Annotated in this window: 174 protein-coding genes, 1 other RNA gene, 2 pseudogenes and 1 riboswitch; of the genes and pseudogenes, 36 read left to right on the top strand and 141 right to left on the bottom strand. The window is 38.7% G+C overall.

Annotated features, from left to right (window positions below; translation table 11 throughout):
• Positions 1-104: 104 nt before the first annotated feature.
• Positions 105-683, bottom strand: coding sequence for a GNAT family N-acetyltransferase (locus M3600_RS13075; RefSeq protein WP_251646324.1), 579 nt, complete (start codon positions 681-683; stop codon positions 105-107).
• Positions 684-963: 280 nt separating this feature from the next.
• On the opposite strand from M3600_RS13075, the gene M3600_RS13070 reads away from it, so the two are divergent.
• A complete protein-coding gene (locus M3600_RS13070; RefSeq protein ID WP_233313436.1) occupies positions 964-1,548 on the top strand; it encodes a MerR family transcriptional regulator in 585 nt (194 codons plus the stop codon).
• An 80-nt stretch (positions 1,549-1,628) separates the two neighbouring features.
• On the opposite strand, the gene M3600_RS13065 is transcribed toward M3600_RS13070, so the two are convergent.
• From M3600_RS13065 to M3600_RS13050, 4 genes are all read right to left on the bottom strand, one after another.
• Positions 1,629-2,423 (bottom strand): acetate and sugar kinases/Hsc70/actin family protein, encoded by a 795-nt coding sequence (locus M3600_RS13065; protein ID WP_251646323.1) that lies wholly within the window; start codon positions 2,421-2,423, stop codon positions 1,629-1,631.
• 63 nt (positions 2,424-2,486) lie between these two features.
• The gene (locus M3600_RS13060; protein WP_237941636.1) at positions 2,487-2,963 is read right to left on the bottom strand and encodes a glutathione peroxidase; all 477 of its coding nucleotides are present in this window, start codon (positions 2,961-2,963) and stop codon (positions 2,487-2,489) included.
• Positions 2,960-3,517: a hypothetical protein gene (locus tag M3600_RS13055; RefSeq protein ID WP_233313432.1), complete on the bottom strand. Its 558-nt coding sequence runs from the start codon at positions 3,515-3,517 to the stop codon at positions 2,960-2,962. Before M3600_RS13055 ends, M3600_RS13060 begins: the two co-directional genes overlap by 4 nt.
• A gap of 15 nt (positions 3,518-3,532) precedes the next feature.
• Positions 3,533-5,206 carry a formate--tetrahydrofolate ligase gene (locus M3600_RS13050; RefSeq protein WP_251646321.1) on the bottom strand — a complete coding sequence of 558 codons (1,674 nt, stop codon included), beginning with the start codon at positions 5,204-5,206 and terminating at the stop codon, positions 3,533-3,535.
• A gap of 424 nt (positions 5,207-5,630) precedes the next feature.
• On the opposite strand from M3600_RS13050, the gene metA reads away from it, so the two are divergent.
• Complete coding sequence (gene metA, locus M3600_RS13045; RefSeq protein WP_251646320.1) at positions 5,631-6,539, top strand: homoserine O-acetyltransferase MetA; 909 nt, start codon at positions 5,631-5,633, stop codon at positions 6,537-6,539.
• A gap of 76 nt (positions 6,540-6,615) precedes the next feature.
• On the opposite strand, the gene M3600_RS13040 is transcribed toward metA, so the two are convergent.
• Complete coding sequence (locus M3600_RS13040; RefSeq protein ID WP_233313428.1) at positions 6,616-7,311, bottom strand: AIM24 family protein; 696 nt, start codon at positions 7,309-7,311, stop codon at positions 6,616-6,618.
• A gap of 143 nt (positions 7,312-7,454) precedes the next feature.
• Here M3600_RS13040 and M3600_RS13035 point away from each other — a divergent pair, with 143 nt between their 5' ends.
• A complete protein-coding gene (locus M3600_RS13035; RefSeq protein ID WP_251646319.1) occupies positions 7,455-7,661 on the top strand; it encodes a hypothetical protein in 207 nt (68 codons plus the stop codon).
• Between the two features lie 84 nt (positions 7,662-7,745).
• On the opposite strand, the gene mntR is transcribed toward M3600_RS13035, so the two are convergent.
• From mntR to M3600_RS13010, 5 genes are all read right to left on the bottom strand, one after another.
• Entirely contained in the window at positions 7,746-8,171 is a 426-nt protein-coding gene (gene mntR, locus M3600_RS13030) for a transcriptional regulator MntR (protein ID WP_233313426.1), read from the bottom strand.
• A 226-nt stretch (positions 8,172-8,397) separates the two neighbouring features.
• Positions 8,398-10,557, bottom strand: coding sequence for a type IA DNA topoisomerase (locus M3600_RS13025; protein WP_237941640.1), 2,160 nt, complete (start codon positions 10,555-10,557; stop codon positions 8,398-8,400).
• Between the two features lie 126 nt (positions 10,558-10,683).
• Positions 10,684-11,661 carry an aromatic acid exporter family protein gene (locus tag M3600_RS13020; protein WP_233313422.1) on the bottom strand — a complete coding sequence of 326 codons (978 nt, stop codon included), beginning with the start codon at positions 11,659-11,661 and terminating at the stop codon, positions 10,684-10,686.
• A gap of 3 nt (positions 11,662-11,664) precedes the next feature.
• A complete protein-coding gene (locus M3600_RS13015; RefSeq protein ID WP_233313421.1) occupies positions 11,665-11,964 on the bottom strand; it encodes a hypothetical protein in 300 nt (99 codons plus the stop codon).
• Positions 11,965-12,306: 342 nt separating this feature from the next.
• Positions 12,307-12,618 carry a hypothetical protein gene (locus tag M3600_RS13010; protein ID WP_233313419.1) on the bottom strand — a complete coding sequence of 104 codons (312 nt, stop codon included), beginning with the start codon at positions 12,616-12,618 and terminating at the stop codon, positions 12,307-12,309.
• A gap of 384 nt (positions 12,619-13,002) precedes the next feature.
• On the opposite strand from M3600_RS13010, the gene cspD reads away from it, so the two are divergent.
• Entirely contained in the window at positions 13,003-13,203 is a 201-nt protein-coding gene (gene cspD / locus M3600_RS13005) for a cold-shock protein CspD (RefSeq protein WP_009791749.1), read from the top strand.
• Between the two features lie 40 nt (positions 13,204-13,243).
• Here cspD and M3600_RS13000 read toward each other — a convergent pair whose 3' ends face one another.
• Together M3600_RS13000 and M3600_RS12995 are read right to left on the bottom strand one after the other, a co-directional pair.
• Entirely contained in the window at positions 13,244-13,453 is a 210-nt protein-coding gene (locus tag M3600_RS13000) for a zinc-finger domain-containing protein (RefSeq protein ID WP_233313417.1), read from the bottom strand.
• Positions 13,454-13,500: 47 nt separating this feature from the next.
• Positions 13,501-14,154: a reverse transcriptase-like protein gene (locus M3600_RS12995; RefSeq protein WP_251646318.1), complete on the bottom strand. Its 654-nt coding sequence runs from the start codon at positions 14,152-14,154 to the stop codon at positions 13,501-13,503.
• Between the two features lie 176 nt (positions 14,155-14,330).
• Here M3600_RS12995 and M3600_RS12990 point away from each other — a divergent pair, with 176 nt between their 5' ends.
• Positions 14,331-14,741 carry a reverse transcriptase-like protein gene (locus tag M3600_RS12990; RefSeq protein WP_233313414.1) on the top strand — a complete coding sequence of 137 codons (411 nt, stop codon included), beginning with the start codon at positions 14,331-14,333 and terminating at the stop codon, positions 14,739-14,741.
• 89 nt (positions 14,742-14,830) lie between these two features.
• On the opposite strand, the gene M3600_RS12985 is transcribed toward M3600_RS12990, so the two are convergent.
• Both M3600_RS12985 and M3600_RS12980 read right to left on the bottom strand, forming a co-directional pair.
• A complete protein-coding gene (locus M3600_RS12985; protein WP_233313413.1) occupies positions 14,831-15,100 on the bottom strand; it encodes a DUF6123 family protein in 270 nt (89 codons plus the stop codon).
• A 28-nt stretch (positions 15,101-15,128) separates the two neighbouring features.
• Positions 15,129-15,623: a divergent PAP2 family protein gene (locus M3600_RS12980; RefSeq protein WP_233313412.1), complete on the bottom strand. Its 495-nt coding sequence runs from the start codon at positions 15,621-15,623 to the stop codon at positions 15,129-15,131.
• Between the two features lie 119 nt (positions 15,624-15,742).
• On the opposite strand from M3600_RS12980, the gene sspL reads away from it, so the two are divergent.
• The gene (gene sspL / locus M3600_RS12975; RefSeq protein ID WP_233313411.1) at positions 15,743-15,874 is read left to right on the top strand and encodes a small, acid-soluble spore protein L; all 132 of its coding nucleotides are present in this window, start codon (positions 15,743-15,745) and stop codon (positions 15,872-15,874) included.
• A 38-nt stretch (positions 15,875-15,912) separates the two neighbouring features.
• On the opposite strand, the gene M3600_RS12970 is transcribed toward sspL, so the two are convergent.
• From M3600_RS12970 to M3600_RS12960, 3 genes are all read right to left on the bottom strand, one after another.
• Positions 15,913-16,767, bottom strand: a complete 855-nt coding sequence (locus M3600_RS12970; protein WP_233314725.1) for a 5'-3' exonuclease — start codon at positions 16,765-16,767, stop codon at positions 15,913-15,915.
• 176 nt (positions 16,768-16,943) lie between these two features.
• Positions 16,944-17,780, bottom strand: a complete 837-nt coding sequence (locus M3600_RS12965) for a sulfurtransferase (RefSeq protein ID WP_251646317.1) — start codon at positions 17,778-17,780, stop codon at positions 16,944-16,946.
• 14 nt (positions 17,781-17,794) lie between these two features.
• Positions 17,795-21,406 carry a dynamin family protein gene (locus M3600_RS12960; RefSeq protein WP_251646316.1) on the bottom strand — a complete coding sequence of 1,204 codons (3,612 nt, stop codon included), beginning with the start codon at positions 21,404-21,406 and terminating at the stop codon, positions 17,795-17,797.
• 615 nt (positions 21,407-22,021) lie between these two features.
• Here M3600_RS12960 and M3600_RS12955 point away from each other — a divergent pair.
• Positions 22,022-22,474: a chemotaxis protein CheX gene (locus M3600_RS12955; RefSeq protein WP_233313407.1), complete on the top strand. Its 453-nt coding sequence runs from the start codon at positions 22,022-22,024 to the stop codon at positions 22,472-22,474.
• A 307-nt stretch (positions 22,475-22,781) separates the two neighbouring features.
• On the opposite strand, the gene M3600_RS12950 is transcribed toward M3600_RS12955, so the two are convergent.
• From M3600_RS12950 to M3600_RS12940, 3 genes are all read right to left on the bottom strand, one after another.
• Positions 22,782-24,296: a carboxypeptidase M32 gene (locus M3600_RS12950; protein ID WP_251646315.1), complete on the bottom strand. Its 1,515-nt coding sequence runs from the start codon at positions 24,294-24,296 to the stop codon at positions 22,782-22,784.
• A 151-nt stretch (positions 24,297-24,447) separates the two neighbouring features.
• Positions 24,448-26,367: an ATP-dependent DNA helicase gene (locus M3600_RS12945; RefSeq protein ID WP_233313404.1), complete on the bottom strand. Its 1,920-nt coding sequence runs from the start codon at positions 26,365-26,367 to the stop codon at positions 24,448-24,450.
• Positions 26,368-26,633: 266 nt separating this feature from the next.
• Positions 26,634-26,801, bottom strand: coding sequence for a hypothetical protein (locus M3600_RS12940; RefSeq protein ID WP_237941644.1), 168 nt, complete (start codon positions 26,799-26,801; stop codon positions 26,634-26,636).
• Between the two features lie 498 nt (positions 26,802-27,299).
• On the opposite strand from M3600_RS12940, the gene M3600_RS12935 reads away from it, so the two are divergent.
• Positions 27,300-27,593 carry a hypothetical protein gene (locus tag M3600_RS12935; protein ID WP_233313402.1) on the top strand — a complete coding sequence of 98 codons (294 nt, stop codon included), beginning with the start codon at positions 27,300-27,302 and terminating at the stop codon, positions 27,591-27,593.
• A 339-nt stretch (positions 27,594-27,932) separates the two neighbouring features.
• Here M3600_RS12935 and M3600_RS12930 read toward each other — a convergent pair whose 3' ends face one another.
• The 8 genes from M3600_RS12930 to M3600_RS12895 form a co-directional block, all read right to left on the bottom strand.
• Positions 27,933-29,066 carry a THUMP domain-containing class I SAM-dependent RNA methyltransferase gene (locus M3600_RS12930; protein ID WP_251646313.1) on the bottom strand — a complete coding sequence of 378 codons (1,134 nt, stop codon included), beginning with the start codon at positions 29,064-29,066 and terminating at the stop codon, positions 27,933-27,935.
• A 182-nt stretch (positions 29,067-29,248) separates the two neighbouring features.
• Positions 29,249-29,632, bottom strand: an RNA gene (gene rnpB / locus M3600_RS12925) — RNase P RNA component class B.
• Positions 29,633-29,713: 81 nt separating this feature from the next.
• On the bottom strand, positions 29,714-30,019 hold the full coding sequence (gene gpsB, locus M3600_RS12920) for a cell division regulator GpsB (protein WP_233314724.1): 306 nt from the start codon (positions 30,017-30,019) through the stop codon (positions 29,714-29,716).
• 73 nt (positions 30,020-30,092) lie between these two features.
• On the bottom strand, positions 30,093-30,653 hold the full coding sequence (locus M3600_RS12915) for an SLOG family protein (RefSeq protein WP_233313400.1): 561 nt from the start codon (positions 30,651-30,653) through the stop codon (positions 30,093-30,095).
• A gap of 241 nt (positions 30,654-30,894) precedes the next feature.
• Entirely contained in the window at positions 30,895-31,278 is a 384-nt protein-coding gene (locus tag M3600_RS28960; protein ID WP_267913266.1) for a CotD family spore coat protein, read from the bottom strand.
• Positions 31,279-31,596: 318 nt separating this feature from the next.
• The gene (locus M3600_RS12905; protein ID WP_233313399.1) at positions 31,597-32,856 is read right to left on the bottom strand and encodes a ribonuclease H-like domain-containing protein; all 1,260 of its coding nucleotides are present in this window, start codon (positions 32,854-32,856) and stop codon (positions 31,597-31,599) included.
• 55 nt (positions 32,857-32,911) lie between these two features.
• Entirely contained in the window at positions 32,912-35,158 is a 2,247-nt protein-coding gene (locus tag M3600_RS12900; RefSeq protein ID WP_233314723.1) for a DEAD/DEAH box helicase, read from the bottom strand.
• 221 nt (positions 35,159-35,379) lie between these two features.
• Entirely contained in the window at positions 35,380-36,174 is a 795-nt protein-coding gene (locus M3600_RS12895; RefSeq protein WP_251646311.1) for an alpha/beta fold hydrolase, read from the bottom strand.
• A 170-nt stretch (positions 36,175-36,344) separates the two neighbouring features.
• Between M3600_RS12895 and M3600_RS12890 the strand changes: the two genes are divergently transcribed.
• A complete protein-coding gene (locus tag M3600_RS12890) occupies positions 36,345-36,824 on the top strand; it encodes an Hsp20/alpha crystallin family protein (RefSeq protein ID WP_233313397.1) in 480 nt (159 codons plus the stop codon).
• Between the two features lie 116 nt (positions 36,825-36,940).
• The gene (locus tag M3600_RS12885) at positions 36,941-37,093 is read left to right on the top strand and encodes a YpzG family protein (RefSeq protein WP_233313396.1); all 153 of its coding nucleotides are present in this window, start codon (positions 36,941-36,943) and stop codon (positions 37,091-37,093) included.
• A 60-nt stretch (positions 37,094-37,153) separates the two neighbouring features.
• On the opposite strand, the gene M3600_RS12880 is transcribed toward M3600_RS12885, so the two are convergent.
• The 4 genes from M3600_RS12880 to M3600_RS12865 form a co-directional block, all read right to left on the bottom strand.
• Complete coding sequence (locus M3600_RS12880; RefSeq protein WP_233313395.1) at positions 37,154-37,681, bottom strand: YppG family protein; 528 nt, start codon at positions 37,679-37,681, stop codon at positions 37,154-37,156.
• 168 nt (positions 37,682-37,849) lie between these two features.
• Positions 37,850-38,206 (bottom strand): YppE family protein, encoded by a 357-nt coding sequence (locus tag M3600_RS12875; protein WP_251646309.1) that lies wholly within the window; start codon positions 38,204-38,206, stop codon positions 37,850-37,852.
• A gap of 50 nt (positions 38,207-38,256) precedes the next feature.
• A complete protein-coding gene (locus tag M3600_RS12870) occupies positions 38,257-38,517 on the bottom strand; it encodes a hypothetical protein (RefSeq protein WP_233313393.1) in 261 nt (86 codons plus the stop codon).
• A 147-nt stretch (positions 38,518-38,664) separates the two neighbouring features.
• Positions 38,665-39,648: a DUF2515 family protein gene (locus tag M3600_RS12865; RefSeq protein WP_251646307.1), complete on the bottom strand. Its 984-nt coding sequence runs from the start codon at positions 39,646-39,648 to the stop codon at positions 38,665-38,667.
• A gap of 92 nt (positions 39,649-39,740) precedes the next feature.
• Here M3600_RS12865 and M3600_RS12860 point away from each other — a divergent pair.
• The 8 genes and pseudogenes from M3600_RS12860 to M3600_RS12825 form a co-directional block, all read left to right on the top strand.
• Positions 39,741-39,977, top strand: a pseudogene (locus tag M3600_RS12860) (Holliday junction resolvase RecU); the annotation flags it as partial.
• 283 nt (positions 39,978-40,260) lie between these two features.
• A complete protein-coding gene (locus tag M3600_RS12855) occupies positions 40,261-40,782 on the top strand; it encodes a helix-turn-helix domain-containing protein (protein WP_251646305.1) in 522 nt (173 codons plus the stop codon).
• A 23-nt stretch (positions 40,783-40,805) separates the two neighbouring features.
• Positions 40,806-42,176, top strand: coding sequence for a site-specific integrase (locus M3600_RS12850; protein WP_251646303.1), 1,371 nt, complete (start codon positions 40,806-40,808; stop codon positions 42,174-42,176).
• Entirely contained in the window at positions 42,142-44,772 is a 2,631-nt protein-coding gene (locus M3600_RS12845; protein WP_251646301.1) for a hypothetical protein, read from the top strand. The genes M3600_RS12850 and M3600_RS12845 overlap by 35 nt, the downstream gene beginning before the upstream one ends.
• Before the next feature lie 16 nt (positions 44,773-44,788).
• Positions 44,789-46,519 (top strand): hypothetical protein, encoded by a 1,731-nt coding sequence (locus tag M3600_RS12840; protein WP_251646299.1) that lies wholly within the window; start codon positions 44,789-44,791, stop codon positions 46,517-46,519.
• Positions 46,495-47,190: a hypothetical protein gene (locus M3600_RS12835; protein ID WP_251646297.1), complete on the top strand. Its 696-nt coding sequence runs from the start codon at positions 46,495-46,497 to the stop codon at positions 47,188-47,190. The genes M3600_RS12840 and M3600_RS12835 overlap by 25 nt, the downstream gene beginning before the upstream one ends.
• Before the next feature lie 42 nt (positions 47,191-47,232).
• Complete coding sequence (gene recU, locus M3600_RS12830; RefSeq protein WP_251646295.1) at positions 47,233-47,841, top strand: Holliday junction resolvase RecU; 609 nt, start codon at positions 47,233-47,235, stop codon at positions 47,839-47,841.
• Between the two features lie 86 nt (positions 47,842-47,927).
• A complete protein-coding gene (locus M3600_RS12825) occupies positions 47,928-48,347 on the top strand; it encodes a hypothetical protein (protein WP_251646293.1) in 420 nt (139 codons plus the stop codon).
• Between the two features lie 1,712 nt (positions 48,348-50,059).
• On the opposite strand, the gene M3600_RS12820 is transcribed toward M3600_RS12825, so the two are convergent.
• The 3 genes from M3600_RS12820 to M3600_RS12810 all read right to left on the bottom strand — a co-directional run bounded on the left by M3600_RS12820 (position 50,060) and on the right by M3600_RS12810 (position 55,966).
• Positions 50,060-50,224, bottom strand: coding sequence for a hypothetical protein (locus tag M3600_RS12820; protein ID WP_251646291.1), 165 nt, complete (start codon positions 50,222-50,224; stop codon positions 50,060-50,062).
• Between the two features lie 178 nt (positions 50,225-50,402).
• Complete coding sequence (locus tag M3600_RS12815; RefSeq protein WP_251646289.1) at positions 50,403-55,514, bottom strand: DNRLRE domain-containing protein; 5,112 nt, start codon at positions 55,512-55,514, stop codon at positions 50,403-50,405.
• A 29-nt stretch (positions 55,515-55,543) separates the two neighbouring features.
• Complete coding sequence (locus M3600_RS12810) at positions 55,544-55,966, bottom strand: hypothetical protein (protein ID WP_251646287.1); 423 nt, start codon at positions 55,964-55,966, stop codon at positions 55,544-55,546.
• A gap of 831 nt (positions 55,967-56,797) precedes the next feature.
• Between M3600_RS12810 and recU (M3600_RS12805) the strand changes: the two are divergent.
• Positions 56,798-57,199 (top strand): annotated as a pseudogene (gene recU, locus M3600_RS12805) (Holliday junction resolvase RecU); the annotation flags it as partial.
• 47 nt (positions 57,200-57,246) lie between these two features.
• On the top strand, positions 57,247-59,970 hold the full coding sequence (locus M3600_RS12800) for a PBP1A family penicillin-binding protein (protein ID WP_237941648.1): 2,724 nt from the start codon (positions 57,247-57,249) through the stop codon (positions 59,968-59,970).
• 38 nt (positions 59,971-60,008) lie between these two features.
• On the opposite strand, the gene M3600_RS12795 is transcribed toward M3600_RS12800, so the two are convergent.
• The 17 genes from M3600_RS12795 to M3600_RS12715 form a co-directional block, all read right to left on the bottom strand.
• Positions 60,009-60,521, bottom strand: a complete 513-nt coding sequence (locus M3600_RS12795; protein ID WP_233313389.1) for a YpoC family protein — start codon at positions 60,519-60,521, stop codon at positions 60,009-60,011.
• Entirely contained in the window at positions 60,518-61,177 is a 660-nt protein-coding gene (gene nth, locus M3600_RS12790; protein WP_237941649.1) for an endonuclease III, read from the bottom strand. The genes M3600_RS12795 and nth overlap by 4 nt, the downstream gene beginning before the upstream one ends.
• Positions 61,178-61,326: 149 nt before the next feature.
• Positions 61,327-62,025 (bottom strand): DnaD domain-containing protein, encoded by a 699-nt coding sequence (locus tag M3600_RS12785; RefSeq protein ID WP_237941650.1) that lies wholly within the window; start codon positions 62,023-62,025, stop codon positions 61,327-61,329.
• A gap of 157 nt (positions 62,026-62,182) precedes the next feature.
• Complete coding sequence (gene asnS / locus M3600_RS12780) at positions 62,183-63,475, bottom strand: asparagine--tRNA ligase (protein ID WP_233314722.1); 1,293 nt, start codon at positions 63,473-63,475, stop codon at positions 62,183-62,185.
• Between the two features lie 285 nt (positions 63,476-63,760).
• Positions 63,761-64,963, bottom strand: coding sequence for a pyridoxal phosphate-dependent aminotransferase (locus tag M3600_RS12775; RefSeq protein WP_233313386.1), 1,203 nt, complete (start codon positions 64,961-64,963; stop codon positions 63,761-63,763).
• A gap of 120 nt (positions 64,964-65,083) precedes the next feature.
• Positions 65,084-65,557: a cell wall elongation regulator TseB-like domain-containing protein gene (locus M3600_RS12770; protein ID WP_233313385.1), complete on the bottom strand. Its 474-nt coding sequence runs from the start codon at positions 65,555-65,557 to the stop codon at positions 65,084-65,086.
• Between the two features lie 119 nt (positions 65,558-65,676).
• A complete protein-coding gene (gene dinG / locus M3600_RS12765; protein WP_237941653.1) occupies positions 65,677-68,460 on the bottom strand; it encodes an ATP-dependent DNA helicase DinG in 2,784 nt (927 codons plus the stop codon).
• A gap of 208 nt (positions 68,461-68,668) precedes the next feature.
• A complete protein-coding gene (panD, locus tag M3600_RS12760; protein WP_251646285.1) occupies positions 68,669-69,052 on the bottom strand; it encodes an aspartate 1-decarboxylase in 384 nt (127 codons plus the stop codon).
• Positions 69,053-69,083: 31 nt separating this feature from the next.
• Entirely contained in the window at positions 69,084-69,929 is an 846-nt protein-coding gene (gene panC, locus M3600_RS12755) for a pantoate--beta-alanine ligase (protein WP_251646283.1), read from the bottom strand.
• Positions 69,926-70,759, bottom strand: coding sequence for a 3-methyl-2-oxobutanoate hydroxymethyltransferase (panB, locus tag M3600_RS12750; protein WP_251646281.1), 834 nt, complete (start codon positions 70,757-70,759; stop codon positions 69,926-69,928). Before panB ends, panC begins: the two co-directional genes overlap by 4 nt.
• Before the next feature lie 244 nt (positions 70,760-71,003).
• Positions 71,004-71,987, bottom strand: a complete 984-nt coding sequence (locus tag M3600_RS12745; RefSeq protein ID WP_233313380.1) for a biotin--[acetyl-CoA-carboxylase] ligase — start codon at positions 71,985-71,987, stop codon at positions 71,004-71,006.
• On the bottom strand, positions 71,972-73,168 hold the full coding sequence (locus M3600_RS12740) for a CCA tRNA nucleotidyltransferase (protein WP_251646279.1): 1,197 nt from the start codon (positions 73,166-73,168) through the stop codon (positions 71,972-71,974). Before M3600_RS12740 ends, M3600_RS12745 begins: the two co-directional genes overlap by 16 nt.
• Positions 73,165-74,307, bottom strand: a complete 1,143-nt coding sequence (gene bshA, locus M3600_RS12735) for an N-acetyl-alpha-D-glucosaminyl L-malate synthase BshA (RefSeq protein ID WP_233313377.1) — start codon at positions 74,305-74,307, stop codon at positions 73,165-73,167. Before bshA ends, M3600_RS12740 begins: the two co-directional genes overlap by 4 nt.
• Entirely contained in the window at positions 74,304-75,044 is a 741-nt protein-coding gene (gene bshB1 / locus M3600_RS12730) for a bacillithiol biosynthesis deacetylase BshB1 (RefSeq protein ID WP_251646277.1), read from the bottom strand. Before bshB1 ends, bshA begins: the two co-directional genes overlap by 4 nt.
• Positions 75,013-75,435: a methylglyoxal synthase gene (gene mgsA, locus M3600_RS12725; RefSeq protein WP_251646275.1), complete on the bottom strand. Its 423-nt coding sequence runs from the start codon at positions 75,433-75,435 to the stop codon at positions 75,013-75,015. The genes bshB1 and mgsA overlap by 32 nt, the downstream gene beginning before the upstream one ends.
• Before the next feature lie 11 nt (positions 75,436-75,446).
• Positions 75,447-76,253: a 4-hydroxy-tetrahydrodipicolinate reductase gene (gene dapB, locus M3600_RS12720; protein ID WP_251646273.1), complete on the bottom strand. Its 807-nt coding sequence runs from the start codon at positions 76,251-76,253 to the stop codon at positions 75,447-75,449.
• Between the two features lie 72 nt (positions 76,254-76,325).
• A complete protein-coding gene (locus M3600_RS12715; protein WP_233314721.1) occupies positions 76,326-76,649 on the bottom strand; it encodes a nucleotide pyrophosphohydrolase in 324 nt (107 codons plus the stop codon).
• A gap of 253 nt (positions 76,650-76,902) precedes the next feature.
• Between M3600_RS12715 and M3600_RS12710 the strand changes: the two genes are divergently transcribed.
• Positions 76,903-77,781 (top strand): YitT family protein, encoded by an 879-nt coding sequence (locus M3600_RS12710; protein ID WP_233313372.1) that lies wholly within the window; start codon positions 76,903-76,905, stop codon positions 77,779-77,781.
• Between the two features lie 26 nt (positions 77,782-77,807).
• Here M3600_RS12710 and M3600_RS12705 read toward each other — a convergent pair whose 3' ends face one another.
• The 26 genes from M3600_RS12705 to M3600_RS12580 all read right to left on the bottom strand — a co-directional run bounded on the left by M3600_RS12705 (position 77,808) and on the right by M3600_RS12580 (position 102,755).
• Positions 77,808-79,031, bottom strand: coding sequence for an MFS transporter (locus M3600_RS12705; protein WP_237941656.1), 1,224 nt, complete (start codon positions 79,029-79,031; stop codon positions 77,808-77,810).
• Between the two features lie 140 nt (positions 79,032-79,171).
• Positions 79,172-79,846 carry a zinc metallopeptidase gene (locus M3600_RS12700; protein ID WP_233313369.1) on the bottom strand — a complete coding sequence of 225 codons (675 nt, stop codon included), beginning with the start codon at positions 79,844-79,846 and terminating at the stop codon, positions 79,172-79,174.
• A 67-nt stretch (positions 79,847-79,913) separates the two neighbouring features.
• Complete coding sequence (gene ypjB, locus M3600_RS12695) at positions 79,914-80,708, bottom strand: sporulation protein YpjB (RefSeq protein ID WP_233313368.1); 795 nt, start codon at positions 80,706-80,708, stop codon at positions 79,914-79,916.
• A gap of 79 nt (positions 80,709-80,787) precedes the next feature.
• On the bottom strand, positions 80,788-81,375 hold the full coding sequence (lhaT, locus tag M3600_RS12690; protein ID WP_233313367.1) for a lipoprotein heptaprenylglyceryl N-acetyltransferase LhaT: 588 nt from the start codon (positions 81,373-81,375) through the stop codon (positions 80,788-80,790).
• Positions 81,376-81,502: 127 nt separating this feature from the next.
• Positions 81,503-82,051 (bottom strand): ReoY family proteolytic degradation factor, encoded by a 549-nt coding sequence (locus tag M3600_RS12685; protein WP_233313366.1) that lies wholly within the window; start codon positions 82,049-82,051, stop codon positions 81,503-81,505.
• A 79-nt stretch (positions 82,052-82,130) separates the two neighbouring features.
• Positions 82,131-83,393: a tetratricopeptide repeat protein gene (locus M3600_RS12680; RefSeq protein WP_233313365.1), complete on the bottom strand. Its 1,263-nt coding sequence runs from the start codon at positions 83,391-83,393 to the stop codon at positions 82,131-82,133.
• Between the two features lie 12 nt (positions 83,394-83,405).
• A complete protein-coding gene (locus tag M3600_RS12675) occupies positions 83,406-84,308 on the bottom strand; it encodes a hypothetical protein (protein WP_237941658.1) in 903 nt (300 codons plus the stop codon).
• A 124-nt stretch (positions 84,309-84,432) separates the two neighbouring features.
• Positions 84,433-85,719 (bottom strand): 3-phosphoshikimate 1-carboxyvinyltransferase, encoded by a 1,287-nt coding sequence (gene aroA / locus M3600_RS12670; protein WP_251646271.1) that lies wholly within the window; start codon positions 85,717-85,719, stop codon positions 84,433-84,435.
• 26 nt (positions 85,720-85,745) lie between these two features.
• Positions 85,746-86,849, bottom strand: a complete 1,104-nt coding sequence (locus M3600_RS12665) for a prephenate dehydrogenase (RefSeq protein WP_233313362.1) — start codon at positions 86,847-86,849, stop codon at positions 85,746-85,748.
• Positions 86,850-86,877: 28 nt separating this feature from the next.
• Positions 86,878-87,981: a histidinol-phosphate transaminase gene (gene hisC / locus M3600_RS12660; RefSeq protein ID WP_233313361.1), complete on the bottom strand. Its 1,104-nt coding sequence runs from the start codon at positions 87,979-87,981 to the stop codon at positions 86,878-86,880.
• 31 nt (positions 87,982-88,012) lie between these two features.
• Complete coding sequence (aroH, locus tag M3600_RS12655; protein ID WP_233313360.1) at positions 88,013-88,378, bottom strand: chorismate mutase; 366 nt, start codon at positions 88,376-88,378, stop codon at positions 88,013-88,015.
• Between the two features lie 3 nt (positions 88,379-88,381).
• Complete coding sequence (gene aroB, locus M3600_RS12650) at positions 88,382-89,461, bottom strand: 3-dehydroquinate synthase (protein WP_233313359.1); 1,080 nt, start codon at positions 89,459-89,461, stop codon at positions 88,382-88,384.
• Positions 89,461-90,633, bottom strand: a complete 1,173-nt coding sequence (gene aroC, locus M3600_RS12645; protein WP_233313358.1) for a chorismate synthase — start codon at positions 90,631-90,633, stop codon at positions 89,461-89,463. The genes aroB and aroC overlap by 1 nt, the downstream gene beginning before the upstream one ends.
• Positions 90,634-90,734: 101 nt before the next feature.
• Positions 90,735-91,508, bottom strand: a complete 774-nt coding sequence (locus M3600_RS12640) for a CheR family methyltransferase (RefSeq protein ID WP_233313357.1) — start codon at positions 91,506-91,508, stop codon at positions 90,735-90,737.
• A 222-nt stretch (positions 91,509-91,730) separates the two neighbouring features.
• Positions 91,731-92,177 (bottom strand): nucleoside-diphosphate kinase, encoded by a 447-nt coding sequence (ndk, locus tag M3600_RS12635; RefSeq protein ID WP_233313356.1) that lies wholly within the window; start codon positions 92,175-92,177, stop codon positions 91,731-91,733.
• A gap of 86 nt (positions 92,178-92,263) precedes the next feature.
• Positions 92,264-93,226 (bottom strand): heptaprenyl diphosphate synthase component II, encoded by a 963-nt coding sequence (gene hepT, locus M3600_RS12630; protein WP_233313354.1) that lies wholly within the window; start codon positions 93,224-93,226, stop codon positions 92,264-92,266.
• Between the two features lie 47 nt (positions 93,227-93,273).
• Complete coding sequence (locus M3600_RS12625) at positions 93,274-93,981, bottom strand: demethylmenaquinone methyltransferase (protein ID WP_233313353.1); 708 nt, start codon at positions 93,979-93,981, stop codon at positions 93,274-93,276.
• A gap of 5 nt (positions 93,982-93,986) precedes the next feature.
• Complete coding sequence (locus M3600_RS12620; protein WP_251646269.1) at positions 93,987-94,778, bottom strand: heptaprenyl diphosphate synthase component 1; 792 nt, start codon at positions 94,776-94,778, stop codon at positions 93,987-93,989.
• Positions 94,779-94,915: 137 nt separating this feature from the next.
• Positions 94,916-95,479 carry a GTP cyclohydrolase I FolE gene (folE, locus tag M3600_RS12615; RefSeq protein WP_233313351.1) on the bottom strand — a complete coding sequence of 188 codons (564 nt, stop codon included), beginning with the start codon at positions 95,477-95,479 and terminating at the stop codon, positions 94,916-94,918.
• 199 nt (positions 95,480-95,678) lie between these two features.
• The gene (locus M3600_RS12610) at positions 95,679-95,951 is read right to left on the bottom strand and encodes an HU family DNA-binding protein (RefSeq protein ID WP_016203034.1); all 273 of its coding nucleotides are present in this window, start codon (positions 95,949-95,951) and stop codon (positions 95,679-95,681) included.
• A gap of 418 nt (positions 95,952-96,369) precedes the next feature.
• Positions 96,370-97,848, bottom strand: a complete 1,479-nt coding sequence (spoIVA, locus tag M3600_RS12605) for a stage IV sporulation protein A (protein ID WP_251646267.1) — start codon at positions 97,846-97,848, stop codon at positions 96,370-96,372.
• 559 nt (positions 97,849-98,407) lie between these two features.
• Positions 98,408-99,457 carry an NAD(P)H-dependent glycerol-3-phosphate dehydrogenase gene (locus M3600_RS12600; protein WP_233313349.1) on the bottom strand — a complete coding sequence of 350 codons (1,050 nt, stop codon included), beginning with the start codon at positions 99,455-99,457 and terminating at the stop codon, positions 98,408-98,410.
• 15 nt (positions 99,458-99,472) lie between these two features.
• A complete protein-coding gene (gene der, locus M3600_RS12595; RefSeq protein WP_233313348.1) occupies positions 99,473-100,783 on the bottom strand; it encodes a ribosome biogenesis GTPase Der in 1,311 nt (436 codons plus the stop codon).
• Between the two features lie 294 nt (positions 100,784-101,077).
• On the bottom strand, positions 101,078-101,263 hold the full coding sequence (locus M3600_RS12590) for a capping complex subunit for YIEGIA (protein ID WP_251646265.1): 186 nt from the start codon (positions 101,261-101,263) through the stop codon (positions 101,078-101,080).
• On the bottom strand, positions 101,260-102,150 hold the full coding sequence (locus M3600_RS12585; protein ID WP_233314720.1) for a YIEGIA family protein: 891 nt from the start codon (positions 102,148-102,150) through the stop codon (positions 101,260-101,262). The genes M3600_RS12590 and M3600_RS12585 overlap by 4 nt, the downstream gene beginning before the upstream one ends.
• Positions 102,150-102,755 carry a YphA family membrane protein gene (locus tag M3600_RS12580; RefSeq protein ID WP_251646263.1) on the bottom strand — a complete coding sequence of 202 codons (606 nt, stop codon included), beginning with the start codon at positions 102,753-102,755 and terminating at the stop codon, positions 102,150-102,152. Before M3600_RS12580 ends, M3600_RS12585 begins: the two co-directional genes overlap by 1 nt.
• A gap of 145 nt (positions 102,756-102,900) precedes the next feature.
• Between M3600_RS12580 and M3600_RS12575 the strand changes: the two genes are divergently transcribed.
• Complete coding sequence (locus M3600_RS12575; protein ID WP_233313345.1) at positions 102,901-103,047, top strand: YpzI family protein; 147 nt, start codon at positions 102,901-102,903, stop codon at positions 103,045-103,047.
• An 86-nt stretch (positions 103,048-103,133) separates the two neighbouring features.
• Here the strand turns inward: M3600_RS12575 and rpsA are convergent, their stop codons facing one another.
• The 14 genes from rpsA to M3600_RS12505 all read right to left on the bottom strand — a co-directional run bounded on the left by rpsA (position 103,134) and on the right by M3600_RS12505 (position 117,915).
• Complete coding sequence (rpsA, locus tag M3600_RS12570) at positions 103,134-104,276, bottom strand: 30S ribosomal protein S1 (RefSeq protein ID WP_233313344.1); 1,143 nt, start codon at positions 104,274-104,276, stop codon at positions 103,134-103,136.
• Between the two features lie 177 nt (positions 104,277-104,453).
• Positions 104,454-105,128 (bottom strand): (d)CMP kinase, encoded by a 675-nt coding sequence (cmk, locus tag M3600_RS12565; protein WP_233313343.1) that lies wholly within the window; start codon positions 105,126-105,128, stop codon positions 104,454-104,456.
• Positions 105,129-105,330: 202 nt separating this feature from the next.
• Positions 105,331-105,513 (bottom strand): YpfB family protein, encoded by a 183-nt coding sequence (locus M3600_RS12560; RefSeq protein WP_233313342.1) that lies wholly within the window; start codon positions 105,511-105,513, stop codon positions 105,331-105,333.
• A 95-nt stretch (positions 105,514-105,608) separates the two neighbouring features.
• Complete coding sequence (locus tag M3600_RS29190) at positions 105,609-106,271, bottom strand: flagellar brake protein (RefSeq protein WP_233313341.1); 663 nt, start codon at positions 106,269-106,271, stop codon at positions 105,609-105,611.
• 149 nt (positions 106,272-106,420) lie between these two features.
• The gene (gene ypeB, locus M3600_RS12550) at positions 106,421-107,767 is read right to left on the bottom strand and encodes a germination protein YpeB (protein WP_251646261.1); all 1,347 of its coding nucleotides are present in this window, start codon (positions 107,765-107,767) and stop codon (positions 106,421-106,423) included.
• A 16-nt stretch (positions 107,768-107,783) separates the two neighbouring features.
• Positions 107,784-108,833, bottom strand: coding sequence for a spore cortex-lytic enzyme (gene sleB / locus M3600_RS12545; protein ID WP_237941664.1), 1,050 nt, complete (start codon positions 108,831-108,833; stop codon positions 107,784-107,786).
• Between the two features lie 168 nt (positions 108,834-109,001).
• The gene (prsW, locus tag M3600_RS12540) at positions 109,002-109,676 is read right to left on the bottom strand and encodes a glutamic-type intramembrane protease PrsW (RefSeq protein ID WP_251646259.1); all 675 of its coding nucleotides are present in this window, start codon (positions 109,674-109,676) and stop codon (positions 109,002-109,004) included.
• A 46-nt stretch (positions 109,677-109,722) separates the two neighbouring features.
• Positions 109,723-110,685 carry a YpdA family putative bacillithiol disulfide reductase gene (locus M3600_RS12535; protein ID WP_233313337.1) on the bottom strand — a complete coding sequence of 321 codons (963 nt, stop codon included), beginning with the start codon at positions 110,683-110,685 and terminating at the stop codon, positions 109,723-109,725.
• A gap of 131 nt (positions 110,686-110,816) precedes the next feature.
• Positions 110,817-112,094, bottom strand: a complete 1,278-nt coding sequence (locus M3600_RS12530) for a Glu/Leu/Phe/Val family dehydrogenase (RefSeq protein WP_233313336.1) — start codon at positions 112,092-112,094, stop codon at positions 110,817-110,819.
• Positions 112,095-112,677: 583 nt separating this feature from the next.
• A complete protein-coding gene (locus M3600_RS12525; protein ID WP_233313335.1) occupies positions 112,678-113,262 on the bottom strand; it encodes an adaptor protein MecA in 585 nt (194 codons plus the stop codon).
• Between the two features lie 83 nt (positions 113,263-113,345).
• Entirely contained in the window at positions 113,346-114,140 is a 795-nt protein-coding gene (locus M3600_RS12520) for a metallophosphoesterase (protein ID WP_251646257.1), read from the bottom strand.
• 496 nt (positions 114,141-114,636) lie between these two features.
• On the bottom strand, positions 114,637-115,428 hold the full coding sequence (locus M3600_RS12515; RefSeq protein WP_251646255.1) for an ABC transporter permease subunit: 792 nt from the start codon (positions 115,426-115,428) through the stop codon (positions 114,637-114,639).
• The gene (locus tag M3600_RS12510) at positions 115,425-116,345 is read right to left on the bottom strand and encodes an ABC transporter ATP-binding protein (RefSeq protein ID WP_233313332.1); all 921 of its coding nucleotides are present in this window, start codon (positions 116,343-116,345) and stop codon (positions 115,425-115,427) included. The genes M3600_RS12515 and M3600_RS12510 overlap by 4 nt, the downstream gene beginning before the upstream one ends.
• A gap of 1,060 nt (positions 116,346-117,405) precedes the next feature.
• A complete protein-coding gene (locus M3600_RS12505; protein ID WP_251646253.1) occupies positions 117,406-117,915 on the bottom strand; it encodes an ankyrin repeat domain-containing protein in 510 nt (169 codons plus the stop codon).
• 362 nt (positions 117,916-118,277) lie between these two features.
• Here M3600_RS12505 and M3600_RS12500 point away from each other — a divergent pair, with 362 nt between their 5' ends.
• From M3600_RS12500 to M3600_RS12490, 3 genes are read left to right on the top strand one after another with little or no spacing between them, the layout of a single operon-like run.
• On the top strand, positions 118,278-118,502 hold the full coding sequence (locus M3600_RS12500; RefSeq protein ID WP_233313330.1) for a spore coat associated protein CotJA: 225 nt from the start codon (positions 118,278-118,280) through the stop codon (positions 118,500-118,502).
• Complete coding sequence (locus M3600_RS12495; RefSeq protein ID WP_282581436.1) at positions 118,502-118,762, top strand: spore coat protein CotJB; 261 nt, start codon at positions 118,502-118,504, stop codon at positions 118,760-118,762. The genes M3600_RS12500 and M3600_RS12495 overlap by 1 nt, the downstream gene beginning before the upstream one ends.
• Before the next feature lie 22 nt (positions 118,763-118,784).
• Complete coding sequence (locus tag M3600_RS12490; RefSeq protein WP_233313328.1) at positions 118,785-119,354, top strand: manganese catalase family protein; 570 nt, start codon at positions 118,785-118,787, stop codon at positions 119,352-119,354.
• Positions 119,355-119,398: 44 nt separating this feature from the next.
• Here the strand turns inward: M3600_RS12490 and M3600_RS12485 are convergent, their stop codons facing one another.
• The 5 genes from M3600_RS12485 to M3600_RS12465 form a co-directional block, all read right to left on the bottom strand.
• Entirely contained in the window at positions 119,399-119,857 is a 459-nt protein-coding gene (locus M3600_RS12485) for a YpbF family protein (protein ID WP_233313327.1), read from the bottom strand.
• Between the two features lie 66 nt (positions 119,858-119,923).
• Positions 119,924-120,784: a LysM peptidoglycan-binding domain-containing protein gene (locus M3600_RS12480; RefSeq protein ID WP_251646251.1), complete on the bottom strand. Its 861-nt coding sequence runs from the start codon at positions 120,782-120,784 to the stop codon at positions 119,924-119,926.
• 41 nt (positions 120,785-120,825) lie between these two features.
• The gene (locus M3600_RS12475) at positions 120,826-121,404 is read right to left on the bottom strand and encodes a CPBP family intramembrane glutamic endopeptidase (protein ID WP_251646249.1); all 579 of its coding nucleotides are present in this window, start codon (positions 121,402-121,404) and stop codon (positions 120,826-120,828) included.
• The gene (locus M3600_RS12470; RefSeq protein WP_311315905.1) at positions 121,397-122,908 is read right to left on the bottom strand and encodes a RecQ family ATP-dependent DNA helicase; all 1,512 of its coding nucleotides are present in this window, start codon (positions 122,906-122,908) and stop codon (positions 121,397-121,399) included. Before M3600_RS12470 ends, M3600_RS12475 begins: the two co-directional genes overlap by 8 nt.
• Positions 122,905-123,960 carry a YpbB family protein gene (locus M3600_RS12465; RefSeq protein WP_251646247.1) on the bottom strand — a complete coding sequence of 352 codons (1,056 nt, stop codon included), beginning with the start codon at positions 123,958-123,960 and terminating at the stop codon, positions 122,905-122,907. Before M3600_RS12465 ends, M3600_RS12470 begins: the two co-directional genes overlap by 4 nt.
• A gap of 245 nt (positions 123,961-124,205) precedes the next feature.
• On the opposite strand from M3600_RS12465, the gene M3600_RS12460 reads away from it, so the two are divergent.
• Positions 124,206-124,454 carry a ferredoxin gene (locus M3600_RS12460; protein WP_233313323.1) on the top strand — a complete coding sequence of 83 codons (249 nt, stop codon included), beginning with the start codon at positions 124,206-124,208 and terminating at the stop codon, positions 124,452-124,454.
• A 44-nt stretch (positions 124,455-124,498) separates the two neighbouring features.
• On the opposite strand, the gene M3600_RS12455 is transcribed toward M3600_RS12460, so the two are convergent.
• From M3600_RS12455 to M3600_RS12395, 13 genes are all read right to left on the bottom strand, one after another.
• On the bottom strand, positions 124,499-125,089 hold the full coding sequence (locus tag M3600_RS12455) for an ECF transporter S component (RefSeq protein WP_251646245.1): 591 nt from the start codon (positions 125,087-125,089) through the stop codon (positions 124,499-124,501).
• Between the two features lie 165 nt (positions 125,090-125,254).
• Positions 125,255-125,387, bottom strand: a riboswitch (FMN riboswitch).
• A 218-nt stretch (positions 125,388-125,605) separates the two neighbouring features.
• Entirely contained in the window at positions 125,606-126,487 is an 882-nt protein-coding gene (locus M3600_RS12450; RefSeq protein ID WP_233313321.1) for a M23 family metallopeptidase, read from the bottom strand.
• A gap of 287 nt (positions 126,488-126,774) precedes the next feature.
• The gene (locus tag M3600_RS12445; protein WP_233313320.1) at positions 126,775-127,968 is read right to left on the bottom strand and encodes a hypothetical protein; all 1,194 of its coding nucleotides are present in this window, start codon (positions 127,966-127,968) and stop codon (positions 126,775-126,777) included.
• The gene (gene sigX, locus M3600_RS12440; RefSeq protein ID WP_325169552.1) at positions 127,943-128,512 is read right to left on the bottom strand and encodes an RNA polymerase sigma factor SigX; all 570 of its coding nucleotides are present in this window, start codon (positions 128,510-128,512) and stop codon (positions 127,943-127,945) included. The genes M3600_RS12445 and sigX overlap by 26 nt, the downstream gene beginning before the upstream one ends.
• 184 nt (positions 128,513-128,696) lie before the next feature.
• Positions 128,697-130,463 (bottom strand): ATP-binding protein, encoded by a 1,767-nt coding sequence (locus tag M3600_RS12435; protein ID WP_233313318.1) that lies wholly within the window; start codon positions 130,461-130,463, stop codon positions 128,697-128,699.
• Positions 130,460-131,176 carry a response regulator transcription factor gene (locus tag M3600_RS12430; RefSeq protein ID WP_233313317.1) on the bottom strand — a complete coding sequence of 239 codons (717 nt, stop codon included), beginning with the start codon at positions 131,174-131,176 and terminating at the stop codon, positions 130,460-130,462. Before M3600_RS12430 ends, M3600_RS12435 begins: the two co-directional genes overlap by 4 nt.
• A gap of 225 nt (positions 131,177-131,401) precedes the next feature.
• Positions 131,402-132,130: a pseudouridine synthase gene (locus M3600_RS12425; RefSeq protein ID WP_237941672.1), complete on the bottom strand. Its 729-nt coding sequence runs from the start codon at positions 132,128-132,130 to the stop codon at positions 131,402-131,404.
• Between the two features lie 158 nt (positions 132,131-132,288).
• A complete protein-coding gene (locus M3600_RS12420; RefSeq protein ID WP_233313315.1) occupies positions 132,289-132,822 on the bottom strand; it encodes a spore maturation protein in 534 nt (177 codons plus the stop codon).
• Positions 132,823-132,829: 7 nt separating this feature from the next.
• Positions 132,830-133,417 carry a nucleoside recognition domain-containing protein gene (locus tag M3600_RS12415; protein ID WP_233313314.1) on the bottom strand — a complete coding sequence of 196 codons (588 nt, stop codon included), beginning with the start codon at positions 133,415-133,417 and terminating at the stop codon, positions 132,830-132,832.
• Positions 133,410-134,558 carry a D-alanyl-D-alanine carboxypeptidase family protein gene (locus M3600_RS12410; RefSeq protein ID WP_233313313.1) on the bottom strand — a complete coding sequence of 383 codons (1,149 nt, stop codon included), beginning with the start codon at positions 134,556-134,558 and terminating at the stop codon, positions 133,410-133,412. The genes M3600_RS12415 and M3600_RS12410 overlap by 8 nt, the downstream gene beginning before the upstream one ends.
• Positions 134,559-134,712: 154 nt before the next feature.
• On the bottom strand, positions 134,713-135,606 hold the full coding sequence (locus M3600_RS12405) for a superoxide dismutase (RefSeq protein ID WP_237941673.1): 894 nt from the start codon (positions 135,604-135,606) through the stop codon (positions 134,713-134,715).
• Positions 135,607-135,738: 132 nt separating this feature from the next.
• Entirely contained in the window at positions 135,739-136,320 is a 582-nt protein-coding gene (gene scpB / locus M3600_RS12400) for an SMC-Scp complex subunit ScpB (protein ID WP_282581398.1), read from the bottom strand.
• Positions 136,317-137,072 (bottom strand): segregation/condensation protein A, encoded by a 756-nt coding sequence (locus tag M3600_RS12395; protein ID WP_233313310.1) that lies wholly within the window; start codon positions 137,070-137,072, stop codon positions 136,317-136,319. The genes scpB and M3600_RS12395 overlap by 4 nt, the downstream gene beginning before the upstream one ends.
• A gap of 190 nt (positions 137,073-137,262) precedes the next feature.
• Between M3600_RS12395 and M3600_RS12390 the strand changes: the two genes are divergently transcribed.
• The gene (locus tag M3600_RS12390; RefSeq protein WP_251646243.1) at positions 137,263-137,790 is read left to right on the top strand and encodes a DUF309 domain-containing protein; all 528 of its coding nucleotides are present in this window, start codon (positions 137,263-137,265) and stop codon (positions 137,788-137,790) included.
• A 58-nt stretch (positions 137,791-137,848) separates the two neighbouring features.
• Here the strand turns inward: M3600_RS12390 and M3600_RS12385 are convergent, their stop codons facing one another.
• A complete protein-coding gene (locus M3600_RS12385; protein ID WP_233313307.1) occupies positions 137,849-138,217 on the bottom strand; it encodes a GNAT family N-acetyltransferase in 369 nt (122 codons plus the stop codon).
• 448 nt (positions 138,218-138,665) lie between these two features.
• On the opposite strand from M3600_RS12385, the gene M3600_RS12380 reads away from it, so the two are divergent.
• On the top strand, positions 138,666-139,532 hold the full coding sequence (locus tag M3600_RS12380; protein ID WP_233313305.1) for a DUF1002 domain-containing protein: 867 nt from the start codon (positions 138,666-138,668) through the stop codon (positions 139,530-139,532).
• A gap of 37 nt (positions 139,533-139,569) precedes the next feature.
• On the opposite strand, the gene lysA is transcribed toward M3600_RS12380, so the two are convergent.
• From lysA to M3600_RS12335, 9 genes are all read right to left on the bottom strand, one after another.
• Positions 139,570-140,895, bottom strand: coding sequence for a diaminopimelate decarboxylase (gene lysA / locus M3600_RS12375; protein ID WP_233313303.1), 1,326 nt, complete (start codon positions 140,893-140,895; stop codon positions 139,570-139,572).
• A gap of 182 nt (positions 140,896-141,077) precedes the next feature.
• On the bottom strand, positions 141,078-142,550 hold the full coding sequence (locus tag M3600_RS12370; protein WP_282581399.1) for a spore germination protein: 1,473 nt from the start codon (positions 142,548-142,550) through the stop codon (positions 141,078-141,080).
• Entirely contained in the window at positions 142,531-143,112 is a 582-nt protein-coding gene (spoVAEA, locus tag M3600_RS12365) for a stage V sporulation protein SpoVABEA (protein ID WP_233313295.1), read from the bottom strand. Before spoVAEA ends, M3600_RS12370 begins: the two co-directional genes overlap by 20 nt.
• 34 nt (positions 143,113-143,146) lie before the next feature.
• On the bottom strand, positions 143,147-143,566 hold the full coding sequence (locus tag M3600_RS12360; protein WP_233313293.1) for a stage V sporulation protein AB: 420 nt from the start codon (positions 143,564-143,566) through the stop codon (positions 143,147-143,149).
• Complete coding sequence (locus tag M3600_RS12355; RefSeq protein ID WP_233313291.1) at positions 143,556-144,176, bottom strand: stage V sporulation protein AA; 621 nt, start codon at positions 144,174-144,176, stop codon at positions 143,556-143,558. Before M3600_RS12355 ends, M3600_RS12360 begins: the two co-directional genes overlap by 11 nt.
• A gap of 118 nt (positions 144,177-144,294) precedes the next feature.
• Positions 144,295-145,050 carry an RNA polymerase sporulation sigma factor SigF gene (gene sigF / locus M3600_RS12350; RefSeq protein ID WP_233313290.1) on the bottom strand — a complete coding sequence of 252 codons (756 nt, stop codon included), beginning with the start codon at positions 145,048-145,050 and terminating at the stop codon, positions 144,295-144,297.
• A 12-nt stretch (positions 145,051-145,062) separates the two neighbouring features.
• A complete protein-coding gene (gene spoIIAB / locus M3600_RS12345; protein WP_233313288.1) occupies positions 145,063-145,503 on the bottom strand; it encodes an anti-sigma F factor in 441 nt (146 codons plus the stop codon).
• Positions 145,504-145,854 (bottom strand): anti-sigma F factor antagonist, encoded by a 351-nt coding sequence (spoIIAA, locus tag M3600_RS12340; RefSeq protein WP_233313286.1) that lies wholly within the window; start codon positions 145,852-145,854, stop codon positions 145,504-145,506.
• A 125-nt stretch (positions 145,855-145,979) separates the two neighbouring features.
• Positions 145,980-147,143 carry a D-alanyl-D-alanine carboxypeptidase family protein gene (locus tag M3600_RS12335; protein ID WP_237941676.1) on the bottom strand — a complete coding sequence of 388 codons (1,164 nt, stop codon included), beginning with the start codon at positions 147,141-147,143 and terminating at the stop codon, positions 145,980-145,982.
• A 227-nt stretch (positions 147,144-147,370) separates the two neighbouring features.
• On the opposite strand from M3600_RS12335, the gene map reads away from it, so the two are divergent.
• Positions 147,371-148,117: a type I methionyl aminopeptidase gene (gene map, locus M3600_RS12330; RefSeq protein WP_233313282.1), complete on the top strand. Its 747-nt coding sequence runs from the start codon at positions 147,371-147,373 to the stop codon at positions 148,115-148,117.
• A 45-nt stretch (positions 148,118-148,162) separates the two neighbouring features.
• Here map and M3600_RS12325 read toward each other — a convergent pair whose 3' ends face one another.
• From M3600_RS12325 to spoIIM, 9 genes are all read right to left on the bottom strand, one after another.
• Positions 148,163-149,578 carry an amidohydrolase gene (locus M3600_RS12325; protein WP_251646241.1) on the bottom strand — a complete coding sequence of 472 codons (1,416 nt, stop codon included), beginning with the start codon at positions 149,576-149,578 and terminating at the stop codon, positions 148,163-148,165.
• 118 nt (positions 149,579-149,696) lie between these two features.
• On the bottom strand, positions 149,697-150,041 hold the full coding sequence (locus M3600_RS12320) for a DUF6176 family protein (RefSeq protein WP_251646239.1): 345 nt from the start codon (positions 150,039-150,041) through the stop codon (positions 149,697-149,699).
• A 115-nt stretch (positions 150,042-150,156) separates the two neighbouring features.
• Entirely contained in the window at positions 150,157-151,461 is a 1,305-nt protein-coding gene (locus tag M3600_RS12315) for a pyrimidine-nucleoside phosphorylase (protein ID WP_233314717.1), read from the bottom strand.
• A gap of 26 nt (positions 151,462-151,487) precedes the next feature.
• Positions 151,488-152,309 carry a purine-nucleoside phosphorylase gene (locus tag M3600_RS12310; RefSeq protein WP_233313274.1) on the bottom strand — a complete coding sequence of 274 codons (822 nt, stop codon included), beginning with the start codon at positions 152,307-152,309 and terminating at the stop codon, positions 151,488-151,490.
• 12 nt (positions 152,310-152,321) lie between these two features.
• Complete coding sequence (gene deoB, locus M3600_RS12305; RefSeq protein WP_251646237.1) at positions 152,322-153,506, bottom strand: phosphopentomutase; 1,185 nt, start codon at positions 153,504-153,506, stop codon at positions 152,322-152,324.
• 167 nt (positions 153,507-153,673) lie between these two features.
• Positions 153,674-154,564, bottom strand: coding sequence for a site-specific tyrosine recombinase XerD (xerD, locus tag M3600_RS12300; RefSeq protein WP_233313270.1), 891 nt, complete (start codon positions 154,562-154,564; stop codon positions 153,674-153,676).
• A 6-nt stretch (positions 154,565-154,570) separates the two neighbouring features.
• Positions 154,571-154,798 carry a YqzK family protein gene (locus tag M3600_RS12295; protein ID WP_237941678.1) on the bottom strand — a complete coding sequence of 76 codons (228 nt, stop codon included), beginning with the start codon at positions 154,796-154,798 and terminating at the stop codon, positions 154,571-154,573.
• A gap of 133 nt (positions 154,799-154,931) precedes the next feature.
• Positions 154,932-155,381 (bottom strand): ferric iron uptake transcriptional regulator, encoded by a 450-nt coding sequence (gene fur, locus M3600_RS12290; RefSeq protein WP_233313267.1) that lies wholly within the window; start codon positions 155,379-155,381, stop codon positions 154,932-154,934.
• 123 nt (positions 155,382-155,504) lie between these two features.
• Positions 155,505-156,173 (bottom strand): stage II sporulation protein M, encoded by a 669-nt coding sequence (gene spoIIM, locus M3600_RS12285; protein WP_233313264.1) that lies wholly within the window; start codon positions 156,171-156,173, stop codon positions 155,505-155,507.
• Positions 156,174-156,328: 155 nt separating this feature from the next.
• On the opposite strand from spoIIM, the gene M3600_RS12280 reads away from it, so the two are divergent.
• Positions 156,329-156,886, top strand: coding sequence for a GNAT family N-acetyltransferase (locus M3600_RS12280; RefSeq protein WP_251646235.1), 558 nt, complete (start codon positions 156,329-156,331; stop codon positions 156,884-156,886).
• A 52-nt stretch (positions 156,887-156,938) separates the two neighbouring features.
• On the opposite strand, the gene M3600_RS12275 is transcribed toward M3600_RS12280, so the two are convergent.
• On the bottom strand, positions 156,939-158,111 hold the full coding sequence (locus M3600_RS12275; RefSeq protein WP_251646234.1) for an endonuclease Q family protein: 1,173 nt from the start codon (positions 158,109-158,111) through the stop codon (positions 156,939-156,941).
• A gap of 9 nt (positions 158,112-158,120) precedes the next feature.
• A complete protein-coding gene (locus M3600_RS12270) occupies positions 158,121-158,663 on the bottom strand; it encodes an NUDIX hydrolase (protein ID WP_233313260.1) in 543 nt (180 codons plus the stop codon).
• Positions 158,664-158,756: 93 nt separating this feature from the next.
• On the opposite strand from M3600_RS12270, the gene mciZ reads away from it, so the two are divergent.
• The gene (mciZ, locus tag M3600_RS12265) at positions 158,757-158,909 is read left to right on the top strand and encodes a Z-ring formation inhibitor MciZ (RefSeq protein ID WP_233313259.1); all 153 of its coding nucleotides are present in this window, start codon (positions 158,757-158,759) and stop codon (positions 158,907-158,909) included.
• A gap of 73 nt (positions 158,910-158,982) precedes the next feature.
• Positions 158,983-159,894 (top strand): aldo/keto reductase, encoded by a 912-nt coding sequence (locus tag M3600_RS12260; RefSeq protein ID WP_251646233.1) that lies wholly within the window; start codon positions 158,983-158,985, stop codon positions 159,892-159,894.
• 37 nt (positions 159,895-159,931) lie between these two features.
• On the opposite strand, the gene M3600_RS12255 is transcribed toward M3600_RS12260, so the two are convergent.
• Positions 159,932-160,177 (bottom strand): YqkE family protein, encoded by a 246-nt coding sequence (locus tag M3600_RS12255; RefSeq protein ID WP_251646232.1) that lies wholly within the window; start codon positions 160,175-160,177, stop codon positions 159,932-159,934.
• Positions 160,178-160,197: 20 nt separating this feature from the next.
• A complete protein-coding gene (locus tag M3600_RS12250; RefSeq protein WP_233313256.1) occupies positions 160,198-160,647 on the bottom strand; it encodes an OsmC family protein in 450 nt (149 codons plus the stop codon).
• A gap of 305 nt (positions 160,648-160,952) precedes the next feature.
• Between M3600_RS12250 and M3600_RS12245 the strand changes: the two genes are divergently transcribed.
• Both M3600_RS12245 and M3600_RS12240 read left to right on the top strand, forming a co-directional pair.
• Positions 160,953-161,861: an alpha/beta hydrolase gene (locus M3600_RS12245; RefSeq protein WP_233313254.1), complete on the top strand. Its 909-nt coding sequence runs from the start codon at positions 160,953-160,955 to the stop codon at positions 161,859-161,861.
• A gap of 40 nt (positions 161,862-161,901) precedes the next feature.
• Positions 161,902-162,339, top strand: coding sequence for an ASCH domain-containing protein (locus M3600_RS12240; protein ID WP_237941682.1), 438 nt, complete (start codon positions 161,902-161,904; stop codon positions 162,337-162,339).
• Positions 162,340-162,386: 47 nt separating this feature from the next.
• On the opposite strand, the gene msrA is transcribed toward M3600_RS12240, so the two are convergent.
• From msrA to rnz, 3 genes are all read right to left on the bottom strand, one after another.
• Complete coding sequence (gene msrA / locus M3600_RS12235; protein ID WP_237941683.1) at positions 162,387-162,902, bottom strand: peptide-methionine (S)-S-oxide reductase MsrA; 516 nt, start codon at positions 162,900-162,902, stop codon at positions 162,387-162,389.
• A 198-nt stretch (positions 162,903-163,100) separates the two neighbouring features.
• Positions 163,101-163,892 (bottom strand): SDR family NAD(P)-dependent oxidoreductase, encoded by a 792-nt coding sequence (locus tag M3600_RS12230; protein ID WP_233313251.1) that lies wholly within the window; start codon positions 163,890-163,892, stop codon positions 163,101-163,103.
• Between the two features lie 27 nt (positions 163,893-163,919).
• The gene (gene rnz, locus M3600_RS12225; RefSeq protein WP_233313249.1) at positions 163,920-164,849 is read right to left on the bottom strand and encodes a ribonuclease Z; all 930 of its coding nucleotides are present in this window, start codon (positions 164,847-164,849) and stop codon (positions 163,920-163,922) included.
• 388 nt (positions 164,850-165,237) lie between these two features.
• Here rnz and zwf point away from each other — a divergent pair, with 388 nt between their 5' ends.
• Positions 165,238-166,743, top strand: a complete 1,506-nt coding sequence (gene zwf / locus M3600_RS12220; protein WP_245399878.1) for a glucose-6-phosphate dehydrogenase — start codon at positions 165,238-165,240, stop codon at positions 166,741-166,743.
• 88 nt (positions 166,744-166,831) lie between these two features.
• A complete protein-coding gene (locus M3600_RS12215; RefSeq protein ID WP_237942315.1) occupies positions 166,832-167,941 on the top strand; it encodes a metallophosphoesterase in 1,110 nt (369 codons plus the stop codon).
• Between the two features lie 49 nt (positions 167,942-167,990).
• On the opposite strand, the gene gndA is transcribed toward M3600_RS12215, so the two are convergent.
• The 4 genes from gndA to M3600_RS12195 form a co-directional block, all read right to left on the bottom strand.
• Positions 167,991-169,400, bottom strand: coding sequence for an NADP-dependent phosphogluconate dehydrogenase (gndA, locus tag M3600_RS12210; RefSeq protein WP_233313247.1), 1,410 nt, complete (start codon positions 169,398-169,400; stop codon positions 167,991-167,993).
• Between the two features lie 161 nt (positions 169,401-169,561).
• The gene (locus M3600_RS12205; RefSeq protein ID WP_251646231.1) at positions 169,562-170,818 is read right to left on the bottom strand and encodes a DNA polymerase IV; all 1,257 of its coding nucleotides are present in this window, start codon (positions 170,816-170,818) and stop codon (positions 169,562-169,564) included.
• 23 nt (positions 170,819-170,841) lie between these two features.
• The gene (locus M3600_RS12200) at positions 170,842-171,318 is read right to left on the bottom strand and encodes a chemotaxis protein CheW (RefSeq protein ID WP_245399879.1); all 477 of its coding nucleotides are present in this window, start codon (positions 171,316-171,318) and stop codon (positions 170,842-170,844) included.
• A gap of 232 nt (positions 171,319-171,550) precedes the next feature.
• On the bottom strand, positions 171,551-171,638 hold an 88-nt coding region (locus M3600_RS12195), incomplete at its 5' end, for an IS3 family transposase (RefSeq protein WP_251646326.1).

The raw sequence follows: 171,638 nt of genomic DNA, 5'->3' as shown, positions 1-171,638 counted from the left end.
TGTGAAAATCTTTTTACTCATTATTTTCTCCGTCTCCATGTTTCTCTAGTTGTGTTACATAATTATACAAAAAAATACCCTATAGGTAGACTTTTTTTAAGTGTCTACTCTATAGGGTACATTTTATTCCTTCCATCTGGCTTTAATTCCATCGTGCGCAGCATGTCCTTGTACCAGTCAATTTTAGCCATATAAGGAGCGAGCAGCTTGTCATTTAATATGGTTGGAATAAAGTTCATTAAGTGAGTATAGCTGTCTTCATCTTCCCAGAAAAAACCGCAGCGCTTATAAAGGGGGACCGCTTTCGTATTACCTGCCCATGTGTATAAGTCGAGCCGTGGCCATTTTTTATTAATAACTGCTTGTAATGCATGAAGAAGCAGCAGTTTACCAACCTTTTTCCCATGGAAATCGGGTCGAACATTTAACAGCGGGATATATAACGAACCAACATCTTCTTTATACACAGACAGCCCGCAGTATCCTACCACCTCATCGTTATGTACGGCTAAAAAAGTATGCAGATTATCTGTGCTGCGATGCTGATCAATTATTTGTTCTTCTGTTTTTACACTGCCGCCCCAAGCCTCCTTGCTTTTGTTCCACATCTTCGCAACTTCAGCAGCAAACCGATCCTCGTACTCCACAATCTGTATATCAGCAATCGTTTGATGGATTGTCATTTAGCGAATCACCTTTTTCTTCATATTGTATGGATGGAAAACATAATCCTTCCTTTCATTTTATTTAGCAATAACCCTTTCCAATCCTATTTTCTATCGTATTATGCTTGGAAATTATTGTAAAGATATTATCATAAAATAACAGAAACTATTAATCAACAAAACTAGACAAACCTCGCTAAAGGAGATTTTTTTAAAATAGCGAACTAGTATTTAAAGTCGAAAAACTTATTTGTTCTTCGTTCATTTATTCTATCAAAACGAAAGGTGATGAAGCATAATGATGGAACAAGAGAGAGTCGCTTCTGCTACGGAGGAAATTTTATTAAGCGTTAAGGAAGCAGCTGTTGCAATTGAAGAAAGTCCTGGTGTTGTGCGCAACTGGCTTAGAGAGCTGAAAGGAGTTATTCCGGCGATTGTCGGCGAACACGGTTACCGCTATTTCGATGATAACGCAATGGAAGTATTGGAAAAGATTAAAAAGCTGCGTAATGAAGATAAATTATCTTTGCGAGAAATTGAAGATGTGCTGACCGACACGGAGCCGCAAGTCTTGCAGCAGCAAGTAGCGAAGCCGTCAGAAGAGATGCTTCAAGAGCTGAAAACAGTAAAAGAACAGCTTGAGCTGCAAATCAACTTCAATTCAGTGCTTGTTCAACAATTGAAAAAGCAACAGGAGCAAATGGATCAGCAGCATGAATTTATTGAGACACAAAAAGAACAGATTGCTGCCCTTACCGCTGCTGCTAATCAGCCTTACGTACACACGTATGGTACAAGGAAAAGCAAAGACGAAGAGGATAAAGCGACGAAGGAAGCACCAGTCAGAAGAGGAGCGATATTCCGCTTGTTTTCGTATCGCTAATTTGTCATGTTAGATGATGGCATTTGTATGGACTGTTGTTAAGTCTTTTTCTATACAAATGCCATCATCCTTGATTTCTTTTAGACAGAAAGTAGTGCACCACAAGCACCGCAAAACTGGCCATCCTGCAGAAACAGCTGACTCTTTGGAAATAAATAATCAAAGGAAGAAATGCTTTTTTGCAAAGGCATATTCACTGAAACGGCTCCACCCGCATAGATAATCTGGTCTATTTGATGAATAGTGCCAGCCTGCTGTGACATTAGAACAATCGTTTCGGCTGTCATTTGAAAAAGAGACGATAATTTATCTTCCTTGCTACCATCCAATGTATTTCCATAGCCAAAATTACTCGCAGTCAAGCTTCCGTTGATACCAATATCCTCTTCATATAAATCCTTCACAAGAACATCGATCTTATTCTTGCTGCCTTTAGAAGCAAGCTCTGTAATTTTTGCAAAATCCTGAACTCCAGTTAATAATTCTGCAAGTCCCATGATTGTTCCCCCGCCAATTCCGCTTCCTAAAACCCGCGAATGACCCTTCTTGCTAACCTTAAACCATGAAGTACCAGTTCCGATATTAACAAGCAGGAATTCGTCATTAACATGAGGATATTCCCTATCCTTCAGCCATCTTGCTCCAGTACAGACAGCATCAAATTCAGGAAGAATGGAGGCATCAGGAAAAAACGCTTGTTTTAAATAAGCAGCCTTGCTTCCAGTAAGGGCTATATCATTCCATTCAAAAAGCTTCAACCACTTTAGTGCAGTATCTGTTTGAGCATTAGGATATTTTCTAAAATGAATTCGTCCGTTCTGCTCAAATGCAAGCTTAATCATGGAACCGCCAGCATCTATCCCGATTTTAGCCAAACTGCTCCCTCCTTTTGTTATAAAAAAGGAAGAACAGAGTAATCCATTCTTCCCGTTTTCTTCTTATAATAACTTTTCAATATCCTCTTTCATTTCATACGGAGAAGCATTTGGAGAATACCGTTTAACTACTTTACCAGAACGGTCTACTAAAAATTTAGTAAAATTCCATTTAATCGCCTTCAGCCCCATTGCACCAGGCGCCTCATTACTTAAATGCTTGTAAAGAGGATCGGCATTTTTGCCATTCACTTCAACTTTTGCAAACATCGGGAAGGTAACGCCATAATTCAATTCGCAGAATTCAAGAATTTCATCCTCAGCCCCAGGCTCTTGATTCATAAACTGATTACAAGGAAATCCTAACACAGCAAAGCCTTTATCATTGTACTCCTCAAAAATCGATTGAAGCTCTTTGAACTGCGGAGTAAATCCGCACTTGCTCGCAGTATTGACGATAACAAGCACTTTCCCTTTATAATCATTCAGTGAAACTTCTTCGCCATTAATTTTTTTGACCTCAAAATCATAAACAGTCATCCTATCATTCCCTTCCTGTCCAAATCAATCAGCACCTTCTGCCTCTGCAAGCCAGCCAATGTTGCGAGCATATAATCAGTCATGCTGACTAAATCATCCATATCGCCTTCTGTAACTAATCTGCTGAAATCAATGGAGATATGATTATTTACTATATTATCAGAACGGAAGGGATCAACACGAATTTCCTGCTTAATAACATGTTCCGCTCCCCATACTCTTTGCAGCAAGTCCTGCAGCATCCAAACTGTTTCTTGATTATTCTTATGTCTGACATGTATCGTCAAACGAATTTTCGCTCCTATTAAATGCATTTTCTCCTCAAGCTCTAAAAGCTCTGCTGCTAAGTTTTTCAGGGAAGCATACATCGACAAAGTAATTTGAGCATTTTGTTGCCCTCTTAAGGCAAACACAAGATGAAACTCCCTGGACATTGTACTGGTATCTAAAATGTCTTTGCGATTTAAGATGTCGATTGTACCTTCAAGATCCCTATCATAAAGCTGTCCTTCTACAACCGTTTTTAAATTATCATAAGCAGTTGGGTCAAACATATATTAATCTCCTTTTTAAAAGAGGCCGATTGCTTTTCCGTCCTCATTCACATCCATTTTTAAAGCAGCTGGCTGCTTCGGCAAGCCTGGCATTGTCATTACATCTCCTGTCAAGGCAACTAGGAAACCTGCTCCGATGCTAGGTTTTAGTTCTCTTACTGTGATTGCAAAGTTACTCGGTCTCCCAAGTAGACTTGGGTCATCTGAAAGAGAGTATTGCGTTTTCGCCATACAAACAGGGAGATTACCCCAGCCGAACGCTTGGAAATCCTTGATTTGCTTTTTTGCTTTTGTGCTGAACTCGACATGGCTCGCACCGTATATTTTCGTGGCAATAGTGTCGATTTTCTCCTCAATAGAAGCATCTAAGCTGTATAAGTGTTTAAATTCATTCTTTTCTTGTTGTTCCATAATTTCTAAAACCTTGCGAGCAAGCTCCAGTCCGCCTTCGGAACCCTTCTCCCAAACTTCTGTTAAAGCAACGGGGATACTCTGACTTGCACACAGCTCTTCTAGCACTTCGATTTCACGCTCTGTATCTGTATAGAAACGGTTAATCGCCACAACAAATGGTAGTCCAAACTGATTAATGTTATCCACATGCTTTTGCAGGTTGGCAAATCCCTTTTTTAAAGCTTCTGTATTTTCCGCTGCCAAATCACTCTTCGCCACACCGCCATGCATTTTCAATGCTCGGATGGTTGCGACAATCACAACGATTTCCGGATTAATTTGTTCATTGCGGGCTTTAATGTTCAAGAATTTTTCGGCACCAAGATCTGCGCCAAAGCCAGCTTCTGTTACAACATAATCAGCAAGCTTGCTTGCGGCAGCTGTGGCAATCACACTGTTGCACCCATGGGCGATATTGGCAAACGGACCACCGTGGATGATAGCAGGTGTATGTTCAATTGTCTGCACAAGATTCGGCTTAATGGCATCTTTTAACAACAGTGTTAGTGCGCCTTCCACACCAAGCTCGCCGACTGTTACAGGTTGTTTGTCCATATTATAGGCAATGACCATTTGGGACAGTCTTTTCTTTAAATCATTTAAATCATGTGCCAGACAAAGCACTGCCATTATTTCTGATGCAACCGTAATATCAAAACCGTCCTCTCTTGGCACACCTTGAAGAGGACCGCCCAACCCGATAACCACTTTTCTTAAAGCACGATCATTTAAGTCAACAGCACGTTTCCAGACAATCCGTCTTTGGTCAATTCTCAGCTCATTTCCTTGGTGAATATGATTGTCTAGTATTGCGGCTAATGCATTGTTGGCTGTTGTAATGGCGTGAAGGTCACCAGTGAAATGAAGATTGATATCCTCCATCGGCAAAACTTGAGCATAGCCACCTCCTGCAGCGCCCCCTTTTATTCCCATCGTTGGCCCAAGGGACGGCTCTCTCATTGCAATAGCTGTTTTTTTATTAAGTTTTTGCAAGGCATCACCTAAGCCTACTGTAACTGTTGATTTCCCTTCTCCTGCAGGTGTCGGGTTAATTGCCGTGACAAGAATGAGTTTGCCTGACTGTTTATCTTTTAATTCCTCCAGCTTATCAAAAGAGATTTTCGCTTTATATTTTCCATACAGTTCTAAGTCATCCTCTGTTAAACCTAACCTCTTCGCAATATCGAGAACAGGATGAATGGTTGCTTGCTGTGCAATTTCTATATCTGTTTTCATTATTTTCCCGCCTTTATAAAATTTAATTTTCATTTCGTATGAATATATTCATCTTAAAAAATCTATGTACAGCATTATTTTGCCAATAATCTTATTTTACAGATGAACGAATAAAATTAAAAGGAAATATCTGAAATGTTCGTTTTTACCTTTGCCAGCATAGAAAAACAGCAAGAACACCCAAGGGGAAATATGCTGAAAAAAACTTATTTTCATACATTTCAGCAATTATATTGCGGCAAACCGAAAGGATATTTATAATAGGCTATATGTTTATACATTATTTAACTAATCTAAGTTTATGAAATACTCGGAATACAACGATAGCTTTGCTTATTGTTCTATTAATTATTCCAGCTTGGAAAATAAGGCATAACAATTGTACAACATGAAGAAAAAAGGAAAAAACAGGAGGCGAACCATTATGCCTATTAAAATTCCTCAGCTGCTGCCAGCAAGGGAAATTCTCGAAGAAGAAAATATCTTTATAATGGATGAAACAAGAGCAAAGGCTCAAGATATTAGACCATTGAATATATTAATTCTTAATCTAATGCCTGAGAAAGAAAAAACAGAAGTACAAATTCTTAGACTTCTAGGTAATACATCGCTGCAAGTCAATATCTCGCTGCTGCGCACAGCATCCTATCACTCTAAGAATACAAGTCCGAACCATTTAGAACAATTCTACACTGATTTCCAAGCCATTAAAGGTAATAAATATGATGGCATGATTATTACGGGAGCACCAGTTGAACTGATGAATTTTGAGGATGTTCAGTATTGGGAAGAGCTGACAGAAATAATGGACTGGACGAAAACAAATGTAACGTCCACATTGCATATTTGCTGGGGCGCCCAAGCTGCTTTATACCATCATTTCGGCATTAAGAAATATGAACTTGATCAAAAATGCTACGGTATCTATTCCCATGAAGTCCTTAAACCGTCTGAAAAGCTGCTGCGCGGATTTGACGACAGCTTCGTTGCACCGCATTCAAGACACACTAATGTCCAAATCCGTGAAATTGATGAACATCCATCACTCCAGCTGCTCGCTGCATCTGATGAAGCCGGTGCATTAATTATCAGCGGAAATAATGGCAAACAGATTATGATAACCGGCCATTTAGAGTATGATTCATCAACACTTGCTGAAGAGTATAAACGGGATAAAGAGAAGGGACTAGATATACATCTGCCGCTTCATTATTTTCCAAACAATGACCCAAACAGAAGACCGCTTAATATATGGCGTTCTCATGCACATTTGCTGTTTTCTAATTGGCTCAATTACTATGTATACCAAGAAACACCGTATGAGTGGAAATGAAAGGCTCGTGTTACATAAAAGAGGATTTGGCTTCCAAACAATTGTTGGAAAGCCAAATCCTCTTTTGTTATGTAAATCAGCCGTTGCTGTCAGAAAAATAAACTTCTTCAAATGGCTGGATTACGACAAATCCTTCACCGCTGAATTTCATTTGGATGGATTCACCGCTTCCTCTTCCGAAAAAGGTTTTTAACGAAACGTCTGTCACAAATTCGGGCTGCAGGTTACCAGACCATGCAACAGTTGCGTTCGGGTCTGTGAAAACAGGTTTTGCTGGTGTCACTTTCAATGTGAGAGGTTCATAATGAGAAGTGATGGCAATCATCCCTCTTCCAGACAAATGAATGTTGAAAAGACCTCCGGACAGCATTCCGGCAACTTTTCTCATGAGCTTAATATCCCACTTTACAGTTGGCTCAAATGCAAGAAGATCATTGCCATTAACAAAAATCGATTCACCATTCAGATGAAGAATTGTGATTTTTTTACCTTGATCTGCAAGATATAATTTCCCTTGTCCTTCTGCTTTCATAAGAGAAGCTCCTTCTCCTGTTAAAGCTTTTTTGAACATTTTGCCTAAGCCGTGTTCGAGAATGCCTTCTCTTGTAAATTTAATGTTTCCCATGTAGGAAACCATGCTGCCAGCTTTTGCCCAAACCATTTCCTCTAAATTCACTTCCAGCATCCGCTGTGTTTCCAGTTCAAACAGTCCTTCACCTTTATCCTGCTGTTCGGTTTTTTCTACAAAGTCCTCCAAGGAATATCTGCTCATAAGTTTAATCCCTCTCTTTTCATCTATTAGGCTTACTTTTTACTAATACGATTACATTTGGTAAAAGTTTCATGATTATTTTTTCTGTTTTCGCACATACTAATCGATGATTTTGATTTTTAGCGAAAGGATGGATAAAAAACGTGGAAACAATCATTGCTGTCGAAAGAAATTACTTAGGTGAGATTATAAGCTTTAAAACATCAAATGAACGGATTATTTCTTACAGAAAAGCACTGCTTGAAGCAGAAGAAGGCTTGCTCGATGGTGTAAGGCTTTGTGAGGCAAGCTATGAAGATGGACAAGCGCTTATTATTGAGGATACCTTTGCGGAATACCCGCTGATTTAATCGTTATTATGTAAGAGGGGCTAGACATAGAGACACACCTTATTGACAAAGGGGGTTTTCAATAAAAAATGTCTCTCGCCTTAATTAATCCAGTTCCTCGTTTTTTCGCTGGATAATTTTAAGCTCCTCTATTCTTTTATTATCTTCCTGAAAATATTGGACTAAATCTCCAACACGATCTATTGCGTCCCAGCTTAAATGATGTTCAATGCCTTCCACATCTTCATAAATATTTTCTTCTTTTACGCCGATGATACGTAGAAGGTCTTCTAGCAGCTCATGCCGATAAACTAGCCTTTGTCCGATTTTTTTGCCTTTCGGGGTTAGTATCAGCCCTCTATATTTTTCGTATACAAGATATTCATCCTTATCTAGCTTTTGAACCATCTTTGTAACAGAGGAGGGATGCACGGACAAGGCTTCTGCAATGTCGGAAACTCTTGCATATCCTTTGTCTTCTATTAATTTATAAATTTGTTCGATATAGTCTTCCATGCTGGGTGTTGGCATATATGACCCTCCTAATTTTGCATATACTCTCAAACACTTGCCATGTTTGGCAAAACTAGAGCAGTTTCACAACTGCTCTTGTCCTTCGCTTTGGCTTATTGCCAAACACGCAAGAACGAAAATATCCTTTATGCATTTTACTATATAAGAATTAAGGAAACAAGCACTTACCCTATTGGTTCGAACATAAAACAACATGTTCTTAACTAGGCAGGAGATCGCTTGCTTATTTCTTGCTGGAAAAATCCATTTGCCAGCTGAAATAATCATTATCCTCATTTTTGACATACTTTAATACAGCGTCAAATTTATTTCCTTTTTTGCTTGTCAGTCCTTTAACTTCTGCTTCCCCTTTTTTAAGCAGTGACTTCACCATTGTTTTTGTCGGTTTTTTCTTTAATGCTGCCAAAAACTTGTCATTCTTCCAGATTACAAACTTACAGCCTTGTTTCCAATTGCTGCAGCCGTAGCCTTTTTGCCCCTCGATTACTTTATGACCGCAAACAGGACACGTGCCAAGATTCTCTATGGTTTTTTTTGTATACGAAACCTCTTGAATGGTAACAGCTTGTTCCCCTTTAATCTTTTCAACGGAATTTCTAGTGAATTCACCAATAAGCTGCAAAAATGCGCTTTTCGTGTATTTACCTTTTTCAATATCATACAGAGACTTCTCTAGCCGACCTGTGAAATCGAGGTTAAACAATTCCTTGATTGGGAATGTTTCAACAAGTGTCTTGCCTAAGTCGGTGCAGTTAAGGTTCTTCCCTTTTGCCTCTATATAGCCGATATCCTTTAGCTTCTTAATGGTCTCTGCACGGGTGGCAGGTGTTCCGATACTGAACCCGCTTAAAATGGAAACGACATCTTCTTCCGTATCGCCTGAAGTATCGAAGTTTTTTCCGCATGTTTCCATTAAGCGCAACAGTGTTTTTTCGGTATGCTCCTTTGGTGCCTGTGTCGTATGAGTAGTTGTTTCCATCTTTTTAATGTCCACTTCTTCTCCTTTGCTTACAAATGGAAGAAGGACATCCTTTGACTTGATGTTCTCCGCTTTTTTCCATCCTTCAACAAGCTGCACTTTGCCTTTTGTATGAAACACACCGTTTAAATTTGCATCTAACACTTTTGTGACAATTCTCGTTTCTTCATATTCAGCAACAGGCATGAATTGCATCAACAGCCTTGTTCTAATTGCTTCATATACTTGCTCCTCATCCTTAGTCAGCTTCTTTGGAATAAGATAAGTTGGTATGATGGCGCTATGGCTTTCGACTTTTTTATTATCAAAAACTCTTTTGGATGCATAAAATTTAATATCGTCTTTATACGGTAAGTTCGCTGAAATGGCGCTGACTACCTTTGCAGTTTTGCCGATCAAGCTTTCCTCTAGTGCCATACTTGCCGTCCTTGGATAGGTTATATACTTCTTTTCATAAAGACCTTGGGCCACCTTCAATACTTTATCTGCAGTCCAGCCTTTATATTTGCTCGTAATATACCCTTGCAGATTAGACAAGTTGAACAACAACGGAGGATACTCTTTCTTTTTCTGGACGGTTTTGTCTGCCACAACAGCCTTCTTTCCTACTATTTCCTGTTGTATTTGCTCGAGTTCTGCCTTTGTTTTAAACTTGTCCTCTTTGCCGACAGTATAAATGCCTGTGTATTTTCCTTCAGCAGCTAAGAATGTGCCTTGAAGCTTAAAATAATCCTCTGGCACAAATTCGCGAATTTCTTTATCTCGATCATAGATTATTTTTAAGGTTGGAAGGAGGACGCGGCCAATATTAAGGGCTTTTCCTTTCCCCTTCTGATATTTCAATGTTGTAACAGAGGTAAGATTAATGCCGATGAGCCAATCCGCCCATTGTCTGCTCACACCAGCATCCTGCAATGGCCTCATTTCACTGTTTGACCTGATTTGCTGTAAACCGTTCAACACTTCATCCGGTGTCCATTCATTCAGAAGCAGTCGGTAAACTTCCTTGTCTGTCCGAAGATTATAAATTATACTGTCTCCGATAATCTGCCCTTCCCGATCATAGTCGCAAGCCGATATAATCGCGGTGACATCTTTTCTTCTCATAAGCTGATGGATAATCCGCAGCTGTTTTTGCGCACCACTATCAGGCTTATCTCGGTTACGAGGGTCACTTTTTACTTTATATTTAAAGTTCTCCGGTATAAACGGGAAGTTTTCCATCTTCCATGTTGCCATCTTTTCATCATAATCTTTTGCATCATTCAGCTGCAGTAAATGTCCGAATGCCCATGTAATAATATAGCCATTTCCTTCAAAATAACCGTCCTGCTTGGTTTTTATTTTTAATGCATCTGCAATATTTTTTGACACAGATGGTTTTTCAGCAAGTATTAACTTCATGTTATCACCTTTTTTATATGCTTAGCCTTGAGCTTTTTGCTATCAAAACAAAAGATTCTCCTAAACATCTCATTTTCTCTAAAGAGACATGCATGTTCAGGTAGAATCTTTTTCATTTCTATTATATCAATTATAAGCTACTTTGAGTGATTTTTTCACTTTCAAATACTGTTCAAGCTCTTTCAGCACATTATAGAGCTGAGCCTGTTCTACAAACAAATCCCAATCCTGCGGCAATGCTTGCATCCTTATTTCTTCCTCTAGCTTTTCAAGCTTGCTCAAGAAAAGCTGTGCTGTATTACCAGGATGTATGCAAAGACTCAGTTCTTCCAGGAAATTAGCAATCGAATGGCGCTGTTCCGGAAGCCTGTTTACTGTCGTTACCTTCGCGAAAAGTCCTTCTATTATTTCTAGCTGTTTTTCCCTAATTGTAAAATACTTATAATAATAGTTTTCTTTTCGGGTAAAATGATTTTCAACATCCCTGTATGCAAGCGACTTGGCAATCTGTACTTCCTTCGCTGTTTGCATCAGCTTCAATTTATAATCGAAAGCTGACTCATTAGAACGCAGGAACTCAACCATCCCTTGAAGCATTTCCTGAAAATCCTTTTCAATCTTCTGCTGGTATACCTTCATTTCCTTGTCGAGGCTCGGCATATAGCTGTTGACTAACAGCGCTGCGCCAATTCCGATTACAATGAGCATGAACTCATTTTGAATGACATCCCAGTTCATATGGCCATTTGAATAGATATGAAGGATGATGACAGTGCTTGTTACGACGCCTTCATTTACTCTCAGCAAAACAGTTGCAGGGATAAATAACAGGAGTAACAGTCCAATCGCATACGGTTTATAACCAATCAGCTCAAAAAACACGTAGGAAAACGGAATCGCAAGCATGCATGCTATGAATCTCGCAAAAGCGCTGTGCAATGATTTCTTTTTAGAATTTTGCACACAAAGAATCGTAATGATAGCAGAAGATACGAAAAAATCAAGGCTGCATAATTGAGCAACGGTAATTCCCAAACTGACAGCAACAGCAGTCTTGAAAGTACGGTAGCCTATTTTATATTTTTTTAGAGATTTTATTAGCATTGGTCAATCACAACCTGTAACTAATAGATCATCCTGTAAAGAAACCAACTTCCCATTAATTGAAATTTCATCTCCAGTTTTCACAAACAATGATACTACACAACCGCTGAATGGAACTCCGATCTCCTTCAAATCTCCTTGATCGGTTTCGATTGTCAAAATTGTTTCCCACTCATAAAAGTATGCTTTTTCCTGAACAAAAACCTTCTTGACTGTTCCAGCAAACGGACTCAATATCACTTGATCTTCCTTAGAAATTTCATAATACGGACTTTGACTGTTCTTTACAATCGTTTCAATCATTTTTTAAAATCTTCCCTTGTAAATTTTTTGCTCCATTGGTTTGATGGACGAGCATCTAATCCAGAAAAAATAAGTCTTTTTATCATGTTAATAAAAACACATTTTCACCGACATTTCAATGGTTTCCCTCCTATTTCCACATGTTTTTTTTATGATAAGCCTTTCATTTTTATCCATAAAAAAAACCGGCCTTTTACCGGGGGGTGACTGATGAAAAACTTTGTTATAAAAGCAGCTTTTTCTTTGTGCAATAAAGGGAGCTATAGTGTCTTCGGAATTCCTCACAAATTTGAGTAGGAGTCTCCAATCAATCTTCATTCACGAACAGGAATTTTGTTCCTTCTAGAAAGATTCCTCTTTGCCTGGTTCAAAGCCGTATTTTTTGATTTGCTTTTCTGTTTGTACATACCATTTATCCCTTTCAACAATATTGGAGACCGTCAATATAAGCGAAGGGATTTTTTCTACCATAAATACAATTAATCCGATATTTTTGTTCATAATAACAAAGGATTCACCGTGAGAAAAGGTGGTCAGCTCCTTGCCTAATTGAAGGATGCTTTTGACAATAGCCTGCTTGCTTTCATCTTCCAATACAATATTAGGCGAAAAACGCAAAATCCAGTTAGCATTTTCAATCGAAAATCGATACATACTTGTCACCTTCTTTTATTGTCTTCGCAAAAAAGCATAAAAGCAGACAACTGTCTACAGCTGTCCTATTATAAACAAATCCTTTTTACTTATCATTATATGGATATGTTGTAAAAGATGATTTATGTACTTAAAAATATTCTTTTACACTAATATTCACAAGAAAACAAGCACTGTCGTGTATCCGTTTTCTTTTGTTTCGAGCTCAAAAATACTTTTTATGAAAAAACTCTATGAAACCTTGACTCTACTGGGTTAATCGTGTATATTATAGACATCATTTAACAAAATTCTGAAAAATTACTTTCTATTATTATTTTGTTCTATGAGAATATTTATTTTTCAGCACTAATGTGTCTTGAAAGGCTTAGGAGGAAACTTAACATGCAAAACGGTAAAGTAAAATGGTTCAACAACGAAAAAGGCTTTGGATTCATCGAAGTTGAAGGTGGAGACGATGTATTCGTACACTTCACAGCTATCCAAGGTGACGGTTTCAAATCACTAGAAGAAGGTCAAGAAGTTTCTTTCGAAATCGTTGAAGGAAATCGTGGACCTCAAGCTGCTAACGTAGTTAAACTATAATAAAAACTTAGAGCAACAATATCCAAGAGCTGGCATTTTGTCAGCTCTTTTTATCTTCCTCTTTATAATTTCCTGCCAGCATATCTCCGAATTTTTTTATTTCTAAGCCGACTGTACATTCTGAAATACAAAAACGGTGTGCCTGCCTTTTACCTTTTTCTATTTTGTTATGCTCATATAAAAAACAGCCTTTACAATAATCATTTATAAGCTCTTCTGCTTGCAGCAGCCATTTTTTTCTATCCGTCACAAGGCATTCTCTCCTCTTTCTAACATGATTGGCATGCAACATGTACGTTAAATTATTTGCATTTTGCTATAAATCCGCTTCTCTTCAAGAGCTTGGGTAGCCAATTTATCCGCCTCTTTATTTTCATTGCGGCCAATCGGTGTATATTTAGCATTTATTTTCATATCAGAAAGCTTTTTTTCAATGCGGTCAAGCCACTTGTTTAGAGCTTCTTCGTAGCATGGCCACTCTCCTGACAGCTGATTTAAAACTACTTGTGAATCACCTTTAAATTCACATGTTGCTCCTTTGACTTCTAATTCTTCCAACAGATTCAAGGCGTGATAAAAAGCAGCGTATTCTGCTTCATTATTGTTTTCCATATCATGAAATAATTCGTTAGCCCGAATGCGATATTTTTTTTTGCCTTGGTTGAAATAAAGGATAACTCCAAGCCCAGCTGTGTTTGTTTGCTTTCGATACCCGCCGTCAAAATAAATGACAAAATCATGGGGCTCCTCTTCCACTTCAGCATTCAGCTTAATAAGCTCCTTCAAGCTCCATTCCGTTCCATTTTCATCATAGTAAGTCAAATCCACGCCTTTTTTGTTTTTCTCCATATCTTCCCCAATTAAAATGGCTGTGCTTTGTGCCATCCAGTCAGAGGTGAAAAAAACCTCTTCTTTTTTTAAGCGGTATTTGTATTCAAGCTTATATTTCATCTAAAAAGCGCCCCTTCTATATTAGATTCTATTCATTAGAAATGTTAAACGGTATAATAAAATGGTTACTAAGTTAAAATCCATATAAAATAATGTTATGTAATTTGGCTAACTTTTATAGCTTAAAGCTCAAGTCCACTGTGAATAATAATACCAGATAATTTGGAGGTTTAGAAATGATAGAAGTCTACATCGATGGTGCAAGTGCTGGAAATCCTGGTCCGAGCGGTGCTGGCATCTTCATTAAAGGGCATGGGAGCGCCGAAAAATACTCTGTGCCGCTTGGGTCTATGAGCAATCATGAGGCAGAATACTATGCGCTGATTCACGGTCTTAAGATCTGTTTAGAAAAGAACTATCGGACAGTCAGCTTTCGGACAGACTCTGAGCTTGTCGACAGAGCTGTAGAAAAAAGGTTTGCTAAAAACAAAAAATTCTCTCCCCTTCTCGAAGAAGCACTTCTTATGGCAGATGAGCTAGACTTATTTTTTATGAAATGGATTCCAAGTGCGGAAAATAAAACAGCGGATGAATTAGCCCGACTGGCAATACGCAAAAATAATCCGAATGATATGCAAAACTCATGAGGTTAAGATTCTTTTCTTGCTGTCGCTAATATTGCAACTCCCTATAGCAAATCCTTTTGAGTAGAATAATCTAAGTAAAAAACCCCCTATTATAGGGGGAATAGCTGTTCATCCTTCAAGTATGTTAATGCTTCTTTTCTTGTTGTCACCTGCGCTTTTACAAAGCGTTCAAGAAGTGACATATAAAAGCTGCCATCAAAATGCTTCTGGATTTTAAGGGTGCATTCAATAGCTGTGTTAATTAACTCATCTGCTGCATTTGTATAAGCTTTTCCGAAGTAAATAAAGCCAACCGCATCTTCCCCGAACGAAAAGCCTTTGCTTTCTAAAAACAGCAAATACTCTTCAACTGTCTTCACCTTTCGCCCAATCCTCCCGAATTTCATCTTATTTCCATGTTACTTTATTCTTCGACATATTTCTATCTTTTTTTAGTACTATATGCCCTAATGTTCCCATCAAAACACCCAGTAGAGCGCCTCCAACCACTTCCTCTGGCTGATGGCCAAGCATTTCTTTTAAGCGTTGCGGCTGCTTTTCCTCAAATGGAACCTTTTCATCTGTTTTCAGCTTTTCCATCAAGTCTCCCAAGTCATTGACTTTCAGTGTCAGCTCTCCAGTCTGGCGCCTGATTCCTTGTGCGTCATACATAACAATTAGCCCGTATACAAGTGATAAGGCAAAATCAATGGTCGGCACGCCTCGTCTTAATGCAATAAACGTCGTTAAGGATGATACTCCAGCAGAATGGGAGCTCGGCATTCCGCCAGTTTGGAAAAACAGGCGGTTATCCCATTTTTTTGTTTTTACATAATGAATGGGAATTTTCAAAAATTGAGCCAATCCGATGCTTGTTAAAGCAATGTAAACACCTTTGTTCATATCGTCACCTCAAGATTAGTTTTCATGAAATATGTTTAGATTATTCCATCCTGCAAATACTACAAATGATTATTTATTACCAAATGGTCGATTCCAACATAAGCAGGGGGTGAAATTTCATGAGCAAGGATAGAAACAGAGGCACAGCAGCAGGCGGCGTAAATCCGCAAGGCTATGGACAAGATGCTGATCAGACGCCTGCACCGAAAAGCAAGCTGGAAAACGCGGCAAAAAAGAAAAACACAAAATAAAAAACAGGACCGTACATACGGTCCTGCTACTATTCTCCTTATGCGAGAGCCTCGTCTTTTTTCTGAACGAGACGATCAAAATGCTTGAATTCTAATTCTCTGAACTTGGCAATTGCTTTATCTGGAGTGATTTGATACAGACTTTCCTCAAGAAGACAGTCCACTGGCACATCACATTTAATTTCTGCCAATGTTCTGCTGAGATGGAGCATGTCCAAATCTGCTTCAATTTTGGCACGCTGACCTTTTGTCAGTGAAACAAGATTCTCTAATATTCCTTCTATGCTTGCATGACTCTGAAGCAGTTTCAAAGCTGTTTTTTCTCCAATCCCTTTTACTCCCGGATAATTATCGCTCGTATCACCCATCAAGGCCTTCAAGTCAATCATCTGCTTAGGCTGAATCCCTTTTTCCTCATAAAAACTATCTGGTGTATGCACTAAATAATTGCCATATCCTTTTTTTACAAGAGCTACTGAAATATGATCATCAAGCAGCTGCAGAATATCTTGGTCACCTGTTAATATCGTTACATGAGCTGACCCCTTCATTTTTTTGGCAATTGTACCGATGCAATCATCTGCTTCAAAACCGACAACACCTATATTGGGAATATCAAAGCTTTCCACCACTTCTTTAACAATATTAAATTGCGGCATCAATTCTACTGGTGCTTCCGATCTGTTCGCTTTATAGTCAGGATACATTTCCGTCCGAAATGTTTTGCTTCCCATATCCCAGCAAACTGCAACATGTGTTGGATTAAAATGGTCTACCGCTGTAAAAAAATGTTTAACAAACCCGTGGATTGCATTTGTTGGTAACCCCTTTGAATTTATCATAAATTGCCCTGTAACAGCTGTTGCAAAGTAAGCCCGGAACAATAGGGCCATTCCATCAACTAGCAGCAGGGATGGCTGTTTTTCTGTATTCAAATAGATCGCTCCTATTCATTTAGTCTACTCTATTATAACAGAATTCCAATCAAATTTAAGCTAGTGCGTTTTTCCATTGACAAGTGAGCACAAAAAAGGATAATCCTGCGACTATCCTTTTTTGTGGTCTTTTTTTATTTTAAAACGTCAACCTTGTTATCATCATAGGAAATCCAATCACTGAAGCTGCCCGGATATAGGGACACATTTTTAAATCCAGCTGATTTCATCGCAAGATAGTTAGGAATTGCGGTTATGCCTGATCCACAATACACAATATACTGCTTTTTTTCGTCCAATTCAGTGAAGCGCAGCTTTTGCTGCTGTGCATCTTTAAATCTTCCATTCACTAAACCATCTGTCCATACTTTATTGATTGCACCCGGGATATGCCCGCTTTTTTTGTCAATCGGCTCTATCTCACCTGTAAATCTTTTATGCTCTCTTGAATCAATTAATACTGTCGCATCACTTGGCTCACGAACGAAAGCTTTAACCTCTTCATAAGTTGCTGCCATACTCCTATTCACATCAGGAACAAAATGTGATAATTCATAAGCAGGAATCTCTGCTGTAATGGGGCCGCCAATCTCGAGCCATGCCTGCATTCCCCCGTTTAATATATATACATTTTTATGTCCCATATAGTTTAAAAGCCACCACAGTCTTCCTGCAAATGCACCTTCTTTGTTGTCATAGGCGATAACAGTTGTACTATTACTAATACCTGCCTGTGCAAGTTTTTCTGTGAACAGCTCCACATCTGGAAGCGGGTGTCTGCCCCCATGCTCTTTGACTGGTCCTGACAAATCTTTTTCCAAGTCGAAATACAGACTGCCAGGAATATGATCAGACTCATACAGTTTCTGTCCTTCATCAGGATTTGCCAGACTAAAGCGGCAATCAATAATTCTTATATTTGGACTGGACAAATTTTGCACAAGCCAATCTGCCTCCACTACAAACTCCATCTGGTCTTTCCTCCTTACCTACTGTTAGCATATGTTAATACATTTCTGTCTTTAATTGCTTGCAGTGCATTTTTCATGTTAATACGGGTTGCTTCGTTTTGGAACAGCTCTGCTTTCCCACTGTAATATTCCTCCATTTGTCTGTGGAGGGTTTGAACCATTGCTTGTTTTTCTTCTTCCAAACAGTCATTAAAATAATTAAATAGCCGCTCTTTTTCTGTTTCAAAAAAAGTATAGCCATCGCTTTCGATTACGGTTTTTATTTCTTCGGCAAGGTATTTTCTGTCTCCTTTTTCAAAGAAAGCTTTCGGGTTTTTATAATAAGATAATGCTTTTTTAAAAAGCGCTCTGTCAAATGTTCTAAATGGAGCCAGATGGGTTAAAACATCTTCCAATCTTTTTGTATCATCAAGCTGCAGGATGATTTCTTTATTTTTTTGGCGAATGCTTTTAATCGACTGTTCAAAAAGTTCTTTTCTTTGCGCATAAAAGTAATTCTCACTTCGTAAATTGACTGCCCTCAGCTCTTGCTCCACTTCATGGCTAAGCTGCATAAGGAAATCATCCAACGCTTTTTCTCCTTCCTGTTTTCGGCTTTCGCCTTTAAGCAGGCCAGGGTGGAACGCTTCTTTCAGCCAATCATTGAACTGCAGGAATATTCTCTGTTTTAAGTAATGAACCTGCTCATCTATTTCTGCTTTCAGCTTTTTATTTAAATAAGAATGCTTCTGTTGAACAAGGAGGGAGCGAAGTTCTTGTTCTTCCCTTTTCCACCGCTCCATTTGCTCCTTTTGCTTCTCATGCTCTGTTTCAGATGTCAGGATGAAGTCCTCCAACATATGTATGCCAGCTAAACAGTCTGCTTCTGCTGCTTTCAGCATAAACGGAAGCCATTCATCCTCAATGAATTGGAGCAGACTCGCTTTAAAATGTTCCATTTGACCTTTATATGGTTCATCACCGCTAAAGAGACTGGAAACTGGGAAAATACGCGGATTTCTAATTCCATAATGCTCGAGCTGTTCATAAAGATAATCAAAGACAAGATCTAATTCCTCTTGATCCTTAGCCAAGTCAATAGCGTTCATAATAAAAAACATCTTATCCTTCTCAAAAGAATCTTTCATTCTTCCTAATTGAAGCAAAAAGGACCGATCTGCTTTAGCAAACGCGTGATTATAATAAGATAAGTACAGGATAGAATCAGCTGCCTTCATGTATTCAAAGCTTAGCTCACTATGCCTTGTATTAATGGAATCTCCGCCAGGCGTATCGACTAATACGATGCCTTTTCTTGTCAAACTGCAGTCAAAGTACACATCAATTTTCGCAATGAAGCAAGATACAGCTTCAACCGATACATAGTGCTCCAGTTTCTTCATATCCTCTGTTGTGACCGTACCTAGTGATTCTTTACGTGCTTTATACCCTTCAGAAAAAGCATCTAAATAGCGAAAGTGACTCGCCGAAGACGGGGATTTTGCTTTTTTGATATTTCCGATGGCAAGCAAAGCTGCTTGCAAAGACTCGGCTTTTTCATGAAACACTTGCAGATAATCTTGAAGCTCACCTAATATCTCACTCTCGCTTTTCCAAAAGACAACCATTTTACCATGCTGATTGTTTCTATCAACAGGGAGGATGCGGTTAATGGCTGCTGTCATCGGATTAGGCGACACTGGCAGTAAAGGATGTCCAAGCAAGGCATTAGCAAATGACGATTTCCCTGCAGAGAAAGCACCGAATAAGCAGATGGTATATTGTTTATTGCGAATGGTATCTGCTCTTCGCTCTAGATTGCGGACAACCTCCTTAAAACCTGTTAATCCTGTTAATGCTTCAGAAACAAATGCAAGCTGTTCTATCATTTCCTCCGGCTTCGTTAATACTGTTTCTGTTTTAGGCCGGACTTCCGCCTGTCTTTTTCTTTGAGTCGGTTGTGCTGCGTTGACAGGATTTATTTGCTGGACAATCGGCTCTGCTGGCTTTTCAATCAGCTGCAAATAATGAGGCTCTTCATCTTCTCGCCGCTCCTCCATCAGTTCTGTTAAGCGGTTTTTCCATGTATCCCAGCTTGTGTTTATTTCAGCAATTTTCTGTTTTGCTTCTAGTAAGGTTTCGAGGTTTTGCTGTTGTTCTGCCAAGGCAAGCTCCTCTTGTTTTGTGAGCTCATCCTGCTCGCTTACTAAGATAGAAAACAGCTTAATCGCTTCTTTTTTTACATTGCTTTTTATGTAATCTTCGACCTCTTCACAATAGCGGAGCAAATATGTTTCTGACATTTGTGCATTTGGGTTCACAAGTGATTGCAGAGCTGTCATTTCCAAAATAAACATAGATTCTGTCATATATTGCTCTTTAAATGCACCTGCATCACCGCCCACTTTTCCGGCAATAGAACTAAAAAATTCTGTCATTGGGCCGAGCAGCTGTAACTGGACTGTTTTAACCAAAACTCCATGAAATTCTGATAATCTTTTTTCCTGTTCGTTTTTGATTTTTTGTTTGCTGGAGAAAAGTCCAAGCTTAAATTTCTTATCTTTGGAATTCAAGTAGCTTTCTGCAAGCTCTCTATTTGCATAAGGCATAATATACGCATTTTTTATAATAGAAAGAAACTCTGCTTCCCACTCTGCCTGCTGCTCCTTACGACTGACTAGACGTTGAAGCTTCAGGTTAAGATTCTCCATTTCAAGCTCTAATTTTTCTATTTGCTCCTCGCTTATTGCCGCAAGAGGCAGGCTTGCTGCTTCCAGGTTTTTCTTTTTCCGTCTTGTCATTGTATTGCTGTGGTCTGTTTTTATTTTTAAAAACGATTGATCTGCAGAGGCTTCTGCTAAGGAATGTTTATTTGCTATTTTCTCTGCTATATATTGTTTCAGCATGCTGATTTCATTTTTATTTTTGTCCATGTCTTTGATGGAAGTGTAGAATATCTTCTCAGGCACTGCCCCACTAGATATAAAAGCATGCTCTACACTTTGCTTAAATGCTTCAAAAGAGATTTCTTCTTCTCGGTGCTTATCAATCTGATTGATAATTAAAACAAAACTTTTCCCGCTGTCTACAAGCTGTTTCGTAAATTCGATATTAATTTCAGACTGAACATGATTATATTCTACGACATAAAAGAGAACATCTGACAGATGGATGCTTGATTCTGCTGCAAGCATATGAGCTTTATCAATACTGTCAATTCCCGGTGTGTCGACAAAGACGATATTGGCTGATAATTCGATATCGCTTACATTTAAGGCAACACCATTAATTAACTCCTTGTTATTCAATTGGCTGTCCACTAATTTTAAGTCTGTGCAATTGGGAAATAACAGAGGCGAGCCTTCTGTGAAATCAACTCTAACAGAGTCTGCTCCATGTTTTACCCTGATTTTATGAGCTGTAGTGGGAATAGGACTGCTCGGTAAAAGACTCTTGCCCATAAGTTCATTTATTAAACTTGATTTGCCGGCAGAATAATGGCCGCAAAAGGTAAAAATAAAATCTCCTTCATGGATCTTATTAATTAAATCCTTTACCTTTTTGCCAGCTGCCGGATCATTATAACTAGCAAGAAATTGATAAAATTCAGTGAGGTGGTTTAGTTGAAAAATGGTTGTAGGAAGCATGATTAACTCCTTTTACTTTGGTGATTAGTTTCATTTTAACCATTTTCAACATTGGAATAAAGAAAATATTTTGAATTTTACACGTAAACCGAGAAAATTTGAGGAAATTTGCGAATAAAACTAGCATATCGGAGAAAAAATAACTGCAAAGCAAATATGTATTTATTTTGAGTGAGCAGATGGGGATACGTTTTTCAGAACATATTTCATAACAGATAAGTAACCGACTGCTGCTGCAGCAATAAGAACTGCGATCATAGTTGAACACCTCTTTTCTAAATGAGAGCGATTTTCAAATTCAGTTACATTTTAACATTAATGATAATCATTTTCAATATGGAGGACATTGTTTTTTTTACAATATAAAAAAATTCCTCTAAAAAGAGGAATGAAATGTTTTGAAGGATGTTGCTGTGCATCTTTATTATAAAATGCCTGCTTTGAAATTTCATTGTAAATAGTATCCAGTACTCGTGAAAACAAGCAGGAGTATAAGCCTATATTAGTTAGGAAAATATAACCACGCTATTTTTTCCGTAAATTCCAAATTTACTTATCCAAATTTTATTTAAACTATGATAAGATGTTGTTAACTACAGTATGGGGGAATGAATTGTGACAATCACGCGAAGTGCAACAGAAATATTAAACGGGACTATTGAATCAGTTAAAAACGTAATCCCCTTTGAATTAAGTATTGATAAACCTACTTTAATCACGGCACCTTACCAGCAAAAATCATTAGGTGTTTTAATCGGTTTAACAGGTGATTTCCGTGGAAGAGTCATTATAGATGGAAACCAGGAAGTATTCGGAAAGATTGGCGAAGCGATGTTTGGAATGGTGCTGGAAGGAGAAATGCTTGATTCTTTCTCTGGAGAGCTTGGCAATATGATCGCTGGAAATCTTACTACATTTGTTTCTAAAAATGGGATTGCTATGGATATAACTCCTCCGACCGTGTTGGTGGGAGAAACGAAAATGTATGGCTTTGACAAGGCCCTTAGTTTAAAAGTGACACTTGCTGACACAGGCACTATTCACATCATTTTAATGCTTGAAGTGTAAGTTTTCGATAACAAAGAGATGGCAATTACTAGTCAACTCTTTGTTATTACAGTAATTCACTCATTTTCCTTCTGGCTTTGCACCTCTATCTTAATCTTGTTCTCAACCTTCATTCCGCAATGAGGGCATATAGTGCTCTCTTTATAAAGAATGAGGCAGTGCTTGCAATAATAATGTTCCATCAATTATCACATCCAGTTTATTATCTCTAACAGTATATTTATAAACAGCGCTTTTCGTGCATGCAAGCATACTTTCCCTTTAAAATAGAGGAAAGAGCAAGGAAATATTCCTTGCTCTTTTTCGTTTACAGCTTATAAACATTTGAGTACTTGTCATAAAGATATTGTATTAAATACTGTGCGTTTAGCCCTTCGCCTGTTACATCATTTAAAATTTCAAGCGGTTTTTTTGTTTTTCCGAACTGATGAACTTTTTCTTTGAACCATTGCTTAATCGGCTCAAGCTCGCCTCTTTCTAGAAGCTCGTCAAAGTTAGGAAGATCTTGGAGAAGTGTTTCTTTAAATTGAGCTGCATACATATAACCTAAGGCATACGATGGAAAATATCCGAAGCTTCCGCCTGCCCAATGGACATCCTGCAGCACTCCTTCCCCGTCATTTTTTGGCTCAATTCCTAAATATGACTTGTATTTCTCATTCCACACTTTCGGAAGATCTGCTACTTTCAGTTCACCGTTAAACAAGGCCTTCTCTATCTCGTAGCGAATGATAATATGCAGTGGATATGTTAATTCATCTGCTTCAATCCGAATAAGTGATGGCTTCGATTCATTGATTGCACGATAATAGTCTTCTACATCAACTTGATCAAACTGGCCGTCTGCATATTCCTTCAGCAAGTAATAATGTTTCTTCCAAAACGAAGCGTTTCGTCCGACAAAGTTTTCATAGAATAAAGATTGTGACTCATGGATACCCATCGAAGTTCCTGTACTAAGCGGTGTTCCGACAAGTTCCTCCGAAATATTTTGCTCATACAGTGCATGCCCAACTTCGTGCACAGTTCCAAACACAGCTACCCTAAAATCTGATTCCACATATTTAGTCGTTATGCGCACATCTCCTGGGTTTATGCCTGTAGCAAAAGGATGAACCGTTTCATCCAGGCGGCCTGCATCAAAATCATAGCCAATTTGCTTTAACAGCTCAAGGCTAAACCCATGCTGTTTGTCTTTTGGAAAGTGAGCGAACAAAAAGCTTGTTTCTGGTTTGTGCTGTGACTTGGCAATTTTTTGTACGAGAGGCACAATTTTTTCTCTTAACTCAGCGAAAACTTCGTCTAATATATGTACTGTAATACCCGGCTCATACATATCAAGAAGAACATCATATGGCGTGCTGTCATAGCCCCAATAATGGATGAATTTTTTAGTTGTTGCTACTAATTTTTCCAAGTAAGGCTCAAATAAAGAAAAATCTGACTTTTCTTTCGCCTCTTCCCAAACGCTTTCTGCTTTCGATTGAAGCATCACATATTCTTTAAATTCACTCGGAGGAATCTTTTTGTTCCGGTCAAATTCCTTCTTCATTTCTTCCACTGTTTTTTTCGTGACATAAGATAACTCATCTTGAACACTTGCATCAGATAATTGGTTTAAATATTGTTCTAGCTCTTGCGAAACAGACAAATTAAATGCTTCTGCAGACAATGTGCCGACTACCTCTGTGCGCTGATCAACACCCTTTTTAGGTGCGCCTGTGCGCAAATCCCAATAAATGAGGGCCAAGGCCTCGTTGTATGCACCAATTTTTTTTATATAGGCTAAAAAATCCTGTTCTATTTCTTTAATATTGCTCAAATTTACTTCTCCTCCTTATCTGAAGCCCTCTGATTTTATTCAAAGCGTTTTCTGAAAACTATCTTACCATATTTTTCTTTCGAGGAATATAAGGGATGCTTATGTATAAATATAAAAAAGCAGTTCTTTTTTCAAGAACTGCTTAAAGTATTTATATATATGCAGGTTCTACCGGCAACGCTGCAACTACTGCATCTTTCACTTGCTTCTGCTCTTCTTTGTCCATAAGGATATGGATATGACCGCTGTCCTCATTTGTACGGATTAATCGTCCAATTCCCTGTCTTAAGCGAAGAATCATATATGGCAAATCTACTTCTGTAAATGGATCTGCTGCATTTTCACGCTTTGATTTATAAACAGGGTCATTTGGAGGGAATGGTAAGGAGTAAACAAATACATTCTCTAATGAACTTCCTGGCACATCCAGACCTTCCCATAAGTTAACAGCACATAATATAGACTCTTCTTCATTTTGGAATTTAGAAACAAGGCCGCTGATTTCTCCTTCTCCTTCAAAATAAATCGGAAGGGTGAAATCCTTTGGCAAGGCTGTCTTAAACTTCGCTAAGTCTTCCTTGCTGTTAAACAGCACAAGCGATCTTCCGCCAGCGGCAACTAGCTTCTCGATTACATAATCTTTCTTCAAATCTGTATCATCATGATTATATTCTGTCATGATTACATTCATGTTTTCGTCATAATCAAATGGAGACTCCACAGAGAAGGATAAGAACTCTTTAGCTCCTAAGCTGTTTGCCATATATTCAAATGACTTGTTATCCGATAATGTTGCAGACGAGAAGATAATCGGCTTGTTTTGGCTGAAAACATCTTCCTTCATAATATCTTGTACAAGTCTTGGCATAATTACAAGTGTCCGCTCTCCGTCATGCTCTTCAAACCAAATAATACCGTTCATTTCTCTTAAGAATAAGTGCAGGGAATGAGAGATTTGCTCCAAGTATTCTTCTACTACTTTCAAATCATACTCGTTAATAACATACATCTCACTTTCAAAGACTAGTTCTTCCTCCAAATCAGAGATTAGACCTGCAAGTCTTCGGCCTTCTTTCATAACAGTATCAGTCTTTTTGATTTCCTGCTTGTCCGAACCTTCTGTTTCAAAAGAAGCATTCGTTAATGCAGCAAAAAATTGCTCGTTTTGATAGATTGTATCTTCTATAATATTTAATGTTTTTTCTCTGACATCATTGGCAAGCAGCTTAGTAAGTAGCTTTTCCAAATTTTGTTCTGTCAAGCGGTATGTCAATGCTTTTTGGGCTGCATATTCCAACAGATGACCCTCGTCAAATACGACACAGGCGCTATCTGGCAACAGTGGCAATTGACCTTCTCTTTTTCTTGATTCCTTTGTCCAAATATGCTCCATGTAAAAATCATGAGAGCAGATGATTAAATCCTTGGCATTACGATAGTAATCTCTATGCAAAGTTTGGCCACAACGGTGGCGCTTATCGCATGTGAAGCAATCCTGCATGGAATCCCATGCCACGCCGCCCCAATCTTCATCTGTCAAGTCAGGGTAATCCTTTCTGTCCCCGTATGGCGCAAATGACTGGAGTGAACCACTGCCGTGAACAAAGTCAGGTAATGTATCATAAATAGAATTATACGTGTCCTCAAACGTTATTTTTTGATCTAGCTTGTTCAAGCAAAGATATTGGTTTCTTGACTTCGCCAGACGGACATCAATTTTCAGTCCTAATGCCTGCTCCAGTTTGGCGATATCGCCTTCCTTTTTAACAAGCTGTTCGATTAACGTTTCATCAGAGCATGCGATGATAGCAGGCTTGTTCACATATCGAGCATAGCAAATGCTGTACAGTAAATACACAAAGGTTTTGCCTGTGCCAACGCCAGCCTCTGCAAATATTGTCTTTTTCTCCTTGAACGCCTTTTCAAGCTGATAAGCCATAAACACTTGCTCATCGCGAAGCTCATAGCCGGCCTCTGGAAGGATGTCATAAAAAACATCCCCAATCCATTCCCCTAATTTATCGTAAAATGATTCTGTTTTTGAAACCTCAAATGGCATGCTGTTTTGCATGATACCCCTCCATAAAATGAAATACGAGACACTCCTCACTTGACTAAAAGGAAATTTCTAAAATTATTATGCCAAGGCTTGAAGAAGTTTGCCTCTATTAAAAACTTACGCTTATCGAAATGAATGCATTTATTTATAATAGGCAATTCCAAATAAACATGCAAGAGAAAAGAGGGCCGCCAACCGCAAGCTAGGCCCCCTCTTAACTTATTGCTCTAGTATGAAAAGAGCCTCACAAAAAAAGAAAAGACAGCATCAAGTTATTCCTACTTGATGCTGTTTGATAACGAAAAATTCATTGCCTGCTTAACGGATTGCTGTGCATCTATATAAGTTTGAAGCAAATCTTCTCCGATATCTTCATTTTTAACTATGTCTAATGACTGGTTAATGGCATGCAAAATTTTTTCATAATCGATCGTATTGTCCATCATTATAAATCCCTCCACACAAAACTATATAGACTTATATATACACATGTTGAAGGGATTTTATACGCTTTTGGTTTGTCTCTTTTATGCTGATTATCGTTTTCTTCTGCCCCAGTACTACTTGATGAAGCCGTTGACTGCTCTTTGCTAGTTTTTGCTCGAAATGTGGGCTTTTTACCAGTTCAACCCGATTATCTGCTTCCCAATTCCTTCATATTATATTATGGTTTTATAGAGGTGTAAACAAATACTATTAAAATCTAATTTTTCAGGTTTAATACCTGCAACAAAGAAGTTATGTTAATAGACATTTCTAATAATGGTTTAGGATGCTTAAAGGGCTTCCTATTTCTTTACCATAATAACCATGTTTCACCTTAAATGTACTTATTTAATTTAATGTGGTATGCTTATCCGTAAGCACTTTAAATAATTTTAGTAAATTACTTGTATCTCTACTATTACTTGTGGTAGGTGTTAATACCGAAAAAGGAGATCAAAATGAAAACTAAAGCTAAAATTATAGGGACAAAGTACAATACGGACTATATACGTCCTAGATATGGTGTTAAACTTGAAACTCTTGAAGGTAAGTTTTTAATTATCGATTTTGATTACACGGAAACACCTAAGCTGAAAAGCTATACGCCACGCAGTGTGTATTATGATGGGAAAGACTATGGTTCCAAGCTATCTTGGTACACAAAAGCAGTGGAAAATATGACAGTTCAGAAGTTCTTAGCTAATATTGCGGATAAACTGGATAAAAAATATTTACCTACGTTAAGTAAATAATATAAATATTAAAGACTATGCCTATTTTAAAGTGTAGTTATGAACGGCTATCATTAGCCGTTTTTTTTTATTGATTTATTAATAAGAAGAGAATGAAAAATACCAAATACGCTAATAAAACTACTCTTTAATATTTATTTTTACGAACAAGGCTTATTCCCTTCTTCACTGTACGAATACATATCATTTTATTTAACAGTTTAATGTCTGCCACATTTAAAATATGTTGTATAGTACAGCAAGTCAAGAATAAGCCCAAATTCCTCCTATATATGGTTAATTCATGCAGAAAATTCCCACACTAATTAATAACTCTTTAGGACCCTTCATATATAAAGGTTAATCCCGTTTTCTTCTGCCCCAGTACTGATAATAATCTGTTTTGATGAAGCCGTTGAAGAGCTTGCGCTTCTTCGTTGCTTTTTTGCCGTATTGTTCTTCAAATTCTTCATCTGATGTCAGCATGTAAATGGACCATGTTTCAAGCGGTTCGAATGCTTGTCCCATTTCACGGTACATCCTTTGCACTGATGGCTTGTCGCCTAAACGCTCTCCATACGGAGGGTTGCCAACAATTACACCATTTTCCTTAGGTGTTGTAAAGTCTCTTACTTGCATTTGCTTGAATTGGACTAAATCACCAAGTCCAGCCTCAAAAGCATTTTCCTCGGCGATTTTGACCATTTTATGGTCAATGTCAGTGCCTGTTATGTCAAGAGGCTGATCATAGTTTGCCAAGTCTTCTGCTTCCATTCTCACTTCATCCCATAGCTTTGCGCTCATCCAATCCCATTCCTCGGATAAGAACTCACGGTTAAAGCCAGGAGCGATATTCTGCCCGATTAAGGCTGCTTCTATCGGAATCGTGCCAGATCCGCAGAATGGATCGACAAATGGACGGTCTGGTGTCCAGTTTGTTAGCTGTATCAAGGCTGCTGCAAGTGTTTCTTTAATCGGCGCTTCTCCTTGTCCAGTCCGGTAGCCTCTGCGGTGTAGTCCGTGCCCAGATGTATCTATTGTTAATGTAGCTACATCTTTTAATATACTGACTTCTAGTTTGAACAGCGGGCCATTTTCTTCAAGCCAGCCTGTTTTTTTATAATGTGTACTCAAAGATTGAACAATCGCTTTTTTGACGATTGCCTGACAGTCTGAAACACTGAAAAGTTTTGATTTTACTGATTTTCCTGCTACTGGAAATTGAGAATTTACAGGAAGATAGTCATGCCAGTTCAATGCCTTTGTCTTTTCAAACAATTCATCAAAGGTAGTTGCCTTAAACTCGCCGACAACAATTTTAACTCGGTCTGCTGTCCGCAGCCACATATTGCTTCTTGCGATTGCTTTTTCATCACCTTTGAAATGCACTTTGCCGTTATCTACCGTACACTCGTAGCCAAGATCTCTAACCTCTTTCGCTACAATTGCCTCCAGCCCCATTGCAGCTGTTGCAACCAATGAATATTTTTTCATACTTTCACCTATTTTCTAAAAAATAACTAATTATGTATATCACTTATTATGTCCATTTGGCATCTGCCATTATCATTTATCTTCAAATAAAAAGATGACCTTATGTTTACCTGATTGAAACAGAGTAAACATCAGAGTCACCTTGTGCTATTTTTATCATCATAATGTAATCAACATTAACGCTTTATAAGCCATGTTCTGTTCCTTTGTACTGTAACGACCTTAAAGGCCTCGTATAAAGGCGGTAATCATCTATCTACAGATTATAAATCTGTCCTTCTCCTCGTTTAGTTCCTCAGAGAAAGTTCCCCTACCAAAATTTGGGTTTCTCGCTCGCGGGGTTTACCTCGTTCCACCCTTTTCATTTCTGAAGAGGCTCCGTCACTGTGGCACTTTCAAGGTATTCATGCCATATCCTATAAGGACTTAGGCATTTTCCCTGCCGTCAGCATAAAATATGCTGCCCTAGCTTATTTTTTGGCTAGGCACGAACACTACAGGCATCTCAGCCTGTGCGAGCATGGACTTTCCTCTACAAACAATGTTTGCAGCGATTACCAAAGCGTTGTTATTGATACATTTGCTATTATAGTATGTCCAGCTGATAATAGCAATAGCAGATTCTGGATTTTCTAATTCATTTCAAATCAATCATATAGCTTGCTTCCAAATACATGCTTTTCCAGATTGGAAAGTCTTTTTAAAATATCAAAGTTAGTTGTGCCCGCAGTAGTTGTTGGCGCCTGCGGTCTTTTGGAACTTTCGTCAACCTGTCTTTTTAAGCGCATATTCTCCTGCTGCAGCTCTTCAATTTCTTGATGTAATGTTTCATAATCCTTTATAACCAAGTCTAAAAATTGGTCTACTTCTTCTGGTTTATATCCTCGCATTGCCGTTTTAAATTCCTTCTCGAGAATATCTTTTGCCGTTAACTTAATCTTATCTGATAGCATCATATTCCGCTCACCTCAGTCAATTGCCGTATTAAATTAATTTTTCCAGACATTTAGCGATTTGTCAATTTTTCTAGAAGAAGTCTTTATTAAATTCTTCTTCCTCCACAATTGCCTGCAGATCATAAAAACTGATTAATCGAATGTCGTAATCATTTCTTTCCTTATATTGTACTGCAAGTTCGTATAAATATTTAGGGTTTCCCGTTTTTTCTGTATCATAAAACAGCAGTAATGCATCGCTTTTTTGCAAAAGAAATACATTTTTCATCCGAAACTGGTTCGGACTTTCGTATTCTTTTTTTGATACAGAGTCGACATAGTCTGCCTGCATCAATATTTCTTCATACCATTCTTTATTTTCTTCCTTCCAGCTTTGCTCCTGATTTAAAAATGGGGTGACTACTCCAAGCTTTAGTTCAGGATGACCATTTAACTGCAAATCATAGACGACCTCCGCCGCCCAAAGCTCTGTTCCCAACTGACCGCTGATGAGCACCCATTCAAGGCCCTCCTCAAGCAATTGTTCCAGTTCTTTTCTTATCGCTTTTTTTATGTATTCTACAGCAGGGTCATTTTTTTTAAACAGACCAATTTCGAATGGCTTATATCCTGAAATAGCAGCTACTTTCATTTTGTCCATTCCCTTGCCTATAAACTTCTTATTTTTTCAGTTCATGTTTAACCTTAACTAATCTATTTCTGTTCCTTTTAAAAAATGACCTTTTTATTTGCAAAATATTGTAAAAAAATAACCTTAACCTTCCTTAAGAAACATTATAAGCATTTTTGGCAAAAAGAGAAATTTTTTTCCCTCACTTCATATCAAATGGCTGCCGAGTAAGGAATCGGCAGCCACGGATTATTAATAATTATTATCTTCTAGGAAAACCGCCTGGGAAACCACCTGGTCCTCCTGGAAAACCGCCTTGGCCACCTGGGAATCCACCTGGTCCTCCTGGCGCTGCTCCAGGATAAGCTAATCCAGTAGCTGTAAATGGTACGCCACCAGGTTGTGCAGGTTGTTGAGGCACCGGAAACGGAACTGGCGCTGGCCCCATATTTGCTTGCGTATTTGTCACCACATTCTGAACAGATTGTGTGTGCGGGAAATAATGCTGATGCTCATAATTCACGTGATTTACCGTCGTTGTATGGGATGGGTGAATATGAGGAACAATATTGTTTTGGAACGTGTTATTTACACAGCATTTCGTTGGGTGTACAACAGCAGGCAGTACATTAGGTTTGCAATGCATATTAAAATCTCCTCTCCATTCTTTAAGTTTTATTATCTTACAGTAACAACTTATGTTGGGAGAGGTAATCTTGTACTAATACAAACACCTAAATTTCCACTCTTTTTAAAGCTTATAATAATGCGTATAAATTTTCTTTTAAAGATGAAAATAAAATGGCTGTCAGGCAAACGACGACAAAAAACATGAACATTACAACTTTATACAACATGCACACTCCAATAACTCATAAAATAGGATAAACTTTAATCTTATCTTATTTTAATAGGAATGGGGCTGCTAGACAACAAGGTAAATAGTGGCTTTTTCAATTTCTAATTAGGCTAATATACCCATTTTCTTGCACAAACGGTTTTTCCTCTTATAAACATCTGTCATAATTCGTGTATTTTCAGCAATTTTCGTGCCTTCTATCAATTTATGGGCACGGGTTGTATATTCTAATGCCTTTTTATATTCTTTTAATTTATGTTCATAAAGCTTTGCAGCCTCTATATAAGACTCATAAACTACTTTTTCATCTATTTTGCCTTCTGCTTTAATAATATTTTCCCAGAGGGTTTGTGCTGCATCATCATTTTTGTCTTTTTTGTATTGCTTTGCCAGCACAAATTGAGCCAGTAGATTCTCTTCCTCATTGCCATCCATAATCGTTTTCAGACTTTCAACTGCCTGTGTGCTTTCTCCAAGAGAAGCGTACCATCTGCCTACCTCATATGTTTCTCTTGCTGACATAGACTCATCCTTTTGCAATAACTGAAAGCTTAAATGCGTATAGAGGGTAATAAGGGAAAGAATGTCGATTTCATTATGCTTTAAAATTCCAAGCATCCCTTCTGGGTTTTTTCTTTCCACAAAATCAAAGTAAATCATCGGCGCGAGAAATCCAGGGATATCATCTTGCCTTTCGACACCGAGTACATCCTGCTCCACAATGGATAGCTTCGCTCTTTCCAAACGGTGCTTCCACATTCTTCTAGCAGCATGATATAAATCAAAGTGGCCAAATTCCGGAAGCTTCGGCACATGCTCTCTTACAAATACATGTCTTGTCTTCACTTGCGGCCAATCAAAGGCTTTGCCATTATAAGTAACTAGTGTTGTATAATCAACATTTTCCAGAAAGCTTTTAAACAGCGGCACTTCAGAACCTGGATTTGGCAAAATATGCTGCTTAAGGACAATTTCATCCCCTTGCACTCTGGCATAACCGAGAATAAAGATGGTATTGCCAGTACCTCCCCCTAAACCAGTTGTTTCTGTATCAAAGAAGAACAAGTCTTCGGCCTGATGACCTTTTGCAGATAAGGGATGAGCATTATTTGTGTTATTCCATTCACTGACAGCTCCTAAAAAATCACGAAAGGCATAATTACCATGTTTATACTCAAGCGGATATCGAACCTCGCGAATAAGGCAGTAATTATCATCGACCCAATACGGCGCAACATTTTCATTAGTCCATACATCCATGAACGGTATTTCAGCTTGGCTTTTTGTTTCAGGGAGCCTTTTTTCACTGCTTGTTCCGCTAGTTAAATGTGGTTTTAAGCGTTGCAATTTATTTTTTATAGACATGAGCAATCTCCTAATTTAAAAGCATAATGAAACATAAAAAAAGTAAACGGACAGATTAAAACAAATCGAGAATCCTGATGCTGTTTTCCTTTGCAGCAATCCCTTCTATTTCTGTTCCAATACAAGCCGGACAGCCGTCTTTGCAAGGGCATCTTTGAATTAAGTTTTTCGCTGCGGCCTTTACTTGGTCAAAACGCTTATAAACGTCTTCTGCAAGCCCGATTCCGCCAGGATAGTGATCATAAAGAAAAATGGTCGGCAATCCTGTATGATTTGCTTTTATTTGAGAAACAACATGGATATCATTTCGGTCACACATAACATGGACTGGAACAACATGCTGAAGCACATTGGAGATTCCTAACAACACTTGCTCTAATGTCTTCTCACCAAGATTTTCATCAATTTCTTTCAACTCAAGCCAAGCGGCACTTGTATGAAGCTCTTCCTCTGGCAGATGAATCGGTCCTGAGCCGATATTTTCAAATGTTGTCAACCGGATTTTCTTAAAGATAGAAGGAAGGATATTAATGGAAACATCACCATAATGGATAGCTGTCTTCTTTCTCGTTTCGGTTTTATCAATTTCCAACACCTTTAGCTGAACGGCTAAATTAGCATCTGTATAGTATTCGACGTCCACTTCGCGGACATATGCCTTTTTATGCTCCCAATCGAGCTTTTCAACTTGAAATTGAACACCTTCATGAAGATATATTGCCTCATCATGCAATAAGGTCATGGCACTAAACCGATCCATTTCGCCAATAATCTTATGACTGGCAGTCTCAGACTGATCAATTATGACGACATTCTCTTGAGAAGCAGAACGCAAACTGATATTTCCCGCTGGAAATGACTGATTTGCCCAGTAAAAAGCATCACCATTTTGATGTATTACTCGTTCTTCTACTAAATATTCCAAAATATCTTTCACATCAAGCGGCCCGAATTCTTCATTGTCTTTGAAGGGCAACTCATAAGCTGCACATTTTAAATGGTCCACTAAAATGATTAGATTCTCTGGATTGATTCGTGCTGACTCTGGTGATCTGTCAAAAAAGTATTCTGGATTTTGAACAATATACTGATCAATCGGCGTTGAGCTGGCAACCATTAATATTAAGGCCTCGCCATGTCTTCTGCCAGCACGTCCTGCCTGCTGCCATGTGCTGGCAACACTGCCTGGGTATCCGGTCATGATGCAAACCTGCAGCTGTCCGATATCAACGCCCAGCTCGAGAGCATTCGTACTTACTACCCCTAAAATCTCACCGTTTCTTAAACCTCTCTCAATTTCACGGCGCTGTTTCGGAAGATAGCCTCCCCGATACCCTCTAATGGACCTTGATCCGATTTTGTCTTTAACAAGCTCCTGAATATGACTCAATATAATTTCGACCCTAACCCTGCTGCGTGCGAACACGATTGTTTGAATTTTATTCTTTAAAAACTTTCTTGCCAGCTGATTGACTTCGACTGTGGCGCTTTTGCGAATATTCAACGGTTTATTTACAATCGGCGGATTGTAAAAAACAAAGTGCTTTCTTCCGCGCGGTGCTCCGTTATTGTCAATGAGACGCATAGGATTGCCTGTTAACTGCTCAGCGAGTTCCTTTGGATTTGCTATCGTTGCAGATGTGCAAATAAAAATAGGATCACTGCCGTAAAATTTACAAATTCGTTTAAGCCGGCGAATAACATTGGCAACATGACTGCCAAACACGCCTCTATATGTATGAAGTTCATCTATAACCACATACTTAAGGTTTTCAAATAAGCTGACCCACTTTGTATGATGAGGCAAGATTGCAGAGTGAAGCATATCAGGATTTGTTATTACAATATGGCCGGCTTTCCTGACAGCCTGACGTATGCTTGGTGATGTATCGCCATCATACGTATAGCTTTTAATATCAATGCCCATCTCCTCAATTATCTCATTTAATTCGCTCTTTTGGTCCTGTGCTAACGCCTTAGTCGGAAAGATGTAAAGAGCACGGTTTGCGTCATTTTCAGCAATTGATTGGAGAACAGGAAGATTGTAGCATAATGTTTTCCCTGAGGCTGTCGGTGTTACAGCCACAATATTCTCTCCTTTTTTTAAGGTTACATATGCTGAGTATTGGTGGCTGTAGAGCTCGCCAATCCCTCTTTTTTGCAGGGCAAGTTTAATTCTATGATCAACACTGTCAGGCATTGGCCGCACGGAAGCTTCCTTGGGCTCAATCTCCTGCCAGTTAATAATGTTTTCATTCTTCTTTAGTTCCTCTATTAATTCAGAAAGGGATTTTTTCCTTATCATGAGTCTTCATTCACCTCTTGTACATAATATACCGAATAAACGTTTGGTTTTCCAGCATATAAATGCAAAGAAAAAGGGCCTGACGTAAGTTAGGCCCTGCTTCTTGTTACGGTCTTATGAATGATAATCCTTAACATAGTATGACGTTTATGCATTTATACAATTTTTCTTTCAAGCGAATCTTTTTCAATCTATCCAGAAATTACCTAAAGAGTAAATTAGCTTGTACTGCTATCAATAAAATCGGTCAAGAGTGAATGCAGTTCTTCTGGATTTTCCAACATGCCCATATGGCCTGCATCTAGTACTTTTACTGTTACATATGGTGCAGAGGAACGAACAGCACGGTCAGCTGGAACCACCTTATCAAATTTCCCTTGTACGAGTAAAAACCTGAAAGACTGCTGGTCGATGACAGCATTGCGATCTGGACGTTTTCTCATTGCTGCTAATGTTTCCATTGCTGCAAGAGGATCTGTTTTATAGCCGATTTCTTTCACTTCCAAAACTTCCTCTTTGTTTACGAGTTTATAATCTGCTGCAAACAGGTTCGGAATAAGACCGTCGATAAACGCATGTATTCCTAAGTCCTGAATCTTTTCAATCGCTTTAAGCCTGCCTGCTTTGCCCTCATCTGTATCCGGATAAGCAGTGGAATGAATCAGGCCATAGCTTTTAAGTCTATTGGGATAATTTTCAGCAAAAGCCAATGTAACATATCCGCCGAGGGAGTGGCCGAATAAATGGACAGTGTCAATTTCAAGGGTATCTAGAAGCACTTGAACATCACGGGCTAAGTCCTCCATTTCGAATGCTTCGCCGTCAAAGCTTGATTTGCCATGACCGCGTAAATCCATGGCGATTACATGATATTTACTTGAAAGTGGCTCCATCATTTTTTTCCAATATTCTGTACTTCCGCAAAAGCCGTGAAGCAGGACAACTGTTTGTTGATTGCCTCTGCCTTGCTCCACAAAGTTAAGCTCACGGTTATCTATCGTTATTGTTCCCATAACTGTTAACTCCTTTTTTAAACGTCTTACGTATATTTTAAGCTATTTTTCCGGTATTTAAAAACATGTATTTTAAGATTTGCCAACCTTTCGTCTAGATAGTTAAGCACCCACAAATGTTTGATGCATAAACTATTCACAAAAACCTATATAAAGGAGGATGTGCTAGCATGTCATCACAATTCCCTTTTGAACCGAGAAAAAACAATCCTGAAAAGCAAGAGCCGTTTCAGTTAATAAAAAAATCCATGAATCAATTTTTCCAAGAAAGACCTGTTAAGAATTTCCTGCAGTCAATGGATGAATTCTTTAGCAATCCCTTTCCCAATATGTCCTTCCCCGTTTCTGTCAACGAAACAGCAGATGAACATATAATAAAAGCGGAGCTTGCAGGTATTAATAAAGAGCAAATTCATCTTGATGTATTTGATTATCGTTTAACAATCAGTGTCACCCATTTAGAATTAGTGCAAGAGGAGAATGAAAACCAGCAACTCGTTCATAAAAGCCAAACTTACAAAAAAAGCTCCCGAACAATCGCTCTTCCCTATATTATTGATGAAAAGAAAGTGAAAGCTTCCTATCAGAACGGTCTTTTAACAATACGAGTCAAAAAACAAAAAGGTAAAAAAATAAATATCCTTTCATAATAGATAACTGTTTTAGAGTAAAAATTTGAATTAGACGCATACTAAAGAATGTTCCATAAAGGATCATTCCTTTTTGGGCATTCCTTTTTCTTTAAATCCTGCTAAGAGGTGATTTGATGAGTTACAAAGATAATTTGGATCCTCATTCTGAGCTATTTCATCATAATTGGACTAGACCTAAACGTTCCAAGTCGCAAGTAAACGGGCATACGGAAATGTCTAGGAATAATCTTATCCTACGTCGAAATGCAAAAGCTAATCGCTGGTAAGGTGAAAAGAAAAAGCAAAAACTTGCTGCATATCTGCAGCAAGTTTTTTTTCACAGATGACTATACTTTAAATATTCCTCCAACACCTTTGACAACTCCTGTTACTTGGTTCATGGCGTTCATCATCATTCCAGCTGTATCTAGCATCTTATTGAAGTCTAAGGACCCGTCCTGTGATTTAAATGAGTTCATAAAGCCTTTGAAATTGCCTTGTTTTTTCTGGTTAAACGATTGTTTCGGATATGGATTCATATACTGCTGGTGCATGCTTTGCTGCATCATCGGCTGATACATTTCTTCTTGCTGGTGAAGCGGGTTTTGAAACACATTTTGGGTATTTGGCTTATAAGCATTTTGCGGATGAAAATAGCTTTGCTCATAACCGCCAAAAGCTTGATGCTGCTGGTTCACATCATTACCGTAATACCCTGGATAATGCTGATTCATCATTGGGTTCCATCCTTGATTCATATATGGATTAAATGTACGGTCAAACGTTTGGACGTTTTGGGGGTGAGAAGCATAGCCGTTCATATAAGCACGCCCACTGTTTGTTAAATGTCCATGCATATTTATGTTTTGATGCATATATATCCCCTCCTATTCATGCAGCCCTCTTTTATCTTATGTATAAAATGCCTAGATGGTGCCTAACTGCTAAAAGGGAAAAGGAAGCAAAAAAAAAATAATGCTCCTTATTTTGAGGCTGGTTTTATACAGCTTCATAAACGGCAGAAACATTATGGTTATCTTTTTTTACAGTCTGTCTAAAACAGTCTGTAAAATAAATTGCACTGATTTTGCTGAATCTAAAAATCTTTTTTTACTCGTCTCCTTGAAAAAGGCTTGTATCGAGATAACCTCCAGATGATCAGAAGCTGTGCTTATTTGGCTTGGATGCAGATAAAGGGGTTTTTCTGTTTTCACCCACTCTTCAGCAAGATCCTTCCACTCGGCATTCCAGTCTGCCACTTTATTGGCATATGGTCTGACAACCTCGTAAAAATCTTCGCTTTCTCCTGTCGATTTTACTTTTTGAAAGATGTCCACCAAGTAATTAGCACTTTCTTGTAATTCTTCTGTAAGCTCTTTTAAACGCTGAAAATTTGTCATAGCTGCACTCCAATATAACGTAAAACATGTTTTTCTTTATTTTAGTGAATTTATGATCCTAGTTCAAGTTTTAATGAAAGGCTGCTCATATACGGTTGGTGTTGATTATAATCTGATTCGTTTTGGGAAGTTAAGCATCTGTCTTCAAAGGAGGCCAACGCTCCTTCCAAGTGGTCGAGCGTTTGTTCATGCAGCATGATGTCGTTAGTCAAGGCAGTATTCCTATCCTGTAATAACTGGTCGAGTTCTACTAAGTCTTCCTGTATTCCTTCCAGTAAATTCATCAATTCCTCTTTATTATAAACAGACATCTAATCCCCTCCATGCTTATTGTGTATACTGATTTCTCTGTTTCCCTGTTAAGTCCTGCATGCCTGACAAAACTAGAAGGGATTCGTCAAAGAAAGCGGGAATTCTCCAATCGACCTTCTTCATTTCGACAGCAAAGCTTCTCTAGTTTAAAAAATGCCAGCAAAAAAAGTTTCTAGCTTTATCATCCTGTGAAGCTTTTCCTGTTTTCTTTTGTACCACTCTGTCATAGGCGCTAGTTCCACTTGGACACTGTCTTTTTTCCATTTGGCCTTCACTCTTGTATGGATACTCCAATCATTTCCGCTCGTTTCCTTTTGTATAAAAACAGGATAGCTCGTCCTAAGCATGGGCGTGTTTTTGCGGTGCCGAGGGTAAACATATTTTTCATAATCAGCCCGTGAACCTGTATGTGGTATATTTAGTGCAAATTGCAGAAAAGACTCATTTAGCCTTGTATTAAACAAAATGGCATATAATTCTTTGCCAAGCTGAATGCGGCGATCCAATGAGCTGAATGATGAGACACTCCTTCCATATATGTCTCCATTAAGTGTTGGGAAAAACACGGAACTGAAATGCCAGAAATCTTGAAACCTATAGGCGAATGTATGAAAAACCTCTTTTTGGAACAGCTTATTTTTAATGATTGGTTTTTCAATGACATTCTGTTCATTGATGATCAGGCTGAAGACAAGCCTTTTTTTATTCCGATACTGCCAATAATGCTGCCATTCCTTTTCCATAAAAGTGGAAACAGAAAAATATTTAAGTAAATGAAACATTGGCGCTCTTCTTTTCGTCGAATACTCATAGAGAAGCAGCTGTGGGTATGCATCTTGAAAAATCATCCAGTTTGCCCGTTCATACGTAGCAAATAAATTGAGGCGAGTTTTCTCGTTTAAAGACAAGGGAAACCAGCTTCCAGCCAAGTCGCACATATTCCAGCCCGCATTCCTTGACACGAGGCTTGCAAGGAGTGACCATTGGATTTCTTTATTCATGGTATAATATTCGAGATAACTGTCTGTTCTCGTAATATTATCTAAGTTATTTTTTTCTGTTAAACAGCGTATGTCTTTTATTAGCTCCTTCTCTTCAGTTGATAAGAAATGCTCATTTATACCTACCACAAAAGACACCTCTTTTTCAGAAATTATGTTATATTGTTTGTTGTTATCATGAAGTTATTCTTTCTTAGGGTTAAAAGCTGCGAGGTGAAAATGTGAAACTTCATTATCCAAACGGAAAAAAGTATATACCTAAATTAAAAACGAACAGCTCCGCCAGCAAAAAGCACAGCTACAGCAACCGGGGCATGACACTTGAAGAAGATATCAACATAACAAACCAATACTACTTAGAACTGGGCAAAGCAGTCATCCACAAAAAGCCAACTCCATTACAAATCGTAAAGGTTGACTACCCGAAAAGAAGCGCGGCAGTCATAAATTATAGGTACGGTACAGGGCTAAATTATGTTGCTTAGCAATAAAACCATCAATAACTACTGATATATCAATGTTTGTGGACATAAAAGTATTTCACCCCTTTTTCAAAAAAGGGGTGTTTTAATTTTATTTAAAATGATACTATAAATTCATAATTACTTTGTAGACTGTGTAGAGACTCTAAGTAGACTCTACTACAACTACGACATTTTTTGTTGTAGTTGTGTTGTAGAGAAGAAATAATTAGACCAATGGGGATCTTTTGTGTAAAGCATACATAATGGGGTGAATATATTGGACGATTTATTGACTGTAAAACATGCTGCTGAATATCTGAAGAAAAGTGAAGAAACAATTAGACGTTATCTTCGTAAAGGGGATTTCCCTAACGCAAAAAAAGAATCCGATACACAAGGATGGCAAATACCTATAGAGGATCTAAAAACGATTATTGCAAAGCAAACAAGTACAAGTTTTCAATCCCCTAAAGTCTATCCGCAAGACACAAATCAAGAAAAAGTTAGTGAAATGGTTGCTTTAGCTTATAAAGCTGTTACCTTAACTGATCCTACAGAGAAAATGATTGGGCTATTATCGTATGTTGGTATTCATAGAACGCTCGAAATATTATTAATCATGCAGCTATCCCCTACCAAAGTTAAAAATCCTCCCGCATTTATTAAAAAGGCAATAAGTAAAGGGTGGACTACCGATACCGTTCCAATTAAACGAAATAAAAATGTGGCAAGAATTCAATCAGTACCACAAGCACAACCCCGCAGGGAAATTCCTTTTTATAATTGGTTAGAGGACTAATTAATATGCTCGGAGGATAAAAGATGATTAACATACTAAAAAGCGAACTAACCAATATGGAGTTTGTATGTAGAAAAGTAATGGTAAAGGACAAGATAGTAAATATAATTTCGGAAAGGGAAACTGTGCTAATTTGTATAAAAAGAAAAGATTCCTCCTTATTGATTCCCCACCCCCTTTCTTACTTTATATTACAGGAATTCGAGTATAAGGATGGCTCTATTAATACATATTTTGCTTTTGCACGAACTGTGTGTAGATTTATGAACTTTGTAATTTCAAGAATTCAAGAAGGTGCAGAAGACTACCAAGACCTTAGAAAAAAAGGTATCTATGGTTTAAGGAGGTTTCACGGGGTTGAATTTTTAAATTATAAGACATCTGAAAAAAGGAAAAGAAATACAGTTAAAGATTACGATTATCATTTAAGCCGATTTTTCGTTTTCCTTTTAGAAAAAGGATGGTTAAATGAAAACTTCACTTATCAAACAAACGAAAATGGAAATGTAACGACTGTATTTAATGATATAAATGGATTAACAAGATATTTACCTCGTCAAACCGAGACTGGTGTCATTCGAAAAGCTCATAAACTCAAAGACTTCGGAAAAAGTAGATTTTTTTTAGTACCACTTTTTATACAAACTGCTACTGAGATAGCTCCTGACATAGCTCTCGGTATTTGTTTTGAATTTTTTGGGGGACTTCGTAGAGGCGAAGTTGTCAATATAACAAGAGCAAATATACACGAAAAGTCAAGAAAAACATTAGTTATTGATATACGAGATAACCGAAAAATATTGTTTTCAAGACTTAAAGATACAAGTAACGAATACCCTAAGCGATTAAGATATTTAGATCCATCATTGGCAAGACAGCAAATATACACGAACGACTTAGTTTGGGAAATATTTTATCAACACTTAAAACAAATGGATATAGATTTTAAAAAAGGAAAGTTAAACAATTATAAGACGATCCAGCCTCTATTTTACGATTCCTATGGACAACCAATGTCAGCAAAAGTGTTTGAAAAAAGATTTAAAAAAGTGAAAGAAGCGTTCTTGGAAAAGATTAAAATGCATGAGGATTACCTCTTGTTTAAAGATAGTAGTTGGAGTACCCATATTGGACGAGGGTGCTTTACTAACTTATTAATGGATTTGGGTTTTTCTGTTACACAAATAGCAATAGCAAGAGGCGATACAAACGTGGATTCGGCAATGGAATATGTAGATACAAAACTTTCTCACGAAGCAACAAAAGCAGCTATGAATATACTGAATAATTTATCACATGAACAATATGGTATTTTTGATAAGGATATGTTAAAGGAAATCAAAGCGAGAGGGCGAATTTATGGAGAATCAAGAGTTGAAATTGAATACTACTAAAAATATAAGTAAATCTATAGTTGAACAAGATTACATAAATACTGCTCAAATGGCTCGATCTCTCGGCTACAAAAAACACCCCGAACAGGCGCTTATTGAAGAAATAATAGACTTCTGTCAACAAAATAGTATTGAAGTTGTTCAAACAGAAACCTTTATTAATAAGAATAAATTATTTTTTAAGTCTTCAGACGTTGACACCTTTCATGAAAAATACATATCAGCAGATATGCTAGTAAAGAAGTGTGGTATTACATATAGAGAACTCTATTATATTCGAAACTTTGGTCTATATAAAAATATAGACACTATAAAAATTGGCAGAAAAATTTTTCATCCGAGAAAAGAAATTTTAGATGCCATAGAAATCCGAAAAAATTTAGAAACTGATAAATTTATTAGCTCGGAGGAAGTAAGAGAAAGGCTTGGGATTGCAGATTCACATCTACTATCTACATTGAGAGAAGAAGAAGGACTACAATATTATTCATTTGGTCATGGGCGGTATCACAGAAAATATTATTTGAAGAAGGATATTGAGAAACTAGAGAAAAAGCAACAAGAATATAAAGATAAATATTACTCTTCCGAACAAGTAATTGACCTTATTGGGTATCGCCCTCCTTCACATTTTATTCAACCTGCTCCTATTCAACTAACAATCTTATTAAAAGCAGCTGTTAGATATGAAGGGAGCCAAACGGTAACATTTTTTCACAAAAAGGATATAGATGAATATGTAAAAAGAAAGAAAAGAAAAAATTATAAGTCTCAACTAGTAAGTGATGACGGGTTATCGTCTTACAATTTATTGTGTACAGCTGAAAATATTTATTTTTCTGATAAGAGCAAAGAGACCATGAAAGCTTGGGAAGATTTTGCAGAAATGCAGTTCAAGAATTCTTCTAGAAATGCAAAATCCTCTAGGGATCATATTAATACAATATTTAATTGTAAAAAGGTATTAGTTAAATATCTCAATGAAAAAGAACTAAGTAACTGTACTGCAAACGATATTAATACACATATCTTTAACACAGATATACAAGTTATTGTACGGCAAAAACTATATAGTTTTTTCAGAGATTATCACAAAAAACAAATAGCTCTAGGAAAGAATGTCTATACATTAAAACATTTGATAAATCCTTATAAAACTTCAACAAAAGATAGTCCCAAAAAAGATATCTATGATTTTAAAGAATATCAAGAATTACTATCTTATGTTGCAGATGTTGAAAAACATAAGAGTAAGGCAATCGATGATGCTATAAAAAAGATAAATCTACAAAAATCTGTCCATTACGCATCTATGTGGTTATATACGCTAGTCCACTTAAATAACGCTTGGAGGGCTATGGATTTCATTACCTCCCTCCCTCGGATTGAACAAGGATTTTTAGAACGACTCGGAATTCATTCCTTAGAAGAATTTAAAACTAAAGACTTAAAATTTGAGGAAGCAAAACAAGTTGTTTATCAGTATCAAATTAAGGAATATTTGATGAATAAAAATAGAAGCTTAAATAATTTTTATTGTTCGGAATTATTAACAGTGGCATTTGCTACTTCTGCAATCATTTGCACACTTGTTGCAAATGAATTATATCCTGAAATTGAATATATAAATGTTAATAATTCCGAGACTGAAAAGGATCAATTATTTTACTTTAATACAAACCATTCTAAGCCTCTAAGGACTGCATATAATGGTTTTTTTAATTCTTTCACCTATAAAAATACTATAAAATTCGAAAGTAAAAAAATGAATAGGTCCCTGCTAGTTTTTATGTATTTAATTCTATCAAAAAGTGGTAACTCTTCCCAAGCACTGGAAGTTTCAAAAAGGCTTAGATCTCATTACGATTATGAAACTACAAATATTTATCTAACAATACCAGATGAAGAGTTAGATTTTTTAGTAGATCACTTATTTAGAAGAGGAAGTTTTGGATACATACCAAAATTATTATCAAAAATTGTTTTAAGCAAAGAACAGGATAATGACTTTCAAAAAGAAACAGAACAAATCAAAGCAATTAAAAGTGTATTCAATGGGGTTCAAGGAATTGAAGCTACTAGTGGTTTTATAAATCATCTTATTTCAGAGAAGATATCTGTTGCAGACAAAATTTTAAGTTTAAATCGAAAGGAAGCAAGTAAACTTCTCTTTGAAATCAATACAAATATAATACCGAGTAGGCAAGAAAATATAATGTGTTTGAATGGTAAGGACGGATGTGTTAAGCCTAATAAAGATGATAAAAATGGCCCTTGTCATGGATGTCCATATGCGATTCCTAATTTTTATTCGATAGTATCTCTTGTAAATAGGATTATAGAAACACTTAAAGAATTTAAAGAAACTTTTGAGGATGCCGAAGGATATGAGTTTGAAAGGAGAAAAATTGTTAATCATTTGTATATATATTTGGACGAATTTTTAAGTGCTAAGGAGGAATTTGGAGATATTGTATATGAATTCTTTGAAGGTGGAAAAAAGGAATATAACGACTATCTAGATCTAATTGATTTAGTAAATTTCGGGGATAAACCTATTGAATATTATCTCTCATATGAACCTAAATATGTTTAACGAAGGAGCATAAGAAATGAATGAAATTAATGCAGTAGAAGAACTTAATTTGGCAGCTGATAGTTCTTTTAATCTTGATGGCGTTATACACGCAAAAAAGGTGTTAAATCGGTTAAAAAAAGAAAAAATCCTAATTCAAGGTGAATTCAACGAAGACTTATGGATTGTTGAACACGAATTTAACAAAGGAAACCATATTCACTTAAATTTTGAAAAATTAAATTCAATAATATTTAAAAAAAGTTCACTTAAACATCTTAAAAAAATTATAAAGTGCTGGACCACTTATCTATTGGACAATTATTCATATAGAACCGTACAGGGAACATTGAACCATGTAATAAAATTTACAGTTGAATCATTCGGGTATCAAGCTGATAAAGTAGTTGATTTCTTAGATAAAATTGATCATAGCGAACGAAAAAACTCTACGAAAAAAGACTTTTTGACTGCAGTTTATAATTTTTTGGATTATTCCGAGTTAACGAATATGGAAGATGTAATGTCTATATTGCAAAAATACCAATCCAAATTGAATCCAAGTTCAGGTGTCAGAATGCTTCCCCCTCCATATTGGATTTTTGAATTTGATAGGATATTAAATGATTTTTTTAATAAGCTACACGCCAATGAACAATCAGAAGAAATAAACAGGTTAAAATGCTTATATTTCCCGATAAAGATATGGTGGAATCTAACAACAATAATTCCAATTCGTCCCTCTGAATTCTGTTTAATTGAACGTAATTGTCTGTCATTTACTGAAACAAAAGAAGGTAAACTTTATTACATAAAATTACCTCGAAAGAAATTAAAGAAGGTAAACAAAAATAACATTCAAATTATAGACCAAATTATGATTAGTCCAGAAATATATTATGAGATTAATAATTATATTGATTTTACTAAACAATATGGGGAAACTAAAACACTAATTTCCTATAATTCATTGGCTGCTACAGAAATAAATAATCACTGGCATAGAAATAATCAAAAAAAGAATCTAGACTATTTCTCAAATCAAGTTTTCTATCATTTATTACACAGATTTTATAACGAAATCATTGAAAAAAAATATAATGTTTTAGTAAAAAAAGAAAACAGATTAACACCCATACATACTCGTCATATTGCTTTTGTTAACTTAATGCTTCAAGGTGTTCCACCAATTGAAAGAGCAAGATTAGGCGGGCATCAAACAATTACAGCACAATTTCACTACTCTTATCATGTTGAACAATGGGTTGATACAGAAGTATTTAAATTAATGACCCAATATCAAAATTGGGGTATAGAGAGCAGAATTGAAGAAGATCAAATGTCTCTTATCTTCATACCTGAAAAAATAAAGGCCAAAGCCTACACAACTATCTCGCATAGTTTCAAAAAGAAATTAAAAGATGTTGGATACTGTACAGATGAACTCCAACGCTGTCAAAGTAAAGAATGTATTTTATGTGACTATTGGAGTATTTCTCCCGATGAATTAGAAGAAAAATCCGAGGTCATTGCTAGGAAATTATTAAACAGACGAAATGAAATTAAAGAAATTGTTTCCGTGCTAGAAAACATTGAAAGGCAATTATTAACCAATGAATTAAGTGGGTATGATCCTTCATTTCAAACTAAACATATGACAACGATTAACGGATTAAATGCAAAGATTAAGCAAATTTCAATGATACAAGCTAAAACTGGTTTGCTAGGAGGAAAAATGACATCGTGGGACAACGAGGGAGAAATTTAACATTATCAGAGGATCAGGTAAAGGGAATAATTGGTCTGTTTAAGAATGAAATAAAAACAGCAGGTCTAATTAAACCAATGGAGATATTTAAATTTACTGAAGAGTTATTCAATCAGGGAAGAATCCCCTCCCTGCCCTCTTATGAATTTTGGAAGAAAAAAGATCGACTTGGTAGAAAGTTGATTGATCAAAGAAATAGAATCGATACAGTTAAATTAACCAATTCTGAAGGGAAACAAATAACAATACCAAATGTGACCGATTTGGTTGAAAAAAAGCATAAAAATAAAGAAGAGCTAATAGAAGCACTTATACCATTGGAAAATCACTTGCGAAATTCTATTAATCGAGAAAAAAATCTGAAAGAAAAAGTAGAGAAACTAGAAACGGAAATTTCGGATATAAAATTATCAAAAAAAGAGTTATTATGCGAAAAAGAGGAACTACAAAATCTTGTCTTTGACCTTTATAGAATGATCATGAAAGAATATAAAAGCGAGACTAAAGATTTTGCCTTAGCAGCACTACGAAGTGTATTTGAAAACCCTTTGGAATTTCTTTCACCTTCACACGAAAAAGTTGAAGATAAATCTAATAAAATGCCCCCTGAAGAAAATATTGTTTCAATCGAAAGTAAAAAATCCTTTAAAAATAGATTTAGGGCTGAATAAAGATGAAATGTTTATTTAAAATGTTTTAGGCGGTGTAAAAATATGGAAATAAAGTATCCTAATGGGAAGTCATACATTGGTAAGCAAAATATTGTTAAACAAAACAACTTAGCAAAAAAAAATGACTCCTATTCTAACCGTGGAATGAGGCTAGAAGAACTGATAAATGAAAGTAATGATTTTTATCTTACTCAAGATATTTGTGTTGTACACAAGAAGCCAACACCAATCACAGTTGTATCTGTAGATTATAGTCGGCGTTCCTCTACCCGCATAAATGAGGCATATTATCAGACTCCATCTACTCTTGATTATTGTGGTATCTATAAAAGTAGGTATCTAGACTTTGATGCAAAAGAAACAAAAAACAAAACATCATTTCCTCTGAGTAATTTTCATCAACATCAAATAGAACATATGGAGAGAGTTAAAAAACATGGTGGGATTTGCTTTGCAATCTTTTATTTTAAGACATTAAATAAGGTTTTTCATTTAGATGCAGAAGTAATCATTGAATATTGGAAAAATCAATCAAAAGGGGGAAGAAAATCAATTCCATTTAAAATATTCGAGGACAAAGGAAATGAAATTAAGGTTGGATATCGCCCATCAATTGATTACATAAAGATTATTGATAAACTCTACTTTTAAAATTCTAAAAACTTTTTTATATCAACACAAAGCCTTAACAAAGCCCTATTTATAAGAATAGGGAACCTGAGTAAAGGAGAATTCAGTTGAAACTATTATTATGCAAGAAATGTAATCATATATTTAGTCTTACCCTTCAAGAAAGATTATGTGAGTGTAAAGCAACCAAAGGAAGATATATTGATGAACAAAATGCTGTATATTCCGGTAAGTATGCTGTCCCTTTAGGTTTTACAAATACTTCTTTACTTAGTGCTATAAAGAATCAACCCCAATCGGGTTCAGGTGAACTATTTACAGCTTTTGTCATACCGAGGGATTGTTCTACTTTTCTAGATGAACAAGATTTTTATGATAAAAGGAATGATCAAATACAGGAAAATCAAAGCACTGAACAACTTAAACAGGAGAAAATAGACAGATTTAACTCATTAGCTGGAAGTGCAAAAACTGCAGGTGAAGATATTGATCAGCTCTTCGATATGATAAATCGAAAGGATGAATAGGTTACAAAAATGGGTTCGTATTTAATATCCCCTGCCACATTAATTGGCAGGGGACATTATAGGATGCCTATTTTTCATTTTTCTAGCTTATTTTGACTTTGAGTAATTCTTTGCCCTTTCTTCGAATAATTGACGTTGTTTATCCATACTCTCATAAAATTCTTTAAGCTTGTCACCATACTCATTGTTAACGTTTATAAGATCCTTTTGGTAGTCTATTTCAAGGGTTAACAGATGTTTTATCTTCCCCCTCTTTAAAAACGCTCTCAAGCAGTTTTATGGGCCTCTGGAGCCTGTCAGTTTGCTGTTCTTCAAGCTCGTTTATCTTCAAGATTTAAAAGTTAACGCCTAAATCAAAGTGCGGTAATGGTAAAATAGTCAAAAGATATATTGTTTTTTGCCCTTTATTTATGGCTATAAATTTAAAATAAACAAAAAGTCGATTTCATTTCCTATTCCATAAAATGACTTTCTAGCATTGATAAAAATATAAACATAATTAAAAAAGAAAGCAAAAAAGATAATATTGATGTTATGATTTTTCTTTTAAATGAAATAGAATTGTATCGTTTATAAATATATACTAAAAATAAAAGTGACAGTCCGTAACTGAAATATGAAATAAAGAAAGTCGTTAATAAATTTAGATGGGATAAGGATCCATTATAATTTTCTAATAGTACTTTAGCAATTAGTACGATGCTGAAAATAATCGTTTGATATAAAATTAGTAAAATAAGTGGCATTTATATATGTCTCCTTAAAATTCTAACAACCTTTTTAATATATTTCTTGTTTATAAAATAGGGAACCTGAGTAAAAGGAGAAATCAGTTGAAATTATTGCTATGCAAGAAATGTAATCATATTTTTAGTCTTAACCTTCAAGAAAGACTATGTGAGTGTACAGCCACCAAAGGAAGATATGTCGATGAACAAAATGCTGTTTAATCCGGTAAGTATGCTGTCCCTTTAGGTCTTACAAATACTTCTTTACTAAGTGCTATAAATAATCAACCCCAAACGGGTTTAGGTTAACTATTTACAGTATTTGTAATACCAAAGGATTGTTCTACTTGTATATATGAAAAAGGTTTTCGTGATAAGAGAAATGGATTAAAGGAATATTAAATTGATGAACTTAAACAGAAAAAGTCAAAGCTAAAAGCGCTAAATTAGTGGAGGGAGACCACGAACGTCTTAGCGATATGGCAAATTGGAGGAAAGATGACATTTGAACATATAAGAAAATCAGAATGGACAACTTCTCAGAGGACTATTTATAATTGGGACAAAGTTGGCTATTAAATAAGATATGCTCTTCATTATCTAACATTGGAAATTAGGTGGATATTTTCCACATCTAATAAAATGATATTCTGTTCATATAAATAGTGTATGGAAAAATCATTTGATATTTTCTATCTTAAAGGTAGTCCTTTTTCAACAAGATGTGTTGCTGGCATTTAGAAATTGTAGTGTTTGGCAATTAAGGGTATGCAGTGTTTAGTGTATATTCGCCGCTTTACATGGAGTGGCGGGTATGATAGGCTCGTGTGCCTTGCAAAGCCCCACGGCTTGTTCCTTTGCTAGAAATTATACCCGCAGAGGCTCCATGTCAAGCGACTTGGCACTGAGAGTTTATTCATTAAAATGAATAGCCTTAATTGCCGTTTGATACATTTTTTAATTGCCAAATACAAGATGTTCGATTTAAGATTTACGAAAATATTTATATAATAAATATACTATACCGAAAATTAGAAATGAGTATGCAATAACTAAAGATTGCTCTATTTCTTTAAATTCTTTATTTTTTGTAATAACAAGGAGCAAAACACCGGAGATAACCATTACAACACCAATAAAGTATTTCATAAATTACCCTCCTTAATTATAAATAGTATTTACAGGTGTGCTAAATTATAGAAAATAAGAATGAATCTTACTTTAAGATTTTCATCCATTAAATCCGAGTGGAATATAATTTTAAAAAAGTGCCTCAGAGAGAAATAATCTGAGGCGTATTTCGTATTCTTATTTTAAATATTAATAATTAACTAATTTTTCTAAACTTCCAAGTGTAACCGTAAACCAATGCTCCAGTGAAAACACCTATGTCAACCCAACCAAATGCAGCTTTTGCAATTCCTTTTAAAGCTAATTTAGCACCTTGTTTTCTAGCAGCTTTTTTAATAGTAACAAGCAATGTATTTTTAAAAGCACGAGTCCCTAGTATGGTTTTATTTAAAGCATTTCTGAATACTGTATTAAGTGATTTTGTTAGTTTATAGCCCTTTAATATTGATTGATATGACCTGTAAGTTTTCTCAATTAACGCCGGAACTGCTTGGATAATATCCTCAGCAGCATCCCAGCCAAAATATTGAGCTGCCCAAGTAGTGAATGCGTACTGTATTGATCTTTTAAGTCTATTCCAAGAAAATGGTGAATGTCCATCTGGATCAATTAGCATAACAGGATTATTGTAACTATAAATATATTTATTTAAACTTAAAGGCCTTCCTTCAAAGCCAAGTAATGTGTCCATTTTTATAAACCGTCCGGTTGAAGGATCATACATCCTGCTAAGTAAGTAGTACATACCAATAGTTTCATCCCAACGATATCCAGAATATCGATAAGGGTTGATATCCGCCATTGGCCCCGACTTACTAATTATATTTCCCCACGCATCATATCTATAACTTGCTACAACTGTACCATTTTTATCCGTTATGGCAACTACATCCCCGTGACCATTAAGGTGATAATAATACGTATCTCCATTTTGGATCATGGTCAACGGATGGCCTTGAGAGTCCCAAGTATACTCTGTTGAAATAGTACCAGCAGCATCAGTTACAAATATTACATTGTTGTTTTGATCATAATAGTAATTGGCAGTCCAACTTGGTGTTGTTTTTCTTGTAAGACGACCTTCTTCATCATATCTATATGAGGCGATTAGATTGTTAGTAGATTTATTCCGAACTTCCGTTAATCGATTATCAGCGTTGTAAACAAAAATATATGTGCCGTTGTCAATTAGATTTCCGTTTGAATCATATCTGTAAGGTGTTCCTCCAACGCTAATTAATTGATCAGCCTTGTCATAATTATAGAGAATTTGGGAAGTTGCCCCACCTTGAGTTATCGTCTTACTTATTCTGTTTCCTACGGTATCATATTCGTAATCAATAATTGTTCCATCAATAAGTGTTTCCTGAATAAGCTGATTTAATGCATCATATTTAAATCGAATCGCACCTTCGGAGGTAACAATACTTATTTGATTTCCATTGGAATCATATGAGTAAATAAATGAATTGATTAAATTTCCATTGACATCATAAATTTTTACTGAAATAAGTTGATTTCCACCATTATACTCATAAGAAGTATAAGTACCGTTTGTATTTTTAACGGAAGAAATATTTCCACGTTCATCATAAGTGATATTCACTAAATTATTACTGTTTCTTGCAATCGTAACCAACTGGTCTAACGGATTAAATCCATAATTATTGTTTACCATTGTAGATCCTGCTGAGTACGAAGTAGCAACAGTATTGCCATTTTTATCGTACGCATAGTTAATAACCTTTCCATTTGGGGCGACCTTTTTAACTAAACGATTATCAGTATCATAACTATACGTATTTGCATTCCCTTGTTCATCGGTTGCTAATGTAATATTTCCATTAGCATCATAGGAAAAGCTCCATTTTGTCGTTCCGTTATAACTGATAGAAACTGGACGATTTAATGCATCGTAGGTATATGATACCTTATTTCCACTTGGATACGTTACTTCCGTTAAGTTCTCACTCTTATCATATTCATACAGTGTACGTTGATTTAATGGATTGGTAATGGCTGCTAGTTCATTGAAACTAGTATATTCATACAAAGTTACATTTCCTTTTGCATCAGTTTGCTTAATTCGATTCCCTTCTCCGTCATATCCATATGTGGTTACATTTTGCTTTGGATCAGTAACTTTCGTAACTTGATTATTCCCATTGTAGGTATACAACGTTTTATTCCCTTTACCATCTGTTATACTTGTTCGGTTTCCTACTGGATCATATGTGTAGAAAACAGTATTGCCATTTGGATCTGTAATTTCCGTAACATAGTTTTGTGTTTTTGGGTTATTTGGATTACCATCATACTTATATCCTGTAATAGTTGGTCCTATTTCTAGGCGCATTGCGTCAAACCATGCTGTACCAGTCTGATTATAAAAGTAATAATACACATCAATTGATTCAAATTTTCCTAATGGATTAATTTCAGCAACTATATGTTGCCACCCATCTCTCACAGGGCTAAAATCATTAGCACTTGAATATGGATTTAGATTAGAATCTAAATAGTTAAATCTTACCTGTATAGCATAGTAACCTCCATTTGCAGAAGCTCCTTGTTGCATCGACCATCCCGATAATGTCATTTTTGTTGTTTTATCACCAGAAATTTGGATACTTTGTTTAATCCGTTTCTCTTTACCGGTTTCTCCAGTAATTTTAAATGATTGATGTCCCGTAAAGGATAATAAAGTATCAATTCCATCTGCAGAAGATAAGTTATAAGGAGTCCAGTAATCTGGTACGCCGTCGTTATTTGTATCATGTTCAAAACTTGGATTGTTAACCAAATTATAGGCACTTAAAACATAGCCCATTTCAAGTTGAATTCCATCAAAATAAGCAGTCCCTGTGTCAGCATCATTTAAACCAACAGCAACACGAATACTAGCAGTACCTATTGGCGGAGTACCTGTCACAACATGAACACGAGTCCAGTCATGAGTTCCACGTAAACCATAGGCATAAGTTTGACCAATTGAATTTCCAGTAGCATCTAGATACTCTGCTTTAATAATAGCTTTCGTTTTTACATTCTCAGTTTTAATAAATCCACTTGCTACATAAGTAGCGCCACTTTCGAATGGTACGGGATCAGAAGCTACAATTGCCCAACCAGTCGTATTTGAAATACTTATTGCCTTTTTACCAAACTTTGCAGTAGAAGACCAATTAAACGAAGCTGTTGCCCCACGGGCAGTTTCCCTGTTCCAATGTTCCGGCCATACATTTGAAAAATTGGGTATTTCAAAACTTGAATTTAATACTAAATTTACGGCAGCTGATAGTGGAAAAGTGGAATAATCTAGATTTCCAACATCATTATATCGATCAGCTGCAGACTGCTTCATTGGATCTATGGTTTCTGTTTGATTTTGATTTTCATCATATTGATATTCACTTCTGTTGTTATTAAAATCAGTTTCACTTGTTAAACTACTCATATTATTATAAGTCATCGTAGCCTTGTCGCCTGTTGGCTTTTGAATGGATGTAATATTTCCATATTCATCATAGGTAAAGAAATAGGCTTTGTTTGGATCTGCTTCATTCGCATTAGGTTCTACTACAGATATCAAATTGTTCTGATTATCATATTCATAGGTAGTTATACTCCTGTTTTTTGGATCTAGTGGATTTTCTGTAATTTGTACAACATTTCCATTAAGATTATAACTATAATCTGTCCGACGATTTTCCCCATCTGTAACCATTGTTATTGTATTGTTTGTGTCGTATATATATTTTGTTGTACTCGTAGTCAGGACTCCATTAATAATCATCGGGCGGTGGAAAGCTATTACACGATTAGAAGCATCATAATCTATTAACTGAGTTTGACCATTTGAATTAGTCAAATTTATCATTTTATGATTTGTATCATATTGGTACGATGTTTTATGACCATCAGCATCTGTTACGCTAACCAAATTTCCAGAAGTATCATACGAAAACGAAATCATTCGATTAGCAGGATCTTTGATCGATTCAACATATCCATGACTACCATATGAAAAAGTAGTTTTACGTCCAGAGGTATCAGAAATCTCGATAATCTTGTCATTTGTACTATAAGTTAGACTTAAATTATTTTGATTTGTATCTAAAATAGAAACTAGTAACCCATTTTTATTAAAAATATACACAGTACCATCCGTTGCTGTTAATTTGTAGGTCCCGTCCGTATTTTTTACTAACTCAAGATACAAACCATCTGGTGTCTCATATCCACCGTTAGGGTTTTCTCCAAAAATATGTCGAGTACTGTCTTCATCAATGAAAGTAATAGGCCCAGTACCCGCATCGACTAATCGCATTTGATAATTCAGCATCCACCCATATCCAAACATTGAAAAGGCAGTCATAGATTTTCGGCTATTATAAGTTCTGGTTAACGTTACATCTGGCCCTATCCCAGAAATACTAACATCTGTTTGTTGAAAGACAAAGTTCCCGTTTGCTGGATTTACATTATCCTTTGTTAATGTCCAATAATCTTCCACCCCAATAGGATCAACAATATAGTCAATAGTCAATCTTGGTGTATTCATGCCACTATTTACAGTATTAAAGGATTTGTTTGCTGAAGTTGTTTCGTTCTGTTGTTTTAATAAAATACCATAATTCGGTTGTACGCCATTATACCAATCCTTCACAAGCTTTGTTATATCCCAAGACCAATATTGATTCGCAATGTTAGATGTTACTGTAGAGTCCTTAGTCATTGCAGTGGAAGGTTGAGTGTCCCAAGTTACGGTTGGCGCCCAATTACTTGTAATTCGATAGAGATCAACAGAAGCCGTTTTTCCATCCTGAACAGTTTGATATGCATTAAATGTAGCTTTTTGAATAACAGCGTCACTTGGTAAATTAGGTAAGAAAAATCGTATTAAACTCCGTGTTATTCCAAAATAGTTATTATACCCCGTATTCATATAGTTGTTGCTTCTAAAAATTGATGTCGGAAAATTGCTTGCTATAAAGTTATCTTGCACAACATTCCAGTTATTAATTGTGGGATCAATTGTTACAGGGAGTACTGTATTAGAATCTTGAAGATATTGAGAATCGATGACGATATCTACAAACCATTTATTATTTTCTTCTCGATAAGAAAGAGAAATTTGATCAGACCGTTTTCCAGTAGCATCAACCATAAATGGGTCATCAAAAAACCATTGAATTTGGCCATCTTTGTCAACAAATACTGTCTTTCCAGATACTTGTTCTACTTTTAATCCTTTTAACTCAATCTGAAATGAGAATCTATCCTTTGTTCTCGTATTTAAAATCAAAAACTCTTTAACAGAGCTTTCTTCGACTATTATCTCAAATCAATATTCGGGTAAATATTAGAATAGGTAATAGTATTTTCATTTACTGCTCCTAATACCGGATTTGTGTCCAAAGGAGTAAGTGTGAGTTCAAATTGATTTTTACTTACTGTAAATAATCTAGAATCCGAGGTGTTTTTGGCAAATAAAGTAATAAAATCGTTGGCTGTATTAACATAATAATGAGGGTTATTATCGTATTGCTCAAGATTATTATTGATTTCTTCCCATTTTCTACTTTTTGAGTTCTTATAAAACTGTGGTTTGAGGAAAATTTCTTCGGTAAAGTGACCATCTGGATGAAGAAACCGTCTTGAATGTCTTGTTCGTTTATTACTTAATTCCAATTTTTGAGCAGGTAACTTTCTAGGGATACGGCTAACTGCCGGAATAATATTTTCTATGGGTTGCATTTAAATAGCCTCCTTTTTATTATTTCTCCATAGAATAATAATGAGGGGGAAATAATTACTCCCATAGATATATATAATAAATAAAAAACTAATTATGAGAAGAAATTTATTACAAAAAAATAACAATTATTAATTAATTATCTAAAATTTACCTTTATACATTTCTATATTCCAATTTGCGGGGCAGATGATATTATATTTCATATTTAACTGGAAATAATAAAAATACATCACGAATAACATCAAAGGGGGACTTATTTTATAGTCTCCCAATTTTTTTGTTTAACCCGGCCCCTCATTTATCTGTAAATTCATTTATCTAACCCCCTCTTTTTCCTTAATTTTAACGAAACCCCTGTGTTTAATTATCCGAAAAATTACATTTCGGCTTTCAATAATATGTTATTCCATCATTTTATCATTACCTCTTTCATATAATTATTTAAACGTAATGAAAACTGGACTAGCTAAATAATTAGCACCAAATTATAAAGTAAAAAGGAGTTGTTTTCCGAAATATAAATCAAACTAGGCATTTTTTAAGTAGATTTGGATTACCTATCTCACGCAAATTTAGAGGCTTTAATAAAGAAGTTTCTCTTTATGTTTTTATGTTTCAGAATAAATAGTTCACAAAGAATTAAACAAAAGTAAGTCTCTATATTTTAATTTTTGTTTTTTTAATCCAAATTACATAATTTGATGTAAAATAGTGTCTTAAAATGGTTTATTATTATAAAATAGACTAGCATAGTAAAAATTTACGCCCATATCAAAAGGGCGAAAATCAAATAGTAAGACAAGCACAAGGAACATTGTATTTCGCCCTTTAAAATTCGTGCCTATAAGATAAAAGAGGCTTACTTTAAACAGGCATCTACAACAGACTATAATGGGGTATATAAAGGCAAATACATTGATTTTGAGGCTAAGGAAACAAAGCACGGGACCTCTTTTCCCCTGAATAACTTCCATGACCACCAAATCAAACATATGCGGTCTGTTTGTGACCAAAATGGAATCTGTTTTGTAATTATTCGATTTTCTTCATCAGATGAGATATTCTATTTAGAGGCAGAAAAGCTCTTCATGTATTGGGATAGAATGCTAGATGGAGGAAGAAAGTCCATAACGAAGGAAGAGCTAATAAACACTGCCCATCCGATAGCACTTGGCTTTCAGGCGAGGATTGACTATATTAGAGTAATAGATTATCTTTATAGCTTCGATTAAGCGATATCTTTGTTGTTTGTTTTTGGAAAAGAAAGGTAGGAACTAGTATGACAGATAAATACCAAACGAGAGAGGAGCGGCGCAGGCAGCTCCAATCGGCGAATACTAAAAAAACGAAGGAGAAAAAGCCTAAAGATAAAAAGCAAAAGAACAAAAAAGGCGCCAAGCAGATCTTTAAACGGATTTTCCTTGTGCTGATCAGCCTTGGTATAGTCGGCATTATTGCAGGCGGCATCACATTTGCTGTCATGGTGAAGGATGCTCCGGAGCTTGATGAAAGCGTCTTAAAGGACTCCATCTCTTCAACTATCTATGACAAGGATGATAACCCTATTGAGAAGATTGGGGCTGTTAACAGAGATTATGTCCAATATGAAGATATCCCAGACCTTGTGAAAAATGCGGTTATCGCAACAGAAGACTCCCGATTCTTTGAGCATCATGGAATTGATCCAATCCGTTTAGGCGGTGCGGTTATCGCGAACTTCACCAACGGTTTTGGTTCAGAAGGTGCAAGTACAATCACACAGCAGGTTGTAAAGAACTTCTTCTTCAACCAGCCGCAAAAAACGCTGTCGCGTAAAGCGCAGGAAGCATGGCTTGCCATTCAGCTTGAACGCAAGTATACAAAGCAGGAAATCTTCGAAATGTATGTAAACAAGATTTTCATGTCTGAGAATATGAGCGGAATTAAAACTGCGGCAAAGGTATATTTTGACAAAGAACTAGATGAGCTGACATTGCCAGAAGCAGCGACGCTTGCCGGAATGCCACAGGCACCGAACGCTTATAATCCGTTCAAAAACCCGGACCGTGCTGAACAGCGCCGCAATATCGTCTTGTCGCTGATGAACCAGCATGGATATATATCAGAAGCGGAAATGAAAGAAGCTCAGGCAACACCGCTTGCAGACTCTCTTGTAGCGGAAGATAACAGAGAAACGTCTGATATGAAATACGATCCATACATTAAGCAAGTCATTGCGGAAATTGAAGAAAAATACCCAGATGTCAATGTATATACAGACGGATTGGAAATTCATACAACTTTAGATACGAAAGCTCAAGATTATGTAGATCAGGTGATGTATGAAGGCAATGTCGTTGAATTCCCGGATGAGGAGTTCCAAGCAGGGATTACATTGCTTGATACGAAAACAGGCGGCATTCTCGCACTTGGCGGCGACCGTGATCCTGATGTGAAGCTCGGCTTCAACTATGCAACAGAAAATCCGCGTCAGCCTGGTTCGACTATTAAACCGATCCTAGACTATGGTCCAGCAATAGAATATTTAAAATGGGGCACATATGAAACGATTGAGGATAAACCGACAACGTATAATGATGCTGCCAAAACACCAATCAATAACTTTGATAATAAGTTTCTTGGTTCAATGTCCATCCGTGAGGCGTTGGCAAGATCCAGAAACATCCCGGCATTAGAAGCATTCCGTGCAGCTGGTGCTGATAATGCGAAAGAGTTTGCCAACAACTTGGGTATCCCTCTTAAGAACGCATATGAATCCTATTCAATTGGAGGAATCGGCGGGGAAGATAAAGGGATTACCACACTTCAGCTTGCAGGTGCATACAGTGCATTTGGTAATGAAGGTGTATACAATACCCCTCATGCTGTTCGCTACTTTAAGCTGAATGATGGCACGAAAATCAATATGGAGCCAGAATCTGAAGTGGCCATGCAGGATTACACAGCGTTTATGATTACAGATATGCTGAAAAGTGTTGTTAACTCAGCATATGGCACAGGATCTACTGCTAATATTCCAGGCTTGCCGCTGGCAGGAAAAACTGGTACGACAAACTATTCATCTGATGAGATGCAAAAATATGGAATTCCGGCCGGTGCGTCACCTGATGCCTGGTTCGCAGGATATACAACGAATTACACGATGGCCGTCTGGACTGGATACGCTGAGAGGAAAAATTACTTGCGCTCCAATACTGTCAGCAATGACCAGCGGATTGCCCAGCTGCTATTTAAAAACATCATGCAATATATTTCGCAGGATGTAGAAACAGCTGATTTCAAAATGCCTGACAGCGTGGAAAAAGTCAGCATCGAAAAAGGCACATATCCAGCACGACTTGCGAGCAGCTACACGCCAAGCAGTCAAATCATGACTGAATATGCGGTCAAAGGCAATATCGTCCAGAAAGTATCTGAGAAATACAATAAGCTCGATCCAGCTAAAAATGCTAAAGCTTCCTATGATAAAGACAATGATCAAGTAAATGTGTCTTGGAGCTACGGTGATACAAGTGATGTGAAGTTTGATGTAAGTGTCAGCATTAACGGCGGTGCTTCTGAACAGCTTACAACAACATCTGATACGAGCATTAAGATTGCCAAACCAGATCCTGACAGCACGTATTCATTCACCATTACAGCTAAGAGCGGTGACATGACAAGCGACGCTGTATCAGCATCGGTCAAAATTCCTGCCAAGGTGGAAGAACAGCCTGCAGAGGAAGAAAATGAAACAGTTGACGATGGCCAAACGACCGATGATGAAAATACAGGTGAAGAGGAAACCGACAACAGCAACAATGAAAATGGCAATAACGGTAATGGTAATGGTAACAACAATAATAATGGCAACGGTAATGGTAACAACGGCAATAACTCAGATGAGGAAGCAGATGAAAACGAACCTGACGAAAACGAGCCTGATGAGAATGAGGCGGATGAGTCCACACAGTCAGATGATTCTTCTGCAGACCAATCAGAGCAAAGCGCCACAACGCCATAATAAAAAAATCGTTCTCCTTTTGAAGGGGAACGATTTTTTTATTTGCGTTTAATCATTTTTATCGCAAACTGTTTTTCCAGTTCTTTAAACAGCTCATCCAGCTGGCGGTAGGAATGGTAGCCTCCAGGTCTTGATAAAATAAAGGTAAGCCTCTCTTCTGCATTAAAGGGCTTAACCGACAGCTCGTTTGCAATAAGGCCCTTTTGCAGATGAACAGGACTGTCATTCGTCCAGTACAAACATTCAAGGAAAAGACGGACCCCTGTTTTGACTGTACGTACGGTTACGTCCTTATCTTTTTTTTGAATCGCAGCCTCTATCTCTGTCCTTTTTTCTTTCCAAAGATTAAAAATGGCTGTTATACAAGCTTTTTGCTCGTCAGGATGCCATGGGTAAAGAGTGTTCAGCCCGTGGTAATAAGCTGCCTCATGCATAAAAGGCCGATTTACTTGAAAGCTTTCCGTATCATACACCTCTAGCTTCCCTTCTTTCGGATCAAGAGCAATATGCTTAATTTCCGCAGGAATATCCACTATAACGAGACTTGTCATACAAGGACACCGGCCTTTTTCATTCTTTTTTTGCCTTCTCTGCATTCTGTCAGCAGCGGACAAGCCTCACATTGAGGATTTTGGGCTTTACAATGGTATCTGCCAAAGAATATCATGCGATGATGAGTGACTGACCATTCTTCTTCTGGCACCTTTTTCATCAGCGCTTTCTCTACCTCAAGAACAGAGTCCTTCCAGCGGCAAAAACCAAGCCTTTTACTTACCCTTTCCACATGTGTATCAACAGCAATTGCCGGAATATTATAGGCAACAGACACAACAACATTTGCGGTCTTTCTTCCTACCCCAGGAAGATTAATTAATTCATCCCTGTCTTTCGGCACTTCGCCATTATAGTTCTCCAGTAGCATTTGGCACAGCTTTTGGATATTTTTCGCCTTGTTTCGAAATAGGCCAATAGACCGAATATCATTTTGAAGCTCTTCTAACGGAACACTCAAATAATCTTCTGGCGTTTTATATTTCTGAAACAAGTTTTTCGTAACCTTATTAACTAGTGCATCCGTACATTGTGCAGATAAAGCAACTGCAATGACTAATTCAAACGGATTTGCATGGACAAGCTCGCAATGTGCTTCTGGGAACATTTCGCCCATCACATCAAGACAATGTCTAATCTGATCTTTTTTCAACATGTTCTTCAGCCCTTTTTGCTAGTTTTCGCCAAAGAGATGCTCTTTGGCTCACATGATTTTTCCATTTAATAGTTTGATAGTTCACACAAGAAAAGACTGTCATTCTTATTTTCCTTAAAGAAAAGAGAATTTTAACAGACTCTAAAATGTTACTGTTCCAGCCAATTGTAAAAGGGAACAGACTTTGTTGGTGCTTCTTCCTGCTCCTTGTTGCTGTTTTGAAAAGAACGGAACTTCTTTCCGTGGCTTTTGGCCTGCTGTATTGTCTTAATACCGTTTTTCTTCCACTCAAATAATATTCGGTCAATATAGCGGAAGTTCAGTTTCCCAGAAATAACAGCCTCTTTTAAGGCAGCTTTAATGATGACTGTATCATGGTGATCATCGTCAATCCACATACCTAAAGTCTCAATTTCAAACGGCGAAAGCGGTCTGCCGAACTCTTGTTCAAAGCATGTGTAAAGATCTGTTTCTTTTTTCTGATCGAGCACTGCTTCTTCTTTTTTATCTGCAGCCAAATATTCATCAATCAGCTTTTCCCACAGCGGTTCTACAGAATAACGCTCAAAGCGGATGCCATGATCATTTTCGCCGTCCATAATAGCGATATATCCTCGGCGAATAAGCTGACTTAGCAGTTCATGACATTCCACTGCATCAATAGACATATTTGCTGCAATTTCTGTCGGAGTCGGAAATTCATTTCCTTTATCTAAAAAAGCAAGAACTTGAAGCAAAAGAACTAGTTCCTTTTCATTAAGTTTAAGTGCATGATAATGGGTTAGAAGTGTGGTTGGAATATGGATGTTTCCTTCTTGGAGCCATTTTAGCATAACTGATTTATTCATTGTAACACCTCTAATCTAGTATAGCATACAAAAGGGTACTGCTTGTATCGTGGATATACAGGCAATTGAAGGAAACACAAGTGTCCTTCTAAAAAAACGAAAGGGAGAATGCATGGATCATCTCTAATCGATGCATTCTTCCCTTTTATGTTTATTATTATGGGTACAAACGGTTTAACAATCTTGGGAACGGAATCGTTTCACGGACATGTTCTACACCGCTAATCCATGCTACTGTTCTTTCTAACCCTAAACCAAAACCGGAATGTGGCACAGAACCGTATTTACGAAGCTCTAAATACCATTTATATGTTTCTGCATCCAAGTTATGTTCCTGAACACGTTTTTCAAGCAAGTCCATATCATGAATACGCTCAGAGCCGCCGATAATCTCACCATAGCCTTCAGGTGCAATCAAGTCAGCACATAAAACAACATCGTCCCTGTTAGGGTCTGGCTGCATGTAGAATGGTTTTAGTGATGTTGGGTAATGCGTAATGAAAACAGGCTTATCGTAAGTTTCAGCAATTGCTGTTTCATGAGGTGCCCCAAAGTCATCTCCCCATTGAATATCATCAAAGCCTTTTTCATGCAATAATTTAATTGCATCATCATAGCTGATTCTTGGGAATGGTGCTTTAATTTGTTCAAGCTTGGACACATCTCTTCCCAATGTTTTCAATTCAAGCTGGCAATTTGCCAAAACAGATTGAACGATAAAGGAGACATATTCCTCTTGAACAACTAAGTTGTCTTCGAACTCATAAAAAGCCATTTCCGGCTCAATCATCCAAAACTCAATTAAATGACGGCGTGTTTTAGATTTTTCTGCGCGGAATGTCGGGCCAAATGAGAATACTTTTCCTAATGCCATTGCTGCTGCTTCCATATACAGCTGTCCGCTTTGAGAAAGGTAAGCATCTTCATCGAAATATTTAGTTGCAAATAATTCTGTTGTACCTTCTGGAGCACTGCCTGTCAAAATTGGCGGATCGACTTTCGAGAAGCCATTTTCGTTAAAGAATTGATAGGTCGCACGGATGATTTCATTTCTGATTTTCATAACAGCGTGCTGACGTTTTGAACGAAGCCATAAATGGCGGTTGTCCATTAAGAACTCTGTTCCGTGCTCTTTTGGTGTAATCGGGTAATCTACAGATGTATGGATTACCTCAACGCCAGTAACAAGAAGCTCATAACCGAATGGTGAGCGCTCATCCTTTTGTACCTTTCCAGTAACATAAACAGATGATTCCTGTGTTACAGACTTCGCAGCTTGGAAAACTTCTTCAGCCACATCACTTTTCACCACTACACCTTGCACAAAACCTGTGCCGTCACGCAGCTGTAAAAAGGCGATTTTGCCGCTTGAACGCTTATTAGCAATCCAAGCACCTAGTTTTACTTCTTTATCAACATGTTTCGGTAATTCAGCTATAGTTGATTTAATCACAATATACTCCTCCAAAAACGATAAAATCAAAATGATATGTAATAGCAAACCCAAGGGTTAAATTAAAGCTAAAGCATGAGCATGCTTTAGGAATTTCCGTTAAAAATGCAACATTTCTTTACAAATGCCGAGTCATTTTTACATAGTTTTACTTGCTATCTATCATAACATTATACCCTTCTTGACAATCACAATCAACATAATCGCTGAAAGGATTATTTTGCAGAAAATTCTGTTCGCAGTACAAAAAAAGCGGCAAGTCCAGCCTGCCGCTTCATCGTTTTATACCGTTTCTTTTGCTGCTTTGCTTTCAACAAAGCGATGAATTCTATCCACAGCCTTCTCAAGCAATTCCAATGATGTTGCATAAGATAAGCGAATATAGTTATCAGCACCAAACCCTGATCCTGGGATAACTGCTACTAGCGCTTCTTCCAGCAAAGCAGTTGCGAACTTATCTGCATCTGCGTATCCAGTAAGCTCGACCGCTTTCTCAATATTAGGGAATAAGTAGAATGCGCCATTCGGCTTCAGACAAGTAATCCCAGGGATATCATTCAGTTTCTTATGGATGATATCAAGCCTTTCGCTAAATGCAGCTTTCATCTCTTCCAGAGAGTCTTGCGGCCCCTCATATGCTTCAATCGTTGCATATTGGGAAGGAGTTGTTGGATTGGAAGTGCTGTGGCTCGCAAGGTTTGTCATAGCGGAAATAATTGCTTTATTCCCTGCTGCATAGCCGATGCGCCAGCCTGTCATGCTGTGGGATTTTGACACACCATTGATGACAATAGTCGCTTCCTTCAGCTCTGGAGAAAGAGAAGCAATGGAAACATGCTCATTATCTCCGTATACCAATTTTTCATATATTTCATCTGAAATAATCAGAATATTATGCTCTAGACAAATCTCTCCAAGGGCAAGCAATTCTTCTTTCGAATAAATCATGCCTGTCGGATTGCTTGGCGAATTTATAATCACTGCTTTTGTTCTTGGTGTAATAGCTGATTTCAGCTGTTCAGGAGTAATCTTGAACTCGTTCTCCTCCACTCCATTTACAAAAACCGGCACACCATCAGCAAGCTTTACTTGTTCCGGATAGCTTACCCAATAAGGAATAGGAATGATTACTTCATCCCCTTCATCTAGCAGCACTTGAAATAATGTGTATAAGCCGTGTTTTGCTCCGTTCGTAACAATGATTTGATTAGGCTCATAGCTTAGGCCTTGGTCTCTTTGCAGCTTGTTGATAATCGCTTTTTTCAAAAGCGGCAGGCCAGCTGCCGGCGTGTATTTTGTGTGACCTTCATTCATGCTTTTCACAGCTGCATCGATGATATTTTGAGGAGTGTTGAAATCAGGTTCGCCTGCTCCCAATCCGATGACATCATGTCCCTCTTCCTTCAAGGATTTCGCTTTTGCCGTAATCGCAAGAGTCGTTGATGGGGTTAAAGCACTTACTCTTTTTGCTAATTGAACATTCATTGTTTTTCTCCTCCAAATACCATTCTTTAAAAAATTCAGATATATTCCTGCGAAGCTCTCCGTTAAGAGAGCCCTTTTTTTAGCTTAATGGCGTAATGCTTGCTAAAATTTTGTACACTTCTAAATATTTTCAATATTTCTATGCAATTCTCCTGTTTCATAATCAAAATAAAAATAATTGATTAAATCATCATCTGTGTGGGCGTACACTTCCCAAACAGGAAGACCTTCAAGCATGCCAAGACGGACTGTATCAATGGATGAAAGCTCCCTCTCCGATGATAGTTTATTAATGACTTGCTGTTTTGTCAGCCCATCTTTTTTATTTTTGACCGTCACCGCATGGCTTTTTTCTTCAATCCACACAACGATATCTTCCTTATCCTTATTTTTCCCTTCTACTACGTAGTAACTGTCATTGCCGTTATAGAGAGAAAAATTATCCATGCTGACAAGGCCTGCTTCTTCTTTTGCTATTTTTTCTGCGGTCTCACGAGCCTTGGATACTGGCTGATGAGCTGTTGTATATGTATAGATGACAATTCCGAGTACAACAACTGCCAGGCCGACAAAAGACCAAATCCACTTTTTCATTTCATCACTTCTTTATTTATGTTTTTTATTTTTCATAGAGGCCGGAGTCTTAGCTCCAGCCTCTAGTATAAAGACTGCTTGGATATTTCGTCTATTATTTTAACACAATACAGTATCCATTAAATCCATTCCTTGATAAAAAATTCAATTTCATCTAACTTCTTTCTGATTACGGGCACTTTGGGAATGGACTCTAAAAAGAGCTCTCCATAAGTGGTTGTTATGATTCTTCTGTCCAGGATTACAATAAACCCTTTATCTGTTTCGGTCCTAATCAGCCTGCCGAATCCTTGCTTAAATCTTAAGACTGCTTCTGGTAAGCTGTTTTCCAAAAACGGATTGCCGCCCATAGACTTAATACGTTCATTCTTGGCTTCATTCAACGGCTCATCTGGAGAGGAGAACGGAAGTCTTACAATAATTAAACAGGTCAGATCCTCTCCCGGAATATCAATTCCTTCCCAGAAGCTGTTCGTGCCAAGCAAAATCGCCTTGTCATAGCGCTGAAAATTCCTCGTCAGCCTCATTCTGCTGCCAGTTGTAATTCCTTGAGCCAATATCGCATAATCTGGCAGGCTTCCTCTTGCTTTAATCATTTCATACGTCTTCTTCAGCATCTCATTGGACGTAAATAAAATCAGCATCCGCCCGCTTGTAGCTTCTGCAATGGAAATGATATGTCCTGTTACTGCCTCGATATATTCATCAAGCGGCACATTATTTATATCAGGAACCTCATCTGGTACAATCAGTCTGACTTGCTTATCATACTCAAACGGAGAAGGAATCTGCTTCTCCAAATGCTTAATACTGGAAAGCCCGAGTCCGTTTGCATAGTATTCAAAATGGTTGTTAACCGTCAATGTCGCAGAAGCAAACACGACACTTTTCTTCCGAGCAAAAAGGGTCTGCTGAAGTATTTCCGCTACAGAATGAGGCTGGGCGTAGAGAATAGCCTGATTCGGAAAGTTTTTCCAGTCGACTTCAAGCCAAGCAATGCTGTCTTCCTCCCGTAAAAAAATATGGCGCAGTGTCAGCATGTATTTATCCCATTCATCCATAATTGCCTTTATTCTGTCTGCAGCCATTACTTGGTCTGCACTAAGGGGAGCTGCATCATGTGTGCTGTATAGAGCGTCCACTAATTGTATAATCGCATCTTTACAATCCTTCAGCAAAAAGATGAACCGCTCTGCAACAATCTCTACTTGCTGCCACTGAATGGAATCATCTCTTTTGATGCGGATGCTCGCTTTAGGGCTGTTCGATTTGCCGCCAGTTTTTTTCGCATAGCGGAAGATAGTTCTAAACAGCTCCTCTAGTTCAAGCGGCAAATCGGAAAGCAGTCTGTTCAGCTTCTTTTTATCTGTGTACTCCAAATTCTTCTCTTTTGAATACAGCTTGTAAAAGAGCTGCTTCTGCTCATATGTTCCTATCGATTGAATGCTCATTTTTGTGCCGAAATAAGAGAATTGATGGCCAAAATGTTTCGTGGCATTCTTTTCAAAGTGATGGCCTTCATCAATGACCGCATATTCATAATTCGGAAGCAGCCCTTTGTCACCAGACAAGTCTTGTAACAACAGCGCATGGTTTGTAATGATAATATCCGCTTTTTGCGCTGCATTTCTTGTCCGCCGATAAAAATCCTTCGGTGCCCATTCTTTAGAAAAAGACAGAGAAAAATTACCGTCATTTTTAATTTTATGCCAGTATTTCATACCGCCGCTTGACAGGTTCAGTTCATCCTTATCTCCTGTTTTCGTTTCTGTAAGCCAGATCAGGATTTGCATTTTTGTTAAAATCACATCGTAATTGTCATCCTGCTCTTTAAGGGAAACCTCAAATTTATCTAAACTGATATAATGATTGCGTCCTTTTAGCACCGTATATCCAACAGCAAATGGAAGAATTTCCGCTAAGAGCGGCAAGTCCTTGCGGGTAAGCTGTTCCTGCAACTGTGTAGTAAAAGTGCTAACAACGATTTGTTTGTTTTCTTTTTTCGCAAAAAATGCAGCTGCTATTAAATAAGCAAGTGATTTACCCACACCTGTTCCAGCCTCAATTAAACCGTGAAGATCTGTTTGAAAACAGTGAAGAACATCTGTGATCATTTCCTGCTGCCCTAATCTTGTAACATAGTTAGGCAGCACTTGCGTCATCCTGTTTTCTACTTCATTCCTGTCAAAATCTATGTATTCTTGCTTGCTCTTTGCTGACTTATCCTTTTCATCTGACCGAAGTGCCAATCCTCTGTACAGCTCCAGCCCTTCTCGAATATAGGGCAGCTTACTCTCCTTTTGAATAGCGATATTGTCTAGCAGCTGATCAAGATCGCTTTTTAACGCGCCGCTTAAACCCTCTAATTGTCTAATTGTAGCTAGCGGCAAGCCTTGTATCTTATTCAGCATAATTAATAGAAGCTCTGCCGTTACATAGGCGTCACTATCCGCTTGATGCGGACGATTATGTTCAATATTTTCTTGAATGGCCAAATCTGTCAGCTTATAGCTGTCTGCTGTCGGAAACAGGATTCTAGCCATTTCCACTGTATCAATAATCGGACCATAAAATGCTTCAAACCCAGCCTGCTCTAATTCATCCGATAAAAAAGTCAAATCAAACATGACATTATGTGCAACAAAATAGGCATCCTTTAATAAGGACTGCACCTTTTCAGCTATTTCTTCAAATAACGGGGCAGCTTCGACCATTTCGTCATTAATGCCTGTAAGTTCCTCTATAAATGGTGAAATCGGCTGCAGAGGATTCAACAGGGAGGAATACTCCTCTACTATTTTCCCATCCTCGATCACGACTGCCGCGAACTGAATGATCCGATCTCCTTTTTTAGGTGAATTCCCATTTGTCTCCAAATCGACCACCACATATTTATTCCCCATTGCATCCACCTCTAACTTTCAGTCATTCAAACGGTATCATAAAATGGAGAAAAGGAAAAGAATTTACTTCATTATAATTGCCCGTTTAGCCGTTGGATTTTGCTGCAATGCACTAAGACGATGGCAGCAAAAAAGGCCTTTTGTTCCTCTTCTCGCGCATTACTAGCTTTTACATAATGCAAGAATTATAACAAAAAGCCTTTTAAGTTTAAATAATTGTCTTTTCCGGTTCCTGTCTCAACAATTCAACAATTCGGTTGTTCTCGCCCATAATCGCGACCTTCGGCTTATGGCTGTGAGCTTGTTCATCGCTCATTAACGCATAAGAAATAATTATTACCGTGTCCCCAACTTGCACCAATCTTGCTGCGGCTCCGTTCAAGCATATTGTTCCGCTCTCTCTTTGTCCGGGAATGATATATGTTTCCAAACGTGCGCCATTATTATTATTAACAATCTGCACCTTTTCGTTTGCAAGCATACCGACCGCATCCATTATATCCTCATCTATTGTGATGCTTCCAACATAGTTCAAATTAGCTTCCGTGACAGTCGCTCTATGAATTTTTCCATTCATCATCGTTCGAAACATGTGTTTTGCTCCTTTTGCCCTATTTTTCTGTTTATAACTCAAAGATGATATTATCGATTAATCTGGCACTTGGGAAACGGACGGCTATTGCGATAATGAAAGTTCCCTCCCATACAGATGGTGCCTCGAGTTCAGGATAGGTGAGAATTTCCAAATAATCGACTTTCCCGCTCGTCTCTTTTTCAATGCGTTCCTGCAATTTGATGACTAACTGTTTTAGATGATGATTCCCTTTAATCAGTTCTTCTCTTGCGATTGAAAGAGTCTGATAAAGAATGCCTGCTTCTTTTCTTTCCACAGGAGAAAGCTTCACATTTCGTGAGCTTTTCGCCAATCCATCCTCTTCTCTGACTGTTTGAACAGCATGCAGCTTAACTGGAAAATGAAAATCTTCAATAAGTCCGGCAACGACAGCGACTTGCTGGGCATCCTTTTTGCCGAAATAAACATTATCAGGCTGAATTAACTGAAACAGTTTTGTTAAAACAGTCGCAACACCGTCAAAGTGTCCTGGCCTGCTGCTGCCGCACAGTATATCTGCCCTTTTTTGGACATGGACAGTAACGGAAGGTGTGTGTGGATACATCTCTTCTGTCGTTGGAAGAAATAAATAATCAACCCCTTCTTCTTCAGCTGCCTTCTTATCCTGTTCAATCGCTCTTGGATAAGAATCCAAGTCTTCATTCGGTCCGAATTGAAGCGGATTAACAAACACGCTCAAAACAACCACTTCATTTTCATCTCTTGCTTCTTGAAGGAGGGCACGATGACCTTCATGCAAATAGCCCATCGTCGGCACAAATCCAATTGTTTTTTGTTGTTTTTTTAATTGCAGTGCCAATTGCTGCATCTCTGTTTTTGAATGAATAACTTTCATCGTTTCCCTCCATACAGTCCTTCTAATACGTCTTCGTTCATCGTATAGCTGTGCTTTGTTTCCGGGAATGCCGAAGCTTTCACTTCTTTCACATATTGCTGAAGCGCATGAAGAATCGGTTCATCTACATTTGTGTACTGCTTGACGAATTTAGCGACTCTGTCCACTCCATATGAAATGATGTCATGATAAACGAGCACTTGCCCGTCTGTATCTCGACCAGCTCCAATTCCGACAACTGGAATCGTCAACCTTTCTGCTGCTTCCTTCGCCAGCTGCATGGGGATACATTCTAAAACGATGGAAAAAGCCCCAGCTTCCTCGCATTTTTTTACATCCTCAAGCAGTTGCATAGCATCTTCCATGCTTTTCCCTTGCACTTTATAACCGCCTAATACACCTACAGACTGAGGTGTTAACCCAAGATGGGCCATCACAGGAATACCGGCATTTGTGAGTAAACGTATTTTGTCGATCACATCATTTGCTCCTTCGATCTTGACGGCATTTGCTCCTGTTTCCTGAATCAGTCTTGTGGCATTAATTAATGTGTCACGGTCTGACAAATGATAGCTCATAAACGGCATATCAATCACGATAAATGTATCTTTAGCTCCCCGTCTCACTGCTTTGCCATGGTGAATCATATCCTCCATTGTGACAGAAACAGTAGATTCATAACCGAGGACTACCATTCCGACAGAATCACCGACTAGCAGCATATCAGCACCTGCCTTGGCCGCCTGCTTGGCAGATGGATAATCATAGGCTGTTACCATGCTGATTTTTTCGGCATTTTTCATTTTGATAAAATCACTTGTTGTTTTCAATACTTTTCCTCCTTTTTAGGGAGAGGGGGATATAAATAAGCAGAAAAATCCCTCTATACAAATATAGAAGGATACGTTTACTAGTTTGTTTTTTTATCCCTCTGTCCTTGTCCTCTTTGTTGGATCTAGGCAGATACATCATTTAAATGTACTACAATTACTTACCTTTTAGGTGCAGTTCAAATAGATACTGCCCAGCAATAGCATTATAGCAGACCTCTTATATGTCTTACTACAAAAAAGTTTATGATTCAATTAAGATATCGGCTGAATATATGGTATGAACTTTGCCTTCATCATCTTCAAGGAGCAGAACGCCTTGATCTGTTATTCCTTTGGCGATTCCTTCTAAAGTACCGTTCAAGGTTGTTGCTTTCACTCGCTTCCCGATACTGACTGCATAGCTTTCCCAGAGAAGTTTAATTGGATAAAATCCGTTTTCCAAATAGAGAGCATACAATCTTTCAAGCTCCAGCAAAATACTTTGGACAATTGTGGCCCTGTCCCATTCCTTACCCGTTTCAATAAACAAGGAAGTCGCTGTTTCTAAAAGGTCCTCCGGATAATCTGCTGCCTCCAAATTTACATTAATGCCTATTCCGATAATTAAGGAATGGATGCGGTCACTGTCCGCCTGTAATTCTGTCAGTATACCACTCACTTTTTTTCCATTAATCAGCAAATCGTTCGGCCATTTTATCCCTGGCTCACAGCCAGTTGCCTGTTCAATCCCCTTCACGGCAGCAACAGCCATAAGCAGGGTCAGCTGTGGTGTTTGCATAATTGGAACTTTCGGTCTTAAGATGATGCTCATCCAAATTCCTTTATATTTAGGAGAGTGCCAGGAGCGTTCAAACCTTCCTCTGCCGCCCAGCTGCTCTTCCGCAATAACAATCGTCCCTTCTTCTGCACCATCATATGCCAGCCTTTGGGCAATTCTTTGTGTTGAATCCACTGATTCTTCATAATGAATATTTCTTCCAAGCTGCTTTGTTTCCAAACCAAACCTGATCTCATCTGGTATTATTTTATGAGGTACTTCTAAAATTCGATAGCCTTTTTTACGAATAGCTTCCAATACAAAGCCATCCTTTCGGAGCTCTTCAATATGCTTCCAGATAGCTGTCCGCGAACAGCCCAGAACTTCGGCTAGCTCTTGACCTGATAAATATTCATCAGGCCTATCTGCGAAGGCTTGCAAGAGCTTTGTTCTTAAATCATTTCCCACTGCTTAAGCCACTCCTTTATTGCCTTACTATCATTAGCCAGTCTATTTTCCACAACAGCGGTTTCCACATTGGCAATCGTGTCTTTCATCCAAGGACCAGGAGGCTTTCCGCTCCATTCCATCAGGTCGCGGCCGCCGATTTGCAGTTCTTCCCTGCTTTTAATCGAAAGCTTGCTGTAAGCATCTTGTACACCAATTACATCCTCGGTTTTGCCGGTAAGCACACTAAACACCTTTTCTCCACTTACAGCAATATTTAAGCCGAAAATATAAAGATTCATGCTTGTCCACTGGTGATTTTCTTGTCTCTCTATCACACTTTTTATGATAGCTTGAACCGTTTTAATACGCTTGACTGGCAGCTTCCATTTGCGCAGGAACCTGTCTGCCTCCTGATGTGAGATTTCGCACGTTATTAGCAGGAGAGACCACATCTCATTGATGTCCAAATCCCAAACGGAAAGTGCAGACAGCAAGCTTAAACCATCCTTATAGGATTTAAGCATAGGCAGATGCTCATACAGCTTTGTCTCCATCATAAGCTTAAGCGCTTCGTTTCTTGCTTCGCCAAGCAGTAATTTTTCAAACTCCGCTGTAATTCTTTCTACGGCAATCTTTTCAAGCAGCTGTCTGTTGACCTCGACTGATAAACGAGTCTGCTCCTCTAACTGAAATCCAAGGGTGCTGACAAATCGAACTGCCCGCATCATCCGCAGGGCATCTTCAGCAAACCGCTCATTTGCAGACCCTACCGTTACGATACGTTTGTTAGCCAAATCGGTTTTCCCGTCAAAATAGTCTATGATATGGCCTTGTTTATCCATCGCCAAGCTGTTCATCGTAAAATCACGTCTTTGTAAATCATCACGAAGATTACGGACAAAGGCTACGTCTTTCGGTCTTCTGAAGTCTTCATATTCACTTTCTGTCCGAAATGTTGTCACTTCATAAGTCTCGTTATTGTAAAGTACCATAACGGTTCCATGCTCGATGCCAATATCTACTGTTGCTTTAAAAATTGACTTAACTTCCTCCGGCGTAGCAGAAGTCGCAATATCAATATCATGAATCGGCTTATTCAGCAAATAATCCCTTACTGCGCCTCCTACAAAATAGGCAGCAAAGCCTGCTGCCTCTATCTCTTCAATAATTGGAATTGCAGCTGCAAACGGTTGGTTCATATGTATTCTCCAGTTAAAATTAAATCTTCATAGATTTTCTCATACTGGCTAACAATTGTTTCTCCACGGAAATGATCCATCACTCTTGCGACAGAATTGGCAGCAAACTGCTGATGCCTTTTCTGATCAAGAAGAAGGGCTACAGACTTTTCGGCAATTTCTGCTATATTGCCAAGCTCACAGATTAGACCTGTTTCCCCATCGACAATTACTTCAGGGATGCCACCGATATTCGTGCCGACACATGGAACACCGCAAGCCATCGCTTCGAGAGCAACTAGCCCAAAGCTTTCTTTTTCTGATAACAAGAGCATTAAATCACTGATACTATACAGCTCTTCCAGGTTTTCCTGCTTCCCTAAAAGCCGGACTTTAGCTTTTATGCCAAGCTCATCAACAAGCTTGCATACATTTGCCATCTCAGGACCATCTCCAACTAACAGCAAGGTTGCAGACGTTTTATCTGAAATCCCTTTAAAAGCTTTCACAACATCAGTTACTCGTTTTACTGCCCGGAAATTCGACACATGAATGATAACCTTATCATCAGGACTAATCGCAAACTCCTTCTTCAGATGAGTGGAATCAATCTTGCGGTACACACGCTCATCTATGAAGTTATAGACTGTTTTTATATCTTTTTTAGGATTAATCAGATCATATGTCTGACTTACAAGCGACTGAGATACTGCTGTGACGACATCTGATTTTTCAATGCCAAAGCGAATGCTGTCAGCTAAAGAAGAATCATAGCCTAAAACGGTTATATCTGTACCATGCAAAGTTGTGACAATTTTAACATCTCTTCCACTCATTTGCTTTGCCAAAATGGCGCATACGGCGTGAGGTATAGCATAATGGACGTGAAGAAGATCCAGCTCTTCCCGGTTTATCACTTCTGCCATTTTGCTGCTTAATGCAATATCGTATGGCGGATATTGGAAAACGGAATATTGACTTACTTCTACTTGATGAAAAAATATATTATGGTACATTTTATTTAAACGGAAGGGCATGCTTGATGAAATAAAGTGTATTTCATGTCCTTTTTCTGCAAGCATCTTTCCAAGCTCTGTAGCTATTACACCAGATCCCCCGACAGTCGGGTAACATGTTATTCCTATTTTCAGCTTTTTCATACCGTACCACCCAACAAATCATTATGTATTAATAAAGGCTTCTTCGTCTTGAACCCTTCAGCAAACTTCAGCCCGACTTCTTTACCAAAAAGGCGCTCTCTTGCTTCCACAGTTTCTATGTATCCGTTGACAAGAGGTGTATCCACACTTCCTGCAGATTTTGTAAATTGGCTTGCATAGCAGTTCAAGCTTTGTTTTTTTACTTCCATAAAGTCGCTTACGTCTGTTACAAAGTCCGGTTTATGAAAACCGTTAATCATATAGAAATAAACATTACTTGTCTTATGCGGCTCTGTACCCTTCACTTTGTAATTTCGGATGCCGGCAGAAAAAACAGCCTCTTCCACTAATTTTGAACAATTGCCATGATCAGGATGTCTATCCTCCCAGTACGGAGCAAAGACGATTTTTGGTTTCACAAGCCTGATCAGCTCCACGATTGCTTCCATATTCTCATCCACATTCCAAAGGCCTCTGTCCTTTAACGAAAGGGTAAACCGGCCATGTATGCCAAGGACCTTTCCTGCAGCAAGTGCTTCTGCCTTTCTTGTTTCAACCGTACCATTTGATGATAATTCACTGCTTGTTAAGTCACAGATGATTATTTTTTTGCCCATCTGAGCATATTTGGCAATGGTAGCACCCATGCCGATTTCCACATCGTCAGCATGGGCGCCTATTGCTAATATATCAATTTCGTCTGTGCTAAATGTCTGTAATTTTGTCTGTATTTCCATGTACAATATTTCTCCAATCTATATCCCCCTGCTCTAAGCCTCTGATCAGTACTTCTCCTGTACCCATATTGGTTGCCAACGGGACAGAATAAACATCACAAAGACGAAGAAGCGCTGTTACATCAGGCTCATGGGGCTGTGCAGTCAATGGATCGCGGAAGAAGAATACCATATCCATCTTATTATTGGCGATATAAGCACCGATTTCCTGGTCTCCTCCTAATGGCCCTGAACAAAAGCGATGTACTTCCAAGCCTGTTGCTTCTTGTATCTTTGAACCAGTAGTGCCTGTTGCGAACAGGGAATGCTTCTCAAAAATCTTTTTATAAGCTACAACAAAGCGAATCATATCATCTTTCTTCTTATCATGAGCTATTAATGCGATATTCATTAATTACACCTCTACTCCATAATATTTTCTAATCCATATATTAAAACATTAGCCTTTAACACTTCATCAACGGCAAATCTCACACCAGACATAAAGGAGGTGCGATTGTATGAATCATGCTTCAAAGTCAGCGTCTCTCCCTCTGCTCCAAACATAACCTGCTGATGGGCGATCAAGCCTGGCAGCCTAATGGAATGAATTCTCATGCCGTCAAAGTCTGCTCCTCTTGCCCCAGGGATTGTTTCCTTCTCTTCTGGATGTCCTTGTTTTTTCGGCTTTCTTACTTCTGCAATCAGTTCTGCTGTTTTAACTGCCGTGCCACTTGGTGCATCCAGCTTGCGGTCATGATGCAATTCCATGATTTCCACATCATCGAAATACTTAGCAGCAAGCTTAGAGAATTTCATCATCAATACGGCACCCAACGCAAAATTAGGCGCAATGATGCAGCCCCTGTCCATCTCTTCACATAATGCCTCAAGCTCTTTCAAATTCTCACTTGTAAAGCCTGTTGTCCCTACAACTGGTCTTACGCCGTATTGAAGCGCTGTTTTGGCATGGAACATTCCGAATTCAGGTGTTGTTAAATCAATTAACACATCCGGTTTGACGTCCTGCAGACATTTTTCAACATCTGTATATATCGGTACATCATAGGAAGGAGAGCTGAAATCATCAAGTTCACTTAATCTTTTCCCCTCATGCTTATGATCCAAAACGCCGACAAGTTCAAAGTGATCAGTACGTCCTGTCAGATAAACTGCTTCCTTTCCCATTCTCCCTCTTGGTCCTGCGATTACAATTTTTACTTTTTCCACTGTCTAATACGCTCCTTTTTATTGCATTCATTATGTATTATTGCATGTTTTTTTGGTTAGCAATTTTACTGCTTATGTTTCGCTTTCGTCCTTTCTTGTCCAGCGATCTTTATCTCTTGTGTTAAATTTATGCATAACTTTATTATGGGAATCTTCCAAATCAATGTTCAAACTGTTTGCTAAACAGATAAGAACAAAGAGCATGTCTCCCAGTTCATCGGCAATTTCCTTTTCATTTTCCGAAGCCTTTTTTGGCTTTTCTCCGTAATAATGATTAATTTCGCGAGCCAGTTCTCCCAGCTCTTCAGTCAGTCTGGCAAGCATCGCCAGCGGACTGAAGTAGCCTTCCTTAAACTGTCCGATGTATTCATCCACTTCTTTTTGAAGCTCTTGCATTGTCTTCAAATCTATTCACCTCTAAAAACTGCATTATTCTGCCTATTCCCCTTCATGTTAGCTAACATTTTCTTTTTTTACAAATGTTTTTGATTATTATTTTTCGGAAAAAGGACGGCGCCCGTCAGAGCTGGTTTTTCCGTAATGAAGATTGCTCATACAAGACCGATTCGATATAATGGATAGGCTTCAATATAATTGGTTCATACTAAGGTTAAATGATGACAGCTATACATAGAAAGCAGGCGAAAAAATGTTTAAGACGTTAAAGCTCAAAAATATTTTCTTCATTGTGCTCGGATCAGCTATATTTTCTTTTGGAATTGTCCATTTCAACATGCAGAATAATTTGGCAGAGGGCGGATTCACAGGTATCACCCTTTTGTTATTTGCAAGATTTAACTGGGACCCTTCGATAACAAACCTGATTCTAAATGTACCGCTCTTTTTTCTTGGCTGGAAACTGCTCGGGCGCAATGTCCTTATCTATACCATTATTGGCACGGTAAGCGTGTCTGTATTTTTTTGGTTCTTCCAGCTGCCCCAAATCGAGCTTCATATACCACTTAAAGAGGACTTAACACTTGCTGCTTTGTTTGCAGGAACCTTCATCGGTATTGGGCTTGGCATTATCTTTCGTTTCGGCGGCACAACTGGCGGAGTCGATATTATTGCGAGACTTGTTAATAAATATTTTCACTGGAGTATCGGCAAAACGATGTTTTTGTTTGATGCCTGTGTTATCACATTATCCTTGCTAACATACTTAACTTACAGAGAAGCCATGTATACCCTTGTTGCTGTCTTCGTAGGAACTAGGCTAATCGACTTTATGCAGGAAGGTGCTTATGCCGCAAGGGGGGCCATCATCATCTCAGACAAAAATCCAGAGATAGCAGATAAAATCTTAAAGGAAATGGACCGCGGTGTTACCGTCTTAAAAGGACACGGTTCATTCACTAAACAAGATAAAGAAGTTCTTTACTGTGTTGTTGCTAAGACAGAAATTGTGCCGCTTAAGGCCATTATTACAAGCGTTGATCCTCATGCCTTCGTATCAGTGACTGTTGTTCATGATGTATTGGGAGAAGGCTTTACTTTAGATGAATATAAAAAGCCGATTGAACATTAAATGAGGGGGAAAGCTCCCCTCTTTTTTTATGGTCTATGGTGGATTTCTTTTATGCGTGCATCGCTCGGGAGCAAGTATGTGAGTACTCCTAGTAACGGCAGCATACTGCAAAACACCATAATTGTTTGAAGGCTGTATACATCACCAATCACACCGAAAATAACCGCTCCTAATGCTCCCATCCCAAATGCCAGACCGACAATCAGTCCTGACACAAGGCCAATCATACCAGGCAAAAGCTCTTGGGCATAGACAACTGTAACACTGAAGCTTGATTGCAGAATAAAGCCAATAATAACCAGCAGCGGAGCTATACACCATTGAGGAACATATGGCAGCAGCAATGCAAATGGAGCAGAACCAATTAGAGAAAATAACAGGACTGTTCGTTTGCCGAACCGGTCTGCGAGTGGTCCGCCAAAAAATGTACCAGCTACCCCTGCAGCCATAAACAAGAAGACATATATTTGGGCGTGTTTAATTGTGCTATCGAATTTTTCTATCATATAAAAATGAAAAAAGTTATTAATGCCTGCACCATACCAAGATCTGGCGAAAACTAAAAAGATCAATAAACAGATTGCCACAATAACTTCCTTGTTCCAGCCACTTTTTTCTGTTTTAGCTGTTTTTTTCTTGACTGCCGGCACCTGAACGACAAGCTCTTGCTTATACCAATTTGATACAAAGAACAAAACAAGCATGCCCAATGCAGCTAACAGTGTAAACCAGATTGTACCAAATTGGCCTGTGCCAATAAAAATGAATGCTGTAAATAACGGAGCGAGTGACTGGCCGCCATTCCCGCCGACTTGGTAAATAGATTGTGCCAGCCCTCTTTTATTCCCTGCTGCCATGTACGCAACTCTAGAGCCTTCAGGGTGAAAAATAGCAGACCCAAAGCCAATGAACAAGACAGACAGAAGCACACTGATAAAATTAGGTGCTAGTGCTAGACCAAGCATTCCGAGCATGCTTGAGAACATAGCAATTGGCAAAAAATAAGGAATTGGCTTTTTATCTGCCAGCACTCCAAAAACAGGCTGCATGATAGAGGATGTAATATTAAGCGTAAACGCAATCCAGCCTATTTCTGTATAATTCAAATTCATAGTCGGTCCTATAATCGGAAATAAGGCCGGCACAACCGATTGCATGCAATCATTGATGAAGTGACCTAAACTGATGGCAAAAAGGATTCTGTATACAGTTATTGGTTGAGTATTATGTATTGCTCTTTCAGCCTGCAATATAACCCTTCTCTCTGTTAGTGATTAAGGAAAATCAGATTTATTATACAACTATCTTTCGATTATGGAAATAATCTTTAAGAAACTTTCAGAATATTTCTTCGGAAATAAAAAAAGTCTATGGAAATAAAGTCCATAGACTAATCGTTGCGCTGCATACCTGTATATATCATGATAAGTCTCAGCAGTTCAAGGACTGCAACGGCCGCGGCTGCAACATATGTTAAGGCGGCAGCGTTCAACACCTTTTTCGTTTCTCTTTCCTCATCATTGCGGATGATTCCTAATGCAACCACTTCATCCATAGCACGGCTTGATGCATTGAACTCAACTGGAAGTGTTACGAATTGAAACAATACTGCTGCTGCCATAAAAACAATGCCCAATAGTACAAAATTGCTTGCTCCAAGGATAAAACCAATCAAAATCAAGATCCACGAAAAATTGCTCCCTATATTAGCAACTGGTACTAATGCGTGACGAAAACGTAAGAAAGCGTACGCTTGCTGATCCTGAATAGCATGGCCGACCTCATGTGCTGCAATTGCAGCAGCTGCAACTGAAGACCCGTGGTAGTTATCAGTGGAGAGACGAACAACCTTTGATCGCGGGTCATAGTGATCTGACAGCATCCCTCTCGTTTCTTCTACAGATACATCATATAATCCATTAGAATCCAGTATTCTGCGCGCCACTTCTCTTCCTGTCATCATGGAGGAAGATGCCACTTTTGAATACTTTTTGTAAGATCCTCTTACTCTCATTTGTGCCCATAGAGGAATGATGAGAATGATTATAAAATACACAATAAACATGCTTTTTCCCCCTATTCTTCGTTAGTATATTATAAATTGTAAGCAGGGAAATCTCGCAAGTCAATTATTAAGGCCGTTTGTGCCTTCTTCGCTTTTCTTCCTTGTCTCCTAAATATTTTCTCCATCCTACATAGGATAATGTAAGGATAATGATGCTTCCAGTTGAAATTATTACCCACCATAAAGATGGATCTGCCTCATCTTCATATACCTGGTTAAAAACATCCTCAAGCTCTGATTCCAACTCGTCCAATTGCTTTGTTTCACCTTTTGTAAAAATTTGCAAGCGGTATGTATCGATATAATCGACCATCGTATTTAATTTTTGAAATTGTGCTGTTGTCACATCAAGCTTCAAGCTTGGATTAATGATTTGATACAATGTTAAAAACGAGTTCAGTTTCGCTTCATATTCCTGCTTATCGTTAGTGACAGCAGCATCTTTCATGTCCCGGTAGGAAGCCATCACCTGTTCTTCCATTTGTGTCCATAATGGCTCTTGCCCTGACGAAACAGCATCAACTGCAAGCCTGAACTTGATTGCCGAGTTAATCCGTTCATTCGTATCTGCAGAAGGGCTAGTAATTGCCTCAACCGCTTCATCACGAGCTCCGGTCAAAATTTGCAGTTCATCCATCGTAAAGGTACGCTCTTTCTGTCTTACGATGCTGAATTGATTGGAAAAATAATCAAGAATTTTTTTTGCATCGTCATATCTTTCTGACTTAACCAATTGCAGTGCTTCATCTGATAATGTATCTAACTCGTCTATAGGCGAATCTTGGTCTGCATATACAGATATAGAAATAGGCGTAAGCAGGATTAATAATATTAATAATACAACCAATTTAGCCTTCATCATACTTGTCCCTCCCCGATATACTATTAGAAATGTATGTCAGGAAGGACAAGGTTAGACTATAAATTTAAAACTATGTACACTAAAGAATGGAAAGCGTCGTTTTCCTTTTGGCAGCATAAAAACAGATGCCAATACTTACGATACTAAGCCAAAAAGTAAAATAACCAATTTTGTCCATCGACTGATCAAGAATACTATAATTCGGCATCATCGAAAATACATAGTCAATAACATCATTATGCAATGTCCATACCGCCGCAATGGCTGCATGCTGCCATTTAATCCGATAATACGGTAAATACAATAATCCTTGGACAGCCATTGCTCCGTGCGAAACAATCAGCATCATGGATTCAATCTCTAATTGGCCTGTTTTGGCGTATACAAGGAGATTCATCACAACCGCCCATATTCCGTATTTAAACAGTGTTAGAAGCGCTAAAGCTTCAAACAATGGGGTGTTCTTCCTTAGTAAAAACGCTATTAAAACAAACATAAAAAACAGGCTGGCAGTCGGACTGTCCGGCACAAATAATAAGAAGATCTTGGGCGTCTCCGCCAACTGAAACCTATACCAATAATAGCCATAGATTGTCCCAAGTGTGTTAACGATGAGGAGCAGCCAAATAAACGACCGATTTCCTAATATAAGCTGTACCCATTTCATGTTAGGCAGCCACCTCTTTCAAGATTTTTCATTTCCCTTTATAATAGCATAATTCGGAATTCTATCTCTAATTTTTTCACGACAAAACAAAAAAGCGGTATGACTAGTCATACCGCTTTAAACACTATTATTCAGTACTTTGCAATTGCTTCAGGCGATCTGTCAGCTCGCGGAATGCACGCTCATCTCCGTTATCGAGAGCCTCATCAATCAGTTCCAGCAGCTTTTCCTTTTGGAATTTTTCGATGCTGGTAACAAGGAATTGCTCAGCAATATAACGGTCCTTCTCACTGATTTCCAAATTCTTAGGCATGAAAGGATTTTCTACAAGCACAGCCGCATACTGATGCGCCTTATTGGAAGCATAAAAATTCAGTTGGATATAGATGTCTTCATCTCTGTTTAAGCGAATATCGTGAAAGGATTTTTCCGCATCTGTCGTCATGACATTTTCCTTATAAAAGCGAAACGGAACTTCATCAACACAATGCGTTGACATCACCAAGCCCCTAGGGCATTTCTCGGCATTTTCGACGAAATGCACTTTTTCCATAAGCTGATCATGACTCATCAAATAATTCAAAATCCATACGCATTCTCTTCTTTTCAATTGATAGTGATTCAAAAACCAACGAATGAAGTCTTTTTTTTCGTTGACAGATACAGGGGTTTTCATGTTTGTTTCCCTCCTCTGCTTGCAACCAAGTTTTTAGTTTTAACACCTTGATCCTAAATTCCAGCGAATAAAGGCTTAATTACTCGCCGCTTGTTAAGCGTTGAACGATTTCGATAAACTCTTCATTGCTCGGGTCTTTTTCTAATAGGCTACTAAACACTTCTGCAGCTTCCTGTCTTTTTCCTTCTTCCAAAAGAAAATAACCATAATCATATAAAAAGTCTGGGAGTTCTTTAAAGAAAGTATATGCTTCTTGGTATTTGTTTAATGCCTCTGAATAATTTTCTATTCCTTGCAATGCCTTTGCCCCATCCCATAACAGCTGAGGCTCCTCTATATCTTGAGAATCCATAAGCTCTACCAGCTCGATAATATCCCCAAAACGGTCTTGCGTTAAAAACAGCTTATTTAAGAGCAGCACGCTTTCGGTGAATTCAGGGTCAATTGCCAAGGCTTCTCTGAAATACTTCTCAGCGTTCGCTTCGTCCCCTAGCTTTAGTGAAAGCTTTCCTCCAAGCAGATAAAGCTCCTTATTAAACTCATCATGCTTAACACCATCTTGAACCGTCTCAAATGCTTCTTGAAGCATTTCCTCTTGTTCGTAGCTTCTAGCTAAATATAAATACAAGGAATGGAAATCAGGATCTAATGTTTTTACTTCTTCAAATCGGTTAATAGCAATTGTAAGCTGTCCTGCCTGCAATGCTGTCAGCGCTAAGTTAAACAGTGTGTTAATTTCAATCTTTTCTTCAAGGGCAAGCTCATAATAATTAATCGCTTCTTCAAATGCGCCGCCTGCGCTCATATTGTCGGCAATTCTTCCATTAACATTAACTCCGCCGACTGTTGTTTGCTCTGGTACAACTGTTTGATAGGCCTTAATGGCGTCTGCAATTCGGCCTTGTTCAGAGTATAGCTCCCCTAAAGCGAAATCAATAATTACCTCATTAGGAAGGATTTTTTTCGCTTGAAGCAGCTTTTGTTCACTTACTTCATACAGCCCGTCCATTTGGTAGAGATCTGCTAACAGCAGAAGGCTTTGCGGGTAACTTGCATCTTCAGGATTGATTTTTTCCAGCTGTGAAATAGCCTCTTCCTCATTGCCAATTTCCATTTCAGTTTCAGCGAGTAATACTAATAGTTCGCCTTCTTCTGGATAAGCTTCCAGCAGCATCTTAAATAAAGCTTTTGCCTCATCAAGGAAGCCGAGCTGAAACAACTCCTCCCCTAGTACGAATCTTTCTTCATTTGAACCTTGGCTGAGTATCTCTTCATAATATGATAAAGCTTTAGCTTGTTGACCATTTTCTAATAACGTCAGTATTTCGTTTACTCGTTCCATTTTGTATCCTTTCTAAACTCCTCCTGTGCTAAAGAAGGAAGGTACTTTTATTTCCATCTGATCTCCAAATCCAGGATGGTAGAACACTTTTTCACCAGCTCGAACGCATACACCTTTATGGTAGGTGACAAGTATCTTATTATAATGATAATGGTATAATTCCTTTTCATCAATATTTATGATTGAGCGGCTTTTTTCATAAAGATTATAGGTAACTTCTCCCCCTTGATAAATATTGCCTTTAAACGGATAAATTCCTATCTTGATAAGTGCCTCATAGGAGATAATATCATTTTCCATTAATTCTTTCTTAAGAGAAGAAATATTGGCATCTCGCATGATGATTGACCATGCTGTTTGCGCTTTTGTCCGCTCCTCTTCGTCTTCCATTAAAAATTGGGGGATCAGCGGACAATTAAACGGGAAAGCTGCCTCTTTTATCCAACCCCAAGGAACTTTATATAAATCTTCAGCTTGATTAATTTCCACGATAACAGCTGGAATTTTTTCTTTTTTACAAGATCTGATCAGACTTGCTGTTAGGATTTTGAGGGGGATTTTAATACATATAACATAATCGACGGCACAATTCAACAGCATATTTTTTGTCTTTTTTAGTTCGGCCGATAGCTCTCGTTCCTTTCTGACATCACATGCTGTCAGGACCATTGTGCAGCCCCTTTTTATCATAGCTTGAATATGCTCCTTTTGCTCACTCGGCTTCAGTTTTGTCACATCATTATCGTATACAATAGGTGTTGGTGTCATAATATACGAATTTCCGTCCATTCTTATGCTGCGCTCCTTTGCGAAGCGCTCCTTCAATGCATCAATCCGATTGTCTTGAATGAGCATGGAAGTCTTTTTTAGTGACTGTTTTTTTAAAATACTTATATTTTCAATGATATATGCCATATACCCACCACCAAGCTTTTTAAGACAAGCTATGATAATTTTGGAGATTTTATGACTAATGTTTTTACCATAGAAAAAAGAGGTGTTTTTTAGACACCTCTTTTTTCTTCCTTATTTTCACAGCTTAAACTGTCAAGCTCTCCATATGTTCGAAGAATGATGGATATGAAACGGAAATTGCCTCGGCGTTTTCAAGGATAATATCCCCTTCTGTTACTAATGATGCTACAGCAAGCATCATGCCGATTCGATGGTCGCCGTGGCTGTCGACTGCAGCACCTTTAAGAGTAGCACCTCCGCGGATAATCATGCCATCTTCTGTCGCTTCAATATCAGCACCAAGTTTTTTTAATTCATGGACAACCGTATCAATGCGGTTCGTTTCCTTCACTTTCAGTTCTTCTGCATCTTTAATGACAGTTGTTCCTTCTGCTTGCGTTGCCAGCAAAGCAATAATTGGGATTTCATCAATCAATCTAGGGATAATATCGCCTTCAACTGTTGTACCCTTTAAAGAAGAAGCCTCCACTTGAAGGTCACCGGATGGTTCAAACTCATCCTTAGAGTCAATAATTGTAACTCTCGCTCCCATTTTTTCAAGAACATCGATAATTCCCGTTCTTGTCGGATTTAAGCCGACATTTTTTAATGTAACAAAGCTGCCTGGAACAATGCTTGCAGCGACAAGGAAGAATGCTGCAGAAGAGATATCACCAGGCACGTGGATATCTGCTGCCACAAGCTTTTGACCGCCTGTAACCTGAATATTTTGTCCATCTACACGAATATCCCCGCCGAATGCTTTGATCATTCTTTCCGTATGATCTCTCGTTGACACTGGCTCCACAACTGTTGTTGTACCTTCTGCCTGTAAACCTGCAAACAAAATAGAGGACTTCACCTGAGCACTAGCCACAGGAAGTTTATAAGAGATTGCCTTTAGTTTTTGTCCGCGAATGGAAAGAGGCGTGAACTCTCCGTTGCTTCTTCCATCGATTTTTGCACCCATCTCTTTAAGAGGGTTGACCACTCTGGTCATCGGACGTTTGGCGATGGAGCTGTCTCCTGCCAATGTGCTGTGAAAATCTCTTCCTGCAAGAATTCCCGACATCAATCTGATTGTCGTGCCGGAATTCCCTACATCAAGCAGTTCGTTAGGCTCCTTAAGACCTGCAAGCCCATTAGATTCAATTATCACTTTCTCATTATCATGCTGAATGTTAACACCGAGCTTCTTAAAGCAAGCGATTGTGCTTAAACAATCTTCTCCCATTAAGAAATTTGTAACGGTCGTCTTTCCCTCTGCAATTGAGCCGAACATAACAGAGCGATGGGAGATAGACTTATCTCCCGGTATAGCGATTTCCCCTGCAAGCGGCCCTTGTGCTCGCTTCAACTGTTTTTGATCCATATTATCACCTTAATCCATACAAGTCTTTATCCAATAGAGGTCTCGTAGTTGGAATATGCAGCAATACAAGCCTGCGCCCTTGTACGATCCTCTTCTGTCTGGAAGCTTATCACTAACACACCGTATATTTCTTCTCTTGTTTCCACAATACGAATATTGGTGATACTAATATTTTCCTTAGCCAAAAACCCTGTTACTTCAGAAATAATCCCTGGATAGTCAGGAACATCTACATATAAGTCATAGAAGGCAGGAATCGCACCCTTTTGGTTTTGCGGCAGCTCATCTCTGACATTTTTCGCTTTTTGGAAATAATCAAAGATTTCACTTGATTCCTCTTCCCTAATCAAATGCCTTACCTTCTCCATCTCAACCACCCAGCTGTCAAGGAGCTCGAGCAGCACTTCTTTATTATGAAGAAGAATATCCCGCCACATCGCAGGGCTGCTTGAAGCAATTCTTGTTATATCCCTGAATCCTCCAGCAGCAAGCCTTGTCACAAGCTCGTTTGTCTTGCTGGTTGCATCCGCTTGATGAACAAGAGAAGCTGCCACGATATGAGGCAGGTGGCTGATTACGCCTGTCAATAAATCATGCTCTGCTGGTGATACAACAAGAAACTTCGCATTTGTGCCAGACAGCCAATCCATCAATAATGGCACAGCATTCTTATCTGTTGTATCTTCAGGAGTTAACAAATAAAACGCATTTTCAAACAAAAGTGCTTTGGAGGCAGACACTCCGCTTTTATGAGAGCCGGCCATTGGATGACCACCAATAAAAGTGATGCCCTTTTCTTTTAACAGATGAGATTTCTCGACGATTTTGCCTTTCGTGCTTCCTACATCTGTTACGATGACCTGCTCTTTCAAAGGTAATTGCGCCAATTTCTCCATCATGATTTCCGCTTCCCTAACAGGGGTTGCAATAATAATCAAATCGGCATCCTTAGCTCCTTCTTCTAGCGTATCGACTGAATCATCAATGACTCCAAGCATTTTGCCAAGCTTTTTGTTTTTCTCGGCTATATCAAAACCAATAATAACAGTATTTGGATATTTATTTTTTATAGAGAGAGCGAGTGATCCCCCAATAAGTCCCAATCCGATAACGAAGACGCGACCATTCATCCTATCACCGCCTTCTTTTCTTCTAAAATCAAATGGCTGCTGCTTTCTCTTGCAAGAACTTGGCAAGCACATTGATCAAGCCTTCGTTCTCTTCTTTCGAACCAATGGTGATGCGGACAGAAGTCGGGAATCCTAGCGGTACTCCAGAACGGACGATGTACCCATGTCTCATCAAGTATTGGAACACTTCATTGCCGTCGACTTTAAAATCGACTAATACGAAGTTTGTTTGGGAAGGATAATAATTCAATCCATGCTCTTCACAGAACGTATACAGCTGCTGAAGGCCTTCTCTGTTTCTGATGCGGCAGTTTGTTACAAAGTCCTGGTCTTTAATGGCAGCTTGTGTAGCAATTTGCCCTAAAGTATTCACATTAAACGGCTCTCTGATAGGCTCAAGTGTTTGAATTAGATTCGCATTTGCCACACCGTAACCTACTCGGAAGCTTGCAAGTCCGTAAATTTTGGAGAATGTGCGCAGCACGATTAAGTTATTGAACTGTTTAGCAAGCTCCAATGCATCATAATAGTCTTCAGCAATAACATATTCATAATAGGCCTCATCCAAAACTACAAGAACATCCTCTGGTACTTGCTTCAAAAAGCTAACTAATGAAGATTCTGAATTATACGTTCCTGTCGGATTATTAGGACTGCAAACCCAAACAACACTTGTGTTCTCGTCAATGTGCTTAAGCATTTCCGGAAGATCATGTTCTCCTTTTTCCGTAAGCGGAACTTCTCTGACTTCAGCGCCGTCAACAACAGCGTTATGCTTGTATTGCCCAAACGTGTGGCTTGCCATCACCGTATTTCTGCCAGGTTTTAGCAAAGCTCTTGAAATCATTAAAATAAGATCATCTGAACCGTTTCCAAGTATAAGCTCTTGTGGGGAGACTTGAAGAAATTCAGCAAGTGCGTTACGCAGATTTGTCGCATATCCATCTGGATATAATGCAAAAGAGCCGTCCACTTCCTTCAGGCTTTCGATTACTTTCGGCGAGCTGCCAAAAGGATTTTCATTTGATGCCAGCTTTACTATTTTTTCTAGATTAAATTCTCGTTTTACTTCATCAATTGTTCTGCCTGGCTGATATGCTGTAAGATTTAGGAGCTGCTCTTTCCATTTCATTAACTTTCACCTCTAATAATGTATGGTTAATTTATTTTTCTTTAAGGTCTGGTCTTAATTGAATTGCTTTTTCTAAATAGATATGATTGATGTCCTTTTGTGGGGTATCTGTATTAACATGCATCATGATGCGGATACACTTTTGCAATGCATTAGGCACATCAATTTCCTTCATGCACATTACCGGCACATATGTCCAGCCCTCTTGAAGACGAATCACTTTAGCAGGAAAGGCGGACGTCAAGTCGTCCGTGACGGAAACGAAAACAGAGGCAACATTATCAGCTATTATCGCATTCTTTCTTATCATTTCCTTCACAAGTTTTTCTGCTGCATCCAGAATCACTGTTTCTTCATCCACTTCAACTGTGATTGCTCCCCGTATTCCTCTAATCATGATTTATTCTCCCTTAAATATATGTAGTTCTTCTCTTAATTCTTGTTCATCCATTTGGACAAGTTCAGGTGTGCCTATACTCTTTAGCAACACAAAATGAATTGTTCCTTTTACGGATTTTTTGTCCTGCTTCATACGGTCAAGTAAGGCTTCCACACTTAAGCTGCTTGGCACTTCTGTTGCATAACCTAAAGTTTTGAGCCAATGTGTAAAGCGGCTACTATCGAAATCCAGTCCAAGCTTCTTTTCACTTAAACGCAATGCAAACAGCATGCCAATTACGACTGCTTCACCATGGGACATATTTCCATATCCCATTTCCGCTTCTATTGCATGACCTAAAGTATGACCAAAATTAAGGTAGGCACGGACATTTGCTTCCTTTTCGTCCTGTGCCACGACATCGCTTTTCACTAAAATCCCTTTTTCCAAAAGTACGGCCCATTGTTCTTCTGGCACACCCGCTAGGTCCGTAATATCGTTGAGCAGAGATTCATAAAACTCCATATTGCTGATTAAAGCATGCTTCATCACTTCACCAAAGCCCGATCTCAGCTCGATAACAGGCAGTGTTGCGATATAACTAGTTTCATAAAAAACTGCTTCCGGCTGATAAAAGGCACCTATCATATTTTTGCCAAGAGGATGGTTGATGGCCACCTTCCCGCCAACAGCACTGTCATGTGCAAGGATGGTCGTCGGAACCTGAATAAACGGAATTCCCCTCATAAAGGATGAAGCGACAAAACCGGCAAGATCACCGACAGCTCCCCCGCCTAAAGCTATAATCAGTGATTTCCTGTCTAGCTTTTCTTCAAGAGCAAAGCTGTGGCAGCCATAAAAAACATCAAATGTTTTCGCATGTTCTCCAGCAGGCACGATATGGGAGACAACAGGAAATGCTGTTATCTCCTTTTGAAGTGCTGCCAAATGCAATCCTGCAACTGTCTCATCTGTTATGATAAGTATTTTTGAGCAATTGGGAAAATGCTGCTGTAAAAAGGCATTCAGCTTTGAGACTGTGTTAGCACCGATAAAAACAGGATACGATTTAGAGCCTGCATTTACTTGAACTGTTTTCATTAAAATTCCCTCGCATATTGACGATGCTTTTCGACATTTTCAAGCAAACCGTCAAACCGATCAGAATAGAACTGATCAACAATAGCACATGCCAGCTCCCATGCCACTGCATTTTCAGCAACCACAGCTGCAGCAGGAACTGCACAGCTGTCAGAACGCTCAATGCTAGCAGCAAATGGTTCCTTCGTTTCAATATCCACGCTGTTTAAAGGCTTGTAAAGTGTTGGAATAGGCTTCATAACACCTTTAACAATAACAGGCATTCCTGTCGTCATACCGCCTTCAAAACCGCCTAAACGATTAGTTTTGCGCGTATAGCCTGCTTCACTGTCCCAGATGATTTCATCATGGACTTCACTTCCAGGCTTACTTGCCGCCTCAAAGCCGATGCCGATTTCGACTCCTTTAAATGCATTAATGCTCATGATTGCTCCAGCAAGCTTAGCATCAAGCTTCCTGTCATAATGAACATAGCTGCCAACACCCACAGGCATTCCTTCTGCGATGACTTCAACGATTCCGCCGATGGAATCTCCGTTCGCCTTCGCATCATCAATTGCCTGCATCATCTTTTTCTCTGCAACTGGATCTAAGCATCTGACAGGTGATTGTTCTGTGATTTCAATGATTTTGTCAATGGAAGGATATTCTGTCACTTCCGCCTTCACTCCACCGATTTCTAACACATGGGAGGCAACCTTAATCCCAAGCAGTGACAATAATTTTTTTGCGGCAGCACCTGCAGCCACTCTCACTGTCGTTTCTCTTGCAGATGAACGCTCAAGAACATTGCGCATATCGCGATGGCCATATTTAATTGCGCCGTTTAAATCTGCATGCCCTGGTCTCGGACGAGAGATTTTACGTTTAATTTCACTAGATTCCTCATCATCAATAGGCCCTTGACCCATGACTTTTGTCCAGTGCTTCCAGTCGTTGTTTTCCACAATAAGTGACACTGGCGATCCTAATGTTAGACCGTGGCGAATTCCGCCGCCGATTTCTGCAGTATCTGTCTCTATCTGCATCCGTCTGCCTCTTCCGTGCCCTTTTTGTCTTCTTGCAAGCTGTTCATTGATGTCCTCTGCTGTCAATGGCATACCAGCAGGCAGACCTTCTATAATGGTAATTAGTTTTGGACCATGTGATTCCCCTGAAGTTAAATATCTCATATCAAAATCCTTTCTCCCTTCAACGCTTTAAAGGAAATATGTTTCAATATATCATACGTTCGTGAATATGGATAGTAAAAAATCCTAAAAACCTGCATTTTTTATACTTTTTTATAGAAAAATGTATCTTCTGTCTCAAAGCCATACTTGCCAGGATTAAAAATTTGCTCTGTGCTGCCGACAAAAAATATGCCGCCGGGTCTTAATGCATTCGCAAATTTCTGATATAAAATATCCTTCGCTTCCTCTGTAAAGTAAATCATGACATTTCGGCAGACAATTAGATCGTAAGGCCCTTGAAAGGGATCAGACAATAGGTTTTGTTGCTTAAATGTCACAGGCTTTTTAATTTCCTCGCTGATTTTAAACATGCTTCCCGATTGGGTAAAGTGCTTCTGTTTTTGCGCAATCGGAACTTCATTTAACGAGCGCTCCACATAAAGGCCTTTCTTTGCTCGTTCAATAGCATTAATATCAAGGTCTGTAGCAGTAATTTGAAAGCTAGTCGGACGGAGGTGGTTTGATAGAATCATGGAGAGAGTATACGGCTCCTCACCAGTTGAACACGCTGCACTCCAAACCTTCAAGCTAGAACTGCCTTTAATCAAGGTCGGCAGAATTTTATTCTCAAGCACCTCCCACCGTCTGAAATTACGGTAAAATTCTGAAACATTAATGGTCATGCGGTCCAGTAATTCTTCGAGAAGCTCCTTATTCTTTCCTATTGCTTGAGAGTATTCTTTAAAAGACCGATAGCCTCTTTTTTCATATAGAGAGGTTAACCTTCTTTTCATTTGCGCTTCTTTGTAGAGAGATAAATCGATGCCTGAAATTTGCTGAAAATTCCTGATAAATTCTTGATAGTCTTTTTCCATAATGAAACCTCGCATCCTGCTGCTAGTAATTTTTCTTTTTTACTAGTATAAACGATAATGATAAGAAATGGGGCAATTATTTAGCAGCTACTTATTAAATAAAAGACAAGACATTCCTATTATTTTTGTTTACGGCAGCAATCATACTACTTTTCAAACAATAAAAAAGCTGCCCTTGAGCAATTACTTGCTCAAAGGGCAGCCTATATTATGTAAGGGGCATTAATAAACCCAATTATTGCTGAGCTTATTATACTCAACAAGTTCTTCTTCTTTAAAAAATAAGCCGATTTCTCTAGCTGCGCTTTCTATACCATCTGATCCATGAATCACGTTTTTTCTCATTACTACTGCAAAATCACCGCGGATTGTGCCGGCAGCAGCATCTATAGGATTTGTCTTGCCCATCATGAGCCTAGCCTTTGCCACCACATCTTCGCCAGCCCACACCATAGCAAATACAGGCCCTGAAGTGATGAAATCAACCAGCTCCATGAAGAAGGGCTTGTCCACATGTTCTTGGTAATGCTTTTTAGCAAGCTCCTCTGACACAACCATTAACTTGGCACCAACAAGCTGGAAGCCTTTGCTTTCAAAGCGTTCTACAATCTTGCCGATTAAATTTCTTTGCACTCCATCTGGTTTGACCATCAAAAACGTTTTCTCCATTTGATTCACTCCTATGTATGTAGTAGTAAGAAAAAATGATTTCATGAAAACGATATCATACATAAAGCGACAATGCAAAGCTTATATTAAAACTTCCTTTTCCCTAAGTACTTCGCTATATTGATGAGGGCAGTTTTGCTTCTACCCTTCGGAAGATCAACAAGCGCATCAAGTGCTTTTTGCAGATACATATTGCTCACCTTAATAGAGCGTTCAATGGCATCAGAGCTCTTAATCAAGCTTATAATTTCTAACAAATCTTCCCGGTCCATCTCTTCATGAACGGTTTCTACCTTTTGGCGGATAACATCATTTTCCATTGCATACAAAACAGGCAAAGTAATATTACCTTGCAATAAGTCGCCGCCAGCAGGCTTCCCTAGTTCTTCTTCTGTACCGACAAAATCAAGAATATCATCAATAATTTGATAAGACATTCCAACATAATAACCGAATTTATGTAGTTTTTTCTGATGCTTCTCTTCCACATCAGACACAATAGCCCCGACTAAAGAACTAGCAGAAATAAGCAGAGCTGTTTTTCTTTTTATGCGACGAAAGTAATCCCTCACATTTTGTTCAAACTGGTATTTGTCTTTAATTTGCTGAATTTCACCGAGGCAAACCTCAACAATCGTGTCTGCCAACACTTTATGAGCATCCGGCTTTTCCAGTTCACTCATAATTTCAAGGGATTTAGCGAAAATATAATCACCACTATACATAGCAACTTTATTATCCCATTTCGCCTTAATCGTCGGTTGCCCTCTGCGCAAGTCCGAGTCATCGATAACATCATCGTGAACAAGGGATGCCATATGAATCAACTCGAGTGCGACTGCTGCCTTTTTAATGACATGGATGTCATAATTGCCAATTTGACCAGCGAGCAGGACAAAAATCGGCCTAATTCGCTTACCGCCCGCTTTAAGAAGATGCAGCGACGACTCTCTCAATATAGAAGTGTTGGCATTCACTGTATCTTCCAGTGTTTTTTCTATTAATTCTAAATCAGAATTCAAAAATGAATACATCATTTTTAATTTCACTTAAGCCTCACCCGTCTTTAACTGCTGTACAAAAATAGATACAGACATTATTTTTCTTTAAAGCCGATATGCACAGCAGCCACGCCACCGCTGTATGCCTTATACGTCACATTGGACAAGCCTGCCTTTTCAAAAAGGGAAGCGAGCTCTTTCATTCCTGGAAAATCCCGAGCTGATTCCTGCAGCCAAGAGTATTCCTTGTAGCTTTTGGCGAAAATCTTTCCAAACAGGGGCATCACAAACCGGAAATAGAAATAGTAGCCTTGTTTAAAAACAGGCATTGTCGGTTGAGATGTTTCCAGACAAACAACCTTGCCTCCCGGTTTAACTACCCTTCTCATTTCCTTGAGCACTTGCAGATAGTCAGGAACATTTCGCAGCCCAAAGCCGATTGTCACAAAATCAAAGCTGTCATCAGCAAACGGCAGCTCCATAGCATTGCCATGAATCAACTGGATTTGCTGATAATCCTTTGTTTTCTCTTTGCCGATGCTCAGCATGTTTTCGCTGAAATCAAGTCCGATTACTTCACCAGTTGACCCGACTGCATCTGCCAGACTTATTGTCCAGTCCGCTGTGCCGCAGCAAACATCCAAAGCTTTTGCGCCTTTAGGAACATTCATCCTTTTCATCGTTTCTTTGCGCCAAATCTTATGCTGCTGAAAACTGATTACTGTATTCATTTTATCGTAATTGCCATATATCTTTTCGAATACATGGTGCACTTTTTCTTCCTTTGATTGGTGCTCCCGCATTGCTCTTACCCTTCTTCCACATACATTTGTTGTTTGATTTTATCCAAAACTGCCACAGTTCTGACCCCGATGCTGTCCTCATCAGGCGCATAGCTCTTAAGCGCTTCTGTTAAGCTGTCTGCCGCTTTTTGAACTGCCGGATCGAACAGACGATATCCTTGATCCTCTGCAAGGCGGCCAAGCTCCCCACTATGACGATTCAGCATGCTGAATAAAAATGAATCCCCAGTTAAGTTATATGTATTCCTGTCTTGCAGCATTCTGTTCAGAAATAGAAACGACAATGCAAAAGTTCTCCAATTATGCAAGCGGAAACGGTCAACAAGCTTATCTAAAATAGAAAACTCAACAGCTTCTATGGCATCTATCAATTCTGGAAGTCCGGCAAAAGCTTGCTGATAGATAATCATCTTATTCTCGTTAACCTCTTTAATTGCTTCGGCAAACACTTTTATCATCTCATAATCTCCGAGGTCTGCCAGCAGCTTGTAATATTGACCGCTGTAAAAATCTCCGGCCAATATTGTTAACTGCCTGTTCTTTTCTATTCCTTTATGAACGCTGTCATTGGTTACAAGCTCATGGGTATCAAGGGCAATTTGAATAAGCATTGTTGTTGTGGCATATGTGATGACTTGGCTGTCATCTATGTCAGCCTGCTTTAATAGAAAAACGGTAAGCAGAAGCTTGTCTTCATCAATTATCGGATTATCAATATGCTTAAAAAGATAAGGATGAGCAATCTTTTGTAATACCTCTTCCCGCACATTCTCCACCATTTCTTGAAATAACATCATAATATCACCCTTGTTCCCCCATAAATTTCTCTTTATATATACATTACAACTAAATTATATTTGTATAAAGTCTAGCTTATTATAGCATACTTGCTTGCTGACACCACTTAAAAAGCCTTGTAAGACAAGCCTTTATGTCACTTAATTAAAGACAGCACCTCTGTGCGGGCATCTGCATTTTCTGCATACTTACCGCGGACAGCTGTTGTAACTGTCTTCGCACCAGGCTTGTTAACGCCTCTCATTGTCATGCACATATGCTCTGCTTCAACTACGACCATAACACCATGCGGATCAAGCATTTCTTGAATCGCATCAGCGACTGTTGAAGTGATGCGCTCTTGCAGCTGCGGTCTTTTCGCAACAGCTTCAACCGCTCTTGCTAATTTGCTCAAGCCCGTTACTTTTCCGTTTCTAGGAATATAGGCTACGTGAGCAACTCCATAAAACGGAACGAGATGATGTTCACACATGCTGTACAGCGGAATGTCTTTAACAAGCACAAGCTCCTCATGGTCTTCCCCAAAAATAGTATGAAAATACTCTCTTGGATCCTCATTTAATCCTGAGAAAATATCACTATACATTTTGGCGACTCTTTTTGGGGTATCAAGCAATCCTTCTCTTTCAGGATCTTCCCCAATCGCTTCCAGTATTTGTTTTACCGCATCTTCTATCTTGGCCAAATCAACATTCGACATTCTTTTTTTCCTCCCAAAGCTATCAATCCAATTTCCTTTAATCATATTAGCATATAAAAAGAACGAACACCACGAATACCGTCAATTCTATTCAATTCCCATTAAGCCATTGGCTAAACTTTTGGAAAATATGCTAATAAATAGAAAAAACCGCGAGTAATTCGCGGTTTTTAGAGAAATAATATGCAATGTATGTAAATTACTTCACTGCGTCTTTAAGTGCTTTACCTGGTTTAAAAGCAGGAACTTTGCTTGCTGCGATTTCGATTTCTTCACCAGTTTGTGGGTTGCGACCTTTACGAGCTGCACGCTCACGTACCTCAAAGTTACCAAAACCGATAAGTTGTACTTTATCGCCATCTTTTAAAGCATTCAAGATTGTATCAAAAACAGCATCAACTGCTTTAGTAGCGTCTTTTTTAGACAATTCGCTTGCTTCTGCAACTGCGTTAATTAATTCTGTCTTGTTCATGCCTTTCACCTCCTCCCAAATGTTTCAAATAAATCCTAAAAAATCGTTTCATATCATTATTTGTAAACAATTTATCGGAATTATATACGTCATCAAGAATATTTTTCCTTTGCAGCATCATAGGGTTCCATAATGCTACTACTAACGTGACAAGCATTTATAATGTATATCATAATGCTTTAATCGCTGTAATGACGCTGATTCCTTTAAAAGATTATCATAATCGTTTGAGCATATCAAGAAATTTTATATATTGATAGCAATCTTTTCATCATTTGATATAAAAGTGTAATATTAAATCAATAAATTTACATACATATCCGAAACTGACAAATTAAGAGAAATAGCCCAGTTCTTATTATTTAGTAGGGAGAAGTTAACGCATGCAAAAAAAAGAAACTCCCACAAAGAGAGTTTCCTATAAGATTATTGCAATAAGCCCTCCAGAGCCTTCATTGATGATACGCTCAAGTGTCTCTTTCAGCTTGTAGCGGGCATTTTCAGGCATAAGTGAAAGCTTTGCTTGAATTCCTTCCCTAACAATGGAGCTTAAGCTTCTTCCGAAAATATCCGAATTCCAGATGGATAATGGATCATCCTCAAAATCCTGCATCAAATATCTGACAAGTTCCTCACTCTGTTTCTCAGAACCGATAATTGGTGCAAATTCTGACTCAACATCCACTTTAATCATGTGGATAGATGGTGCTACAGCCTTTAATCTTACACCGAATCTTGAACCTTGGCGGATGATTTCCGGCTCATCTAAGCTCATATCGATAAGGGATGGTGCTGCAATGCCATAACCTGTTTGTTTAACCATTTTCAGTGCATCTGAGATTTGGTCATACTCTGTTTTTGCATGGGCAAAGTCCTGCATTAGCTCAAGCAAATGATCTTTCCCTCTGATTTCCACACCAACAATCTCTTTCAAAATTTCATCATACAGCTCATCTGGTGCGTACAAATCGATTTCGGCAACACCTTGCCCCATCTCAATTCCTGCAAGACCAGCCTTATCGATAAATTCAAAGTCGCTAAATTGCTGCACAACACGATCGACATCTCGCAGTCTCTTAATATCTTTAACTGTTTCCTTCACAGCCTCTTGATAGTTGTCACGCAACCAATGGTTCTCCCGAAGAACCATTACCCAGCTCGGCAGGTTTACGTTCACTTCAAGTACAGGGAACTCAAACAGTGCTTCTCTCATTACATTAAGGACATCTGATTCTCTCATGCTTTCAACACTCATTGCGATAACTGGAATATCATATTTATCTGATAGTTCACTGCGAAGCTTTTCTGTATTAGGGTGATAAGGCTGGGCGCTGTTGACAATCATAATAAACGGCTTGCCGACTTCCTTCAGCTCTTCAATAACCCTGTTTTCTGCTTCTAAGTAATTACTTCTCGGTATATCCCCAATCGTTCCATCTGTTGTAATGACAACACCGATTGTGCTATGTTCCTGAATAACCTTTCTTGTACCAATTTCAGCCGCTTCATGAAATGGAATTGGCTCTTCATACCATGGTGTATTGATCATCCGAGGCCCATTTTCGTCTTCATAACCCTGCGCGCCTGGAACCGTGTAGCCGACACAATCAACTAATCGGATATTTACATCCAATCCTTCATCCACAGTTACAGATGCCGCCTGATTTGGAACAAACTTTGGCTCTGTCGTCATAATCGTCTTACCTGCCGCGCTTTGCGGCAATTCATCCTTTGTTCTTGCACGGTCACCTTCATTATCCATATTCGGAATAACAACCAATTCCATAAACTTCTTTATGAAAGTAGACTTGCCTGTTCGAACAGCACCCACTACACCTAAGTAAATATCACCGCCAGTTCTTTCGGCAATATCTTTAAAAATATTTACCTTTTCCAAATGATCCCCTCCTGAACTCTCCCTAGTGTAGAGATTAGCAAAAACCATTTAATGCAATTAGACAATATATATTTATGATGTTGTCCTATCTCATTATGACTACTTTTATAAATTCCCCCTTTTTTTTATAGAAGATTTCTTCTCCTTAAAAAACTACTTCGTAAAAAAACATATAATCAGCGGACTTTATCGCAAATCATAAAAGAAGTTAAAGTAATGCTCAGCTTATTTTATGATTTTTATTCACGCCAAAAAAAATAACCCTTCTAAATCATATATACACATGAATGATAGGGTTATGACTATTTCTATAAAAATTTATTTTATCGGTGTACATAGGAGCTACAGAGTCATTTTCATTCAAAAAAAAATCAAAGTAAAAGCAGGGGAACCTTTACTTTGATTTCATGACTATATAACCCATCACCTGTTCATTCCACCAGGTTGCTTCAAAGCATTGTATGCATAAATACATCATTCGCACACCATAAAATGCCTAATAATCGTAACAAATTTCGAAAAACAGATTTTTAAAGCTCACTAAAGGATGGTATAAGACTTATTCTACGTACTGGGAAGCAAGGATGTTCACAAGGTCTTCCATCTCATGTGTTTTATCCCTTGCCATTAAGCCTTCCACTACTTCCTTCGCATTCTTCCCATTAAACAGCACATCATATAAAGCATTCGTAATCGGCATCTCAATGCCATATTTCTCAGAAAGCTGTTGGCCTGCTTTAGTTGTTCTAATTCCTTCTACAACCATTCCCATGTTCTCAAGAACCTCTTCAAGGGGACAGCCCTTTCCAAGCAAATTACCAGCTCTCCAGTTTCTTGAATGGACACTCGTACAGGTCACAATCAAATCACCAATGCCGGTTAATCCTGAGAAGGTAAGGGGATTTGCACCCATTTTTGTTCCTAATCTCGCCATCTCTGCAAGTCCTCTTGTAATAAGTGCAGCTTTGGCGTTGTCACCAAAACCTAGCCCATCTGTAATTCCAGCACAGACTGCGATAATATTCTTTAGTGCACCACCGATTTCCACACCGACAATATCAGGATTCGTATAAACCCTGAATTTTGAATTAATGAACAAGTCCTGAACTTTTTCTGCTTCCTCCATGTTTTTAGAAGAAACTGTTACTGTCGTCAAATGGCGCAAGCTTACTTCCTCTGCATGGCTTGGTCCTGACAGGACAACAATGCTCTTTAACAGACGCTCCGGAATCTCTTCTTCCATTATTTCAGATATGCGAAGCAGTGTTCCTGGCTCAATCCCTTTGCTTACATGAATGAATGTTTTTGGTTCATCTAAGAAAGGTATAATTTGTTGGATTACTTCGCGCATCGCTTTTGTAGGAACAGATAAGACAATATAATGGACATCCTTTAAGCTTTCCTGCATGGACGTATATCCAATGATATTTTCCGAAAGCTTTATGTCTGGAAGATATCGTTTGTTTACATGATTTTTGTTGATTTCTTCAATATCTTGTCCATTTTTACCCCAAAGATGGACAGTATGTCCATTATCGGCAAGCACTAACGCAAGCGCTGTCCCCCAGCTTCCGGCTCCGATCATTGCAATTTTTTTATGATTACCCATTACGATCCACCTCTATTATTTTCTTTCACGCGCAAAAATTCTAATTGGTGTTCCTTCGAAGCCAAAGGCATCTCTAATACGGTTTTCTAGGAAACGTTCATAGGAGAAATGCATCAGCTCTGGATCATTAACAAATACAACAAATGTTGGCGGTCCAACAGCTACTTGAGTAGTATAGTAAATCTTCAAACGTTTACCTTTATCTGTTGGTGTTGGATTCATCGCCACAGCATCCATAATGACATCATTCAATACACTTGTCTCTACCCTTAAAGTATGATTTTGGCTGGCGATATTAATCATGGGAATCAATGTATGAATCCGCTTTTTCGTCTTAGCAGACAAGAACACAACCGGTGCATAATCCAAGAATAAGAAATGCTCTCTGATGTTTTGTTCAAATGTTTTCATTGTTTTTTCGTCTTTTTCGACAGCATCCCATTTATTTACAACAATAATAACCGCTCTGCCTGCTTCATGGGCATAGCCTGCGATTTTTTTGTCTTGTTCAATAATGCCTTCTTCCCCGTCTATAACAACTAAAACAACATCTGATCTTTCAATCGCTCTTAATGCACGAAGAACACTGTATTTCTCAGTACTTTCATACACTTTCCCTTTTTTTCGCATACCTGCTGTATCAATGATTACGTATTTTTCACCGTTAACAGTAACTTCTGAGTCAATCGCATCTCTTGTTGTGCCGGCAATATTGCTGACAATAACGCGGTCCTCTCCAAGCATTGCATTAACAAGCGACGATTTCCCTACATTCGGACGGCCGATTAAAGAAAACTTAATGACATCATCAGCATAGTCTTTTGTGTCTCTGTTTGGGAAATGCTTGGCAGCTTCATCTAATAAGTCACCTAAACCTAAGCCGTGAGATCCGGAAATCGGCATCGGCTCACCAAATCCTAACGAATAGAAATCATAGATTTGTTCGCGCATCTCTGGGTTATCAATTTTGTTTACAGCAAGAACAACTGGTTTTTTTGCACGATAGAGGATTTTTGCTACCTCTTCGTCGGCAGCTGTTACACCTTCACGGCCGTTCGTAAGGAAAATGATAACATCAGCTTCGTCAATTGCTACCTCTGCCTGTGCTCTGATTTGCTCTAAAAAAGGCTCATCGCCAATATCGATTCCGCCTGTATCAATCAGGTTAAAATCATGATTCAGCCACTCTGCAGAGCTGTATATTCTGTCTCTTGTTACACCAGGAATATCTTCAACAATGGAGATTCTCTCCCCGACAATTCTATTAAAAATAGTAGACTTTCCAACGTTAGGACGTCCTACTATTGCTATTACAGGTTTCGCCATTCTTACTTACACCCTTCCATACTCCAAAATAGTCTTTTTTGCTTTTATGTCTACACAAACAAATACTATGTAAATTATTATTCCAAGCTCTTCTAAATCAGCCTGACATGTCAACTAAGATCGCAATACTGCTTGCCACAGTCCAAAAGCGTTAAAAACAATTAGGGGCTAGCCCAAGCTTTTAGGCAGTCCCCTAACTAATATATCTTAACAGAGCAGCATTGTACAGGCAAGTACTAGAAAATTGTTAAGCTATGCTGGGATTTGCCAGTCCTAAACTAACTGCTTGAATGCTCAATGCTTGACGATAATATAAACATCTTCGCTGATTTTATGGGCAATCCCGTCAAGAATAGCTTCCAAGTTTGTTGCTAAAACTTCCATTTCACTAACGTCGCTGCAATAAAAAACGCCAGTGCCTTGCGCTACTTTTTCCGGTTTCGTTGTTATAGCGGCCAATATATACTTTTCAATCGTCACTGTGCTTCTTCCTCTCTTAACAGCCTTTTGCTCGGCATCCGGATGGCATTTTCAAGAGTTGGAGTTGCTCCAATAATCTCAAGCGCTTTTTCCGGGTCATTATGCTGCGGCAAAACAAAAACAGCGACCCTTCCATCCTCCAAGTCTCTTTTTGCTAAAGGAACTAAAGCTGGTGTTCCAGAATCGCGGTACACTCCCAATGCAGTCGAGACATCGTACAGAATTGCCTGTCTTTGCCCAAGATTTGCGATTGTCGTTCTGGCATTGAAGTTTTTAGGTGTGAGGATAAATCCCATCCCGTATTTCAGCACTTCCTCCTGCCGTGCTGGTATTCCGATATTCATAATATAAATATTATCAACATACAAGCCAGCATCTTCAAATCTCGGTTTAACATATTCAATTGTTACAATATCGCGAAGCTTTCCGCCGGACATGAGCTTCCTGCTGATAAAAAACGATATAATTGCCGCAATAATTCCGCCCCATATATGGAAAGTAATGAATCCAAAGGTACTCAAAAGGCTTGCAAACATAACAAGATAATTTCTGCTTTCAAATGCAATTGCTATTCCTTCGATATACGTTTTCCCACGTGGCACCATCTCGTAACTGTCAAGCTCTGTTAATGTGTTTCTTTCCATATTGCGGACATCCCGAAATTGCGAGGCAGCGACAGTGAGAAAGGTGACAGCTGTAAAGTCTTTATCTAATATGGAGGGAATGGCAACTGTGCCTAGACCTGCCGCTATGAATCCAAGTGCAACATGAATGATCTTGCCGTGAAGATATGTCGGGTATTGCCTGTAATCAGTGCGAAGCATAAACATGCGTAAAGCTGTTCCGATAATGAGTCCAAATAGAATTGGATATGTAAATGTGGTCATCATAGTTTTTGCTTCTCCTTTTCGATTAAGTATATTTGCTGTTCCAATTTCGCAAGGAAAACTTTAGCAATATTCCACGCTGTTATGCTGGCTATACATAAGAGCAGACTGTCGAAAAAGGCCGCTGTTCCAATTCTTTCGTCCATCCTGTAGTAATGGAGCAAGTATCCGTACAGCATTTCGCCAACAGAACTTCCTATAATGATCATTAAACCCTGAGTTGCCATTGTGCGATGCAGCATCACACTTAAAATAGCAAGCATTACTGCAAGCATGACGTCTTTATCTATTAACAGCCAAACTGGATCAAGAATGCTTAAAAGCTGCAAAGCGCAATAAGCAAGCATTGTCATAAAGGCTGTCAGCACCATATAAAGCTGCTGGGACGTCCGTAGCCTGGCAGCATAAATAAAAGCTGACACTATTTGGACAAGCAGCACTACAGACACTTCCATGCCCATAAAGGGTAAATGATGAGGATATAAAATTATTGCTATAAGCAAAAAAGATGCGTATTTACTTCTATTATTATTATCTTTCTCCATAAAAAAAGTGGGTATTAACCAGAGCATCCAAGCAAACAAAAAAAACATATTACCTTCCATAACTATTCACTCTCCTACTTTTTCCATTATGTCAATTAAATATGTACTTTAAACTTAGAAAAGTAAGGTTTGGCAAATGCTGGACAAAATCCCTCTGCATAATGTGGGGTGTTATTTATCATTCTATTGATAGGGGGTGTTACAAGTGGGAAAGGATCGTCAAGAGAAGAAATTAAGACAAAGCCACCGCGTCGAATCTGACCGCGACCAGGCTATCCATTATCCTGGGGCGACACGTTTACAAAGCCCTAGTGAAGGCAGAGCCTTAAACGATAATAAATCCAGTGATTGACACACACTAAAAAGAGCTGTCCAAGAATAACCAAACGACGTTCTCCTTTAGAGAAGCTGTTTGCCCATCTTGGACAGCTCTATAAATTATTGCTGCTTTAGTTTTTTCAATTGCTCGCCAATCATGTCACCTAATTGGAACCCTTTTGATTCCTCTGGCAGCTCATATACTTCATCTTCTTCTTGCTCTTTTTCCGTCAAGTCTTTGATGTTTAAGGAAAGGCGCTGTTCCTCTTCATTCACATCAAGCACCTTCACTTGAACTGTTTGCCCTTCTTTAAGCACTTCATGCGGTGTGCCGATATGCTTATGAGCGATTTGAGAAATATGGACAAGTCCTTCTACCCCTGGGAACACTTCAACGAATGCACCATATGAAACGATACGTTTAACTGTTCCTTCTAAAATACTGCCTTTTTCCGCTTTTTCTGCGATATTTGCCCACGGTCCTGGCAATGTATCTTTAATAGATAAGGAAATTCGGTCATTATTGCGGTCAACGCTTAAGATTTTCACATTGACTTCTTGACCTTCCTGAACAACATCTGAAGGGTTAGTGATATGCTCATGTGACAGCTGAGAGATATGCACTAAACCATCTATACCGCCCAAGTCTACGAATGCACCAAAGTCAGTTATTCTTTGAACAACCCCTTGAAGCGTCTGTCCTTCTTGCAAAGATTCAAGCAAGTTTTGTTTTTGCTTGCTTTTCTCTTCTTCAATAACAGCCTTATGGGAAAGGATTAAACGATTTTTATCCTTTTCAAGCTCTACAATCTTAAAGGAAATAGTTTTTCCTTTATAATCAGAGAAGTCTTCCACATAATGTGCTTCTACAAGCGATGCAGGAACAAAACCGCGCACACCTAAATCAACGACAAGCCCGCCTTTTACTACATCCTTCACTTCTGCATCAAAGATTTCACCAGAGTTGAACTTTTCTTCTAAGCTTTCCCAAGCTTTTTCAGCATCGACTTTACGTTTAGACAGAACAAGAGCATCCTCTTCTACTTTAATAACTTGAAGATCAAGCTCTTCTCCTTCTGAAACTACATCTTCTGCTTTTTCAATATGAAGGCTGGACAATTCGCTAATCGGAATAATACCATCCAGTTTACTGTCACTGATGGCAATAATAACTTGTTTTTCTTCAACCTTAGTAACTTTACCTGTTACGCGGTCCCCAACTGTGTAGTTATGAACAACGATATCATTTAATTCTTCAGACATATGTACTCCTCCTTAAACTTTTCTAATGAAATAATGCAATAATTGCTCATTCCATATAGCTTTCATAAAAAATTAATAGAATAATAAAAATTTATTTTCTTCTATCTAACTTCTTATAAATGTGATTATTTGTCAAGTAAGAAACACTAGCGCGCTTTACAGCCGCATAAGCGGCAATCAGTTTGTAATCTTATCCTCTGTCAATGCCATAATTTTGCCTACCACATCATTGATGGATAAAGAAGTCGTATCAATTTCGATTGCGTCTTCTGCTTTTTTAAGCGGAGCCACTTCTCGTTCAGAATCTAATTTATCTCTTGCTGCTATTTCCGACTTCAGCTGCTCCAAATCCGATTCAAAGCCTTTAGCAATATTTTCAGTATGGCGTCTAACTGCTCTTTCCTCTACTGAAGCAAGTAAGAACACCTTTACTTCAGCATGCGGGATGACATGTGTTCCAATGTCCCTACCATCCATTACCACGCCTCCGCCGATTGCAAACCCCTGTTGTCTGCGAACCATCTCTTCACGCACTAACTTATGCTTCGCTGCAATGGACACAGAATTTGTCACATTGCTTCTGCGGATATCTTCCGTAACGTCGACGCTGTCCAAGAAAATTTTCTGTCCCTTTTCACCAGGGAAAAGCTCGATAGCCGTACTGTCTAACATACTTTCTAACGCTGCCTCGTCCTCCAAGTTAATCCCAGTGTTTAAGGCTTTTAAGGTTAGCGCCCTGTACATTGCCCCAGTATCGATATATATATAGCCTAGTTGTTCTGCTACAATTTTGGCTACTGTGCTTTTTCCGGCAGCTGCCGGTCCATCTATTGCAATGCTGATTTTTTTCATATTTCCTCCTAAAACCTTCACTATCCCAGTATCCAACATATAATTTGAAATTACTTAGAACAGAATTTTATCAGTTTTTATTTTATCATATTTTCTATCCCAATTTGTTGATTAAACCTATTAAAATCCGTACTATTTTTTCACATTTGATTTTCAAGTACAAAAAAACCTTTCAGATTAAAATCGAAAGGTTTTTCAAGCTCTACTCCTGGCTAAGCCCGAGTGTTTCCAAAATGGAGGTGTAATTCGACTTAGATACCCCTTCATATTGGGCAAGCTGATGCAGTTCTGGAAGTATGTTTACTTGATGAAGTATTTGACCAGCTAGCAAAAAAAACAACTGGATGGCAATTAACTTAAACAACAACCGTTCAAATCGCTTCATTTTCCACTAACCTCGATTTCTGTTGTGCCCTTTTTGATATTAAACAGGCGAATTCACTTTACCTGTTTAGTATCGGAATATCTTATCGAGTTTATTCAGATTTCCAGTCCTTTCTTACGGAAAGAAAGCTGACGGTCAAAACAGAAACGCAAGAAAAGCTGGCGGTCATTTGCGCTTACCTCGATAAATTCCAGCGGCGCTTTATTATGTGTTTCATTATAATTAATGATTTTTTTAACAATTGCCTTCACCTTTAAATAATAATAATCACCGTTTTGCATCGGCAAAACAAAGTTGGTGTACACAATGGTCTCTGCCTTAAGATTAGAACCTGCCGGCACAAGAATGGCTGCTCCGCCTGCACTTATGTCTGTTGTTATTGTCGCAAACGGCGCCACTTCTGTGTCGTCAGAAGAGATGGCAACATCCACATTTGTTTCTACTCTGACATACTCTCTCCTCTGAATCTTAATAAACTGGTCACTGTTCGGGAAATGAAGGATAAGCATTGGTATATTGTTTTGCTTCTCTCTCCCGATAATTTCTGAGTCGAACATGTAAACCGCTCCTTGACTTGTAACAAAGCTGACCTTTAGCTGTGTTCCGTTCAGCAAGAAGACGGCCTTTTTTGTTTCAGCATGGATGGGATAATCTATATAGATTTCATTTTCTTTTCTATCAACTAAACGGCATTTATATTTTTCTGAGTTCTCACTATGAGCTGGCTCTAATATTAACGTATCTCCGATATTTATCACTATAGTACCACGCTTTCTTCGTTTGCTAATTAGGAATTAATTCTTTTTACCTATATTATCGCAAAAACATCTTCCTTATCAATAGTCCACAGAAAAAAACGTAGTAAAAAAGCAGCAAGGAACAAGATGCCCCTACTGCTTTTTTACTATTAAACAACGTCATCATATAAAGGTTCAGCATTTTTGAGTTTTTCGACTTTTTCTTCTGTGCCAGTATCAGCATTAATATAAATACGATACGTATCATCATCCAATGTGCCGATAAATTCATAGCATAATACTTCATCGTTTAAATCATTAAGAATAACAGCCAATCCGTCTTCCATTATGTTAACATTTTTGCTGATTTTCTTTTGTGCCTCAGACTTAGATATTGCGGGATCTTTAAAATCCCGACTCTTATGCTGTTTTAAGTAATCTTCAGCAGTAAAGCCGATAATATTCCCATTATCTAGAGCAACTTTTATCTTAATGCTGTCTGGATAAATTCTTACCCCGTTATCCTCTGTTACATAGGTAAAGACACCGATATTGTCATATTGCATACTTTCAAATAATGCCAAGTCTTTAAAGTCATGCTGTTTCAAAAAATCCGTTGCCTTGTTGCTAGCATCATTTAAACTGATTTTTTGTTTTTTAACATCTCTTGAAACAATCGACCAGATTGGATATCCGCCCTTTTTGGTAATATCCATATTTGCTTCTGTTCCAGTATCTTTTTCTTTAAGAGAGACACTGTAAAATCCATATCCAGATCCTTTGCCATTCTCTGTGATGTTGACTTCCACATCACCTTTAAATGCTGCATAATCTTCGGCGATTTTTTGCGCTTCTTTTTTCGTGATTTCTTCTCCTTCTAAACTGCTGAAGTTTTCATCCTTTTTTTCCATATTAACATTTGTAACGCCAAAGCTTGTTTCTTGGTAGCCATCTACTTTGTCCTCAACAGTTTTTAAACCATCAATGATTGTATTATCTCCTTGCTTATTCGTTGCCAAGGCCATCTCAACGTCCATCCAGCGTAAATTGTTTTCTAGAACTAGATGCTGCACATTGCGCAATTCATCTTGAATATCCTTTGCATCTCCATACAGCTTTTTCAATGATTTATATTCCTTATCGGACAGTGGTTCATCATCTAAATTTCGGACAGCCGTCCGGTAGCTGAAATCTCCTATATTTGCTAAAAATTCCTCTGTCTTATTGAATGGCAATAAAGTGAGCGGCAGCTGGCCAACATCGCTATGGGCCTGTGAAGTTATTCTCCATACTTCCGCCAGTGACGGAGACAGTGATTCTTGTGAATTCATCGCAAGTGTTGTTCCAATTTGATCATGAAGCAAATCTATTTGATAGGAAAGATCATGGAAAGCACGTTGATAGCTGTTTTCAGCATTCATTAATACTGCATTTTTTTCCTTATGTTCTTGATAGCCCCAAAATGCTGCACCTGCAACTCCGATTGTCAAAATACCTATCAATATCCCTCTAAGCATTTAACGTTCACCCCTTTTATTTACAGAATATGTGCTTGCCTATTTGCTTAATTTGCGGTCTTGACCAAATCCAACCGCTAGTTGCGGTTGCTGGGTTAAAATAATAGATAGCATTTCCTGTAGGGTCCCATCCATTTATAGCGTCAAGGACAGCTTGTTTTGCCGTCTCATTAGGTGTCAGCCAGATTTGTCCATCTGCAACAGCTGTGAACGCTCTTGGTTCAAAGATAACCCCTGATACTGTATTCGGAAACGAAGGGCTAGTCACCCGGTTAAGAATGACAGAAGCAACAGCAACCTGACCGATATAAGGCTCACCTCTTGATTCTCCATAAACTGCATTTGCCATTAGCTGAATATCATTCTGTGAGAAACCGTTAGGAACATTAGCAGCTGTCGGCGTTTTTTTCTTCACCGATTCGCCAGCATTCGCTTTTGGCGGAGTTGCCTTTGTATTATTGTTTGCGACATTATTGTTAGTGTTTGCTTTATTATTGGCTCCAGCGTTATTTGCTTTTGATTGATTTGTTTGTTTTTTTGTTGCTGGTTTTTGTGTTGCTGGTTTTTGCTGATTATTATTTGCTGCCTTATTTGTATTAGTTCCTGTGTTTGACTTATTAGCAGTCCCTGACTTATTTGCATTGCCAGCCTTGTTTTTATTTGCAGAAGGTGTTTTTTGCTTATTCAAATCTGTCCCACCGTAATGTGAGAATTTTTTCCCAGTGTCAATTTGTTCTTTTACAAATTGCTCATTATACTTTGATGCTTTAGCTAGCTTTAGTTTTGTTTGCCAGCCGGCGAGTCCGTCAATTGGCAGCCCGAATTCATATTGGAAGTTTCTTAATGCCCAATATGTTTTCCAGCCAAAGACTCCATCAATTTTGCCATTGTAAAATCCTATATATTGGAGTCTTGCTTGCAATTCAATTACATCATCTCCAACAGCACCTTGCTGAATCACTTGATTCGAGAACGCTTCCGCTTTATGCTCCACATTCGCTAATGTTGCTAGAATGATACAGGCGGAAATTACGACAGAAATTTTCGTTAAGAACTTTTTATTCATGCGTGTTACCCCCAGATGTGAATACTATTTGTCATTGACTCTATTTTTTGTAGCCACTTGGTTTTTATGCAAAAAAAAAGAAAATGAACAATTTCATTTTCTTTTCAAGGGATATATTCGCATATTTTAAGCTTTATAAAAGGCTAAAGACAGCCTTTCATGCGCGCTCTATAGGTTTGCATTCATATATTTGCTGACATGCTCCCGACTCAGCTCTCTTGCCATTTTAACTTTTCTCAAACCAAGCCACCAAAGAAACAGCATGAACGGCGTAATGAACAAAAGCCAATTTTTTTGAAACGTTAATATATAATCGTAAATCCCATGTAGGATGAACGGTACAATTAAGGAATAGAAGATCCATTTGCTTCTTGGCATAGTAAACTTCCCTTTACCAAGGTAATAGCCCATGATAACACCAAAAAGAGCATGGCTTGATACAGGCAGCAAGGCTCTTCCTAATGCATATTCCACACCATTTGCTACAAGATAAAGAATGTTTTCAACAGTCGCAAAGCCAAGTGATATGGACACTCCATAAATGATTCCATCATATGGTTCATCAAACTCAATATGCTGATACGCTGTAAAGAACAAAATAAACCATTTGAAAAACTCCTCTAAGAGGCTCGTTGTTACAAAGGAATTCAATAAATGAGATGGAACAGCTTCTTCGACGCGAAGAACATATTGGATAAACATGATTGGAAAAACAAGCAGAGCACCTGTTATAAATGCTCTAAACACTAGCGCTATCGGTTCTGATTCATATTGATCTTTTAAATAAAAATAACTTAAAAGCGCCAAGCCAGGTGCAATACCAGCGGATAGTATGGCTAACATTCGCTCTTTCCCTCTCCCTTTTTTGCCAGCGAACTTTTGCGGATTCTTATTTTCTTGCCGCTATCGCTTCAGCTATCTGGTCCCCATGGAACCTGCCATTTTCAATAAATATTTCGTTTGCATTATTGCCAGCTGCAATTACCCCGGCGATGAAAATTCCTTCCACATTCGTTTCCATAGTGTCCGGATTAAATACAGGCCTGCCAGAGTCTGCTTCGATTTCGACTCCCATCTTCTTAATAAATCCGTGATCAGGATGATATCCAGTCATCGCAAACACGAAATCATTCGCAATTTCCTTATTCTCACCTTGCTTCTTATACGTTAAGGTTTTTTCTTTAATTTCTACCACTTCTGAAGCAAATTCCATTTTTATAACACCGTTTCTGACAAGGGCTTCAAACTCTGGAAGAATCCACGGCTTAATGCTGCTTGAATATTCTGTGCCTCTGTACAATACCGTTACGCGGGCTCCTGCTTTCACCAATTCAATCGCAGCATCCACACTTGAGTTTTTTCCGCCGATTACTGTTACATCATGATTAAAATACGGGTGCGCTTCCTTAAAATAGTGGCTAACCTTAGGTAAATCCTCGCCTGGTACATTCATATAGTTCGGGTGGTCATAATACCCAGTTGCGACAATCACGTAATTGGCGCGGTATTCTCCCTTTGAGGTTTGCAATTTGAACAGGTTATTTTCCTTTGTTACATTCTGCACTTCTTCATATGCATGAATCCTTAAGTTTTTTCGTTTTGCTACTTCTCTATAATACACAAGCGCCTGATTTCGGTTTGGTTTATATTGTTCAGTAAGAAAGGCCACATCCCCAATTTCCAGCTTTTCGCTCGTGCTGAAAAAAGTCTGGTGAGTTGGATATCCATGTATCGCATTTACCACATTTCCCTTTTCAATGATAAGGGGGTTAATGTTGATTTTTTGCAAGGCGATAGCAGCAGCTAATCCACAAGGCCCAGCACCGATTATAATCGCTTGTTCTTCGTTCATGTTAATCTCTCCTAACTTCTATACAACTCTCATGCACAGCATGAGCAAAATATGTAAATACCTGAAAAAAAAATCTCCTATTTATAGCATAGGAGATTTTTGGTTATTATACAATAGTTTGTTATCCTAACTTAAATCCAGCCGCGGAATCTTGACGCTTCCGCCATTTTTCGAACACCGACCATATAAGCAGCCAATCTCATATCCACCCTGCGGATTTGTGCTGTTTCATAAATGTTCTCAAATGATTTGCTCATTACTTTTTCCAATTTTTCTTCAACTTCTTCCTCAGTCCAGTAGAAGCCTTGATTGTTCTGAACCCACTCAAAATAAGAAACTGTTACACCGCCGGCAGATGCTAATACATCCGGCACTAAAAGAATGCCTTTTTCCGTCAAGATTGTTGTAGCTTCAAGTGTTGTAGGCCCATTTGCCGCTTCTACCACAATGCTTGCTTTAATATTATGAGCATTTTTTTCAGTGATTTGGTTTTCAATTGCTGCAGGAACCAATATATCACAATCCAATTCCAAGAGCTCTTGGTTTGTAATCGTATTGTTAAATAAATTCGTTACCGTTCCGAAGCTGTCTCTTCTGTCGAGAAGATAGTCAATATCTAAACCATTTGGATCATGCAAAGCACCATATGCATCGGAAATTCCGATTACCTTAGCACCAGCATCATGCATAAATTTCGCTAAAAAGCTGCCTGCATTTCCAAAGCCTTGCACAACAACTCTTGCTCCTTTAATTTCGATGCCTTTTCTCTTGGCCGCTTCTCGGATGCAGATTGTCACACCTTTAGCAGTTGCCGTTTCCCTTCCATGTGAGCCTCCTAGTACGAGAGGCTTGCCTGTAATAAAGCCAGGAGAGTTGAACTCATCAATTCTGCTGTACTCGTCCATCATCCATGCCATTATTTGTGAGTTCGTGAAAACATCAGGTGCAGGAATATCCTTTGTCGGGCCGACAATCTGACTGATTGCTCTTACATAGCCTCTGCTCAATCTCTCCAGCTCTCTGAAGGACATGTCACGAGGATCGCAGACAATTCCACCTTTACCGCCGCCATATGGAAGATCAACAATTCCGCATTTTAGGCTCATCCAGATAGAAAGTGCCTTTACCTCTGTTTCTGTAACTTGAGGGTGGAATCTGATCCCTCCCTTTGTTGGGCCGACTGCATCATTATGCTGTGCCCGGTAGCCAGTGAATATTTTCACACTGCCATCGTCCATCCTTACAGGTATCTTCACTGTCATCATACGGATCGGTTCCTTCAGTAGTTCATACACCTCATCAGAATATCCTAGCTTATTCAATGCCTTATGAATGATCGTTTGTGTTGATTTTAAAACATCGTGTTGCTCTTCAACAATCTTTTTTTCATTAGACTTTTTGGCTACCATTTAATGAATCCTCCTAAAAAACTGCAAAGTTAAATTATCATTTTTAACGGTCAAAATTCTCATTAAAGACTAGCATTTCCTTTTTGTCTACATACATTTTAACTTACTTTAAAATTATAGTATGTACATTTCTCGAAGTACACTCAATAAAGAACTCATTGCTGCTAACTTTTTTTATAAATGGATCGTCTCTGTATCCGTTGCATAACCTTTTTTGGTATGCAGGACAGAGCCAATTAATCAAAATGACTTGCCACTGTGGAAAGATGTTTTATAGTATGCTCTCCTTTATAATATATTCAAAAAGATACAACTTTGTCCTTATCTTTCACACTATTTTGGCATATTCTTTTCTTTTTACTAAATAGAGATTGCTTGACACACCTATAAAGAATTAAGATATAATTCTTTATCATTATCTTATCATTTTTCCTCGAAATTACCAATGATGAAGTTAACTGATTTTGATTTTTTTACGTGTAAATTTAAGGCCGCGAAAATACAAAAAAGCTCTTTACTGGCAAAATGCGGCCAAAAAAGAGCTTGAGGGAAAAAACCGAGTAAAAAGCATTATATTTTGTCTTCATTTAAAATATTGGTTGATCATCTCAATCGCGTTTTTCTTTTGGATTGTACACCCGTATTCCTCAATCATGTGGATGCTCTTGATGCTTGCTTCACCGAATTCACTTAAGATTGCTGCTGCCTGTGCTTCCTTGACAGCCTGAATATCAGGAAAATACAAGTAATATTTGCCATCAGCGCTCGAGAATGTTCCGCCGGAAAATCCTGCTTGAAAAAGCACCTTACATGCTTGAATGGCATCTTCAAGATCAGAGAACTCATATAATATATCAACAGTTTCTTCAACAGTAACCTGCATCTCCAAAAACCCTTCTGCCAACAGTTCCTCATCTTGGAATTCTTCCTCGTTCATCGTCAAGATCATGACCATTCCTTGTGCCTTCATCGAGAAAATCTCCACCGCAACAGAACCATGTATTTCCAAATCAAACATATCATTAGCTTCTTCGAGCATTTCATGAAAAAAATATTGCCATTTTATCGAGTCTTTCCATATATCATCTTTCGTCAGTCCACGTTCATACAGATCATCAAATGTCAGGTATATCTTTATTCTATTATGATTCAATCGTTCTAAGCGCATGACAATGCCTCCTGCTTCTATCTGAAAAAACTCTTACTGTAGCGTATGAATGAAGCAGGAAAACGGTGATTTGTCTGTATTATTTAGATTCGTTTATCTTTAGTATGCTGGATTTTAATAATATGCGTTTCCGGTTTGGCTCCAAGCCTTAACGGTATGGAGGTTGTGCCGTATCCATTGCTGACTAGAATAGTCGTTTTCCCAATGACCTTCGTAGTTCCTTTCTCATATGGACCGAACCCTAATATCCGAATTTGTCCACCGTGAGTATGACCGCTCAGCACTAAAGTCACTCCATCATCGTCCGTTAAATCTTCCATTACTTTCGGATTATGACTGACAAGTATTTTGAAATCAGATTTCTTGATGCCTTGTAAAGCCATTTCTAAATCATCGTGTTCTAAGGAACGGTCTTCAATCCCAGCTAAATGCCATTTTTGTTTTTTCGGAGATGTAAAGGAAACCGATCTATTATCAAGAACCGTTACATTCTCTTCAGCAAAAAGCTCCTTCAGCTTTTCTATATCTGCTTCATAGTCATTATTTCCCCATACGAAAAAAACGGGGCCAATTTCTTTAAGCTTTCTGAGATTACTGCGGACCGTATCAAACTGGACGCCCTTTTCAAGTAAATCTCCGCCAATAATAACAAGCTCTGCAATTCCCTTTGCTTCCTCCACAATGGCAGGAGATACTTCCCTTCTATGTATATCAGAAATGAAAAATATCGTAATTTCCTTGAATGTCATTGGAAAATTAGGAAAGTAAAACATCTCATATTTCATGTTATCCTCCATTGCATTCTTATGCATCTTTACAATCAATGCTATTCCTGCAAGGATCATCAGGATGACTGCCACAACAACCAACACAAGCATACCCTTCCCCCCCTTTTTTTAGTCTATTGAATTATTGTATAATGTTCACTTTGTTTTTACCAATAAATCGACAGCTTGTTTTAAGCGAAGTCCTCAAATTAACAAGGCATTTTACGTGTTCCTTCTACTATAATTGTCTTTTCATGAAAAAATTTACATTTTCAGTTTTCATAAACGAAAACAGGGAGGCTTAGGACCTCCCTTTCCAATTTGGTAAACCTTGATTTTATATTACTTCTTGGGTATGAGGATTAATGTTAATACTTCGCCTCCCTTTGAACAGTTTGGATTACCTTACCTTCACCGTTGCTTACCGCTAGCAATGTTTCAATAATTTGATTTGTAATTTAGGTATAAAATTGGATATATCTGAGTTCTTATGCTCCAATATTATTTTTTTGCGTAAACTCCGTTACTCCGCTTCCCATTGCATCATGGCTGCTTTGACAAATTTGGGCTGACGCTGCTTAATTTGAAATGCCTCTTATCTAACCATCTATTTTAAAATAGATTCATAGCTAAATTTCTCCTTCGAGCCATTCATAAGAATTGCCGCAAGCAATGCCAACACAACTCCTAAAGCTAATAAAATCCAGATACTTACAAGCAGTAATCCTGAAAATTGTCCAACCACAAGGAGTATCACCGGCAGGACTAGGAAGACTGTGCGCTGCTGGGCTTCCTCCACAGTCTGTGCTTTCGCAGATGCGCGTACAATTAGCGTAATGGCAATCAAAGAGATGGCCGGAGATATAAGCAGCATGATAATCATCCAACTAATGTCAGGCAATATAATGGCGCCTGTCGTTAAAACTATTTCAATTTCCATGACAAGAATCATTGCGAAGAATGATGTAAACGAGACAATCATGCTCATCAAAAAGGAAGCAAGTATTTTTGATTGGAATATTTGCCGCAATGATAGCGGGCAATAAAGTAACGTTTCCAGTGTGCGATTTGCTTTCTCCCCGACAATGGAACTTGCCGCCATTACAGAAGAAGCCATTATTGGAATGATTAAAAAGAATACAGGCATAATGTTGTTCAGCACAAGCTTTATTATATTCTGATTGAAGTTGCCTGCCTGTTCCGCAAGGGGAAGCATCTCTAACAGCTTTTGAAATTCAGCTGTTTCTTCTGGCACAAAGTGTATGACTAGGATAAATATCGAGGGTAGGATGACTGTCAATACCAGCGGTACAATCAACATAACGGAAAACATTTGCTTGTTACTTGTGATTCCTCGTAAATCCTTTTTTATGATGGCTCTTTGCATTGCGTTGATCATTTAATGGTCTCCTTCTGCTTTTCTTTTTCAATTAAATTGAAATAGATATCCTCCAGCGAAGGACGCTTCATTGACACATGGTAAACATCGCCACCTTCTTCTACGATGCTAGAGACAATATGGGGGATTTCCTCTTCCGTTTGAATATCCATTTCAAAATTCCGTTCTCCTATTTTTCGATATGACAGACTGCCGGGTAGCTTGCTGGCTTTTATCTTGACTTTCATTCCGGAAATAACCTTGGAACGAAGCTGCTCAAGACTTCCAGATGCGAGTAAAGTTCCCTGATTCATCAATCCAAATGAGGTGCAAACCTCCTGCGCATAGCGCAATTGATGGGTACATAAGAATATGGTCATTCCTTTGTCACGTGCAAGACTTTGGATCAGTTTGTTGACACTTTGGGCACTTTCAGGATCAAGCCCGGAGGTAGGTTCATCTAAAAACAGGACTTTGGGTTGATGAATCAACGCACGAGCAAGGGAGAGCCGTTGGCGCATACCTGTAGAATAGGTGGTTAGTTTTTTATCTTTCGCATCCGAGAGATTCAACTTTTCTAATAGAGATTCAGCGTGTCTTTCACTCTGGCCAGAACTTTTGCCGAATGCAGAGGCATAAAAAATGAGGTTTTGAATCCCTGTCAAATTGTCATACATCTGCGCATGTTCCGTCACAACACCGGATAGACCATGCACTTTTTCTGGATTTAGAGTCGGATCAATTCCTAACACCCGGCAGCTTCCCGCAGAAGGTGTGAGCATGCCATTCAAAACTTTGATAGTAGTGGTTTTTCCGGCACCATTCGGGCCTAAAAATCCAAAAACTTCACCTTGCTCAAGAGTGATGCTTATATTATCCACCGCCTTTTTACCCCCGGGATATATTTTTGACATATGATCTATAACAACTGCTTTCATTATCAAACCTCCTTATTTTCAATCAAAGTACTATGCTCTTAACCGTTGGTCAGATTCTTCCGGAGATTAATCCTGGGGTAGCGCTGTCTCCATTTTGATTTTTGTTTTTAGCCAGCTATCAATAAGAGCAAAAAATCATCTCCGTGAAGATGCAAAAGATAAATGATACAAAACCAACTCAGTGTAATTCTCTGATAACTCTAATACTTATCCCATTCACTTCAGCGTTATATTGTCCTTGCACTGCGGATATATAATAACTTGCGGTTCTCTTGCATTCATTCACCACTCCTGAAGGCGTTCCCATCATGGAATATATTAGAGAAAGCAAAGCCTTCTCCCGAATGCCCTTTAACGTTCATAGAGGAAGTAACCACGGATTTTCCCGAACTTTCCTTACCATCTAAATCTTGATAACGTACAAAGCTTGTTTAACCCCTAGAACACCCGATGTTAAATAATGGGAATATTCTCTTATCCATTCACTGTCTAACTGTTCAAAAGCAGAATCTGACTCAGCTGCTTGCTTATAATAGAAATTATACCCCTCTGCCTCTTCTATCCCCTGCCACCTCTAGCTCTCCATTTGTGTTTAGCACAACTACATTCTCGTTCGAATAATTACTGATAGATGAAATGCTAGAATTAGTTTCAGCTGCATTTGTAGGTATTGCACCAGCCTATATAATAACAATGGGTGATACTAAAGCAATAGCGATTGCCTAGAATGCTTTTCTTTTTCCCTTCTAATTTTTTAGAAATTTTAAATACCCCTTAGAAAGTCAACATTGATTTAAAGCGTTTCCAATAAGTTGTGGCGGAAAAATAATTCTCAATACAAATATAACAAGTAAAAGAATAATTTTCTGCAGGACTTTTACTCTAATCTCTGAAAATGGTATTATCAGCATCCTTTTATCGTAATAGTATAGAGGTCATGAGAATTTCACTTTCAAAAACGCAAGCAGATTTTAATCATGTCTAGTCTATCTTACATTGTAAAATCCCTTCGCTTCACTAATGGAAATGAAAAACTCTCCAGTAGCGGAGAGTTTTTTATTTATTCTATTTCATCTATCTTCTGCTTTAAATATTTAGCGATTTCTGTTTGCCCAAATTGTCTAGCATATTCATATGCATCCATATTCTTAATATTCTCTCCTATATATCTAATTGAAATATCTATTCCCTTTTCAACTAGAAACTCAGCTACATCTTTATGCCCGCCATAAATTGCTCCAAATAACGGATTTCTGTTTGCCAAGCTCACATCTATTTCTGCACCATGCTCTATTAAATACTTCACTATTTTCAAATGCCCAGCTCCTGCTGCCAAATTTAATGAAGAAGCATCAAAGATACCACCTTTTGTATTAACATCGATTCCTTTTTGAACTAGATACTCTACTATTTCAAAATGTCCTTTCTTTGCTGCAACATGTAACCAGGTACCAAATGATGTCATTAAGTGTAAAGATTCTGGATTATCATCTATTAAATGCTTTACTTCATTAATATCACCAATCTTTATAGCATTTCTTATCGTTTTATTTACAATTTTTTTATCCATAATATTAGCCCTTCTGTATTTTCTAATATCTTGTACTAGCTATGCACCTTAATCTTCAAGTCCTTCAACTATATCATCAAAGTCATGCCCATTTCTCCAATAGTCCTTAACCGTTTCACTATTTCCTCTAAAGCATCAAGACTCTGTTGTCCTACTTGGGCATTTGGTGCCAAGACAAGATTTCCTTCCCTATAAATGTTTTAACTTTCTATATACTTTATAGTAATAGCACCCATTAATCAAAAACCAAATACTATTAGCAATCCGCATCAAGTTACTTCTTCGGTCAAAAAACATTAGAATGATTTTGCAAATCATTCATATTATTGTAAAGATATGAAAATAAAGGAGGGCTTTTTGTTATGAGTCAGTTTTATAAAAAATACCACCCTTATATAAGCCCTAATGATCCTTGCCCGCCATTGAAAACAAAAGTATATTCCACCCCGCCCAATTTATATATGGGCTTTCAGCCGCCCCATTTGCCGCAATTTTCACCAATGGAAGCACTCAAAGCAGGAACATTATGGAAAGCTTTTTATGACCCTTATTATAGTCCTTATGAAAAAAGAGAAGGTGATGCATGATGAAACAGCTGCCTGCAGAATATTATCAGCTTCTTGAACAGCTGCAAGCTGTTGACTTCGTACTGGTCGAATTAACACTTTATCTTGATACACATCCGAATGATCAAGATGCAATCAATCAATTTAATCATTATGTTAAAGAAAGAGAAAAGTTTAAACAGCTATATGAAAGCAGGTATGGTCCACTTCTGCAATTCGGAAACAGCTATTCAGGCAGTCCATGGGATTGGGACACAGGGCCATGGCCTTGGCAAGTATAAAAATGATTGAGGGGGCATTGATATGTGGCTTTATGAAAAGAAATTGCAGTATCCTGTTAAGGTCAGCACCTGTAATCCCATGCTGGCTAAATTTCTGATAGAGCAATACGGCGGCGCAGACGGGGAACTGGCTGCAGCACTGCGCTATTTAAATCAGCGTTATACGATACCTGATAAAGTGATTGGCCTTTTAACAGATATCGGCACAGAGGAATTTGCTCATTTAGAAATGATTGCAACAATGATCTATAAATTAACTAAAGATGCAACTCCAGACCAACTAAAAGCTGCCGGCCTCGATGCGCATTATGTCACACATGAAAAAGCGTTATTTTATCATGATGCTGCAGGTAATCCGTGGACTGCTACATATATCCAGGCTAAAGGTGACCCGATTGCGGATTTATATGAGGATATTGCTGCTGAGGAAAAGGCGCGGGCGACCTATCAATGGATTATTAACATGAGTGATGATCCTGACTTAAATGATAGCCTGCGGTTTTTGCGGGAAAGAGAAATTATTCATTCCCAGCGGTTTAGAGAAGCGGTTGAAATTATTAAAGAAGACAGAGATCGAAAGAAAGTATTTTAGAATATGCAAAAAGAGACTAAAGTACAGTATTTTAGTCTCTTTCTCTACTTTGTTTCATGGAAAAGATTAATGTCATACTCCTGTTTCATCATATAAAAAACATGGTGACGGCCCTTCCACTCTTCTTCCTTCTTCCAAAGATCTTTAGCTTTATCGATAATCTCACAACGGAGCTCATGATATTCCTTCTCTGCTTTATCCTTTTTTTGTTTAAGAACATTCATAAATCCGAAGGAACCAACAATCATGGCCAGTGCATAGAGATTAAATGTTTTAGCGATAAAAATAGAAAACATGATGGCAAAGGAATGGGAGAACGGAACGGCAATATGTTTATACAGCCAGTAAGCGTAAAAAAATCCAAAAATAATTGTCAGCCACATAACAAATAAATGCCTTGTTTTTATCATGTCAAATTTACGTTTTTTATCCACTAGCTTTTGCAGCATTTCCTTTGTCGTTTCATCTGTATTGCTGTCAAGATTTAATATCGACGATTCCATATGCCAATCCTCCTTCCCTTTCACTATATGAAAGGAAAGGACAAGTTAGAATCAATTATTTAGCGGTTATTGTGGAATTTTTAATACTTGCCCAGCCAGTACATTATCACTTGTAAGCTGGTTTGCTTGCTTAATGATCTCTATTCCAGTTTTAGAGTTATAATATTTCATCGCTATTCTGTATAGTGTTTCATTAGCTGCTACAGTATGATAGATAACCGATTGTTGGGAGGCTGCTTCTGCATTTTCTGTTTCTGTTTTTTCAACTGGTTCCTGCTTTTCCACCTCAGAAGCAGCTGCCTTTTCCGCTTGGCTGTCTGCTGTGGTTTTTTCCTGTTCTGCTGCTGTTTCTTGTTTCTTTGCAGCCTCTTCTTTCTGTTGTGCTGTTTCTTGTTTCTTTGCAGCCTCTTCTTTCTGTTGTGCTGTTTCTTGTTTCTTTGCAGCCTCTTCTTTCTGTTGTGCTGTTTCTTTCTGCTTGGCTACTTCTTTTTCTTCCTGCTCAGCGCTGGATGCTTGTTCTTTTGCGGTTTCATCAGGCTTTTCTTCTGCTTCACTGTCTTCTTTTTCTACTGTTACATTACCAGTTGCAGAACTGCTGCCCTTTTGTTCAACACCTATCTGCTCGAATTGATTGGAAGAGCTGTTCACTGGAAGCACTGTGTCAACTGAATAGCGGTTTATCATTTCATGTATGCCGAGCAATAGTACAGGCAGGGCAATAAAAGAAATAGCAAGAATCGTCATGCCTGTATACTTTTGGTTTTTCTTTTTCTTTTTTTTCTTTTTATGATGAACAGCTCTGCGCGACGGCAGTTCTTCTGTTACTCTGCTTGGAATCGGTTGAGCTGGCTTTTCACTTTCTTCCAACCGAGAAAGCCGTTTTTTCTGCCGTTCTGCTTGAACTCTGTAAGGATCTTCTCTTGTCATGAACATCCCTTCCCCCTAAACATATTTCAAACGTAATAATATTAGTCAAAAACCTTATATCTAATCAGCAAACCAAGGAAAAAGTCGATTGTAAAATGCATGATAATGGTCGCCAGTAAACTTCCTGTCCACATATATAAAAACCCAATTAAAAGACTTATAAAGATGATGTTTACAAATAAAAACCAATTAAATAAATATCGGTAGTGGATGACTGCAAAGATAATGCTTGCTGCCAATAATCCTAAATTTGTTTGAAGGATACCGCGAAACAATATTTCTTCACTGATACTAATCACGGCAGCGATTATGGCGATATGAGCTGGATGCATATTTTGAAATATTCGTTTGTTTAGTCCGCCGTCATCATGATACTTTTCAGGTAGATATCTCATAAATCTCATATCGAGGCCAACAACCGCCGCACCTAAGGCAAAGCCGATTAAAATATGGTTCCAATTAAAGAGGCTTAAAGAAGTAAATAGATCCTCTATCTGGAATACGAATATACCTAAGCCTGCAGAAATAATTAATAATATAAATTGTGTTATATATAAGTGCTTTATAAGCTCTTTATCAGACAAAGTATTTAACAGCTGGGAATATTTTTGTTTATTCATCGGCTTTTTCTCTTCTCTTATTTAGAATAAAAGCAAGCTGTCTTTTCCAGCCATCACCAACAAGCTCTGCCTTATCATTAATAGGCTGACCCGCATAAAACCTCTCCATATTCAAACCGCAATTATCACAGCATACGGAATTAATTGGTGCTTCTTTTTCCTGGAAATAGCTCGTCAAATAGGATCTGCGGCATTGCTTTAATAATACCCATGCAAGCATATCGTGTATGCTTTGTTTTTTAACAGCAAGCCTGTTCTTGCAAAATTCACTAAAATGGTTAAGCTTTGCTTCTATTTGCTTGCAGGTTTTTCCTTCTGGCTGAACATAGGCAGTTAGCACTCGCCATTGAGTTTCAGTGAATTGCTCCATTATCCAAGCCAGCTCTTTTTCAGCCCAATCTTCATATGTAGTATATGGAAGCAGAGACCTTCGCAGTTGATTTAACTGCAGCTCATTCGGCAGCTCCATTTCCGTGAGCTGATAAGCAAGCGTTTCGTCACCTGGCACATATAAGAGGATAGAAATACTGTTTTGACGGTCTCTGCCAGCCCTGCCGATTTCCTGTAAAAAAGACTCTACTTGTGTTGGGAAATGATAATGAATAACATAACGGATGTTCTCCTTATTAACTCCCATGCCGAATGCACTTGTTGCACAAACGATATCAAGCTGGCCATTCAAGAACTGTTGCTGAATCAAGATGCGATCCTCTTGGGACATGCCGCCATGATAGGCATTTATTCTTTTACCCGAGTTTTGCTTAAGTTCTGCAGCGGTTTGCTCTGCCAGCTTTTTGCTTGAAAAATAAATGATGCCAGGTCCTTGCAGTGTGTTTGTCAGTTCTTCAAGCCTTTTCCTTTTTTCTATCCCACTCGATAAAATTTCTGCTGTTAAGGCAATATTGGGTCTGTCGACACTGTAAATGACTTGTTCAACAAATTCTAGAGCTAATGATGATATAATATCTTTTCGGATGGCGGGAGTGGCTGTTGCTGTAAGTGCCAATGTTAATGGATTTCCCAACTCCTTGCGCACTATCCCTAAATTTTGGTACTCTGGTCTGAAATCATAGCCCCATTGGGAAATACAATGAGCTTCATCGACAACAAATAAACCAATTTCCAGTTTTTTCAAAACATTCAATATATAGGTTGTTCCAATCATTTCTGGGGAAATAAACACGAATTTATACTTGCGTATATTTTTAATTACGTCATTTCGCTCTTGCCAGTTTAAAAAGGAATTAATGGCAACAGCACTTTTTTCGCCATTCATTTTCATTTGTTCGACTTGATCTTGCATGAGTGACAGTAATGGCGAAATGATGATGACCGTCCCTTTCAGAAGTTTCCCAGGCAGCTGATACACCAATGATTTCCCTGTTCCAGTCGGCAGCATTGCCAATGTATGACGATTCTCCATTAATGCTGAGATTGCTTCCTTTTGTCCTGGGCGGAAAGAGGGCAGCGAAAATAATTTCATTAGGTTTTTTTCTAAATTCAATTTATGCCTCCCCCTAACTTCGCAAGAACGATTCTTATTTCAAAATATGACACTTCAGGAAGCTGTTGTTTGATTTGCTTCAACGACTTGGAAGCAGTAACTTCTGCGATTTTTTTTATTTTAGCTATTTTGTCGAGACTAACATATTCTTCAATCGAAAAATCAGGGATATTCAACACGAGTTCTGCGATATGATCTTCAATTGTACTCATCTTCAAACGTCGCATTGTACTTATTTCGTCAAGGCTTAAGCCTTTTTGAATATATTCATATGTCGCTTTGGTTGAATTAGTCAAAATATATGCAGTATTATCATCCATCACCATTTGTCTTAAAAATGGGAATTTTTCTTTAGCACTGAGAATTTTCTTCAGCATAAAGTGAAGCAATGACAGAAAGTAAAGCTCATAATAACTTCTGTCTATCCCAAAACTAGCTGCCGCTTGCTCTGGAGTTAGCCCAATATGCTCTGACCCTGTTAACCTGCACACAAGGTATTCAGGTAACACTGCTTCATCATCGAGGCAATCAGCCAATTCTTGGTAAAGCTGTTCATTCAGTGATTGTCTGTCGCCAGCATAATTCTGCAATGCTTGCTTCATCCACGCCTGTACTACGATATTTCGCTGAATTGGCATATAGCGATTATCGCCTTTGGAAAGATGGGAGGCAACTTGAACAGAAAGTGCCAGCCGCTCCCAAAATCCTACAGCAATTCGGTGATATTTCCAGCCATTTAAATGGGTAGGAATAGGGTATTCTATAAGTAAACGCGCAAACTCATCTTCTTGTTTCGGATTGATGTCATAATGCTGAAATGTTTTTCCTTCAGCAGTCCATTTCTGCTCTTTTAAAGCAGAAATAATCCTGTCGAACTCTGCTCTTGATAAATTCGGGTATGTTTGAAAAAAAGGCATAAGTTCAAAAATATGGATATCCTGTATCGTTTGCGCTGATTTTTTGCCGTTTAGGATATGAAGGACAGAGTAGATAGTTCTTTCTCCCTTTATTCTTTGTAAACAATATAACACGATTACCTCAATAAAGGTCATATACGAAAACTCCTTAAAATAATGGTTCATGTCGAATTATGTACTTTCTTGCTTTATATTTTACCACGAAAACTGTACTTGGAGCTAAACTTGAATCATTAATGCGAGGTTTATTCCTTTATATTGGTCTTTTTTATTGAAAAGTTATACATTCAGTTTTACAATAAAGGATGGATAGTAAAGATGTATCATTATTTATAAATGCATATTACTTAACAAAAGAATACTGGAGGTTTTTACGACTCATGGCAAAATATACGATTGTTGATAAAGATACATGTATTGCTTGCGGTGCATGTGGAGCTGCAGCTCCTGATATCTATGATTATGATGATGAAGGCTTGGCATTTGTAATGCTTGACGATAACGAAGGAACTGTAGAAGTTCCAGAAGTATTGCTTGACGATATGCTTGATGCATTTGAAGGCTGCCCAACAGATTCCATTAAAGTGGCAGATGAGCCGTTTGAAGGCGACGCATTAAAATTCGAATAATAAAAAAAGCAAAAAGAGTTTTTCTCTTTTTGCTTTTTTTATTATTATGCTACCTTACGATATTGAGCTTGCTTTGTGATCCAGCCTTTCATTTTCGTAAAAACAAGCAGGAACAAGGCTGAAACGATAGCGCCTTTAATAAGGTTAAACGGCAGGATTAAGGAAATTACATATGCACGCATTTCGGCAGATGTCATTGAGTCCCATCCGATAAACTTAATATAAACTGGCAATAGTACAAAATAATTGAAGAAGCTAAGGGCTATACTCATCACAAGGGCACTTGAGATAAGGCCGAGCACCATTCCCAATTTTGATTTCAATTTATTGTAGATGAAATAGGCAGGCAGGATAAATGCAACTCCAGCAATGAAGTTTGCTAAATTTCCTACAGGTATTCCAATCTCACTGTTATGGACAATATAATCCAGAAGGTTTTTTATCAACTCTACCAATATACCTGCAACTGGACCAAGAATTAACGCTGTTACCAATGCTGGCAAATCACTGAAATCCAATGTCAAAAATGGAGGAAACGTTGGAAGCGGGAACTTGATAAACATAAGCACAAAAGCCATGCTGCTCATCATTCCAATCAAGACAAATTTCCTTACATTCATTTTCTTTTTATTCATTTCTTACTCTCTCCTTTTAGGATCCATCTGCCTAAGAAGAGAGATTCAGCAATTTTGTTAAGGCACGCCAAATAAAAACCTCAAGCTAACATGAGCTTGAGGGAGTGTTTAAAGGCATACTTAACAAACGTTCTAACTAATAATTTTTTCGAACGATTGCAGAACCTCCATCTTCTCCCATCCAGACTTTACTGTCGGTTTTGGATTTTCACCAAATCAGCCTAACGAATAGGCTCGCGGACTTAGAGCAATACTCCTCACCGCCGGTCGGGAATTACACCCTGCCCCGAAGATAGATCAATATTTTATTTTTTTTACTAATTTATATTATACATAAGAATGGCTGTTATGGGAAGAACATTGCTTATAATAAAAGCGGGAAGTTTTATCGGAATTAAAAGGAGATTTTCGAACTGGGGCAACTCACAAAGAAAGAAACATACTGGGAACTTTGTTTATTGCCCATTCTCACTTAGTGATACTACTTTTATGTAAGTCAAACCTTTAAGGAATACATTATTCATAATAGATGTTCACATTAGGTGTGATGCCGCTATTTTTATCTTCCTGCTCCTTTAATTGCTTAAATTGAAGCAGACTCATGCTTTCAGGGGGAAGCAAGGCAGGTTGTTCACCTAATATTGCGCTTATTTCGTTTTCTTTTATGTAATAGATTGCTTTTTTATATGGAACTTGCCCAAGAGTTGGGTTATAGCCTACCGGCTCTTCTACCGTTATTTCCAAAGTTTCTGGTTTTACCTCTGCCTGTTTTTCGGCTTTTGCCTTTTCCTTTTTATTTTCTTTCGTGGTTACTTCTTTTTTTACAGGTTTGCTTTTTGCTTCAGCAGCTTCCTGTCTCGCTGGTTTCGCTGCTGCTTCGACTGTCTGTCCCACTTCTGCCTCTCCTAATGCCAATATCGGGTTTATCGCATTTTCCTTTGTTACCGTCCATTCTTTTTCGTGAATCTCAAAATGCAGGTGGACGCCAGAGGAATGGCCAGTATTGCCCATCTTCCCAATAAGGTCGCCCATTTCAACCTTTTGTCCTTCCTTCACTACTCGTTCATTTAAATGGGCATAAACGGTTTCTAAGCCATTAGTATGCTTAATAAAAATTACATTCCCGTAGGATTGGGAATAATAAGACTTTGTGACATTGCCGCTGTCTACAGCAAATACAGCAGCTCCAAGGTCACCTGCAATATCAATTCCTTTATGATCTCCATGTCTTGTATTAAATGTATCTGAAATCATGCCTTCACTCGGCCAAGTCCACCCTTTGGTGCGTTCAGACAGTGAAGGTGATTTAGCTTCTGAATGCTTGCCTCCTAAAAATAACAAGCTGACAAACAGAAGCATTATTGCAGCTATGAGCAGCCGTCTGATATAGTCTCCCATTGTATCCTCCTTTTTTTCCTAACACGAAAATAACCTGCAACAAATATTTGTTGAGAGAAAAAAGAAAATTGAAAAGTTCCTCTTTCACCATATGAGTACATGTTTCGTTATAGAACTGATCAGTCCACCTAGATGAAAGTGACAACCATTAGCATAAGAGCATTTGCCTAGTCTCCTAAAAGCTATGAAACAAATGTTAGTATGGGATATGTTCTCTTAATTCATGCATTCTTTTTCACCGTCTGACAAAAACAACTAAAAAAAGCTCCAGCTAAGCTGGAACTTTTTTAATTCATTTCTCGTTTATTTGCCGCTACAGGAACTGGGATTTCATCAGTAAATACAAATCTTCCAATTTGATTAATCCCAGCGTTTTCAAATCTCACTGTTTTAAATTGGAAATCCTTAGCGGTCAGCAAGATCGATTCTATAGCTCTAAGTGTAGCTTTATCCGCATGTAGGACGCTGTCTTTTGTTAAATACAGCTCCAATTCACTTGTTTCTATATTTGGAACTATCTTCTCGAAACGGATATTGTCAGGGATTGATGCAGACAGACCATATTCCGGCATATCCTTTTGCATATTGATAAGTGCGGTCTCAATATCATGATACGGTGTCTCCCAAGGAACATACAGGGCATTTTCAGCCTCGACTGAATCTGTTAAGAGATAGTACCCTCTGTTTTCAAGCTGCTGATAATATATCTCCGTCAAATCTCTGTCACCAACTAATACTCCCTTTTGACCCTTTCTCCTGAATTCCATTTTATCGGCACCGACACTTTCCAGCTGCTGATAAACAATAGAGTTTAAGAAGTCATCTGAACCGATTGCTCCAAGGGATGTGACATCATCTGCGAAGTCAATAATAACTGTCTTATTGCTCATGTCATAACTGACTGTCCCATCAAATGGGTAATAGTTATCAAGGCCCCAGCTTGTTTCCTCAATGGCAGACATGTATTTTTTATACAGGTCAAATTTAGATAAGCTGTCCGGATTTTCAACAAGAATGCTGACAGGCACTGCCACCTGCAGATTCTTATCAGGAATAGGGTATGTGAGCAGCTCTTTGTCTCCTACTTCTTCTGCATACAAAGCTGTTGTTTGTAATTCAACATCTGCCTGTCGATTCTCGACTTCTCCTGACTGCTCTTTCATTTGGAACGAAGATGAGTTTTCTGTGCTTTGGCTGTCTTCATTAATTGCTATATATTTGCTGTTTTCGGATGAAGATGAATCACTTAAATTATAATTGCCGTTATTTGACCGAAAGAAGCTTTCTCCTATAACAATAAGAAGCATGAAAGCAAATACAGAAGCGACTGCTGGCATGAGCCAAGGACGGCGAATCCGTTGTTTAGACTTGCCGGCCGCAATATTTTGATAAATGCTCTTTGGGTCCCGTTCATCCTTAATGGCCGGGAATTGCCTCAACAGGCTTTTTAGCTGCTCATCGCTCCAATTGTTTTTTTCCATTGTATTCCTCCTCTCTCGTCCATTCCTCCATATGTTTTTTTAGTGCTTTTAAAGCGCGGTGCTGTGTTGTCTTTACCTTACTTTCTGTCCAGCCGAGTGTTTCTGCCGTCTCTGCAATGGACCGTTCCTGAATATAGCGAAGAATAATGACCATCTTTTGGTCCACTGTACATACCTTTAACGCTTGATATAAATATTGCACTTCTTCAGATAGTATAGCCACTTCCTCTGGCAGAGAATCATCAGCTTTGATTTGCTGTTTAGACCAATCAAACTTCTCCATGATTCTGTCCTTCCAGTTTTTATTTTTACGAAAATGGTCGATCGCTACATTCCGTGCAATACTGAACAGCCACGTTTTTTCTGCACTTTTCCCTTCGAAACGGTCATAGGATTTCAATACGCGAATATATACTTCCTGCACTAAATCTTCTGCCGTCTCTTTATGGCTGACCATATAAAATAGAAATTGAAAAACGTCATGATGATATTTTTTATATAGTTCATCAAAAACGGAGTCCATCAGTTTCTCCTCCCCGTTTATAAAATTAGTCGTATTGTTTTCCACAATAGTTACGGATTTTTTTCTTCTACAATAATTTTTTATGTAATTATTAAGATTAATCGTATTTTTAAGCAAAACAAAAAGGAAGGAATAATCCTTCCTTATGTTCTATTATGTTAAATTGTTTCTTGTGAATCAAGAAGAATCGGCAACATCTCTAAATTTATTCAACATTTCGGGGCAAAAAGATAAAAAATGTCGTTCCATGACCATACTTGCTTGTGACAGATATATGGCCATTATGAGCCTCCACGATATTTTTGGCAATGGCAAGCCCCAGTCCTGTGCCCGCGCTGCCTCTCGTCCTTGCCTTATCCGCCTTGTAAAAGCGCTCAAAAATATATGGCAAATCCTCTTCTTTAATCCCGGCACCGTTATCTTCTATTTCCAAGTAAATGCCGACATTATCTGATTTTGCATTGATTTTCACAGTACCATTGTCTTTCGTATGCCTGATGCAATTGTCGATAATATTTGTGACCACCTGCTCGATTTTATCAACATCCATCACAAATGGCGTCATATCCTCTTGGATATCCATCGTTATTTCAATATTTTTTTCTTTTGCGATTGCATTAAACTTCCGTGCAACCCGATGAAAGAAGGAAGTCATTTCCACTTCATCTAGGAATAGCTCAAGATGTCCCGCTTCCATCCTTGCTAAATCAAGGAGCTCATTGACAAGGCGGCCCATGCGAAGAGATTCGTCATAAATGATTTTGGCCATTTCCTGCTTTTCTTCCTCAGATTGTGCAATATTATCTACAATGGCTTCACTATAGCCTTGCAGCATACTGATCGGTGTGCGCAATTCGTGAGATACGTTAGCAATAAAATCGTTGCGCAGCTTGTCCAGCTTCCGCTCTTCGGTCATATCCCTAATAACTGCAATAGCTCCTCTTATCTGTTCCCTATTATAGAGGGGACTTACAATAATCACCCACGCTCTATGCGAAAGCTTCATCTCGGCAATTTGCTCTTCTCCCGTGCCGATGGCAAGCTGAAACAGTTCTTTCACTTCTGCAGGCACTTGCTCTTGCAGCGGCTCACTGCTGCCTTGTTCATAATGCCAATATTGCAGAAATCTTTCTGCCGGAGGATTTGTTATAAGCAAACTTCCGTTTTTATTAAACGTAAGCACACCGTCTGCCATGCCGCTCAGTATATTACCGAGCTGTTCTTTTTCTTGGCTTAAGGCATTTATGTTAAAGTTCAGCCGTTTTGCCATTTGATTAAATGCTACAGACAGCTCCCCTATTTCATCTTGAGACCATATTGGAACAGTAGTCTCGAAATTCCCTCTTGCCAGCTCCATTGCAGCCTCTCTCATCTTGCGGAGTGGGGCTGTAATTCTAGTAAGCAAAAAGAAAGCAAATATTGTTGTTAAAATAATGGCGACAACAGCAGCTAACACAATAAACTTCGTTGTTGAGTTTTTTGTATCATTAAGAACAGACAGATTTTGAAAAACATAGACTGCACCAATCGGTTTATCTCCCTGAAGTATAGGAACACCGCTTGCTGTCACTTCAACATTCTCATTTGTTCCTTCGCTTGCAAGTTTAATTGTTTGCATAGTCTCCTTGCCGTTAACGTTCACTTGTTTAAGCTGTTTGCTTGATAGGGCCGTTTCCATTGAATCCTGCGTAAATTCACTGTCCGGAGATATCGAAGTCTTACCATCTAATTCAATCGCCGCAGCGGCAGATTCATCCACCAGCTCCCACACGATATCCATGCCGATATCCGGATGTTGCTCAAGAATGCTTGACGCCTTGGCAGCATTGCTTGTCAGCTCTTTTTTTGTCAACTCCATATGATACTGCTCAAAATACTCAAGGAGCATAACAGTCAATATAATCAATACGACTGAAATCAGCAGTAAAAAGGTACTCCAAAGCTTAAATACAACACTTCTCCAAAACATCATCCATTGCTGACCTCGAACTTGTAGCCTACTCCCCAAACTGTAACAATCATCCGAGCAGCGTCCTCTGATACTTTATTCAGTTTTTCTCTCAAACGTTTAACATGTGTATCGACTGTGCGTAAATCGCCAAAAAAGTCATAATGCCACACTTCTCTCAGCAGCAGCTCCCTGTCATATACTTTGTCTGGTGATTTAGCAAGAAATAACAGCAATTCATATTCCTTTGGCGTGAGACTGACTTCTCTGCCATTTGCAAGAACACGGTGCGCATCATTGTCAATTGTTAAGTAAGGAAACACAATTAAGTCCTTTGCACTGCTTTCACTTTGTACAAATCCAGCTGGAGCAGATCTTCTTAATAAAGCTTTGACTCTCAACACTACTTCCCGCGGACTGAAGGGCTTAACAATATAATCATCTGTACCTGCTTCAAATCCTTGCACCCTGTTAATTTCTTCTCCTTTGGCAGTAAGCATAATAACAGGTGTCGCCTTTTTCTCCCTCAGCTCCTTGCAAACTTCCATTCCGTCCTTGCCTGGCATCATCAAATCGAGCAAAATAATATCATAATCGCTGGAAAGAGCTTTATTTAAAGCGGTTTGCCCGTCTGATGCTTCCTCAACAAGAAAGTCCTCTCGTTCTAAATACATTTTCAGCAGCCTTCTGATTCTGTCCTCATCATCCACGACAAGAATTTTTATTTCCTTCTCCATTTGGTAATCCTCCTTACAACGCTTCTATGATAATAATGGAAGCACGCTAAACACTTTTTTGCATGTTTCCTTTTTTGCCCATCTTATAAACAACAAAATCCCAAAGACTTGTTAAATATCAATGGGATTTCCGTAAAAAACTTATAATCATTATAGCATTTTAATGTTGCAGATATTGTAATCATGCACCTTGTTCTGTGAACGTTTTATGAATTTTTAACAAGCTTATTTTTTCTTATTCGCTTCCGTGCGAAGAAGTTTTACTTCATGTGCTGTTAATTCACGTGCATCACCAGGGCTCAAGCCATTCAAATTCAAAAAGGAGTATCGTTCCCTTTTCAGCTTTAACACAGGTGTGCCAATCGCTTCGAACATTCTGCGGACTTGGCGGTTTTTGCCTTCATGAATTTTCAACTCAACGATAGACGTTCCTTTTTTCTTATCCACAGACAGAACCTTAGCTTTTGCTGGTGCTGTCTTACCGTCTTCAAGCATAACGCCTTTTTCCAGCAGCTTGATTTTCTCTCGCATCGGAATGCCTTTAATCTTTGCGACATATACCTTCTCTATTTCCCCTTTAGGGTGCATCATCAAGTTCGCGAATTCTCCATCATTTGTGAGCAAAATAAGTCCAGATGTGTCATAATCAAGACGTCCGACCGGATAGATTCTTGATGATATTACTTCAGAAAAGAAATCTGTTACGACTTTTCTGCCTTTATCATCATTCACACTCGAAATCACGCCGCGAGGCTTGTACAGCAAGAAGTATACAGGCTCCTCCCTTTCAATTGGAACACCGTTCACTTCAACCTTGTCAGAAGGTCCAACTTTTACACCTAATTCTTTTACGACTTTACCGTTAACAGTAACTCTTCCATCCAGAATTAATTCTTCTGCTTTCCTTCTCGATGCAATCCCAGCATGGGCAATTACCTTTTGCAGTCTTTCCATTTATGTTTCACCTCATTAAATTCATCAACAGCAATAGCTTACTTTTCAAACAGCCATATTTTTTGTCATCTTTTGAATTATGACATAAGTTTGCCCATTTTCAAAGGAAAGTCTGTAAAAACACTGAAATAAAAAAAAACTCCGAACGAATCGGAGCATCACTTACCAAACATTAATGTCACAACAACAATCGCTGCTACAAACCCGACAAGGTCTGCAAGCAGCCCTACTTTAAGTGCATCACCCATCTTTTTGATGCCGACAGCGCCAAAATACACAGTTAGCACATAAAAGGTCGTATCAGTACTGCCTTGAATAGTAGCCGCAAGCCGGCCGATATAGGAGTCCGGACCATAGGTGGCAATCAGGTCACTTGTCATACCAAGTGCTGCATTGCCAGAAATAGGGCGAATAAACGCAAGCGGAGCAACCTCTGATGGCACTCCAAAAAAGTCTAATGCCGGCTTTAGAAATCCCATAAAATATTCCAATGCCCCTGATGCACGGAATACCGAGATTGCCACAAGCATGCCCACTAAAAAAGGGATAATGGAAAAGGCCATTGAAATGCCCTCTTTCCCTCCTTCTACAAAACTTTCATATGTTGGTACACGCTTGTATGTTCCATAAACGAGAATAAAGCAAATTAAAGAAGGAATCATCCAAACTGACAACAGTGAAATAATTTCCATTATGAATTCATCCTTTTCTCATTCTTCGATAGTAAAAATATCGATCAATTAAAATCCCGCTAATTGCGGAGAAAATCGTCGCAATTAAGGTCGGTCCAACTATATCAGTCGGTGAAGCTGAATCGTAGTTGATGCGAATGGCGATAACCGTTGTTGGAATAAGCGTTATGCTGGAGGTATTTAATGCCAAAAAGGTTATCATGCTGTTGCTTGCACTCGTCTTGCCTCCGTTTAACCGCTTCAGCTCCTCCATTGCTTTTATTCCAAGGGGAGTCGCAGCATTTCCCAAACCGAAGATATTGGCCATCATGTTGGAAAGAATATATCCCATGGCCGGATGGTCCTTCGGCACCTCTGGAAACAGCTTGGATACTAAGGGTCTGAACAGATTTGTAAGTTTTTTTAAGAGGCCTGCTTGTTCCGCAATCTTCATCATGCCAAGCCAAAAGACTAGCACACTGATTAATCCGATACATATCGTAACTGCTTCTTTTGCACCTGAAAAGATTGCCTTGTTGACTTCATCGATTGTCCCATTAAAGATGGCAAAAACTATTCCAATCACAGTCAGGAGCACCCAAATGATATTAACCATCCTTATCTACTCCCATAACTGCCAGAAACATACTTTTAAAATGGTCAAAGAAGCTCTTCTTTTCTTTTACTTTTGCATGTTCAAAATAAACGGGAGCAGTTTCTACCAGCTTGCCTTCTAAATAGATCTCTGCATTGCCGACTATGTCAGGAACACTCTGCTCCTTCTTTTTCCAATCTGCTTGGACTTTTGAAAGCTTAAATTGGATTTTTAACTCATCCTTCTCCGCTTCCGTAATCGGATACACTAAATCCTCTTTAATATACAGCTTGTTTTTATAGAAGGAGTCCTTTGTCTTAACTTTGCCTTTTTCCAGCACTAATGCCATTTGATAATTCTTAAATGCAGTCTCATACATGTTTATATGATCATCCCAATCATCAGGATCGTTTAAAGTGACTGCAATCAGCTCGACTCCATCTTTTTCCGCTGTGGAGACAAGGGTTCTTTTCGCTCTTTTTGTATAACCTGTTTTTCCGCCTGTGGTGTACTCATAAAGACCAGTCAGCAGCTTGTTTTTGTTCTTCCAAACCCGGTCCCATTCTCCATCAGGATTTTCTGAACGGTAATTTTTTGTTCCTGCTATTTTTTTGTATTGCTCATTATCCATCGCATACTTTGTTAGTAACGCCATGTCATAGGCAGATGAATAATGATCCTCATGATCATCCAGCCCATGAGGATTAGCGAAATGTGTGTCCTTCATGCCCAGCTCTTGTGCTTTTTGATTCATTAAGTAAACAAATCCGTCCAAACTTCCGCCGACATGCTCCGCAATAGCAGTAGCTGCATCATTCCCAGATCGAAGCATCAGCCCGTACACCAAATCTTCTAGAGAGATTTTTTCGCCGGCCTTCAAGTAAATCGAAGATCCCTCAGATCTAACTGCATTCTCGCTAATTTTCACCATATCATTCATTTTTCCCGACTCAATCGCAAGAATGGCTGTCATAATTTTTGTTATGCTGGCAATCCTTCTTTGGGTATGTGCATCCTTTTCATAAATGACTCGTCCTGATTCCTGCTCCATCAAAATGGCGCTGCTAGCACTGACATATATTTGCGCATTGGCATTTTGCGGGATAGTCAGCAACAGAAATGCCGTGATGCAAGATAGGAGTAATATCTTATATGGTTTCATATAACACTACCTCGTCTCCTTATATGGTTTGTACATATTTATGCAGGACAAGCGGGCTTATGACAAATTGGTAAAAACTTTAGACTTAGGCTCTCTTTTTAAAATCAAAAAAACAGACGAACCATTGCTGTTCGCCTGCATGCTCAATAAAAAATTAAAACGGCCTCCATTTCAAATCACTTGCCTTCGCAAACCTCTCTTCAACATCTTTCCAGTTAACGATTTTCCACCAATTACTGATATAATCAGCACGGTTATTTTTGTACTGTAAGTAATAGGCATGCTCCCAAACATCCAATGCCAACAAGGGAATTGTATCCCATTGAGTCAACAGCATATGCCTTTCTGATTGGAGAATTTCCAAATGGCGCGCCCGAGGTGACCAGACTAGGATTGCCCAGCCTACCCCTTCCACTGCCTTGGCTGCTTCTGTAAAGTGGTGCTTAAAAGCGTCAAAGCTGCCGAAATAATCCTTTATTGACTCAAGAAGCATCCCTTTAGGCTCTCCTCCGCCGTTTGGACTCATATTATTCCAAAAGATCGTATGCAAATAATGACCAGATCCGTGGAAGGCTAGCTCTCTCGACCAATGCTTCACAAGGTCAAACTTTCGATCTTTTCTTGCTTGTGCCAGCATTGTTTCTGCTTTATTTAGTCCATCCACATAGGATTGATGATGTTTTGTATGGTGAAGCCTCATAATTTCTTCCTCTATATAGGGCTCCAATGCATTATAAGCATACGGCAGCGGCGGCAGCTTGTGGCCTCCTGCCTTTACTGATGGTTCATTGATGAAAATCGTTCCAACCTGCTGTCTCTGCTTAAAGTAACCTTCCATTTCGTCCTGAAGCTCTTCCGCTTTATGCTGGATTTTAATCAGTTCCTCTGTATCAATCGGTTTGCGTTGGACCGTTTCCATTAAGGATGTAAACTTATCAAGGCTTTTCCAAATTTCTGCGCTTCTTTGGACATTCTCTGTTTCTAAAAAGTCCTTCAATTCTCTGTTCCAGACTAACACATCTTTTACATATTCATTGTAGCTGCTCATTGATCTCAGATAACCCCTTTTCTATCTAAAGTCATTCTTTACAGAATATGTGCAGAATGGGGGGAACATGTTTAAATAACCGAAAAAAAGAAGCAGGATGAATGCGTTGCTTTCATCCTGCCTCTTTTTGTTTTAGTCATCCAATTGCTGGAATGATTCGAAGAACAAATCTGCCTCTTCCTGCTTATAATCTTCCTCTTTTTCTGCTAATTCAGGAAGTTCCTTTAAGTCCTTTAAACCAAAATGATCTAAAAATTCCTTTGTCGTTCCGTATAAGATTGCCCTGCCTGCACCTTCTGCTCTGCCGACCTCTTTTATTAGCGCTTTTGCAGAAAGGGTATGAAGGGGCCTTTCTGTTTTCACACCGCGGATTTCTTCAATTTCTGCTCTTGTAATCGGCTGCCTGTAAGCAATAATGGCAAGGGTTTCAAGTGCAGCCTGTGATAATGTAGAAGCATGCGGGGATTCAACAAGCTTTTTTAAATAGACTGAATGCTCTTTTTTCGTGGCAAGCTGAAAGGTCCCGGCTATTTCCACAATGGAAATACCTCTATTTTCATCTTTACGATAATCCTCCATCAGCTCTCTTGTTACCTGCTCCGCCTCGAATTGCTCCACATTCAGGACATGGGCCAGCTGCTTAAGTGTCAAGCCTTCATCTCCAGCTGCGAATAATAAACTTTCAATAATACCTTTCCAATTTGTAACCATCAAAATCTTTCCTCTTCCTTTCCAACCACAAATATATCTGCAAAGTTATGCTCTTGTTCCACAAATAACGCCTGGCGCTTCATTAGCTCCAACAGAGCAAGAAAGGTCACAACTATATGGGTTTTATCATGGACAGGAAAAAGCTCTTCAAAATGAGTTCTTCTTCTGCTTTTAATGAAAACAAGAATTTCCTCCATCCTGCTCTCGATTGGAATTTCCTGTCTTGTTATTTTTGTCGATAGGGGCGCCTGCAGCTTTTTCCTGCGCATCAGCTTTTGGAACGCAGCCAGCATATCGTATAAAGACACGTCCAAATCGCTTTTAGCATTTTGATCTGCATCTTGGGTAAAGTCAGATAAATCGCTCGGAGGCTTCGTGAAAATCAACCCTCTCTCCTGCTCCATCTCCTTAAGATCATCCGCTGCTTCTTTAAATTTACGATATTCTACCAGTCTTTCGATTAAGTCTTCTCTTGAATCTTCTTCCGGCTCATACATAAGGTCATCATCAAGAAGCTCTTCATCGTATTTAGGAAGCAGCATCTTGCTTTTAATTGCGAGAAGTGTCGCTGCCATCACTAAAAATTCACTTGCAATATCAAGCTGCAGCTCTGACATTGCATGGATATATTCTAAGTATTGTTCCGTTATTTCCGCGACATTTATATCATATATATCAATTTCTAATTTATTTATTAAATGCAGCAGCAAGTCCAAAGGACCTTCAAAACTGTCAATCTTCACATTATATTGCATTATATCTCACCAAAATCCTAATAAAATAACATCCATATTCCTTATGCTAGTATAAGTATAGATGATTCCATAAAGTTATCCAATAATAAATTATACCATCTTCAAAAGCATATAGGGTAACTGACTTTTCTATCTGCTTGTAAAGGAAGTATAATAGCAAAAGATACTTTTTGTCGGGAAGGAGAAAATAGTGGTGTATCCAGATGAATATATTGAGTATTTGGCACATTTTCATGGAGATCAAGATTTCTTTGAGTGCCATGAAATATTAGAGGAATATTGGAAAGAGGTTGATCCAGGCAATAAAGAATCGATTTGGGTCAGCTTTATTTTAATGGCAGTATCATGTTATCACCATCGTCGCGGAAATTTCACTGGCGCACGCAAAACATTAGAAAAAGCCATTATCATGTTTAAGCATGGAAACTGGATATGGTCAGACTATGGACTGGATGAGCATATATTGCTGGCGAGATTGGAAGAAAGATTGCATAGTATCAATAACCAGCTTCCCTTTAAACCGTTAGTCCTGCCTATTAACGATGCTTTTTTAGAAGAGCAATGCGTGAAATGGTGTCTATCGCATGGAATGGAGTGGAAATCAAGTTTAATACCTGCTGAAGCAATTGTTCATCGTCATCTGACACGAGATAGAAGCGAGGTCATCTTAGAAAGAAATGCTGCCATTGCAGAGCGTAAGGAACGCAGGAAGAAATAGGTAGCAAAAAATCCCTGACCGCTTACCTGTAAGGAATCCGGTCAGGGATTTATTTTTATTACGAATTAAGATTTTCCTCCATATTCATGCATTTAGAAAGAAAGCCTACAGTCAATTCGTTCGCTTCGATTTTTTTGTTGGTATATAATGACTTAATTGCTTGCACCATCGATTTACCGACACCTTGATGTCTGTACGAAGGGTTTACGGATATATGCTGGATGCTGATTCTGTCCGCATCTTCAAAGCTGATTCCTATAAGCCCGATAATATCCTCTTCTTCCTTCCATAAAAAAAGCTGCCAATTCTCGTTAGCTTCGTATTGCTTTATCGTTTGCTGTAGCACTTTTAAATCCTTTTCGGCAGGCATAAAAGAAAGCAGGCCCATCGCAATTTTCTCAAAAGATTTTTTATAACGAATAATCATTTGTATCCCTCATTATTATTAAAGCATATTTACCTGTAAGTTTTCCCATAATGGATTGTTTCCAAACAATATTCTATTTTAAATATGAAGAAACCGGCACTAGTATTAAAATCCGCCATAAGAGCATAAATTATCTGACTTTGGCGAAACCTGTTATAAATACTATCATACATAAATTATGATTAATCTTCAATGAAAATATTATAAGAAGAAAGCATCATTACAGTAACTGCGTCAAAATCCCTACTGTTTGCAAGTAATCCATATATCATCTTCTCATTATAATAGTATGCTAAAACAATTCATTCAGCTACTATTTTTATTAGCCTTATTATCGATTATAATAGCAAGTGCAAATCCCGTCCTTTACACAATATGTGGGTAGAAGGAAACTTTTTGATTTGCCTGTACGTCTATATGCATAGAACATATTTAGGAGGAAACACAGATGATTAGAAAAAAATGGGCTGTGCTTGTCTTTTCACTTTTGCTCCTGCTGCCATTGCACGCATTAGCAGATGCAGCGCCAGGGGATATGATTATTACTTTAGGTGAAAACTTGACAGAAGAGCAGAAGAAACTGCTTCTGACGGAAATGAAAGCGCCTGATGATGCACAAATCATTACAGTCTCTAATAAAGAAGAACATCAATATCTAGGAAGCTATATTTCCAAGGCATTGATTGGCACAAGAGCCATCTCTTCCTCCGCTATTACCATCAATGATGCAGGAAGCGGAATAGAAGTGACAACTAAAAATATAAACTGGGTAACAGATGAAATGTATATTAATGCGTTAATAACTGCAGGTGTAAAGGATGCTGACATTTATGTTACAGCTCCAATTGAGGTTTCGGGGACAGCAGCACTTACAGGTCTTATTAAAGCATATGAAGTATCAACAGATACAGAAATTCCAGAGGATGTTAAACAGGCTGCCAATGAAGAGATGGTGCAGACCGCTAACCTCGGTGAAGAAATAGGAACAGATAAAGCATCTGCACTAATGGCAAAAATCAAAGAAAAAATCGCGGAAAATAAACCGTCGACAGATGCTGAACTGGAAAAAATCATCAATGATGCAGCAAGCGAGCTTAATATTTCGTTAAGCGATACTCAAAAGCAAACATTGATGGATTTCTTCAATAAGCTTAAAGAGCTGGATATCAACTGGAATCAGGTTGGAGATCAGCTGCAAGATGCAAAAGATAAATTTAATGCATTTATTGAAAGTGAAGAAGGTCAAGGTTTTCTTGCAAAAGTAAAAGAATTTTTTGCAAGTCTCGTTGATGCGATAAAATCATTCTTCTCTTAATAGAAAAAAAAGGAAGTGCAAATGCACTTCCTTTTTCTTATTTATTTACAGACGCCTTCTCTTTCAAAGGTAAATCCAGACGAACTATGTCCTCATACGTCTCTCTTTTTACAACAAGAACCGCTTCCTTGTTTTCCACAAAAACGACTGGAGGTCTTGGAATTCGGTTATAGTTATTAGCCATAGAATAACCATATGCACCTGTGCAGAACACTGCTAAAATATCTTGTTCTCCTGCTTTGGGCAGTGGTAGATCCCAAATTAGCATATCTCCTGATTCACAGCATTTACCAGCGATGGACACCGTTTCTTCTGCTTCAACCAAAGGTTTATTTGCCAAAACAGCCTCATATTTCGCATCATACAATGCCGGACGGATGTTATCTGTCATTCCTCCATCAATCGCTAAGTATTGGCGCACTTCTGGAACTTCTTTTCTCGAACCAATCTTATATAGAGTTGTGCCTGCATCCCCAACTAGTGATCTGCCTGGCTCAATCCAAATTTCCGGCATGCTCATGCCAAATTGATTCATATTTTTCTCCACTTCAGTAATAATCTCTTCCACATATTCTGAAGGCTGGATCGGTTGGTCTTCGTTTGTATATCTGATACCGAAGCCCCCGCCAAGGTTTAAAACTTTAGATTCAAAGCCGAAAGCCTGTTTCCATTTATAAAGCTGACCAATAATCTTTTTTGCAGCAAGCACAAAGCCTGTTGTCTCAAAAATTTGAGAGCCAATATGACAATGCAGCCCTAACAGCTCAAGATTTTCAGATTCCATCGCTTTAAGGATCGCTTCCTCTGCTTGTCCATTTTGCAGTCCAAAGCCAAATTTAGAATCCTCTTGTCCTGTAAGGATATAGTCATGTGTATGTGCTTCAATCCCAGGTGTTACGCGAAGCAGAATCGGCATCTTGCTGTGGTTCTGTTCACACAGCTCCTGCAATAAGGCAAGCTCATAAAAGTTGTCAACTACAATACAGCCGATTTTATGCTCAATTGCCATCAGCAGTTCTTCTCTGCTTTTGTTATTGCCGTGGAAATGGATTCTTTCCATCGGGAAACCAGCTGTAATTGCCGTATAAAGCTCACCGCCGGATACTACGTCAAGGGACAGCCCTTCCTCATTGGCAAGCTGTACCATTGCAATTGTTGAAAATGCTTTGCTTGCATAAGCAACCTGTGCCGGAATACCTCGTTTAGCGAATGTATCCTTAAATCCTCTTGCTCGTTCTCTGATAAGTGCAACATCATATACATATACTGGTGTTCCGAATTCTTCGACTATTTTCACTGTGTCAACACCGCCAATTTCCAAATGGCCAGCTTCGTTCACACTGGAAGTTCCATAATAATGCATATATCCCCCTCGATTCTCCCTAAGATTGATATGAAAGGCTAAGATGAAAAAATAAGAAACAAGCAGACAGTTCCCCTTTCGAACTGTCTGCCTTTTTATGTCCAATTATTTAACAGCCTACTTGATTAAACAAATGTATCATAAATAAACCCATTTCTCAATCCTCTTTTTATTGGATATTTCTATTTATTACGGTCTTGAGCATGTGCATGGCTTGGTCTTAATTTACTACTAGGAACTGTTCTTCTGATAAGAATATTAAGTAGCGCCTTTGGATAAAACGGAATGAAAGGCCATAGATATGGAACATTCAATGTGCGCAAGCTTGCTAAAAACAGAACATACAAAGTACAGCCGACAACAAAACCTGGAGTATGGAATATAGCGACTAATATTAAGAGAACAAAGCGTACGAGCTTATTGGCAATCCCTAATTCATAACTTGGAGTCGCAAAATTCCCGATTGCTGCCACTGACACATAAAGAATAACTTCTGGTACAAACAAACCAACATCAATGGCGATTTGCCCAATCATAACGGCCGCAATTAAGCCCATAGCGGTCGACAGCGGTGTCGGTGTATGAATGGCTGCAATCCTTAAGAATTCTAAACCGAAGTCAGCAATAAATAACTGAACAATAATCGGCAAGTGGGTACGCTCTGTCGGTCCGATAAAGGCCAGGTTTTCCGGCAGCAAAGACGGCTCAAGTGTAACAAGGAACCACAATGGCAAGAAAAACAAGGAAGCGATAACACCTAAAAAGCGAACCCAGCGCACAAATGTGCCGACCATTGGAGCTTGTCGATATTCCTCAGCATGCTGCAAATGATGAAAGAACGTAGCAGGTGTAATAATAACACTCGGTGATGTATCAACATATATGACAACATGGCCTTCTAGCAAATGATTGGCTGTGACATCTGCTCTTTCTGTGTAGCGGACTAGAGGATATGGATTGTAACCTTGCTTTAGCAAAAACTCCTCAATTGTCTTGTCTGCCATCGAGATGCCATCAACATTTATTTGCTCTAGCTCCTTTTTAATGATTGCAACTAGATCTGGATCAGCAATATCTTTAATATAACCAATTGCCACATCAGTTTTTGACCGTTCTCCGACCTTCATAATCTCAAAACGGAGCCGCTCATCACGTATTCGTCTTCTTGTAATTGCCGTATTTACGATAATATTCTCGACAAAACCATCACGAGAACCGCGGATAACCTTTTCTGTATCCGGTTCCTGCGGAGTTCTGCCAGGATAGCTTCTTACATCGATGGCAATACCTTTTTCATAGCCTTCCATGACTGCAACAACTAAACCAGACAGCACTTGGTCTACAAGCTCATCCATTTTTTCCAGGGGCTTTACTTGGTGGTGCACAAGCTGGTTTTCAATAATTTTAAAAAAGTCATCTGATTGATGTACACGTTCTTCATCATTTAAAAATAATAGCTGTTCTAAAAGCTGAGAAATGATGGCACTGTCAACGAGTCCGTTCACATAGTACACATTTACCTCATGATGGAGAACACTGATTTTTCTCACTCCAAGGTCAAAGCTGACACCTAAGCCTACCCTGTCGGTCATGTACTTTTCTACATCGCAGAGCCTTCTAAAAATAGTCTCCATATCATGTGTTTCCTTGCTCATAAAATCCACTTCTTTCTAAAATATATTCCACTGCAATTCGTGTTATTGGTGCACCTTTTTCATAGGAATCTCTTTTGCCCATTTTGCCTATATCACCGATGCCGACAACTAAAGGCAAGTCGAGACTATCGAGACTGTAGACAGTATCACCGCTCATTCTTCCTATCTCATACTCTGGAATGCCAAGCTTATCTACACCGTAAGGAGTCAGATTGCCATCTTGGTCGATTGCCACATCAATCCTTGTCCATTCCTCTCTTCTCGTTCTGCTTGCAACAGCAATTACCCCAAGCACTTCCACATCCTTGTGTGCTGCTATGTATTTCAAAGCTGTCTCGCCTGCCCCCTCACCCACATAGCCACTATCATCAAACATCACTAATACGGGATCATTTTTGGCTTTTTTTATGAGATTTAAAATCTCCGGTCCACTATGGGTGGAGGGATTTCCAAATGACGTAGAAATGCAGCGGCCTCCCACTTCTTTTGCCACCATTTCAACTGCTCGTTTTGCATATTCGTCTCCATCTGTTATTAAAATAATTTTTCTTTTTGTACCCATCTGCAAATTCCTTTCTTTGACACTTTGCTAGAATCTACGGTGCAAAATACATCCAGTGAAATAAGGAGCCAAAGATTTTACCAAAGACAAGTGCCATCATCAATACGAGTAGCCGATCATCGAGGCTTACCCTTTTTGCGAGAAGAGGAAAAACATTTAATACTTCTGTAAGTGCTGCAGCAATCATACCTATATAGATTCCACCGGCTAGACCCATTACTGTTAACAGAATGGCTGGTAATGAGAAGGCTGGTTCTCTCAAAAAGACGAATGTACCGCAGACTGCACCGCAGACGACAGACCATTCATAGGAATATATCTTACTTCCTGTTTTCGTCAGCTGCGTCAATCTCGGAATAATCCCAAAGACGGTTAAAAAAGCAACATAACCGGCTCCGACTGTTATTCCCCAAGCTCCCCCAATAAAAAGGACAGCAAGTATTTTAATGATCATCTAATTTTTTCATGCTTTCTTTATTTTCATGCATGATGACATATTGGTCCAAAGCTTGCTGATAAGAGAAAACTTCTACTTCCAGGGGGCTTGGTTCCTCATTAAAACGCTTTTTGAATACATGGTTGAAAAAAATGATCATTCCTAAGCCTAAACCTAGACTATAGGGAATTTGGAAGATGAGAGGCTTTTCTACCTCTTTTCCTGTAATGATTTTATACAGCTTTTGGTGGACTGCCTGCATGCTGACGTCTTCATGAAAATTCATAATAGTCAAGGCAGAGCCAATAAAAAGGAGCAGCCAAACCAAAAGGAACAGCGGTATAGACACTTCTTTTTTTTTGAGGATGACTTCAATGATGGTTTGTGCAGGACCGATAATCTGTATCTCCAAGTTTAGATTGAAGCTGCGTATTGCCTTAATTACCCTTGTGCTGTCGATGATGATGATGTTACGGTCACTTTCTGAAATAGAATAGATTACCAAATTATTCAATTGTTCCATTAAGCTATCAGCAGCTATTACTTGGGCTAAATCCTTCAGCAGCACATCTTCATTCAATCTTTTTTCGATACGATTTCTCATCCGAATATAGACTGTCTCAGCCATTCATCAACACATCCAATCATCTAATGTTTTTACGATGATGGTAGTATTTGCTTAATGTGGGCAATTTATAATGATAATTTTTTTGGTAATATTTCCATATAAAAAGAGCAGATGGATATTAAATATCCATCTGCTCTTTCATTTGTAGCAATATTTTTTTCTCAAGGCGTGATACTTGGACTTGGGATATTCCAAGCCGGGTTGCAACTTCAGATTGTGTCTGATCTTTGTAATAGCGCAAATACACAATCAGCCTTTCTCTTTCGTCGAGCTCCCTAATCGCCTCTTGCAGGGCGATTTTATCAAACCATTTGCCCTCATTGCCATCATCTATCTGGTCTAGAAGGGTAATAGGATCGCCGTCGTTTTCATATACTGTCTCATGGATAGAGGACGGTGTTCTGGCGGCCTCTTGTGCTAAGACAATATCTTCCGGCGGAATATCAAGATGCTCTGAAATCTCTCCAACAGTTGGTGTACGGCCGTACTGCTTGGAGAGTTCATCTTTTGCTTTCCTGATTTTATTGCTCAGTTCCTTTAAGGAGCGGCTCACTTTCACGGTTCCGTCATCACGGATAAAGCGCTGAATTTCGCCAATGATCATCGGGACTGCATAGGTCGAGAACTTCACATCATAGCTTAAATCAAATTTATCTACTGATTTAAGCAATCCGATACAACCGATCTGAAATAAGTCATCCGGATCGTAGCCTCTGTTCAAAAACCTTTGCACGACTGACCATACAAGTCGCATATTCTTCTGGACTATTGTGTCTCTAGCTGACTGATCGCCATCTTGGCTTCTTTTGATAAGCTCCTTCACTTCATGGTCTTTTAAATACGTTTCTTTCTCCTTTTTTACCTCCACATCCATAAGCGATTCTCCTTAATTGCTTAGCATTTTGCTCTTTATTAAATGCTTGCGCAGGCGGATCTCAGTTCCATTTTCTGGGCTAGAATGCACTTCAATTTCGTCCATAAAATTTTCCATGATGGTGAATCCCATTCCGGATCTTTCCAATTCAGGCTTTGTCGTAAATAACGGCTGTCTTGCTTCTTCTACATCCATAATTCCTCTTCCATCATCACGAATGGTCAAATCGATAAAGGAATCTTCCATAATGACTGAAATGTAGACAATCCCGTCAGGGTCATTTTCATAACCATGAATAATACAGTTTGTGACCGCTTCTGATACGACTGTTTTGATTTCTGTCAACTCATCCATCGTTGGATCAAGCTGTGTAATAAAAGCAGCGACAGTTACCCTTGCGAAGGATTCGTTTTGGCTTTGTGCGCTGAATTGCAAATGCATTTCATTTCTCATTTATGCAACCCCCAATCTTTCAAGTGCAAATTGTTCATTTGTTTCCAGCTTCATTATCTTAAACATGCCAGACATATCAAACAACCGTTGTACACTCGGGGAGATTGCGCAAATCACCATTTCTCCGCCTAGCTGCTTTATTTGTTTATATCTGCCTAAGATTACTCCTAAGCCTGAACTATCCATAAATGATAAATGCTCTAAGTTTAAAACAATATGGCGAATATTTCTGCTCTCTATCGCATCAGTCGCTTTTGTGCGCAGCTCTTCTGCGTAGTGATGATCTAATTCCCCTGCTAAACGAATACAAAGAACATTGTTTTTTGTTTCCAGCTCAATATTAAGACTCACTATCCATAGCCTCCTCTTTTTAGGTTAGTGAGTCAATTCTACCTTTAATCCTGCATTTCCTTCAAGCAAGACAAAACTAGTGTTGATTCGCTAAAAAAAGAGGAATGCTGACAGTTTTAGCAAGCTTATTGCGTTTTTGTAAACATACCGGCAGTTCGTTTAAACAGTGTCCACCAGCCTGCTTCTTTAATTTCTGTTTGCGATACGAGCGGACTTTCCACGATTGTCTTGCCATCTTTCACAAACTGGACCTTGCCGATTTCCTGACCCTTTGCAATTGGAGCTTTTAAGTTTTTGTTCATGACGATTTTTTTCTCTACGTCATCAACCTTTTCTCCCTTTTTCGTCAATAGAGAGATTGGTTCGCTTGTAACGGCTGATGCCTGTTTTTGGTCCCCTTTGCTTACATTTACTTTGCCGATAAGCTCATTCCTCTTATAGACTGGATGCGTTTCGTATTGGCTAAATGCATAATCAAGCATTTTTGTTACTTGTGCATTCCGCTCTTTTGATGTAGGCGCACCAAAAACAACAGCAATCACACGCATTCCATTCTTTTGGGCAGTTGCTGTCAGGCAGTATTTTGCTTCTTTCGTGAATCCCGTTTTCAAGCCGTCTACTCCAGGATAAAACTTAACAAGACGATTAGTATTTACAAGCCAGAACTTCTTGTCAGAGTCTTCTCGCAAGTACGCCTCATATGTACCTGTAAATTTAGTGATATCCTCATATTTCAATAATTCCTTCGCCATGATAGCCATATCATGTGCTGTGCTGTAATGCTCATCGACCGGGAGGCCTGTGACATTCTTGAATGCTGTATTCTTCAATCCTAAACTGCTCGCTTTTTTGTTCATCATTTCTACAAATGCTTCTTCTGAGCCAGCAAGTCTTTCGGCTACTGCCACTGCTGCATCATTCCCAGACCCGATTGCAATGCCTTTAAGCATTTCCTCTGTTGTCATTTCTTCTCCAGGCTCCAAGAAGATTTGGGAGCCGCCCATTGAAGCTGCATGTTCACTCGTCCTGATTTTCTCGTCTATTTTGAGTTTACCTTGATCGAGTGCTTCCATGATTAAAAGCATAGTCATTATTTTTGTCATACTTGCCGGCGGCAGCTCTTCATTGCTGTTTTTCTCATATAGTACTGTCCCAGTGTCTCTGTCAATCAAAATAGCTGATTTAACATTGTCCACCAATTCACTACTTTTCTCTGCAGCAAGTGTGCTTGGTGCCAACATAGATGCAAATAGTAACATGGTTAAAAAGATTGTTGCGATGCGTTTCATCTCAAAGACCCTCCATTCTATATACTGTCCCATTTTTTCCAATCATGTTTTTTTTATACAGTCAGCTATAAATATTTTTCTTAGGAAGACTACTGTGCGCACGAGGAGTGAGTATCCTTGACACAATCATGCATTTAAGCTATTTTTAGACTGTTATATAAATAGTTCGGCTATAGAAATAAGCTGTATTAACTTAGTGGTTTTTTCGAAATAAAGGAGGAGAAATTTTGATTCAAATAAAAACAAAGGAGCAAATCGAAAAGATGAAGAAAGCCGGGGAAATCCTTGCAGATTGCCATAAGGAAATCCGCAAGTTAATTAAACCTGGCATTACAACACTTGAGATTGATAGATTTGCAGAAGAATATATCACAAAAAGAGGAGCAACACCTGAGCAGAAGGGATATCACGGTTATCCTTTTGCGACATGCGCATCTGTCAACGATGTTATTTGCCACGGATTTCCAAACAAGACTGCTTTGAAAAATGGCGATATCGTTACAATTGATATGGTGGTGAATTTAGACGGATGGCTTGCCGATTCTGCCTGGTCCTATGCGGTCGGAACGATTTCGGAGGAAGCGCAAAACTTGCTGAAAACGACAGAAGAGGCCCTGTATAAAGGGATAGAGCAAGCAGTTGTAGGAAACAGGGTCGGCGACATTTCCCATGCCATCCAAACCTTTGCAGAGTCAAAAGGCTATGCCGTTGTTCGCGACTTTGTCGGCCATGCGATTGGCAGAGACATGCATGAAGAGCCGCAAATTCCTCATTTTGGTCCTCCAAATTTGGGTAGAAGGCTGAAAGAAGGCATGGTTATCACGATAGAACCAATGTTAAATACCGGAATGTATCATGCGAAGGTTGATTTAGATGGCTGGACTGCAAGAACAGTAGACGGCAGTCTCTCAGCTCAATATGAGCATACGCTCGCAATCACAGCAAATGGGCCAGAGATATTAACAAAGCAATAAGAAAAAAAGGGAGGCTAATTTTAACGCTTCCCTTTTTGTATGCAATTATTCGTGGATAAGCTGTCTCACTTGATTTGGCGGCATTACATCTGCCGGTATTCCAGGCTCATAAAGTTTCACAGCCGATGTTTTTGCAAACTCTTGTTTAGCTTCGTCTATTAAAGAATGATCTTCCAACAAATCATAAAGTGTTAAAGCCATTGTTTTGGCAGCTAAATGCATTCCTTTAAAGCCGATAGAGCTGCCATAACAAGCCGTTGCTTGCCAGGAATGCGCTTGAACTCCTACCGGTGCACAAGTTGTCATCACTTGTCCTACAGGGGTGATCCAGCTTACATCGCCGACATCTGTTGAACCGCCGATTGATACACCTTTCATTCTTTGATCGTCAATATTGACTGTTGGAAGGAGATCATCTGTGAATGCTGCAATGCGCTGTTTAGATGTAGCAACGATACTTGGGTCAATGGAAGCGATAACTTCACTTGCAAATTGTTTTTCCTCTTCTGTAAAGAATAACGGGTTTTCCTCCATATTTTTCAGCATTAGCCCGTTTAATGTATCGTTGGGCAATGTTTCATAGGCGAAAGCAAGAATTTCAGAACGAACTGTCGTTTCTGTCATTATGGCCGCTCCATCGGCACATTTTTTTACCCTTTCAAGCAATTCGTCCACTTGTTCCTTTGTGGCAGCCCGGATATAATACCACACGGTGCTAGCATCTGGAACAACATTAGGAGCAAGACCTCCATTAGTAATGACATAATGTATTCTCGAGCCATCGAGGATATGTTCTCGCAAATAATTGCTGCCAATATTCATGATTTCCACGGCATCAAGTGCACTTCTGCCGGCATGAGGAGCTCCTGCAGCATGTGCTGCAATTCCGCTGAAATGGAATTTAATTGACACCATTGCTTGCATGCTAAAGTTTGACGTCATATTAGCAGTACCTGGGTGCCAAGTAAGGGCACAATCTAAATCATCAAATACACCTTCTCTTGCCATAAAGGTCTTGCCTGACAGAACCTCTTCGGCCGGACAGCCATAATAACGAATCGTTCCAGTGAGGCTTTCCTCTGCCATTTTCTCTTTTAAGGCAATAACTGCTGCCACCCCTGCTGTCCCTAATAGATTGTGTCCGCAGCCATGGCCTGGACCGTTTGCAACTATTTCCTCCCGAACTGGCGATACGGTTTGAGAAAGACCTGGCAATGCATCATATTCTCCTAATATGCCGATGACTGGACTGCCGCTACCAAACTCTGCAATAAAAGCCGTTTCTGAGCCTCCTGCATTTTTTGTAACCGTAAACCCGGCATTTTGCAGTGCTGCTATTTGCAGCCCGACAGCATGCGTTTCCTCATAAGCAAGCTGCGGATGTTCCCATATATCCTTCGCCATGTCTGTAAAGAATTGTTCATGTTCGTTCAGCCACTCTACTACATCTGTTTTACTCATATAAAGCCTCCTAATCAATTAGTTGCAAAAAGAAGAATGAATATTCTGTATTTTAAAAGCATAACCCATCTTTTTAATTCGTGCCACTAATCAGTCAGGAAATCTGACGAAAACATTTTTATTGAAGAACATCCATCACTTTATTCTGTATCATGACAAGCTCATTTTTCATATGTACTGGCTCATATTCCTTGTCTATACATTCCTCCCAATAGGCAATATGAAGGTTATCTATTTCATGTTTGGATTCCGCTAACAAAGCTCCCCCTTCACCTTGGATTGAGTACCAATAAAGAAATTCCTCACCGCCTGTAACCTCCCGAAAGATTGTTTCCACATACATTTTTTCATCTTCCAACGTCAGCAGCACCTTGTCCATTTCCTTATTTAGAAGCGCCATCCATTTATCCACGACTGCAGATTTACCTTTTTTCACTTTTACTTTCGTCAACTCTATATTCACAAGCAGCACCCTCCTCAAGTAATTAATGTCATTATAGCAAACTAATTAGATACCCGTCTAATTAGTTTGCTATAAAAGAAGATCGAGTTCGCCTCGACCTTCCTTCCTGCTTTATTTAGCCTGAAATTACTTCATAAATTAATTCAGGAGCATCTACTTTTTGATCTGTCACTTTAATATGCTCATATAATCTTTGTTTAACATCATCGACATTGTCTGTATTACTATAAATCGTCACAAGGGATTCGCCTGCTTCCACCTTGTCACCGATTTTCTTGTTTAGAACCAATCCAACAGCTAAGTCAATTTCTGACTCCTTCGTCGCTCTGCCAGCACCTAGAATCATCGCTGCTGTTCCGATACTATCAGCCGTGATTTCTGCCACATAGCCGGACTCCTTTGCAGGTAGCTCAAGCTTGTATTGTGCTTGTGGAAGACGCTCAGGCTCATCCACAACACTTGAATCGCCGCCTTGTGATTCTAAAAACAGCTTGAACGTTTCCAAGGCTTTGCCGCTCTTAATTGCATCCTCGAGCATTTCTCTTGCTGTTTCAATATTTTCAGCCTTCTCCGCTAAATACACCATCTGAGAGCCTAGAGTGAGACAAAGCTCTGTTAAGTCTGCTGGTCCTTGACCCTTTAATGTATCGATTGCTTCCTTCACTTCTAAAGCATTACCGATGGCAAATCCAAGCGGCTGGCTCATGTCAGAAATAATTGCCATCGTCTTGCGGCCGACATTATTGCCGATTCGAACCATTGCTTCTGCAAGTTCCCTTGAGTCATCCAATGACTTCATAAAAGCTCCTGCCCCTGTTTTAACATCAAGACAAATCGCGTCAGCACCGGCAGCGATTTTTTTGCTCATTATGCTGCTTGCAATAAGAGGAATACTGTTTACTGTTGCCGTAACATCTCTTAAAGCATACAATTTCTTATCAGCAGGAGTCAGATTGCCGCTTTGACCAATGACAGCAACCTTATTTTTATTTACTAGTTTAATAAATTCTTCTTTATCGATTTCCACATGGAAACCTTTTACTGCTTCTAATTTATCAATCGTTCCGCCAGTATGGCCAAGACCCCTGCCGCTCATTTTCGCAACAGGAACGCCTACAGCCGCAACGAGCGGGCCGAGTACAAGTGTCGTCGTATCGCCGACACCGCCAGTAGAATGTTTGTCAACTTTGATTCCTTCAATTGCCGACAGGTCGATTACATCACCGGAATGAACCATTGCCATTGTTAAATCAGCTCGTTCCTTCTCGGTCATGCCTTGAAAAAACACTGCCATTGTAAATGCACTGATTTGATAATCAGGTATTGTACCATCTGTATAGCCGTTGATAATGAAAGAAATTTCCTCTTCCGTCAATTCGCGTCCATCACGTTTTTTCTCAATTAAATCAACCATTCGCATTTTCATAGTGAGAATCCCCTTATCTACTATTCGCCGATTTTTGTAACCAATTCTTTCACATATTTAAGGAAGTCTGCTTTAACTTTTTCTGTCGTTTCAATTACTTCTTCATGATTCAACGGCTGGTCAAGAATACCTGCTGCCATGTTGGAAATACAAGAGATTCCAAGGACTTTAAGTCCAGCATGTCTAGCAACAATTACCTCTGGAACTGTTGACATACCGACTGCATCTCCGCCAAGAACTCTAAGCATTCTAACCTCTGCCGGTGTTTCATACGATGGACCTGTGTTACCGACATATACGCCTTCTTGTACCTTTAAGCCGATGCTTGCAGCGATTTCCTTAGCTGTTGAACGTAAATTTTTGCAATATGCTTCAGACATATCAGGGAATCTAACGCCTAGGGCAGAATCATTTGGGCCGATAAGCGGGTTTGTTCCCATATTATTAATATGATCTGAAATAAGCATTAAGTCTCCAGGAGCGTATGATTCATTCACACCGCCTGCTGCATTTGTTACGATTAAGTTTTCGACACCTAATTCTTTCATAACACGAACTGGGAATGTCACTTTTTCAAAAGTGTACCCTTCGTAATAATGGAATCTCCCTTGCATTGCAACAACTTCCACACCGCCAATTGTTCCAAATACAAGCTGACCAGCATGGCCTTCTACTGTTGAAACTGGGAATTCTGGAATTTGCTCGTACGGAATTTTTACAGCATTTTCGATTTCTTCAGCTAGAACACCAAGTCCTGAGCCTAAGATGAGGCCAATTTTTGGCACAGCGGAATATTTTCCCTTCAAAAAGTCTGCTGATTGTTTAATTTTAGTATAATCCATGTTCACTGCTCCTTATATTAACTCTTTTAAAAAGCTCTTTCCGTTTTTTGGCATAGAGACATTAAAGTTTTCTGCAATCGTTGCGCCAATGTCCGCGAACGTTTCTCTTAACGGAAGCTGTTGTCCTGCACTGATTTTTTTGTTGTATACTAACAGCGGCACATACTCTCTCGTATGGTCAGTTCCATGATGGACAGGATCATTTCCGTGGTCTGCTGTGATAATCAGCAAATCATCCTCGTTTAAGAGCGGCAGCACTTCTGAAAGCCTTTCATCATATTCCTCAAGCGCCTTGCCATAGCCGATTGGATCACGTCTATGTCCGTAAAGAGCATCAAAATCGACAAGATTTAAGAAGCTTAATCCCGTAAAGTCCATATGTAAAGTTTCAAGCAGCTTATCCATCCCATCCATATTCGATACGGTTCTTAGTGACTTAGTAACACCTTCGCCATCATATATATCAGAGATTTTACCGATAGCAATGCTGTCAAAACCGCTGTCTTTCAGTTCGTTCATTACTGTTCTTTCAAACGGCTTCAACGCATAATCATGGCGGTTTGCTGTTCTTTTAAAGCTGCCTGGTTCACCGACAAACGGTCTTGCAATAATTCTGCCTACCATATACTTCTCATCAAGTGTCAATTCTCTTGCAATTTCACAAATCTCGTAAAGCTCCTTTAATGGTACAACTTCTTCATGTGCTGCAATTTGCAGGACAGAATCAGCTGATGTATAGACAATCAAGGCTCCTGTTTTCATATGCTCTTCGCCAAGCTCATCTAAAATTTCCGTACCGCTGGCAGGTTTATTGCCGATAATTTCTCTGCCTGTTTTTGCTTTTAATTCATTTAACAGCTCATCCGGGAATCCTTCCGGGAAAACACGAAACGGTGTGTCAATACGCAGGCCCATGATTTCCCAGTGACCAGTCATTGTATCCTTGCCGTTTGATGCTTCCTGCATTTTCGTATAATGAGCCATCGGCTTGTCTGCTTTATCAATACCTTTAATTTCTTCGATGTTGCTCAAGCCAAGTTTCCCCATATTTGGCATATGGAGACCATTCATCTTTTCAGCTATATGACCAAAAGTATGGGCACCTAAATCGCCGAATTTTTCAGCATCAGGAGCTTCACCAATTCCGACTGAATCCATCACAATTAGGAATACCCTTTTAAATGGATATGTGGACATTTAATTACCTCCTATATATGAATTAATCATCCTATTTTACCCTTTAGTATGTATCTTTAACCTAAAAAATTATAGCATATTGTCAGAAGTCTGACATCTATTTGCATAAAAATAATTTTAGGGCCAGTCCTTCCACCATTGTATGAAAAAAGGTGAAAGGGCTGCCCCTATGCTCTTGGATGATATTGACTATAAACGTCTTTTAATCTTGTTTTTGTAACATGTGTATAAATTTGTGTTGTAGAGATGTCAGCATGTCCAAGCATTTCTTGAACTGCCCGCAGATCTGCCCCATTCTCAAGCAGATGTGTCGCAAAAGAATGCCTTAGGGTATGGGGAGTTATCTCCTTATTAATCTCCGCTTCTTTGCCGAGTCGTTTTAAGATTTTCCAGAAGCCTTGCCGTGACAGTCTTCTGCCGTGATGGTTTAGAAACAGGGCATCTCCTACTTCTTTTTTGCTTATAAAAGCAGGTCTTCCTTCTTCAAGGTATTCTGTAAGCGCCCTTGTGGCGGCACCCCCGATTGGAATGATTCGCTCCTTATTCCCTTTACCGATACACCGAACGAAGCCCATCATTAAATGGACATCATCCATATTCAACTGAATCAGCTCACTCACCCGTATTCCTGTTGCATATAAAAGCTCCAGCATAGCCTTGTCTCTTTTTCCGAAATGATCCAGCTTATTCGGAAATTCAAGCAACGCCTCTACCTCTTTCATAGACAGCACCTTAGGCAATGACCTTTCTCCTTGCGGCGATTCAATATGTACGGTCGGATCCTCTTCGGTCACCCTGTCCCGAAAAAGGAATTGGTGAAACGCTCTGATAGAAGCTATGTGTCTGGCAATTGTTTTAGAAGATTTTCCGTTATCTTTCAAAAACCCCAAAAACCGAACAATATGTGCACGCTGAATATCGGTAAGGCCAACCATCTCTACTTCTTTCATGTACTTACTGTAGGATTTCAAATCCCGTTCATACGAAACTAGAGTGTTTTTTGCCAGACCCTTCTCCACCAATAAAAAATGCATAAAGTCCTTTAGCTGTTCTTCCATTAGTCATTACTCCCCATTTAAGTAAAAAAGAAATATTCGTTCCTTCCAGGAAAATTCCTCTGCCTTTCCATCACCGCTCACTTTCACAGCAGCTCCAGATGGTTCATCATAACGATGAAAATCCTGATATTCTTCATTAAACCATATAAGCGCATAATAAAAAAGAACTGTGCATCCTACAAACAGCAAAAAAACCTTTGCTGTCCGAAAAACTACTTTAGACCATTGCAGCATTATTACTCCTCCAAACTAGTGTCATACTAAAAGCTATGCCAGTTTACGGAGTAAATATACCTGTAATAGGGCCTAAAACTACTAAACAATGCAAAAAACCTTCTCCATATGAAAAAGGTTTCTCATTCTTTGATTAATCTGCACTTTTTTCAATACAGCGATGACATATTCCATGAAAGGTTAAACGGTGATCTTTTATTTTAAAGTTCCAGTCACGTTCAACCACTTTTTCAACATCCCCTAATAAATCCTCTTGAATTTCATCAACAGCTCCACATTCTATGCATACTAAATGATGGTGAAAGTGAGCTGCACCTTCTTGTCGCAAGTCATATCTAGAAACACCGTCACCGAAATTTATCTTGTCGACTATTTTCAGCTCAGTCAGCAGCTCTAATGTCCGGTAAACTGTCGCTAATCCAATCTCGGGAGATTTCTCTTTTACAAGGAGGTAAACATCTTCTGCACTTAAGTGGTCTTCTTCATTCTCTAGCAAAACCCTCACTGTTGCTTCCCTTTGAGGAGTTAATTTATAGCTCGAAGAATGCAACAGCTTTTTTATTCTATCTATTCTACTTTCCATTCCGAAAGTCCCTCCCTAGCCACTGTCCATATCATTATAACAGAAGAAGGAATAGAATCCTAATAAAAATTATTATAAATAAGAATCAATAATTATTTGTTAATTAAAATAATTATAATTTACTTACACTTTCGGGATGAACCCTATAAATGATTCTACCATATTAATAATCGATTTCATAAGTCCTGGTGAAATATAGGCCTCCACTCCAGCGGCAGCAGCAAGGAATATCATAGCAGCAAACAGCAGAAACATATATCTTCCAAATAACGGCAGCATCGGCTCTCCCATTTTTTTCATAAATTGCTGTCTAATCATCTTAAATGAAAACGAAACAGACAAGGTTGCAGAGATGATAAAAATCGGGATAATGATAATATTTTGAGGCAAAACAGACACAAAAGAAAGCAAGAAGCCGTTCCAGCCCATCTGGTTTACTAAAAATCCGACTGTAAATCCAACAACCATCCCTTTAATGAACAATAAAATGAGAATAACCGGCAAACCGATGATAGAAATACCCAAGAGCCACATCAAGCCGATGAATTTACTGTTATGAGAAAAGCTTTGAATAAATAAATCCTTGCTGTCAGCAACCTTGCCATTAGAAATTTGGCTGAAAAACTGTGACAGATAATAGAATAAATCTTCCTTTTGGCTCAATGTTAAACTGTTCACGACAATTGCTCCAAATATGACACCCATCAAAAACAACACCGCAATAAATAAATAGATGGAGGAATGCTCCCGAAAATGATTTGCTAGAATGTTCTGGTACTTATTTTTTTTCATTGCTACCTCTCCTCTGTGCCAATCTGTTAGTTCATTCTATGAAAAGATTCAGCAGTATATGACTAGCAAATCTAGTATTTTTCTACCAAAAGTATCTGTAAATTATAGATGGCAGCACGTATACTAAAAGAAACCAATAGAAGGGGCGAGCGCTTATGAAACCAATCCTCCTTGATTTTCCTCCTAGAATAGAAACAGACAGACTGTATTTAAGGCCATGCCTACCAGGTGACGGAAAACTAGTTTTGGACAGCATCCAGCATTCCTTGCAAGAGCTGCAAGATTGGCTCCCTTTTGCCCACAAACAGCAGATATACGAAGAAATAGAAGAGAATATTAGAAGGTCGTATGCTAAATTTATTTTACGAGAAGACATTCGCTTGCATATCTTCTTGAAAGAGACAGACACATTTATTGGATCAACTGGCCTTCACAAAATTAATTGGGATGTGCGCATTTTTGAAATCGGCTACTGGTGTGATTCAAGATTTGCTGGATGTGGCTATATTACGGAAAGCACGAAGGGATTGGTCCAATTTGCGAAAGATGTTCTAAAAGCAAATCGAATTGAGATTCGCTGTGACCCTCTCAATACAAAAAGTAGAAACATCCCTGAAAAGCTCGGATTTACGCTGGAAGGAATTCAAAGGAAGGATTGTATGAGCGCAGACGGAAGTACCCTTAGAGATACTTGTGTGTTTGCTTTGACTTAACTCATGACAAAAAACGAAAAGAAACGGCCAATCCGCCATTTCTTCTCGTTTTTTATTCGTCATTTTCATTAGAAACACGCCCATACCTGCCGCCGCCGCCAACAGTGAGCGACAGCTTGCCAGCTCTTGCAGCTTGGATATATTCGGCCACCTGAGTCGGAAGTATTTCAGCAAGCTGCTCATACGGTGCTTCGTGAATAATTTGCATTTCCGTCGAAAAATAATGAAGCAGCTTCTCAAGTGTTTTTTTCCCTAAACCTGGAATAAACTCCAGTGGAACTTGATGAATATAGGGCGGCCTTGACGGCTTATCACCAGCAGTGGCAAGCTCTTTTATCCTTGCAGCCACCCCTTTTTTTCCGTTTTTATGCCCGCAGCTTGAGCATACCTCTTCCTCTTCTCCTAATGGCTTGTGGCATTTTAAACAAACTGTATTATGATATTTGCCTAACAAAGGATCCATTCCATAGTTTTCTGCGACTTGCCGGCCATCGACACCCTGCAATGCTTTCTCCAGCTCTGTGAAGGATGCTTCCTCTACCTCTAAAATTTGATACTCTCGGGCAATTTTTGCCAGAGAATGGGCATCTGAATTGGTGATATACGTATAGCTGTGTAGCTCCTTGATCTGATCTGCCATCATAGTATTCGAGCTTAGGCCCAGTTCTACAGCATCAATCAAATCTGGATCAAAAACTTCTGAAAGGGATGCTTTTACGCCGCTTCCGTACAAACTTTTATATGGTGTAAAGATATGTGCAGGAATAAACAAACCGCCAAGACTCTTTACCTTTTTTTGCAGTTCTTTGCCTGTCACATAGATGCGCTGTGAGCTTAATTGAATGTTTTTCATGTATTTAGAAAGCCATGATGAGAATTCCTTCATAGCCGTCAATGTCGGCATATAACAGAGCACATGGATAGGCCCTTTACAAGAATCATCATATATTTCAAGCTCAGAACCAGGAATAATGGTTATTCCATCCATCTCCAGTCCCCCGCCTGTCTTTTGAACCATTATGCCTTTTGCGATGTATTCATCCATTTCCATTAGTATTTCTGGCGAATGACAATCGATAATTCCAATCATATCAAGCCCCTTTTGAAAACTGGCATATTCGATAATGTTCAAAAGCGTCAATGTACGAGATCCTGTGATTTTTACTGCCTTACCGCTTGCTGTTCTGCCGATATGGATATGTAAATCTGCAAATATGCGAATCATTAAATCACCTTATTTTCCCAGAAGCTGCCAGTACTGGACGGCATACATTGTTTTGGCATCAAAGATTTTTTGCTCCGTTATTAAGCTTTGTGCTTCCTCCATTGTAATTTCCATCAAGTTGACGAATTCATCTTCATCTAGTTCTGCCGCATTTTCTATTTTATAAAGACCGCTCGCCAAGTATACATGGACAATTTCATCAGCAAAGCCAGGGGAAGTATAAAAGGAGCTGATAAGCTTCATTTCCTTACAGCCATAGCCGGTTTCTTCCTCTAATTCCCTTCTTGCACAAAGAGCTGGGTCCTCATCCTTTTCAAGCTTGCCTGCCGGAATTTCCACAATCGCTTTTTCCAAGGCTTTCCTGTATTGCTCCACCACCACAAGCTTCCCTTCTTCTGTTATCGCTATAACTGCAACAGCTCCAGGATGCTTAATAATCTCTCTTTTGGAAGTACTGCCATTCGGAAGCATTACCTCATCCACTTGTAAGGAAATAATTCTCCCGTTAAAAATCTTCTCTGTGCTGATTGTCTTTTCTTCTAAATTTTCCATTTGTCCTTCACTCCTGTTCTAAGCAATTCCATTTTTCATATATTTCATTATACTTATTTCCCTGTGCAAAAGGGAAGGAAACGGAGGATGTCTTTGAAGATTTATAAACAGGAAAAAGCCATTATACTGACTGGAAAGGCATGGCAAGTCCGGCATATGCTTAAAAACTACCGTAAAGACTATGTTTATATTAAGGATTGGATAAAGGGCGAAAAAACACTGCAGAAAAAAGAAGACAAACTTTAAGCCACTTTTTTTGTCTTCTTCTCCTCCTTTTCGTTAAAATAAAGATGGAAATACTAGTGAGAGAGGTGTGCTTATGAAGAAAAATCGTTTAGGTCAATCTGATTTACATGTTTCTGCTCTCGGACTAGGCTGCATGAGTCTTGGGACAGACGAAAAAACAGCCTTCCCTATCCTTGAAGCAGCACTGGAAGCAGGCATTAATTATTTTGACACAGCCGATTTATATGATTTCGGACAGAATGAACAAATCTTAGGTAAATTCTTTAAGCAAAACCGAGAGAATGTTATTATTGCTTCTAAAGCTGGCAACAAGTGGCAGGAAAACAAAGAAGGCTGGACGTGGGATGCCAGCAAGGCTTATATAAAAGAAGCGGCCAAACAAAGCTTGAAACGCCTTGATACAGATTATATCGACTTGTACCAGCTTCACGGCGGAACGCTCGATGATCCGATTGAGGAGACGATTGAGGCATTCGAAGAGCTAAAAGCAGAAGGTTATATCCGTTATTACGGCATTTCTTCCATCCGCCCAAACGTTATTAGAGAATATGTAAAGCGTTCTAATATTGTTTCAGTTATGATGCAATACAGCATATTGGACAGGCGTCCAGAAGAGGAAGCCTTGCCACTTCTTCATGACAGCGGAATCAGTGTTGTCACGCGCGGTCCAGTAGCAAAGGGCTTGCTGAGTGATAATTACCTAAAAAAGCTTAGGGCAAAAGGCTATTTAGACTACAGTGAAGAAGAGCTCCGCTCCACACTGGAAGGTTTACAGGCACGCTTTGAAGGCAAACGCTCTATTTTGGAAGCAGCTGTCCAATACAATCTTTCCAATCCGGCAGTTGCTACTGTTATTGCTGGGGCTAGCAGTGTGGAACAGCTGCAGGAAAACGCCAGAGCTGTTAACAGCATTGCCTTAACTCAGGACGAACAAAAAGTCATTCAAGCCGTATCAAAAGCTTCCTTCTATAAGGATCACCGATAAGAGTAAACAAAAAAAGCAGGATTTTAGCCTGCTTTTTTTATTTGTATTCTTTCCAATTCATAGGTGTCTCGTTCAAGAGTTCTTCAAAGCTTTTGTTTTTATCACGCTGCCTGCGCTCTTCTTTTTTTCTTTCTTCTTCGACTTTAAGTTTTTCTTCTTCTGCAGCTTTCAGCTCCTGCTTCTTATCCTTAAGCTGTTTGGCAAGCTGTTCATTCAGCATATCTCCAAGTGTTACAGGCTTATCTGTGTTATCCTTTTTTGCAGGTCTGTGTTGTTTTCTCATGGCAAGAAACCACCTTTCCATTAATCTTCGATTGTAATCGTCTCTTCAAGGCTAACCTTAACATTGCCTTTAATTGCTCTTGTAATCATGCAAGATGCCTCTGCCTTTTCCGCGAGCCTTTTTGCAAGCTCCACCTCTTTGCTTGAAGATCCAGCTGGAAGAACTATATTTGGACGATGGATGATTTCTTTATATGTAAAGACACCGTTTGTCACATCTACAATCGCTTCCGATGCCAATGTTAAGCTATTTTTATCTAATTTGCTTCTTTCCATCATTGCTGCCAATGTAATTATAAAGCAAGTAGCCGCTGCACCGAGCAGCATTTCATCAGGATTTGTCCCGACACCTGGACCATCCATTTCCTTTGGAATAGAAATTTGTGTTTTTAAATTGCCGCTTTCAATTGTGCCAATATCATTACGAAGTCCTGGCCAATTTGCCTGCAAATGAAAATGATGTTCTGCCATTCCTTTCATCGTCCTTTCTGTAAAACCTGATGAAAGTATCATACCATAATTTTGGAGCGTTTGTTCGTTGGAAGCTTATACAATTACTCACTTGACTCATCTTTTCCTGTTTAGGCTTTTATGTGTATCGAATCTCGTGTTTTTGTGTATGTATAATACTAGCAAAGCTTGTTTCATGCTTAGCTAAAAGCCAGTAAGGAGACAAGGGGTGCAAATTATATTATTGTCCGCTTTGTTTCTATAGAAAATAATGGTAAACTCATATTAGTTTTTTGAAATGAAATATTTTGTTCGGAGGAATGAATGTGAAAAAATTTTTTCGCTATTTTTTTTCATTCTTAGTTTTTATCTCATCCATCGGTGTATATTGTACGAACCGATTGATGTATATGAAGAAAAAAGAAGACGAATTTATTTTTAACAGGGAAAAAGCAGCTGGAAGACTTAAGCCAGAAGTTCTGGAATCCCTAAAAAAACGGGAAGTAACCATCCCTTCCCCATATGGATACATGCTGAAAGCAGTTGTAGCAGAGCCTTTCCCTGAAAAGCGGTATATTATTATTGCCCACGGGGTGACGGAAAGCAAAACGAACTCCATTAAATATATGAACTTGTTTCTTGAGAGAGGATTTAATGTTGTCATTTATGATCATCGTCGTCACGGGGAGTCTGGCGGAAAAACAACGAGCTTTGGTCATTACGAAAAATTCGATTTAAAAGCTGTTGTTGATTGGTTAAAGGCAGACAAAGGCAAAGACATACTTTTAGGTATTCACGGGGAATCGATGGGAGCTGCCACGATGATTCTATATGCCGGGATGGTCGAAGACGGTGCTGATTTTTATATTGCTGATTGCCCTTTTTCCGATTTTGGCGAACAGCTTAATCATCTTGTCAAAGCTGAAATGAAGGTGCCTGGAAAACTGTTTCTGCCAATTGCTGATGTTTTTCTGCGGGCAAGAGAACGATATTCTATCCGCCAAGTGTCTCCCATTGCAGTTATTGATAAAATCGCGAAGCCGATGCTGTTTATCCATAGTGAAAAAGACTCCTTTATTTTGCCGCATATGACACAGGAGCTTTTTGAAAAGAAACAAGGACCTAAAAAGCTTTTTTTAGCATTAAATGGTTTTCATGCCCAAAGCTATAATGAAAATAAAGAAGAATATGAAAAAGTAATTGATGATTTTTTGCAGGAATATGTCATTCAGTGATTTATTCACATATTCTTTATAGGAAGGTTGGCTTCTTTATATGAAAGTTCTATCCATGATCCAGCCTTGGGCAAGTTTATTTGTACTTGGTGAAAGTAAATTCGAGACAAGGTCGTGGAAAACAAATTACCGCGGACCTCTTGCCATTCATACGAGTAAGAAAATAGACAAGAAGGCAAGCAGCCATCCCAATATTCAAAAACTGTTGAACTTAAAAGGCCAAGCGCCAGACACTCTCCCAACAGGAATGATTATCGGCGTCTGCATGTTAACAGACTGCTTACGGGTGATAGACAGCCGAGAGAATGAGGCAGTGTTGGCAGATGGCCGCCTTGTTATCGGCAATGAATTTTTCCTTGGTGACTACACTGTCGGCAATTATGCTTGGGAAGTGAGCTCTATGAAGCAGCTGGATGTATTTATCCCTGCTAAAGGGCAGCTCGGATTATGGGAATATAATGGAGATATCTCCATTTAAGCAAAAAAAGACATGCAAAGCTTCGTTCTTTGCATGTCTTTTTTTGCTTATTTCCAGTGCTCGTTTATATACTCATCTCTTCCAGACATTGCTCTGTCCTCTTTGTAATGCTGTTTATTTTTCTTATGATAATCTTGATGATAGTCTTCAGCTGGATAAAAGATAGCTGCCGGCTCAATTTCTGTTACAATCGGCTTTTTGAAACGGCCGCTGTCTTCAATTGCCTTTTTCGAGTTTTCTGCCAACTGTTTTTGCTTTTCATTATGATAGTAAATAGCAGTACGGTACTGGGAACCTCTGTCTTGGAATTGCCCGCCGCTGTCTGTCGGATCTATTTGCTGCCAATACAGCTCCAGCAGTCTCTCATATGGAAAAACCTCTGGATCGAACGTGATTTGTACCACTTCTGCATGTCCAGTGCTACCCGTTTTCACTTGTTCATATGTAGGATTTTCAACATGTCCTCCTGAATACCCTGATACAATGCCTCCGATTCCCGGAAGCTCTTCAAAAGGCGTTACCATACACCAAAAGCATCCGCCTGCAAATGTTGCTTTTTCCATCTTCATCCCTCTTTCTGACCACTAACTTCCTAAACGGAAGATTCTTCTAACTTAAGATTGAAACTAGTATATACTAAATTCTAGTAGGATACTACCATTTAACACTAAAAAAGGACTTGCATTCATTGGATAAATAGCTATAGAAAGATGCTTAAAATGGCTGAAATTAAGGTTTCGGCTATATTACCGTTAAGGAGATTACTTTTTGTCCAGCATGCCGCCCATAATCCGGTCAGCAATACGAGGAAACAGATTATAAAGAACGCTGCCTGCATTCATCCATTTCGGCAAATTCAACTCTCTTTTCGGTTTTAAAATCAGCGCTGTTATCTTGTCCGCAACATAATCTGTGGAAAGCATGAACTTCTCCACATTTTTTGCATAGTTGCCGGATTTATCTGCAATCTCAAAAAAATTAGTATCAATTGGTCCTGGGTTAACTGCTGAAATACGGATATTGGTTTTAGCAACCTCCATCCGCAAGCTGTTAGTGAAGCCTAACACAGCATGCTTTGTTGCTGAATAGCCGCTTGACTTAGCTGTCGCTAGCTTGCCGGCTTGTGAGGCAATGTTAATTATATGACCTTTATTGGCACTTAACATCGACGGCAAAACTTCCTTCGTACAAGCAATCAGTCCTAGAACATTGACAGCAAACATTCTTTCCATATCAGCAATACTTGTTTCATGGAGGTACTCAAAAATGCCAAAGCCGGCATTGTTCACTAAAATATCAACAAAACCGACCTGTTCCTTAATTTCAGCAAATACCTCATGCACTTTTTCCAGATCGCTTACATCTAAAGCGAAATAAATTGGATTTACTGCTGTTTCACTTTGTATTTTTGCTGCGATTTTTTGGAGCTTTTCCTCTGTTCGCGCAATCAGGATTGGTCTTCCACCAAGCAATGCTATATTGATAGCAAGCCTTTCGCCAATTCCTGATGATGCTCCTGTTATTATGATATTTTTACCTTGTAAGCTTTCCATCCGTTTCACCTCTTATATCATTCATGATTAATCGCTATCTTTTTGTACTGGAATATCATATTCCTTGAAATCCTCTGCAGCAGAGGATGGCGGGAATATTCGTTTTGCTTCTTCAAGAAGGCTGTCGGCACAATCATATCTGGCGCTAATATGGGTAAGAATCAAAAATTTCGCCCCCGCTGCCTTTGCGTTTGCAGCTGCATGTGTTGTCGTCGAATGATAATATTCCTTTGCTATGTCTGCTTCCCCTTCAGCAAAAGTGGCTTCATGTACTAACACATCAGCATCTTTTGCAAGCTCTACTGCTGCTTGACAGGTTCTTGTATCACCTAAAATTGTGACTATTCTCCCCTTAATACTAGGTCCAACAAAATCTCTGCCATCAATGATACTGCCATCTTCAAGGGTAACTTTGCGGCCTGCTTTAATCTCTTTAAATATCGGTCCAGGCTTTACTCCGATTTCTGCCAGTTTGTCTGTTTGCAGAACACCAGGCTTATTCTTTTCCACAATACGGTAGCCAAAACTCACCACACCATGCTCCAGCATTTTCGCTTCCACTGTGAATTTATCTTCATCTAATATAATGCCATCTTCTATTTCTACTATCTTTAATTCATATTTTAAGTATGTTTGACTAACCTTCAGGCTAACAGCAATATATTCAGCAATTCCTTTTGGTCCGTATACAGTAAGAGGTGTTTCTCCTCCTTGAAAGGATCTGCTTGCTAAGAAGCCTGGTAACCCATATAAATGATCGCCATGAAGATGGGTGATAAACACCTTTTCCACTCTTCTCGGTTTAATGTTCGTATGTAAAATCTGGTGCTGTGTTGCTTCCCCACAATCAAACAGCCAAATGCTTCCTGTTTCCTCGAGCAGTTTCAATGCGATGCTCGTCACATTTCTTGCCTTGGCTGGAATGCCAGCTCCTGTTCCTAAAAATGTAAGCTGCATATTCAAGTCACTTCTTTCTCTTTTTCTAAGCTTCTTTCTACTAAAAGTATGGGTATGTGATTGGACATTTTGCACAAAAAAATCGATACTAATAGCAGTATACGGCAAAAAATGCCACAAACCAAATATATTAAAACTTTTTCCTAGTAAGTTTCCCTATTATCATGTAATATCTAAAAAGACAACATATTTTTCAGATATGGATATAGGCTGCTTACCTTTTAAAAATTTTCAAATATTCAAACATAATATTTGCCAAATTAACTTTAGTCAGCTAAAATTCTATATCTGTACAGATGCTCAAGGCTTGCAAACCGAGTTTTGCAAGAACTTGAACAACAACAATGGGGATACAAAGATCATACATATATATATAGAAAAGAGGTCCATGTACGTGAATCAAAATCAACAATCTACTGCGTTAATCATGATTTTTGGGGCAACTGGAGATTTGGCAAACAGAAAACTGTTTCCTTCCCTTTACCGTCTATACCAAAAAGGCAAACTTTCTCGTTTTGCTGTAGTCGGCGTCGGAAGAAGAACTTTAACAGATGAGCAATTCAAACAAAATGTACAAAACTCTGTCGCTGAAGCAATATCTGGCAGCAAGGATTTAGAAGCATTCGCTTCCCACTTCTGCTACCATTCGCATGATGTAGCTGATTCCAGTTCCTATGCTGCTTTGAAAAACATTGCGGACGACTTGGATAATAAATATAATTTGGGCGGAAACAGAGTGTTCTACTTAGCAATGGCACCTGAATTCTTTGGTCCGATTGCCATACATTTAAAAGAGGACGGTCTGACAGATGTTGCTGGCTTTAAGCGCCTGATTATCGAGAAGCCGTTTGGACATGATTTAGAATCAGCCAAAGAGCTGAATGAACAAATACGTACTGCATTTGCAGAAAATGAAGTATACCGCATTGACCACTATCTTGGTAAAGCGATGGTTCAAAATATTGAAACAATTCGTTTTTCCAATGCTATTTTCGAAAATCTATGGAATAACCGTTATATCAGCAATATTCAAGTCACTTCTAGTGAAGTGTTGGGTGTGGAAGAAAGAGGAAGGTATTACGAAACAAGCGGCGCTTTGCGTGACATGGTGCAAAACCATATTCTGCAAATGGTTGCCTTGCTTGCAATGGAGCCGCCAATCCGTCTGACTCCAGATGAAATCCGCTCTGAAAAGGTTAAAGTATTCCGTGCAATGAGACCTGTTGAAGGGGATGCAGTGAAGGATTATTTCGTCAGAGGACAATACGGAAAAGGTGTAGTGGAAGATTTGGAGGTTCCTAGCTACCGCGAAGAACAAATGGTAAATCCAGAGTCGCAAACCGAAACATTTGTGGCTGGAAAAGTGATGATTGATAACTTCCGCTGGGCTGGTGTGCCATTCTATATCCGTACAGGAAAACGCCTTGAATCAAAATCAACCAAAATTGTCGTTCAATTTAAAGATATCCCAATGAATCTTTATGACAGACCAGATCAAGCGTTAACGCCAAATCTGCTTGTTATCCATATCCAGCCGGAAGAAGGAATCACCTTGCACTTAAATGCAAAAAAAGCCGGCCAAAACATGGAAGCTACACCAATTAAATTAAGCTATGCCAACACAGGCATCGCAAGCATCAATACTCCAGAGGCATATGAAAAGCTGATTGATGACAGCATTCATGGTGACGCAACAAACTTTACCCACTGGGATGAAGTGGCACTTTCCTGGAGCTATGTTGATAAGATTTCACAAGCTTGGGCAAGCACTCCAGCAGAAAACTTCCCGAACTATGTTTCTGGCAGCATGGGTCCGAAAGAAGCAGATGAGCTTCTTGAGAAAGACGGATTCTTCTGGTGGCCGCTAAGTCAGTTTGAAGTAGATGTTTGCTGATTATAATAATAACAATATTAAAACGTGAAATCCTCGATTTCACGTTTTTATGTACTTATCAATATTATGATGGGAGTTTCGAAGTTTGATGGGAAAAACAAAAATAGTCGTGCAATTTTTACTCGTGTTTCTTCTATATAATTTAATTATTTTATATATTGGCTGGAATATCTTCACATGGCTTGAAGTATTGCTGCCGAATGTGTATGTTCCTGTTTTGACGGCTATACTGCTTATCGTTGCATATTCGTATTTTGCCGGCCATCTCATCCGTTCCATTCCCTTATTCCGGATTGTCGGTTCGTATTGGCTCGGTTTTCTTCAATATGCTGTCCTTATCTTGCCAATAGCTGACTTAGCAGCATATATTATTTCAAGATTTACGGATGCCGATAAAACAGTTGCCATTATTGGAATTATGACCTTTATAGCTTTTGCTTATTTACTGATTGCAGGGAGCTATAATGCTTACTCCCCTGTTATTAAACAATATGAGCTTATGCTCCCTAAAGGTACAGCAAAACCTAGTAAGCTGAAGATAGCAATGGCATCCGATATGCATTTTGGCACATTATCAGGCAATGCCCACTTAAACCGGCTTGTAGAGCAAATCAATGGACTGGAACCTGATATCATTCTTTTTCCAGGTGATATTATTGATGATGACCCTATTCCCTTCCTCCGTAAAAGAATGGGTGATAAAATGATGGAATTAACCGCTCCTTTAGGAATTTATGGTGTATTAGGAAATCATGAATATTATGGTAAAAAAATTCCGGAGTTTTTGGAGGAAATGAATCGTGTCGGTGTAACGATTTTAATGGATGAGACAGAAGTCATAGATGACCGATTTATCCTGATTGGCAGAAAAGATAAGACAGACAAAGACCGCTTGCCTATCAGGGAATTGGCTCACCAAAAACCTGCTGATCTCCCTGTCATCATGATGGATCACCAGCCAGCAGAGTTAGTGCAAGCTATGGAGGAGGGCATCGATTTATCTTTATCTGGCCATACACATAGAGGTCAAATGGCACCAAATCATTTAATTACTAGAAAAGTATTTGAATTAGATTGGGGCTATAAACAAAAAGAGCAGCTTCATGCCATTGTTTCATCTGGCTATGGATTTTGGGGTCCTCCAATCCGCATGGGCAGCCGCTCGGAGATTGTATGTATTGATATTGAATTTGTATAAAATTCAGCAAACAAAAAAACACCGAATGGTGTTTTTTTGTTTTAACTGTTTATTTCATCCAGTTAGTGTGGAATACGCCTTCTTTATCCGTGCGTTGGTATGTGTGTGCACCAAAGTAGTCACGTTGTGCTTGAAGAAGGTTTGCTGGAAGCGTTTCTGTACGGTAGCTATCGAAATACGCCAGTGCAGCAGCAAAGCTTGGTACAGGAATACCGTTCAATACAGCACCTGAGATTACTTCGCGAAGAGCAGCTTGGTATTGCTCTGCGATATCGCTGAAGTATGGATCAAGCAACAAGTTCTTCAATTCTGGGTCACGGTCATAAGCATCTTTGATTTTTTGCAGGAATTGTGCACGGATGATGCAGCCTCCGCGGAAAATCATTGCGATTTCGCCGTAGTTAAGATCCCAGCTATACTCTTCAGATGCAGATCTCATTTGCGCGAAACCTTGCGCATAAGAAACGATCTTGCTCAAGTATAGGGCTTTGCGAACAGACTCAATATATGCAGCTTTATCGCCTGTAAACGGCTTGATTTCTGGTCCAGTCAATACTTTGCTTGCTTTAATACGCTCTTCTTTCATTGCAGAAATGAAGCGTGCAAATACTGATTCAGTAATCATTGGAAGTGGAACACCTAAGTCAAGTGCACTTTGGCTTGTCCATTTACCAGTACCTTTTTGGCCTGCAGTGTCAAGGATTAAGTCTACAAGCGGCTTGCCTGTTTCTTCATCCACTTTAGTGAAGATGTCTGCAGTGATTTCGATTAAGTAGCTGTCTAATTCGCCTTTGTTCCAGTCAGCAAATACTTCATGCAATTCTTGAGCATCAAGGCCAAGAACATGCTTCATGATGAAGTAAGCTTCACAGATTAATTGCATATCTCCATACTCAATACCGTTATGAACCATTTTTACATAATGACCAGCACCGTCTGGACCGATGTATGTTGTACAAGGCTCATCGTTTACTTTTGCAGAGATATCTTTGAAGATAGGAGCTACTAGCTCATAAGCTTCTTTTTGTCCACCAGGCATGATAGAAGGCCCTTTTAGTGCTCCTTCTTCACCACCAGATACACCAGTACCAATGAAGTGGATACCTAGCTCACTCAATTCCTTGTTGCGTCTTTGCGTATCTACGAAGAAAGTGTTTCCTCCGTCAATAACAATGTCGCCTTTATCAAGCAATGGCTTCAATTGTTCAATTGTAGCATCTGTTGCTGGACCTGCTTTAACCATAAGCATGATTTTGCGCGGCACTTCTAATGATTGAACAAATTCCTCCATTGTGTATGTGCCAACAATGTTTTTACCTTCTGTTTCTTGCAGCATTTCTTCCGTTTTTTCTTTTGAACGGTTGAATACTGAAACAGTGTAGCCCCTGCTTTCGATGTTCATAGCAAGGTTTTTACCCATGACTGCTAAACCAATAACCCCAAATTGCTGTTTTGTCATCTTTTAACGTCCCTTCTAAACTATGTATCCTTAGCTTTATAGTAGAATTCACTTTACTTTAGCAAGATTCTACTATTTATACAACTATTCTAGCTCATTCCAAACAAACTTTCATCGAAATTCTGAAAAAAATTTTCTTAAAAAGTAAATTACTTATAAAACTACTTTCCTTGGAGGAAATCTTTGTTAAAACTTGTTTGTGTTCCTACATTTTCATCAGCCTTTGAAACTGCATTTTCTGAGGCCGGTTCAATAATTTTCGAACCGTATTTTGCCTTTAACTGTTCAATAGTTTTCCATAAAGGCTCTTTTTCTGCTTCTTTTTCAAACGAGAATAAATCAAGTTGTTTGGCAACATAGCTATTCTCTACTAAATCAGTTGCAGTTATGCCAAGCAGTCTGACCGCATTGCCGTCCCAGGCTTGAAGAAACAGTTCCTTTGCGATGTGGATTAAGTCACTTTCCGCTTTCACCGGGTTATTAAGCTTTCTGCTTTTTGAAAAGTTCTTCCTATTACCATACCGGATTGTAACACTTAACCCCTTTGCATGGACTTTCTTGCGCTTCATTCGGGTTGCAACCTTATGGGCCAATTCTGTAATTACTGCAAATAGTTCCTGCTGATTTGCTGTATCCTTCGGCAATGTGGATGAATTGCCGATGCTCTTGAACTCTTTAGCAGCTTCAGGATCAACTTGTCTGTTATCCATTCCATTCGCTCTGTCCTTTAAACGGAGACCGTTTATCCCAAGCACTGCCTTCAGCTGGATTGAATCAGCATGCGCCAAATCCTTTATTGTCGTTATGCCCTGCTTCCTCAGCTTTTCACCTGTTTTTGTGCCAATGCCATGCATTTCCTCGACTTCAAGAGGCCATAAGACGTTTGGTACATCCCTTTTTCTCAGAACAGTAATGCCCATTGGCTTCTTAAAATCGGAAGCGGTTTTCGCGAGAAATTTGTTTGGAGCAATTCCAATACTGCATGGCAAATCCAGGCGGTCGTGTATCCTTTTTTGAATAGACTCCGCAATTTCAAGGGGAGTTCCAAACTCATAGCTTTCTGTTATATCAAGATAGCCTTCATCAATGGATACAGGTTCTACTAAATCGGTGAATTCCCGCAAAATGTCAAACATAGCAGAAGAAGCTGTGCGATACCTGTCAAACTGGGGTTTCATGATAATCAGCTCAGGACACAATCTTTTCGCTTCCCAAAGGGGCATCGTCGTCTTTAGACCGAACTTTCGGGCCTCATAACTGCATGTAATAATAATCCCTTTTCGTTCCTCCACATTGCCTGCAATGGCAAGCGGTTTTCCTTTTAATGAAGGCTCGTATGCCATTTCTACTGATGCATAAAAACTATTCATATCGACATGCAGAATGACTTTGCCCTTTTTCGGATAGAATTCCTTCATTAAAATCACCCATCCTATCTTTACTACACAGGCTGTTTGTTCATATAATCCTTAATTTCTTTGATGCCATCAAGGGAATCAAGCAGAATATGCGGCTCAATCACCATAACGAGGCGATTGTCTTCCAGATTCAAGACACCTGTGAAATAGCTTGTCTTTTGATAGGCAGACAAGCCTGCTTGTTTAATCATCTCTGCTTTTACATCTATTATTTCCTTGGCTGCATGAACTAAGACAGCAAATGACAGTTCTTCTGTTTTAATAACAATCAGCCTGTTGTGCTCATTAGACTGCGTTGCCTTATTATACAATACATTTTGCAGATCAATAACGGGAATAAGCTCATCCCGCACCTTCGTAATTCCAAGCACATAAGAAGGCAGCTGAGCTATATTTGTTATATTTTCCTCTTTTTCGATGGATATAACGTGCTTAATGGAAATAGAGTATTCTCCTGAACCAACTTGAAATATTACCGCTTTATCTAAATCCTGTATCATTTATACTTCTCTCGCTTTCTATTAATTTTTTATGTAAATGGATGTTATTTGAAAGTCACTCTAGTATTATTATACTAATTTTATCTAATATCCTCTACCAAAACGACTAAATCTAGCTGTTTTTATCCGTTAATTGACATTATTTCAGTATATCACTCCTGTTATTTCTCCATAATAAAAAGCTTTCCCTTTTATAAAGTGTACCCTTTGTAAAGGACATTTTATAAAAAGTCTATGCTGCTGTAAGAAGATGATCTCTGAATTGAACAGGGGTCATCTTTTTTAAGTTCCATTGGTATCTATAGTAATTGTAATAAATC

It is taken from the genome of Niallia sp. MER 6 (assembly GCF_023714395.1).
In the GTDB taxonomy this organism is placed as follows: Bacteria; Bacillota; Bacilli; order Bacillales; family Cytobacillaceae; genus Niallia.
Note: the sequence above shows the minus strand (reverse complement) of the source record. Positions and strands in the feature narration are given on the sequence as shown.

Coding starts and splice junctions, on each gene's coding strand:
- M3600_RS13075 (WP_251646324.1), bottom strand. CDS start 683: ATGACAATCCATCAAACGATTGCTGATATACAGATTGTGGAGTACGAG.
- M3600_RS13070 (WP_233313436.1), top strand. CDS start 964: ATGATGGAACAAGAGAGAGTCGCTTCTGCTACGGAGGAAATTTTATTA.
- M3600_RS13060 (WP_237941636.1), bottom strand. CDS start 2,963: ATGACTGTTTATGATTTTGAGGTCAAAAAAATTAATGGCGAAGAAGTT.
- M3600_RS13055 (WP_233313432.1), bottom strand. CDS start 3,517: ATGTTTGACCCAACTGCTTATGATAATTTAAAAACGGTTGTAGAAGGA.
- M3600_RS13050 (WP_251646321.1), bottom strand. CDS start 5,206: ATGAAAACAGATATAGAAATTGCACAGCAAGCAACCATTCATCCTGTT.
- metA (WP_251646320.1), top strand. CDS start 5,631: ATGCCTATTAAAATTCCTCAGCTGCTGCCAGCAAGGGAAATTCTCGAA.
- M3600_RS13040 (WP_233313428.1), bottom strand. CDS start 7,311: ATGAGCAGATATTCCTTGGAGGACTTTGTAGAAAAAACCGAACAGCAG.
- mntR (WP_233313426.1), bottom strand. CDS start 8,171: ATGCCAACACCCAGCATGGAAGACTATATCGAACAAATTTATAAATTA.
- M3600_RS13025 (WP_237941640.1), bottom strand. CDS start 10,557: ATGAAGTTAATACTTGCTGAAAAACCATCTGTGTCAAAAAATATTGCA.
- M3600_RS13020 (WP_233313422.1), bottom strand. CDS start 11,661: ATGCTAATAAAATCTCTAAAAAAATATAAAATAGGCTACCGTACTTTC.
- M3600_RS13015 (WP_233313421.1), bottom strand. CDS start 11,964: ATGATTGAAACGATTGTAAAGAACAGTCAAAGTCCGTATTATGAAATT.
- M3600_RS13010 (WP_233313419.1), bottom strand. CDS start 12,618: ATGTATCGATTTTCGATTGAAAATGCTAACTGGATTTTGCGTTTTTCG.
- cspD (WP_009791749.1), top strand. CDS start 13,003: ATGCAAAACGGTAAAGTAAAATGGTTCAACAACGAAAAAGGCTTTGGA.
- M3600_RS12995 (WP_251646318.1), bottom strand. CDS start 14,154: ATGAAATATAAGCTTGAATACAAATACCGCTTAAAAAAAGAAGAGGTT.
- M3600_RS12990 (WP_233313414.1), top strand. CDS start 14,331: ATGATAGAAGTCTACATCGATGGTGCAAGTGCTGGAAATCCTGGTCCG.
- M3600_RS12980 (WP_233313412.1), bottom strand. CDS start 15,623: ATGAACAAAGGTGTTTACATTGCTTTAACAAGCATCGGATTGGCTCAA.
- sspL (WP_233313411.1), top strand. CDS start 15,743: ATGAGCAAGGATAGAAACAGAGGCACAGCAGCAGGCGGCGTAAATCCG.
- M3600_RS12970 (WP_233314725.1), bottom strand. CDS start 16,767: ATGGCCCTATTGTTCCGGGCTTACTTTGCAACAGCTGTTACAGGGCAA.
- M3600_RS12965 (WP_251646317.1), bottom strand. CDS start 17,780: ATGGAGTTTGTAGTGGAGGCAGATTGGCTTGTGCAAAATTTGTCCAGT.
- M3600_RS12960 (WP_251646316.1), bottom strand. CDS start 21,406: ATGCTTCCTACAACCATTTTTCAACTAAACCACCTCACTGAATTTTAT.
- M3600_RS12945 (WP_233313404.1), bottom strand. CDS start 26,367: ATGCAAAACAGCATGCCATTTGAGGTTTCAAAAACAGAATCATTTTAC.
- M3600_RS12940 (WP_237941644.1), bottom strand. CDS start 26,801: ATGATGGACAATACGATCGATTATGAAAAAATTTTGCATGCCATTAAC.
- M3600_RS12935 (WP_233313402.1), top strand. CDS start 27,300: ATGAAAACTAAAGCTAAAATTATAGGGACAAAGTACAATACGGACTAT.
- M3600_RS12930 (WP_251646313.1), bottom strand. CDS start 29,066: ATGAAAAAATATTCATTGGTTGCAACAGCTGCAATGGGGCTGGAGGCA.
- gpsB (WP_233314724.1), bottom strand. CDS start 30,019: ATGCTATCAGATAAGATTAAGTTAACGGCAAAAGATATTCTCGAGAAG.
- M3600_RS12915 (WP_233313400.1), bottom strand. CDS start 30,653: ATGAAAGTAGCTGCTATTTCAGGATATAAGCCATTCGAAATTGGTCTG.
- M3600_RS28960 (WP_267913266.1), bottom strand. CDS start 31,278: ATGCATTGCAAACCTAATGTACTGCCTGCTGTTGTACACCCAACGAAA.
- M3600_RS12905 (WP_233313399.1), bottom strand. CDS start 32,856: ATGTCTATAAAAAATAAATTGCAACGCTTAAAACCACATTTAACTAGC.
- M3600_RS12895 (WP_251646311.1), bottom strand. CDS start 36,174: ATGGGAACAATAACGATAGATAACCGTGAGCTTAACTTTGTGGAGCAA.
- M3600_RS12890 (WP_233313397.1), top strand. CDS start 36,345: ATGTCATCACAATTCCCTTTTGAACCGAGAAAAAACAATCCTGAAAAG.
- M3600_RS12885 (WP_233313396.1), top strand. CDS start 36,941: ATGAGTTACAAAGATAATTTGGATCCTCATTCTGAGCTATTTCATCAT.
- M3600_RS12880 (WP_233313395.1), bottom strand. CDS start 37,681: ATGCATCAAAACATAAATATGCATGGACATTTAACAAACAGTGGGCGT.
- M3600_RS12875 (WP_251646309.1), bottom strand. CDS start 38,206: ATGACAAATTTTCAGCGTTTAAAAGAGCTTACAGAAGAATTACAAGAA.
- M3600_RS12870 (WP_233313393.1), bottom strand. CDS start 38,517: ATGTCTGTTTATAATAAAGAGGAATTGATGAATTTACTGGAAGGAATA.
- M3600_RS12850 (WP_251646303.1), top strand. CDS start 40,806: ATGATTAACATACTAAAAAGCGAACTAACCAATATGGAGTTTGTATGT.
- M3600_RS12845 (WP_251646301.1), top strand. CDS start 42,142: ATGGAGAATCAAGAGTTGAAATTGAATACTACTAAAAATATAAGTAAA.
- M3600_RS12840 (WP_251646299.1), top strand. CDS start 44,789: ATGAATGAAATTAATGCAGTAGAAGAACTTAATTTGGCAGCTGATAGT.
- recU (WP_251646295.1), top strand. CDS start 47,233: ATGGAAATAAAGTATCCTAATGGGAAGTCATACATTGGTAAGCAAAAT.
- M3600_RS12820 (WP_251646291.1), bottom strand. CDS start 50,224: ATGAAATACTTTATTGGTGTTGTAATGGTTATCTCCGGTGTTTTGCTC.
- M3600_RS12810 (WP_251646287.1), bottom strand. CDS start 55,966: ATGCAACCCATAGAAAATATTATTCCGGCAGTTAGCCGTATCCCTAGA.
- M3600_RS12800 (WP_237941648.1), top strand. CDS start 57,247: ATGACAGATAAATACCAAACGAGAGAGGAGCGGCGCAGGCAGCTCCAA.
- M3600_RS12795 (WP_233313389.1), bottom strand. CDS start 60,521: ATGACAAGTCTCGTTATAGTGGATATTCCTGCGGAAATTAAGCATATT.
- nth (WP_237941649.1), bottom strand. CDS start 61,177: ATGTTGAAAAAAGATCAGATTAGACATTGTCTTGATGTGATGGGCGAA.
- M3600_RS12785 (WP_237941650.1), bottom strand. CDS start 62,025: ATGAATAAATCAGTTATGCTAAAATGGCTCCAAGAAGGAAACATCCAT.
- M3600_RS12775 (WP_233313386.1), bottom strand. CDS start 64,963: ATGAATGTTCAATTAGCAAAAAGAGTAAGTGCTTTAACCCCATCAACG.
- M3600_RS12770 (WP_233313385.1), bottom strand. CDS start 65,557: ATGAAAAAGTGGATTTGGTCTTTTGTCGGCCTGGCAGTTGTTGTACTC.
- dinG (WP_237941653.1), bottom strand. CDS start 68,460: ATGGGGAATAAATATGTGGTGGTCGATTTGGAGACAAATGGGAATTCA.
- panD (WP_251646285.1), bottom strand. CDS start 69,052: ATGTTTCGAACGATGATGAATGGAAAAATTCATAGAGCGACTGTCACG.
- panC (WP_251646283.1), bottom strand. CDS start 69,929: ATGAAAGTTATTCATTCAAAAACAGAGATGCAGCAATTGGCACTGCAA.
- M3600_RS12740 (WP_251646279.1), bottom strand. CDS start 73,168: ATGAACCAACCGTTTGCAGCTGCAATTCCAATTATTGAAGAGATAGAG.
- bshA (WP_233313377.1), bottom strand. CDS start 74,307: ATGAAAAAGCTGAAAATAGGAATAACATGTTACCCGACTGTCGGGGGA.
- bshB1 (WP_251646277.1), bottom strand. CDS start 75,044: ATGGAAATACAGACAAAATTACAGACATTTAGCACAGACGAAATTGAT.
- mgsA (WP_251646275.1), bottom strand. CDS start 75,435: ATGAATATCGCATTAATAGCTCATGATAAGAAGAAAGATGATATGATT.
- M3600_RS12715 (WP_233314721.1), bottom strand. CDS start 76,649: ATGCAAGAGCTTCAAAAAGAAGTGGATGAATACATCGGACAGTTTAAG.
- M3600_RS12710 (WP_233313372.1), top strand. CDS start 76,903: ATGTTTAAGACGTTAAAGCTCAAAAATATTTTCTTCATTGTGCTCGGA.
- M3600_RS12700 (WP_233313369.1), bottom strand. CDS start 79,846: ATGTTTATTGTGTATTTTATAATCATTCTCATCATTCCTCTATGGGCA.
- ypjB (WP_233313368.1), bottom strand. CDS start 80,708: ATGATGAAGGCTAAATTGGTTGTATTATTAATATTATTAATCCTGCTT.
- lhaT (WP_233313367.1), bottom strand. CDS start 81,375: ATGAAATGGGTACAGCTTATATTAGGAAATCGGTCGTTTATTTGGCTG.
- M3600_RS12685 (WP_233313366.1), bottom strand. CDS start 82,051: ATGAAAACCCCTGTATCTGTCAACGAAAAAAAAGACTTCATTCGTTGG.
- M3600_RS12680 (WP_233313365.1), bottom strand. CDS start 83,393: ATGGAACGAGTAAACGAAATACTGACGTTATTAGAAAATGGTCAACAA.
- M3600_RS12675 (WP_237941658.1), bottom strand. CDS start 84,308: ATGGCATATATCATTGAAAATATAAGTATTTTAAAAAAACAGTCACTA.
- aroA (WP_251646271.1), bottom strand. CDS start 85,719: ATGGATCAAAAACAGTTGAAGCGAGCACAAGGGCCGCTTGCAGGGGAA.
- M3600_RS12665 (WP_233313362.1), bottom strand. CDS start 86,849: ATGAATGGTCGCGTCTTCGTTATCGGATTGGGACTTATTGGGGGATCA.
- hisC (WP_233313361.1), bottom strand. CDS start 87,981: ATGAAATGGAAAGAGCAGCTCCTAAATCTTACAGCATATCAGCCAGGC.
- aroH (WP_233313360.1), bottom strand. CDS start 88,378: ATGATTAGAGGAATACGGGGAGCAATCACAGTTGAAGTGGATGAAGAA.
- aroB (WP_233313359.1), bottom strand. CDS start 89,461: ATGAAAACAGTTCAAGTAAATGCAGGCTCTAAATCGTATCCTGTTTTT.
- aroC (WP_233313358.1), bottom strand. CDS start 90,633: ATGAGATATTTAACTTCAGGGGAATCACATGGTCCAAAACTAATTACC.
- M3600_RS12640 (WP_233313357.1), bottom strand. CDS start 91,508: ATGGAAAAAGACTATCAAGAATTTATCAGGAATTTTCAGCAAATTTCA.
- ndk (WP_233313356.1), bottom strand. CDS start 92,177: ATGGAGAAAACGTTTTTGATGGTCAAACCAGATGGAGTGCAAAGAAAT.
- M3600_RS12625 (WP_233313353.1), bottom strand. CDS start 93,981: ATGCGGGAGCACCAATCAAAGGAAGAAAAAGTGCACCATGTATTCGAA.
- M3600_RS12620 (WP_251646269.1), bottom strand. CDS start 94,778: ATGATGTTATTTCAAGAAATGGTGGAGAATGTGCGGGAAGAGGTATTA.
- folE (WP_233313351.1), bottom strand. CDS start 95,479: ATGTCGAATGTTGATTTGGCCAAGATAGAAGATGCGGTAAAACAAATA.
- M3600_RS12610 (WP_016203034.1), bottom strand. CDS start 95,951: ATGAACAAGACAGAATTAATTAACGCAGTTGCAGAAGCAAGCGAATTG.
- M3600_RS12600 (WP_233313349.1), bottom strand. CDS start 99,457: ATGGGTAATCATAAAAAAATTGCAATGATCGGAGCCGGAAGCTGGGGG.
- der (WP_233313348.1), bottom strand. CDS start 100,783: ATGGCGAAACCTGTAATAGCAATAGTAGGACGTCCTAACGTTGGAAAG.
- M3600_RS12585 (WP_233314720.1), bottom strand. CDS start 102,150: ATGACCACATTTACATATCCAATTCTATTTGGACTCATTATCGGAACA.
- M3600_RS12580 (WP_251646263.1), bottom strand. CDS start 102,755: ATGGAAGGTAATATGTTTTTTTTGTTTGCTTGGATGCTCTGGTTAATA.
- rpsA (WP_233313344.1), bottom strand. CDS start 104,276: ATGTCTGAAGAATTAAATGATATCGTTGTTCATAACTACACAGTTGGG.
- cmk (WP_233313343.1), bottom strand. CDS start 105,128: ATGAAAAAAATCAGCATTGCAATAGATGGACCGGCAGCTGCCGGAAAA.
- M3600_RS12560 (WP_233313342.1), bottom strand. CDS start 105,513: ATGAAGCGATTTGAACGGTTGTTGTTTAAGTTAATTGCCATCCAGTTG.
- ypeB (WP_251646261.1), bottom strand. CDS start 107,767: ATGCTTAGAGGGATATTGATAGGTATTTTGACAATCGGAGTTGCAGGT.
- sleB (WP_237941664.1), bottom strand. CDS start 108,833: ATGAATAAAAAGTTCTTAACGAAAATTTCTGTCGTAATTTCCGCCTGT.
- prsW (WP_251646259.1), bottom strand. CDS start 109,676: ATGTTAGCCATACTATCCGCTGGTATTGCACCTGGCTTGGCGCTTTTA.
- M3600_RS12535 (WP_233313337.1), bottom strand. CDS start 110,685: ATGAACGAAGAACAAGCGATTATAATCGGTGCTGGGCCTTGTGGATTA.
- M3600_RS12530 (WP_233313336.1), bottom strand. CDS start 112,094: ATGGTAGCCAAAAAGTCTAATGAAAAAAAGATTGTTGAAGAGCAACAC.
- M3600_RS12525 (WP_233313335.1), bottom strand. CDS start 113,262: ATGCGCTTAGAACGATTGAATCATAATAGAATAAAGATATACCTGACA.
- M3600_RS12520 (WP_251646257.1), bottom strand. CDS start 114,140: ATGCTTGTGTTGGTTGTTGTGGCAGTCATCCTGATGATCCTTGCAGGA.
- M3600_RS12515 (WP_251646255.1), bottom strand. CDS start 115,428: ATGATCAACGCAATGCAAAGAGCCATCATAAAAAAGGATTTACGAGGA.
- M3600_RS12510 (WP_233313332.1), bottom strand. CDS start 116,345: ATGAAAGCAGTTGTTATAGATCATATGTCAAAAATATATCCCGGGGGT.
- M3600_RS12505 (WP_251646253.1), bottom strand. CDS start 117,915: ATGGATAAAAAAATTGTAAATAAAACGATAAGAAATGCTATAAAGATT.
- M3600_RS12500 (WP_233313330.1), top strand. CDS start 118,278: ATGAGTCAGTTTTATAAAAAATACCACCCTTATATAAGCCCTAATGAT.
- M3600_RS12495 (WP_282581436.1), top strand. CDS start 118,502: ATGAAACAGCTGCCTGCAGAATATTATCAGCTTCTTGAACAGCTGCAA.
- M3600_RS12490 (WP_233313328.1), top strand. CDS start 118,785: ATGTGGCTTTATGAAAAGAAATTGCAGTATCCTGTTAAGGTCAGCACC.
- M3600_RS12485 (WP_233313327.1), bottom strand. CDS start 119,857: ATGGAATCGTCGATATTAAATCTTGACAGCAATACAGATGAAACGACA.
- M3600_RS12480 (WP_251646251.1), bottom strand. CDS start 120,784: ATGACAAGAGAAGATCCTTACAGAGTTCAAGCAGAACGGCAGAAAAAA.
- M3600_RS12475 (WP_251646249.1), bottom strand. CDS start 121,404: ATGAATAAACAAAAATATTCCCAGCTGTTAAATACTTTGTCTGATAAA.
- M3600_RS12465 (WP_251646247.1), bottom strand. CDS start 123,960: ATGACCTTTATTGAGGTAATCGTGTTATATTGTTTACAAAGAATAAAG.
- M3600_RS12460 (WP_233313323.1), top strand. CDS start 124,206: ATGGCAAAATATACGATTGTTGATAAAGATACATGTATTGCTTGCGGT.
- M3600_RS12455 (WP_251646245.1), bottom strand. CDS start 125,089: ATGAATAAAAAGAAAATGAATGTAAGGAAATTTGTCTTGATTGGAATG.
- M3600_RS12450 (WP_233313321.1), bottom strand. CDS start 126,487: ATGGGAGACTATATCAGACGGCTGCTCATAGCTGCAATAATGCTTCTG.
- M3600_RS12445 (WP_233313320.1), bottom strand. CDS start 127,968: ATGGAAAAAAACAATTGGAGCGATGAGCAGCTAAAAAGCCTGTTGAGG.
- M3600_RS12435 (WP_233313318.1), bottom strand. CDS start 130,463: ATGATGTTTTGGAGAAGTGTTGTATTTAAGCTTTGGAGTACCTTTTTA.
- M3600_RS12430 (WP_233313317.1), bottom strand. CDS start 131,176: ATGGAGAAGGAAATAAAAATTCTTGTCGTGGATGATGAGGACAGAATC.
- M3600_RS12425 (WP_237941672.1), bottom strand. CDS start 132,130: ATGGAAAGACTGCAAAAGGTAATTGCCCATGCTGGGATTGCATCGAGA.
- M3600_RS12420 (WP_233313315.1), bottom strand. CDS start 132,822: ATGGAAATTATTTCACTGTTGTCAGTTTGGATGATTCCTTCTTTAATT.
- M3600_RS12415 (WP_233313314.1), bottom strand. CDS start 133,417: ATGGTTAATATCATTTGGGTGCTCCTGACTGTGATTGGAATAGTTTTT.
- M3600_RS12410 (WP_233313313.1), bottom strand. CDS start 134,558: ATGAAACCATATAAGATATTACTCCTATCTTGCATCACGGCATTTCTG.
- M3600_RS12405 (WP_237941673.1), bottom strand. CDS start 135,606: ATGAGCAGCTACAATGAATATGTAAAAGATGTGTTAGTCTGGAACAGA.
- M3600_RS12395 (WP_233313310.1), bottom strand. CDS start 137,072: ATGCAATATAATGTGAAGATTGACAGTTTTGAAGGTCCTTTGGACTTG.
- M3600_RS12385 (WP_233313307.1), bottom strand. CDS start 138,217: ATGATTATTCGTTATAAAAAATCTTTTGAGAAAATTGCGATGGGCCTG.
- M3600_RS12380 (WP_233313305.1), top strand. CDS start 138,666: ATGATTAGAAAAAAATGGGCTGTGCTTGTCTTTTCACTTTTGCTCCTG.
- lysA (WP_233313303.1), bottom strand. CDS start 140,895: ATGCATTATTATGGAACTTCCAGTGTGAACGAAGCTGGCCATTTGGAA.
- M3600_RS12370 (WP_282581399.1), bottom strand. CDS start 142,550: ATGAGCAAGGAAACACATGATATGGAGACTATTTTTAGAAGGCTCTGC.
- spoVAEA (WP_233313295.1), bottom strand. CDS start 143,112: ATGGGTACAAAAAGAAAAATTATTTTAATAACAGATGGAGACGAATAT.
- M3600_RS12360 (WP_233313293.1), bottom strand. CDS start 143,566: ATGATCATTAAAATACTTGCTGTCCTTTTTATTGGGGGAGCTTGGGGA.
- M3600_RS12355 (WP_233313291.1), bottom strand. CDS start 144,176: ATGGCTGAGACAGTCTATATTCGGATGAGAAATCGTATCGAAAAAAGA.
- sigF (WP_233313290.1), bottom strand. CDS start 145,050: ATGGATGTGGAGGTAAAAAAGGAGAAAGAAACGTATTTAAAAGACCAT.
- spoIIAB (WP_233313288.1), bottom strand. CDS start 145,503: ATGAGAAATGAAATGCATTTGCAATTCAGCGCACAAAGCCAAAACGAA.
- M3600_RS12335 (WP_237941676.1), bottom strand. CDS start 147,143: ATGAAACGCATCGCAACAATCTTTTTAACCATGTTACTATTTGCATCT.
- M3600_RS12325 (WP_251646241.1), bottom strand. CDS start 149,578: ATGAGTAAAACAGATGTAGTAGAGTGGCTGAACGAACATGAACAATTC.
- M3600_RS12315 (WP_233314717.1), bottom strand. CDS start 151,461: ATGCGAATGGTTGATTTAATTGAGAAAAAACGTGATGGACGCGAATTG.
- M3600_RS12310 (WP_233313274.1), bottom strand. CDS start 152,309: ATGGATTATACTAAAATTAAACAATCAGCAGACTTTTTGAAGGGAAAA.
- deoB (WP_251646237.1), bottom strand. CDS start 153,506: ATGTCCACATATCCATTTAAAAGGGTATTCCTAATTGTGATGGATTCA.
- xerD (WP_233313270.1), bottom strand. CDS start 154,564: ATGGAAGAACAGCTAAAGGACTTTATGCATTTTTTATTGGTGGAGAAG.
- M3600_RS12295 (WP_237941678.1), bottom strand. CDS start 154,798: ATGCTGCAATGGTCTAAAGTAGTTTTTCGGACAGCAAAGGTTTTTTTG.
- fur (WP_233313267.1), bottom strand. CDS start 155,381: ATGGAAAGTAGAATAGATAGAATAAAAAAGCTGTTGCATTCTTCGAGC.
- spoIIM (WP_233313264.1), bottom strand. CDS start 156,173: ATGAAAAAAAATAAGTACCAGAACATTCTAGCAAATCATTTTCGGGAG.
- M3600_RS12280 (WP_251646235.1), top strand. CDS start 156,329: ATGAAACCAATCCTCCTTGATTTTCCTCCTAGAATAGAAACAGACAGA.
- M3600_RS12275 (WP_251646234.1), bottom strand. CDS start 158,111: ATGATTCGCATATTTGCAGATTTACATATCCATATCGGCAGAACAGCA.
- M3600_RS12270 (WP_233313260.1), bottom strand. CDS start 158,663: ATGGAAAATTTAGAAGAAAAGACAATCAGCACAGAGAAGATTTTTAAC.
- M3600_RS12260 (WP_251646233.1), top strand. CDS start 158,983: ATGAAGAAAAATCGTTTAGGTCAATCTGATTTACATGTTTCTGCTCTC.
- M3600_RS12255 (WP_251646232.1), bottom strand. CDS start 160,177: ATGAGAAAACAACACAGACCTGCAAAAAAGGATAACACAGATAAGCCT.
- M3600_RS12250 (WP_233313256.1), bottom strand. CDS start 160,647: ATGGCAGAACATCATTTTCATTTGCAGGCAAATTGGCCAGGACTTCGT.
- M3600_RS12240 (WP_237941682.1), top strand. CDS start 161,902: ATGAAAGTTCTATCCATGATCCAGCCTTGGGCAAGTTTATTTGTACTT.
- msrA (WP_237941683.1), bottom strand. CDS start 162,902: ATGGAAAAAGCAACATTTGCAGGCGGATGCTTTTGGTGTATGGTAACG.
- M3600_RS12230 (WP_233313251.1), bottom strand. CDS start 163,892: ATGGAAAGCTTACAAGGTAAAAATATCATAATAACAGGAGCATCATCA.
- rnz (WP_233313249.1), bottom strand. CDS start 164,849: ATGCAGCTTACATTTTTAGGAACAGGAGCTGGCATTCCAGCCAAGGCA.
- zwf (WP_245399878.1), top strand. CDS start 165,238: ATGTACGTGAATCAAAATCAACAATCTACTGCGTTAATCATGATTTTT.
- M3600_RS12215 (WP_237942315.1), top strand. CDS start 166,832: ATGGGAAAAACAAAAATAGTCGTGCAATTTTTACTCGTGTTTCTTCTA.
- gndA (WP_233313247.1), bottom strand. CDS start 169,400: ATGACAAAACAGCAATTTGGGGTTATTGGTTTAGCAGTCATGGGTAAA.
- M3600_RS12205 (WP_251646231.1), bottom strand. CDS start 170,818: ATGAAGGAATTCTATCCGAAAAAGGGCAAAGTCATTCTGCATGTCGAT.
- M3600_RS12200 (WP_245399879.1), bottom strand. CDS start 171,318: ATGATACAGGATTTAGATAAAGCGGTAATATTTCAAGTTGGTTCAGGA.